The 223836-nt window shown below is 64.8% G+C and carries 217 protein-coding genes, 4 tRNA genes, 1 other RNA gene and 1 pseudogene (2 of these 223 running past the window's edge); 90 read left to right on the forward strand and 133 right to left on the reverse strand.

The features are described 5' to 3' along the window. Nucleotides 1-2648: the 3' portion of a LamG-like jellyroll fold domain-containing protein gene (locus tag NX862_RS00830; RefSeq protein ID WP_264491981.1), read on the forward strand. The gene continues 400 nt to the left of window position 1, outside the view; only the last 2648 of its 3048 coding nucleotides appear in the window; the start codon falls outside the window, past its left edge; its stop codon occupies nt 2646-2648. A gap of 14 nt (nt 2649-2662) precedes the next feature. Here the strand turns inward: NX862_RS00830 and NX862_RS00835 are convergent, their stop codons facing one another. The 7 genes from NX862_RS00835 to chvE all read right to left on the reverse strand — a co-directional run bounded on the left by NX862_RS00835 (nt 2663) and on the right by chvE (nt 11909). Further along, nucleotides 2663-4168 carry an aldehyde dehydrogenase (NADP(+)) gene (locus NX862_RS00835; RefSeq protein ID WP_264491982.1) on the reverse strand — a complete coding sequence of 502 codons (1506 nt, stop codon included), beginning with the start codon at nt 4166-4168 and terminating at the stop codon, nt 2663-2665. Nucleotides 4169-4258: 90 nt separating this feature from the next. Further along, a complete protein-coding gene (locus tag NX862_RS00840) occupies nt 4259-5173 on the reverse strand; it encodes a Gfo/Idh/MocA family protein (RefSeq protein WP_264491983.1) in 915 nt (304 codons plus the stop codon). A 102-nt stretch (nt 5174-5275) separates the two neighbouring features. After that, complete coding sequence (araD, locus tag NX862_RS00845; protein ID WP_264491984.1) at nt 5276-7018, reverse strand: L-arabinonate dehydratase; 1743 nt, start codon at nt 7016-7018, stop codon at nt 5276-5278. A 10-nt stretch (nt 7019-7028) separates the two neighbouring features. Continuing rightward, nucleotides 7029-7997 carry an AraD1 family protein gene (gene araD1, locus NX862_RS00850; protein WP_264491985.1) on the reverse strand — a complete coding sequence of 323 codons (969 nt, stop codon included), beginning with the start codon at nt 7995-7997 and terminating at the stop codon, nt 7029-7031. Nucleotides 7998-8002: 5 nt separating this feature from the next. Beyond that, the gene (mmsB, locus tag NX862_RS00855) at nt 8003-9187 is read right to left on the reverse strand and encodes a multiple monosaccharide ABC transporter permease (RefSeq protein WP_264491986.1); all 1185 of its coding nucleotides are present in this window, start codon (nt 9185-9187) and stop codon (nt 8003-8005) included. Next, complete coding sequence (gene mmsA / locus NX862_RS00860) at nt 9187-10713, reverse strand: multiple monosaccharide ABC transporter ATP-binding protein (protein ID WP_264491987.1); 1527 nt, start codon at nt 10711-10713, stop codon at nt 9187-9189. The genes mmsB and mmsA overlap by 1 nt, the downstream gene beginning before the upstream one ends. A gap of 176 nt (nt 10714-10889) precedes the next feature. Then, on the reverse strand, nt 10890-11909 hold the full coding sequence (gene chvE, locus NX862_RS00865) for a multiple monosaccharide ABC transporter substrate-binding protein (RefSeq protein ID WP_264492708.1): 1020 nt from the start codon (nt 11907-11909) through the stop codon (nt 10890-10892). Between the two features lie 224 nt (nt 11910-12133). Between chvE and NX862_RS00870 the strand changes: the two genes are divergently transcribed. Continuing rightward, the gene (locus tag NX862_RS00870) at nt 12134-13039 is read left to right on the forward strand and encodes a LysR substrate-binding domain-containing protein (protein WP_264491988.1); all 906 of its coding nucleotides are present in this window, start codon (nt 12134-12136) and stop codon (nt 13037-13039) included. 91 nt (nt 13040-13130) lie between these two features. Here NX862_RS00870 and NX862_RS00875 read toward each other — a convergent pair whose 3' ends face one another. From NX862_RS00875 to NX862_RS00895, 5 genes are all read right to left on the reverse strand, one after another. Then, a complete protein-coding gene (locus NX862_RS00875; RefSeq protein ID WP_264491989.1) occupies nt 13131-14204 on the reverse strand; it encodes an NAD(P)/FAD-dependent oxidoreductase in 1074 nt (357 codons plus the stop codon). 257 nt (nt 14205-14461) lie between these two features. After that, on the reverse strand, nt 14462-15538 hold the full coding sequence (locus tag NX862_RS00880; RefSeq protein WP_264491990.1) for a BMP family ABC transporter substrate-binding protein: 1077 nt from the start codon (nt 15536-15538) through the stop codon (nt 14462-14464). 10 nt (nt 15539-15548) lie between these two features. Then, entirely contained in the window at nt 15549-16466 is a 918-nt protein-coding gene (locus NX862_RS00885; protein WP_264491991.1) for an ABC transporter permease, read from the reverse strand. Between the two features lie 3 nt (nt 16467-16469). Beyond that, nucleotides 16470-17525 carry an ABC transporter permease gene (locus NX862_RS00890; RefSeq protein WP_264491992.1) on the reverse strand — a complete coding sequence of 352 codons (1056 nt, stop codon included), beginning with the start codon at nt 17523-17525 and terminating at the stop codon, nt 16470-16472. Next, complete coding sequence (locus tag NX862_RS00895; protein WP_264491993.1) at nt 17515-19029, reverse strand: ABC transporter ATP-binding protein; 1515 nt, start codon at nt 19027-19029, stop codon at nt 17515-17517. The genes NX862_RS00890 and NX862_RS00895 overlap by 11 nt, the downstream gene beginning before the upstream one ends. Nucleotides 19030-19365: 336 nt before the next feature. Here NX862_RS00895 and NX862_RS00900 point away from each other — a divergent pair, with 336 nt between their 5' ends. Continuing rightward, nucleotides 19366-19842, forward strand: a complete 477-nt coding sequence (locus NX862_RS00900; protein WP_264491994.1) for a nucleoside deaminase — start codon at nt 19366-19368, stop codon at nt 19840-19842. 184 nt (nt 19843-20026) lie between these two features. On the opposite strand, the gene NX862_RS00905 is transcribed toward NX862_RS00900, so the two are convergent. Beyond that, nucleotides 20027-20473: a MarR family winged helix-turn-helix transcriptional regulator gene (locus tag NX862_RS00905; RefSeq protein ID WP_264491995.1), complete on the reverse strand. Its 447-nt coding sequence runs from the start codon at nt 20471-20473 to the stop codon at nt 20027-20029. A gap of 101 nt (nt 20474-20574) precedes the next feature. Between NX862_RS00905 and NX862_RS00910 the strand changes: the two genes are divergently transcribed. After that, nucleotides 20575-21768: an MFS transporter gene (locus NX862_RS00910; protein ID WP_264491996.1), complete on the forward strand. Its 1194-nt coding sequence runs from the start codon at nt 20575-20577 to the stop codon at nt 21766-21768. Nucleotides 21769-21807: 39 nt separating this feature from the next. Here the strand turns inward: NX862_RS00910 and NX862_RS00915 are convergent, their stop codons facing one another. The 5 genes from NX862_RS00915 to metF form a co-directional block, all read right to left on the reverse strand. Next, a complete protein-coding gene (locus tag NX862_RS00915) occupies nt 21808-23097 on the reverse strand; it encodes an amidohydrolase family protein (protein ID WP_264491997.1) in 1290 nt (429 codons plus the stop codon). Nucleotides 23098-23243: 146 nt separating this feature from the next. Next, the gene (gene xdhC, locus NX862_RS00920) at nt 23244-24170 is read right to left on the reverse strand and encodes a xanthine dehydrogenase accessory protein XdhC (RefSeq protein ID WP_264491998.1); all 927 of its coding nucleotides are present in this window, start codon (nt 24168-24170) and stop codon (nt 23244-23246) included. Further along, nucleotides 24163-26511, reverse strand: coding sequence for a xanthine dehydrogenase molybdopterin binding subunit (gene xdhB / locus NX862_RS00925; RefSeq protein ID WP_264491999.1), 2349 nt, complete (start codon nt 26509-26511; stop codon nt 24163-24165). The genes xdhC and xdhB overlap by 8 nt, the downstream gene beginning before the upstream one ends. Beyond that, on the reverse strand, nt 26508-27902 hold the full coding sequence (gene xdhA, locus NX862_RS00930; RefSeq protein ID WP_264492000.1) for a xanthine dehydrogenase small subunit: 1395 nt from the start codon (nt 27900-27902) through the stop codon (nt 26508-26510). Before xdhA ends, xdhB begins: the two co-directional genes overlap by 4 nt. A gap of 344 nt (nt 27903-28246) precedes the next feature. Next, nucleotides 28247-29104 carry a methylenetetrahydrofolate reductase [NAD(P)H] gene (gene metF, locus NX862_RS00935; protein ID WP_264492001.1) on the reverse strand — a complete coding sequence of 286 codons (858 nt, stop codon included), beginning with the start codon at nt 29102-29104 and terminating at the stop codon, nt 28247-28249. Between the two features lie 87 nt (nt 29105-29191). Here metF and NX862_RS00940 point away from each other — a divergent pair, with 87 nt between their 5' ends. Further along, nucleotides 29192-30097 carry a LysR family transcriptional regulator gene (locus NX862_RS00940; protein WP_264492002.1) on the forward strand — a complete coding sequence of 302 codons (906 nt, stop codon included), beginning with the start codon at nt 29192-29194 and terminating at the stop codon, nt 30095-30097. Nucleotides 30098-30208: 111 nt separating this feature from the next. On the opposite strand, the gene NX862_RS00945 is transcribed toward NX862_RS00940, so the two are convergent. Genes NX862_RS00945 through kce form a run of 3 tightly spaced genes read right to left on the reverse strand, consistent with a single transcriptional unit; the run spans nt 30209 to nt 32573 of the window. Further along, the gene (locus NX862_RS00945) at nt 30209-31225 is read right to left on the reverse strand and encodes a histone deacetylase family protein (protein WP_264492003.1); all 1017 of its coding nucleotides are present in this window, start codon (nt 31223-31225) and stop codon (nt 30209-30211) included. Beyond that, a complete protein-coding gene (locus NX862_RS00950) occupies nt 31222-31662 on the reverse strand; it encodes a GNAT family N-acetyltransferase (RefSeq protein WP_264492004.1) in 441 nt (146 codons plus the stop codon). Before NX862_RS00950 ends, NX862_RS00945 begins: the two co-directional genes overlap by 4 nt. After that, entirely contained in the window at nt 31659-32573 is a 915-nt protein-coding gene (gene kce, locus NX862_RS00955) for a 3,5-dioxohexanoate:acetyl-CoA acetone transferase (RefSeq protein WP_264492005.1), read from the reverse strand. Before kce ends, NX862_RS00950 begins: the two co-directional genes overlap by 4 nt. Before the next feature lie 108 nt (nt 32574-32681). Here kce and NX862_RS00960 point away from each other — a divergent pair, with 108 nt between their 5' ends. After that, the gene (locus NX862_RS00960) at nt 32682-34679 is read left to right on the forward strand and encodes an oxidoreductase (RefSeq protein ID WP_264492006.1); all 1998 of its coding nucleotides are present in this window, start codon (nt 32682-32684) and stop codon (nt 34677-34679) included. Beyond that, on the forward strand, nt 34676-36175 hold the full coding sequence (locus NX862_RS00965) for a trimethylamine methyltransferase family protein (protein WP_264492007.1): 1500 nt from the start codon (nt 34676-34678) through the stop codon (nt 36173-36175). The genes NX862_RS00960 and NX862_RS00965 overlap by 4 nt, the downstream gene beginning before the upstream one ends. Before the next feature lie 76 nt (nt 36176-36251). On the opposite strand, the gene NX862_RS00970 is transcribed toward NX862_RS00965, so the two are convergent. Next, nucleotides 36252-36860, reverse strand: coding sequence for a TetR/AcrR family transcriptional regulator (locus NX862_RS00970; RefSeq protein ID WP_264492008.1), 609 nt, complete (start codon nt 36858-36860; stop codon nt 36252-36254). Nucleotides 36861-36948: 88 nt separating this feature from the next. Here NX862_RS00970 and NX862_RS00975 point away from each other — a divergent pair, with 88 nt between their 5' ends. Genes NX862_RS00975 through NX862_RS01000 form a run of 5 tightly spaced genes read left to right on the forward strand, consistent with a single transcriptional unit; the run spans nt 36949 to nt 41350 of the window. Continuing rightward, entirely contained in the window at nt 36949-37995 is a 1047-nt protein-coding gene (locus NX862_RS00975; protein WP_264492009.1) for an extracellular solute-binding protein, read from the forward strand. A 55-nt stretch (nt 37996-38050) separates the two neighbouring features. Beyond that, nucleotides 38051-38890, forward strand: coding sequence for an ABC transporter permease (locus NX862_RS00980; RefSeq protein WP_264492010.1), 840 nt, complete (start codon nt 38051-38053; stop codon nt 38888-38890). Continuing rightward, a complete protein-coding gene (locus tag NX862_RS00985; RefSeq protein ID WP_264492011.1) occupies nt 38887-39651 on the forward strand; it encodes an ABC transporter permease in 765 nt (254 codons plus the stop codon). The genes NX862_RS00980 and NX862_RS00985 overlap by 4 nt, the downstream gene beginning before the upstream one ends. Next, nucleotides 39648-40637: an ABC transporter ATP-binding protein gene (locus NX862_RS19410; RefSeq protein ID WP_413694523.1), complete on the forward strand. Its 990-nt coding sequence runs from the start codon at nt 39648-39650 to the stop codon at nt 40635-40637. The genes NX862_RS00985 and NX862_RS19410 overlap by 4 nt, the downstream gene beginning before the upstream one ends. Continuing rightward, nucleotides 40634-41350 carry an MBL fold metallo-hydrolase gene (locus NX862_RS01000; RefSeq protein ID WP_264492012.1) on the forward strand — a complete coding sequence of 239 codons (717 nt, stop codon included), beginning with the start codon at nt 40634-40636 and terminating at the stop codon, nt 41348-41350. The genes NX862_RS19410 and NX862_RS01000 overlap by 4 nt, the downstream gene beginning before the upstream one ends. 179 nt (nt 41351-41529) lie before the next feature. Here NX862_RS01000 and NX862_RS01005 read toward each other — a convergent pair whose 3' ends face one another. Both NX862_RS01005 and NX862_RS01010 read right to left on the reverse strand, forming a co-directional pair. Further along, nucleotides 41530-42192, reverse strand: coding sequence for a GntR family transcriptional regulator (locus NX862_RS01005; RefSeq protein WP_264492013.1), 663 nt, complete (start codon nt 42190-42192; stop codon nt 41530-41532). Beyond that, complete coding sequence (locus NX862_RS01010; RefSeq protein ID WP_264492014.1) at nt 42185-42892, reverse strand: M48 family metallopeptidase; 708 nt, start codon at nt 42890-42892, stop codon at nt 42185-42187. The genes NX862_RS01005 and NX862_RS01010 overlap by 8 nt, the downstream gene beginning before the upstream one ends. A 143-nt stretch (nt 42893-43035) precedes the next feature. On the opposite strand from NX862_RS01010, the gene NX862_RS01015 reads away from it, so the two are divergent. From NX862_RS01015 to NX862_RS01025, 3 genes are all read left to right on the forward strand, one after another. Then, nucleotides 43036-43371: a TIGR02300 family protein gene (locus tag NX862_RS01015; RefSeq protein ID WP_264492015.1), complete on the forward strand. Its 336-nt coding sequence runs from the start codon at nt 43036-43038 to the stop codon at nt 43369-43371. Nucleotides 43372-43594: 223 nt separating this feature from the next. Beyond that, nucleotides 43595-43670 (forward strand) — tRNA-Ala (locus tag NX862_RS01020). 107 nt (nt 43671-43777) lie between these two features. Then, on the forward strand, nt 43778-44875 hold the full coding sequence (locus NX862_RS01025; RefSeq protein WP_264492016.1) for a hypothetical protein: 1098 nt from the start codon (nt 43778-43780) through the stop codon (nt 44873-44875). On the opposite strand, the gene NX862_RS01030 is transcribed toward NX862_RS01025, so the two are convergent. Then, nucleotides 44872-45462 carry a hypothetical protein gene (locus tag NX862_RS01030; RefSeq protein ID WP_264492017.1) on the reverse strand — a complete coding sequence of 197 codons (591 nt, stop codon included), beginning with the start codon at nt 45460-45462 and terminating at the stop codon, nt 44872-44874. The genes NX862_RS01025 and NX862_RS01030 overlap by 4 nt on opposite strands. Beyond that, on the reverse strand, nt 45462-46835 hold the full coding sequence (locus NX862_RS01035; RefSeq protein ID WP_264492018.1) for a helix-turn-helix domain-containing protein: 1374 nt from the start codon (nt 46833-46835) through the stop codon (nt 45462-45464). The genes NX862_RS01030 and NX862_RS01035 overlap by 1 nt, the downstream gene beginning before the upstream one ends. 141 nt (nt 46836-46976) lie before the next feature. On the opposite strand from NX862_RS01035, the gene NX862_RS01040 reads away from it, so the two are divergent. Genes NX862_RS01040 through sucD form a run of 4 tightly spaced genes read left to right on the forward strand, consistent with a single transcriptional unit; the run spans nt 46977 to nt 51180 of the window. Beyond that, entirely contained in the window at nt 46977-48149 is a 1173-nt protein-coding gene (locus NX862_RS01040) for a pyridoxal-phosphate-dependent aminotransferase family protein (protein ID WP_264492019.1), read from the forward strand. 10 nt (nt 48150-48159) lie between these two features. Beyond that, a complete protein-coding gene (locus tag NX862_RS01045; RefSeq protein WP_264492020.1) occupies nt 48160-49098 on the forward strand; it encodes an HpcH/HpaI aldolase/citrate lyase family protein in 939 nt (312 codons plus the stop codon). A 2-nt stretch (nt 49099-49100) separates the two neighbouring features. Beyond that, nucleotides 49101-50273, forward strand: coding sequence for a malate--CoA ligase subunit beta (locus tag NX862_RS01050; RefSeq protein WP_264492021.1), 1173 nt, complete (start codon nt 49101-49103; stop codon nt 50271-50273). A gap of 10 nt (nt 50274-50283) precedes the next feature. After that, nucleotides 50284-51180 carry a succinate--CoA ligase subunit alpha gene (gene sucD, locus NX862_RS01055; protein ID WP_264492022.1) on the forward strand — a complete coding sequence of 299 codons (897 nt, stop codon included), beginning with the start codon at nt 50284-50286 and terminating at the stop codon, nt 51178-51180. Nucleotides 51181-51283: 103 nt separating this feature from the next. Here the strand turns inward: sucD and dtd are convergent, their stop codons facing one another. The 9 genes from dtd to NX862_RS01100 all read right to left on the reverse strand — a co-directional run bounded on the left by dtd (nt 51284) and on the right by NX862_RS01100 (nt 60457). Continuing rightward, on the reverse strand, nt 51284-51724 hold the full coding sequence (gene dtd / locus NX862_RS01060; RefSeq protein ID WP_264492023.1) for a D-aminoacyl-tRNA deacylase: 441 nt from the start codon (nt 51722-51724) through the stop codon (nt 51284-51286). Next, a complete protein-coding gene (locus tag NX862_RS01065) occupies nt 51721-52626 on the reverse strand; it encodes a carbohydrate kinase family protein (protein ID WP_264492024.1) in 906 nt (301 codons plus the stop codon). Before NX862_RS01065 ends, dtd begins: the two co-directional genes overlap by 4 nt. Nucleotides 52627-52683: 57 nt before the next feature. After that, entirely contained in the window at nt 52684-53646 is a 963-nt protein-coding gene (locus NX862_RS01070; protein WP_264492025.1) for a phosphoribosylaminoimidazolesuccinocarboxamide synthase, read from the reverse strand. A 281-nt stretch (nt 53647-53927) separates the two neighbouring features. Beyond that, nucleotides 53928-55076 (reverse strand): primosomal protein N' (replication factor Y) - superfamily II helicase, encoded by a 1149-nt coding sequence (locus tag NX862_RS01075; RefSeq protein ID WP_413694531.1) that lies wholly within the window; start codon nt 55074-55076, stop codon nt 53928-53930. Nucleotides 55077-55080: 4 nt separating this feature from the next. Then, nucleotides 55081-56157: an SPFH domain-containing protein gene (locus NX862_RS01080; RefSeq protein WP_264492027.1), complete on the reverse strand. Its 1077-nt coding sequence runs from the start codon at nt 56155-56157 to the stop codon at nt 55081-55083. A gap of 19 nt (nt 56158-56176) precedes the next feature. After that, nucleotides 56177-57091, reverse strand: a complete 915-nt coding sequence (locus tag NX862_RS01085; RefSeq protein WP_264492028.1) for a DUF2927 domain-containing protein — start codon at nt 57089-57091, stop codon at nt 56177-56179. Between the two features lie 11 nt (nt 57092-57102). Next, complete coding sequence (locus NX862_RS01090) at nt 57103-58278, reverse strand: toxic anion resistance protein (RefSeq protein WP_264492029.1); 1176 nt, start codon at nt 58276-58278, stop codon at nt 57103-57105. A gap of 41 nt (nt 58279-58319) precedes the next feature. Further along, nucleotides 58320-59192: a 5-bromo-4-chloroindolyl phosphate hydrolysis family protein gene (locus NX862_RS01095; protein ID WP_264492030.1), complete on the reverse strand. Its 873-nt coding sequence runs from the start codon at nt 59190-59192 to the stop codon at nt 58320-58322. Nucleotides 59193-59389: 197 nt separating this feature from the next. After that, a complete protein-coding gene (locus tag NX862_RS01100) occupies nt 59390-60457 on the reverse strand; it encodes a pseudouridine synthase (protein WP_264492031.1) in 1068 nt (355 codons plus the stop codon). Nucleotides 60458-60533: 76 nt separating this feature from the next. Here NX862_RS01100 and NX862_RS01105 point away from each other — a divergent pair, with 76 nt between their 5' ends. Then, entirely contained in the window at nt 60534-60995 is a 462-nt protein-coding gene (locus tag NX862_RS01105; RefSeq protein ID WP_264492032.1) for a nucleoside deaminase, read from the forward strand. On the opposite strand, the gene NX862_RS01110 is transcribed toward NX862_RS01105, so the two are convergent. After that, nucleotides 60996-61676 carry a metal-dependent hydrolase gene (locus NX862_RS01110; RefSeq protein WP_264492033.1) on the reverse strand — a complete coding sequence of 227 codons (681 nt, stop codon included), beginning with the start codon at nt 61674-61676 and terminating at the stop codon, nt 60996-60998. It abuts the gene before it with no gap. Between the two features lie 111 nt (nt 61677-61787). On the opposite strand from NX862_RS01110, the gene gatC reads away from it, so the two are divergent. From gatC to NX862_RS01145, 7 genes are all read left to right on the forward strand, one after another. Beyond that, nucleotides 61788-62075, forward strand: a complete 288-nt coding sequence (gatC, locus tag NX862_RS01115; RefSeq protein ID WP_168775475.1) for an Asp-tRNA(Asn)/Glu-tRNA(Gln) amidotransferase subunit GatC — start codon at nt 61788-61790, stop codon at nt 62073-62075. Next, complete coding sequence (gene gatA, locus NX862_RS01120; protein WP_264492034.1) at nt 62072-63550, forward strand: Asp-tRNA(Asn)/Glu-tRNA(Gln) amidotransferase subunit GatA; 1479 nt, start codon at nt 62072-62074, stop codon at nt 63548-63550. The genes gatC and gatA overlap by 4 nt, the downstream gene beginning before the upstream one ends. A 26-nt stretch (nt 63551-63576) precedes the next feature. Beyond that, a complete protein-coding gene (locus tag NX862_RS01125; protein WP_264492035.1) occupies nt 63577-64341 on the forward strand; it encodes a hypothetical protein in 765 nt (254 codons plus the stop codon). Between the two features lie 36 nt (nt 64342-64377). Next, nucleotides 64378-64986, forward strand: a complete 609-nt coding sequence (locus tag NX862_RS01130; protein WP_264492036.1) for an N-acetylmuramoyl-L-alanine amidase — start codon at nt 64378-64380, stop codon at nt 64984-64986. Nucleotides 64987-65086: 100 nt separating this feature from the next. Continuing rightward, nucleotides 65087-65507: RNase P RNA component class A (rnpB, locus tag NX862_RS01135), an RNA gene on the forward strand. Nucleotides 65508-65623: 116 nt separating this feature from the next. After that, the gene (gene rpmG, locus NX862_RS01140) at nt 65624-65791 is read left to right on the forward strand and encodes a 50S ribosomal protein L33 (protein WP_264492037.1); all 168 of its coding nucleotides are present in this window, start codon (nt 65624-65626) and stop codon (nt 65789-65791) included. 67 nt (nt 65792-65858) lie between these two features. Next, entirely contained in the window at nt 65859-66377 is a 519-nt protein-coding gene (locus tag NX862_RS01145) for a P-loop NTPase family protein (RefSeq protein WP_264492038.1), read from the forward strand. Between the two features lie 46 nt (nt 66378-66423). On the opposite strand, the gene NX862_RS01150 is transcribed toward NX862_RS01145, so the two are convergent. Beyond that, nucleotides 66424-67203 carry a Bax inhibitor-1/YccA family protein gene (locus tag NX862_RS01150; protein ID WP_264492039.1) on the reverse strand — a complete coding sequence of 260 codons (780 nt, stop codon included), beginning with the start codon at nt 67201-67203 and terminating at the stop codon, nt 66424-66426. Nucleotides 67204-67309: 106 nt separating this feature from the next. After that, nucleotides 67310-67525 (reverse strand): DUF1127 domain-containing protein, encoded by a 216-nt coding sequence (locus NX862_RS01155; RefSeq protein ID WP_264492040.1) that lies wholly within the window; start codon nt 67523-67525, stop codon nt 67310-67312. A 107-nt stretch (nt 67526-67632) separates the two neighbouring features. On the opposite strand from NX862_RS01155, the gene NX862_RS01160 reads away from it, so the two are divergent. The 5 genes from NX862_RS01160 (at nt 67633) to NX862_RS01180 (ending at nt 71782) form a co-directional block, all read left to right on the forward strand. Beyond that, entirely contained in the window at nt 67633-68517 is an 885-nt protein-coding gene (locus NX862_RS01160; RefSeq protein WP_264492041.1) for a LysR family transcriptional regulator, read from the forward strand. A gap of 285 nt (nt 68518-68802) precedes the next feature. Continuing rightward, entirely contained in the window at nt 68803-69156 is a 354-nt protein-coding gene (locus NX862_RS01165) for a helix-turn-helix domain-containing protein (protein WP_264492042.1), read from the forward strand. Nucleotides 69157-69191: 35 nt separating this feature from the next. Further along, the gene (locus tag NX862_RS01170; protein ID WP_264492710.1) at nt 69192-69992 is read left to right on the forward strand and encodes an inositol monophosphatase family protein; all 801 of its coding nucleotides are present in this window, start codon (nt 69192-69194) and stop codon (nt 69990-69992) included. Nucleotides 69993-70124: 132 nt separating this feature from the next. Beyond that, complete coding sequence (locus NX862_RS01175) at nt 70125-71453, forward strand: 8-oxoguanine deaminase (protein ID WP_264492043.1); 1329 nt, start codon at nt 70125-70127, stop codon at nt 71451-71453. An 11-nt stretch (nt 71454-71464) separates the two neighbouring features. Further along, nucleotides 71465-71782 (forward strand): ribonuclease E inhibitor RraB, encoded by a 318-nt coding sequence (locus tag NX862_RS01180; RefSeq protein WP_264492044.1) that lies wholly within the window; start codon nt 71465-71467, stop codon nt 71780-71782. A 24-nt stretch (nt 71783-71806) separates the two neighbouring features. Here NX862_RS01180 and NX862_RS01185 read toward each other — a convergent pair whose 3' ends face one another. From NX862_RS01185 to NX862_RS01220, 8 genes are all read right to left on the reverse strand, one after another. Beyond that, nucleotides 71807-72706: an FAD:protein FMN transferase gene (locus NX862_RS01185; protein WP_264492045.1), complete on the reverse strand. Its 900-nt coding sequence runs from the start codon at nt 72704-72706 to the stop codon at nt 71807-71809. A gap of 1 nt (nt 72707) precedes the next feature. Next, nucleotides 72708-73250, reverse strand: coding sequence for a nitrous oxide reductase accessory protein NosL (locus tag NX862_RS01190; protein ID WP_264492046.1), 543 nt, complete (start codon nt 73248-73250; stop codon nt 72708-72710). Then, on the reverse strand, nt 73247-74068 hold the full coding sequence (locus NX862_RS01195) for an ABC transporter permease (protein WP_264492047.1): 822 nt from the start codon (nt 74066-74068) through the stop codon (nt 73247-73249). The genes NX862_RS01190 and NX862_RS01195 overlap by 4 nt, the downstream gene beginning before the upstream one ends. Nucleotides 74069-74189: 121 nt before the next feature. Further along, complete coding sequence (locus NX862_RS01200) at nt 74190-75074, reverse strand: ABC transporter ATP-binding protein (RefSeq protein WP_264492048.1); 885 nt, start codon at nt 75072-75074, stop codon at nt 74190-74192. After that, complete coding sequence (locus NX862_RS01205; RefSeq protein ID WP_264492049.1) at nt 75046-76359, reverse strand: nitrous oxide reductase family maturation protein NosD; 1314 nt, start codon at nt 76357-76359, stop codon at nt 75046-75048. The genes NX862_RS01200 and NX862_RS01205 overlap by 29 nt, the downstream gene beginning before the upstream one ends. A gap of 2 nt (nt 76360-76361) precedes the next feature. Beyond that, nucleotides 76362-78296 (reverse strand): TAT-dependent nitrous-oxide reductase, encoded by a 1935-nt coding sequence (gene nosZ, locus NX862_RS01210; protein ID WP_264492050.1) that lies wholly within the window; start codon nt 78294-78296, stop codon nt 76362-76364. Beyond that, nucleotides 78289-80445, reverse strand: coding sequence for a NosR/NirI family protein (locus NX862_RS01215; protein WP_264492051.1), 2157 nt, complete (start codon nt 80443-80445; stop codon nt 78289-78291). Before NX862_RS01215 ends, nosZ begins: the two co-directional genes overlap by 8 nt. 8 nt (nt 80446-80453) lie before the next feature. Then, on the reverse strand, nt 80454-80792 hold the full coding sequence (locus NX862_RS01220) for a hypothetical protein (protein WP_264492052.1): 339 nt from the start codon (nt 80790-80792) through the stop codon (nt 80454-80456). Nucleotides 80793-80949: 157 nt separating this feature from the next. Here NX862_RS01220 and NX862_RS01225 point away from each other — a divergent pair, with 157 nt between their 5' ends. Further along, the gene (locus NX862_RS01225; RefSeq protein ID WP_264492053.1) at nt 80950-81417 is read left to right on the forward strand and encodes an RrF2 family transcriptional regulator; all 468 of its coding nucleotides are present in this window, start codon (nt 80950-80952) and stop codon (nt 81415-81417) included. On the opposite strand, the gene NX862_RS01230 is transcribed toward NX862_RS01225, so the two are convergent. Continuing rightward, nucleotides 81402-81824, reverse strand: coding sequence for a MerR family transcriptional regulator (locus NX862_RS01230; RefSeq protein ID WP_264492054.1), 423 nt, complete (start codon nt 81822-81824; stop codon nt 81402-81404). The two genes, NX862_RS01225 and NX862_RS01230, sit on opposite strands and share 16 nt — an antisense overlap. 69 nt (nt 81825-81893) lie before the next feature. Between NX862_RS01230 and NX862_RS01235 the strand changes: the two genes are divergently transcribed. Then, the gene (locus NX862_RS01235) at nt 81894-83966 is read left to right on the forward strand and encodes a heavy metal translocating P-type ATPase (RefSeq protein WP_264492055.1); all 2073 of its coding nucleotides are present in this window, start codon (nt 81894-81896) and stop codon (nt 83964-83966) included. A gap of 9 nt (nt 83967-83975) precedes the next feature. Here NX862_RS01235 and NX862_RS01240 read toward each other — a convergent pair whose 3' ends face one another. Together NX862_RS01240 and guaD are read right to left on the reverse strand one after the other, a co-directional pair. After that, nucleotides 83976-84134: a hypothetical protein gene (locus NX862_RS01240; RefSeq protein WP_264492056.1), complete on the reverse strand. Its 159-nt coding sequence runs from the start codon at nt 84132-84134 to the stop codon at nt 83976-83978. Nucleotides 84135-84204: 70 nt separating this feature from the next. Then, nucleotides 84205-85467, reverse strand: coding sequence for a guanine deaminase (gene guaD, locus NX862_RS01245; protein WP_264492057.1), 1263 nt, complete (start codon nt 85465-85467; stop codon nt 84205-84207). Nucleotides 85468-85649: 182 nt separating this feature from the next. On the opposite strand from guaD, the gene NX862_RS01250 reads away from it, so the two are divergent. Continuing rightward, complete coding sequence (locus tag NX862_RS01250; RefSeq protein WP_264492058.1) at nt 85650-86192, forward strand: 5-formyltetrahydrofolate cyclo-ligase; 543 nt, start codon at nt 85650-85652, stop codon at nt 86190-86192. Here NX862_RS01250 and NX862_RS01255 read toward each other — a convergent pair whose 3' ends face one another. The 15 genes from NX862_RS01255 to NX862_RS01325 all read right to left on the reverse strand — a co-directional run bounded on the left by NX862_RS01255 (nt 86193) and on the right by NX862_RS01325 (nt 99277). Continuing rightward, complete coding sequence (locus NX862_RS01255) at nt 86193-87509, reverse strand: DUF8689 domain-containing protein (RefSeq protein ID WP_264492059.1); 1317 nt, start codon at nt 87507-87509, stop codon at nt 86193-86195. Between the two features lie 24 nt (nt 87510-87533). Beyond that, the gene (locus tag NX862_RS01260) at nt 87534-88076 is read right to left on the reverse strand and encodes an A24 family peptidase (RefSeq protein WP_264492060.1); all 543 of its coding nucleotides are present in this window, start codon (nt 88074-88076) and stop codon (nt 87534-87536) included. Further along, on the reverse strand, nt 88076-88927 hold the full coding sequence (locus NX862_RS01265) for a tetratricopeptide repeat protein (RefSeq protein ID WP_264492061.1): 852 nt from the start codon (nt 88925-88927) through the stop codon (nt 88076-88078). Before NX862_RS01265 ends, NX862_RS01260 begins: the two co-directional genes overlap by 1 nt. Before the next feature lie 36 nt (nt 88928-88963). Further along, complete coding sequence (locus tag NX862_RS01270) at nt 88964-89485, reverse strand: tetratricopeptide repeat protein (RefSeq protein ID WP_413694532.1); 522 nt, start codon at nt 89483-89485, stop codon at nt 88964-88966. Nucleotides 89486-89531: 46 nt separating this feature from the next. Next, entirely contained in the window at nt 89532-90506 is a 975-nt protein-coding gene (locus NX862_RS01275; RefSeq protein ID WP_264492063.1) for a type II secretion system F family protein, read from the reverse strand. A 5-nt stretch (nt 90507-90511) separates the two neighbouring features. Beyond that, on the reverse strand, nt 90512-91480 hold the full coding sequence (locus NX862_RS01280; protein ID WP_264492064.1) for a type II secretion system F family protein: 969 nt from the start codon (nt 91478-91480) through the stop codon (nt 90512-90514). A gap of 9 nt (nt 91481-91489) precedes the next feature. Next, nucleotides 91490-92938, reverse strand: a complete 1449-nt coding sequence (locus NX862_RS01285; protein ID WP_264492065.1) for a TadA family conjugal transfer-associated ATPase — start codon at nt 92936-92938, stop codon at nt 91490-91492. A gap of 12 nt (nt 92939-92950) precedes the next feature. Next, nucleotides 92951-94210, reverse strand: a complete 1260-nt coding sequence (locus tag NX862_RS01290; protein WP_264492066.1) for a CpaE/TadZ family protein — start codon at nt 94208-94210, stop codon at nt 92951-92953. Between the two features lie 254 nt (nt 94211-94464). Beyond that, entirely contained in the window at nt 94465-95097 is a 633-nt protein-coding gene (locus NX862_RS01295; protein ID WP_264492067.1) for an OmpA family protein, read from the reverse strand. Nucleotides 95098-95104: 7 nt separating this feature from the next. Then, the gene (locus NX862_RS01300) at nt 95105-96511 is read right to left on the reverse strand and encodes a type II and III secretion system protein family protein (RefSeq protein WP_264492068.1); all 1407 of its coding nucleotides are present in this window, start codon (nt 96509-96511) and stop codon (nt 95105-95107) included. A 189-nt stretch (nt 96512-96700) separates the two neighbouring features. Further along, nucleotides 96701-97555: a Flp pilus assembly protein CpaB gene (gene cpaB, locus NX862_RS01305; protein WP_264492069.1), complete on the reverse strand. Its 855-nt coding sequence runs from the start codon at nt 97553-97555 to the stop codon at nt 96701-96703. 46 nt (nt 97556-97601) lie between these two features. Continuing rightward, a complete protein-coding gene (locus NX862_RS01310; protein ID WP_264492070.1) occupies nt 97602-97793 on the reverse strand; it encodes a hypothetical protein in 192 nt (63 codons plus the stop codon). Nucleotides 97794-98007: 214 nt separating this feature from the next. Beyond that, nucleotides 98008-98211 carry a pilus assembly protein gene (locus NX862_RS01315; RefSeq protein ID WP_264492071.1) on the reverse strand — a complete coding sequence of 68 codons (204 nt, stop codon included), beginning with the start codon at nt 98209-98211 and terminating at the stop codon, nt 98008-98010. A gap of 369 nt (nt 98212-98580) precedes the next feature. Next, on the reverse strand, nt 98581-98784 hold the full coding sequence (locus NX862_RS01320) for a pilus assembly protein (protein ID WP_264492071.1): 204 nt from the start codon (nt 98782-98784) through the stop codon (nt 98581-98583). Between the two features lie 289 nt (nt 98785-99073). Then, nucleotides 99074-99277, reverse strand: a complete 204-nt coding sequence (locus tag NX862_RS01325) for a pilus assembly protein (RefSeq protein ID WP_264492071.1) — start codon at nt 99275-99277, stop codon at nt 99074-99076. A gap of 285 nt (nt 99278-99562) precedes the next feature. Here NX862_RS01325 and NX862_RS01330 point away from each other — a divergent pair, with 285 nt between their 5' ends. Further along, the gene (locus NX862_RS01330; RefSeq protein WP_264492072.1) at nt 99563-100513 is read left to right on the forward strand and encodes a lytic transglycosylase domain-containing protein; all 951 of its coding nucleotides are present in this window, start codon (nt 99563-99565) and stop codon (nt 100511-100513) included. On the opposite strand, the gene NX862_RS01335 is transcribed toward NX862_RS01330, so the two are convergent. Together NX862_RS01335 and NX862_RS01340 are read right to left on the reverse strand one after the other, a co-directional pair. Then, nucleotides 100514-101140 (reverse strand): 3-oxoacid CoA-transferase subunit B, encoded by a 627-nt coding sequence (locus NX862_RS01335; protein WP_319800856.1) that lies wholly within the window; start codon nt 101138-101140, stop codon nt 100514-100516. Next, nucleotides 101137-101871 carry a CoA transferase subunit A gene (locus NX862_RS01340; protein WP_264492074.1) on the reverse strand — a complete coding sequence of 245 codons (735 nt, stop codon included), beginning with the start codon at nt 101869-101871 and terminating at the stop codon, nt 101137-101139. Before NX862_RS01340 ends, NX862_RS01335 begins: the two co-directional genes overlap by 4 nt. A 131-nt stretch (nt 101872-102002) precedes the next feature. On the opposite strand from NX862_RS01340, the gene NX862_RS01345 reads away from it, so the two are divergent. From NX862_RS01345 to NX862_RS01370, 5 genes are all read left to right on the forward strand, one after another. After that, nucleotides 102003-102079 (forward strand) — tRNA-Leu (locus tag NX862_RS01345). A gap of 108 nt (nt 102080-102187) precedes the next feature. Continuing rightward, a complete protein-coding gene (locus tag NX862_RS01350) occupies nt 102188-106036 on the forward strand; it encodes a beta strand repeat-containing protein (protein ID WP_264492075.1) in 3849 nt (1282 codons plus the stop codon). A gap of 93 nt (nt 106037-106129) precedes the next feature. Next, a complete protein-coding gene (locus tag NX862_RS01355) occupies nt 106130-108922 on the forward strand; it encodes a PAS domain-containing protein (RefSeq protein ID WP_319800857.1) in 2793 nt (930 codons plus the stop codon). Continuing rightward, nucleotides 108888-110333 (forward strand): chemotaxis protein CheW, encoded by a 1446-nt coding sequence (locus tag NX862_RS01365; RefSeq protein WP_264492076.1) that lies wholly within the window; start codon nt 108888-108890, stop codon nt 110331-110333. Before NX862_RS01355 ends, NX862_RS01365 begins: the two co-directional genes overlap by 35 nt. A 43-nt stretch (nt 110334-110376) precedes the next feature. Continuing rightward, nucleotides 110377-111960, forward strand: a complete 1584-nt coding sequence (locus NX862_RS01370) for an HAL/PAL/TAL family ammonia-lyase (protein WP_264492077.1) — start codon at nt 110377-110379, stop codon at nt 111958-111960. Between the two features lie 7 nt (nt 111961-111967). Here the strand turns inward: NX862_RS01370 and gvpA are convergent, their stop codons facing one another. The 20 genes from gvpA to NX862_RS01470 all read right to left on the reverse strand — a co-directional run bounded on the left by gvpA (nt 111968) and on the right by NX862_RS01470 (nt 125238). Beyond that, entirely contained in the window at nt 111968-112180 is a 213-nt protein-coding gene (gvpA, locus tag NX862_RS01375) for a gas vesicle structural protein GvpA (protein ID WP_264492078.1), read from the reverse strand. Nucleotides 112181-112358: 178 nt separating this feature from the next. Then, nucleotides 112359-113846 (reverse strand): DUF3375 domain-containing protein, encoded by a 1488-nt coding sequence (locus NX862_RS01380; protein WP_264492079.1) that lies wholly within the window; start codon nt 113844-113846, stop codon nt 112359-112361. A gap of 85 nt (nt 113847-113931) precedes the next feature. Then, nucleotides 113932-114213, reverse strand: a complete 282-nt coding sequence (locus tag NX862_RS01385; RefSeq protein ID WP_264492080.1) for a gas vesicle protein K — start codon at nt 114211-114213, stop codon at nt 113932-113934. A gap of 38 nt (nt 114214-114251) precedes the next feature. Beyond that, nucleotides 114252-114842 carry a hypothetical protein gene (locus tag NX862_RS01390; protein ID WP_264492081.1) on the reverse strand — a complete coding sequence of 197 codons (591 nt, stop codon included), beginning with the start codon at nt 114840-114842 and terminating at the stop codon, nt 114252-114254. Then, on the reverse strand, nt 114836-115045 hold the full coding sequence (locus NX862_RS01395) for a gas vesicle protein (protein WP_264492082.1): 210 nt from the start codon (nt 115043-115045) through the stop codon (nt 114836-114838). Before NX862_RS01395 ends, NX862_RS01390 begins: the two co-directional genes overlap by 7 nt. Continuing rightward, on the reverse strand, nt 115035-115715 hold the full coding sequence (locus NX862_RS01400) for a GvpL/GvpF family gas vesicle protein (RefSeq protein WP_264492083.1): 681 nt from the start codon (nt 115713-115715) through the stop codon (nt 115035-115037). The genes NX862_RS01395 and NX862_RS01400 overlap by 11 nt, the downstream gene beginning before the upstream one ends. Continuing rightward, complete coding sequence (locus NX862_RS01405; RefSeq protein ID WP_264492084.1) at nt 115715-116650, reverse strand: GvpL/GvpF family gas vesicle protein; 936 nt, start codon at nt 116648-116650, stop codon at nt 115715-115717. The genes NX862_RS01400 and NX862_RS01405 overlap by 1 nt, the downstream gene beginning before the upstream one ends. Before the next feature lies 1 nt (nt 116651). After that, nucleotides 116652-118682, reverse strand: a complete 2031-nt coding sequence (locus tag NX862_RS01410; protein WP_264492085.1) for an AAA family ATPase — start codon at nt 118680-118682, stop codon at nt 116652-116654. Next, on the reverse strand, nt 118679-118909 hold the full coding sequence (locus tag NX862_RS01415; RefSeq protein WP_264492086.1) for a gas vesicle protein GvpG: 231 nt from the start codon (nt 118907-118909) through the stop codon (nt 118679-118681). Before NX862_RS01415 ends, NX862_RS01410 begins: the two co-directional genes overlap by 4 nt. Then, nucleotides 118909-119679 (reverse strand): GvpL/GvpF family gas vesicle protein, encoded by a 771-nt coding sequence (locus NX862_RS01420; protein WP_264492087.1) that lies wholly within the window; start codon nt 119677-119679, stop codon nt 118909-118911. The genes NX862_RS01415 and NX862_RS01420 overlap by 1 nt, the downstream gene beginning before the upstream one ends. Continuing rightward, nucleotides 119676-120191, reverse strand: coding sequence for an Hsp20/alpha crystallin family protein (locus tag NX862_RS01425; RefSeq protein WP_264492088.1), 516 nt, complete (start codon nt 120189-120191; stop codon nt 119676-119678). The genes NX862_RS01420 and NX862_RS01425 overlap by 4 nt, the downstream gene beginning before the upstream one ends. After that, the gene (locus NX862_RS19480) at nt 120188-120511 is read right to left on the reverse strand and encodes a gas vesicle protein (protein WP_264492089.1); all 324 of its coding nucleotides are present in this window, start codon (nt 120509-120511) and stop codon (nt 120188-120190) included. Before NX862_RS19480 ends, NX862_RS01425 begins: the two co-directional genes overlap by 4 nt. Next, entirely contained in the window at nt 120508-120804 is a 297-nt protein-coding gene (gene gvpO / locus NX862_RS01435; RefSeq protein WP_264492090.1) for a gas vesicle protein GvpO, read from the reverse strand. The genes NX862_RS19480 and gvpO overlap by 4 nt, the downstream gene beginning before the upstream one ends. A 4-nt stretch (nt 120805-120808) precedes the next feature. Then, a complete protein-coding gene (locus NX862_RS01440) occupies nt 120809-121033 on the reverse strand; it encodes a hypothetical protein (RefSeq protein WP_264492091.1) in 225 nt (74 codons plus the stop codon). A 10-nt stretch (nt 121034-121043) separates the two neighbouring features. Further along, nucleotides 121044-121949: an AAA family ATPase gene (locus tag NX862_RS01445; RefSeq protein WP_264492092.1), complete on the reverse strand. Its 906-nt coding sequence runs from the start codon at nt 121947-121949 to the stop codon at nt 121044-121046. An 81-nt stretch (nt 121950-122030) separates the two neighbouring features. Then, nucleotides 122031-123284, reverse strand: a complete 1254-nt coding sequence (pcl, locus tag NX862_RS01450; RefSeq protein ID WP_264492093.1) for a 4-coumarate--CoA ligase — start codon at nt 123282-123284, stop codon at nt 122031-122033. 10 nt (nt 123285-123294) lie between these two features. Continuing rightward, the gene (locus NX862_RS01455) at nt 123295-123786 is read right to left on the reverse strand and encodes a hypothetical protein (RefSeq protein WP_264492094.1); all 492 of its coding nucleotides are present in this window, start codon (nt 123784-123786) and stop codon (nt 123295-123297) included. A gap of 11 nt (nt 123787-123797) precedes the next feature. After that, on the reverse strand, nt 123798-124388 hold the full coding sequence (locus tag NX862_RS01460) for a hypothetical protein (RefSeq protein ID WP_264492095.1): 591 nt from the start codon (nt 124386-124388) through the stop codon (nt 123798-123800). 21 nt (nt 124389-124409) lie between these two features. Further along, nucleotides 124410-124784 carry a photoactive yellow protein gene (pyp, locus tag NX862_RS01465; RefSeq protein WP_264492096.1) on the reverse strand — a complete coding sequence of 125 codons (375 nt, stop codon included), beginning with the start codon at nt 124782-124784 and terminating at the stop codon, nt 124410-124412. A 28-nt stretch (nt 124785-124812) separates the two neighbouring features. Further along, the gene (locus tag NX862_RS01470) at nt 124813-125238 is read right to left on the reverse strand and encodes a hypothetical protein (protein ID WP_264492097.1); all 426 of its coding nucleotides are present in this window, start codon (nt 125236-125238) and stop codon (nt 124813-124815) included. 297 nt (nt 125239-125535) lie between these two features. Between NX862_RS01470 and NX862_RS01475 the strand changes: the two genes are divergently transcribed. Both NX862_RS01475 and NX862_RS01480 read left to right on the forward strand, forming a co-directional pair. Then, a complete protein-coding gene (locus tag NX862_RS01475) occupies nt 125536-126015 on the forward strand; it encodes a hypothetical protein (protein WP_264492098.1) in 480 nt (159 codons plus the stop codon). Next, a complete protein-coding gene (locus tag NX862_RS01480; RefSeq protein ID WP_264492099.1) occupies nt 126012-126854 on the forward strand; it encodes a hypothetical protein in 843 nt (280 codons plus the stop codon). The genes NX862_RS01475 and NX862_RS01480 overlap by 4 nt, the downstream gene beginning before the upstream one ends. Here NX862_RS01480 and NX862_RS01485 read toward each other — a convergent pair. Then, nucleotides 126851-127546, reverse strand: coding sequence for a GntR family transcriptional regulator (locus NX862_RS01485; RefSeq protein ID WP_264492100.1), 696 nt, complete (start codon nt 127544-127546; stop codon nt 126851-126853). The genes NX862_RS01480 and NX862_RS01485 overlap by 4 nt on opposite strands. Nucleotides 127547-127617: 71 nt before the next feature. On the opposite strand from NX862_RS01485, the gene NX862_RS01490 reads away from it, so the two are divergent. From NX862_RS01490 to NX862_RS01500, 3 genes are read left to right on the forward strand one after another with little or no spacing between them, the layout of a single operon-like run. Continuing rightward, a complete protein-coding gene (locus NX862_RS01490; protein ID WP_264492101.1) occupies nt 127618-128520 on the forward strand; it encodes a dihydrodipicolinate synthase family protein in 903 nt (300 codons plus the stop codon). Then, nucleotides 128517-129749: an NAD(P)/FAD-dependent oxidoreductase gene (locus NX862_RS01495; protein WP_264492102.1), complete on the forward strand. Its 1233-nt coding sequence runs from the start codon at nt 128517-128519 to the stop codon at nt 129747-129749. Before NX862_RS01490 ends, NX862_RS01495 begins: the two co-directional genes overlap by 4 nt. A gap of 3 nt (nt 129750-129752) precedes the next feature. Further along, on the forward strand, nt 129753-130769 hold the full coding sequence (locus NX862_RS01500; protein ID WP_264492103.1) for a proline racemase family protein: 1017 nt from the start codon (nt 129753-129755) through the stop codon (nt 130767-130769). Between the two features lie 557 nt (nt 130770-131326). Here the strand turns inward: NX862_RS01500 and NX862_RS01505 are convergent. Next, complete coding sequence (locus NX862_RS01505; protein ID WP_264492104.1) at nt 131327-131509, reverse strand: DUF1127 domain-containing protein; 183 nt, start codon at nt 131507-131509, stop codon at nt 131327-131329. A gap of 304 nt (nt 131510-131813) precedes the next feature. Here NX862_RS01505 and NX862_RS01510 point away from each other — a divergent pair, with 304 nt between their 5' ends. From NX862_RS01510 to mraY, 8 genes are all read left to right on the forward strand, one after another. After that, on the forward strand, nt 131814-132875 hold the full coding sequence (locus NX862_RS01510; RefSeq protein WP_264492105.1) for an Mrp/NBP35 family ATP-binding protein: 1062 nt from the start codon (nt 131814-131816) through the stop codon (nt 132873-132875). A gap of 647 nt (nt 132876-133522) precedes the next feature. Continuing rightward, nucleotides 133523-134071 carry a division/cell wall cluster transcriptional repressor MraZ gene (locus NX862_RS01515; RefSeq protein ID WP_264492106.1) on the forward strand — a complete coding sequence of 183 codons (549 nt, stop codon included), beginning with the start codon at nt 133523-133525 and terminating at the stop codon, nt 134069-134071. Between the two features lie 9 nt (nt 134072-134080). Further along, nucleotides 134081-135067, forward strand: coding sequence for a 16S rRNA (cytosine(1402)-N(4))-methyltransferase RsmH (gene rsmH / locus NX862_RS01520; protein ID WP_264492107.1), 987 nt, complete (start codon nt 134081-134083; stop codon nt 135065-135067). 1 nt (nt 135068) lies between these two features. Next, nucleotides 135069-135425, forward strand: coding sequence for a cell division protein FtsL (gene ftsL, locus NX862_RS01525; protein WP_264492108.1), 357 nt, complete (start codon nt 135069-135071; stop codon nt 135423-135425). Continuing rightward, nucleotides 135422-137224 carry a peptidoglycan D,D-transpeptidase FtsI family protein gene (locus NX862_RS01530; RefSeq protein WP_264492109.1) on the forward strand — a complete coding sequence of 601 codons (1803 nt, stop codon included), beginning with the start codon at nt 135422-135424 and terminating at the stop codon, nt 137222-137224. Before ftsL ends, NX862_RS01530 begins: the two co-directional genes overlap by 4 nt. Further along, nucleotides 137221-138681, forward strand: coding sequence for a UDP-N-acetylmuramoyl-L-alanyl-D-glutamate--2,6-diaminopimelate ligase (locus NX862_RS01535; RefSeq protein WP_264492110.1), 1461 nt, complete (start codon nt 137221-137223; stop codon nt 138679-138681). The genes NX862_RS01530 and NX862_RS01535 overlap by 4 nt, the downstream gene beginning before the upstream one ends. Next, complete coding sequence (locus NX862_RS01540) at nt 138678-140114, forward strand: UDP-N-acetylmuramoyl-tripeptide--D-alanyl-D-alanine ligase (protein ID WP_264492111.1); 1437 nt, start codon at nt 138678-138680, stop codon at nt 140112-140114. The genes NX862_RS01535 and NX862_RS01540 overlap by 4 nt, the downstream gene beginning before the upstream one ends. After that, complete coding sequence (gene mraY, locus NX862_RS01545; protein WP_264492112.1) at nt 140115-141197, forward strand: phospho-N-acetylmuramoyl-pentapeptide-transferase; 1083 nt, start codon at nt 140115-140117, stop codon at nt 141195-141197. Nucleotides 141198-141338: 141 nt separating this feature from the next. On the opposite strand, the gene NX862_RS01550 is transcribed toward mraY, so the two are convergent. The 3 genes from NX862_RS01550 to NX862_RS01560 are packed head-to-tail and all read right to left on the reverse strand — an operon-like array spanning nt 141339 to nt 144186. Further along, nucleotides 141339-141767, reverse strand: a complete 429-nt coding sequence (locus tag NX862_RS01550; RefSeq protein WP_264492113.1) for a VOC family protein — start codon at nt 141765-141767, stop codon at nt 141339-141341. 54 nt (nt 141768-141821) lie between these two features. Next, complete coding sequence (locus NX862_RS01555; RefSeq protein ID WP_264492114.1) at nt 141822-143120, reverse strand: hypothetical protein; 1299 nt, start codon at nt 143118-143120, stop codon at nt 141822-141824. 1 nt (nt 143121) lies between these two features. Further along, a complete protein-coding gene (locus tag NX862_RS01560; RefSeq protein WP_264492115.1) occupies nt 143122-144186 on the reverse strand; it encodes a hypothetical protein in 1065 nt (354 codons plus the stop codon). Between the two features lie 238 nt (nt 144187-144424). Between NX862_RS01560 and thyX the strand changes: the two genes are divergently transcribed. The 3 genes from thyX to NX862_RS01575 all read left to right on the forward strand — a co-directional run bounded on the left by thyX (nt 144425) and on the right by NX862_RS01575 (nt 147226). Next, nucleotides 144425-145345, forward strand: coding sequence for an FAD-dependent thymidylate synthase (gene thyX, locus NX862_RS01565; protein WP_264492116.1), 921 nt, complete (start codon nt 144425-144427; stop codon nt 145343-145345). Between the two features lies 1 nt (nt 145346). Then, nucleotides 145347-146795 (forward strand): hypothetical protein, encoded by a 1449-nt coding sequence (locus tag NX862_RS01570; protein ID WP_264492117.1) that lies wholly within the window; start codon nt 145347-145349, stop codon nt 146793-146795. Between the two features lie 101 nt (nt 146796-146896). Continuing rightward, complete coding sequence (locus NX862_RS01575) at nt 146897-147226, forward strand: arsenate reductase family protein (RefSeq protein ID WP_264492118.1); 330 nt, start codon at nt 146897-146899, stop codon at nt 147224-147226. A 15-nt stretch (nt 147227-147241) separates the two neighbouring features. Here the strand turns inward: NX862_RS01575 and NX862_RS01580 are convergent, their stop codons facing one another. Further along, nucleotides 147242-147448, reverse strand: coding sequence for a cold-shock protein (locus tag NX862_RS01580; protein ID WP_264492119.1), 207 nt, complete (start codon nt 147446-147448; stop codon nt 147242-147244). Nucleotides 147449-147646: 198 nt separating this feature from the next. Further along, nucleotides 147647-149596, reverse strand: a complete 1950-nt coding sequence (gene thrS, locus NX862_RS01585) for a threonine--tRNA ligase (protein WP_264492120.1) — start codon at nt 149594-149596, stop codon at nt 147647-147649. A gap of 154 nt (nt 149597-149750) precedes the next feature. Here thrS and NX862_RS01590 point away from each other — a divergent pair, with 154 nt between their 5' ends. Together NX862_RS01590 and NX862_RS01595 are read left to right on the forward strand one after the other, a co-directional pair. Further along, nucleotides 149751-150422, forward strand: a complete 672-nt coding sequence (locus NX862_RS01590) for a DNA-3-methyladenine glycosylase I (protein WP_264492121.1) — start codon at nt 149751-149753, stop codon at nt 150420-150422. Continuing rightward, a complete protein-coding gene (locus tag NX862_RS01595) occupies nt 150419-151132 on the forward strand; it encodes an alpha/beta hydrolase (protein WP_264492122.1) in 714 nt (237 codons plus the stop codon). The genes NX862_RS01590 and NX862_RS01595 overlap by 4 nt, the downstream gene beginning before the upstream one ends. 85 nt (nt 151133-151217) lie before the next feature. On the opposite strand, the gene phaZ is transcribed toward NX862_RS01595, so the two are convergent. Then, the gene (gene phaZ / locus NX862_RS01600) at nt 151218-152480 is read right to left on the reverse strand and encodes a polyhydroxyalkanoate depolymerase (RefSeq protein ID WP_264492123.1); all 1263 of its coding nucleotides are present in this window, start codon (nt 152478-152480) and stop codon (nt 151218-151220) included. Nucleotides 152481-152557: 77 nt separating this feature from the next. Between phaZ and NX862_RS01605 the strand changes: the two genes are divergently transcribed. The 4 genes from NX862_RS01605 (at nt 152558) to NX862_RS01620 (ending at nt 156523) form a co-directional block, all read left to right on the forward strand. After that, on the forward strand, nt 152558-154348 hold the full coding sequence (locus NX862_RS01605; RefSeq protein ID WP_264492124.1) for a PHA/PHB synthase family protein: 1791 nt from the start codon (nt 152558-152560) through the stop codon (nt 154346-154348). A gap of 126 nt (nt 154349-154474) precedes the next feature. Further along, the gene (locus NX862_RS01610) at nt 154475-154927 is read left to right on the forward strand and encodes a Phasin (RefSeq protein ID WP_264492125.1); all 453 of its coding nucleotides are present in this window, start codon (nt 154475-154477) and stop codon (nt 154925-154927) included. A gap of 105 nt (nt 154928-155032) precedes the next feature. After that, nucleotides 155033-155563 (forward strand): polyhydroxyalkanoate synthesis repressor PhaR, encoded by a 531-nt coding sequence (phaR, locus tag NX862_RS01615; protein ID WP_264492126.1) that lies wholly within the window; start codon nt 155033-155035, stop codon nt 155561-155563. After that, nucleotides 155564-156523, forward strand: coding sequence for a LysR family transcriptional regulator (locus tag NX862_RS01620; RefSeq protein ID WP_264492127.1), 960 nt, complete (start codon nt 155564-155566; stop codon nt 156521-156523). Nucleotides 156524-156532: 9 nt separating this feature from the next. Here NX862_RS01620 and NX862_RS01625 read toward each other — a convergent pair whose 3' ends face one another. The 8 genes from NX862_RS01625 to NX862_RS01660 form a co-directional block, all read right to left on the reverse strand. Beyond that, nucleotides 156533-157720, reverse strand: coding sequence for a DegT/DnrJ/EryC1/StrS family aminotransferase (locus tag NX862_RS01625; protein ID WP_264492128.1), 1188 nt, complete (start codon nt 157718-157720; stop codon nt 156533-156535). Between the two features lie 126 nt (nt 157721-157846). Beyond that, nucleotides 157847-159130, reverse strand: coding sequence for an NAD(P)/FAD-dependent oxidoreductase (locus tag NX862_RS01630; protein ID WP_264492129.1), 1284 nt, complete (start codon nt 159128-159130; stop codon nt 157847-157849). Continuing rightward, nucleotides 159127-160482: a glutamine synthetase family protein gene (locus NX862_RS01635; RefSeq protein WP_264492130.1), complete on the reverse strand. Its 1356-nt coding sequence runs from the start codon at nt 160480-160482 to the stop codon at nt 159127-159129. The genes NX862_RS01630 and NX862_RS01635 overlap by 4 nt, the downstream gene beginning before the upstream one ends. 15 nt (nt 160483-160497) lie before the next feature. Beyond that, a complete protein-coding gene (locus NX862_RS01640) occupies nt 160498-161175 on the reverse strand; it encodes a type 1 glutamine amidotransferase (RefSeq protein ID WP_264492712.1) in 678 nt (225 codons plus the stop codon). A 66-nt stretch (nt 161176-161241) separates the two neighbouring features. Then, nucleotides 161242-162579, reverse strand: coding sequence for a glutamine synthetase family protein (locus tag NX862_RS01645; RefSeq protein ID WP_264492131.1), 1338 nt, complete (start codon nt 162577-162579; stop codon nt 161242-161244). A gap of 251 nt (nt 162580-162830) precedes the next feature. Then, on the reverse strand, nt 162831-163598 hold the full coding sequence (locus tag NX862_RS01650; protein ID WP_264492132.1) for a phosphate/phosphite/phosphonate ABC transporter substrate-binding protein: 768 nt from the start codon (nt 163596-163598) through the stop codon (nt 162831-162833). Next, nucleotides 163595-164023 (reverse strand): tellurite resistance TerB family protein, encoded by a 429-nt coding sequence (locus NX862_RS01655; RefSeq protein WP_264492133.1) that lies wholly within the window; start codon nt 164021-164023, stop codon nt 163595-163597. Before NX862_RS01655 ends, NX862_RS01650 begins: the two co-directional genes overlap by 4 nt. Before the next feature lie 26 nt (nt 164024-164049). Beyond that, nucleotides 164050-164838, reverse strand: coding sequence for a 23S rRNA (adenine(2030)-N(6))-methyltransferase RlmJ (locus NX862_RS01660; protein WP_264492134.1), 789 nt, complete (start codon nt 164836-164838; stop codon nt 164050-164052). 96 nt (nt 164839-164934) lie between these two features. On the opposite strand from NX862_RS01660, the gene NX862_RS01665 reads away from it, so the two are divergent. Beyond that, nucleotides 164935-165591 carry a TerC family protein gene (locus NX862_RS01665; RefSeq protein ID WP_264492135.1) on the forward strand — a complete coding sequence of 219 codons (657 nt, stop codon included), beginning with the start codon at nt 164935-164937 and terminating at the stop codon, nt 165589-165591. Nucleotides 165592-165822: 231 nt separating this feature from the next. Here the strand turns inward: NX862_RS01665 and NX862_RS01670 are convergent, their stop codons facing one another. From NX862_RS01670 to secG, 4 genes and pseudogenes are all read right to left on the reverse strand, one after another. Next, nucleotides 165823-166107 (reverse strand): hypothetical protein, encoded by a 285-nt coding sequence (locus NX862_RS01670; protein WP_264492136.1) that lies wholly within the window; start codon nt 166105-166107, stop codon nt 165823-165825. A gap of 96 nt (nt 166108-166203) precedes the next feature. Further along, nucleotides 166204-166272: pseudogene (locus NX862_RS19420) on the reverse strand (zinc-ribbon domain-containing protein); the annotation flags it as partial. A 165-nt stretch (nt 166273-166437) separates the two neighbouring features. After that, entirely contained in the window at nt 166438-168081 is a 1644-nt protein-coding gene (gene pyrG, locus NX862_RS01675; protein WP_264492137.1) for a CTP synthase, read from the reverse strand. A gap of 140 nt (nt 168082-168221) precedes the next feature. After that, entirely contained in the window at nt 168222-168578 is a 357-nt protein-coding gene (secG, locus tag NX862_RS01680) for a preprotein translocase subunit SecG (RefSeq protein ID WP_264492138.1), read from the reverse strand. Nucleotides 168579-168802: 224 nt separating this feature from the next. Between secG and NX862_RS01685 the strand changes: the two genes are divergently transcribed. Together NX862_RS01685 and NX862_RS01690 are read left to right on the forward strand one after the other, a co-directional pair. Next, nucleotides 168803-170095, forward strand: a complete 1293-nt coding sequence (locus NX862_RS01685) for an adenylosuccinate synthase (RefSeq protein WP_264492139.1) — start codon at nt 168803-168805, stop codon at nt 170093-170095. Further along, entirely contained in the window at nt 170092-170313 is a 222-nt protein-coding gene (locus NX862_RS01690; RefSeq protein WP_264492713.1) for a DUF2842 domain-containing protein, read from the forward strand. Before NX862_RS01685 ends, NX862_RS01690 begins: the two co-directional genes overlap by 4 nt. Nucleotides 170314-170431: 118 nt before the next feature. Here the strand turns inward: NX862_RS01690 and NX862_RS01695 are convergent, their stop codons facing one another. Continuing rightward, a complete protein-coding gene (locus NX862_RS01695; RefSeq protein WP_264492140.1) occupies nt 170432-172867 on the reverse strand; it encodes a hypothetical protein in 2436 nt (811 codons plus the stop codon). Between the two features lie 141 nt (nt 172868-173008). Between NX862_RS01695 and NX862_RS01700 the strand changes: the two genes are divergently transcribed. Beyond that, nucleotides 173009-173680, forward strand: coding sequence for a thiamine diphosphokinase (locus NX862_RS01700; protein ID WP_264492141.1), 672 nt, complete (start codon nt 173009-173011; stop codon nt 173678-173680). Here the strand turns inward: NX862_RS01700 and NX862_RS01705 are convergent. Both NX862_RS01705 and NX862_RS01710 read right to left on the reverse strand, forming a co-directional pair. Continuing rightward, nucleotides 173616-174539 (reverse strand): DMT family transporter, encoded by a 924-nt coding sequence (locus NX862_RS01705; RefSeq protein WP_264492142.1) that lies wholly within the window; start codon nt 174537-174539, stop codon nt 173616-173618. The genes NX862_RS01700 and NX862_RS01705 overlap by 65 nt on opposite strands. Before the next feature lie 151 nt (nt 174540-174690). Then, on the reverse strand, nt 174691-176070 hold the full coding sequence (locus NX862_RS01710) for an L-serine ammonia-lyase (RefSeq protein WP_264492143.1): 1380 nt from the start codon (nt 176068-176070) through the stop codon (nt 174691-174693). A gap of 196 nt (nt 176071-176266) precedes the next feature. Between NX862_RS01710 and NX862_RS01715 the strand changes: the two genes are divergently transcribed. Beyond that, complete coding sequence (locus NX862_RS01715) at nt 176267-176815, forward strand: EF-hand domain-containing protein (RefSeq protein WP_264492144.1); 549 nt, start codon at nt 176267-176269, stop codon at nt 176813-176815. Nucleotides 176816-176922: 107 nt separating this feature from the next. Here NX862_RS01715 and NX862_RS01720 read toward each other — a convergent pair whose 3' ends face one another. Further along, nucleotides 176923-178287 carry an Nramp family divalent metal transporter gene (locus NX862_RS01720; RefSeq protein ID WP_264492145.1) on the reverse strand — a complete coding sequence of 455 codons (1365 nt, stop codon included), beginning with the start codon at nt 178285-178287 and terminating at the stop codon, nt 176923-176925. 495 nt (nt 178288-178782) lie between these two features. On the opposite strand from NX862_RS01720, the gene rpiA reads away from it, so the two are divergent. The 5 genes from rpiA to NX862_RS01745 all read left to right on the forward strand — a co-directional run bounded on the left by rpiA (nt 178783) and on the right by NX862_RS01745 (nt 184822). Next, nucleotides 178783-179565 (forward strand): ribose-5-phosphate isomerase RpiA, encoded by a 783-nt coding sequence (rpiA, locus tag NX862_RS01725; protein WP_264492146.1) that lies wholly within the window; start codon nt 178783-178785, stop codon nt 179563-179565. Continuing rightward, nucleotides 179565-180914, forward strand: coding sequence for a glutathione-disulfide reductase (gor, locus tag NX862_RS01730; RefSeq protein ID WP_264492147.1), 1350 nt, complete (start codon nt 179565-179567; stop codon nt 180912-180914). Before rpiA ends, gor begins: the two co-directional genes overlap by 1 nt. 52 nt (nt 180915-180966) lie before the next feature. Next, nucleotides 180967-182082 (forward strand): FtsH protease activity modulator HflK, encoded by a 1116-nt coding sequence (gene hflK, locus NX862_RS01735; RefSeq protein ID WP_264492148.1) that lies wholly within the window; start codon nt 180967-180969, stop codon nt 182080-182082. Continuing rightward, nucleotides 182082-183059: a protease modulator HflC gene (gene hflC, locus NX862_RS01740; RefSeq protein WP_264492149.1), complete on the forward strand. Its 978-nt coding sequence runs from the start codon at nt 182082-182084 to the stop codon at nt 183057-183059. The genes hflK and hflC overlap by 1 nt, the downstream gene beginning before the upstream one ends. 248 nt (nt 183060-183307) lie before the next feature. After that, on the forward strand, nt 183308-184822 hold the full coding sequence (locus NX862_RS01745; protein ID WP_413694533.1) for a DegQ family serine endoprotease: 1515 nt from the start codon (nt 183308-183310) through the stop codon (nt 184820-184822). A 145-nt stretch (nt 184823-184967) separates the two neighbouring features. Here NX862_RS01745 and NX862_RS01750 read toward each other — a convergent pair whose 3' ends face one another. Together NX862_RS01750 and NX862_RS01755 are read right to left on the reverse strand one after the other, a co-directional pair. Further along, nucleotides 184968-185444 carry a peptidoglycan-binding domain-containing protein gene (locus NX862_RS01750; protein ID WP_264492150.1) on the reverse strand — a complete coding sequence of 159 codons (477 nt, stop codon included), beginning with the start codon at nt 185442-185444 and terminating at the stop codon, nt 184968-184970. 45 nt (nt 185445-185489) lie between these two features. Further along, entirely contained in the window at nt 185490-185879 is a 390-nt protein-coding gene (locus tag NX862_RS01755) for an OB-fold nucleic acid binding domain-containing protein (protein WP_264492151.1), read from the reverse strand. 97 nt (nt 185880-185976) lie between these two features. On the opposite strand from NX862_RS01755, the gene NX862_RS01760 reads away from it, so the two are divergent. The 4 genes from NX862_RS01760 (at nt 185977) to hisG (ending at nt 189804) form a co-directional block, all read left to right on the forward strand. After that, nucleotides 185977-186300, forward strand: a complete 324-nt coding sequence (locus NX862_RS01760) for a 2Fe-2S iron-sulfur cluster-binding protein (RefSeq protein WP_264492152.1) — start codon at nt 185977-185979, stop codon at nt 186298-186300. Nucleotides 186301-186393: 93 nt separating this feature from the next. Next, nucleotides 186394-188028, forward strand: a complete 1635-nt coding sequence (locus NX862_RS01765; RefSeq protein ID WP_264492153.1) for a histidine--tRNA ligase — start codon at nt 186394-186396, stop codon at nt 188026-188028. 25 nt (nt 188029-188053) lie between these two features. Continuing rightward, a complete protein-coding gene (locus NX862_RS01770; protein ID WP_264492154.1) occupies nt 188054-189133 on the forward strand; it encodes an ATP phosphoribosyltransferase regulatory subunit in 1080 nt (359 codons plus the stop codon). Then, entirely contained in the window at nt 189130-189804 is a 675-nt protein-coding gene (gene hisG / locus NX862_RS01775) for an ATP phosphoribosyltransferase (RefSeq protein ID WP_264492155.1), read from the forward strand. The genes NX862_RS01770 and hisG overlap by 4 nt, the downstream gene beginning before the upstream one ends. Before the next feature lie 66 nt (nt 189805-189870). On the opposite strand, the gene NX862_RS01780 is transcribed toward hisG, so the two are convergent. Together NX862_RS01780 and NX862_RS01785 are read right to left on the reverse strand one after the other, a co-directional pair. Beyond that, nucleotides 189871-190749, reverse strand: a complete 879-nt coding sequence (locus NX862_RS01780) for a DMT family transporter (RefSeq protein ID WP_264492156.1) — start codon at nt 190747-190749, stop codon at nt 189871-189873. Nucleotides 190750-191073: 324 nt separating this feature from the next. Continuing rightward, nucleotides 191074-191502 (reverse strand): DUF1489 family protein, encoded by a 429-nt coding sequence (locus NX862_RS01785; protein WP_264492715.1) that lies wholly within the window; start codon nt 191500-191502, stop codon nt 191074-191076. A 174-nt stretch (nt 191503-191676) separates the two neighbouring features. Here NX862_RS01785 and NX862_RS01790 point away from each other — a divergent pair, with 174 nt between their 5' ends. Beyond that, nucleotides 191677-193965, forward strand: coding sequence for an adenosylcobalamin-dependent ribonucleoside-diphosphate reductase (locus NX862_RS01790; RefSeq protein ID WP_264492157.1), 2289 nt, complete (start codon nt 191677-191679; stop codon nt 193963-193965). Nucleotides 193966-194036: 71 nt separating this feature from the next. Further along, nucleotides 194037-194837: a polysaccharide pyruvyl transferase family protein gene (locus tag NX862_RS01795; RefSeq protein ID WP_264492158.1), complete on the forward strand. Its 801-nt coding sequence runs from the start codon at nt 194037-194039 to the stop codon at nt 194835-194837. A gap of 304 nt (nt 194838-195141) precedes the next feature. Here NX862_RS01795 and NX862_RS01800 read toward each other — a convergent pair whose 3' ends face one another. Together NX862_RS01800 and NX862_RS01805 are read right to left on the reverse strand one after the other, a co-directional pair. Beyond that, nucleotides 195142-197175, reverse strand: coding sequence for a tetratricopeptide repeat protein (locus NX862_RS01800; protein ID WP_264492159.1), 2034 nt, complete (start codon nt 197173-197175; stop codon nt 195142-195144). Between the two features lie 8 nt (nt 197176-197183). After that, a complete protein-coding gene (locus tag NX862_RS01805; RefSeq protein WP_264492160.1) occupies nt 197184-198086 on the reverse strand; it encodes a hypothetical protein in 903 nt (300 codons plus the stop codon). 872 nt (nt 198087-198958) lie between these two features. Here NX862_RS01805 and NX862_RS01810 point away from each other — a divergent pair. Beyond that, nucleotides 198959-199165: an EAL domain-containing protein gene (locus NX862_RS01810; RefSeq protein WP_264492161.1), complete on the forward strand. Its 207-nt coding sequence runs from the start codon at nt 198959-198961 to the stop codon at nt 199163-199165. 431 nt (nt 199166-199596) lie between these two features. Here NX862_RS01810 and NX862_RS01815 read toward each other — a convergent pair whose 3' ends face one another. Both NX862_RS01815 and NX862_RS01820 read right to left on the reverse strand, forming a co-directional pair. Next, nucleotides 199597-200034, reverse strand: a complete 438-nt coding sequence (locus tag NX862_RS01815) for a hypothetical protein (protein ID WP_264492162.1) — start codon at nt 200032-200034, stop codon at nt 199597-199599. Between the two features lie 371 nt (nt 200035-200405). Next, nucleotides 200406-200480 (reverse strand) — tRNA-Thr (locus NX862_RS01820). Between the two features lie 123 nt (nt 200481-200603). Here NX862_RS01820 and NX862_RS01825 point away from each other — a divergent pair. The 6 genes from NX862_RS01825 (at nt 200604) to NX862_RS01850 (ending at nt 204477) form a co-directional block, all read left to right on the forward strand. Then, nucleotides 200604-200783, forward strand: a complete 180-nt coding sequence (locus NX862_RS01825) for a hypothetical protein (protein WP_264492163.1) — start codon at nt 200604-200606, stop codon at nt 200781-200783. A 7-nt stretch (nt 200784-200790) separates the two neighbouring features. Further along, the gene (gene murA, locus NX862_RS01830; protein ID WP_264492164.1) at nt 200791-202059 is read left to right on the forward strand and encodes a UDP-N-acetylglucosamine 1-carboxyvinyltransferase; all 1269 of its coding nucleotides are present in this window, start codon (nt 200791-200793) and stop codon (nt 202057-202059) included. Next, nucleotides 202056-202526 (forward strand): DUF2948 family protein, encoded by a 471-nt coding sequence (locus NX862_RS01835; RefSeq protein ID WP_264492165.1) that lies wholly within the window; start codon nt 202056-202058, stop codon nt 202524-202526. The genes murA and NX862_RS01835 overlap by 4 nt, the downstream gene beginning before the upstream one ends. A 96-nt stretch (nt 202527-202622) precedes the next feature. Beyond that, the gene (locus NX862_RS01840; protein WP_264492166.1) at nt 202623-203357 is read left to right on the forward strand and encodes an SDR family oxidoreductase; all 735 of its coding nucleotides are present in this window, start codon (nt 202623-202625) and stop codon (nt 203355-203357) included. A 9-nt stretch (nt 203358-203366) separates the two neighbouring features. Further along, nucleotides 203367-204209 (forward strand): fumarylacetoacetate hydrolase family protein, encoded by an 843-nt coding sequence (locus NX862_RS01845; protein WP_264492167.1) that lies wholly within the window; start codon nt 203367-203369, stop codon nt 204207-204209. Nucleotides 204210-204387: 178 nt separating this feature from the next. Next, nucleotides 204388-204477 (forward strand) — tRNA-Ser (locus tag NX862_RS01850). Between the two features lie 137 nt (nt 204478-204614). On the opposite strand, the gene NX862_RS01855 is transcribed toward NX862_RS01850, so the two are convergent. Continuing rightward, complete coding sequence (locus tag NX862_RS01855) at nt 204615-205196, reverse strand: VPLPA-CTERM sorting domain-containing protein (RefSeq protein ID WP_264492168.1); 582 nt, start codon at nt 205194-205196, stop codon at nt 204615-204617. 319 nt (nt 205197-205515) lie between these two features. Here NX862_RS01855 and NX862_RS01860 point away from each other — a divergent pair, with 319 nt between their 5' ends. Genes NX862_RS01860 through NX862_RS01870 form a run of 3 tightly spaced genes read left to right on the forward strand, consistent with a single transcriptional unit; the run spans nt 205516 to nt 209989 of the window. Then, the gene (locus NX862_RS01860; protein ID WP_264492169.1) at nt 205516-205989 is read left to right on the forward strand and encodes a hypothetical protein; all 474 of its coding nucleotides are present in this window, start codon (nt 205516-205518) and stop codon (nt 205987-205989) included. Continuing rightward, nucleotides 205986-209525, forward strand: a complete 3540-nt coding sequence (locus NX862_RS01865) for a hypothetical protein (RefSeq protein WP_264492170.1) — start codon at nt 205986-205988, stop codon at nt 209523-209525. Before NX862_RS01860 ends, NX862_RS01865 begins: the two co-directional genes overlap by 4 nt. A 5-nt stretch (nt 209526-209530) precedes the next feature. Next, nucleotides 209531-209989 (forward strand): hypothetical protein, encoded by a 459-nt coding sequence (locus tag NX862_RS01870; RefSeq protein ID WP_264492171.1) that lies wholly within the window; start codon nt 209531-209533, stop codon nt 209987-209989. Between the two features lie 18 nt (nt 209990-210007). Here the strand turns inward: NX862_RS01870 and NX862_RS01875 are convergent, their stop codons facing one another. After that, the gene (locus NX862_RS01875) at nt 210008-211102 is read right to left on the reverse strand and encodes an LLM class flavin-dependent oxidoreductase (RefSeq protein WP_264492172.1); all 1095 of its coding nucleotides are present in this window, start codon (nt 211100-211102) and stop codon (nt 210008-210010) included. A 107-nt stretch (nt 211103-211209) separates the two neighbouring features. On the opposite strand from NX862_RS01875, the gene NX862_RS01880 reads away from it, so the two are divergent. After that, nucleotides 211210-211764, forward strand: a complete 555-nt coding sequence (locus NX862_RS01880) for a winged helix DNA-binding protein (protein ID WP_264492173.1) — start codon at nt 211210-211212, stop codon at nt 211762-211764. 3 nt (nt 211765-211767) lie between these two features. Here NX862_RS01880 and NX862_RS01885 read toward each other — a convergent pair whose 3' ends face one another. The 13 genes from NX862_RS01885 to NX862_RS01945 form a co-directional block, all read right to left on the reverse strand. Further along, on the reverse strand, nt 211768-212022 hold the full coding sequence (locus NX862_RS01885; RefSeq protein ID WP_264492174.1) for a GlsB/YeaQ/YmgE family stress response membrane protein: 255 nt from the start codon (nt 212020-212022) through the stop codon (nt 211768-211770). Nucleotides 212023-212077: 55 nt separating this feature from the next. Beyond that, nucleotides 212078-212629, reverse strand: a complete 552-nt coding sequence (locus NX862_RS01890; protein ID WP_264492175.1) for a YciE/YciF ferroxidase family protein — start codon at nt 212627-212629, stop codon at nt 212078-212080. A gap of 1 nt (nt 212630) precedes the next feature. Next, entirely contained in the window at nt 212631-214595 is a 1965-nt protein-coding gene (locus NX862_RS01895) for a catalase (protein ID WP_264492176.1), read from the reverse strand. 1 nt (nt 214596) lies between these two features. After that, the gene (locus NX862_RS19425; RefSeq protein WP_413694524.1) at nt 214597-215325 is read right to left on the reverse strand and encodes a Crp/Fnr family transcriptional regulator; all 729 of its coding nucleotides are present in this window, start codon (nt 215323-215325) and stop codon (nt 214597-214599) included. Nucleotides 215326-215457: 132 nt separating this feature from the next. Beyond that, nucleotides 215458-216336, reverse strand: a complete 879-nt coding sequence (locus NX862_RS01905; RefSeq protein ID WP_264492178.1) for a branched-chain amino acid ABC transporter permease — start codon at nt 216334-216336, stop codon at nt 215458-215460. Next, on the reverse strand, nt 216333-217166 hold the full coding sequence (locus NX862_RS01910) for a branched-chain amino acid ABC transporter permease (RefSeq protein ID WP_264492179.1): 834 nt from the start codon (nt 217164-217166) through the stop codon (nt 216333-216335). The genes NX862_RS01905 and NX862_RS01910 overlap by 4 nt, the downstream gene beginning before the upstream one ends. Further along, nucleotides 217163-217765: an ATP-binding cassette domain-containing protein gene (locus tag NX862_RS01915; protein WP_264492180.1), complete on the reverse strand. Its 603-nt coding sequence runs from the start codon at nt 217763-217765 to the stop codon at nt 217163-217165. Before NX862_RS01915 ends, NX862_RS01910 begins: the two co-directional genes overlap by 4 nt. Then, on the reverse strand, nt 217758-218423 hold the full coding sequence (locus tag NX862_RS01920) for an ABC transporter ATP-binding protein (protein ID WP_264492181.1): 666 nt from the start codon (nt 218421-218423) through the stop codon (nt 217758-217760). Before NX862_RS01920 ends, NX862_RS01915 begins: the two co-directional genes overlap by 8 nt. Then, nucleotides 218420-219685, reverse strand: a complete 1266-nt coding sequence (locus NX862_RS01925) for an ABC transporter substrate-binding protein (RefSeq protein ID WP_264492182.1) — start codon at nt 219683-219685, stop codon at nt 218420-218422. The genes NX862_RS01920 and NX862_RS01925 overlap by 4 nt, the downstream gene beginning before the upstream one ends. Nucleotides 219686-219760: 75 nt before the next feature. After that, complete coding sequence (locus tag NX862_RS01930; protein WP_264492183.1) at nt 219761-220705, reverse strand: helix-turn-helix transcriptional regulator; 945 nt, start codon at nt 220703-220705, stop codon at nt 219761-219763. A gap of 87 nt (nt 220706-220792) precedes the next feature. Then, nucleotides 220793-221326 carry a hypothetical protein gene (locus tag NX862_RS01935; RefSeq protein WP_264492184.1) on the reverse strand — a complete coding sequence of 178 codons (534 nt, stop codon included), beginning with the start codon at nt 221324-221326 and terminating at the stop codon, nt 220793-220795. Between the two features lie 183 nt (nt 221327-221509). Further along, nucleotides 221510-222349: a DUF481 domain-containing protein gene (locus tag NX862_RS01940; RefSeq protein ID WP_264492185.1), complete on the reverse strand. Its 840-nt coding sequence runs from the start codon at nt 222347-222349 to the stop codon at nt 221510-221512. 241 nt (nt 222350-222590) lie between these two features. Then, a protein-coding gene (locus NX862_RS01945; RefSeq protein WP_264492186.1) for a glycoside hydrolase family 94 protein crosses the window boundary here: on the reverse strand, nt 222591-223836 show its end. The gene runs 6767 nt beyond the window's last position; 1246 of the gene's 8013 nt are visible here — the last part of the coding sequence; the start codon falls outside the window, past its right edge — the gene reads right to left on this strand; its stop codon occupies nt 222591-222593.

Genomic DNA, 223836 nt, shown 5'->3' on the forward strand with positions numbered 1-223836 from the left:
TCTCCTGGGAGCCCGACATGGCGCCGGGGACCTATTCCCTGAACCTGCTGTTGCATGAATTGGGCCATGGCATGGGCCTGGCCCATCCAGGCGAATATAACGGCGACAGCGCGGTTTACACCGATGCCGACCACTACAACGACAGTTCGCAATACACGAACATGTCCTATTGGTCCGAGACCTATACCGGGGCCGAGTTCAGCGACCTGGCGACCCTGGGCCTGCATGACATCCTGGCCATCCAGATGGAATATGGGGTGAACTGGTCCACGCGGTCGGGCGACACGACCTATGGTTACAACGCCACCGCCGGGGCCAGTTATGATCTGGCCGCCAAATCGGACCTGGGCTTTTCGATCTGGGATGGCGGCGGGCGCGACCGGCTGGACTTTTCGGGGTCCAGTTCGGGGACGGTCATGGACCTGCGGCAGGGGGCGTTTTCCTCGGGTGGGACGGGGGTCTGGAATGTCTCGGTCGCCTATGGCGCGGTGATCGAAGAGGCGCTGGGCGGCATGGGCGACGACAAGATCCGCGGCAATGACGCGGCCAACTGGCTGTCGGGCGGGGCGGGGGCGGATGCGATCTATGGCGGGGCCCTGGCCTCGGTGGCCTTTGTCGATCCGCGGGCCTTTGCGGGCGTGGCGCTGAACGTCGATCCGCTGACGCGGGGGCAATACCTGATCCGCAGCGGGGTCACGGCTTTTTCTGGCGCGGGCTTTACCTTCGAGACGATGATTGACCTGACGCGGGTTGCCGCCACGGCGGTCGAATTCGCATCTTATAACAGGTCGGGCAATGACAACCTCTTCACCTTCGAGGGCCTGCGCGAGGGCTTTCTTCAGGTGACGCTGGCGGGGCGTGCGGCCTATGTCACGGATTTTGCGACGGAAAAGCTGGCGGATGGGCAGGCACACCGCCTGTCGCTGACCTGGGACAAGGCCAGCGGCGCGCTAAGCCTGTATGTCGACGGCGCCCTGGTCCATGCCGGGACCTATGCGGCCGGGGCCACGATTGCCGCGGGCGGGACCCTGGTGATCGGGCAGGAACAGGATGCGGTCGGCGGCGGCTTTGATCCGACGCAGATCTTGCAGGGCGTGGTGGGCGATATCCGGCTTTACACCGATGTCCGCAGCGCGACCGAGATCAGCGCCACCGCCTTTGCCGCCACGGGCACCGATGCGCTGGCCCATCACTGGCAGGGCGTGACCGACCTTGCGGGGGGCGCGAACCTGACCCTGGTGGGCGGCACGCTGACCCGGGTGGATCGTTCGACTGCCATTCTGGCCGATGCCGATACGCTGATCGGGGGCCTGGGCAACGACAGTCTTTACGGCGGTGTCGGCAATGACGTGCTGGAGGGGCAGGGCGCCCCCGGCACCGGCTTTGCGCCGATCATGGGGGTTGCGCTGAACCCGGGGACCGAGACAGGGCAATATCTGGCGGCCTCGGGTTACAACGGCATTGGCGGCACCTCTCCGGTCTTTACGCTGGAGATGGCGGTCAAGGTGACGCGGCTGCCGGGGGCAGAGGTCGATTTCTTTTCCTATGCCAATGCGCAGACCTCCAATGCCCTGGCGCTGTCGGCCAAGAACGGCGGCCATGTCGAGCTGACCTATCGCGGCGGGGTTTATGACACCGGCATCGCATCGGGTCTGCTGACCGATGGCGCGGCGCATCGGATTTCGCTGGTCTGGGACGGGCGGGCGGCCTCGGCGGGCTTTGTGCTGTATATCGACGGGGTCGAGGCGGCGCGCGGCGTGCATCCATATCAGACCTATTCCCTGACCAAGGGCGGCACGCTGATCTTTGGCCAGGAACAGGACAGTGTCGGCGGAGGCTTTCAGGCCAGCCAGATCCTGCCCGGGGTGGTGGCCGATATCCGCGTCTTTGACGGGGCGCGCAGCGCGGCGCAGATTGCGGGCGGGCTGGCCGATCCGACCGGACTGGTCAGCCATTGGCAGGGCGCCACGATGACCGATGCCAAGGGCGGTGCGGCCCTGGTCGCGGTGGGCGGCCCGGTTGCGGCGGGGCTTGGCGATTGGGACAACGATATCCTGGACGGCGGCGCGGGGTCGGACAAGCTGTTCGGCGGCGCCGGGGCGGATGTGCTTTACGGCGGCAATGGCAATGACCAGATGACCGGCGGCGGCGGCGCGGACGAGTTGCGCGGCGGGGCGGGGACGGACCTTGCGCTGTATAACACCTCTTTGGCGGCGGTGACGGTCAACCTGACGACCGGCACGGGTCTGGGCGGCGAGGCGCAGGGCGACACGCTTTACCTGATCGAGAACCTTCAGGGCTCGCGTTACGCTGATGTGTTGATCGGCAATGCCGGGGCGAACCGATTGGCGGGTGGCAGCGGGGCTGACAAGCTGGACGGGTTGGGCGGCAATGACGCGCTGGTGGGCGGGCTTGGCGCGGACGAGTTCCGGTTTTCCATCGCGGGCTTTGGCCAGGATGTCGTGACGGATTTCGTCGATGGCCTGGACAAGCTGGCCTTTGCGCGCAGCGTGGCGGCCAGTTTCGCGGCCTTTGTGATCACGGGCAATGACACGGCCCAGGTGGTGCTGGCTTTGGCCGGGCAAAGCCTGACCCTGAACGGGGCCGCGCCCATTCACCTGGACGCGGCCGACTTTTTGTTCTTTTAGCGCAAGCCCGGCTCTTAGCGCAGGTCGGCGGGAAGCAGCGCCTGCGGCAGGTTCTGATAGGCCACCGGACGCAGCCAGCGGCGGATCGACATGGTCCCCACACTGGTCGCGCCAAAGTTCGTGCTGGCCGGATAGGGCCCGCCATGAACCTGGGCGTCGACCACTTCGACCCCGGTCGGGAAGCCATTGGCCAGGATGCGGCCCGCCTTGCGCTCCAGCACCGGCATCAGGGCTTGGGCTTGCGCCGTGTCGGCGTCATCCAGATGCAGGGTGCAGGTCAGCTGGCCTTGCAGGGACTGGGCGACCTGTTCCATCTGCGCAAAGTCGCGGACCGTGACGACCAGACCCAGAGGGCCAAAGACCTCTTCGGCCAAGGCGTGATTGCCAAGCCAGTCATCGCCCGAGACTTCGAACAGATAGGGCGTCGCATTCCTCAGGTCGCAGGTCGAGGTCAGGACGGCCTGAACCCCGGTCTGCGCGGCCACCCGGTCGCGGCCGTCGCGGTAGGCCTTGGCGATGCCATCGGTCAGCATGGTTTGGGCGGGCATGGGCTCCAGGGCCGCCTTGGCCTGGGCGATCAGGGCCTGGGCCTCGGGGGAGGCGATGACGACCGCGATGCCCGGGTTGGTGCAGAATTGGCCCGCGCCCATGGTCAGCGACCCGGCCCAGCCCTTTGCCAGCGCCTCGCCGCGGTTGGCGACGGCATGGGGCAAAAGGAACATCGGGTTCACGGACCCAAGTTCACCGAAGAAGGGGATCGGTTCGGGACGGCGGGCGCAGAGGTCGAACAAGGCGCGGCCCCCGCCGAGCGAGCCGGTAAAGCCCACGGCCTTGATCAGCGGATGCTGGACAAGCGATTCCCCGACGTCGCGCTTGCCGCCCTGCACCAGCGAGAAAACCCCCGGATGCAGGCCAAGCGCCTTGATGGCGGCGTCGATGGCCTGGGCCACGATTTCACCGGTGCCGGGATGGGCCGAGTGGCCCTTGACGACCACGGGGCAACCGGCCGCCAGCGCCGAGGCGGTGTCACCGCCCGCGGTCGAGAAGGCCAGCGGGAAGTTCGAGGCCCCAAAGACGGCGACCGGGCCGATGGGACGTTGCACCAGCATGATTTCGGGGCGCGGGGCGGGCTTGCGGTCGGGCAGGGCCGCATCATGGCGGCGGTCCAGATAGGCGCCCTCGCGGATATGGGTCGCGAACAGCCGCAGCTGGCCGGTGGTGCGGCCGCGCTCGCCCTCCAGCCGGGCGGTGGGCAGGCCGGTTTCACTGGTGCCGATGGCGGTGATCTCGGCGCCGCGGGCCTCGATTTCATCCGCGATACGCTCCAGGAAGGCGGCGCGTTGGTCGCGGGTCAGGGCGGAGAAGCTGGGGAAGGCCGCCTCGGCGCCAAGGACGGCGGCATCGACATGGGCGGGGGTGCCGATGGCGAAGGCCAAGGCCTCGCCGGTGGCGGGAGAGGACAGGAAAGTGGCGTCGCCTGCTACCCATTGGCCAGCGATCAGGTGTTTTCCGGTAAGCATGTGCGTTCCTTTGGGGGGGAGGTCTGGGCGGAAAGCCTGGGGGTTTCACACCCCCAGACCCCCGTGGAATATTTGAGCCAGTATGAAAGACTAGAAGTGGAAGTCTTCAACCGTGATGCGTTCGCCAAGCGTCAGGGCATCGGCGACATGGGTCATGGGGGAGAGGTCGACTTCCGATTGGTGGGCGGCGATGAGTTGGGCCATGCGCGCGTAAAGCGCCGGGTATTCGCCCATGATGGTGTTTTCGCCCGCAGCAGGCTGGCCGTCGAGTTCCAGCACATTGCCGCCCATGCGCAGGGCAAGGTGGCCCTGTTGGGTTTGCACCGTGATGTCCCAGGTTTGCGGGCCTGTCTGGCGCCAGTCGAAATCGGCGGTGACATTGCCACTGAAGGTGAGCTGGGCGCCGATGGGCGTCTGGCGGTTGGCGGGGAACTCCAGCCGCGCCTTCTTCAGGTGGACGGGGGCCGGCAGGATTTCCGTCAGGATCGACAGAGCGTTGATGCCGGGGTCAAAGACGCCCATGCCGGCGGGTTCAAAGACCCAATCCTGGCCGGGGTGCCATTTGCGGACATCCTCGCGCCAGGTGATATGGGCGCTTTGGACCGTCTTGTCCTTGAGCCAGGCCTTGGCGGGGGCCACGGCATGGGCCATCCGGCTGTGCCAGGTGGCGTAGAGCGTCAGGCCTTTTGCGCGGGCCAGAGCCTCCAGCGCGTGGACCTCGGACAGGGTCGCGCCCGGGGGTTTTTCCAGCATGACATGGCGGCCCGCCATCAGCGCGGCATGGGCATAGTCAAAGCGGGGCGCGGGGGGCATACACAGCGAGACCACGGTGACATCGGGGCGTTCGGCCAGAAAGGTGGCGAAATCGGTGAAGGCGGGGACGCCCTCGACGCTGCCTTTGCGGGAGACGGTGGCGGAAAGGGTGAAGTCGGGGGAGGCGTTCAGCGCGGGGACGTGCTGGTCCAACGCGATCTTGCCGATGCCGACCAAAGCGATGCGGGTCATGGGGGGCTCCTTGGGCGGTGGCGCCTTCAGGTGCCGATCCGCTTTTTAGGGGACGTGGCGCGCGCCCCGGGTCCGGCTTGGACCGGGGCGCAGCCGAGGGGCTTAGTGCGAGTCGCGGCCGACGGGGGCGCCACGGCCGCCCTTCAGGAAGTCGAGGTCGGCACCGGTGTCGGCGCCTTGGACATGGGTCTGGTGCAGCCACATATAGCCGCTGTCGGCCACGTCATGGCTGGGCTTCCAGGCCGCGAGGCGGGCGGCAAGCTCGGCCTCGGGGATGTCCAGGTGCAGGCGGCGGTTCGGCACGTCCAGCTCGATGAAGTCGCCGTTTTGCACCACGGCCAGCGGGCCACCGGCAGCGGCCTCGGGCGAGGTGTGCAGGCAGACCGTGCCGTAAGCCGTGCCCGACATGCGCGCGTCACTGATGCGGACCATGTCAGTGATGCCCTTGCGCAGGACCTTGGGGGGAAGGCCCATGTTGCCGACCTCTGCCATGCCCGGATAGCCCTTGGGGCCGCAGTTCTTCAGCACCATGATGCAGGTTTCGTCGATGTCCAAAGCCTCGTCGTTGATCTTGGCCTTGTAGTCGTCGATGTCTTCGAACACCACGGCGCGGCCGCGATGCACCATCAGATGCGGCGAGGCGGCGGAGGGTTTCAGGACGGCCCCCTTCGGCGCAAGGTTGCCTTTCAGCACGACCACGCCGCCGGATTGCGCAAGGGCGCGTTCCTTGGGCAAGATCACGTCGTCGTTGTGGTTGACCACGTCCTTGACCTGATCCCACATGGTTTCGCCCGACACGGTCAGGGCGTCCTTGTGCAGCAGGTCCGACTCTCCAAGCCGTTTGATCACCGCAGGCAGGCCACCGGCATAGAAGAACTCTTCCATCAGGTATTTGCCGGACGGCATCAGGTTGACGATCGTCGGCACGTCGCGGCCGCAGCGGTCCCAGTCCTCCAGCGTCAGGTCGATGCCGACGCGGCCGGCGATGGCAAGCAGGTGGATCACGGCGTTCGTGCTGCCCCCGATGGCGGCATTGGTGCGGATCGCGTTTTCAAAGGCCTGCTTGGTCAGGACGTTCGAGGGCTTCAGGTCGTCCTTGACCATCTGCACGATGCGCCGCCCGGTCAACTGCGCCATGACGCGGCGACGTGAGTCCACCGCCGGGATCGCGGCATTGCCCGACAAAGCCATGCCCAAAGCTTCGGCCATCGACGCCATGGTCGACGCCGTGCCCATGGTGTTGCACGACCCCGGAGAGCGGCTCATCGACGCCTCGGCATCGGCGAATTCGGCCTGGGTCATCTCACCGGCCTTCACGGCCTCGGAGAACTTCCAGAGGTGGGTGCCAGAGCCCACACGTTCGTTTTTATAATAGCCGTTCAGCATCGGCCCGCCGGTCACGATGATCGACGGCAGGTCGGTGGAGGCGGCGGCCATCAACAGCGACGGCGTGGTCTTGTCGCAGCCGACCAGCAGGACGCAGCCGTCCATCGGCTGACCGCGCATCTGTTCCTCGACGGCCATCGCGGCCAGGTTGCGGAACATCATCGCGGTGGGGCGGAAGGCCGACTCGGAAGCCGAGAACACCGGGACTTCGACCGGGAAGCCACCGGCCTCATAGATGCCGTTCTTCACGCGCTGGGCCAGGTCGTTCAGATGCGCGTTGCAGGGCGTCAGTTCCGACCAGGTGTTCAGGATGCCGATCACCGGGCGCCCGTCGAACAGGTCATGCGGGAAGCCCTGGTTCTTCATCCAGCCGCGGTGATAGATCTGATCGCGGCCCGATCCGCCGAACCACTCTTGCGAGCGCAGTTTGCGGGGCCAGGGGGCGGGGGTAAAGGTCATGGCGTCCTCCTCAGAGCGCGGAAACTTGGGTGGTGCCTTCAGCGCGGGGCGCAAAGGTCAGGCGGTTCTTCAAGGGCTGACCGAAATCGGGAACGGCGATTTCGAACGTGTCGCCCTCCTGGGTCTTCACCCCATCGGCAAAGCTCAGCGTGGCGGTGCCGAAGAAGTGGACATGCAGATCGCCCGGCTGGCGGAAGATGTCATATTTGAAGTGGTGGTGTTCCAGGTTGGCGAAAGTGTGGGACATGTTCGCCTCGCCGGACAGAAAGGGCTTTTCCCACAGGACCTTGCCGTCGCGGTGGATGCGAGAGGTGCCGCGGATATCGGCGGGCAGGTCGCCCACCAGGATCTCGGGGCCATAAGAGGCCACGCGGAGTTTCGAATGGGCCAGCCAGAGGTAGTTGACCCGTTCCGTCACATGGTCGGAGAATTCGTTGCCAAGGGCCCAGCCGATGCGGTGCACATGGCCATCGGGCCCGACGATATAGATGCCGGCGAGTTCCGGCTCTTCGCCGCCATCCTCGGCAAACCCAGGGGCCATGAGGTCGCTTCCGGGGGCGATGGCTGCGGTGCCATTGCCTTTGTAGAACCACTCCGGCTGGGCGCCAACGGCGCCTGGCGCGGGGCGCCCACCCTCAAGGCCCATCTGGAACATCTTCATGCTGTCGGTCAGGGTCTCGGCCCCTTCCAGCTTGGCATGCATGGCGTTGCGCGCCGAAGCCGAGCCCAAATGCGTCAGACCCGTGCCCGTCAGATGCAGATGGGCGGGGTCGGGGTGGGACACCGGCAAAGCGAACTCTGCCGATGTCAGATCGACGACCTCTCCCAGACCCCGCTTGGCCACTTCTGCGGCCAGCGAGTGACCTGCGGTCACAGCCGCCATGGCCAGGTCATAGACGCTTTCGGTGCCGGGAAGCACCCGGGCGACATCGCCTTCACGAACGACGACAGACCCATTGCGAAGTTGAGAGAGATACATCTGTTTTACCGTGCCTTGTTGACCACGTCGAAGATCACGGCTGCCAGCAGCACCAGACCCTTGATCATGAATTGATATTCGTTGCCGATCCCCAAGATCGACATGCCCATGTTCATCACGCCCATGATCAGCGCACCGACCACGACGCCGACGATCTTGCCCGACCCGCCCGTCATCGACGCGCCGCCGATGAAGACCGAGGCAATGGCGTCGAGTTCAAACCCGGTGCCCGCCTTGGGCGTGGCCGAGTTCAGGCGCGCCGTCACGACCATCCCGGCCAAAGCCGCCAGGACGCCCATGTTGACAAAGGTCAGGAACACCAGCCGATCGGTGCGGATGCCCGACAGCTTCGCGGCCTTCTCATTGCCCCCCAGCGCATAGATGCGCCGGCCCATCGTCGTATTCTCGGTGAAGAAGAAATACAGCAGCGTCAGGACGGTCAGCACGACCATGACATTGGGCAGGCCGCGGAAGTTGGCCAACTGCCAGCCGACAAAGGCGATGCCCGCCGCCACGATGGCGTTGCGGCCGACGAAAAAGGCCATGGGCTCGGGCTCGATGCCGAATTCGGCGTCCCTTGCGCGCGACCGCAGGCCGGACCACAGGATCGCGGCAATCGCAAGCACCACGACCAGCAAGGTCAGGCCATGGGGCTTGGCGGCCTCATAGAACAGCGGGCCGACCAGGTCGGGCACAAAGCCCGAGGACAGGGCCTGGAACTCATCCGGGAAGGGGCCGATGTTCTGGCCGCCCAGCATCCACATGGTCGCGCCACGGAAGACCATCATTCCCGCCAGCGTGACGATAAACGACGGGATGCGCCAATAGGCCACCCAGTATCCTTGCGCCGCGCCGATCAGCCCACCGACCACCAGGGTCAGGGGAATGACGACATAGAAGGGCAGCTTCAGCGTCACGGTCAGCCAGGCGGCCACCGCGCCCGTAAAGGCCGCAACCGAGCCCACCGACAGGTCGATATGCCCCGCCACGATGATCAAAAGCATCCCCAAAGCCAGGATGATCACATGGGCATTCTGCAGGAAGATGTTCGAGATATTCGGCGGGATCAGAAAGCTTTTGCCGTCATAGGCAATCGCCACCGTGAACAGCGCCACAATGGCGACCAGCGCCAGTAGCATCCCGTTTTCGCGCAGATGGGCACCCAGATGCCCGCTAGATTTGTCGGCCATCACGCGGCCCTCCCTTCCTTCAAGATCATGCCCATGATTTTCTCCTGGCTCGCATCGGCGCCCGAGACTTCGCCGACGATGCGGCCCTCGTTCATCACATAGATGCGGTCGCACATGCCCAAAAGCTCGGGCATCTCGGAGGAGATCATCAGGATCGAACGGCCCTGTTCGGCCAGGTCCTTCATGATCGTGTAGATTTCAAACTTGGCGCCAACGTCGATGCCCCGGGTGGGTTCATCCAGGATCAGCACCTCGGGGTCGGTGAACAGCCACTTGGACAGGACCACCTTTTGCTGGTTTCCGCCCGAGAGGTTGACAACCTTTTGCTGCACGCCGGGCGTGCGAATGGCCATCTGCTTGCGGTAGCCGTCGGCCACCTGCGTCTCGCGGTGCTTGTCCAGCCAGCCAGCCCTGGACACGCCCAGAAGGTTCGCCAAGGTGATGTTGCGCACGATGGGCTCTTCCAGCACCAGACCCAGGCCCTTGCGGTCCTCGGTCACATAGGCCAGGCCTGCGTCAATCGCCTTGGTCACGGTCGAGACATCGACCACCTTGCCATGCATCTTGACCGTGCCCTGATGGGCCTTGCCATAGGACTTGCCAAAGACCGACATGGCCAGTTCCGTGCGCCCAGTGCCCATCAGACCCGCGATGCCCACGATCTCGCCCTTGCGAACGTTCAGGGAGACATTCTTGATCATCTGCCGGCCCACCTGTTCGGGGTGCATGCAGGACCAGTTCTCGATCTCCAAGAGCATCTCGCCGGGCTTCGGCTTGCGCTCGGGATAGCGGTTGGCCATGTCGCGGCCCACCATGTCGCGGATGATGCGGTCTTCGGTGATCTCGTGCTTGTCCATCGTCGAGACCGAGGCCCCGTCACGGATCACGGTGATCCGGTCGGCGACTTTGGCGATCTCGTTCAGCTTGTGGCTGATGATGATCTGCGTGACGCCCTGCGCCTTGAGTTCCAGCATCAGGTCGAGCAGTTTTTCGCTGTCGTTTTCCTGAAGCGCCGCGGTTGGCTCGTCCAGGATCAGCAACCGCACATCCTTGGCCAGAGCCTTCGCGATTTCGATCAGCTGTTGCTTGCCGACGCCCAGCTTGCCCACGATGGCGCCGGGGGATTCCGTCAGGCCGACCTTTTTCAGCCAGCCTTCCGCCTCCTTGAAGGCCCGGGGCCAGTTCATCACGCCATTGGTCGCGATTTCGTTGCCCAGGAACATATTTTCGGCAATCGACAGAAGCGGCACAAGCGCCAGCTCCTGATGGATGATGATGATGCCCCGCGCTTCGCTGTCGCGGATGCCGGTCAGCGCCAGCGGCTGACCGTCGTAAATGATGTCGCCCTCGTAAGAGCCATGCGGATAGACGCCCGAAAGCACCTTCATCAGCGTGGATTTCCCCGCGCCGTTCTCTCCGCAGATCGCATGGATTTCGCCTGGTTCTACCGTCAGGTTGACGTTGTCCAGGGCCCGGACGCCGGGGAAGGTCTTGGATATCCCCCGCATCTCCAGAAGTGTCGGCATCTGCCTATTCCCCCATCTTGGCCGTTTTCGGCCGTTATCGAACAACAAGACCGCCGCCGGGAGCAGGGCGGCGGCCGAGGTCCGCGGGCGGCTTCTACTGCCGTGGCCCGTCAAGGCCAAGGGTCGAACCCGCGGGAAGGGGCCTCCGGGTCACGCCCGGAGGCCCTTTGGTCTGCTTACTGCAGTTGCTCTTCGGTGTAGTAGCCGGCGCCAACAAGGATTTCCTTGTAGTTGGTGCCATCCACGGCCACCGGCTTCAGCAGGTAGGACGGAACCACCTTGTTGCCGTTGTCATAGGTCTTGGTGTCGTTGATCTCGGGCGTGCCGCCGGTCAGGACGGCATCCACCAGGGCGACAGTGACCTTGGCCAGCTCGCGGGTGTCCTTGAACACGGTCGAGAACTGCTCGCCCGCGATGATCGACTTGACCGACGGGATTTCCGCGTCCTGGCCGGTGACGATCGGCATGACCATATCGCCCGAGCCATAGCCCACGCCCTTGACCGACGACAGGATGCCGATGGACAGGCCATCATAGGGCGACAGAGCGCCGTTCAGGGCCTTGTCGGCGTAGTTGGACGCCAGCAGGTTGTCCATGCGGGCTTGCGCCACCGAACCATCCCAACGCAGCGTGCCGCAGACTTCCATGGTCATCTGGCCCGACGGAACGGCGATGTCGCCGGCGTCGATCATCGGCTTCAGGACCGACATGGCGCCATCAAAGAAGAAGAACGCGTTGTTGTCATCCGGCGAGCCGCCAAACAGTTCCACATTCAGCGGCTTCACATCGGGGAAGCGGGCCTTCATGCCTTCGACCAAAGAGGTCGCCTGCAGCACGCCAACCTGGAAGTTGTCGAAGGTGGTGTAATAGTCGACGTCGGGTGACTGACGGATCAGGCGGTCATAGGCGATGACCTTGATGCCAGCGGCAGCGGCGTTTGCCAGGGCGTTCGACAGGGTGGTGCCGTCGATGGCGGCAATGATCAGGGCCTTGACGCCCGAGGTGATCATGTTCTCGATCTGGGACAGCTGGGTCGGGATATCGTCTTCGGCATATTGCAGGTCGGTGGCATAGCCTGCCGCCTGGAACTGCGCGACCATCGATTCCCCGTCCGAGATCCAGCGGGTCGACGACTTCGTCGGCATGGCAATGCCCACGGTGCCCTTGTCTTGCGCGAAGGCCGCGAAGGGGATCATCGTGGAAGCGGTCGAAGCGCCAGCCAGCGCCAAAAGGGCGCGACGAGAAAGTTGCATGTGTTGTCCTCCCATGCCGCAGGATGCGGCGACAAACAGCGGTGCGGATTTTGCCTCCTCCACCGCGGGGGGCAGGTTGCAGATTTCTGTTATATCGGTCAAATCATGTTTTGGGATGAAAACATGACAGGCTTGTGATGATTGGAAGCGGCCGCCCTGACGCCCTGTTGCGAAAGGGACTGAAACTCAGCCATTTGCGACTTCTGGCCGCCCTGGCCGAGACGGGGCAACTGACCCAGGCGGCGGGGATGATCGGCATCTCGCAGCCCGCGGCCTCACGGCTGGTTGCCGAAATCGAGGGCATCATCGCGGCCCCGGTGCATGAGCGGACGGGGCGGGGATTGGGGCTGACGGCCGAGGGGCGGGCGCTGGCGGCACGGGCGCAAAGGGTGCGGCTGGAGCTGGATGACGCCGCCCGCGACCTGACCGAAATCGCCATGGGCGGCGTGGGCCAGGTGCGCATCGGCGCGGTGACGGGGCCGGCGATGGACCGCGTTTTGCCCGCGCTGCAGTCCGAACGGCTGAACCATCCGAATGTCTCGGTCGAGGTCGTGGTGCAGCCCTCTGACCTCTTGTGCGAACAGCTGCTGGCCGGGCGTCTGGACTTTGCCGTGGGGCGCCTGCCCGAGGGTCTGCGCGCCGAGCCGCTGACCTTTCGCCCCATCGCGCCCGAGCCCATCGCCCTGATCGCGCGGCGCGGCCATCCGCTTTTTGCGCGTCCCCGCCTGCGTGCGATCGAGGCGCTGGCCTATGATTGGGTGATGCCCGGCGCCGACAGCCTTCTGACCCGAACGGTGCTGACCCGCCTGCAGACCCTGGGTCTGCCGCGCCCGATGCAGCGGTTGGCGACCTCGTCCTTCCTATTGACGCTTGCCATGATCCAACAATCTGATGCGATTGCGGCCATGGCCCAGGCCTCTGCCTTGCAGATTTCGAACGGTGAGGCCGCCGTGGTCGCTATCCTGCCCTTGGACCTAGGGATCGAGGTCGAACCCTTTGGCCTGATCACCCGCGAGCGGGTTTCCCTCACCCCCGCCTCCCAACGCCTGGCCGACATGATCCTGAAAGGGTGAGGTCCGGAGAGGGGGTGCGGGGGGCGGCAGCCCCCCGCTTCGGCCGGAAAGGCCCCCGCAGGCCGCGATCCGCAATCCTGCCCTGCGGCACCTACCGGAACCGATCCACCCGCAGCGCCGCCACCATATCCGCCGAAAGCGACGGCGCCCGCCCCAGGGCCAGATCCGCCACCAGCTCTGAGGCCGCCGGAGAGGTCTGGAACCCATAGCCGCCCTGACCCGCGCTCCAGATGAAATCGGGCTCCAACGGGTCCGGCCCCAGGCACAGCACCCGGTCCGGCGCAAAGGTCCGCAATCCCGCCCAGGACGAGATCAACCGCGTCACGGGCTCGGACACCATGGCCTCATAGCGCGCCAGACCCTCGGCCAAGACCATGTCATCGGCCCAGGCGTCATGCGGCTCCATCAACTCCTCCTCGGCCGGAGAGACGATCAGCGCCCCGGCATCGGGCTTGGCATACCAGCTTTCGCCACAGCCAAAGAGCATCGGCCAGCCGCTGACATCCAAGCCCCCCGGCGCCGGAATCCGCGCCATCGACCGGCGATAGGGCGTAAAGCCGATGGCCTGCAACCCCGCCATCACGGCCACCTGGTCGACCCAGGCCCCGGCCGCATTGACGATGCGGCGCGCCGTGATGACCTCGCCCCCCGCCGTGACCTCCCAACCGCCCGAGACCCGGGCAATGGCGCTGACCGGCGCCTTCAAGCGCAGCTCCGCCCCATGCCCCCGCGCGATCCGCAAAAACCCCTGCAACAACAGATCGGTGTCGATGTCCCAGGCGTGATCGGCAAAGGCCGCCAAAGCCACCTCTGGCCCCAGGATCGGCACCATCGCCCGCGCCGCCTGAACCGAAATCCGCTCCATGCCAAAGCCCGCGATTTCGGCCGCGAACTCCGCCTCTTGATCCGCCCGCGCCACAACCATCAACCCGCGCGGCGATAGAACCCCCTCGGCGCCGCGAAAATAGGCCTCCGATGCCAGCGACAAGGCCACGACCGGCGCCAGCCCATAGCGCGGCTCATACAAAGCCGCCGACCGCCCCGAGGCGTGATGCGCCAAGGCCGCCTCGGCCTCCACGACGATCACCCGCCCCTCGGATGCCAGCCGCGCCGCCGCCGACACCCCGGCAATTCCCCCGCCAATCACCAGGAAATCGCAGTCCATCCCCATCCCTCTTCGTCTTTCATATTGACCCAAATATTCCACGGGGGTCCGGGGGTGTGAAACCCCCGGCTTCTGCAACGGGTCCGGGGGTGTGAAACCCCAAGGCCTTCTGCAACGGGTCCGGGGGTGTGAAACCTCCGGGCTATCCGCCCGTGCCAAACTGACCAGATTTGATCAAACCTTCAACCCCGACCAAGTCCCGCCCAAAGCAAAGGGCCCGAGGCTTCCGCCCCGGGCCCCCGCCTGTTCCACAAACCTTACGAGGCGCTTTCGACGCCCTTCACGAACCAGTCGATGACGGCCAGATCGGCCAGGGCCATGACCTCGCCGGCCTTCACCCGCTCGACCCCGTCCTGATCGAAGATCGGCCCGGTGAAGATGTCGTAAGTCCCGTCCTTGTAGCCCGCCTGCACGCCATCGGCCAAGGCCGCGACATCGGCCGGGATCGCGGCGTTATAGGGAGAGATCACCACGGTCCCCTCCTTCATGCCATCCCAGGTGTCGGCCGAAGCCCAGGTGCCGTCGACGATGGCTTGGGCGCGCGCGACGTAATAGGGGCCCCAGATGTCTTCGATGGCGGTCAGATGGGCGGTCGGCGCAAAGGTCGACATGTCGGCGCCCTGGCCAAAGCCGAAAAGCCCCTTCTGCTCCAGGATCTGCAGCGCGGCCGGGCTGTCGGTATGGGTCGTCACCACGTCGCAGCCCAGGTTGACCAGGGTTTCGGTCGCAGCCGCCTCTTTCGGCGGGTCGAACCAGCTGTCGATCATCACCAGTTTGACCGTCGCCGCCGGGTTCTGCTTTTGCGCGGCCAGGGCGAAGGCGTTCACGCCCAAGACCACTTCCGGCACTTTGAAGGACCCCAGATAGCCCAGCGTGCCCGACTTCGACATCTTGCCCGCAATGGTGCCCAGAACCGCACGGCCCTCGTGGAACTTGGAGTTATAGGTGGAGACGTTGTCGGCGCGCTTGAAGCCCGTGCAGTGTTCGAACTTCACATCGGGGAACTCGGCGGCGACTTTGATCGTCTGGTCCATGTAGCCATAAGAGGTCGTGAAGACCAACTTGCAGCCGGCATTGCACAGGTCGCGGATCGCGGCCTCGGCGCTGGCGTCTTCGGCCACGTTTTCGGTGTAGATCGTTTCGACCTTGTCGCCCAGGGCCGCTTCGACGGCCTCGCGGCCCTTGTTATGGGCCCAGGTCCAGCCATAGTCGCCGACCGGTCCCAGGAAGATGAAGCCGATCTTGATCTTGTCTTGGGCGAAGGCGGGCAGGGCCATGCTGGCCAGGGGGGCGGCCGCGGCCCCTTTCAGCAGGTTACGGCGGGAAATCGTCATGGCAGCGCTCCTAGGTTGAGGGTGTGAAGGGTTTCCCAAGGCAGGCCGGGGCCGAGGCCCCCGCCGTGCCGCGGGACGAGATGATGGCCAGCGCCACCACCGTCATGGCGTAGGGCATGGCAGCCCAGAATTGCGACGGCAAGAACGAGAAGCCCGCCGCCTTGGCGTAAAGCTCCAAAGCCATCAGGATGCCAAAGAAATAGGCACCCGCCAGCAGCCGCCCGGTCCGCCAACCGGCGAATACCACCAGAGCGAGCGCGATCCAGCCGCGGCCGGCGGTCATCTTCTCGGCCCACATCGGGGTGATGACCAGGCTGAAATAGGCGCCCCCGATCCCCGCCATGGCGCCGCCAAAGGCGATGGCCATATACCGCACGCGGATGACCGAATAGCCGATGGAATGGGCCGACAGGTCGTTTTCGCCCACCGCCCGCAGGATCAGCCCGGCGCGGGTCCGCTTCAGGAACCAGCCGACGACAAAGACCATGATGATGGCGAAATAGACGATGGGGGAATAGCCGAAGAACAGCTTCCAGAACGGGTCACGGGCCAGGGCATCGGGGAAGATCGACCCGAAGGGCGCCACGATGCGCCCGGTGAAATTCACCCCGATCAGCGACGACACCCCGGTGCCAAAGATCGTCAGCGCCAGCCCGGTCGCCACCTGGTTCGAGTTCAGCTGCAAGACCAGCACGGCAAAGATCAGCGAGGCCAGCGCCCCGCCCACCGCCGCCCCCAGCACTCCCGCCCAGGGGTTGAAGGTGAAGACCGTGACGCCGAACCCGCTGATGGCGCCGACCAGCATCAGCCCCTCGACCCCGAGGTTCAGGACGCCGGATTTCTCGACGACCAATTCGCCAAGGCCCGCCAGCAGGATGGGCGTCGTCAGCCCCACGATGGTGATGATGGCCGCAATCGTGAAATCCATGTCTCAGGCCCTTTTCGCAATGCGGTAGCGGATCAGGATATCCGAGGCGAGGATCAGGAACAGCATCATCGCCTGAAAGATCCCTGCCGTGCTGTCGGGGATATGAACCGTGGTCTTGGCCAATTGCCCGCCGACCGAGGTCACGGCCAGCACGATCCCGGCCAGCAGGCAGCCAAAGGGGTTCAACCGACCCAGGAAAGCCACGATGATCGCGGTGAACCCGTATCCGCTGGCAAAGCCCAGATCGACCTTGTGCAGGGCGCCTGTCAGCTCCAGCGACCCCGCAAGCCCGGCCATGGCGCCGCCGATCAGCATCGTGGCCCAGATCGTCTGCTTGGCGTCAAAGCCGCCGTGCCGCGCCGCATGGGGCGACGACCCCACGACCCGCACCTGATAGCCAAAGGTCGACCGCGACATCAGCAGCCAAAAGGCAAAGGGCAGGATCAGCGCCACGACGATGCCAAGGTGGATGGTCGAGCCGTCGAGTGCGGGCAGCATCTGACCCTCGGGCAGGGGGGCGGTGGCGGGGAAGTTGCGCCCGTTCGGGTCCTTCCACGGCCCGCCGACCAGATAGCCCAGCACCTGCAACGACACATAGGTCAGCATCAGCGAGGACAGGACCTCGTTCACGCTGAACCGCGTGCGCAAAACCGCCGGGATCAGCGCCCAAAGCGCGCCGCCAAGGCAGCCTGCCGCGATCATGGCAAGGATGACGAAAAAGCCCCCGGCCTGACCGAAAGCGAGGCCCACGCCCGCCGCCGCCAGCGCGCCGATCACATATTGCCCCTCGGCTCCGATGTTCCAGACCTGCGCCCGGTTGCCCACCGAAAGCCCCAGCGCGATGATGACCAAAGGTGCCGCCTTGACCGCGACATCCTGCCATTTGTGGCTGGCCAGCAGGGGCGTCAGAAAGATATCCCGCACCGCCGCCCAGCCATCGACGCCCAAGGCGTCAAAGGCCAATATCCCCACCAGCATGGTGACGATGACAGAGGCCACCGGCGTGATCACCAGCATCGCCATCGAAGGCTCGCGGCGTTTTTCCAGTTTATACCGCATGGGCTGTCTCTCCGTGGATGCCGCCCATCAGAAGGCCGATTTCGTCGATCTTGGCATCCGCCACCGCCATGGGCGCCGAAAGCCTGCCGCCGTTGATCACGGCCAAAGTGTCACACAGCGCCAAAAGCTCGTCCAGGTCCTGGCTGATCACCACGATGGCAGACCCCTCGGCGGCAAGGTCCACCAAGGCCTGATGGATCGCGGCCGCAGCCCCCGCATCCACCCCCCAGGTCGGCTGGCTGACCACCAGAACCTGCGGTTTTTGCAGGATTTCCCGCCCCATGATGTATTTCTGCAGATTGCCCCCTGACAGGCTTTCGGCCATCGCCCCCGGCCCGGTGGCCTTGACGGAAAAGGCCTCGATGACCTCTCCGGCATAGGTCCGCGCCGCCTTCGCGTCCAGCAAACCGCGGTTCACCATGCCCAGCCGGTCGCGCGCCGTCAGGATCGCATTGTCGGCCAAGGTAAAGACCGGAACCGCCGCATGGCCGTTCCTCTCCTCGGGCACCGAGGACACGCCTTGCCCCCGCCGGTCCCGCGCCGTCATGTGACCCACTTGCGTGCCGTTCACCGTGACGGCGGCGCGCGCCGTGGGCTCTTCGCCCGACAAGGCCAGCAAAAGCGCGTTCTGCCCATTGCCCGCCACGCCTGCGACGCCAAAGATCTCACCGGCGCGGACGGAGAAAGAGATGTCGCGCAAAGCCGTCCCAAAGGGGCCATCGGCCGGCAGGCTCAGGCCCTGCACCACCAGTTTCGGCGCGCCAAGACTGCGGCCATCCCGCTTGATGTCCTTGAGGCTGCCACCGATCATCTTTTCGGCCATCGACCGGCTGGTTTCCACCTTGGGGTCACAGGTATCAACCAACTTGCCGCCGCGCAGGATGGTCGCCGTATCGCACAAGGCTTTGATCTCATGCAGCTTGTGGCTGATATACAGGATCGAACAGCCCTCGGCGGCCAGCTTGCGCAGCACGATGAACAGCTGTTCCACCTCTTGCGGGGTCAGAACGCTGGTCGGCTCGTCCATGATCAGCAGCTTGGGGTTCAACAGCAGCGCCCGGACAATCTCGATCCGTTGGCGTTCGCCCACCGACAGGGTGGACACCACGCGGGACGGGTCCAGCATCAGGCCATATTGCGTCATGACGGCGCGGATCTTGGCCTCCAGCGCGCGGGCGGGGATGGCGGCGTCCATGCCAAGCGCGATGTTTTCCAAGACGGTCAGCGCATCGAACAACGAGAAATGCTGAAAGACCATGCCGATGCCCAGCTTGCGGGCGGCCTTGGGGTTGGCGACCTGCAAGGGCGCGCCATTCCACAGGATCTGGCCCTCGTCGGGCTGCATGATGCCATAGATCATCTTGACGAGGGTCGATTTCCCCGCGCCATTCTCGCCCAAAAGCGCATGGATTTCGCCGGGCTGGACGGCAAAGCCCACGCGGTCATTGGCCAGCACGCCCGGAAAGCGCTTGGTGATGCCCTTCAACTCCAGCCGTGCCGTCATGCCGCCCCCCGGTTTGCGCCTGCAGGAGAAGCCGGAACGGCGGCTCTTACTATGCGGGTCGCATTTGAAGCAGCTTCATGAAACTGCCACAAACCGCCCGCGGCCCGGGCTGGCGCCCCTGGTTTTTGCTGCAATCCCATTCCCCGCTTTGGTCTTTGTCTGGTGTCAGCCCTCTGATGTGACTGATCTTTACGCAAAGGCTAGCCCTTGGCGGTCAGGGGGGCAAGCAAAACTGCCCAAAGCGGCGGCAGCTGCGGGGTGGGTGCCCAGGCTTTGGGCGTTTCCTCTTGCCCGGGGCCGGGGCGCGCGGCAGTTTGGCGGGAAAGGAGCGCCGCCATGACCGAACTTGATCACAGGGCGCTGTTGCGCCTGGCCATCGCCGAATCCGCCAAGGCGCGCGAGGCGGGCAATCACCCTTTCGCCTGCATCCTGGTGGGCCCCACGGGTGAGGTGCTGATGACCCAACACAACGCCTTCATGCCCGACCACGACATGACGGGTCATGCCGAACGGGTGCTGATGACCCGCGCATCGACCCAGTTGCCGCATGACCTGTTGAAGGACTGCACGATCTATACCTCGGCCGAGCCCTGCGCGATGTGCGCCGGGGCGATCTATTGGACCGGTCTGCGGCGGGTGGTTTACGGCCTGACCGAAAAGGCGCTGAAAGAGATCACCGGCAACCACCCCGAGAACCCGACGCTGGACCTGCCCTGCGAGGCGGTCTTTGCGGCGGGTCAGCGAAGGGTCGAAGTGATCGGCCCGATGCTGGAGGACGAGGCGGCGGCGGTCCACAAGGGGTTCTGGGGGTAGGCGCATAGGGGGCATTGCGCCCCTGTTGCCTGCGCGGCCTGTTGCCGGCCCTTCCCGTCACGTGCCGACTGTCCCCGACCAATCGGCGCCGGGTCTGGCCTGCGCCCCCCCGCCCCCGAGGTGGGGACCATGAAACGCCGGGGTGGGGGATAGAGAGGGAGGCGGAAAGGTTGGGGGTCGCGGCTCAGATCTTGGCCAATAGCGCCGAAATCGCGCGGGCCTGGCCTTCCAGTTCGATGGCCAGCTTGGCATGTTCGGACTTCCACAGCGGCGCGGCCTGGTCCACCACGCGCGCGCCCTCTTCGGTCAGGATGGGCCTGCGGATGCGGCCGTCGGTGGCATCGGGCGCAAGCGTCAAGAGGCCCCGCCGCTCCAGCGCCTTGACGGCTGCGGTCATCGTCGCCTGATCCATCGCAAGGAACTGCGCCAGTTCCGACAGCTTGGGCCGCCACTGCCCCGACAGAGCCACCATCATGGAAAATTGTCCATTGGTGATGCTCAAAGGTGCGAACAGCCGGTCAAAGCGCCGCGCCAGCACCCGCGCCGCCCTTTGTGTCGCCAGACACAGGCAGTTGTCGCGGATCTCGTGGATCGTTTCGATGGACAAGGGCTTGGGGCTTGCGTCCTGCATGACTCTTTGATATCAAACCTAACCATTCAGGGCAAGCGACTTGCCCCGGCGGCCCCTGTGGCAGGGTGACGCGGGGCCGGTGTAATTCTTTTGGGGGGATGATGGAACCGGCTTATCGTTGGGTTGTGGTGGCGGCGGGCGGTTTGATGGGCTGCGTCGCGATGGGGGCGCTTTTCGCGCTGCCCGTCGTGCTGAAATCCATGGATGCGGCGACGGGTTGGGGGGCGGCGGGGATCGGCTCTGCCATGACATTCGCGTTTCTGGCCATGGCTGTGACCTCGATGGTCTGGGGCAATCTGTCGGACCGCTTTGGCGCAAGGCCTGTGCTGCTGGTGGGCGCGGCGCTGTTTGCCGCAAGCCTTTGGGGCGCGGGGCAGGCGCAAAGCCTGGGACAGTTCCAGGTGATCTTTGGCCTTTGCGCCGGGGGCGCAGTGGCGGCCTTTTTCGCGCCGATGATGTCGACGGTCACGGGCTGGTTCACGACGCAGCGCGGTTTGGCCGTGTCGCTGGTCTCGGCCGGGATGGGGCTTGCGCCCGTGACCATGTCGCCCCTGGCGGCCAAACTGATCGAGACCCAGGACTGGCGCGGGGTCTTTGCCATCATGGCGGGGCTGGTGGCCCTGGTGACGCTGCCCCTGGCGCTGGTGCTGCGTCCTCCGCCTGCGCAGGGCCCCCAGGTTGCGCAGGACGCGCCCGATGAGGGGATGACGGTGAAACAGGCCGTGACCTCGACGCCCTTCCTGATCCTGGTGCTGACCAATTTCTTTTGCTGCGCCACCCATGCCGGGCCGATCTTTCACACCGTGTCCTATGCGCAGCTGTGCGGGCTGTCGGTCATGGCGGCGGTGTCGGTCTATTCGGTGGAGGGCATCGCGGGCATGTTCGGGCGGCTGGGCTTTGGCGTCATGGGCGACCGGTTCGGCGCCAAGCGCGTGCTGGCGACCGGGCTTTTCGCCCAGGCCATCGGCGCCGCGGCCTATGCCTTTGCGGGCAACCTGTGGCAGTTCTACGCGGTGGCCGCGCTGTTCGGCTTTATCTATGCCGGGATCATGCCGCTTTATGCCGTTCTGATCCGCGAGAATTTCCCGATGCGGATCATGGGCACGCTGATGGGCGGCACGGGGATGGCGGGCAGCCTTGGCATGGCCTCGGGGCCCTGGCTTGGGGGCTGGATCTATGACACGACGGGGGGATATGGCGCGATGTATGCGACCTGCTTTGTCTTTGGGATCGCGGCTTTCGCCATCATGCTGACCTTCCGGCCCTTTCCCAAGGCCCAGATGGTTCCGGCCTGATCGAGACCCGGGCTAGGCGACGCAAGCAGAGCGCCCGGCCTAATAATCGGGCGCAAAGCCTGTGGCGGGGTCGATCAGGGCCTCTCGCCCGGGGATCAACAGGGCGCCGATCCGGGGGGCTGTCTGGGCGATGATGCGGCCACGGCGGATGACGTGGAGCTTCACCGATTTCAACCGCAGCGCCTCGGCCGGGTCGCGGGCCTGCAGGACGACCAGATCGGCATGGGCGCCCTTGTGCAACCCATAGCCTTGCAGCCCCATGGTGCGGGCCGAATTGACCGTCAGCGCGTCAAAGATGGCCGCCTTGTCGTCAAGGCTGGCCATCTGCGCCACATGGATCGCCATATGGCCGACCTCCAGCATGTCGCCCGACCCCATGGAATACCAGGGGTCCATCACGCAATCATGCCCGAAAGAGACGTTCAGCCCGGCCGCCATCAGTTCCCGCACCCGCGTCATGCCGCGGCGTTTGGGATAGGTGTCGTGGCGGCCCTGCAGCATGATGTTGATCAGCGGATTGGGGATGACGTTCATCCGCGCCTCGGCCATCAGGGGGATCAGCTTGGACACGTAGTAATTGTCCATCGAGTGCATCGAGGTCAGGTGTGACCCCGCCACGCGGCCCTGAAGCCCGTGGCGGATCGTCTCGGCGGCCAGCGTTTCGACATGGCGCGACATTGGGTCGTCAGTCTCGTCGCAATGCATGTCGACGGGAAGGCCGCGGTCGGCGGCGATGCGGCACAGCGCCTGAACAGAGGCGCGGCCTTCCTCCATCGTGCGTTCGAAATGCGGGATGCCGCCGACGATATCCACCCCCATGTCCAGCGCGCGGGTCAGGGAGGCTGCGCCTTCGGGGGCGCGGTAATACCCATCCTGCGGGAAGGCCACGATCTGCAGGTCCAGGTGGTCGCGCACCAGATCGCGGACCTCCAGCATGGCCTCGACCGTCACCAGACGGGGATCAGAGGTGTCGACATGGGTGCGAATGGCCCCCATGCCCTGCGTCACGGCCAGGTCGATATAGCGCAGCGCGCGGGCGACCAGGGCTTCGCGGGAAAGGGTCGGGCGCAGCTCTCCCCACAAGGCGATGCCTTCCAGCAGCGTGCCCGAGCGGTTCATCCGCGGCAGGCCCAGCGACAGCGTCGCGTCCATATGGAAATGCGGATCACAGAAGGGCGGGGCGACGAGGCGGCCCGTGGCGTCGATGGTGTCGCGGGCCTCGGCCGTGATGCCCGGCGCGATGGCGGCGATGGTCTGGCCCAGGATCGCGATGTCGATGTCGCGGCGCCCATCGGGGAGGTTGGCATGGCGGATGATCAGGTCAAACATGATGGGACTTTCTGGGGCAGGGCGCGGGAGGGGGCTCCGGTCTTTTGCGTATGTGTCGGGGGGGGCACACCCTCCCCGGTCTTTTGCGGATGTGTCGGGAGGGTTTCACGCCCTCCCAGGTCTTTTGTGGATACCCCGGGAGGGTTTCACACCCTCCCGGACCCTCCCGTGGGATATTTATGAAAAGATGAATGGGGGCAGGAGAGGGCGCGCATCAGGTGATGGGCGACGCCGATGGCGATGGCCTGGGGGTGTTTTCCCAAGCTGGGGTCGCCGATCGGGCAGGTGATGGGGGAGGGGTCATGGCCGAGGGCCTGCAGGCGCGACCGGAAGCGGGCCCATTTCGTCTGGCTGCCGATCAGGCCGCAGGTGGTGAAGCCATGGGAGAGCAGGCGGTGGCAAAGCTCTAGGTCCAGTTGGTGCGAGAAGGTCAGGATCAGGTGATGGGCGTCTTTGGGCGCCAGGGAGACGGCTTGGGCAGGGTCGGGGACGGGGAGTTGGCGGACGCCCTCGGGGCCTTCGGGGAAGCGGTCCGGGGCGATGTCGATCCAGGTGATCTGCAGGTCGGGCAGGGGGGCCAGCGTGGTCGCGATGGCGCGGCCCACATGGCCTGCGCCCCACAACCAAAGGGCGGATTTCGGCGGGGTCACGGGGTCGATCAGCCAGCCTTGCAGGATCTGGGTCGCGGGCAGGGCGCCTTGGCCGCGGGCCAAGGCCAGCAGGCGCTTGACCGCCAGCGGCATGGGCAAGCCGTCGAGTGACACGGTATGCAGCGGGCCTTGGGGGACCTTTGTCAGGACCTCGGTCACAAGCGTCACCGCCCCGCCGCAGCATTGGCCAAGCGCGGGGCCAAGCGGGATGCGGGTGACATGCGGGGCGCCGCGGTGGGCGCGCGCGACCTGGATCGCCTGATGCTCCAGCGCGCCGCCGCCGATCGTCCCGTGGGTCGTGAAGGGCGTGACCAGCATCGAGGCCCCGGCCTCTCGCGGGCTTGAGCCGTCGTGCGCGGCGATCAGCACACGGGTGACGGGGCCTTGCGCCAGGGCCTGGGACAGGGCGGTCAGGTCAAGCACGGATGCGCTCCACCGCCATCAGGATGCGTTCGGCCGTGGCGGGGGCATCCAGCGCAGGATAGGCCGGGCCGCAGGCCTGCACCGCATCGGACAGGGCCATCAGCACCGAAATCCCAAGGTTGAAGGGCGGCTCTCCAACGGCTTTCGATTTGCCCACGGTGTCCTCGCGGTTGGGCTCGGACCACAGCGCCACGTTGAAGATGGGAGGGCGGTCGGATACGGCAGGGATCTTGTAGGTGCTGGGCGCATGGGTCGTCAGACGGCCCCGCTTGTCCCAGACCAGCTCTTCGGTGGTCAGCCAGCCCGCGCCCTGGACATAGGCGCCCTCGACTTGGCCGATGTCCAAAGCCGGGTTCAGGCTGCGGCCGGTGTCATGCAGGATATCGGCGCGCAGGATGCGGTTTTCGCCGGTCAGCGTGTCGATGACGACCTCGGTTACGGCGGCGCCATAGGCGAAATACAGGAACGGTCGCCCCTGACCCCGCACCCGGTCCCAGGTGATCTTGGGCGTGGCGTAGAACCCGGTGGACGACAGCGAGATGCGCGCCTGCCAGACCCAGCCCGCCACCTGCGCAAAAGCATGGCTTTCACCGGCCACCAGGACTTCGCCGCCGGAAAACCGCACCGACCCCGCCGGCACGCTGTATTTGCTGCCAAGGAAATCCGCCATCCGGTCGCGGATCGTCAGGGCCGCATTTTCGGCCGCCTTGCCGTTCAGATCCGACCCCGAAGAGGCCGCCGTGGCCGAGGTGTTGGGCACTTTGCCCGTATCGGCCGCGGTGATCTGGATATCGCGCGCGGCCAGGCCAAAGACCCCGGCCACGACCTGGGCCACCTTCTGGTTCAGCCCCTGTCCCATCTCGGTCCCGCCATGGCTCAGATGGACCGAGCCATCCTGATAGACATGCACCAAGGCCCCCGCTTGGTTCAAGAACGTCAGCGTAAAGGATATCCCGAACTTGACCGGCGTCACCGCAATCCCGCGTTTCAACACCGGACTGCCTGCGTTCCACTCTGCAATCGCCGCGCGCCGGGCGTGGTAATCGCTGTCCTGCAACAGCTGCGCCACCAGCCGCCCCGAGACGCTGTCTTCGACCTCCATCCCGTATTGCGTGGTCTGGACCTCGTCTTTCATACTGACGGAAATACCTCCACGGGGGTCCGGGGGTGTGAAACCCCTGGCGCGTTCCGCATAGAAATTCGCCTGCATGATTGCCACCGGACCCAAGCCCATCGCATGGGCCAGATGGTCGATGATCCGCTCCATCCCCACGATACCCTGAGGCCCGCCAAAGCCGCGATAGGCGGTGGCGGATTGGGTGTTGGTCTTCAGCCTATGCGACTCGATGCGGATCGCGGGGATGAAATAGGCGTTGTCGGCGTGCAACATCGCGCGGTCGGCGACGGCCAGCGACAGGTCCTGGCTCCAGCCGCAGCGGATCAGATGCACCACATCGACCGCCGTGATCTTGCCCGCCGCATCGCAGCCCGCGCGATACCGGATTTTCAGGTCATGCCTTTTGCCGGTGATCATCATGTCGTCGTCGCGGTCATAGCGCATTTTGGCCGGACGGCTCAGGCGCGCGGCCACGACCGCGCAGGCTACGGCCAGCGCGTTGCCTTGGGACTCCTTGCCGCCAAAGCCGCCGCCCATCCGCCGCATCTCGACCCGGACCGCCGCCATCGGCAGATGCAGGGCATGGGCCACCTTGTGCTGGATCTCGGTCGGGTGCTGGGTGCTTGCCATGACATGCACGCCGTCTTCGGTCGGGATCGCTGCGGCGACCTGGCCTTCCAGATAGAAATGCTCTTGGCCGCCCACCTCCATCTCGCCTTCGACCACGGTTGCGGCCTGGGCGAAACCGGTGTCCAGATCGCCCCGGGTCCAGATCACGGGCCCCTGTTCAAAGCGAGAGTTCGCCGCAAGCGCCTCTTCGACGGTCAAAAGGGCGGGCAGGTCGCGGTAGGTGACACGCGCCAGCCGCGCGGCCTTGCGGGCGGCCAGATGGCTTTCTGCCGCCACCAGAAACACCGCCTGACCAATGTGATGCACGACACCCCTTGCCAACAAAGGTTCGTCATGGGCCACCGGCGAGACATCGGGGACCGTGTCAAAATCCTCGGCGGTCAGGACCAGGACCACGCCCGGTGCTGCGCGCACGTCGGACAGGTCGATGGACAGGATCTCGCCATGGGCCACGGTCGACAGGCCAAAGGCCAGGTGAATCGCGCCCTCGGGCAGTTTGATATCGTCGACATAGGGCGCGCGGCCCGTCACATGCAGCGGCGCGCTGTCATGGGGCAGGCTTTGGCCCAAAGCGCCGGTCAGAGGGGGCGTCATGGCGTCACCTCCTGCACATCGGTGGGCACGCCCTGCGCCTCTAGCGCCAGGCGGGTCAGCAGGTTCTGCGCGACCCTCATGCGATAGGCGGCCGAGGCGCGCATATCCGACAGCGGCTGGAAATCCTGCGCAAAGGCGGGCAGGGCTGCGGCCACGCCTTCGGGGGTCAGGGCGCGCCCGATCAGCGCCTGTTCCACCGCCCTGGCGCGTTTGGGGATGCCCGCCATGCCGCCAAAGGCGATGCTGGCGCGGGTGATCAGGCCTTGGTCGGTCCGGATGTCAAAACAGCCCAGCACCGCCGAGATATCCTGGTCGAACCGCTTGGAGACCTTGTAGCAGCGCAGATCGGGCGCCGTGGCGGGAATGGTGACGCTTTCCACGAATTCTCCGGGCTGGCGGTCCTGCTTGCGGTAATCCAGAAAGAAATCCTCCAGCGGGATCGTGCGGCGCTGGGCGCCCTTGCGCAGCGTCAGGCCCGCGCCCATGGCGATCAGCGCGGGCGGGCCGTCCCCGATGGGCGAGCCATTGGCGATGTTGCCGCCGATGGTGGCGGCGTTCCTGACCTGCAGGCTGGCGTAGCGCCGCAGCATATGGGCGAAACCGGGGTGGCTGTGGGTCAGCGCCTTGCGCAGGGTTTCGATCGTGACGCCCGCGCCGATGATCAGGCGGTCGCCGTCGGCGGTGATGTGGTCCAGTTCGGTGATTGGGGCAAGGAAGGCCACGGGGGAAAGGTCGCGCAGCTGTTTCGTCACCCAAAGCCCGACATCGGTGGCGCCTGCGATCAGAGTGGCGGTGGGGTTCGCCTCATACCAGGTGGCGAAAGCGTCGAGGTCGGGGGGCTGCTCGCCCCCCGAACCCCCCGCGCCAAAGGGGAGCACGCTCCCCTTTGGAAACCCCGTGGATATTTGGGAAAAGATGAAATCAGGGGGAGGGGAAAGGGCGGCTGCCTCAGCCGCGCGGATGATCGGGGCGTAACCGGTGCAGCGGCAGAGGTTGCCGGCCAGGACCATGTCGTGGTCGCGCTCGCCCGTCAGATGGGCGGTGGCCAGCGACATGACGAAACCGGGGGTGCAAAAGCCGCATTGGCTGCCGTGATGGGCGACCATGGCGGATTGCACCGGGTGGGGTTGGCCTTGGTGAGACAGGCCCTCGACCGTGGTGATCGCCTTGCCCTGCAGCTGGCCCATGAAAAGGATGCAGGCGTTCAAGGCCTTTGGCCCCTGGACGTCCTGCACCATCACCGTGCAGGCGCCGCAATCGCCCTCGTTGCAGCCCTCTTTGGTGCCCTTGAGCCCCCGCGCGTCGCGCAGCCAGTCCAAAAGCGTGGTGGTGGGAGCAATATCCGTCAGACGGACCGGCGTTCCGTTCAGGAGAAACGCAAGTTCAGCCATGGTTCTGCCTCGCCGCGGTCTGATCCGGCCCTTTGCCCCCCGATGCGGCGGAAAGGGGCGGAGCTTCGGTATTGGGCGATGGATTGGGCCGCTTGTCCAGCCTTGGCTTTGGGCGGCTTGCGAAAGCTCTTGTCGGGAATGATGGAAAATCGGGCTTTGGATGAAAAAACCGGCCCGAGTTGCCCCGGCCCCGAACCATAAAAAAACCGGCCCAAGCAAGCTCGGGGCCCGATGATAAAAAACCGGCCCGAGCAAGCTCGGGCCGGAGGAGCGCCAGGCGCGTTTCCGCGCCCAACAGGGAGACAGGGTGGCTGAAGTCTGGAAAGACTGTCTTGGGGGACGGATCAGGCCACCTTTTCCAGCGCCAGTTCCGGGGCAAGGCCCAGGGCGCGCACCACTTCCCGCGTCAGATGCGGGCGGTTCAGGGTATAGAAATGCAGGGCGGGGACGCCTTCCGAAATCAGCCGGTCGCACAGCGTGGTGCATTGCGCCAGGGCAAAGAGGTCCTCGCGGTTGTCGCGGGCGGCGACGGTGAAACCCTCGTCCAGACGGCCCGGCACATGGGCGCCGCAGCGCTGGGCGAAGCGTTTCGCGCCCTCCCAGGACTGGATCGGCAGGATGCCGGGGATCAGCTCGGCGGTGATGCCCTCGCGGACGCAGGCATCGCGGAAGCGCAGGAAGGTCTCGGCCTCGAAGAAGAATTGCGTGATGGCAGAGGTGGCGCCGGCATCCAGCTTGGCCTTCAGCCAGTGGATATCGGCGCGGGCGTCCGCCGCGTCGGGGTGACGCTCGGGATAGGCGCCGACGCGGACCTTGAAACCCTTGGCCGCCAGCGCGCCCACCAGTTCGGCGGCATGGGCAAAGCCCTGGGGATGCGGAGTAAAGCGGGTGGCCCCTTTCGGCGCATCGCCGCGCAGAGCCACGATCTCTGTCACGCCCTCGGCCTTGTAGGCGTCGGCAATCTCCAGCGTCTCGGCCCGGGTCGCATCGACGCAGGTCAGATGCGCCGCCACGTTCAGCCCATAGTTCCGGCGAATGGTCGAGACCGCCTCGTGGGTCAGCTTGCGCGTCGTGCCGCCCGCGCCATAGGTGACGCTTACGAATTCCGGGGCCATGGGCGCCAAGGCCTGCACCGTTTCGAACAGCCGAAACGAGGCATCAAGCGTCTGGGGCGGAAAGAATTCGAACGAGATACGGGTCATGGCAGGCTCCTTTTCTTGCCTCTTTGTGCCGGATCGGCCATCATGAGTCCAATTCATAGTTTTCACAAAGATGATGAGGTTGGACTCATGTACCTGGAGCTGCGGCACTTCCGGACCCTAAGGGCGATCCACCAGGCGGGGGGCCTCGCGCGGGCCGCCGATATCCTGAACACGACGCAATCGGCCCTGTCGCATCAGGTCGCGGGGCTGGAGGCGCAGGTGGGGATGGAGCTTTTCGTGCGCCGGTCCAAGCCCATGCGGCTGTCGGCGGCGGGCATCCGGATGCTGCGCGCGGCCGAACGCATCCTGCCCGAGGTGGCCGCGCTGGAGGAAGAGTTCCGCGCGCTGCAGTCCGGCAAGACCGGCCGCCTGCATATCGCCATCCAGTGTCACGCTTGTTTCGACTGGCTTTTCCCGGTGCTGGAGATGTTCCGCCACGCCTGGCCCGAGGTCGATGTGGACATCCGCGCGGGCCTGGCCTTTGACAGCTTTCCGGCTTTGATGCGCGAAGAGGTCGACCTTGTGATCTCCAGCAATCCCGAGGGGGTCGATGGGCTGACCGCGCATCCGCTGTTCGATTATCACCCGACCTTTGTGGCCTCGTCAAAGAACCCCCTGGCGGAAAAGCCGATGATCGAGGCCGAGGATTTCCGGGATCAGGTGCTGATCACCTATCCCGTGGGCCGCGACAAGCTGGACATTTTTACCGAGCTTTTGACCGAGGCGCGGGTAGAGCCGCGCGCCCATCGCACGGTGGAGCTGACGGCGGTGATTCTGATGCTGGTGGGCAGCGACCGGGGGGTCGCCGTCCTGCCCGACTGGGTGATCCGCGATGTGAAGGCGCATGCCGATTACGTGACGCTCCCCCTGGGGCCGGGGGTGATCACGAAACGGCTGTGCGCCGTGACGCGGGACGAAGACGCGGTCAAACCCTTTATGGCGCATTTCCTGCGGCTGTGTCGGTCAGAACCGGTCAAGCTGCAGCGGGGGTAGGGGACCCGGGGTATACCCCGGGCTACGCTGGGGACAGAGAGCCCTGTTCCGGCGTCGGTGGCCCTGCCGTTGCCCTGCGCACAGCTCTGCCTTCGCTTGCGTCGCCCGGGGCTACACCCAAGCCCCAAGCACCGCCGCAAGGTTCTCGCCCAGTTCCGGGCACAGATAGCCGCCCTCTTGGACGATCAGCGTCGGCAGGCCAAGCGCGCGGATATCCCGGCCGATCTGCGCGAAACCCGGCGTCGTCACGGCAAGCCCGGCGAAGGGATCGCCCGCAAAGGCATCCAACCCCAGGGCCAGCACCAGGGTATCGGCCCCCCACAGCGTGATCCGCTCCAAGGCCTGCCCCAGCGCCCGGCGGAAAGGGTCATCCGCGCTGCCCCGCTCCAGCGCCAGGTTCAGGTTCGCGCCCGCGCCTGCGCCGGACCCAAGCTCTTCGGGATAGCCCCAGAAAAAGGGATAGAACCGCTCGGGATGGGCATGAACCGAGACGGTCAGCACATCGGGCCGGTCGTAAAAGATGCCCTGCGTGCCGTTGCCGTGGTGCAGGTCGATGTCCAAGATCGCGACCTTGCGGCCCGACAGCGTCAGGGCCTGCGCTGCAATCGCCGTGTTGTTCAGATAGCAGAACCCCCCCGCCAGTTCGGCGAAACAATGGTGCCCGGGCGGGCGGCAGAGCGCATAGGCCGCGCGGGCGCCGGTCATCAGGTGTTCGGCGCCTGCGATGGCGCATTGGGCGGAAAGGTAAGCCGCCTCATGGGTTTGCGGGCCGATGGGGCAAGAGGTGTCGGTCTGGTGAAACCCCGCCTGACCCACGGCAGACAGCGGATAGCCGTCGTCGCGGCTGGCGGGGTGGATGTTCGGAATGACCTCGGGGGAGGCGCCCTCGATCCGGGTCCAGCGGTCGTGGATCGTCTGCAGGAAGGTCAGATAGCGGGCGGGGTGGATCGCGGCAATCGGGTCCATCCCGTGATCGTGCGGCAGGTCGGGCGTGATGCCCAGACGTGTCAGACCCGACAAGAGCGCATCAATCCGCGCGGGCTTTTCCGGGCAGGGGCGGGGCGCGCCCGACGAGAGGAAGAACTGCGGATCATGGGCGCGTTGGCCAGGGTGGTGAAAGGCCTTCATAGCGTCTCCGGGTCGGTGTGGATCAGGGCCTCATAGCCCCGGGAGGCGAAGCCGGCCCCGGCATAGAACCGCCGCGCCATGGCGTTGTCATGGGCGACGGTGAGCGAGATGAACTGCGCGCCCCAGTCCTGATGGGTCAGGGTTGCCCGCAACAGCGCCCGCGCCAAGCCCTGGCCCCGCGCCTCGGGGGCGACGTAAAGGTCCTGGACATAGACCCCCGGCAGGCCGCGATGGGTCGAGAACTCGGGGAAATAGATGACCATGCCGCGGGGGTGGATCAGGGCCTGGATCAGGGGCCGGGGGCCGAAGGCGGCGTCCTGCAGGGCTGCGACGCTGGCCACGGTTGCGCCGCCGTCATGATCGGCCAGCGCCTGCAGCATCTGGCGCAGGGCGGGCAGGTCCGCGGGGGTGATGGGGCGAATTTCAGTCCCGGTCAAAACGCCACCCTGTCCACGCCCTTCAGCCCCAGCATCGCGCGGGCCTCGTCCGGGGTGGCTGGCGTGCGGCCCAGACGCTCGACGATCTCCCGGATGAGCGTCACCTGCTGGGCATTCGATGTCGCAAGCTGGCCCTTGGAGATATAGAGGTTGTCCTCCAGCCCCACGCGCACATGGCCCCCCATCGCGGCCGACATCGTGGCCATGGGGATCTGTTGGCGACCCGCCGCCAGGACGGAAAAGATATAGTCGTCTCCGAAAAGCCGGTCGGCCGTGCGTTTCAACAGGGTCAGCGTGTCGGGCTCTGGCGCCATGCCGCCCAGCACGCCAAAGACGAATTGTAGGAAATACGGCGGCTTGACCAGGCCGCGTTGGGTGAAATGGTGCAGCATGGTCAGGTGGCCGAGGTCATAGATCTCGAACTCGAACCTTGCGCCGCGGGTCCCCATCTCGGTCATGACATGGGCAATGTCGCGCGGCGTGTTCTTGAAGACCAGGTCGTCGGAGCCCCGCAGGAAGGGTTCCTCCCAGTCATGCAGGAAGCGCTTGATCCGGTCCGCCATGGGGTAAAGCGCGAAATTCATGCTGCCCATGTTCAGGCTGCACATCTCGGGCGCATAGGCGCTTGGGGCGGCCAGACGTTGATCCAGGCTCATGATCGCCGAGCCGCCGGTGGTCATGTTCACCACGGCATGGGGTTTCAGCGCGGGCAGGAAGGACCAATGCGCGGGGTCGGACGAGGGGCGGCCATCGGTGGGGTGGCGCGCATGCAGGTGCAGGATGGCCGCCCCGGCCTTGGCGGCGGCGATGGCCTGAGACGCGATGTCGTCGGGCGTCACCGGCAGATGGGGCGACTGGCTTGGCACATGGATCGAGCCCGTGACGGCGCAGGTGATCAAGATCTTGGACATGCGGTCAGCGTGGCATGACGCCCGCCGCTGGGGAAGAAGATTCTGCGCCAGCCATCCGGTTGTTGAACTTAGGTTCAGCTTGTGAGAGCCTGAGGGCGGAGGTGTGCCATGGACCCAAGCCACGCGATCCTGTTCGAGCCCGTCAAGATCGGCCCCGTCACCGCGCCGAACCGGTTTTACCAGACCCCCCATGCGACGGGCTTTGGCTGGCAACGCCCGCAATCGGGCGCGGCCTTGCGAAAGGTCAAGGCAGAGGGCGGTTGGGGCGTTGTTTGCACCGAATATTGTTCGATCCATCCAAGCTCGGATGATAGTCCTCATGCCTTTCTGACGCTGTGGGATGATGGTGACATCGCGCCTTTGGCCCTGACCGCGGCGGCGATCCATGACCATGGCGCGCTGGCCGGGATCGAGCTGTGGCACGGTGGCGCCCATGCCTCCAACCGGATGACGCGGCTGCCGACGCTGGCGCCTCGGGTGCAACCGGCGCTGTATCACCTGCCCAGCACGGCGCGGGCGATGGACCGCGCCGACATCCGCGCCTTCCGCCTCTGGCAGCGCGAGGCGGCTTTGCGGGCCAAAAGGGCGGGGTTCGACATCATCTATGTCTATGCCGGTCATGACTATTTGCCGTTTCAGTTTCTGTCGGCGCGGACCAACGACCGCGGCGATGCCTATGGCGGGTCTTTGGAAAACCGGGCGCGGCTGCTGCGCGAGATGCTGGAGGACACGAAGGAGGCCGTCGGCGACACCTGCGCCGTGGCGGTCCGGCTGGCGGTGGATGAGCTGCAGGGGCCGCAAGGCGTGACCTCTGAGGCCGAGGGCCGCGAGGTGGTCGAGCTGCTGGCCGAGATCCCCGACCTGTGGGACGTCAACATCGCGGGGGCCTTGGGCAATGACAGCAAGTCGGCGCGGTTTTCGGAGGAGGGGTTTCAGGAGGATTACATCCGCTTTGTCAAGGGCTTGACCTCCAAGCCCGTGGTCTCGGTCGGCCGGTTCACCTCGCCCGACCGCATGGTCAGCCAGATCCGGCGTGGCATCCAGGACTTTATCGGCGCGGCGCGGCCTTCGATTGCGGACCCCTTCTTGCCCGCAAAAATCCGCGAGGGGCGGGCGGACGAGATCCGCGAATGTATCGGCTGCAACATCTGTCGGGCGGCCAACAACGAGGCCGTGGGGCTGCGCTGCACGCAGAACCCGACGATGGGCGAGGAATGGCGGCGCGGTTGGCACCCCGAGCGCGTGCCGCCCGCCAAGCGCGAAAAGGTGCTGGTGGTGGGTGGCGGTCCGGCGGGGCTGGAAGCGGCGCTGACGCTGGCCCGGCGCGGGCTAGAGGTGCATCTGGCCGAAAAAGCCCGCCAGTTCGGTGGCCGCGTGAACCGGGAAAGCACCTTGCCGGGGCTGGCGACCTGGGGGCGGGTCAGGGATCACCGTTTGCATATGCTGGGCAAGACCGATGCGACGCTTTACCCCGAAAGCGAGATGACGGCGCAGGACATTCGCGACTTTGGCGCGGCCCATGTGGTGATTGCGACGGGCAGTGTCTGGCGGCGCGACGGGATGGGGGTTTGCGGGATGGGGGGCGCCTTCCCTGCGGCGCTGACGCCCGACGACATCTTTGCGGGCGCCGATCCCGGGGGCGATGTGGTGATCTATGACGACGAGCATTACTTTATGGCGGGCGCCCTGGCTGAACGGCTGGCGACCCAGGGGCGGCGCGTGACCTATGTGACGCCTCAGGCCCAGGTTTCGACCTGGACCGCCTATACCGACGAGCAGGGATTCATCCAGGCGCGGTTGATGGGGCTTGGCGTGCGGATCGTGACGGGGCAGGTGGCGCGGTCCTGGGATCAGGGTCTGCACAGCGTCTGCACCTATACCGGGCGCGAGGCTTTCACGCCCGCCGAAACGCTGATCCTTTGCACGGGGCGCCTGCCGGTGACGGGTCTTTACGATCAACTGCAGGGCCTGCCCGGGCTGGCGCTGGTGGGGGATGCGCTGCAGCCGTCCTCGATGGCCGATGCGATCCATTCGGCGCATCGTTTCGCGCGTGAGATCGACGGGCCGCAGCCCCTGCGCCGCGAGATGCCGGGGCTGGGGTCATGAGGAAACCGCGCCGCACCGCGAGTTTGCCGCAACGCCCCTGGGGGCAAATCCCGCGCCCCTATGAGCCGATCCGGGTTCTGTCCGATGACCATGTCCAGGCGATCCATCAGGCGGCGCTGACGGTTCTGCGTGACCTGGGGATGCGGGTGCTGCATCCAACGGCGCGGGAGGCGTTCCGGGCCGCGGGGGCGCGCATCGACGGCGACATGGTCTTTCTTGACCCCGATATGGTCGAGGCGACCCGCGCCACCGCGCCCGAGACCTTTACGCTCGCCGCCCGCAACCGGGCGCGCGACCTGCAGGTGGGCGGCGCGCATACGATCTTCACCTCGGTTGGCGGGCCGGCCTATGTCATGGACATCGACCGCGGGCGGCGGGATGGCACGCATCAGGACATGTGCGACTTTTTGCGGCTGTGCCAAAGCCTGAACGTCATACAACAGGAATCCGGCGGGCCTTTGGAGCCGATGGACCTGCCCCCCCGCACCCGCCATCTGGACCTTTACCACGCGCAGATCACGCTTCTGGACAAGTCCTGGGAGCTGAATGCGCTGGGCCGTGGGCGCACGATGGATGGGCTGGAGCTGGCCGCAAAGATGATGGGCTGGTCGCTGGACCGGCTGGTGGAAACTCCGGTGATGATGGGGGTGATCAACACCAACTCGCCGCGGCAGTTGGATATTCCCATGGCCGAGGGGCTGATGACGCTGGCCGAATATGGCCAATGCGCGGTGGTGACGCCCTTTACGCTGGCGGGCGCCATGGCGCCGGTGACGCTGGCGGGCGCCCTGACGCTGCAACATGCCGAGGCGCTGTTGGGGATCGTTCTGACGCAACTGGTGCGCAAGGGGGCGCCGGTGGTCTATGGCGGGTTTACGTCCAACGTGGATATGAAGTCGGGCGCGCCGGCCTTTGGGACGCCGGAATATGCCAAGGCGGCGCAGGCCTCGGGGCAGTTGGCGCGGCATCTGCGGCTGCCGTTTCGCAGTTCCAACGTGACGGCGGCCAATGCGCTGGACGCCCAGGCGGCCTACGAATCGCAGATGTCGATCTGGGGCGCGCTGATGGGGGGCGCGAACCTGTTGATGCATGGCGCGGGCTGGATGCATGGCGGGCTGACGGCCAGTTACGAAAAGCTGATCCTGGATGCCGAGATGCTGGGGATGATGCAGGCCTATTTCTCGCCCATCGCGGTCGACGAGGCCTCAATCGCGCTGGAGGCCATCGCAGAAGCCGGGGCGGGCGGGCATTTCTTTGGCACCGCGCACACGATGGCGCGGTTCGAAACCGCCTTTCATGCGCCGATGCTGTCGACTTGGGACAACTACCCGTCATGGCTGGCGAAAGGCGCAGAGGAGGCCCCGGCCCGCGCCAACCGCATCTGGAAGGACCTGCTGGCGGGGTATGAGCCGCCACCGCTGGACCCCGGCATCCGCGACGACGTCGAGGATTACATTGCGCGGCGGAAGGCCGAGGGCGGGGTGGAGGTCAATTAGGGGGGAAGCGCCGACCCCAAGCCCCGGGCAAGCGCCCGGGACGGGGCCGGCGCTGGGGGTCTGGCGGAGCCGTAGGCTATCCCAAGGCCACCGCAAGGGCTGTGTTGCGCGCCTGCATCTGCGTCAAAAGCGTCGCCATCTGCATCTCTTCGACCCGGACGAAATCGGTGAAGGCCTGGTTCAGCCCGCCAAAGATCACATCGGCCAGCGGCGCGGTCTGTAGCCCCGGGCGCATTTGGCCACGGGTCTGGCAGGCGGCCAACAGGTCCGACACCTGCGCCCTGAGCCGGTCATCCAACCCCGCATAGATCAACGAAAACCGGGTCCCCGGCGCGCCGATGGTCAGGGCAATCGCCTGACGCCACAGGTCCTTGGTCAACCAGGTCAGCGAGTGCGCGTAATAGCCGCCCACCAGCGCGTCCAGCGCCGCAGCCAGGCCCTGTGGCGGGCAGGCGACCACGGCGGCGCCCTGGTCCAGGACCTCTTCGACCTCCAGGCTGACCAGAGCCAATAGGACATCCCCCTTGGTCGCGAAATAATTATAGACCGTGCCCGCCGATACCTCGGCCCGCGCGGCGATATCCTCGATCCGGACCGCGTCAAAGCCGGCCTCGCGGAACAGGTCCAGCGCGGCGTCCAGGATGCGCGTCTCGCGTTCTGCCTTATGTTTCGCCCTGAGCCCCACCAAAATCACCGCCCGTGAAGTTTGAAGTTGACTTCAAAAATGAACCGGACTGAAGATGATTGCAACAAAAGACCAACAGGAGAGACACATGAAACGCATTGCCGCCCTGGCGCTTGTCTGTGCCACGCCCGCCGCCTTTCCCGTCGCAGCCGAGGAATTGAACGCCCTCGTCTGGTGCGACCACACCGACCCCGCGTTGCTGGAGCCCTTTGAGGCGGCCAATGATGTCACGGTGAACGTCAAGGAATACGAGGGCACGGCGGCGGGGATGGCGATCCTGGACCAAAGCGCGCCCGGCGACTGGGATGTCATGGTGGTCGATTCGGTCGACGTGGCGCGGGTGGCTGCGGCGGGCAAACTGGCGCCGATCCCGGCCGAGGCCCTGCCCACCGGCGATTTCTTCCCCGAACTGGTGATGGCCGCGCAAAATGTCATCGACGGCAAGACCTATGCCGTGACCGAAAAGTTTGGCTACAACACGATTTCCTATGACAAGACCAAGGTCGATCCCGCCGATATGGAGGATATGGCCGCCCTGACCTCGGGCAAATATGACGGCAAGATCGGGATTTATGACTACTATCTTCCGGTTCTGGGCCTGGTCGGGCTGGGGCAGGGGGTGGCGACCGCCGACCTGAACGTGGGGGCTTTGGAGGGGCTGAAGGCGCCGCTGATGGCTTTGCGCAAGGCTTCCAAGCAGGTCAGCGACGTGGTGTCCTCGCAGACGGCGCTTGCGACCGGAGAGGTCGATATCGTGGTCGGCGGCGGGGAGTGGCTGACCGCGGTTCTGGCGGCGGACAATCCCAACCTGGACTGGACGATCCCCAAGCAGGGCGGCCTGCGCTGGACCCAGTCGATTGGCGTGGTTGCGGGGACGACCAAGCCGGACCTGGCGTTGAAATTCGTGCAATACATCACCTCGGCCGAGGGGCAGGCGGCCTTGGCGCAGTCCTCGTGCTATTGGGGGATGCCCGCCAACATGAAGGCCGGTGCGCTGCTGTCGGACGAGGCCAAGGCCGTGCTGCGCTGGGACATGCAGCCGGACTACCTGGCCCGGGCGCAGCTGTATCCGGTGCCGGATGCGGCCACCGATACCGCGATGCAGGACCTTTGGACCGAGATGCTGAACCAGTGATGTCTTGGCGCGCCGCCCCCGGGACGGCGCGCCAAGACCCAAGCCCGGGTCCCCGATGAGCGATGAACGCCGCCTTGCCCTTGCCCTCGTGTCCCCCGCGCTGCTGTGGACGCTGGCCTTTTTCGCGGTGCCCTTCGCCGCGATGCTGCTTTTGTCCTTTGCCCATATGGAGGGGCGCACGGTCGTTCAGGGCCTGTCTTTGGCCAATTACGCCAAGGCCTTGGGCGAACCCAGCCATCTGAAGGCGCTGATCAACTCTGTCGAGATCACGGTGACGGTGACTGTGGTGTCGGTGGCTTTGGCCTGGCCCCTGGCCGCCACAATCGCCTGGAGCGTGCCCGCGCGCTGGCAAAGGGCCGCCTTGTTGATGGCGGTGCTGCCGTTCTGGACCTCGTATGTTGTGCGGTCCTATTCCTGGGCGCTGGTGCTGGGGAAAAACGGCGTGGTGAACCAGGCCTTTGGCGCGGTGGGGCTGGGGCCGTTCGAGCTGGCCTCGACGCGGTTTGCGACCGTGCTGGGCTTCACCCATTTCTTTGTCATGCTGCTGACGCTGACGATCTATGCCAACCTGATCCAGTTGTCGCCGAACTATGCCCGCGCGGCGCAGGACCTGGGGGCGGGGCGGCTTCGGACGTTGTGGCATGTCATCTTGCCGCTGACCTTGCCGGGGATTGTGACCGGGGCCTTCGTGACCTTTGTCCTGTGCATCGGTGACTATATCACGCCGCAAATCCTGGGCGGGAACACGGAACTGACCTTGCCGCAGCTGATCATGTTGCAGATGGGACGGGGCGGCAACTTCCCCATGGCCTCGGCGCTGTCGGTGATCCTGATGGCGGTGGTGACGCTGGCCTATGCGGCCTCTGCGCGCTGGCTGAGGCTGGACCGGCTATGAGGCGGCTGGGGTATCTTTACCTGGCGCTGGCCTATGGGTTCATCTTTTTGCCGGTGGTGGTGCTGGTGGTGTTCTCGTTGCAGGATGGCCGCTTGCCGGTGCCGCCGTTTCAGGGCTTCAGCCTGCGGTGGTATGGGAAAATCCTGAGTGACCGGGGGCTTATGACTGCGCTGGGAAATTCGGCGGCGGTGGCCGGGGTGTCCTCGGGCGTGGCGCTGGTCCTGGGGTTTCTGGCCGCCCATGGACTTGCGCGGGTGCGACTGCCGGGCAGCGTCCTGATGCGCGGCGTGCTGATCGCGCCGATGACCGTGTCTTATCTGATCATCGGCCTTGGGCTTTTGACGCTGTTCAACCAGATGGGGGTCAAGCCCTCGCTTTGGGCCACCGGGATCGGCCATGTCGTGATCAACCTGCCGCTGTGCTTTGCCATCTGCTTCGCCGCGATGGGGGATCACCAGAAGTCGGCCGAACGCGCCGCCCGCGACCTGGGGGCCAGCGAAATGCGGGTGCTGTGGCATGTCTCGGCCCCGATGTTGGCGCCCGCGCTGGGGGCGGCGTTCTTTCTGTCCGTCACCTTTTCCTGGGACGAGTTCATCATCGCCTTTTTGCTGACCCGGTTCGACGTGACCTTGCCTGTCGAGATCTGGTCCATGCTGCGGTCGGGCCTGTCGCCCGCCACCAATGCCATCGGCTCTTTGGTCTTTCTGGCCTCTGCCCTGGTCGTCATCGCCCTTGAAGCCCTGTTCCGGAGGTCGAAATGACCGCATCCGTCACCATCGACCGCGTCACGCAGACCTATGGCGGGGCTGTCGCGCTGCATGAAGTCTCATTGGACATCGCGGCCGGAGAGTTCGTTGTGCTGCTGGGGCCCTCGGGCTGCGGCAAGACGACTTTGCTGAACCTGATCGGCGGGTTTGCCCAGCCTGCCTCGGGGCGCATCCTGATCGGGGGGCGGGATATGGCGGGCGTGGCGCCGGCGGCGCGGCCCACGACGACGGTGTTTCAGGATTACGCCCTGTTTCCGCATATGACCCTGGCCGAGAATGTGGGCTTTGGCTTGCGGATGCGCGGCATGGGAAGGGCCCAGCGGCGTGAAAAGGCCGCGCAGATGCTGGCGCTGGTGGGTCTGCCGGGGCGTGAGGATCGCCGCCCGCATGAGCTGTCGGGCGGGCAAAGGCAGCGCGTGGCCTTGGCGCGGGCGCTGGCCGTGTCGCCCGATGTGCTCTTGTTGGACGAGCCCCTGGGCGCGCTGGACCTGAAGCTGCGGCGCCAGATGCAGGACGAGTTGAAGGCGATCCAGCGTCAGGTGGGCACGACCTTTGTCCATGTGACCCATGACCAGGAAGAGGCCATGGCGCTGGCCGACCGGATCGTCGTGATGTCAGAAGGGCGCGTCAGTGACCTTGGCCCCCCGCGTGAGGTCTATTTGCGGCCAAAGTCGCTGTTTTCGGCGGCTTTCATGGGAGAGATCAACCAGATCCCGGTGGTGGCGGGCCAAAGCGCGATTGGCGCCTATCCCGGGACCGGAACGCTGTTGATCCGTCCCGAAGCCATCGGCACCTCGGGCGCGCTGGCCTTGGGGCAGGCGACCATCATGGACGCGGCGTTTTTTGGCACCCATGTGCGGGTCCATGCGCGGATCGCGGACTTGACCCTGACGCTGCACCTGCCGCAGGATGCCGATCCACAGCCCGGCGCCGTGATGATGCTGTATGCCAGCGCCCATTCCTTTCTGGAGTCCAGATGAACCCGCAAGACTGGTGGCGCATCCGTAAGATGGGCGATGGCGTGACCCATATCGACGAGCCCCATATCCGCGAATTCTACCGCTGCAATGTCTGGCATGTGCGGGGGCGGGATACGGATATGCTGGTCGACAGCGGCATGGGCGTGGTGAGTTTGCGGCAATGGGTGCCCTTGGTGACGGAAAAGCCGCTGCAGGCGGTGGCGAGCCATACCCATTTCGACCACATCGGCTGTCACCACGAATTCCCCTGCAGGCTTTGTCACGAGGCCGAGGCGCATTTGCTGGCCGCACCGACGCGGGCGAACACCTTTGCCGATGTCTATGTGACGGATGAGATTTTCACCGAACTTCCGCCCGCGCCCTATCTGTCTGCGACCTATGCGGTAAAGGCGGCGCCTGCGACGCGGATTTTGGTCGACCGCGATGTGATCGACCTGGGCGACCGCCAGTTCGAGGTGATCCATACGCCCGGCCATTCTCCGGGCGGGATCGCGCTGTGGGAGGCGGCGACGGGCGTCCTGTTTTCCGGCGATATCGTCTATGACGGGCCTTTGATCGAAAGCGACGACCCGGCGGAGCAGGCGCAGTATGTGGAGTCGATGAAGCGGCTTTATGACCTGCCGGTGCGGGTCGTGCATGGCGGGCATTTCCCGAGTTATGACGGGGAGCGCCACCGCCAGATCATCCGCGACTGGTTGGCGGGAAAAGCCTGAGGGGGGCCAGCCTGAGGGGTGAGCGTCCGGCCGCCCTTAGGGCCAAGGGGCCCCGGGTCGGCCGTCCTCTGGCCAGGGGCTTTGGCCCCTGGCGGTCCAGGCGGAGAGGGTGGCGCGGGACCGAGGCAGTGCCTCGGCCAGGCTGGCCCCGATCAGTTGGCCCCGCTAACAGGCCCCGTTCAGCTAGCCAAATGCCGCAGGCCCTGCGTGACGTCGGTGCGCACCGCCAGCCGCAAACCGGGCTCGTCGCCGGCCTTCAGCGCGGCCAGGATCAACCGGTGGTGATGGGGCACATCCCGCCGGCGCAGCTTGTCATAGAGCGCCCGCATCGTGGGACCCAGTTGCAGCCAGACCGTCTCGCAGATGGCCAGCATGGCGGGCGTCTGGGCGCGAAGGTAAAGCGTGCGGTGGAACTCCAGGTTGGTGCGCACATAGGCCACCGCGTCATGGTTCAACACCGCCTCCTGGTTCTTGCCGTTGATCGCCGCCAGCCGGTCGATCAGGGCGAAATGGGCGCGGGGCAGGGCGCGCGAGGCCATCTCGGGCTCCAGCATGGCGCGGATCGCGGCCAGCTCCTCGATCCGTTCGGGGGATAGTTCCGGCGTCGACACCCGGCCAGAGCTGGAGATCGTCAGCGCGCCTTCGGCCGCAAGCCGCCGGACGGCCTCACGCGCGGGGGTCATCGACATCTCATGCGCCTCGGCCAGGCCGCGCAGGGTCAGCGAATGGCCGGGCGCCAGCTCGCCATGCATGATCTGCTGGCGCAGGATGCGATACAGCCGTTCATGCGCCGGGGCCGAAGGGTCGGCCAGGCGCAGGGTGGCGGGGCGCGGATCAGTCATGAATGGCCTCAAAGCGGATCGCATGCAGCGCCGCGCCGTGCTGGCGCAGCCAATCGCGCCGGGCTTGCCAGCCGGGATACAGGCCTTCGACCACGGCCCAGAAGGCGGGGGAATGGTTCATCTCGACCAGATGGGCACATTCATGGGCGGCGACATAGGCCAGGACCTCGGGCGGGGCCATGACCAGCCGCCAAGAATACATCAGCGCCCCGTCATGGGTGCAGGACCCCCAGCGCGACCGCGTGTCGCGCAGCGTCAGCCGCTTGGGGTGCCGCCCCAGAAGGCCCGCGTAGTGGTCCGAGGCCTGGGCCAGCCGGTCGCGGGCCTGGGCCTTGATCCAGGCGGCCAGCCTTGGCCCCAGTTGCGCGGCCTCGCCCGGAACGAAGAGCGTGTCCCCCTCCAGCCGGATGCGGCCCTTGCCCGGGGCCAGGGTCAGGGCGCGGCCCTCGAAGGGGATCACCGCACCGAACTGCAGCCCCTGCACCGGCACCTGGCGTGCCAGGGCGCGCTTCAGCCAATCCTGATGGGATTGCGCGAAAAGCAGCGCCTCGGAGACCCGCGCCCGCGCTGGCATCGACAGGGTCACCCGCCCGTCCAAGGCCGAGACCCGCAGCGAAAACCGCCGTGACCGAGCAGAGCGGCGCAGCGTGATTTCCACCGAAGGCAGGCCGGGCAGTGTGACGGCGGAAACGGGGGGCATGAGACCTCTTGCAACTGGGGCCAACAATAGCGACATTGCGCGGCAGGACAACCGGCTGGAAACCGTCCCAAAGCCTTTGACTCGGGTGCGAGTCTGTGGCATGGGGGCGCTCTCTGGCCCATAGCCATTTCGCAAGGATCACCATGCCCAAAGCTGAATGGGGCACGAAGCGCATCTGCCCGACGACCGGCAAGCGTTTCTATGACCTGAACCGCAGCCCGATCGTCAGCCCCTATACGGGCGAGATCGTGGATATCGAATCGGCCCGCCGCAAGATGGCGGCCTCGGTGATCGCCCGCGTGGCGCCCGAGAAGGACGATGAACTTCTGGTCGACGACCTGGAAGCGGATGATGATCTGCTGGCCCCCGGTGTGTCGGATGACGCCGACCTGGACGACGAGCTTCTGGAAGAAGATGCCGACGACAATGTCTCGCTGGATGACCTGACGGAAGTCGCGGGCGACGAAGAAGAAGTCTGAACACCGCCTCAGGGCGTTGATGGGGGTCGACCGCGGTCGGCCCCTTTTCTGTTTGCGGCCAAGGGCTTGGCAGGAGGTTTCGGGAAAAATCGCACCGCGTGCATTTTTCCCCTTGCGGGTCCCCGCGACCTTCCTTAGATAGCCCCTCACCGAAGGCGCCCAGCCTGCGGGACGGTCGAAAGCCTAGCGCGAAAGACTGGGGCGAAAGCCAACTCGGTTGAACGGGGTCATAGCTCAGATGGGAGAGCGCTTGAATGGCATTCAAGAGGTCGGGAGTTCGATCCTCCCTGGCTCCACCAACCGAAGGTCTGAAAACAGGGTCGCGCAAGCGGCCCTTTTTCATTTCGCGGCTTGCGAATCGAAGGCGCGCCGCCGACCCTGAGCCAAGGTTTTTCAGGGGGCTGCCATGGCCGATGTTTCCGTGACGATCGACGGCAAGGGCTATCGCGTTGATGTCAAATTTCCCAAGGTCGAGGGCCAGGGCGTCAACTTCCCTTCCATCACTGCGACGGCGCCGCTGATCTTCGGGTCTTCGGCCGATGCGGTTTGGATCAAGGCCCGGGCCAAGCCGCTGGAAACGCGGATCACCAAGGCGATGAGCATCGACATCGCGCAGATCGAGAATTACCGCGCCACGCTGCTGAAGCAGGACGTGATGGCCAAAACCGTCCGCGACCAGCTGCGGAAATCCAGGCTGGATCAAAAGGCCGCCGAGGCCCTTGCTGCAAAGCTGGTGGTCGAGGATTTCACCAAGCGTTGGGACAAGTTCTGCAAGGTCACGCTGCCCTCGGGGGTTCTGTTCCAGTTCAAGGAGCTGATCAAGACCGAGGCCACGGCGTTGAAGGCGCAGCTTGCCAAGGATGCCGAGGTCAAGAAGGGCGATTACAGCATGCGCCCGGCGGTGACGATCGGGGTCTCGGCCCTGGCCACGATCGGGGCGATCCTGGGCGCGGCCTCCTTGCCGGTGGCGGCGCTGGCGGCGATCACGGGCCTGATCGGTCAGGGCAAGATCTGGATCGGCCACCGCAAGGAAATCGCAGGCAAATTGGCCATCACGCGCGACGCCGAGGCGGGGATTCGCAGCGGCGTCGAGGCGGCCGCAAAGGGGCTGGAGCAGGCCACCAAGTCGCTGGAGACCCTGGCGACCAATCTGAAGCTGGCGGTGGCGGCGGGGGCTTTGACCGAGATGGAGGCGCTGGCCGGTCAGGGTGCGCGGCTGGGCGCCCTGGACGCGCCCGCAGCCGTCAAGGCCAAGGCCGCGCTGGAGGCCGCCGCCAAAACCCGTGCCGCGGTGGCGCAGGACCTGAAGGACCAGGCCAAGCGCCTGGTTGCGATGAAGACCGCGCTTGGCACGGCCCAAGACGCGGTGACGCAGGCGGCCAAACTGTCGGGCGAGGGGGCCAAGGTCTGGGATGGCACGCTGAAAAAGGTCGAAACCATGCTGGACAATGTCGATGACGCCCTGAAAGGGGTCGAGGGGCTGAAGTCGCTGGCCGGGGTCTAACCTGCCGTCCCATGCACGCCCGGTCTTAGCCCCGCCGCGAAAAGCGCCGTGAGGGCGGGCGGGGTCAGGATGGTGACGGGGCCCCTTAGCGGCGCGCGGGGCGTATAGCCGGCAAAGCTCCAGTCGTGGTGGCCTTGCCAGATCAGCACGGGACCCTGGGGGCCCAGGATCATCGTGCCGTCGGGCAGGGTCTTTGCCGGCGCCTGCCAGGTCAATTGCACGCGGCGGTGGATGCGTTGGGCGTGCAGGATGCGGTCGATTTCGGGCGCCCGGGCGGGGCCATGGACCTGAGCCCAAAGCGCCGCAAAGGCCAGGTGATCGGCGCGGCGACATTCGGCGCAGGGGCGGTGGCCCGCGGCATAGGCGGTGGCCTCATCCAGGAAAAACAGCTCGGTATAGCGGCCCGGCTGCATCAGGGGGCGGCGGCGGTCCTTGAACTCCAGACGGCAGCAGACCCAGTGCTGATGGGCAAAGGGACGGCGGATCGTGTCGCCCTCGTGCAGGATGCCGCGGTTGCCCATCAGGGTGCCGCGATCGGGCACAGCGTGGAACTGGCCCTGGGGCGAGACGCGATTGCCCCGCGCCATCACAGGTCGAACCTTGTGGCGCCGCGGCGGCTGACGTCGGGGGGCGCGGTCTGGATCATGGCGGGCTGGGCGCGCTGGTCGCAAGCGGGGCGCGGGCAGATGCGGCAGTTGATCCCGATGGGGGTGACGGGGGCGGATTGCGACAGGGCCTCGGCGTAACCCAGCGCGCCCGCGTGTTCGCTGGCGCAGCCCATGGCGACGGCCAGGCGGTTGTCTTGGGCATGGCGCGCCCAGGTCGGACGATCCACCGTGCGCGAAAAGGTAAAGAACCGGCTGCCGTCGGGCATTTCCACATATTGCGGCACGATGCGCCCCGGCGTGCGGAACGAGGTGTGGACATCCAGCCGCGGACAGGCGCCGCCATATTCAGCCAAGGGGAACTCGGTCGCGTTGAAGCGCTTGGTCACGTTTCCCCCCTTGTCGATGCGCAGGAAAAAGAACGGCACGCCCTGGGAACCCTCGCGCTGCAACGTGGTGGCGCGGTGGCAGGCCTGTTCGAAACTGACGCCAAAGCGGGTGGCCAGGTGGTCGAAGTCGTATTTCGTCGCCCGCGCCTCGGCCAGGAAGGCGGCATAGGGCATCAACACGGCGGCGGCGAAGTAATTCGCCAGCTCGATCCGCAGGCGGGCTTGGGCCTGCTGGTCGTCGACCTCGGCGGTCAGGCTGTCCAACAGGTCGCGGTGGCCCAGCAAAGCGCACATATGGGCCAGCTGGAAGGCGCGGTTGGGGTGGTCCAGAGCCTCGGAGAGCAGGATTTCGCGGCGGTCGGCGTCATAGTTGCGCAGGGTGCCGGGCATATCCTCGACCCGGGCCAGGCGGGTCGTCACGCCATGCACCTCGCGCAAGCGGGATTTCAGCGCGGTATAGACCTCGTCGCGGGGCGGGGCGGTCCAAAAGGCCTCCGCGGCGGTTTCCAGGCTGGGGAAGTGGTTGCGGTTGCGGCGAAAGATCAGGTGGACGGCGGCTTCGGGCTTGGGCAGGGCGTCGGTATCGGTCAGCGCCGAAAGCCGGTCCAGCGCCGCGCTTTGCGCCCGATGCAGGCGCAGAAAGGCCGCCACCAGATCGGGCGCATGGACCAGAGCCGCGCGCAGCTGCGGCAAATCCGGGCGGCGGTCTGTAAACATCGGGTCCTGCAGGGCGGCGCGCAAATCGGCCAGCTGCGCCGCGCTGTCGTCTTTCTCGATGCTGCGCCAATCGACGCCGTAAACCTCGAACAGGCGCAAAAGCACCCCGACCGAGACCGATCTTTCGTTGTTTTCCAACAGGTTGACATATGAGGTCGAGATACCCAGCGCCTTGGCCATGGCGCCCTGGGTCTCTTTGCGTTCTTGGCGAAGCCTGCGCAGTTGCGGGCCAAGGAAGGTCTTTTGCATACCGTCGCACACAATTTACATCTGTTATTTACACAATATAACGAAACAGGCATCCTGTAAATATTTGCATTTACAGCGCAACCTTTCGGCATTTGCCTCAAATTTAACCACGGCGCAGTCTGGCTCCAGAGGGAGATCACGATGCGCACAGGAACCAACCACCTTTTCATCCCGGGGCCGACCAATGTCCCCGAAACCGTCCGCCGCGCGATGAACGTGGCCCAAGAGGATCAGCGCGGGCCAGAGTTCGGCGGCTTTGTCATGGGGCTGATCCGCGACCTGAAGCCGGTTTTGGGCACCACGCAACGGGTCATGCTGATCCCGGGTTCGGGCTCGGCGGCCTGGGAATCGGCGATGGTCAACACGCTGCAGCCCGGGGATCGGGTGCTGATGGCGCGGCACGGGCAGTTTTCGACGCTGTGGGCCAAGATGGCCACGGATCTGGGGCTGGAGGTCGATGCGGTCGATGTCGCTTGGGGCGCGGGCGTGCCGGCCCGCGAGTTCGCCCGCCGTCTGGGGGCGGATCGGCAGGGCAAGATCAAGGCGGTTTTCGTCACGCAGAATGAGACCTCGACCGGGGTAACGTCCTCGGTGGCCGCGGTGCGGCAGGCGCTGGATGAGGCGATGCATGACGCGCTGTTGTTCGTCGATGGGGTGTCGTCGATCGGGTCGATCCCCTTTGAAATGGATGCCTGGGGCGTCGATCTGGCGGTGACGGGCAGCCAAAAGGGGCTGATGTGTCCGGCGGGGCTTGGCATCCTGGGGGTGTCGGACAAGGCGCGGGCATCCAAGGGCATGCGGCGCGGCTTTTTCGCCTTCGAGGATTTCGAACTGCAGGCCGCGCAGGGCTACTTCCCCCATACGCCGCCGACGCCCGTTCTGCATGGCCTGCGCGCCGCCTTGGACCGGCTGCAGGCCGAGACGCTTCCGGCCGTCTATGCCCGGCATGAGCGTCTGGCCCAAGGCGTGCGCGCCGCGGTGACGGCCTGGGGGCTGGAGACGGTCTGCGAAAGCCCCGCGCTGGCCAGCAATACCGTGACCGCGATCCGCACCCCCGTCGATGCGCGTGAGGTCATCCGGATCGGGTTCCAACGCTATAACGTCTCTTTCGGGTCGGGTCTTGGTCCCTTGGCGGGCAAGGCTTTCCGGATCGGACACCTGGGCGACCTGAACGAGGGCATGTGCCTGACGGCCCTGGCGCTGGCTGAAATCTGCCTGCGTGAGGCGGGGGTTACGGTGGCCCTGGGGTCAGGCGTCGCAGCCGCTCAGGCGGTTTATGAACATCAGGCGCCCATGGCGCTTGCGGCGGAATAAGGAGGACATCATGAGCCACAGACTTTTCCCCCTGCAAAAGCAGCGCCTGCAGCGGTCGGAACTGGCGGTTCCGGCCTCCAATCCCGCGATGATCGACAAGGCGGCCGAGGGCGCGGCGGATTACGTCTTTCTGGACCTGGAGGACGCCGTGGCGCCGCCGGAAAAGGAACAGGCGCGCAGGAATGCGATCCAGGCGCTGAACGACATCGACTGGGCGGCCATGGGCAAGACGGTTTCCGTGCGGATCAACGGCTTGGACACCCATTACATGTATCGCGACGTGGTCGATGTGATGGAACAGGCAGGCGACCGGGTCCATACGCTGCTGGTCCCCAAGGTCGGCGAGACGGGCGACCTTTACATGGTCGAGGCCATGGTGAACCAGATCGAGATGGCCCGCGGCTTCAAGACCCGCGTGGGGCTTGAGGCGCTGATCGAGACCGCTTTGGGCATGGCCAATGTCGAAAAGATCGCGCGCTTTGGCGGTCGGCTGGAGGCGATGCATTTCGGGGTGGCGGATTTTGCGGCCTCGATGCGGGCGCGGACGGTGAACATCGGCGGGCTGAACCCGGTCTATCCGGGCGATCAATGGCACGCGGCGATTGCCCGCATGGTCACGGCCTGCCGCGCCTTTGGCCTGCGCGCCATCGACGGGCCTTTCGGCGATTTCAGCGACCCCGAGGGGTATAAGGCCGGCGCGCGGCGGGCGGCGGCCTTGGGCTGCGAGGGGAAATGGGCGATCCATCCCAGCCAAGTCACCCTGGCCAACGAGGTGTTTTCGCCCACCGAGGCCGAAGTGACCAAGGCGCGCCGCATCATTCAGGAACTGCGCGCCGCCGAGGCGCAGGGCAAGGGCGCGGCCAGCCTTGATGGCAAGATGATCGACGCGGCAAGTGAACGGATGGCCGCCAATGTGCTGGTCGTCGCCGATGCAATCGCGGGGAGGTAGCGATGGATATCCACGAATATCAGGCAAAAGAGATCCTGTCGCGGTTCGGTGTTCCGGTGCCGCGGGGGGGCCTCGCCTATAGCCCCGAACAGGCGGCCTACCGCGCGCGGGAGCTGGGCGGCAGCGCCTGGGTCGTCAAGGCGCAGGTCCATGCCGGGGGCAGGGGCGCGGCTGGCGGGGTCAAGCTCTGCAAGTCGGTGGTCGAGGTTCAGGCCTTTGCCGCCAGCCTGTTCGGGCGGCAGTTGGTGACAAAGCAGACCGATGCCGCGGGCAAGGGCGTCTATCGCCTCTGGGTCGAGGGCGCCTGCGACATCGCCCGAGAGCTTTACCTTGGCTTCGTCCTAGACCGGAAATCGGAACGCATCATGATCGTGGCCTCTGCCCGGGGCGGGATCGAGATCGAGGACCTGGCCGAGGAAGACCCCGACAGTCTGCGCCGCATGACGATCGACCCGGCCACCGGCCTACTGGAGTATCAGGCGCGCGAACTCGCCTTTGCCTTGGGCCTGACGGGGGGGCAGGTGGCGCAGATGGTCACGATCCTGAAAGCCTGTTTCGCGGCCTATCAGGACCTGGATGCGACCATGGTCGAGATCAACCCGCTGGTGATCACTGGCGCGGGCGACCTTGTGGCCCTGGATGCCAAGATGTCCTTTGACACCAACGCGCTATACCGCCGCCCCGAGGTCGCCGAACTGCGCGACCGCAGCCAGGAGGACCCGCGCGAATCCACCGCTGGCGATCATGGTCTGGCCTATGTGGGCCTGACCGGCGACATCGGCTGCATCATCAACGGCGCGGGTCTGGCGATGGCCACGATGGACATGATCAAGCTGGCCGGGGGTGAGCCCGCCAACTTCCTGGACATCGGCGGCGGTGCCAGCCCCGAACGCGTGGTCCGCGCCTTTCGCACCGTGCTTTCCGACCCCGAGGTTCAAGTGATCCTGGTCAACATCTTTGCTGGCATCAACCGCTGTGACTGGGTGGCCGAAGGCGTGGTCCAGGCCTACCGCGAGGTGGGGATGACCATCCCGGTCGTCGTGCGGCTGGCGGGGACCAATGTGGCCGAGGGGCAGGCAATCCTGCGCGCCTCGGGCCTGCCGCTGATCACGGCGGATACTCTGGCCGAAGCCGCCGAGCGGGCGGTTGCGGCGCGCATGAAACAGGCGGCCTGAGGGGGCGGATATGGCGATCATCATCACGGAAAAGACCAGGATCATCGTGCAGGGCATGTCGGGCCGCATCGGCCAGTTCCATGCCGCCGACATGATCAAGAACGGCACGAATGTCGTGGGCGGCGTGACGCCGGGCAAGGGGGGCTCGACGCTTCTGGACCGGCCGATCTTCAACACGGTGCGCGAGGCGGTGGAGGCGACAGGCGCCGATGCCAGCCTCGTCTTCGTGCCCCCGCCCTTTGCCGCCGACGCGATCATGGAGGCGGCCGATGCCGGCATCCGCACGGCGGTTTGCGTGACCGATGGGCTCCCGTCTCAGGACATGATGCGGGTGAAACGCTTCCTGCGGCGATACCCCGAGGCCCGCAAGATGCGGCTGATCGGGCCGAATTGCGCGGGGGTGATCTCTCCGGGCGTGGGCTTCATGGGGATCATGCCGCCGCATATCTATATGAAGGGCCGCGTGGGGATCGTCGGGCGGTCGGGCACGCTGGGCTATGAGGCGGCGTCCCAGATGAAGGCGCTGGGGATCGGGGTTTCGACCTCGGTGGGCATCGGGGGGGACCCGGTGAACGGGTCTTCGTTCCGCGATATTCTGGAGCTGTTTCAGGCCGACCCCGAGACCGATGCCGTGATGATGATCGGCGAGATCGGCGGCCCGCAAGAGGCCGAGGCCGCGGCCTGGGTCGCGCGCCATATGACCAAGCCGGTGGTGGCCTATATCGCGGGGCTGTCGGCGCCCAAGGGGCGCAAGATGGGCCATGCCGGGGCGATCATTTCGGCTTTCGGCGAAAGCGCGCAAGAAAAGGTCGAGATCCTGGAGGCTGCAGGCATCACCGTGGCGCCGAACCCAAGTGCCATGGGCGAGACGATGGCAAAGGTCCTGCTGCGGCGGGCGGCGGCCTGAGGGGGCGGCGGGGTGAACCCCGCCCTACGCAGCCGGGGTAGGGCGGGATTGATCCCGCCGCACTGACCGACGCCGAGAGGTAGGGCGGGGTTCACCCCGCCGCTCACAGCGTCGCGGTGTCCATCCAGATCGTGACGGGGCCGTCGTTGTTCAAGGACACATCCATATCCGCGCCGAAAATGCCGTTTGCGACCGGGAGCGTTTCGGCCAGCTTGGCGGAGAAGTGGTCATAGAGCCGCTTGCCCTCCTCCGGGGCCGCCGCATAGGAAAACCCGGGCCGGTTGCCGCGCAGATCGGCTGCAAGCGTAAACTGGCTGACGACCAGGGCGCTGCCACCGATATCGGTGACGGACTTGTTCATCTTGCCCGCCTCGTCCTTGAATATCCGCAGCTTGACGATCTTGGCGGCCAGCTTGTCGGCCTCTGCCTCGGTGTCGCCCTGCATGGCGCAGATCAGGATCAGAAGGCCGGGGCCGATCGCGCCGACCTCGGCGCCATCGACCGTGACCGAAGCCCGGCTGACGCGCTGCAGCAGAGCCCTCACAGCTCGTGCGCCCAGGGCGGGTTGGCGCCGGGGCGCGAGACGGTGACGGCGGCGGCGCGGGTCCCCAGGGTCAAGGCCGCGTCCAGTTCGGCGTCGGTCAAGGCGGCAACCCGCGCCTTGGTCAGCGCGCCCGCCGCGTGCAGCGCACAAAGCGCGCCCGCGCCGACCGTATCGGCGACCGTCACTTTGGTCGCCGCGACAAAGCGGTTTTGCGTCGCGGTGATGGCCCGAGCGCCCTCGGCGCCCTCGGTGATAAAGACCAGCTTCGGCCCCTTGGCCAGAACAGCGCGGGCGAGGTCGGTCACATCGCCTTCGCCCATCAGCCAATGAAGGTCTTCATCCGACAGTTTGACGATATCGGCCGTGGCGATCATGCCCTCGATCCGGGCGCGGTATTGCGCCTCTTTGCCCGCGATGAAGCCGGGGCGGATATTGGGGTCGATCATGGTGACGCGGGTGGCGGCCTCACGCGATTGCAGCGCCGCATAGGTGCTGGCGGCCGGGTCGTTGACCAAAGAGATGCCGCCAAAGAACAGGGTCGAGACGCTGTCGGGCAGGACCGGCAGTTGATCTTGGGTCAGCATCAGACCCGCGGTGTTCTCGTCGTAAAAGGCGTAGGTCGCCTGACCGTTCACCAGTTTCACAAAGGCCACCGTCGTGGGCCGACCCGAGCGCGCGCAATAGCGCGTGTCGACCTTGGAGGCCTGCAGCGTGTCGGCCAGGATTTCCCCCAGCATGTCGGTGGAAATCCCGCTGAAAAACGCCGAGGGCGCGCCAAGCCGGCCCAAAGCGATGGCCGTGTTAAAGACGGCGCCACCGGCATAGGGCGCGAAGGCGGGTTCTCCTTGGGTGGACATGCGGGGCAACATGTCGATCAGGGCTTCGCCACAGCTGAGAATCATTCGGAACCTCCCGGGTTTTGGGCAGATTAGCCCTTCACGGCCTGTTAGCGCAAACAGTCAGGCGAAATAGGGATGCAAAGCGCTTCGGATGCGGTCCAGGGGCGTGGCGCCGGTCAGGTCGGGGGCAAAGGCCTCGCCGGTGATCGCCTCAAAAGCCTGGATATAGACTTCAGAGGTCTGAAGGATCATCTCGGCGGGGATTTCGGGGATCGCGTCCTTGTAGGGGTCGCAGCGCGCGGCGACCCAAGAGCGGATGACGTCCTTGTCGAAAGACGGCGGCCTTGTGCCCGCCTCGAAGGCCTGCGCATAGCCATCCGCCAGCCAATAGCGGCTGGAGTCCGGCGTGTGGATCTCATCGGCGATCAGGATATTGCCCGAAAGGTCGGTGCCGAATTCGTATTTCGTATCCACCAGGATCAGCCCGCGTTCCGCCGCCATCTTTTGTCCGCGCGCGAACAGGGCCAAGGCGGCCTCGGAAACGCGGTCCCACTGCGGCTTGGTCAACAGCCCCTGCGAGAGGATGTCACCCGCCGTCAAGGGCTCGTCATGGCCACCGTCAAAGGCCTTGGAGGTCGGCGTGATGATCGCCTGCGGCAGGGCCTGGTTGTCGCGCAGGCCATCGGGCAGGGTATGGCCATACATCTGGCGGACGCCTTGGCGATACTGGGTCAGCACCGAGGTCGAGGTGGTCCCCGCCAGATAGCCGCGCACCACGACTTCGACCGGCAGGATGGTCAGGCGCTTGCCGATGACCACGTTGGGGTCGGGATAAGAGATCACATGGTTCGGGATGATATCGCCGGTGCGTTCAAACCAGAACCGGGCGATCTGGGTCAGGACCTGGCCCTTGAAGGGGATGGCGGCCAGGATGCGGTCAAAGGCGCTGATCCGGTCGGAGGCCACAAGGATGCGCCGCCCATCGGGGTTCATGGCGTCTGCGGGCAGGTCGTAACAATCGCGGACCTTGCCGAAATAGGGGTGCGGCAGTTCAGGGATACGGGCGTGGTCGAGCGTGCGCATGTTTGCCTCCGGTGTATGGGGCCAAATGCAACGGGGCTGGGTCCATGTCAACGGAAAGCGGGCAAGGCCCTGCTTCCGTTGACATGGAGGAAGCGGGGGCTCATGCCACTTGTTTTTCGAACCAGTGGCGAAACACATGGCATACCCCCGCTTCAAGGGGAGCACGCTCCCCTTGAAAATCCCCGTGGATATTTATGAAAAGATGAAATGAAAGAGGCGCGGGCTTTTGGCGCCGCGCCCCCCTTTCATACTTGCCCAAATACTCTCTTGCGCGGGTGCCGTCAGCTGTTTTGGCTAAGGTAGTATCCCACCCCCGCCACCACGGCGACGCCCAGCACGGCGAAGGCGATCTTCCAGACGCTCCAGGGGCGTTCGCCCTGGACCTCTCCGGTTTGGCCGTTCACCAGAAACCGATAGCTTTTGCCGTTGTATTTGTAGGCCGCCATCCAGATCGGCAAAAGGATGTGCTTGAAGGTCTCGTCCCGCCAATCCACATCCATGCCGTCGATGCGCTGTTCGTCGCCGCCGATGTCGCGGCGGATGTCGCCTTCGATGATCCGCTCCATCTTGGCCTGCGCCGTCGAATGGCCATCCGCCAGGGCGACCGTATAGCCCTCGGCCTGAAATCCCGCCAGGTAATCGGGGCGGTAGGGCTCCAGCAACGACAGGTCCCAGGGTTCAAGATGGTCGGCCAGGTTCACCGGCAGGCTGGTCGCCGCAATCGCCAGCACATCGTCGAAATCGCGGGCAACATGGCCGCGGACATTGTGCCAGCGGATCTTGCGGACCTGCTCTTGGCGCTGTTCGTTGCGGCCGTTGACGTTGACCGTCACGGTCCGCGTCTCATAATAGGCATCGCCGCGCTGGCCGCGGTAATCGGTTTCCGTCTCGGCGTCGAAGGTCCAATAGGGGACATAGACGCCATTCATCGCCCGGCCCGCACGGGTGTATTGCAAAAGCCCGTTGGGGGCGAACCAGAGCGAGCCCAGCCAATCCAGCATCGCCTTGTGGGCAGTCTTTTCGTCCAGCTGGAAGGGCAGGACGGCTTGCGGTTTCAGTTTGCGTTCGGACCCGGTGTCCACGACGACCGGAGAGGCGCAGAACGGACATTCCTTCGAATGGCTGGCGCCGTCGAACTGCACCTGCGCGCCGCAGTTGGGGCATTTCGTCGCCCTGACCTCGGTGCTGGCCGTGGCGGGCAGGTCGTTGGACAGGCCTTGGGCCAGGGGCAGTTCCTCGAACCGCTTGGGGCCGCGGGCGGGCTTTGGCTTGGCCCAAGGCCCTGCGTTTTGGCCCGCATCAGCCGTGGCGTCTTCCTCTGCGATGGCCTGTTCAAAGCCGCAATGACCGCATTTCAGCTTGGTCACGCCGGGGGCAAAGCGCAGCTCTGCCCCGCATTGCCCGCAGGGATAGCGGTGTTCCTCCGAGATCATCTTACACTCCGGGCGGCGGCGGCGGGGGCACCTGACCGAAAAGCCGCGTCAATTCGGTGTCTCCTGCCGGCTTCCAGCCGTCCTGGCCCGCGGTCCAAACCTGGCTGGCGCGGCCGAAACCCGGTTGCTGGGTCAGCTGCTGTTCGCTGAACGGCCCCTGGGTCTGGCCATTCACCGCCAGGTGCCACTGCTTGCCCACAGGCGGCGGCGGAGGCGGCGCGGCGGCCGGTTGCGCCCCCCAAGGCCCCTGTTGCCCCATTTGAAAGCCCATCCCCGCCCCCATGGCTGCGCCCATCGTGGCGCCCATGGCAGAACCCGGTTGCGCCATCCCTTCGGCGGCGTTGAACTGCATGTATTTGTTCAGATCCCCCGCAATCCCCATCGAGGTGCGCTTGTCCAGCACCTTTTCGACCTCGTCGGGCAAGGAGATATTCTCGATGTAAAACTCGGGCAGGGTCAGGCCATAGGCGCCCACGGTCGGCGCAATCGCCTGGCCGACCAGCTTGGCAAGATCGACCGTATTGGCCGCCATATCCAGCACCGGGATGCCGGATTTCGCAAGCGCCTGGCTCATTTGCTGGACGATGATGTTGCGGATCTGGGTCGAGACCTCATCGGCGGTGAACTCGCCATCGGTGCCGACGATTTCCTTCAGGAACAGCGCCGCATCCGACACCCGCATCGAATAATTGCCAAAGGCGCGGATGCGCACGGGGCCGAATTCCGGGTCGCGGCACATGATCGGGTTCTGCGTGCCCCATTTCAGGTCGTTGAACCGGGTCGTGGACACAAAATACACCTCGGCCTTGAAGGGCGAGGAAAACCCGTGGTCCCAATGCTGCAGCGTCGTCATGATCGGCATGTTGTTGGTCTGCAGCTCATAGAGCCCGGGGCCAAAGACATCGGCGATCTGGCCCTCGTTGACAAAGACCGCGGCCTGGCCCTCACGGACCGTCAGCTTGGCGCCGTATTTGATTGCATTGTCACGGCGTTCGAACCGCCAGACCATCGTGTCGCGGGTGTCATCGGTCCAGGAGATGACGTCGATGAACTCGCCCTTCAGAAATCCGAATACCATGGGGCACCTCCGTTTGAGATTATGTTTGGCCGTCCAACAGACGGGTTGCAAGGCTTTCCACCACGGGCCGCGCCTGATCCTCGGTCATGCCGGGGCGCAGGTCGGGGGAATAGAGGATCGACAACATCGCCTCGTCCATCCGGGTCAGCAGGGCGAATTCCTGGTCGTCGTTGAAAATCGAGGGCCGGGCCAGGTTGCTGTCATTGGGCAGGCCAAGCGCCTGGGCCAATTCCTCGTGCAGGCAGGCTTGCATCAACAGCGGGGGATGTTCGGCGGGGATGACGGCAGTGGCGCGGGCATAGATCGGGCTGGAGCCATCCGATTGCGACAGGACCTGGCAAAAGGCGGTGTCGGGCATATGGGTCGCGGTCGCCAGCTGGCTGGCGGTCAGGCCGGGCAATTCGGCGGCAATGGTCGGCCCCAGGGCCGCGCGCTCATCGACGCTGCCAATGTGGATAAAGAAATTCGGCCGCCGGTCGTCCAGCGTGATCGCAAGCCCCGTCAGCCGCGACAGGCGAGACAGATACGACCCCACCGTCGCCCGATCCGCCGCCGCATCCTCGGCCGAGACCGAGGCGCCGATCTGCAGCGACACCCGGATCGGCCCCTGCCAGCGCTGCAGCGTGATCGCGCCGGTCTTGCCCGTCATCTCGCCGCCGCCATATTCCTCAAAGAACGCCACCGACAGGAAGGCGCGGGCCAGCATCGCATCGGTAAAGGGCGTGTCCGCGCCGCCGCCATCGGTGCGCAACAGGCCGTTGTCCAAAAGCCGGGCCTGAACCTCGGCGTAATGGGCGGCCAGCGCCTTGCTTTCGGGCGAGACCTCGACCACGGGCGCGGGGGCCACCGGCGCCACCACGGGCGGCGCCTGAGGGGGCGTGCAGGCCGTCAGGGCCGCCACCAAAAGGGCGGCCCGGACGGGGGCAAGGGGCATGGGCAGTCGCATCACCCGGTGATCGCCCCACCGGCCGTGGCCGTGGACTTGGCCGACGACAGCGTATCGCGCAGCTGCAGTTCCATCTTGCCCAGTTCCTCTTCGGCGGCGGCGCGCTTGGCCTTGCCTTCGTCGGCGATGCGCAAGCTGTCCTCGATCGTGGCGATCAGCGTGTCGTTGGCCGCCTTGACCGCTTCGATGTCAAAGATGCCGCGCTCCATCTCGGTGCGGACGATCTGGTTCGCCTCGCGCAGGTTGGTGGCGTTTTTCGTCAGCAGTTCGTTGGTCAGGTCGTTGGCATCCTTGATCGCCTCGGCGGCATCGCGCGACCGCTGGATCGTGACGGCCTGGGCCAGTTGGGTTTCCCACAGCGGCACGGTGTTCAAGAGGGTCGAGCTGATCTTGCCCACCAGCGACTTGTCGTTTTCCTGCACCAGACGGATCGAGGGCAGGGACTGCATCGTCACTTGCCGCGTCAGTTGCAGGTCCATCACCCGACGTTCCAGGTCGTCGCGGGCGGCGCGCAGGTCGCGCAGCTCCTGGGCCTTTTTCACTTGGTCATCGGCGGGGGCTGCGGTCACGGCGGCTTCGGCGGTGGGGATCACCGTCGCATCCAGTTCCGCGATCTTGGCCTTGCCGGCGGCGATATAAAGCCCCAGTTCGTCAAAGAAGGTCAGGGTCTTGGCGTAAAGGATGTCCAGCGCCTTGATGTCCTTCAACAGCGCGGTCTGATGGCCCATCAGGTTGCCGGTGATCTTGTCGATCTGGGTCTGGACCTCTTCGTAACGCTCCATGAACTGCACCAGGGGCGTGGCGGCGCCGGTCAGTTTCTCCCACCAGCTGCGTTCGCGGGCGGGGTCCAGCTCGCCACCCGAAAAGCCGCGGATGGTCGACACGATCTCGGTCAGGGCGGCGCCTGCGGGACCGACGTCCTTGTTTTTGACGCCGTTCAGCATCTCCTGGCTGATGACCTGCAATTCGGCCTGCGCGCCCGACCCGAAAGAGATGATCGACTGCGTGTTGGTCAGGTCAATCTCCGCCATGCGCTTTTCGATTTCGGCGGCTTGGGGCGCAGTTGCGGCCTCAAGTGCCACGACCTCGCCCAGAGGGGCGGGGAGGATGGCCTTGGTGACTTGCTCGACCTCGGCCAAGGCAGAGGCGGCGGCGGCTTGGATGGTTTCGGTCATGCTGAACCCCTGTAAGGCTTTGATTTGTCAGGCTTGAAATGTCAGGCTTGGTATTTCAGACGGTCGCGCAGGACCTGGATTTCGATATCCAGGCCGGTCTGATCGTTGGACAACAGTTTTTCCGTGCGTTGGGCGAAAGTGGTTTCCAGGTCGCTGAGCAGCGCTTCATAATCGGCACGGGCCTTGGGATTGGGACCCGCGGACAGAAGATCGGCCAGCTTGATCGTCGCATCCCGGGCGCCTTGCAGATAGACCGACAGATAGGTCCGGGCGGCTGTCAGGTCGCGGGGATCGTTTTCCACCTGGCGAAACAGCTTGCGGGCGGCCTGGGCAAAGCCCTCGACCCGGGTTTCAAGGGCGCTGTCGCGGGCGCGCAGGATGGCGTCCTTCATCTGGGTCAGGGTCGCTTCGGCCTCGGCCACGGCGCGGGCGACGCGGTCGGTCTGGTAAAGGTCGACGCCCTCTAGCCCCTTGTTCTTCAACGGGTCGATGCCGAAAGAGCCCAGATGCAGGGCCGCGCCGATCATGCCGATGGCAAACAGCGCCAGATCGTTGTGCTGCCACAACAGCGCGCCCGACATCAGCGCCGCCCCCGTCAGCGCCGCGCCAAAGATCTTGCGCGGGATGGCGGGGCGGCGAGCGACCTTGCGGGCGTTGTAATCGGCCTCGGCCTTGAGACCCTCCCGCGTCAGCCAAGCGGCCAGGATCATCAGGGCGGCGGCGGCCAGCCCCGTGAAAAGCGCACCATTGCCGCCGGTGAAGGCCCTGAACAGGAAAGGGAAAGCCAGGGCGAACAGCAGCCCCGATTTCAGCCCGGCCCCCGAGGGCGGGGGTGCGGCCTCGACCAGGGTTTCGCCTTGCTGCGCGCCTGTCGCGGCGCCGGGAGAGTATTTGCCGACGATCCTGCGGGCCATCAGAGGCCTCCTCCGAAGGCGGTGTAAAGGGTCAGGGCGATCAGGACGATGAAAGCAAGGCTTTGTAACGATTTCGACGACATGGGGCCTCCGCTGGCGGGGTCGGGGCAAATATAGGCAAGCGGTTAACGCTTGGCTATGGGCCTTGGGGGAAATCCGCCGGGGGAATGGGGGGGAAATCTTCCCCCCATCCGCGATCAGGGCTTTTTGGGGCGCGGGGTGGTGGGGCGCGGGGTGGAGGATTTGGCGCCGGTGGGCCTGGGGCCCTTGGCACCCGGAGCTTTTGCCGCCGCCGCTTTGTAGCCAGCGCCACGGGCCGCCGACTTTTCACGCGGGCTTTCCAGCCTTGTCATGCCCGCACGATCAGGGCCAGCACGATCAGGACGCGGTTTCAGCGTCAGCTTGCCGCCGGGTTTGGGCGCGGCCTTGGCGCGGTCTTCGGGCAGGTCGGATTGGTCGCCCGTCAGGCCCAACTGGTCGCGCATGACGCGGGTCTTGACCTCTGTCACCTGGCCGGGTTCCAGTTCCCCCAAGGAGAACGGCCCGTAAGAGGTGCGGATCAGGCGGTTCACCTGAAGGCCCACAGCCGACATGGCGCGGCGGATCTCGCGGTTCTTGCCCTCACGCAGGCCGACGGTCAGCCAGGCGTTCGCGCCCTGGATGCGGTCCAGCGACACGATCATCGGTTGGAACTTCTCGCCATCGACGACAATCCCGCGGCGCAAAGGCTCCAGGTCGGGGTCCATCGGATTGCCGTTCACCCGCACGCGGTATTTGCGCAGCCAACCGGTCGAGGGAAGCTCCAGCCGCCGCTTGATCTCGCCGTCGTTGGTCAGGAGGAGGAGGCCTTCGGAGTTCAGGTCGAGGCGGCCGACGGTCATCACCCGGGGCAGATCCTCGGGCAGGTGGTCAAAGACCGTGTCGCGGCCCTTTTCGTCGGATTCCGAGGTCACGAGGCCGTCGGGCTTGTAGTAAAGCCAAAGCCGCGGCGGTTCGGGGGCGCCGATCGGATGGCCCGACACCGTGATGCGATCCTTGGCCGTCACGTTCAGCGCCGGAGAGGTGATCTGCTTGCCGTTCACCGTGACTTCGCCGGCCTCGATCATGCGTTCCACCTCGCGGCGCGACGCCACGCCGGCGCGGGACAGGACCTTGGCGATGCGCTCGCCTTCGGGCGTCGTGGCGGGCGTCTTGGGGGCGTCAGCGGCCACTGGAGCGGGTTTAGGCGCCGTCTTGCGGGGTTTCGGCTTTTCTTCGGCGGCCATAATCGTCATCCTTGGCCTTGGTGGCCGGCCCCGGGGGCTGTCTGCCCCCGGACCCCCGAGAGATATTTGAGCCAGTATGAAAGAGCAACCTGCCTTCCTGTCTTATATGAATCTTGCGCTGGAAGAGGCGCGAGCGGCGGGCGCGCGCGGGGAAGTGCCGGTGGGGGCGGTGGTCGTGTTTCAGGGGGCAGTGGTGGCGCGGGCGGGGAACCGGACGCGGGAGCTGTCAGACCCCACAGCCCATGCCGAGGTTCTGGCGATCAGGGCGGCCTGTCAGGCGGCGGGCTCCGAGCGGCTGGTGGGCCATGATCTGTATGTGACGCTGGAGCCCTGTCCAATGTGCGCGGGCGCGATTGCGGCGGCGCGGGTGGGGCGGGTTTACTATGGGGCCGGCGATCCGAAGTCGGGCGGTGTGGCGCAGGGGCCGCGGGTGTTTTCTCATCCGCAATGCCATCATGCGCCCGAGGTTTATGACGGGATCAGCGCCCCGGAGGCCGAGGCGCTGTTGAAGGGGTTTTTCGGCGCGCTGCGAGGATGATCACAGTGTGATCGGCTCCATCACCTGGGGTTCGATCACATGGACGCCCGGCAGGGCTGCGATCAGCGCGGCTGCGGATTGTTCCAGAAGCGGGAAGGTCCGGTAGTGGCAGGGGATCACGGTCTGGAAGTTGAAATAGCGCTTGGCGGCATAGGCGGCGCGTTTCATGTCCATCGTGAAATGGCCGCCCGCCGAGAGGATGCCGATGGTGGGTTTGTGCAGGTCGCCCATCCAATCCATGTCGGCCATGATGTCGGTATCGCCCGAGACATAGATGACCTGGCCTTCGCCTGCGATCATGAAGCCGGATTCCGAGCCGACATTCACGCCGTCCAGCGACGAGGAATGGCAGGCGTTGACCATGGTGACTTTCGCGCCGCCCGCATCCACCGTGCCGCCCTTGTTGAAGCCGATGATCTGGACGCCATGCTTTTCGGCCAGGTGGCCCACGAGGTCATAGATGCCCGCCACGGGAATGTTCAGCTCTTTGGCAATCGCCGGGCCGTCGCCGGTGTGATCGCCGTGCCCGTGGGTCAGGAAGACATGGGTGGCGCCTTGGATGGCCTCGGCGCGGCGGCCCTCGGGGAAGACCGGATTGCCGGTGAACCAGGGGTCGATCAGCAGGATCGCGCCTTCGATTTCGATGCGAAAGCCGGAATGGCCAAGCCAAGTGATTTTCATGATGGGTCTCCTTTGGGCGCTAACCTAGAGCGGGCGCGCAAAAACCCAAGGGCTTCTTGCGAAACGGCCCTCCCTTGGCTAAACGGGGCCGAACATCACCGGAGACACCCCATGTCCATCGACATTGCGACCGCGGCCAAGGTGGCCAAGCTCGCCCGCATCCGCGTCGAGGAAGACCAGTTGCCCAAATTGGCCGAACAGCTTTCGGGCATCCTGGGCTTCATGGAGCAGTTGAACGAAGTGAATGTCGACGGGATCGAGCCCATGGTTTCGGTCACGCCGATGCGCCTGGTGCGCCGCAAGGATGCGGTGACGGATGGGAATATCCAGGCCCAAGTGTTGAAGAACGCGCCCGATGCGCGGGAAGGCTTTTTCGCTGTGCCGAAGGTGGTGGAATGACCAACGCGAACCAACTGACCATTGCCGCGGCGCGCGACGCCCTGCGCAAGCGCGAGATTTCGGCTGTTGACCTGACCATGGCTTGCCTGACGGCCATCGACGCGGGCGACAGGCTGAACGCCTTTGTCCACAAGACGCCAGAGATTGCCTTGGACCAGGCGCGGGCGGCGGATGAGCGTCTGAAGGGCGATGCGCCGGATCTGTGCGGGATCCCCCTGGGGATAAAGGACCTGTTCTGCACCAAGGGCGTGCCGTCGCAGGCCGCCAGCCGCATCCTGCAGGGCTTCAAGCCGGAATATGAATCGACGGTGACGTCGAAGCTGTTTGGCGCGGGGGCCGTGATGTTGGGGAAGCTCAACATGGACGAGTTCGCGATGGGGTCGTCGAACGAGACCTCGGTTTACGGGCCTGCGGTCAATCCGTGGAAGGTCGATGACCGGTTGTTGACGCCCGGGGGGTCCTCGGGTGGGTCTGCGGCGGCGGTGGCGGCGGATCTGTGCCTTGGCGCCACGGGGACCGATACCGGCGGGTCGATCCGCCAGCCTGCGGCTTTTACCGGGATCACCGGGATCAAGCCGACCTATGGGCGGGTGTCGCGCTGGGGCGTGGTGGCCTTTGCCTCGTCGCTGGATCAAGCCGGGCCGATGACCAAATCGGTGCGCGATGCGGCGATCTTTTTGGCCGCCATGTCGGGCCATGACTCCAAGGATTCGACCAGCGCCGATATCGCGGTGCCGGATTTCGAGGCGGCCTTGACCGGCGACATCCGCGGTAAAAAGATCGGCATCCCGCGCGAATACCGGATGGAGGGGATGCCCGCCGAGATCGACGCGCTTTGGGCGCAGGGCATCGCCATGCTGAAGGATGCCGGCGCCGAGATCGTCGATATCAGCTTGCCGCATACGAAATATGCGCTGCCGGCCTATTACGTGATTGCTCCGGCCGAGGCGTCCAGCAACCTCGCCCGCTATGACGGGGTGCGCTATGGGCACCGCGCCAGCCTGGCCGCGGGCGATGGCATCACCGATATGTATGAAAAGACCCGGGCCGAGGGCTTTGGCCCCGAGGTCCAGCGCCGGATCATGGTCGGGACCTATGTCCTGTCAGCCGGGTTCTATGACGCCTATTACAACCGCGCGCGCAAGGTCCGCGCCCTGATCAAGCGCGACTTCGAAGAGGTCTTTGCGGCAGGGGTCGATGCGATCCTGACGCCCGCCACGCCCTCCAGCGCCTTTGGTCTTGGAGAGATGGCTTCGGCGGACCCGGTCGAAATGTATCTGAACGACGTCTTCACCGTGACCGTGAACCTGGCGGGCCTGCCGGGGGTGACGGTGCCTGTCGGGCTGGACGCCAAGGGCTTGCCGCTGGGTCTGCAGCTGATCGGGCGGCCCTGGGACGAGGCGGGGTTGCTGAACCATGCCTATGTGCTGGAACAGGCGGCGGGCTTTGTGGCGAAGCCTGCAAAATGGTGGTAAGCGGCACAAACAGCAGGGGGCGGACCATGCGCAAGGCTTATTCTTTGGTGGCTCTGGCGGTTCTGGCGGCCTGTGGTCCGGTGGTGCCTGACAGCAATCCGCAGGGCGCGGGGTTCCAGGACTATAACTCTTATGTCCGCAACAGTGTGGCGGGCAATCAGGCTTCGGCTTATCCGGGCGCAGGGATCGCGACCCCGCCCGTGACCGGCTTTTCCACCGACAGCGCCGCGGCGGCGATTGCGGCGGCAGAGGGCGGGACGGTGGCGCCGTTGAACGGGACGGGCTTTGGGGCAGTGACGGCCCAGGCCGGCGCGGCGCTTCCTGGCATCGACCCGGCCTGTCAGGGCCGCGGTCAGACCATGGCCGGCATCCAGGAGACGACCTCGGAGATGAACTACGCCGCCGGTGGCGTGTCCGACGAGCAGGACTTCGGCGCCGTCTCCAGCCGCGAATCGATTGAAAGCGACAAGCAGCGCATCGCCTGCAACCGTCAGCAATATGTCGTGGTCCAGCCCGGCGCCATCCCGCAGCGTCCGAATGACGAGGGGCCGAATATCGCGGCCTATGCCCTGGCCACCAACAATGCGCCGGGGGTCAAGCTTTACAGCCGGCCGCCGTTTTACCTGACCAATCCGGAAAAGGCCTGCGCCAAGTTCACCTCTTCGGACAAGGCGCAGCAGGCGTTTCTGGCGGCGGGCGGGCCGCAGCGGGACAGCAAGGCGCTGGACCCGGACGGCGACGGCTTTGCCTGCGCCTGGGACCCGCGGCCCTTCCGCGCTGCCACGCAGTAAATGGTCTCGCCCAACCACGGCGAAAGGCGCGGGGGGATGACCCCGCGCCTTGTCGTTTTGCACTATACCGCCATGGCGAGTTTCGCCGAGGCGCGGGCGCGGCTGTGTGATCCCGCGCATGAGGTTTCGGCGCATTGGCTGGTCGATGTCGATGGCAGGGCCGAAGCCCTGGTGGCAGAGGGTCGCCGCGCCTGGCACGCCGGGGCAGGGGCCTGGGGCGGCTGCACGGATGTGAATTCCGCCTCGGTGGGGATCGAGATCCAGAATGACGGCAGCAGTCCTTTCCCGGCGCGGCAGATGGCAGGGGTGGAGCGTTTGCTGGCGGATGTGCTGGGGCGCTGGGGGATAGCTCCTGAGGGCGTGATCGGCCATTCCGACATGGCGCCTTTGCGCAAGCAGGACCCGGGGCGGCGATTCGATTGGCGGGCGCTTGCGTCTGCGGGCCTGTCGGTCTGGCCCGAGGACCGGGTGGCCAAGGCGCAGGGGTTCACCTCTTGGGCGGCGGAGTTCGGCTATCGGGGGCCCGAGGACGCCGTGCTGGCGGCCTTTCGGCTGCGATTCCGGCCCTGGGGGCGCGGGCCGGTCTCTGCGGTGGATGCGGGGCTGATGCAGGACCTGGCGACGCGCTTTCCGGCTGTTGTTTAATCGAGCGGCCTTGCCGCATTGTTTTCATCTCGCCTCTGGGCCTGCGGCCCAACCGGCTCGGGGTTGACGATGCGGTGAGGTTGCGGCATGAGGCCCTTGCGCGGAGAGCTGGATGACCGCGGGGGGCAACCCTCGAGGAAAGTCCGGACTCCAGGAAGTAAGGGTGCCGGGTAACGCCCGGCGGGGGCAACCCCAGGGAAAGCGCCACAGAGAAAAGTCTGCCGGGCCTAAGGGGGGCAACCCCTGGCGGCTGGTGATGGTGAAACGGTGGGGTAAGAGCCCACCACGGACCTGGCAACAGGGACGGTATGGCAAGCCCCACCCGGAGCAATGCCGAATAGGGGTCCTGTCGCGGAAAGGTCCGGACCGACAGCGAAAGCTGCCGGAGACCTCCGCGGGGGAGCTTCGACCCAGGGACCCGGGTTGGCAGCTTGACCGCCGTGGCGACACGGTTGGCAGAGGAATGGTCATCCAGGGGAGAGATCCCCGGACAGAATCCGGCTTACAGGCTCTCCGCGCAAATCATTAAGGGTAAAAACCGCGGCTTGGCCTGTTGACTCTGCCGGGGGGACGGGTAAAAGGCAGGCTGATCATTTTGACGGGGGCCACGGGCTTTCCCGCTGCAGGAGAAACGACTATGGCCAAACCGGCGACGATCAAGATCCGTCTGAACTCGACGGCTGGCACCGGGCACTTCTATGTGACCAAGAAGAACGCTCGGACCATGACCGAGAAGATGACGGTCAACAAGTATGACCCCGTCAAGCGCGAGCATGTCGAATACAAGGAAGGCAAGATCAAGTAAGATCTGCCCCTTTGGGACTGTGCAAGGCCGCTCCTTCTGGGGCGGCTTTTTGCTTTGGAGGCGGTGCATGCGCGTGATGATTGTCGGGCAGCCCGGATCGGGCAAGAGCTGGCTTGCGTCCGAGCTGGCGGGGCGGCTGGGCCTGCCGCTGTATCACATGGATCATATCCATTGGCAGCCCGGCTGGGTCGCGCGGCCCGAGGCCGAGAAGACGGCGCTGGCCCAAGAGATCGAGGCCCAGGAGGCCTGGGTCTTCGAGGGCAATTACAGTCCCACAGTGGCGCATCGGGTGGCGCGGGCGGACCTGGTCATCTGGCTGGACCTGCCGCTGGGGCTGCGGCTTTGGCGGGTCACATGGCGCAAGGTGACGGGCTGGGGGCTTGCCCGCCCCGACATGGCGCCGGGCTGCCCAGAGGGGCTGGGGCCCGAGGCCTGGGCCTTCTATCGCTATATCTGGGATACTAGGTCTACGGGGCGTGCGCGCCTTGCCCTGGTCGTGGGGCTTGCGGGCCCCAAGCTGCGGCACATGACCAACCGCAGGGCCGTGGCGCGGTTCCTGCGCGACCTGGGGGCAAGCGACAAATGAAAAGGCCGGGGTTTCCCCCGGCCTTTCGGTTGCGATGCTGGACCGCTTATTCGTTCTTTTGGCCCAGGAACTGAAGCAGGAAGGTGAAGAGGTTGATGAAGTCCAGATACAGGGTCAGAGCGCCCATGATCGCCGACTTCTCCAGCCATTCTTGGTCGCCGCCACGGGCGTGCTGGACATAGTTCACCTTGATCGCCTGGGTGTCATAGACGGTCAGGCCGGCAAACAGCAGCACCCCGATGAACGAGATGGCGAAGGCCAAGGCGCCCGAACCGAGGAAGATGTTCACGATCGAGGCGACCATCAGCCCGACCACGCCCATCATCAGGAAGGACCCGAAGCCCGACAGGTCACGCTTGGTCGTGTAACCATAGAGGCTGAGCGCCGCGAAGGATGCCGAGGTCGCAAGGAAGGTCGAGGCAATCGAGCCGCCGGTATAGATCAGGAAGATCGAGGACAGCGACACGCCCATCGCCGTGGCGAAGACGTAAAAGAACAGCTGCGCCGCTGCTGCCGACAGGCGGGGCACCGCGGCCGAAAAGCCGAAGACCATGACCAGCGGCAGGAACATCACGACCCATTTCAGGGGCGAGAGATACAGCGCCTCTCCCATGCCCGTCAGATAGGTGCTTGCGCCGATCTGCACCGCCTCGGCCGAGCCGGGAACATCGGTCACCGCAAGGCCCGAAATCGCCCAAGCCGCCGCAGCAGTCACCAGCATGCCCACGGACATCGTGCCGTAGACCTTGTTCATATGCGCCCGCAGGCCCGCGTCGATGGCAAGGCCGGCACTGGCGCCGTAAGTCCGCGTCTGAAAGTCAGCCATTTTTTCCTCTGTCTGTCACAAGGGCCGGGACTGCCGGCCACTTGAAACAACATATCGGAAGGCTTGGTGGCGATTTCAAGGATGACATCGGCCGCACACGCCGATTTCAGCGCTTTTGCCAGTGGTCGGGGGCGTCCCACAGCGGGCGCGTCGCCTCGCGTCGGGCCTCTTCGGCGGTCAGGCCGATGTCACGCAACATATGCGCGTCAAGTGCGGCCAGGCCCTTGCGGCTTTGGTGCAGAGCAAGGGCGCGGGCGATGATGTGCCAGAAGCGGCGGCGGGTGGCTAGGCGGCGGGCACGCAAGCGCAGCGCGAGTTCCATCACAAATCCTGATGCAAAGGGTGGTTCCATCTGTCTTGCAGATGATGCGCCTTTCTGCGACACAACGGAAATGAATGAATGTGCAAAGATGAATCAGGATTTGTGATATGCCGCGCAATCTGGACCTGACCGCGCTGCGGTCCTTCGTGACCATCGTGGACGCCGGCGGGGTGACGCGGGCGGCCGGGTTCCTGAACCTGACGCAATCGGCGGTCTCGATGCAGATGCGGCGGCTGGAGGACGGCTTGGGGGTGAAGCTTTTGGACCGGTCGTCGCGCAAGCTGGCGCCGACGGCGGCGGGCGAGCAGCTGTTGTCCTATGCGCGGCGGATGCTGGCGCTGAATGATCAGGTTTACGGCCTGTTGACCCATGCGCAGTTCGAGGGCGAATTGACGCTGGGCGTGCCCCATGACATCGTTTATCCGGCCATTCCTCAGGTTCTTCAACGCTTTGCGGTCGAGTTTCCCAAGGTCAAGGTGCGGCTTTTGTCCTCGTTCACCCGCATCCTGAAAGAGCAGTTCGGGCGTGGAGAGGCGGATATCATCCTGACCACCGAAGACGGCGTCGATCAGGGCGGCGAAAGCCTGACCGAGCTGCAGCTTGTCTGGGTGGGGGCGCCGGGGGGGCAGGCCTGGCGGCAAAGGCCACTGCCGCTGGCCTATGAACAGCGCTGCATCTTTCGCCAGGCCGTCCAGCAGCGGCTGGATGCGCAGGGCATTTCCTGGACCCTGGCCGTGGACAGCGACAACACCCGCACCGTCGAAGCCACGGTCAGCGCCGATCTGGCCGTCCACACCGTGCTGGAGGGCACCGAGCCCCGCCATGTCGAGCGCATCGCCCATGGCGGCGCCTTGCCCGAACTGGGGCGGCTGAAGATCAACCTGTATCAGGGTCACGTGCCCAGCCCGGCGGTCGATTGCTTGGCGCAGCTGATCCGGGCGGCCTATGCCCACCGCCGGGCTCTGCCGAAGGAAGAGTTGGCTTTCGCCTAGGGGTGGAATCATTGCATAATGCAAAGGTTGACCCAGGGGAAATTTGCAAAATGCATTGCAAAATGGAACTCTCCCCAAGGGAGAGTGGCGCGGCGTTCAAAACCCCCTGCGGCGATTTGGACAGTTCTGTGGGGCTTTCTTGTGCAGCCGTGCAATTCACCCTGTTCTAAAAGACAGGGGGTGGATGCGATAAACCGCTTGGTTGCACCCTTGTCGCCCATGGCGCGAGTTTGGCATGAAACTTGCTTATACATTTGTGGGGACGGTAGAGAGTCAGGAGCACCAATGAAGCACCCGGTTGACGCCCATGTGGGCAAACGTATTCGCCATCGGCGCTGGATGGTCGGTATCACGCAACAACAACTGGCCGAAAAGGTCGGGATCAAATTCCAGCAGGTCCAGAAGTATGAAACCGGGATGAACCGGGTTTCGGCCTCGCGTCTGTGGGACATCGCCGAGACTTTGGGCGTGTCGATCAGCTTTTTCTTCGAAGGGCTGGCTGGCGCCGAGGCCGCGCAGGCCAATGACATGATGAACGACAAAGAGGCCGCCGAACTGGTGCGGTCCTATTATGCGATCCCCGAGGCGCAGCGCCGCCGCCTGTTCGATCTGGCCCGGGTTCTGTCCGAGGCTGCTTGACCGATACCCTGACGCCCTCTATCGCCGGGGAAGCGATGGAGGGTGGCATGGACAAAGCCTTGGCGGATGACCTGATGAGCGTGGCCGATGCGCTGGCCGATGCGGCGCGCGAGGCCACGCTTTTGCATTTCCGCACCGATCTGACGGCGGACAACAAAGAGGCCGACCGGTTCGACCCGGTCACGGTGGCCGACCGCCTGTCCGAAACAAGGATGCGCGAGATCCTGGCCGCGCGCCGGCCGCATGACGGCATCCTGGGCGAGGAATTCGGGACGACCGAGGGGACTTCGGGCCTGACCTGGGTGCTGGACCCTATCGACGGGACGCGGTCCTATCTGTCCGGCACGCCGACCTGGGGCGTGCTGATCGCGGTCATGGATGCCACGGGGCCGATTTATGGCCTGATCGACCAACCTTACATCGGCGAACGGTTCATGGGCGGCCTGGGGCGCGCTGAACTGACCGGCCCTCTGGGGCGTCGGGTGCTGAAGACCCGCACCGCCCGGCCGCTTTCGGACGCAATCTTGTTCACCACATTCCCCGAGGTTGGCACCTTGGCTGAACGCGCCGCCTTTGACCGCGTGAAGGCGGGGGCCAAGCTGACCCGCTATGGCACCGATTGCTATGCCTATGGGCTGATTGCGGCGGGGCAGATCGACTTGGTGATCGAGGCGGGCTTGCAGGCCTATGACGTCCAGGGCCCGATTGCCGTGATCGAGGCCGCGGGCGGCGTCGTCACCAACTGGGAGGGCGGCAAGGCCCATATGGGGGGCCGTGTGCTGGCGGCGGCCAATCCCACGATCCATGCCGAGGCGCTGGCGCTGTTGAACGCCTGATTGCGCGAAACTGTTTTCGCGCCCCGGCCCTTTGCGGCGCGGGGGATTTCTGGTAGGGTTCCGCGGCGCGAGTCCTTGCCCCTTCTGTCGCGCCACGGACCCAAACACCGAAGGGGGTGAAAGGGTCCCCTCATGTCCAACGAAATCCTGATCCGCGGTGGCCTGGTCCTGACCATGGACCAAGGCGTTGAATTCACAGGCGATATCCTGATCCGGGGCGGCGTGATCGTGGCCCGCGGGCAGGGGCTGACAACGCGGGGCCGGGTGGTGCAGGCCTCGGGCTGTGTGGTGACGCCGGGGCTCGTGAACACCCACCACCACCTGTATCAGACCCTGACGCGGGCGGTTCCGGGCGGTCAGGATGCGCTTTTGTTCGGCTGGCTGAAGACGCTTTATCCGATCTGGGCGCGCTTCGGCCCCGATGAGATCTTTACCTCGACCCAAATTGGCCTGGCGGAACTGGCGCTGTCGGGCTGCACGCTGACCAGCGACCACCTGTATCTTTACCCCAACGGGGCGCGGCTGGATGATTCCATCGCGGCGGCAGCAGAGGTCGGCTTGCGCTTTCACCCGACCCGCGGCGCCATGAGCATCGGTGAAAGCCGCGGTGGCCTGCCGCCCGACAGCCTGGTCGAAGAGGAACCCGCGATCCTAGAGGACATGATCCGCCTGGTCGATGCCCATCATGATGCCTCTGATGGGGCGATGCTGCGCGTCGGTCTGGCGCCCTGTTCGCCCTTCAGCGTGACCCGCGACCTGATGCGTCAGACGGCGCTTCTGGCGCGCGACAAGGGGGTCATGCTGCACACCCATCTGGCCGAAAATGACGAGGACGTGGCCTATTCCCTGGCGCAGTTCGGCTGCCGTCCGGGCCAATATGCCGAAGACCTGGGCTGGACCGGAGAGGATGTCTGGCACGCCCATTGCGTGAAGCTTGATTATTCGGAAAGTGCAATGTTTGCCCGGTCAGGCACCGGAATTGCCCATTGTCCATGTTCGAATTGTCGCCTTGGGTCCGGCATCGCGCCGATCCGTCGGATGCGGGATCAGGGGGTGAAAGTCGGTCTTGGCGTTGATGGATCGGCCAGCAATGACCAGGGCAACCTGATGGCCGAAGCACGCCAGGCCATGCTGTTGCAACGCGTCAGCCTGGGCGCCGATGCCATGTCCGCGCGTGAGGCTTTGGAGATCGCGACGCTGGGGGGCGCGCGGGTTCTGGGCCGTCCCGACTGCGGCATGATCGCCCCGGGCAAGCGCGCCGACCTTGCGATCTGGGATGTCTCGGGCGTGGAAAGTGCGGGCTCTTGGGACCCGGCGGCGCTGGTGCTGGCGGGGCCGTCCCGGGTGCGCGACCTGTTCGTCGAGGGGCGGCAGGTCGTGGGGTCCGGCCATATGCTGACCATCGACCTGCCCCGCGTCGTCGAACGGCAAAACCTTCTGGCCCGCCGGCTGGCCTCGTGATAGCCAAAGCCATGCGCCATAATTTCGAAGCCCAACGCCGCGAGACCTTTGACACCTTCCGCGACATGCCGAAGGGGCAGAGGCTGCCCGACCGCGCCCCGGTCGATTTCCTGTTCCTGCCCGAAGAGGACGACGCCCGTTACGACGCGCTGTCCAAGGCCCTGCGCGCCAAGGGCTTTGACGTGACGCGCGACGATGACCTTTTGGTCGCCACGCAGACCGTCCAGATCAAACCCGAAGCGATCTGGGAGGCGGAACGCACAGCCACCGAAATCGCCCTGGGCTTTGACTTTTACCCCGACGGTTGGGACCTGGGCGTCGAGGAATGAGCGACGCAGAGTTAACCGCCCGGATCAGGCCAGATGCTCTAGCCTGACACCGGCAAAGGCACCCAGCGCCGTCGTGATCCCTGTGCGTGATGTCATCAGGCAAGCCGCCGTCGACAGCGCATCGGCCAATCCCGCAGACGGCGCCGTCACCGAAATCAGCGCCCAGGGCGAGGCCGCGGGCAAACCGGTCCGCGGCGACAGGATATGGCCCGTCCGCCCCGCCGCATCAAACGTCGTCCCCAACGCCGAAGAGCTTGCCAGCGCGCGGTCGGTCAAGGCGACCGTGCCGCCCGCCGCCAGCTGCACCGGCCAGGGCGCGCCATCGGCCTGGGGCCCAAGCGCGCGCAGCTCTCCGGTGTCGATCAGCACGTGACGCAGCCCGCGCGCCTGCAACAGCGCCGCGACCTTGTCGGCGACAAAGCCTTGCGCCACGCCGTTCAGGGTCAGCGCCATCCCGGGACGCAGCCACACCGCGGTTTCGTCGAAGGCCACCTTCTCCCAGCCGACAAGGTCCAGAGCCCGCGTGATATCAACGGCTTGCGGTGCATGACCCGCGGCATGGCTTTCGGCATAGGTGGCCCACAGCGGCTGGATCGTGGGATCAAACAGCCCCGAGGTCGCGCGGTAAACACTGTCGCAAAGCGCCAGACACTCCAGCAGTTCAAAGGGCGGCGCGTCCAGGCGACCGCTGCGGTTCAGCCGAACCAAGGCGCTGTCCTGGTAAAGCGAAAAGATCCGCTCCAGCCGGGCGATCTCGGCCACGGCCTCGGCGGTGATGGCGTCGGCCTTGGGGTGGTCGATCCGGATGCGCGCCCGGGCGCCCAGGGCCGTGCCCTGCCAGCCCTGGGCCAGAACCGGGCTGGCCGCAAGCGCTGCGGTGATCGTCAGAAAGCGGCGACGGGTCAAGGGATGCGGGGTCAGCATGTCATTGGCTTTCGGTTGCGGATTTCAGGCGGGCGGCGAAGTCTTCGGCATCGCCCGGGGCTGCGGGCTCGTCCGAGGCCAGGGCCTCGGTCGGGATATCGGCCAGGGCAAGGACCTGCCCGCCGTTCCGCGTGGCAAAGTCGCGGGCGGCTGCGGCATCGGCAAAGGGGATGAATTCGGGCTGATCCATGCCGCCCAACCGGTGCGAGCCCACGACATAGGCCGCCTTGTCCGCGGCAATCCAGTCCGCCTGGGTCGGGTCGTTCCAATCGGCGCCGCCCATGTCGGTGACATAGGTCGCGACGATGGCGCCGTCCTTTTCCGGCATCCGCAGATAGGCCACCGCATCGCGCACCTGGCTGAAAAACAGCGGCTTGCCGGGAAAGACATCCAGGTGGACCTGCGCCTTGGGCCCGCCATGGTCCAGGATGTTCATCTGGCAGAAAAAGCCCACCGTCTCGGCGTTCAGGGCGACGGGGTCGGGAAGCGGAGCCTCCTCTTGGCAGGCGGCAAGCAGGATCAGGGACAGCAAAATCCGTTTCATGGCAACACCTTGCGGAAAGAGATCAGGGCCAGGGCAAAGGCCAGCGCGGGCCAAAGCGCGACAGAGAGGGCCGACCACAGCACCGGCACGGCGCCCGCCGCAGCCGAGACCCCTGCCGCCGCCGCCGTCGCCTGCGAGGCCGACAGGTTGTAAAGCCGGAAGGCATCGGCGGGGTTGGCCAACAGCGTCAGGGGGAAGACCTGCAGGGTAAAGGCTCCGCCATTGTCGGCCACCACCGCGGCCAAAAGCCCCAGGTCATACAGGACGACGGCCACCAGCCAAAGCCCGATCGCCAGCCCCGCCGCACCCGAGGGCCTGCGCGCCCGGGCCGAAATCGCATAGCCCAGCCCCAGGAAGGTCGCGCCAAGGGCCACCGAACTGAGTGTCAGGCGGATCAGTGCGGGCAGGCCCTGCGCCGCCTGGCCGTCCAGCGCAAAGGCCAGCCCCCCCGCCGCGCCAAAGCCCGCCACCAGCGCCAGCGTCAGGATGCCCAGATGCGCCAGCGCCTTGCCCGCCAGAAGCTGCGCGCGCGAGACGGGATAGGTCAGGATCAGCGGCAGGGTGCCGCGCTCGACCTCGCCCGCCACGGCGTCAAACGACATGAGCAGCGCCATCAGCGGCACCAGATAGACCGACAGGCTGGTGAGGCTTGCCACCGTCACCGACAGCCGGTCGACGCCAAGGCTGCCCGTGGGGCCAGAGCCCGCCGCCGACAGGACCAGGGCGAACAGCATCATGAGGCCGACCGCGATGGCCAGCCAGCGGTTGCGGATGCCGATGCGGAACTCGGCCAGGGCAAGGGCGAGGATGGCGGTCATGGGACGCTCCTTTGGGGGCAGGATGGGCGATGCAACGCCGGGCGGGATGCGGTGAAAGGCCGCGGTCCCGAGGGCCTGACTTGGGGGGCGGTCTTTGGTCGGGCTGGGCGATGCGGGGCCCTCATTGGCCGTCCCTCTTGCTGAAATGGCTGTAGATATCCTCCAGCGAGGGGGGGATGACGTCGACATCGGCGACCTTGGGACCCAGGGCCGCGATCCGGGCCAGGTTGGTCAGCTTTTGGTTGGCGGGGCAGGACAGCACCAGCTTTTCGCCCACCCTCTCGGCCTGGGGCAGATGGGTCGCCAGGCACCCGCCCTGACCCGTGGCCGGGGTCACGACCAGGGCCACAGGCAAGCCCGCCTCGTGGCGCAGACCCTCCATCGAGCCCTGGGCCACCAGCCGCCCGCCCGACAGGATGACGATGCGGTCGGTGCGCGCCTCGACCTCGGTCAGGGCATGGGAGGACAGCAGAATGGACGCGCCCTCGGCCGAAAGCCCGTCCAAGAGCGCATAGAAATCCCGCCGCGAGACCGGGTCCAGGCCCGAGGTCGGCTCGTCCAGGATCAACAGCCTGGGGTGGCCGATCAGCGCCTGTGCAAGGCCGACGCGCTGGCGCATCCCCTTGGAATAGGTGCCGATCCGGCGCGAGGCCGCGTCATGCAGGCCGACGCGCGCCAACAGGTCGCGCGCCTGCCGCGGGGGTTCGCCGCGCACCGAAAGGAACAGGCGGATCTGTTCCTCTCCGGTCAGGGCGGGGTGAAAGGCCACGTTTTCCGGCAGATAGGCGACGCCCTGACGAGACGCCCCGGGGGCGGCGCCCAGCACGCTGACCGTGCCGCCGTCAAAGGGGATCAGCCCCAGGACGATCTTCATCAGCGTGGATTTCCCCGCGCCGTTATGGCCCAAAAGCGCCACCCTTTCGCCCGGGGCGACCGAAAATGTCACCCCGTCCAAGGCCTTGGCCCCGCCATAGGTCTTAGTCAGTTTCTGCAGTTTCAGCGTCACGGCTTTGGTCCTTTTGCCAGCGGTCGCCCACAAGGGCCGCCGCCTTGGCCCATTCCGGGGCCAGGGGGATTTCAAGAGGCGCCATCAGCGGATGGCTGTCGAGTATCCCGCCGGGGAGCGTGGCGGGGAAGCTTTCCTGGCTCCAGCGGATCAACTGGACGGCGGGCGAGCCGATCAAAAGCCCGGCCGCGGGCTGCGACCACAGGATATGGTCCATCATGTCATTCGGGCGAAAGGCCTGGTCGGCCAAGCCGTCGCCGTTCAGGTCAAAGGCCGCAAGGTCGGACCAGAAGTTGCCACGACCCTCAAGGCTCCATTCCAGATCGCGGGTGCCGACGTATTTCACCTGATTGCGGTTGGCCACAAAGGCATTGCTCGTCACGGCATTGCGCGCCGAACCCGCCGTGTAATGGATGCCAATGCCACAGCCCTGGAACCGGTTGCCCGCGATCAGGTTCTTGTTCGCGTCATAAAGAAAGGTGCATTTGGCCGCGCCCACCACCAGATTGCCGGTGATGTCGCTTTCGTTGGTCGAGTTCACCATGACCCCGTGATCCCGGTCGTTCACCGAGATATTGCCGCGCACCTTCACCCGGCGCGAATACATCAACGCAAAGCCCAGGTGATTGCCAATCGAGATATTATCCTCGATCACGCTGTCATTCGTATACATGTAGTGGATCGCAAAGCGCAGATCGCGAAATGTATTGCGGCGGAAGGTGTCCTTTTTCGACGCGTTGGAAAAGATCCCGTCGCGGCCATAGCGGACGTCGTTGTCCTCGATCACCACGCCCGGCGCGTTCCAGACATAGAACCCGTTGCCGCGTTCGATCATGTGCAGGTCCTGGCGCCCTGTGATCACATTGCGCCGCGCCACCGCATCCACCGCGCCGTGAAAGTCGACGCCGTGCAGGTTGTCGGTCAGGATGCAATCCTCGATCACCGTGCGCGCCACGCCCTTGGGCACTTTGATGCCCGCGTCGATCTCTTCGTCGCGCGTGCCAGAGGCCCGGACCGTCAGGCCGCGGATCGTCACGTCATCGGCCGTCACCAGCAGAACCGTGCCGACATGGCCGCCGTCGATCACCGCCCCCGCGCCTTGCAGGGTCAGCGGTTTGTCGATGACGGCGGGGCCATAGACCCCCGCCGTCAAGGTCAGCACATCACCGGGGGCCGCCGCCTGAATGGCGGCCCCCAGCGTCTCCGCTCCGGGCAGGACAGAAATTTCCTTTGCCTGCAACGGCGTGGCAAGCAAAAGCAGCAAAAGAACCCGGGGCGGAACCATGATCACACCTTCGGGTTCACGAACATCCGGCCGCGCATCTCCATATGCAGCGCGTGGCAGAACCACTGGCAGTAATACCAGTAGACCCCGGGATTGGCGGCCACAAAGGTGACAGAGGCGGTCGCCTGCGGCCCGATCTCCATCGCCACGCCATGCCCGCCCATCGTGAAGCCATGGGTCAGGTCGTCGATGTCATCCAGGTTGGTGACGATCACCGTCACCTCGTCGCCCTCGGTGACGTCGAATTGCTCCAAGGCAAAGGCCGGGGCCTGGCTGGAGATATAGACCCGCACCTTGGTCGGATCGGCCTTGTCGCGGATGACCATGTCCTGCCAGTCGTCCAGGTTCACGCCGTCGGCTTCGGCCTGCGCCCGGGTCTCGGCCCACATGATGTCTTTGCGATCCCAGACCGACTTGATGTTGCCCATCTTGGAGGCATGGACCGCGATGGCATCATGGGGTTCGGCAAAGTTCGGGCCGTCGTGGATGACCTTCATCTTGTCGCCGGAAATGTCGATCAGCTGATCGTTTTCCGGCTTCAGGGGACCGACGTTCAGGAACCGGTCCTTGCTGAATTTGCACAGGCAGACCAGCCACTTGCCGTCCGCCTCCAGCGTTTCCCCCATCGAGGTCTTCAGGTGGCCGGGCTGATATTGCACATCCACCTTGTCCAGGATCGGATCGACCTTTTCACCGGCATAAAGCCGCTTGGCGAGGTCGATGTTCCACTTCACCACCTGGCTGTCCAAAAACAGCGAGGTAAAGACATTGCCCTGGCCGTCAAAGGCATTGTGCAAGGGGCCAAGGCCCAGTTCGGGTTCCGCCACGATGACCGACCGCGGATCGGCGTCCGAGTTGAACAGCGTGTCCAGCTTGGTCACGTCAATCACCGACACGGTGGGCGAAAGCTTCCCGCCGATGCACAGGTGGACCTTGTCGGGCGCCATGTTGCAGCCGTGGGGGTTGTTGGCGATGGGGATGTAACGGGTGAACTGGCTTTTCGCCTCTTTCCGCCCGTCCAGCACCTTGGCGCCGTTCAGCTCCTGGAACTGACCGGCCGCGATGGCCGCCTCGATCTCGGCGATGTTGAAGACGACGACATGGTCCATGTCCGCCGCCGTCATCTCGGCGGTGTTCATCCCCATTTCCGAGTTATACGAGGTCGAAAACGCCCATTTCCCCTCGTAATCCGCGTCGGTGTTGTCCAGGTTGCCCGAGACGATCACTTGCCACGCCACGTCCCATTTGTCGGCATCGACCGCGGTGAAGATGTTCACATAGGTCGACACGTCCTTCAGGGTCTTGCCGTCGTTGACCAGCGGGCTTTCGTCCTCGCCGTTGCAGAAGACATAGTTGCTGCGCGGCCACTTTTGGGGGCGAAGCCCGTGGATCGCATGGGCGTTGGGGATTTCCAGGATGGCGTCGCATTTCATCACATCGCCACGGACGCGGGCCACACGGGTGTTGGCCTTGTCGTTCATATACAGGTAACGGCCGTCGTATTTGCCCTCGGTGAAGGACATGTGGACATGGTGCAGGTCGCCGTTGTCATGGACCTTTTTGCCATTCGCGGCCAAAAGCTTTTTGGTCCCTTCGGACATGCTGCGCTGATGGATGCGGATGGATTCGTTGGTGATCCCCCAGCCTGTGGCGGAACAGCGGTTGAAGACCGGAACCCGCATCAGTTCCCGCATGGACGGGATGCCCAGGATGCGCATTTCGCCGGACTGGCCACTGGACCAAAAGCCGTAATATTCGTCCAGCATCCCCGGGGCGACGTTGAAGCTGCCCTCTTCGGCCTGCGCGGCACTGGCGGTCAGCGCCGCAACACCGGCGCCGCCAAGCGCCAGGCGCGAGCCGAAGGCGCCGGCAAGCGCCGCTCCGGTCGCCGTGGCGCCCAGAAGGCCGCGGCGAGAGATTCCTTTGCTGTCAGACATGTTCTTGTCCTTTCACGTTGGGGTGGTTTTTCAGGGTCGCCGGGTCGCGCGATGCAGGGTTTTGAACGACGGCGGCGCGGCGTTTGTCTTGCCGGATGACGACCGGGCATTTCGTGTGGCTTTGGTAAAGCACCTGGCAATTCAGGCAGTTGACGCATTCGTTCGGGTTGATTTCTCCGGTCGGATGGATCGCCTGAACGGGGCAGTCATTGGCGCAGGTCTGACAGGGCGAACCGCACTCGTGATAGCGCTTCAGCCAGTCGAACATCCGCATCCGCGCAGGGATGGCGAGGGCGCCGCCCAGCGGGCAGAGGTATCGGCAGTAGAACCGTTCGACGAACAGCCCCGCCGCCAACAGCGCCAGCACATAGGCCACAAAGGGCCAGGCGCGGACGAATTTCAGGATGATGGCGGTCTTGAAGGGCTCGATCTCGGCCAGGTGTTCGGCCTGTTCGATGGACGCCAAAGACACGCCGAAAAGCCCAAGGAAGATCATGTATTTCAACGGCCACAGGCGTTCGTGCAGGCCCCAGGGCAGGGTCCATTGCGGGATATGCAACGCGCGGGCAATCCGGTTGGTCAGCTCTTGCAGCGCGCCAAAGGGGCAAAGCCAGCCGCAATAGGCGCCGCGGCCCCAGAAGATCAGGCTGGCCGCGACGGCGAACCACAGGATGAAGGTCAGCGGGTCCAGAAGGAAGGCTTGCCAGCTGAAGCCCTGGGTCAGCGCGCCAAACAGCGCCATGAGGTTGACGACCGACAGCTGGGCATTGGCGTAAAAGCCCAGGAAAACCAGCGTGACCGTCAGGTAAGACATGCGGAACCACAGGAAAGCCCGGGCGTGCCGCGTCGCATAACCTTGAAAGAAGAAGACCAGCGTCAGGACGGCCAGCATGGCGGCCAGGCCTGCGATCTCGACCGTTTTGCCGGCCCAGATCTTTTTCCACAGGTCGGCTTGGGCGGCATCCTCGGAGCCGGGCTCTGCGACAAGGGGGGCCTGAACCTGAAGGGGTTTCAGGTAATGGTCGGGCAGTTGATAGGCCAGGTCAAAGGTGATGAAGGCCTTTTCCGTCGCCCCCACAGCCCGTTGCACCAGAAGTTGCAGGCGGAAGGGTTTGGCGGGGTCAAAGGCGGGATCGGAGATGCGGAACAGGTCGGTCTCGGTGAAATCCGGCGCGCCGGGCGCCATCGCCACCAGCCGCTTGTGGTCGCGGTCATGGAAGCGGACGGTCACGTCATCCTGGACCAGCACGATCCGGTCAAAGATGCCGCCGCGCACATAGCCCGACCCTTTGAAGGAATAAAGCCCGCCCGCCGCAATCGCCACGGCGCTTTCGCCGGGCTTCAACCAGGTGGTCAGGTTCGTGGCCTCTGCCGCGCCCAAAACCGCCTTGGCAATCGCGGGCTGCGACACCAGCGCCAGTTCCATGTCGATAAAGGCGGTCTCGGGCGGCTCCGTCAGGGGGCGTTGGCCCGCGCGGGGGTCTGGCAGCGCCGCAAAAGCCGCGTTCACCTGACCCACATCCAGCGACAGCTTGCGGATCGTGCCGTCGCCCTCCAGCGCCTGCCACCCCGTCGGAGCCTCGGCCATGGGGTCAATCTCGGCCCGCGGACCGGCGGCGACCTGAACCGTCAGGCCGCCAAGCCCCAGCGCCCGCGCCACCTTGACCCCCGAGCGCAGGATGGAATCGTCGATCACCATGACCGTGACCGTCGCGCCCGAGATGATGTCCAGCTTGTGACCCGACCCGTTGTCATTGGCCTCGGCCACCATGTCCATGCCGATGTAACTGTCCGCCAGGGCCGTCACCTTGGCCTCGGGGATGCCGATGAGGACAATGGGTTCCGAGTGTTTGACCAGTTTGACACCGGTCACATGGGCGGTCAGGTCCAGCGCCATCATCACATGGATGGGCTTGCCCGAATAACCCGTCGTGCCGACGAAATCGCTGGTGACAAAGGCCCAGCCGACCTGCGTGTCGCCCTTCAACACCGGGGCGACGGCCAGGTCATCGCGGATCGGGCCGAAGCCATCGGCGCCCGCCACAAGGTCGGAGGCCGCCATCTTGGGCAGGAATTTCGCCAGGACGCTTTCGGCATGAACCGGAAGCGCAAGCAGCAGAAGGCAAAGGGAAAGGCGGATCAGGGTCATGATGGGTCTCAGGTCCCGAAGGGCGGCGCGCGGGCGCGGCGCTGGGGTTGGGGGGCGGGAAGGGCAAGGGCCGCGGGGTCGGAACGCAGCCGCAGGCCGCGTCCGGCGGGCAAGGCGGGCCCGGGCGGCGGGGTCAAAAGCGCGACCTGCGGTCCAAGCGCTTGGTCGCAATGGGCGCAGGGCTTGACCGGGGCGCCCTGCGCATCCAGCCAGATCACGCCGTCATGGCCGCAGGCCTGAACCGCCGTCACCGGCGCGCCCGGGCAGATCACGGGCCGCACACCGGCCAGGCCGAGCAAAAGGCTCAGGCACAGGCACAGGAAAAGGGGCAGGGGGCAACGGGTCATGGACCCTGCCTAGGGCCAAAGACAGGGGGGCTCCTTGATTTGGGTCAAATGTAATATCCTTTTTGTGCCGCGCTTCGGCCGCCTTGCCGAAATGCCGCAGGAGGCCGCCCTTGACCTGCGACATGAAAGCTTCATCTTGGCGCCAAGGAGACCCCGGATGCGCCTGACCAGTTTCACCGATTACGCCTTGCGCCTGCTGATCTATGCGGCGGGCCACACCGCGGACCGGGTCACAATCGAAGAGGCCGCAGCCTATTTCGCCATCTCGCATGGGCATCTGAAAAAGGTGGTGCTTGCCCTGTCGCGGGCCGGGTTCCTGGCCTCGATGAAGGGGCGCAAGGGGGGATTCGCGCTGGCCCGCCCGCCGCATGAGATCAACATCGCCGATGTCGTCCTGGCCACCGAGCCGGATTTCGGCCTGTTCGAGTGCTTTTTGACCGGCAACGCGTGCCGCATCTCGCGGCCCTGCCGGTTGCCCAACCTGGCCACCGAGGCGCTTGAGGCCTTCATCGCCACGCTGCGCAAATACACCCTGGCCGATGCTGTCGTCCGGCCCGAGTTCTTTGCCCAGCCCCCCGCCGCCGCCAGCCAGCCGCGCCGTGGTCCGCGTCAGATGGCGGTGTGATCGGCCGCGCATTGGGCGTGATCGCCAAGGACCTCGATCACCCGGCAATCGGCGATGCGCCCGCCCGCACATTGCGCCACCATGCGCTGCAGCTCTGATTTCAACGCCAAAAGCCGGGACAGGCGGCTGTCGACCTCGGCCAGCTGTGCCCTTGCGATGGCATCGGCCTCGGCGCAGGATTGGTCGGGGCGGTCCGACAGGCTGAGAAGGTCGCGGATCGCCTCAAGCCCGAAGCCCAGGTCGCGCGCGTGGCGGATGAAGGCCAGCCGCTCCAGCGCCTTTGTGCCGTAAAGCCGCTGGTTGCCCTGGCTGCGTTCGGCTTCGGGCAAAAGGCCGATCTGTTCGTAATAGCGGATCGTGGGGACCTTGACCCGCGTCCGCGCGCTAAGCTTGCCGATGGAGAGCATGAAACCCCCTTGTACCTCTAGTCCCTATAGGGATTACGACAGCGACTCAGTCAGATCAAGGAGCATGTGATGGCAGGCAAAGACAGGCGGGAATGGCGGGTGACGGGGATGGATTGCGCCGCCTGCGTGACCAAGGTGACGCGGGCGCTGGCGCCTTTGCCGGGGGTCAGCGGGGTCGATGTGGCGCTGATGGCCGAGCGGCTGACGCTGCAGCTGGCGCCCGGCACGACCCCGCCCGAGGTGATCGAGGCGCGGGTGAAGGCGCTGGGCTATGGCATCGCGGCCAAGGCGGCGCCGCAGGGGGAGGACCCCTGGTATCGGACGGGGAAGGGGCGCCTCGTGGTGGTCTCGGGCCTGGTTCTGGTGCTGGCCTGGGGCCTGGCCTGGCTGATGCCGCAGGTGGCGACCGGGGCCTTTGCGCTGGCCTGCCTGATCGGCCTTGCCCCCGTGGCGCGGCGCGCGGCGGTGGCGCTGTGGATGGGCCAGCCCTTCACCATCGAAAGCCTGATGACGCTGGCCGCGCTGGGGGCGCTGTGGATCGGGGCGGCGGAAGAGGCGGCCCTCGTCGTCTTTCTCTTTGCGGTGGGCGAGGTGCTGGAGGGGCTGGCCACGGCCAAGGCCCGCGACGGCATCCGCGCGCTGGTGGCTTTGGTCCCCAAGACGGCCTGGGTCGAGGCGGGGGGCTTGCACGAAGTTCCCGCCGCAGCCCTGCAGATTGGCCAGGTCATCCTGGTCCGTCCCGGCGACCGCATCCCCGCCGATGGCACCATCCTTGAGGGCGTCTCGGGCGTCGATGAAAGCCCGGTCACGGGCGAGAGCCTTCCGCGGTTGCGCGCCCCGGGCGATGCGGTCTTTGCCGGGTCCATCAACACCGAGGCCGCCTTGCGGATCACCGTGACGCGGGGGGCCGAGGACAACACCATCGCCCGCATCATCCGCCTTGTGTCCGAGGCCGAAGAGTCCCGCGCCCCGACCGAACGCTTCATCGACCGGTTCAGCCGGTGGTATATGCCTGCAATCGTTGGGCTTTCCGCCCTGGTCGTGATTTTGCCGCCCCTGGCCCTTGGCGCAGATTGGCAGGTCTGGACCTATCGCGGCCTGGCGCTTTTGCTGATCGGTTGCCCCTGCGCGCTGGTGATCTCGGTCCCGGCCTCGGTGGCTTCGGCCCTGTCCAGCGGGGCGCGGCGCGGTCTGTTGTTGAAGGGCGGCGCGGCGGTCGAGGCGGCGGCGGGCGTGCGCTCCATCGCCTTTGACAAGACCGGCACGCTGACCGAAGGCCATCCGCGCGTGACCGATGTCGTCGCGTTCGGCCCCTCCTCCGAGGCCGAGATCCTGACCCTGGCCGCCGCGGTCGAGGCGGGGTCGGGCCATCCGCTGGCCCGGGCGATCTTGCAGCGCGCCGCGGGGTTGGCCCTGCCGCAGGCGCAGGCCGCGCGGGCCTGGCCGGGGCGCGGGGTCACGGCCATGGTCGGCGGGGTCGAGGTCGCAGTGACCGCCCCGCAGCACGTCCCCGACCTTGGCGCCCATCAAGCCGTGGTGGCGGCGCTGGAGGCCGAGGGCAAGACGACCGTCGTCGTTCTGCGCGCCGGTGTGGCCTTGGGGCTGATCGCGATGCAAGACAGCCTGCGCCCGGATGCGCGCGCCGCGATGGATCGGCTGCGCGGGCTGGGGCTGGTGCCCATCATGCTGACGGGCGACAATCCGCGGACGGCTGCGGCCATGGCGGGCGCCCTGGGCATCGACTTTCGCGCCGGACTGCTGCCCGAGGATAAGTTGGCCCATATCCGCGGAATGGAGGCGGTGATGATGGTCGGCGACGGGATCAACGACGCGCCCGCGCTGAAACAGGCGCGGATCGGGGTGGCGATGGGTTCGGGTAGCGATGTCGCGCTAGAGACGGCAGAAGCGGCGATCCTGCGCGACCGGGTGGGCGATGTTGCGGGCCTGGTGGAGTTGGCGCGCGCGACGATGGCCAATATCCGGCAGAATGTCGCCCTGGCGCTGGGGTTGAAGGCGGTGTTCCTGGTGACTTCGATCCTGGGGCTGACCGGGCTTTGGCTGGCGATCCTGGCAGATACCGGGGCCACGGTCCTGGTGACGCTGAACGCGCTGCGCCTGTTGCGGTTCGACCCGAAGGACTAGGCCGCAGGGTCAGACACCGCGGGCGGTGAAATCGACCGGGATCACCTTGCCCTCGGGGGCAAGGGCGTCCATGACCCGGCGCAGCTGTTCGACCGTTCGGCCCCAGCCCCGCGCGGTGGCATCGGTTTCCACCCGGGTCAAAAGCTCTCGCAACGCGCTTGGTTCCATGATGCCCCCATCTGTTTCCCCATCGTAACCGGGCGTTGGTTAACAAAGGGTTAGGGCGCAGGCGGACCGGTCAGCGGCAGGTTCCGCCGATCCAGACCGCCCGGATGGCGCGGTCGTCGCCCAGCATGATCGTCGGAAAGACCTGCTCCCACAGGTCTTCCGCCCGGCGTGTCGCCTGTTCGATGGCCGGAGTGGACTTCAGGTTCACCACGACCAAGTCGGCCTCCAGCCCCGGGGCGATGTTGCCCACCTGACCCTCGGCCCGCAGCGCCCGTGCGCTTCCGCAAGTCGCCAGCCACCACAGCTGCGACGGATGCAGCGCCTGACCGCGCAGCTGCGCCACCTCATAGGCCGCGGCCATGGTCCGCAGCATCGAAAAGCTTGAGCCGCCGCCGGTATCGGTCGCAAGCCCCACCCGCAGCCGCGTCGCAAGCCCCATGTCGAAAAGCCCCGAGCCGATGAAGGTGTTGGACGTCGGGCAATGGACCAGCGCCGCCCCCGCCTCTTCCAGCCGGGCGCGTTCGCGGGGCGTCAGGTGGATCGCGTGGCCATAGACCGCGCCTTCACGCAGCAGGCCTTGCGCCTCGTAAGTGTCCAGATAATCGCGGCTTTGCGGGAAAAGCGCGCGGACCCAGGCGATCTCGTCGGTCTGTTCGGACAGGTGGGTTTGCATCAGGCACGCGGGGTTCTCGTGCCACAGCGCCCCCAGCGCCTGCAGCTGTTCCGGCGTCGAGGTTGGCGAAAACCGCGGTGTGATCACATAGGACAGCCGGTCGACCCCATGCCATTTCTGCAACAGCGCCTTGCTGTCGTCATAGGCGCTTTGGGCGGTGTCGCGCAGCCCCTCGGGCGCGTTGCGGTCCATGCAGGTCTTGCCGGTCCAGGCGCGCAGACCCCGCGTCCGGGCGGCATGGAAAAACGCATCCACCGACCCCGGATGGATCGTCGCATAGGAACACATTGACGTCGTGCCATGCGCCAGCGCCAGATCCATGTAGCGGCCCGCGACATCCCCAGCATAGGCCGGGTCGGCGAACCGCATTTCCTCGGGGAAGGTATAGGTGTTCAGCCAGTCGATCAGCCGCTTGCCCCAGCTTGCGATGATGGCGGTCTGCGGGTAGTGGACATGGGCGTCGATGAACCCGGCCGAGATCAGGTCGCCGCCATAATCGGTCACGCGGGCCGTTGGATGCGCGCGCGACATGGCGTCAAAGGCGCCCACCGCCAGAACGCGGCCCCGGTCGATCACGACGGCCTCGTCCAGACGCGGGCCCCCCCCCGCAAAGGGGTCGCCGTCAAAGGAAAGCACCTGTCCTTTCAACAAATCGGCCATGGCATCTCCTGTGTGTCGCTTTGCGCAGTTTAGGCGTCGGCGGTGGTGGGGTAAATTTCTGCAGCCCCCTTGTTTAAAAGAAACAGCTTTCTGTAAGCTGCAGGCAATGGCTGATCGGAATTTCTGCCGGAATTTCGATCATCAGAGGCCGCGCATTTGGGCGCGGACGGGGGACGGGCAGGATGGACGAGATAAAGGCAGCCGCGCGAAAGGACGCTTTCGCCCGGCGCAAAGAGGCCTATTCCCGGGGGCAGGGTCAGGCGGCCGAGCTGTTGGCCGATGTGCTGGCAGAGTTCGGGACCCTGACGCTGTCGGGTTACATGCCGATGCGGACCGAGATCGACCCTTTGCCCGCCATGGCGCGCCATCGCGGCCCGGTGGGGGTGCCGGTGATTCTGGCGCCCGCGACGCCGCTGCGGTTTCGGCTGTGGACGCCGGATGCCACGATGGTGACGGGCGATTTCGGCGCGCTGATCCCCGCGGATGGCCCCTGGATCGAGCCGCAGGTGATGATCGCTCCGCTGTTGTCCTTTGACGCGCGGGGCTACCGCCTGGGCTATGGCGGCGGGTTTTATGACCGCACCGTCCAGGCCCTGCGCGCCCGCCACAAGGTCACGGTGATCGGTTTCGCCTTTGCCGCGCAAGAGGTGGACGAGGTGCCGATTGACCAACACGACGAAAAGCTGGACGCGATTGTGACCGAAGCGGGCGTGCGCTGGTTCTGATTACTTGGCGATCTTTTCGTCGCGCACGAACATGTTGCCCCAGGCGCGGTCGATCAGGTCGGGGGTCATCTGATAGGGGATGCCCTCGAACTCGCAAATCGCGATCATCTGGTCGATGAGAAACACCGGCTGGTAGTTCGCGAAGTTGTTGTTGATCGTCGGATACTTGACCTTCAGCAGGTGCAAAAGCGCGGTTTCATCCAGCGGCATCTTTTTCTTGCGCGCGACCATGGCGAAGATCTTCAGGAAATTGTCCTGGCTGGGCCCGTCGATCTTGATCTTGAAGAAGATCCGCCGCAGCGCCGCGCCGTCGAAAATCTCGTTCGGGTGGAAGTTGGTCGAGAAAATCACAAGCGTGTCGAAGGGCACCGTGAACTTCTCGCCCGACTGCAGGGAAAGGATGTCGCGGCTTTCTTCCAGCGGCACGATCCAGCGGTTGACCAGCTTTTGCGGCGGCTCTGCCTGACGGCCCAAGTCGTCGACGATGAAAATCCCGCCCGAGGATTTCAGCTGCAAGGGCGCCTGATAGGTCCGCGCCACGGGGTTGTATTTCAGGTCCAGCATGTCCAGCGAAAGTTCCCCCCCGGTGATCACCGAAGGCCGGTCGCACATGACATAGCGGTTGTCGAAACGCGGGCCTGACCGGCGCAGGGAGTTCGGGTCATCTACCGCCTCGACTGCGGCGGAATGGACGATCGGGTCATAGACCGTGATGATCTGGCCGGAATATTCGATGGCGCGGGGGATATAGACCTTGTCGCCCAAAGCGGCCCGGATGCCGTTGGAAATACTGGATTTCCCGTTGCCGGGTGGGCCATACATCAGGATGGACCGCCCCGAACCGACGGCAGGCCCCAGGTTGCCGATCAGGTCGTCGGGCAGGATCAGATGGCCCATGCCCTTCATCAGATTGTCGCGCGTGATCTTCATGTTGCGCACGGACTGGCGCTTGACCTGGGTTGTATAGCTGTCCAGCGGCACCGGCATGGCGCCATAATATTCCGACTGCGACAGCGCGTCCAAAGCCCGCGCCTTGCCGCCATCGGTCAGTTGATAGCCCATCTCGCCGCCGGAATTGGCGTGCAGCGTGCCGGTCGCCTCCAACAGACGCTGCTGGCGCGCCATGTCCACAAGCTCTTGGATCAGGGGCACCGGCAGGCAGATCACACGCGACAGGGCCGAGACCAGGTCCAGGTTCATCCGGAACATGGTCTTGAGCAGCAGATCGCGCATCATCACCGTGGAAATCCCGACCTCGTCCAGCGTTTTGGGCTGCGAGGGAGGAATGACGCCCTGGGGCGGGACCTGCATGTTCATCGGGGGCTCCTGATATGGCCTGCCTTAATTACCCGCCAAAAGTGACGAAATAGGAGCGATCAGAAGGTAAAAGTTCAACATTCCCGCCAAAGCCAATCCCATCGGGAATTTGTGATGCGTCCACGAGGCCCAATCGGGCGTCGCGCGGCGCATGGCGGGGATGGCGCGCAGGATGCGGTGCAAGACAAAGGCCGCCAGCAGCGAGGCGGCCAAAAGCCCGGTCCAAAGCCGCAGGTCGGCATAAAGGAAGAAGGGCGCCATGGCCGCGCCGAACTTGCTGTCGCCGGCGCCCATCAGGTTCAGCATATTCGCGATGAACAGCACGACCAGGACCGCGATGCCCAGGGCGGTGCCCAGGCCCCAATCGGTCAGCGTCATGCCAGGCAGGCCCTGCGACAGGGACACGACCAGCCCCAGGCCGACAAGGACCCAGACCGCGACCAACGCCAGCACGGCCCGGTTCGGGATCTTCATCGCCCGCATGTCGTTCAAGGCGACCCAAAGGCCGATGAACAGGGTGAAGGGCAAAAAGACCAGGGACAGGGTGACGGATTGCATCAAAGCCATTAACGGCCCTCCAGCGCTGCGAGGCTGCGGGCGGCCTCTTCGAAATAGGTTGGGGCGGTGTCGACGGCCTCTTGCAAGAGCCGCTTGCCGGTCGTCGTATCGCCCTGTTTCACGGCGGCAAGCCCGGCGGTATACAGAAGCTTGGCCTTTTCGTCCTGGGTCATGGCGATCACCGGCAGCTCGTATTTGCGCTGCATGGCGCGCGACATCACCAGGTTGTTCTTGGCGGTGAACATCGAGCTGTCATAGGTCAGGGCCTGCAGGAACAGCTTTTCCGCCCCCGGGCCATCGCCCCGGGTCAGTTTCGAAAAGCCCCAGTTGTTCAGGATGCTTTGTGGTTTGTTGGTCAGACCCACGGCGACCGAATAAAAGCTGTCGGCCTTTTTCCAGTCCTTTTTGCTGTCGGCCACCATGGCCTCCAGCCTGTAGCGTTCATAGGTTTCGACCGTGGGGGGGATCGCGTTCAAGACCCCCTCGGCCTTGCCCCATTCGTTTGACCGGATCAGCACATCGGCCAGCGCAAGCCGGTCGTCGTCGGTCGCCTCGGGGGTAGAGAGGATATCCCCCAGCGTCCCCGTCGCCTCGGCATAAAGGCCCGCGCGCGATTGGCTGCGGGCCAGACCCCGCTTCAGGTCGATCTTGTCGGGGCTGACGGCAAGGGCGTTCTTGAAATAGTTCACCGCTTCCATCGGGTCGGCGACGGTCAGCATGATATCGGTCAGGTTGGATTGGTCGACGGCCTGAGCCTCGGCCACGGCGCGGTCGGCCTGCGCGCGGCTGACGCCTTTCTGACAGCCTGCCAGAAGACCCGTGCCCAGAAGGCACAGGATCACAAGGTTGGGGTGGCGCATTTTGCGTCCTTTTGCTGCTCGAATCCGAAAGCGCGCTTACAACTGGCTTAGCAAAACGAAGTCACCCTCGCCCCGCCGCACCAGGTTGAACTTGGGCGCGTCTTCGGCATCGGGTTCACCATAGACGGTTTTTTCGGACCGGGCGATAGCCAGCTTGAGATTCTCGCGGATGGAATCCGAATTGCCACTGTCCAACTCGAAGGCCTGCTGAAAGACCGCCTTGGCCTCGCCGAACTTGCCCTGTTCCATCAGGACCACGCCCAGGTTGTTGATGGCGGGAACAAAGGTCGGCTCCTCTTCGATGGCGCGGCGCAGGACCTGTTCGGCCTGGCCCAGCCGCCCCAGTTTCAGATCGGCCGAGCCCACGGCCGACAGGACATCGACCGTCATCCCGTCCTGACCCGCCGCCCGGTAATAGGCCTTCAGCGCCAGTTCGTATTCCCCCGCCTCCATCAGGCGATGCCCGACCTCCAGCCCATCCACCGAGGCCGCGCGGCCGTTGACAGCGGGGGGCGTCATGCCGCCAGAAGAAAGCTCCCCGCCACAGGCGGAGAGCATCAGGACCAGGCCAAGAAGGACTTTGCGCAAACCAACCCCCGCGGGGTTAATTCGACCCCATCGACAACATTTTCTGGATGCCCATCACCGAAGGTCCGATCAGGATGATCATCAGCGGCGGCACCGTGAACAGCATTGTGCCCAAGGTCAGCTTGGTGGGCAAGGTGTTGGCCTTTTCTTCGGCCCGCATCACGCGTTTATCGCGCATTTCGGACGAATAGACCCGCAGCGCCTCGGCGATCGAGGTGCCATAGGTCGCCGATTGCACCAGCGTCGTCACGAAAGACGACACATCGGGCACGTTCACCCGTTCGGCCATGTCCTTCAGCACGGTCACACGCTCTTTGCCGGCCTTGACCTCGTGGGAGACGATGTCCAGTTCGTCGGCCAGCGCCGGATAGCCCATGCGGGTTTCGCGGGCCATGCGGTTGATGGATTGGTCCAGCGACTGCCCGGCCTCGATGCAGACCAGCATCAGGTCCAGCGCATCCGGAAAGCCCTGGATGATCTGCTTTTGCCGCTCGCCGATGCGGCGCGTCACCCAGTATTGTGGCAGGTAATAGCCCGCAGCGCCCGGCCCCAGCGTGGCCATGATCTTGAACTGGGTCGTGACTTCGGCGGTTTGGCCGACGATGATCGTGTAAATCAGACCGATCAGCAAAAGCCCGATGCCAAGTGCGAACTGGGCGAAGTGGAACATCCGCACCGCGTTCTTGTTGGTATAGCCCGCCCGCACCATGCGCAGGCGTGCCGCGGTCATCGTCTCGACGTCCTGGGGCTCCAGGAAGGCCGAGAACTTCTGCAGCTTGTCCACCTTGTCGCCACGGCGCAGCGTCTGGCCCTTTTTCAGCTCGACCGCAGGCTGGCGCATGGCCTTGAGCTTTTCAAAGGGCTCGGGCTGGCGTTTCATCATCTGGGGAAGGACGGCCAGGATCAGGCCGATCCCCAGAAGTCCCACGACATACAGCGGTCCCAAAGGGCCCAGCTTGTCGGTCAGCATGGTCTGGAGTGCATCGAACATTTGGGTCAGACCTTGATGTTAACCATGACCTTCATGAAGATCACGTTGATGGTCAAAAGGACGGCGACGATCAGGCAGGCGGGGATGAAGGCCGCGGTTTCCTGGACGTCGTCGTAGTAATTCGGCTGGATGACGTTGATCATCACCAAGGCGCCCAGCGGGAAGGCCGACAGAAAGCCGCCCGACCATTTCGCCTCGGCCGTGATGGCCTTGACGCGGCGGAACAGTTTAAAGCGGGCGCGGATCACCTTGGCCAGACCCTCCAGGATCTCGGCCAGGTTGCCGCCCGATTGCTGCTGGATGGTCACGGCCACGGCCAGAAAGCGCAAATCCTGGTTGTCCAGACGTTCGGCAAAGGCCTTCAGGCTTTCGGCAATGTCGCGACCATAGGACGCTTCGTCGCCGATCACGCCGAATTCGGTGCCCAGTGGGTCTGCGACCTCTTTGGCGACGTTGGCGATGGCCGAGGAGAACGGATGGCCGACGCGCAGCGACCGCACCATCAGCTCGACGGCGTCAGGCAGCTGTTCATCCAGCAGGTCCATCCGCTTTTTGGCCTTGCCGTTGACCCAGAAGTAAACCCCGCCGACACCCATGCCGATGGCCATGCCGACGCGCACGACCGGAGAGGCCTCGGTGCCGATGGTCAGGCCAAGGAAGGCCACAAAGGACAGGCCGATCATGATCAGGACCAGCTGTTTCGGCGAAAAGGCGATGTTGGCGCGCTGCGCCTTTTGCGCCAGCAGCGAATACAGCGGGATGCCCCGCGAATTCATGTGCTGGGTCATCTCTTTGCGCAGCTGCTCCAGCACCTTTTCGCGGTCCTGGGTCTTTTCCAACAGCGCAAGACGGCGCGACAGGCGGTTGTTCAGCTGGATCGACTTGCCGAAGACCGTAAGATACAGCCCCTCGACCAGGAAGATCACGGCGACGAAGATCAGGATATAGATAAGTGGTGCGGCGCTGATCGTCATTGTGACACCTTAAACGATGGGTTCGTAAATCGAGGCCGGCAGGTCGAAACCCCATTGCCGGAATCGCTCGGAATAATGGCTGCGCACGCCGGTGGCGTTAAAGCGGCCGATGATCTTGCCATTGGGCTCGACGCCCAGGCGTTCATAACGGAAGACTTCCTGCATCGAGATGACCTCGCCTTCCATGCCGGTGATTTCGGTGATCGACACCATGCGGCGCGAGCCGTCCTGCAGGCGCGAGGCTTGGACGATCAGGTTGACGGCGGAGGCGATCTGCGAGCGCACGGCCTTCAGCGGCATTTCGATGCCGGCCATGGCGACCATGTTTTCCAGACGCGAGATCCCGTCGCGGGCAGAGTTCGCGTGGATCGTGGTCATCGACCCGTCGTGGCCGGTGTTCATCGCCTGCAGCATGTCGATGACCTCTTCGCCGCGGGTTTCGCCCACGATGATCCGGTCAGGCCGCATCCGCAGAGCGTTGCGCAGACAGTCGCGCTGCGTGACCGCGCCCTTGCCTTCGACGTTCGGCGGGCGGCTTTCCATCCGGCCGACATGGACCTGTTGCAGCTGAAGTTCCGCGGTATCCTCGATCGTCAGGACGCGTTCGTCATTGTCGATGAAGGACGACAAGGCGTTCAGCGTCGTGGTTTTCCCCGAGCCCGTCCCGCCTGACACGATGATGTTCAACCGGCAGGACACGGCGGCCTGAAGGTAAAGCGCCATCTCTTCGGTAAAGGCGCCAAAGTTGACAAGGTCGCCAACCCGCAGCTTTTCCTTTTTGAACTTCCGGATCGAGACGAGGCTTCCATCCACCGCGACCGGCGGCACCATGCAGTTGAAACGCGACCCATCGGCAAGGCGCGCGTCGCAATAGGGGTTCGATTCGTCGACCCGGCGCCCCACGGCGGAAACGATCTTGTCGATGATCCGCAACAGGTGGCGTTCATCTTTGAAGGTGATGTCGGTCAGTTCCAGCTTGCCCTTGCGTTCCACAAAGACGCGCTGCGGCCCGTTCACCAGGATATCGTTGACGGATTCGTCTTTCAGCAGCGGTTCCAGCGGACCCAGCCCCATGACCTCGTCATACAGCTCTTGGTTCAGCTGGGCGCGGTCGGCGGCATTCAAGGACACCGACATTTCCGTCAGCGCCTCGGAGGCGATGTCGGCGATTTCCGTCTTCAGGCTGGCTTCGGTGGCCGATTCCAAGGCCGCAAGGTTCAGGTTGTCCAACAGGCGCTTGTGAAGCTCGACCTTCAGCTCCATCAGCTTTTCCTTGCGCTTGCGCTCTTTGTCAGAGGCAATCACATCGGCGGCTGCGGCCTGGGGGGCGGGGGTGGCGTTGCGCTGTGGGGCTGCGGTGGGCTTGGGCTGCGAGGGCGCCACAGGCGCGGCAGAGCCGACCGGCGCCGTGGTCTGGCGCGGTGCTGCGGGCTCGTTCTTTTTAAAGCGTGAAAACATGACAGCCCTCGTTTACTTGCGCGCGGTTTCGACGGATTTGTTCAGTTCGAACAAGGACTTCGCCAGCTTGGCGATCTCTTTGCGCAAGGGGTTCTTGGCGGCGGTTTCCGACAGCGGAAGGCCGTGGTCATTGGCCTGGGTCACTTGGGTTCCGCCATCGGGAAGCTGCAGTTCGATGCCGATGTCCAGGCTTTCGGCCATGCGCTTGACGCGGCTTTTGCCGGACAGGTCGGTGAATTTCGGCGCCCGGTTCAGCACATAGCGCAGCTTTTCATGCGGCAGGCTTTCGGCCTTCAGCGCGCGCACCAGCCGCAGCACGTTTTGCGCGGAACGCAAGTCCAGCTCCAGCAGCGCGAAATAGACATGGGCGCGGTTCAGCACGGCTTCGGTCCAGGCCACGACGGTCTTGGGCATGTCGATGATGACGAAGTCGAAATTGGCTCGCGCCATATCCAGGATGCGGCCGATTTCCTCGGGGCCGATGATGTCCAGGGGCAGCATGTCGGAGGGCGCGGTCAGCACATGCAGCTTGTCGTTGAACGTGACCATGGCTTGCAACAGCCCGTCGCTGTCGGCGGCCAGGGGGTCGGACAGGAAGTCGAAGACCGCCTCTTTGCGCGGCAGGTCCAGATAGGTGGCCGAAGAGCCGAACTGGAAATCCAGGTCGATCAGGCAGACGCGGGGGGCGTCGCCGGGCATGGCGGCCAGCTCCCAGGCCAGGTTGGTGGCGAAGGTCGAGGCCCCCGAGCCGCCGCACATCCCATGGACCGGCAAGATCACCCCGTCGCGGTCGCCCTTGGCCTTGAAGCCCGGATGGGCGGCGTCGGGTTCGGCGTGATGCGCGGTCAGGACAGCCGCCGGCGCGGGCTTGCGGATGCGCTCGATCGTTTCGTGGAGCGCGCCTTCGGGCAGCGGATAGGGCAGGAAGTCATCTGCCCCCAGCCGCAGCAGTTGATGCAGCGCCATGGGGCCGATCTGGTTGGCGACGATCAGGACCTTGATCGTCTTGGCCTTGGCCTGGCGGATGATATCGGTGATGCGGGCAAGGTCGCCCTCGTCCTCGGCATCCACGGCGATGACGACAAATTCCAGCGTCTGGCTGTCAGGCTGGTCCAGAAAGACCGCCGCATCCTCAAACCCCAGATCGCCCCAGGATTCCCCGAGTTCGATCTCCATGTCGTCGATCAAAAGGTCAAAATTCTGCACATCCCGGCTGATCGTGCATGCCAGGATTGACGCCGGCTCCGGCTGAAGATTTGCAACACTCGACATACACCCATCCTCGATCTAACGCCCAAGTTGGAGATGCTGTTCTAACATCTCCTGGCCCGGTTCGACTCTTTACGGTCGACGCGCGTGCCCCCAAGGTTGAAGGTGCCGTCAGATGGTGGCGAGATTGGGGCCGAAATGCCGTTAATCTGGGGAATTTGGGCTTTTCGCCGGGGTTTGACGAAAGAACGTGAACAATCGCGCGGAACGAAAAAGGCCCCCGAAGGGGCCTGTTCGTCTTCCAAAGGGGTCGGTTCTTATTGTCCGGTGGGCGCGATCTGGGTCGATGTCGTGGTGGCCGGGTTGATGGCCCGCGTCCCGCTTTCGACATAGTCGCGGAAGATGATGGCGGCATATTTGCCGTTGATCTGGCCCGCATAGCCCTTGGCAAAGCCCGAAACCGCGGTCACGGCGCGGCGGTTGCGCTCTTCGCGGTTCTGGGTCGCCACGACGGGTTGCGTCTCGCCCAAGGACACCAGGGCCTCCAGCCGCGAGCGGGAAATGCCCTGCGACACCAGATAGTTGACGGCCGCCTTGGCGCGGCGCAGGCCCAGGCCCTTGTTATAGCTCTCCGATCCCACAAGGTCGGTATGGCCATAGACCGAGAACTTGACCTCGGGGAATTTGCGAATCCAGGTGGCCTGGGTGGCCAGGGTCTGTTGCGCCTGGGGCGTCAGAACATCCGAGTTGAAGGCAAAGGTCACGGCGGTCGGCACTTCGGCATTGAACCTTGTGCCCAAGAGTTCGGTCGCCTGGCCTTCGCCCATCATGGCCATGCCGTTGACCATGGTGGGGGTGCCGAAAGCGCCCTCGTCGACCTCGGAGCCGACCTCGCCGGTGCAGGCGGCCAGCGCCAGAAGGGAAACGATCAAGGCGGGTTTCATGAACATCATGGCGTCATTCCATCGAATAGCCATAGGCGCCGCTGAAATCCTGCCGGGCGACCTCGCCGGCGGGGGTGTTCGCGCTGCCGGCGGTCTTGCCGAACAGGAACAGTTCTTTTTCAGAGGGCAGGCGGATGCGGTCGGTGGGCAGGGCCAGGGTATCGCCGCGCACCGGAGTCACCAGATGCGGGGTGACGATGATCACCAGCTCGGATTGTTTGCGCTGATAGTCGGCGCTGCGGAACAGCGCGCCCAGGATCGGGACATCGCCCAGCCACGGCACCTGGTTGTTCAGGTCGGTGAAGTCGTCTTGCAGCAGGCCCGCGATGGCAAAGCTTTCGCCGTCGCGCATTTCGACCGTGGTCGAAGTCTCACGGCGTTTGAAGGCATTGACCGAGATCCCGTTGGTCGTCACCGAGGTCGCGGTGTCGATAGAGGAGACAGCGGCGTTGATCTGCAGGTTGATCGTATTGCCGTCCACCACCACGGGGGTGAAGTTCAGCTCGACCCCGAAGGGTTTGTATTCAATGGCAATCGAGCCCGAATCCGACGTCACCGGGATCGGATATTCGCCGCCCGCAAGGAACTTGGCCTCTTGGCCCGACAGGGCGGTCAGGTTCGGTTCGGCCAGGGTGCGCACGACGCCCTTGGATTCCAGCGCCTCCAGCAGGACACCGAATTCCAGCGAACCGGCGGTAAAGCCCAAGCCAAGCGCGCCCGCCGTGCCGTCCTTCAGGCTGACGATGCCATTGGTGATATTGTCGGCCGTCTGGCTGGCCAGAGTGCCCGTGGCCCCCAGAACGCCGGCCTGCGTGCCGCCACGCACCCCCAGCGACGAGGACAGGCTTTTGGACACCGAGCGCTGCATTTCGGCGAAACGGACCTTCAGCATGACTTGCTGCGTCCCGGCAACCATCAACAGGTTCGACACCTTGTCGGGCGCATAGCGGTTGGCCAGGTCCAGCGCGCGGTCCAGCTTGGCGGTCGAAGACACCGTGCCCGACAGGACGATCCCGTCATTGGCGGTGCGCACCTCGATCGGCTCGCCCGGCAAAATCTGCTGCAGGCGTTCCTTGAATTCTTCGATGTCCAGCGTGACATGGACTTCCACATTCGAGATCAGCTTGCCGTCTTGGGACAAGAGCGTCATCGTCGTGCGGCCCGGAAGCTTGCCCAGGACATAGATCGTCTTGTCCGACAGGGTCGAGATATCGGCGATCCCGGGATTGGCCACCGACAGTTCCGCAAAGGGCGTGTCACTTTCGACCACCACGGCGCGGTTGATCGGCACGTTCAAGGGCTCGTTCGTGTTGCCCTTCATGATGGACAGGGTTTGAGCCTGCGCCGGGGTCAAAACGACAACAGGGCCGGCCAAAGCCAAGCCCATCACAGCCGCCACCCAAAGGCCTCGCATCTTCATAGCCTGCCCTCTCAACATTGCCCGATCCGGGTCTTTACCGCCCGATTGACCTGTCCAAAATGCCTGAACCCGCATTTTTAAGCAAGAATCAAAAGCTTGGGACGTGTTCCTTATGTGGATAACCTGCAACACCCGCTGCAGGTTGCGCAAAAAGTTAACGGCCCCACGATAGGTGGGGCCGATTTGCGCCTAGTTGGTCGCGCAGGGGATCGGGGTCTCGACGACCTCGGTGCCTTTGCGGGTCTTTAGCGTGCAGACCTTTGGCGCCTCGGGGGCGGCGGCGGCCTGTTCGGGGGTGATGCCCAAGAGGCCGTTGCTGTCGACCTCGATCATCGAGGTGGCGCCGGTCGCATCGGTGCCAACGATGGCCAGGTTCAGTCGCCCGGTCGCTGCGGCCTGCGTCAGACGCGCCACCTGTTCACGAGAGGCCGCCAGCGTCACGGTGCGGGCCACGCCCTCGGAGGCGACGGAGTTGTCGGCCTGTTGATCGACGCCCACGACGCGGACGCCGCCTTCGATCAGCCGCGTCATCTCGCCCTGTTCGGTGGTCCCGCCCGCCGAACCGGTCCAGTAGACATCGACGCGGTCGCCAACATTGACAAAGCCCGCCACGCCCGAAGCCATGTCGACCTTGACCGCAAAGGCGCTTTCGCCCTTTTCCAGCGAGGCCGAAAGACCCGCAGGCCGGCCGGGCTCGGTCACGGTTTCCGTCAGGACGGGGGTGAATTTCTCCATCTGGCGGCTGATATAGCGCGGGGTCTTGCCGTCATCGGGGAACAGGTCCTCGATCTTGTCGAAGGCATGTTCGGGCAGGGCGCTTTGCTGGACAAAGATCATCTGGACGTCGTCCTTGGTCAGGACCTCGCCATATTTCTTGACCTTGTTGACGGCAAAGATCTGGACCAGCGGGCCGGTCTTGGCGCGCAGGTCACGTTCCTTGGCCAGTTCTGCCTGGGACTGGTTGAAATACTTCTGCGTCATATAGACCGCCGAGCCCGCCAAAGCGACCCCCACGACCAGGACGAGTGAAAAGACAGCGCGCATTCCGATACCCCATTAGCCGGAAAGGTCGGAGGATTTCCCCCCCGACCTATTGCGATTTGTAACCGATCTCTTGCGAGCTGATTTCGCCGCCCACCGTGGTGGAGGCGCTGTTCGCGCTGAAGGCGACCGGCATCAGGACGAGCATGCCGATCCCGATGAGAGCGGCGGTCAAGACCACCCAATCAACGGTGACGGCGCCGGTCTCGTCCTTGAGGAAGATAGTCCATGAAAGTTTCATGCTGACCCCTGTTGCCTGGCGGCGAACCGCGCAGGCGTGGTTAACCTCACCACCTTGACGCAGGTCTTGGGCTGAATTGCGGCACAAATCGGGCCGTCTTCAGCCAAACCACAGGCTTGCGCCATAGTCTTGCCCATGAGGTGAAGAAACCGTGAAGTTCCTTCGGTGGATCGGGCCGCCTCTTTCGACGCGGCCCGTCAGGCAATCCTGGAAATCAGGGAGCCGAGGTGTAGCCGATGTTCGAGGTGTCGCCCAGCTCGGTCGAGATGTTGGCGCCCATGTCTTCGATCCCGCCGCCGACCGAGGTCACGACGACCATGCCCAGGCCAACGATGGCGGCGGTCAGCACGACCCAGTCAACGGTCACGGCGCCAGCTTCGTCGGAGGAGAAGGCTTTGAAGAGTTGAACCAGTTTCATTTTGTATTCCTGTCAGTGTTGGTTTGGGTTTCGCCGTTCGGTCTGTCTGGCTTTGGCCTCTGTTCCGCTGCCGCCGTTCGGATAAGTCTGTTTTCCCCCCCCATCGGGGCGCCGGTTGGACCAGATCAGGGAAATGTCGGTGTCTTTTCATGTGCGAATTGTGGCGAAGTGGGGGGGCGGGCTGATCCTGATCCTGGTGCGCCTCTTGGCGCCCCGGGCGAGTCGATCGGCCGGCACTGCGCGCGGTCGGGATGGCGCGACGCCAGGCGTCCGAGGCCTGGCGCAAAGCCGGGGGGCAAAGCCGGGGGCGCAAATGCAAAGGGCCGCGTCTTGCGACGCGGCCCATCCATGCCCGAAGGCGTGGGAAAATCAGGGAGCCGAGGTGTAGCCGATGTTCGAGGTGTCGCCCAGCTCGGTCGAGATGTTGGCGCCCATGTCCTCGATCCCGCCGCCGACCGAAGTCACGACGACCATGCCGAGGCCGACGATGGCAGCGGTCAGCACGACCCAGTCAACGGTCACGGCGCCAGCTTCGTCGGAGGAGAAGGCTTTGAAGAGTTGAACCAGTTTCATGATGATTTCCTTCGATGTTGGTTGTCGGTTTCTACCGTTCGGCTTGTGGCTGCGGGCCTCTGTTCCCGTATCCCCGTCCGGATAGGTTCTTTTTGCCCCCCCATCGCGGCGCGGATTGGACCGGATCAGGGAAATCTCGGTGTCTTTTCGTGGCTGAAATAAGGCAGCGGCTGGGGCAAGACGGCCAGGACCCGGGACGCGAAAGCGCAAATACGGGGCCCAAAGACAAAGGCCGCAAATGCAAAGGGCCGCGTCTTGCGACGCGGCCCTTCAGGCAAAATCCCAAGGATCAGGGAGCCGAGGTGTAGCCGATGTTCGAGGTGTCGCCCAGCTCGGTCGAGATGTTGGCGCCCATGTCCTCGATCCCGCCGCCGACCGAGGTCACGACGACCATGCCCAGGCCAACGATGGCGGCGGTCAGCACGACCCAGTCAACGGTCACGGCGCCAGCTTCGTCGGAGGAGAAGGCTTTGAAGAGTTGAACCAGTTTCATTTTGTATTCCTGTCAGTGTTGGTTGCGATTTCGCCGTTCGGTCTGTCTGGCTTTGGCCTCTGTTCCGCCGCCGCCGTTCGGATGAGTTCGTTTTGCCCCCCCAAGGCGGCGCGGATTGGACGCAAAAGGGGAATTGTCGGAGTGTTTTCGTGGCCGAATTGTGGCCTTTCGGTCGAAGCGGCCGGGAAAACCGGGGGGAAATCGGCGCAAACCCCTGAAAACCTTGGCCTGGGCGGGGGAATCTGCCAAATTCGGGCAAAAGACAGAAACGAGCAGGTTCACTCCATGACGGCGAGACTTCGGGCCACAGGCCTGATCCTTTGCCTTTGCGCGCCGCAAGTCGCGCTGGCCGATCCGGTGTTTCCCGGGGCGGAGCCTGCCGATGCGCCCATGGCCGAAGCCCAAACCCCTCCTGCGCAAGGGAATTTCACCTTCAAGCGGCTGAAGGTCTCGGGGATCAAGCCGGGCAAGAGAATCACCGTGCAGATCGACCCGGTCGAGCAGGCCGCCCTTCTGGCCGCCGCCCCCAAGGTCGATCCGCGCCCCGATTACCAGGACCAGACACCCCCGCTGGCAGAGCCTTTGGCGCCGCAAGTGGCCACCACGGCGCATTATGACTGGTTCTGGACCACGGTCCCCACCGCGATCAGCGCCAATGACGACCGATTCTTCCTGGCAATGGCGGCGCTGTCGCAGGGGCCCGACGGCACCGCGGTCCGGGCGCCGCGCCTGCAGGCGATGCAGGGCCTGGCCGAGGCTTACGGCGCCGAGATCATGACGCGGACGGTGGGCACCGATGTCTCTCCGGCGCTGGTTCTGGCGGTGATGGCGGTGGAAAGCGCGGGAAAGGTGAATGCCGAAAGCCATGCCGGGGCCCAGGGGCTGATGCAGCTGATCCCGGCGACGGCGGCGCGATTCGGGGTGTCGGATGCGATGGATGCCGCGCAAAACATCAAGGGCGGCGTGGCCTATCTGGATTGGCTGATGGGAAATTTCGACCGCGACCCCCTGATGGTGATCGCGGCCTATAACGCGGGCGAGGGCGCGGTGAGCGCGAACCAGGGCGTGCCGCCCTATGCCGAGACGCGCGATTATGTGCCCAAGGTCCTGGCCGCCTGGCAAGTGGCCCAGGGGCTTTGCCTGTCGCCGCCGATGCTGATGAGCGACCCTTGCGTCTTCAAGGTGCTCTCGGCCGCCAAGGCGACCGAGGCCGTTGTTGCCGAAGAGATCCCCTGATCAGACCAGCGTGGCTTCGGTCGCGGCCCGCAAGGCCTCTTCGGTGACGCCCTCAGCCAGTTCCACGATCTTCAACCCGCCCGGCACGACATCCAGCACGCCCAGGTTCGTGATGATCCGGCTGACCACGGATTTCCCGGTCAGGGGCAGGGTGCAGGCCTTCAGCACCTTGGATTCGCCGTGCTTGGAGGTGTGGTCCATGACCACGACCACGCGGCCCACGCCCGCCACCAGGTCCATCGCGCCGCCCATGCCCTTGACCAGTTTGCCCGGGATCATCCAGTTGGCCAGGTCGCCGGTCTCCGAGACCTCCATCGCGCCGAGGATCGCCATGGCGATCTTGCCGCCGCGGATCATGGCAAAGCTCGTCGCGCTATCGAAATAGGCGGTCTGCGGCAGTTCGGTGATCGTCTGCTTGCCCGCGTTGATCAGGTCGGCGTCTTCCTCGCCCTCGAACGGAAAGGGGCCCATGCCCAGCATCCCGTTTTCCGATTGAAGCGTCACATTGACGCCCTGGGGGATGTAATTGGCCACCAGCGTCGGGATACCGATGCCAAGGTTCACATACATCCCGTCGCGCAGTTCAAGCGCGGCCCGGGCCGCCATCTGGTTGCGATCCCACATCACAGGGCCTCCTTCTTGGTCGCATCGGTGCCCATGTCCGCCTTCTTGCGCACAGTGCGCTGTTCGATGCGCTTTTCATGGGTGCCCATGATGACGCGGTGGACATAGATCCCCGGCAGGTGGATGCCATCTGGGTCAAGTGCGCCCAGGGGGACGATCTCTTCGACTTCGGCCACGCAGATCCGCCCGCAGGTCGCCGCCGGCACGTTGAAGTTGCGCGCGGTCTTGCGGAAGACAAGGTTGCCCGACGGGTCCGCCTTCCAGGCCTTGACGATGGACAGGTCGGCCACGATCCCGCGCTCCAGAATATAGTCCTGACCGTCGAAGGTTTTCACCTCTTTGCCCTCGGCGATGACCGTGCCGACGCCGGTCTTGGTGTAGAACCCCGGGATGCCCGCACCGCCCGCCCGCATCCGCTCGGCCAAGGTGCCTTGGGGGTTGAACTCCAGCTCCAGTTCGCCCGACAGATATTGCCGCATGAATTCGGCGTTTTCGCCCACATAGGACGAGATCATCTTGCGCACCTGATGCGTCGCCAAAAGCACGCCAAGGCCGAACCCGTCCACGCCCGCGTTGTTCGACGCCACGGTCAGCCCCGTCACCCCCGAATCGCGGATGGCTGCGATCAGCAGTTCGGGGATGCCGCACAGGCCGAAGCCGCCGCTGGCGATCATGATGCCATCGGCCAGCACGCCATCAAGCGCCGCCGCGGCATTGGGATAGACCTTGTTCATACGCACCTCCCGCAATGGTTTGGCGCAGCAAACAGCGCCACCCCGGCCCTGTCAATGCGGCACCGCGGCAAGGACCATGCCGCGCGGGCGAGATTGAACGCGGCTTGCGAGGCTGCTAAGGGCAAGGAGCGGGGCTCATACTCCAATTGGTAGAGAGAGAGGACTTAAAATCCTTACAGTCTGGGTTCGAGTCCCAGTGGGCCTACCATCCGCAAAACCCAAGGATGCGCGCAATTTGAATGAAACCGTGCCTTGGGGCGCAGCCGGGTCTTAACCTTCCTTTGCCAAGGTCGCCGCCAAGGAAAAGGGCGCGGCGATGGTGGAACGGATCGGCAATACAGGCGATGACCTGTTCGATGGCACGGCGGATAATGATGTCCTGGTGGGTTTGGGTGGCAATGATGTGCTGCGCGGCCTTGGCGGCAATGATCTTCTGGTCGATATCGAGGGTGAGGTTTCGATTCTGGATGGCGGGATCGGCGATGACACTTTGGTCACGGGCAATGCCGATTTCGCGGGCAGCCTGACGGGCGGGACGGGCAATGACGTCTTGCGTGTCGGCAATGGCGGGCTTTCGGGCCTGATCCTGTCGGGGATCGAGGTGCTGGAGGCCTCTGGCACGGTCACGGCCCGGGCCGAGCAATTCGACAGTTTCACCATGATCCGCAAGGCTTTCGGCGACCAGACCTCATTGGTGCGGCTGCAATTGGTGGCCTCGGCCGGGGGCATGAACCTGACCTCCAAGGTGACGGCGGGCGGCGGTTTGCGGGCGGTGGTGCTGGGCGGGTCCGGGGCGGGGGATGCCGTGACGCTGGGCGGCGGCCAGGACACGATCGAGGGTTTTGGCGGCAATGACAGTCTGACGGGCGGGGCGGGCAACGACTGGATCGACGGCGGCGAGGGCAATGACCTGCTGGAGGGCGGCAACGACCATGACACGCTGATCGGCGACATCGGGGATGACAGCCTGGGCGGCGGGTCGGGCAATGATGTGCTGCAGGACCTGGCGGGGGGGGCGACCTCGATGGCGGGCGGGTCGGGGGATGACCTGTTCCTGATCGGCGATGCGCGGTTCACCGGGATTCTGATCGGCGGCGCCGGGCTGGACCGTTTGGCGCCGGGCTTGGCCGATTTGTCCGGCCTTGCGATATCAGAGATCGAGGTGCTGGAGCTTGTGACCGGCGTCTGGGCGCGGGCGGCGCAGTTGGACGGGTTCGACACCATAACCGGGCCGGGCGCGGGACGGGTGGTGCTGATGCTGCTGCCCTCGGGCGGGGTGGTGGCGCTGGACCTGTCGGACGAGCTGACGACGCGGGGGGCGCAGGTGACGGGCACCGCCGAGGCGGAGGCTTTGACGCTGGGCGCGGGCGATGACTGGGTCGAGGCTGCGGGCGGGCGCGACACGCTGACCGGCGGGGCGGGGGCGGATTTGCTGATGGGGGGGCTGGGCGACGACCTGCTTTACGGCGGCTCCGAGGGGGACACGCTGATCGGCGGGGCGGGGTCGGACCAGCTTTTTGGCGGGACGGGAAATGACCTGTTGCAAGATGGCGAGATGCTGGCCGGGTCGATCTTTGGCGGCGAGGGCGACGACCGGATCGAGATTTTCGGCCCCGGAACCGGGGTCATCGACGGCGGCGCGGGGGTCGATGTGCTGGCCAACCTGTCCTACACCGGCGGGGTCGACATGGCGGGCCTGACCCTCACCGGCATCGAGGTGCTGGAGACCCGCGGCCAGCCGATCCGCATGTCGGCCGAGGGCTTCATGGGGTTCACCACGATCCGCAAGGGGCCGGTGCCGGGAGTGGTCTTTTTGTGGCTGGTGCCCTCGGGCGTGGCGCTGGACCTTGGGCCGCGCCTGACCGAGGCGGGCGCGGTCTGGGGCTCGGTCATCACGGGGTCGCTGGGGGCTGATACGGTGATCGGCGGCGCGGGCAATGACACGATTGCCGGGGGCAATGGGGACGACGTGATTTCGGGCGGGTTGGGGCGCAATGGGCTGACCGGGGGGAATGGGGTGAATACCCTGACCTATCAGGGCTTTGACCGCGCGGTTTCGGTGTCGGTCAATCTGGGGCGGACGGTGTTTGCCGGTGGGACGGACACGATTGCGGGCTTTCGCCGGGTGCTGGGGTCAGAGTTTGCCGACACGCTGGAGGGGGGGGCGGGCGACAATACGCTTGCGGGTGGGGCGGGCCATGACGTGATCCGCGGGCTGGCGGGCGACGATGTGATCGAGGGCGGGCTTGGGGATGACACGCTGTCGGGGGGTGTCGGGGCGGACCGCTTTGTCTTTGCGGCGGGGTCGGGCCACGACCGGATTCTGGGGTTCGAGGCGGGGGATGTGATCGACCTGTCGGGGCGGGGCCTCTATTTCGACCAACTGGCGCAAGAGCTGCAGGGCGCCGACCTGGTCGTGACGCTGCCCGACGGGTCGCGGATTGTGCTGGCGGGCCTTGGTGCGGTTGGGCCAGAGGCCTTTGATTTCGGCGCCCCGGTCTCGCAGGGCTTTACCGGGACGGCGGGGGATGACCTGGCGAGCGGGGCCGGGATGGCGGGCTTTGCCGGGCTTGCGGCGGCGGTGGCCGATGGCACGGGGGACCTGTTCGACGGGCAGGGCGGGCGCGATACGGTGATGGCGGGCGGGGGCGACGACACGATTCAGGGCGGCGCGGATGACGATCACCTGATGGGCGGCGCCGGGGCGGATATGATCGACGGCGGGCTGGGCAATGACCTGCTGGACGGCGGCACGGGGGCCGATACGCTGATCGGCGGGGCGGGGGATGACACGCTTTTGGCCGATGGGTCCGATCTGGTTGACGGGGGCGAAGGCACTGACCTTGTGGACTTTTCGGGCTCGGGCGCGGTGAGTTTCGTGGCCGCCAACGGCATCGAGGATATCACCGGAAGCGCCTTTGCCGACCTGATCACCGGCACTGACCTTGCCAACCGGCTTTCGGGCGGCGATGGGGATGACACGCTGAACGGGCTGGGCGGCAATGACCTGCTGACCGGTGGGGCGGGGGCGAACCTGCTGGACGGCGGCTTGGGCAATGACACGCTGGAGGGCGGCGCCTTTGACACGCTGTGGGGCGGGGCGGGCAATGACCGGCTGGGCGGTGGCCTCGTCGTTGATGGCGGCACGGGGACGGATGTGCTGGCGGCCTTTGGCGATCTGACCGGCATGACCCTGACCGGGCTGGAGGTGCTGGAGGGCACCGGCGCCCTGACCCTGACCGCGGCGCAGCTGATGGGCTTTGCCACCCTGCGCGGGGTGCTGGATTATACGCTGTCGGCGGGAGGGCTGGTGGATTTCACCGGCCGCGCCACTCTGGGTGTGCGGCTGACGGGCAGTGCGGGGGCGGATACGGTCGTCGCGGTCTCGACCTCGGACACCCTGGACGGCGGGGCGGGGGATGACAGCCTGTCGGGCGGCAGCGGTCATGACACGCTGATCGGCGGCGCGGGGGTGGATACGCTGGACGGCGGCACGGGCAACGACATGATCCTTGCCGAGGCGCAGGATCTGGTGATCGGCGGGTCGGGCACCGATACGCTGGTGACGGCCGACAGCTATACGCTGGGCGCCGATGTCGAGAACCTGACCCTGACCGGCACGGCGATCAGCGGGACGGGCAATGCGGCCTCGAACGTGATCACGGGCAATGACCAGGACAATATCCTGACCGGCCTTGCGGGCAATGACACCTATGTCGTGCAGAATCAGGGCGACCAGGTGATCGAGGTCTCGGGCGGCGGGTCGGACACGATCGAGGCCTGGGTGAGCTATGCGCTGCCTGCCGCGGTCGAGGTCTTGCGGCTGATGGGCAGCGATGCGCTGGAGGCCACGGGCAACAGCGCTTCGAACCGGCTGGAAGGGAATACGGGCGCCAACCGGCTTTGGGGCGGGGCGAGCAATGACACGATGCTGGGCGGTGCGGGGGCGGATGTCTTTGTCTTTGCAGCGGAAAAGGGTGCGGATCAGGTGCTGGATTTCGCCCCGGGCGACCAGTTTGACCTGTCGGGCGCCTCGGGCGGGGTGGCGCAGCTGGCCTGGGTCACGCAGGTCGGGGCTGATGTGCGGATCGACATGTCGGGGACCTCTTCGGTGGTGATCCTGGCGGCGGTCCTTGCCGATGTGCTGGCCGCGATCCAATGGTAAGCGGCACGCAAAAAGCCGCTTTTTGAGTTTGAGGCGAACTTTTTATTAACACGCGAGGATTAGAACCGGGGCAGGACCACTACAGGTGTGCACATGACCCCTTCTCCCGACGCGACCGCGCCCGTGCCTTCCGAAACTCTCCTTCCGCGCATCCTCGGGACATTGGCGACACGACTTTTGGCGCAAGATGGGCTGCTGCTGTTCGATGCAGCCAGTGGCGCCCTTGTGGCGGCCAATGAAAAGGCGCTGTTCGATCTGGGCCTTGACCTGGACAACCCCTTCCTGCCCTCCTTCGCCGAGATGACCGGCGATGGCGCGGCGACCTGGGGCCAGGTGATCCAGGGCGACGAATGTGCCTGGTCCGGCAAGCTGGTCGGCGCGATGGACCTGACGATCGTTGGCGATATCAAGGCCTTGTCCGTGGGGGAAGGTGACAGTCATGTGCTGGTGATCTTTTCCAAGCCCAAGGCCGCGGCGCCCTCGGGCCCTGGTGAGGTTCTGGGCGCCATCGACGCGCATCTGGGCATCATCACCTATGACATCGACGGCAATATCCTGTCCCTGAACGAACGCGCGCAATCCGCGATGGAGGATTACGGCGACGAATTGGTCGGGCGGAACCTCGATTCGATCTGGCCGCAGGATTTCTGCATGTCCGAGGCCTATGGCCAGTTCTGGGACAAGCTGCGTCAGGGCCGCACGGTCGAGGGGCGGCACCAACATGTCACGGCGGTGGAAAGCCGGGTCTGGTTCCAATCGACCTTCATCCCGATCCGCGACGCCGAGGGGCGGATGACCAAGGTCGTCCAGACCCTGATGGATGTCACGCAAGAGGCTTACAAATCCGCCTCCGCGATCGAGCGGGCGACGGCGATGTGGGATGTCATGCTGGTGGCCGAGCTGGACATCGAAGGCCATGTCAAAGAGATGAACCCCGCCATGGCGCAGGTCCTGGGCCAAGAGCCCGACGAATGTATCGGCAAGCACGAGACGCAATTCCTGGACAAGGAATATGCCCGCAGCCTGCCTTACAAGAAGATGTGGGAAGATCTGCTGGACGGCCGCGTTCAGTTCGAGATGGTCCATCAGCGCACCAAGCAGAACAAGACAATCTGGCTTCGGACCTCTTTCGTGCCGGTCAAGAATGCCGAAGGCAAGGTCGTCAAGATCCTGAAGGCGGGACGGAACGCCACCGAAGAACACGAGGCTTTCCTTGACGCGGCCTCGCTGGTCACTGCGCTGGACAAGCTGGCGGGCCGGATCGAGATGGATGAACATCTGCGCGTCACCCGCGTGAACAAGGTGTTCGAAACCGCCTTCAAGGCGCCGGCCGCCGATGTGGTCGGCCGCGAGTTCAAGGACTTCTGCACGCCCGACTTCGCGAATTCGGCGCTATATCGTGATTTCTTCGACAAGCTGCGCAGTGGCGACACGGTCGAGGATCGCTTCGAGCTGCGTCGGATCGACGGCGAGCCGATCTGGGTGCGCGGCGCCTATGTGCCGCTGTTCACCACCTCGGGCAGCCTGTGGAAGATCGTGTTTTCCTTCGTGAACCTGACGCCCATGGTCACGCGCGAAGCTGAAATCCGGTCCCGTGTCGAAGGGGCAGAGGCGGGTCAAATCCTGATCGAATACGACCTGGACGGCAAGATCCTGAAGGTCAACGGGCCTTTCGTGGCGGCAGGCGGGTTCAAGGCCGAGAATATCGTCGGGCTGAACCACGAAGACCTGTGCCCCGATCTGCGCGAGATCAAGCTTGAGGCCAAGGCGATCTTTGAAAAGGTTCGCAATGGGGTCTGGCACGAGGGCGTCTTCCGTCGCAAGTCTGCTGATGGGCAAACGATGTGGTTGATGGGCAGCTATCACCCGGTCCTCGATGCCAGGGGCAAGGTCTCGCGCGTGGTGCAATTCGCGCAAGACATCACGGCGATGCGGATCGCGTCGAACGACTTCGAACAAAAGCTGATGGCCATCCTGAAGAGTCAGGCTGTCATCGAATTCGACCCTGCGGGCTATGTGGTCGACGCCAACGAGGCCTTTTTGAAGACCTTCGGCTATTCGATGCGCGAGATTGCGGGCCAGCACCACTCTATGTTCTGTGCGCCGGAATACACCAGGTCGCCAGAGTATCGGGAATTCTGGATCAACCGCGCCAAGGGTGAGCCTTTCTCGGGGCGGATGCATCGGGTGGGACGCTTCGACCGCCAGATCGAATTGGCCGCGAGTTATAATCCGGTGGCCGATATCGACGGCAAAGTGGTGAAGGTCGTGAAGACCGCGGTCGATATCTCAGACCAGGTTGCGCTGGCCAATCTGACCGGACGCAACGCGGCGGAAATCATCGAAAAGGTCAATCATGGCCGTGAAATAAGCCTCGACATCCGGCGCGAATCCGAAAGCCTGACCGGGTTGGTCGAATTGACCCGGGCGAGGACTCAGGATGGGCAAAGGTTGCTCATGGGCTCGCTGGAGACGATCAAGGGGGCGGCCAATGCCGTGACGGCGGTGTCCGATATCGTCGGCGTCATCAGCGATATTGCGGTGCAGACCAACCTTTTGGCCTTCAATGCCGCGATCGAGGCGGCGCGGGCCAAGGAATATGGCATCGGTTTCTCGATCGTCGCCGATGAAGTGCGCAAATTGGCCGAACGCAATGTCGAGGCCGCGCGCGAGATCGGCAAGCATATCGGACTGGCCCATGAACGGATGACCTTGGGCACGGGGCAGACCCAATCCGTGGTCGAGCTTCTCGGCACCCAGGAGAAGGACTTTGACCGCAATCTGGGCGCGCTGAACAACCTGCGCGGCCAATCCGATGATCAGGCGAGCACTTACAAGGGCGTGAACGAACTTGTCCAAGCCATCCAATCCGCAATCGGCAGCTGACCAGGAGCTGGCCTATGGCATCGCACGGGTGGGGGCCTCTTTGGTGGGCTTTTCACTGGACCAGATGTCAGAGGTCTGCCGCCTGCAGGACCTGCATCCCCTTTTGATCAGCTCTTCCGCGCTGTTGGGCGGGCTGAATTTGCGGGGTCACATGATCCCCGTGCTGGATCTGCAGGGGCTCTGCGGGTTTCCCGCGCGCGCGCGTGGCCCCTTCGCGGTCATCGTGCGGCGGCAAGAGCGACTTGTGGCCTTTCCCGTTGACGAGGTCATCGGCATCGCCCGTGTCCTGCCCGACAAGGTCCAGGGTCTGGCGCATCCCGGCCTGGGGCGCAGTTGCGTTCACAGCGTCTTTTTGGACGGGACACGCTCGATCTCCATTGTGGATCTCGAGGAAATCTTTGCTTTGCCAGAGGTTTACTCTGTCGCCGCCCCGCAGATCGTGCAAGCCCGCGTCGAGGATGGCCAGCGCGAACCCGTGCTGATTTTCGACGTGGGTGGCGCGCGATTCTCTGTCAGGGCCGAGGATGTCTATGGCACGGTCCCGCGCCAAACGATCGAGGTCAATGCCATCACCTCGGGATTCTGCATGGGCTCGATTACCTATCACAAAAGGCGCGTGCCGGTGTTGAACTCGGCCGCGGTCTTTGGCCTTGGGGCGCTGAGTGAAAAGGCGCAGACCGAAGTTGTCGTCCTGCGCTGCGAGGGAGATCGACTTCTGGGGCTTGCGGTCGATTCGATCCAGGATGTGCGCGCCGTCGACCGCCGGCAGTATCTTGCGATCCCGCGCATGGTCGGGATCGGTGGGGACTTCTTTTCGGGCGTGCTGGTGCGCGAGGATGGGACGCAGATCTACACAATCGCCATCGACCGGTTTTTGGCCGATCCGCGCGTGGCCTCAATCACTGGCCTGTCCACGCCGGTTGTTGGCGTGGCGGCTGCAGCGGTCGCGCGGGGCGAGGTCGAACGCTACCTTGTCTACAAGGCGGGGCGCGTTTTTGCCACGCCACTTTCGCAGGTCAGCTGCATTTTGCAGCCACCCGGCCGGGTGGTGCCAATGACCCATCCGATGATGGGATTGGAGGGATTTTTCGCCCGAGATCAGGCCAGTGTTCCGCTGGTTGATCTGAACACCCGTCTTGGTGCCGAAACCACGCGCTCGGGCCTGGAACGTGTCCTGCTGATCGGTGAGGGGGAAGACATGCTGGGGTTCCGGGTCGAGCGCGTTTTCTCGATTGAAAATTCGGCTTGGGTTCTCAAAGGCTTGCCAAGCGAGGGGGAGGGGGCGGAACCCTTGGTGCAGCTGGGCCGGGGGGAAGACCGGCGGGCGCTGCCGGTTTTGAACCTGGAGTTGTTGAGATCAGAGTATTTTGTTCCGGTGCCAAGGCCCGGGGTGCAGTTAAGTCTGAATTAACCTTGATGCGGCTAAACTCTGCGAAACTTCGTCAGGGAAGATCATGTCGCATCACGCTGCCCCGCAGGCCAATGCCCTAATCCTCGATCACCGGCTGAGCTTGTCTGACGCGGGACGCATCGCGCGTGGCGAACTGGCCATCACCTTGTCGGACGAGGCTATGGCGCGATGCCAAAGGGCCCATGACCGGCTTGGCCGCATCATCGCAGAAGACCGCCATGTCTATGGAATCACGACGGGTTTTGGTCCACTGGCCAATCGGCTGGTGGGGGCGGAACATGGGGTGTTGTTGCAACAGAACCTGGTTCACCATCTGGCCTCTGGCGTGGGGCCACGCTTGGGCCATGTGCAAGCCCGCGCCATCGTTCTGGCGCGGTTGATGTCGATTTTGCAGGGCGTCTCAGGCGCCTCGGCCGAGGCGGTCAACCGGCTCGTGGCGGTGCTGAACAGCAGGCTCGCGCCTGCAATCCCGGCGAAAGGCACCGTCGGCGCCTCGGGCGACCTGACGCCATTGGCCCATATGGTCCTGTGTTTGCAGGGCAGGGGAGAGTTCATTGCCCCGGACGGCACCATCGTTTTGGCCGAAGAGGCTTTGCGCCAGATCGGGTATCCGCCGCTGGATCTGGCCCGGCGCGACGGTCTTGCGCTGGTGAACGGCACTTCGGCGATGACCGGGATTGCGGCGCTGAACGCCTTGGCCGCGCGACGTGCGATCGACTGGTCCGTGGCCTTGACCGCCGGCCTGGCCGAGGTGCTGGGCGCAAGGGTCGAGGCCTGGCATCCCGCCTTTGCCGAGGTGCGGCCCCACCCCGGCCAGGCCGAGGTTGCAGCGAGCTTGCGCGCGCGGGTTTCGGGCTCTGCGCGGGTGGTCCAGCGTCCGCTTGCCATGCGTCGGCTGACCGGGGTCGGCGGCATGACCGAAAGGGTCGCAGGCCAAGACGCCTATACCCTGCGCTGCGCGCCGCAAGTGATCGGCGCGGTGGCCGACACGGCCCAGTTCCACGACGAGGTGGTCGCGCGCGAGTTGCAATCAGCCACCGACAATCCGATTTTCCCGGGTGATGACGATGCAAACCTTGCCCTGCATGGTGGCAATTTCATGGGCCAGCACGTTGGCCTTGCCTCCGATGCGCTCAGTTCGGCCCTCGTGGTCTTGGCGGGATTATGTGAGCGGCAGATCGCCCGTCTTACCGATGAAACACTGAACCGCGGATTGCCGGCCTTTTTGCTGCGGGGGCCGGCGGGACTGAATTCGGGCTTCATGGGGGCCCAAGTGACGGCGACGGCCCTTTTGGCCGAAATGCGGGCAACGGGAGCTGCCTCGATACACTCGATCTCGACCAATGGCGCGAATCAGGATGTGGTGTCGATGGGCACGATTGCCGCGCGCTTGGTGGCCGACAAGTTGGAGATGCTCTTTCAGATCCAGGCGATCTTGGCCATGACCGTCACTCAGGCCATCGACCTGCGCGAAATCGAGGGGCCGGATGCTTTTTCCCCGGCAGCCGAGGCAATGCGGCGCGTCGTGCGCCGCATCAGCCCTGCATTGACCGCCGACCGTCCTTTGGGGCGGGAGATCGAGGCCGTGGCCGAAGCCTTGTCCCGGATCGACCCGCCCGAGGCGTAAGCGGATCTTAGGCCGCGGCCGGGTCCAGGGTCAGGCCGACAGCTTCGGCATATTTCAGCCAGGTTTCGACCGAGGCCACGACGGCGCGCAGCTCGATTGCGACCAGTTCGATCCCGACCAGCGAGATACGGATGAAGGCGTCGATCACCACACCCTTGTCGAGGATGCGATCCACGACTTCGGCGATGGAGGTAGAGGCGATGTTCTTTTCGATAGCCATGTTTGTCTCCGTGAAATGAGCGCTTCGGCCCGACATCTCGGGCACAGGATAGTTAAAGCGCAGAAGAAATAAGACTTTCCTACCTTGGCCCGGAGAGATGCGGTGTATCTTAGTGAATGAAATGCAAGGGCGCGGCTTTTCCCGAAAGCCGCGCCCTTTTCGCCCTTTTTTGCCTGCCTTAGCCCGCCAAAGCCTGGTGGCGCATCTGCGTCGCGATGATTTCCGCCAACAGAAAGCGCAGATCCTGGAAGAAATCCTGCTGGGCGGCGCGGAAAGCGTCAAATCCGGGCAGAGGGGCGGGGCTCGCCCGTTCTGCCAGGGTCAGAATCGCTCCTGTGAGCGAATCATGCTTGGCATTGGCTTGGGCTGCGACCACGGCATCCAGCTTGGCCCCAAATTCGGGGAGCGGATCGGGCATGGCCTCCCAGCGGTCGGCGACGCTTTCGATCCGGCGCAGAGTTGCGCCCAAAGCCGTGGCAAAATTGGCGAAACTCTTGCGCTGCTCGGTCACGTCCAGAACTGGGCCTGGCCGGCTTTCCAAGCTCGCCACGCGATCTGACAGGGTCGTCAGCGCTGCCTGAATCGGCGAAAGGTCCGGGGGCGCAAGGCGTTCACAGAGCTGCGCCAACGCTTGCTCGATCGGCGTGAGCGAGGGCATCTCGCGCGCGTCGAGAGCCGCCAAAAACGGCTCCAACGTATCCGAGGGGCGGTTTTGCAGTGCGGCAATCTCCTCCCGCAGGGAGCCTACGCCGTCGAGCTTGCCATCCAGCGCCTCGATCCGGCGCAAAGCGGTCGACAGGGCGGTCGCATAGCCTGCGAAACTCTTGCGCTGTTCGGTCAGGTCCAGCATCGGCGTGGGCCTGTCTTCCAGCGCCGCGACCCGTTCTGCCAACTGCACAACAGAGTTCTGCAGCGGCGCCAAAGTCGCGGTCAGACGGTCGAACAGCGGGTCGAGGTCCAGTTGCGGCTTGGGGCTGTGCAAGAGTGCCTCGATCCGCCCAAGACGGTCGAGAATATCCGCATCGGGCGCGGGCGGTGCCATCTCTGTCACCGCATGATCAAGGCGCGTCATGACGTGTTGCATCGCCTGAAGGAAGCGCGCGTTCATCTGCCGCATCGGAGCCAGGTCGGGCTGGGGCGCTGGGCGGTTGGCGATCTCATCCAAGCGCGCCTCCAACAGGGCCGGATCGGGCAGCCGCGCGGTGATTTGCTCCATGAAATCAGGTGCCTGGCGCACGGTATCAAGAAGGGTTTCGATCCTGTCCACGACCGAAGGCCCCGCTTCGCCCTCTGCAAAAAGATTCAAGACCTCTTCTGCAATCACACCCTGCAGACGTTCGGCAAGCCCGAACTCGACGGCCTCCAGCCGGTCCGAGAGCCGTTCCCGCTCTTGCAACTCGGCCGAAAGCCCGCCGAGATCGCGTTCCAACCGCGCAAGGCGATCTTCGACATCGGGTGCGGTCTCTTCAACCAGGCCTTCAAGCTCTGCGGGCAGGCCCGCGGGGCAATCCAGAATCAGGCTGCCGTCGGCCTGCATGTGCAAGCCGGTCAGCGCGCCGCGTTCGACCAGGCCTTGCAGGTCGATCCGGGTCAAAAGCGGTTGACTGGGGGCCCGCCAGCTGCGGGGCGCGGTGGCTTGGCCGTCGAAAGTGGCAGGCAAGGTCATGGGAATGGGTCCTTGGGCGAACAGGCGGGGAAAACCCGGATGATTAGAGATAAACTGAACGCACTTAATGAACCCTTAAAGAGCCCTAGACAGTGCGGCCCAGAGGCCCCAAATCCAGCGACAAATCTTCTGGCCGCAGGCCAAAACGGGCGGCGAGGTCGTGCAAGGCGGCTTCGGCACGCATCAGGGTCAGGCCAAGCTTCTCTTCCTGCTCGGCCGAAAGCTCGCCACGTTCCACCTGGCGAATCGCCTGCAGCTCCATCAGCTGGCGCAAAAACTCCATCAGCCCCAGGACCAGCCTTGCGAGGTCCTGTTCGACGGTTTCGGGGTTCAGCCGCAAACGCCCTTCGGGGGCGACCTGCGACATGAGGCGTTGGATGTCGGCTGGGGCAATGTCGAGCGGTGTCATCGGAAGGCCGCCGCGAAAGCGATGGGAGGCCAGGGGCCGATGAGGGTCAACCGCGCACCGGACAGATCCAGCGGGCCAGCGCGATGCGCCAAGGTTTCGGTCGAGGGTAGGGCGTCGCGTCGGACCAGAAGATGGATTACGGCGCCGCCAGGCCGCAGCTCGACCGGAGAGGCCTGCAGCTGCAGCGTCCGGGCAAGATCTATCAACCAGGTCGCAGCCATGGCGCTCCGGGTGGCCCTTTTGCGCCGTGATGTCAGCCAGTCGCGACCGCTTGATTGCAAGTCTGTCGGCTCATCCCATTGAAGATCAAGGCTGATTTGCGCCATGCCCCGGATCGCCTTCAGCTGGGAGGTCAAAGCGATGACGTCACCCTGCTCTGCCGCGTCAATCGCGGGGCACAGGCGCGCGGGCGACAGCGGCAAAAGATCAAGGCCCTGATCGAAACAAAGCTGTTGCAGGGTCAAAACATCATGGGGGGTCGCGGCCAGAGCCGATAGAAGGGCCAGTCCGGCCAGGGGTTTGGCGGCGATTCCGGTCGGGGGAACCTGACCCGCCTCACACCATCCCAAGGCGACTTCGCCTAGCATTTTCGGCTTCCCATGATCTTGCCAGGCTCGGCCAGAACGAGGTCGAGGCCGATGAACACCAGGTCGACTTCGGCCACGCTGATCCATAGCTCGCCCCGCAGGACGACGCCGTGGCCCAAAAGGCTGTCGACGACATCGACCAGGCGGGTCTGTGCTGTTCCAAGCGCCTCGCCGGCGGTCATCATGCGCATTTCAACCGACATTTACCGCCTCCGGAGTGAAGCCATAGGCCGGCCAGGGGCCGGTCAGGGTCAGATCCAGGCCGAGGGCGCGGGCGGTCTCGCGGTGGCGCGCGGTCAGATCGGGCAGGTCGGCGGCCTTGGGCCGGTCGATCAGCAGCGCGGCATCCAGCAGGCGGTCGGCGCGGGGCGCGGCGGCCTGGCTGGTCTGGCGCGCAAGCGGGGCGACCTCGGACAAAAGCTGGCGGGCCAGCGCCATGCGACGGTCCCCCAGGTCACGTCGCAGGTCCCGCGCGGCGCGCCCGCGGGCCAGAAAGGCCCTTCCACTGTCGGCGGGCTCTTCGGGCAAGACCGGATCGCCCGCGACCCGCAGGCGCAGCACATATTCTTGCGCATCGCCAAGCGCCCTCAGCGACTGCGAGAGCCGCTTACCCTCGGCCGAGAGATGGGTATGCAGAGACTCTGGACCGGAAAAAACCGTGCCAAACCGCAGCGGCAGAACCGGACCGATGCGGCACCAAGCGGCCAGTATGTCATTGTGACGCAAGGCGATTTCTGCCATGGCCTCGGGTGTGTCCGTGGTGTCGGGCGCGGGACTGGCCAGGGCCATGAAGCCGCCCATGGCAAAGATGTGATGGGCCGGCGCCTGTGGCGCTGGGCCCGGGGCTGCCACGCCATGCAGGAAAAGCGCCATCAGGCCACCTCGCGAACCAGGGGTGCCGCCAAAGCCTGCCCTTCGGACCTTGCGCGGCAGAGAGCGAAACCACGCTCCCCTTCCAACCGGGCGGCGGCCTCGATCACGCGGGCCTGGAAGTCGATTTCCTCTAGATCCGCGCCGCCCGAGGCGATGAGCAACCGGCGCCGGATCGCTGCGACCTCATGGGCCTGGTCCAGTGAGGCGAGGCCGAAGCGGTCCAGCGCCCAATCGATTTGCGGTGCCGTCACCTGTTCCAGGTCCAGAGTGCAAAAGGACATGACCGGCGCGGGGCCCGTCAGGCGCAGGGTCAGCCCCTCGGTCCAGATGGCGTCGATCCGTTGCAAGGCCTGCTCCAACTCGGCCTCGGCCGCGCGGGGAAGCAAAAGCGCGCCATTCCACAAAAGTCCGGGAGCCAGGGGCAAGGTCAGGATTTCAAGCGCTGGCGCAAGGTGATCGACGATGCGGGCGCCCAGGTTTTCGGCCAGGCGCGAGACGGCCAGCGTGATGTCCGCGGCCACCAGGGGGCGCGTGAAAAGCGGAGCGATTTCAGGGGCATCGCGAAAACGAGTGAGGACCTGATCTTCGGTCCAGGCGATCTGCAATTGGTATTGCACCAGCCCTGCAAAGCGCGCGATCTGGTCGAACAGGAAGGGCCGGTTGGCGTCCAGAAAGACCGCGGCGGTCTGGGGCGACAGATGGGCCAAGGGGCTTGCGGGCAGGAAAGCGCCCAGCGGCATACAGGCCTCTTGGGCGCGCAGACGCTCTGACAAGGCCAAAAGCTGCGCCTTTCGGCTTTGCGGCAGACGCATCAGCGGGCGCGGTTGTGCGCCAAGAACAGCGGTCAGCCCATCCTGGACGACCATGCGCAGTTGGGGCAGCGGCGGTTGCGGATGGGCGCCTTCCAGAATGCCGTAAAGGTCGTGTTCGGCCATGTCATACCCTTTCTAGGTGATCTTCCGCCAAAAGCGCGGCCCGGGCGTGAAAGGCGGCCAAGGCATCCTCGAAATCGGCGGGAAGGAGGATCGGCGCGGAATTTGTCGCCAAAGCGCGGCGCAGGGCCGCGCGGGCGGCGGCGGTTGCAAGGCTGGCCAGGGCCGCGCCCGAAGCCCCCTCGGCCGCGCGGGCGATGGCGGGGATGTCGACGTCCCGCAGCGGCAAGGCGCGGGTGTGAACGGCCAGAATCGCAGCGCGTGCTATGGCATCGGGGCAAGGAATTTCGATCACGATGTCAAAACGGCCGGGGCGGGTCAGGGCCGGATCAATGGCGCCGGGGCGGTTGGTCGCGGCAAGGACCGTCACGCCGGTATTGGCCGAAAGCCCGTCCATCTCGGTCAGAAGTTGGGCGACGATGCGATCCAAAGAGGCATCCTTGCCGGCACGTTTTGGCGCAAGAGTGTCGATTTCATCAAGAAAAACAAGGCAGGGCGCGGCGTGACGGGCCTTGGTAAAGACCTCTGCCACGGCACGCTCGGCCTCGCCCAGAAACTGACTAAGGATGCGGGCCGGGCGCAGCGGGATGAAGTTCATCCCGCTTTCATGGGCCAAAGCGCGGGCCAAAAGTGTCTTGCCAGAGCCCGGCGGGCCCGAAAGCAGGACCCCGGCGGCAGGGCGCAGGCGCAGGGTGGCAAAGGTCTCGCGATGGGTTTGCGGCCAGAGGATCGCTTCGGTCAGCGCGGCCTTGACGTCATCCAGCCCGCCGATATCGGCGAAAGTCACCGTCGGGCTTTCAACATGGGTGTCGCGCAGCGCGCTGGGGGCGGTTGCGCCCAGGCCTTGTCGCAAGTCGGCCTGGGTCACGAACAGGGCTTGGGCCGCCAAGTTTTGTTCCCCGCCGGCCTCGCGCGTTGCGCGGTTCAGGGCCGCCATCGAGGCCTCACGCGCCAGGGCAGCCAGATCGGCGCCGACATAGCCATGCGCCTCTTCGGCGATGGCGGAAAGATCGACATCGGAGGCCAGGGGGGACCTGGCCAGATGAACCGACAAAATCTCCTTGCGTTGCGACGGGTTAGGCGGAGAGAAGGTGATTTCGCGATCAAACCGACCGGGGCGCCGCAAGGCGGGGTCCAGGCCGTCGGGCAGGTTGGTCGCGGCCATGACGATGATCCGGCCCCGGTCCGAGAGCCCATCCATAAGGGTCAAAAGCTGCGCCACCAACCGGCGCTCGACCTGCTTTTCGCCCGAAAGCGTGTCCCGTCGCGGCGCAATTGCGTCGATTTCGTCAATGAAGACGATCGAGGGCGCCTCTTTTGCGGCAGCGGCAAAGATCGCCCGTAAGGCGGCTTCGCTTTCTCCATAGTGTTTCGAGACGACCTCTGGCCCACTGATCTGAAAGAACGCGGCCGAGGTCTTGGCCGCCACCGCCCGCGCCAGAAGCGTTTTGCCCGAACCCGGCGGACCGATGAACAAAAGCCCGCGCGGCGGGGCAATCCCGAGGCGTTCGAACAGGTCGGGCCGCAGAAGCGGCGTGGCGACAAGCTCGTGAACCCGGGCAATTTGCTCGCCCATGCCGCCGATCCCGTCATAAAGCGGCGCAGCCTGCGGTGGGGTCTGCCAGGACAGAGCGGTGGTTTCGGTGAAAAGCCCCGCCGAGGGATCAAGGGCGATGACCTCGGCGCCCTGAACATGATCGCCCAGGGTAAGGGGCTGATCATAAAGACTTTCGCGCAGGTCAGTGACCCTGTCGCAGCGCAAGAGGGCCGAGCGCAGGATGGGCAAGGCCGCAGGCTCCAAGTCGACCATGTCGCCCAACTCGGCTCCCAGATTGGTCAGCATATCTGCCGCAACTTCGACTGCGCCCAGGCCGCGCGGGGCAGGCAGGACCCGGGCATGGGTTGTGCGCGCTGCCGTCAGTGCTACGACATCGCCGGGCGAAAGACCCAAGCTCGCGAGGTGGTCCAGACCAAGGCGAACAATGCCACTTCGGACCGACCCTGATTTGGCTGCGGCGAGAGGCAGGCGGATCATCTTGCCTCCTTCAGGCGCATCAGGATCTCTTCCTCGGCGGCGTCGTATTCGTCATCGGTGATGCGGCCGGCGACGAGTTCAACTTCCAGCAATTTCAGACGCTTGCGCAGGGTGGATGGGTCGTTCAACTCTTGTTCGGCCGCCTCTGTCACCTTTTGTGTGACCCACATCGCCCCGTCGAAAGGCCCCTTGATCGGCAAAAGCAAAAGTTTCGATAAAAGGCCCATCAGGCGGCCTGCTCTTCGGATTCAAGCGCCAAGGAAAGGCGGACGAAATTATAGGGCGGCACCGGGCCCACGAGCGTGATCATCGGTTCGGCGCCAGGGGCAAAGGTCAGCGCGCGGGTCGCGACCTCGACCGCCTGCAGGAAACTGGCCTGATCGGCCTCTGGCAAAAGGACCTCGGCGCGCAGAACCTCGGTGTCCTCATCGGGGCGGCGCAGGACATGGCTGCGGATCAGCGGGAGAATCGCCTTGATCAGGGCGGCTTGGGCGTGACCGCGGCGGCGATCCAGGCGGTCGGCGAGTTTTCCGCCGAACTCGGCCATGGCGAAATGCGCCTCGCGCCCCATGCGCGACAAACGCTCTCTTTCGCGGGAAAGCTCGGTATCCTCCACCATCGTGGCGGCCAGCGCGGTGGCACGGTCAAAGCTGACGCGCAAACCCAGTTCCACGCAACCCGCGACACGGGCGAATTCCGAGGCGATGACCGGAGCCCGCGCCGTGATCAGGGGGCGCACCTCGTCAAGATCGCGGGCGATCAGGCCAAAGCGTGCAGGCAAGACAGTGCCAAAAGGCATCATCGCCTCTTGCACGCGGGTATGGATCAGCATCAGGCGCCGCCGCGGTTCGATCTCGGCCGAGGCATGGGCGGAATGCACAAGGCCCCATTCGCCGATCTGAGTGATTTCCAATTCGGATTCAAGGCCTTGCATGTCGTGCAACGCCAGTCGCAATCCAGCGATGTCGCCGTCAATCAAGCCGTAAAGATAGATCATGCCGCAGCTCCGCGCAGGGTCAGGATGCCGTTGACCAGGGTCAGGGAGATGGAATCGGCCGCGCAGGGGGCAGGAAGAGTGACCGTTCCGCGATAGAGCCTTGCGCCGGTGGTGGTGACGGTGAGGCTCCGCCCCTCGGTCGCAAGCACGACTTCTGAGGCCAGAACGCCCGGCATTTCAGCGGTCAGAAGCCAGCCCGCCCCGTCCTCGAACATCTCGAAGGTCAGGTCGCGGGCTTGCGGCGTGGTGGGTTTGGCGCGGTCAGGGTTGACCGGCTTGGGGCCAGCCTTGGTCGCCAGCCCGCCAACCCGGACGCGAACCCCGGTATGGGTGCGGATCGGCCCCGTTTGGCTTTGCGTTTCGTTCATCTTGTCAACCGCGGCCTCTCCGGCCTCGGTCAGGCGCTGCACCGCCTCGCCCAGAACCTCGCCCAGGTTGCCAAAGAGCACCCCAAGGTTCAGGTCGATCGCCTCGGTGGCCTTGCGGAACTTCTTTTTCGGATCGTCGCTCATCGCGTCCTCGGTTTCACGGGTTGGGGTTGGGCCGTGATCTGCCGCTCCAGCGCGGTGATGCGGGCCAAAAGCGCGTCGTTTTCCGCGCGCAGGCGGTCATGGTCGGCCGAAAGCCGCGGGTCGCTTTCCCACCAGTTGATCCCCATCTCCTTGGCCTTGTCGACCGTGGCGATCAGCAGGCGCAGACGAATGGTCAGCAGCTCGATGCCGACGAGAGAGATGGAAATATCCCCCGCGATCACGATGCCCTTGTCGAGAATCCGCTCAAGCACATCGGCCAACCCGTCCGAGCTGGCAGCACCTTGCAGCTGATAGCTCATGACTGGTCCCGGTCCTCGCGGCGATAGCGGCGGATGCGTTCGATGCGCAGGGGTTCGCCCTCGCCGTCCATTTCGATTTCGAACGTGGCCAGAAGGTCGTTGTCGCCCATCCGCGCCATGGATTCGATGACGTCGATCTTGACGGTCCAGCCGCCGTTGGCCTGCCTTTCGCAGCGGCCGATGGCATCGACCGCCAGGGTCGTCATCGTCCCCAGCGCGGCGCGGGCCTGAACGATGGCCTCGACCATGGTCATCCGGTGGCTTTCGACCGCCCTTGCGCTTTCCAGTTTCATGGCCTCACTCCTCGATCAATCGGGTCAGACGACCGCGTTTACCCTCGATCCGCTCCAGCTCTGCGCGGTAGGCGCGGAGCCGGTCTTCGGCCTGTTCGATGCCCAAACGCAGCCGTTCGGCATCGAATTCCAGCCGCACCAGGTCGATGGCGGCCTCTTTCGGCGTATGGGCCACCCGCGACGAGGTCAGCGGCGGACGGCGGAGCATCTGGGTCTTGGGCCGTTTCATCGCAGTCTCCTCAGGTCAGCTTGGTCAGCTGTTTGGCGATCTGCCCGGCCGTGAACTCCTGCCCGCGGCCATTCATCACATCGGCGGTGATCTGGGCCAAAAGCGCGTCCGACAAAGTGCCCGACCGCAGGCGCAGAGCAGCGACCCGGGCAATCAGGATGCCCGCACGCAGCGACGCATGGCCGGCCTTTTCGGTGTCGTGCAGCAGCGCCAGAAGACGAACGATGCGCTGGCTCATCTCGGCATCAAGTCCGGTGCGGGCAGCGATGATTCCAGCCCTTGTTTCAACGCCATAGCCATCCAGCGTGAAGGTCACCATCCGGTCCAACAGCGCATCCGGCGTGGCATTGACCCCGGAATAATCATGCGGATTCGATGTCAGGATGATGCGAAATTCGGGATGCGCATGAAGCGTCGTGCGTTGGTTGACCTGGTCGGTCGAGATCAGAACCCCTTCCTCCAGCACCGACAAAAGGATGCCATTGGCCTTGGCGCTGGAGCGGGTGAATTCGTCGTAAACCAAGGTGTGACCCTTCTCCATCGCCTCGGCGAGGATCGAATCTTCCCAGGCATAGCGCGTCTGCTGTTCAGAGCGGCGCACGCGGGAGATATAGCGGTCAACGACAGAGGAGGTGTTCTGGCCGACCTCTTTGCCGATCATGTCATCGACATCAAGCCAGTCATTGCCCACCATGACCGAGACCGGCCGGCCGAGTTTATGGGCGATGGCCAGGGCCAAAGAGGTCTTGCCCAGACCCGCAGGGCCCTGAAAATGAATGGGAACCCCGGCGCGGGCGTAAAACAGCCCCCGCTTGATCAGCCCGTCGATTTCCTCATTTTCGAAGAAATGTTCGCTGGGGCCAAGGCCGAGCCAGGGGTTGGGGGCCTCGACTTCCGTCAGCGGCGGTTTCGGCATCGCGTGTTTTGTCACTTCCTGATTCCATTCTGGCGCAGATCAGCCTTTAGGGAACACTCGGTGAACAAGGTTAAACCTTCGTTAGCCGGCGAGGGTTCCATCGTCTTTCCAGTCGGAAAGTTTTCCCATCGGATTGCGCGGCAGCCGGGGGCCGAACCGCAGCGCGGCCGGGCGGGCGGGCGCGGGCAGGCCAAGGCAAAGCGCCGCGATCCCGGCGGTCAGGTCGGCCTCGGTGGCGTCCGGGGCGGGCACGACAAAGGCCTTCAGCCGGTCCTGACCCAGCCGCACGGCCACTTCGGCCACGCCCGGCAAGGCGGCCAGCAGGCTTTGGACATGGGCGGGCGATACATTGACCCCGCCGATCTGGACCACATCGTCCTTGCGGCCCAAAAGGTGAAACTGGCGGTCAGACAGCCAATCCAACCGGTCCTGCAGCGGCAAGATGTCGCGGTGCCGAACCTCTTCACCCTCCCGGGTCAGATGCGGCAAAAGGGTGAAGGGCGCGCCGAACCCTGCGCGCGTGGCGATGCCACCGGTCTCGGTTGCGCCAAAGATTTCCGTCAGTTGTGCCAAGCCGCAGGTGGCCGCGCCGGTGAATGTCTCGGCCGTGGCGGGGGCGGCAGAGGTCAGGCCCCGCACGCCTTCGGGCAGGCGCAACCCGCTTTGCGCCACAAGGCCCCAGGTGAAGGGGGTGCCGACCACCAGATCCCCCGCGCGGGCCTGTCGGAACAGGGCGGTGGGCGGCAAAAGGTGCAGATCGACCACCGCGCGCCCGATCATCTCGGGCAGAAGAACGCTGAAAAGGCAGCCATAGATATGATGCGGCGGCACCATCGTCAGCACGCGGCCCGGCGGCAGATCCGACAGGGGCCCGTGCAGATGACCACGGATCTCTGCCACCAGGTCATTGATCGCATGGGGAATATGTTTGACTGGCCCCGAACTGCCGGAGGTGTCGAAGGTCAGCACCAGACTGTCCGACATCAGCCGGACATGTTCTGCGATCAGACCCACCCAGTCGCCAAAGCGCCGCTGGACCAGAAGATAATCCTCGACCCCGGTTGTCGACAGGCCGAAAAAGCGGTTCAGCCGCAAAACCAGGCTCAGCCGCGACAGGCTGTCAAAGCCCAGCCCCTCTTCGTCGATGGTCAGGTCGGCCAAGGCGGCGTCGGTCAGGCGCGGATCGGACAGGATCAACCCGGCCGCACGGGGCATCTGGCCCTTGGCAATCAGGTCGGATTGTTCGGCCCGGATCAGGCTGGCCAACAGGCGGCCAAGACTGGGAAGGGTCAGGAGGCCAGGGCTGGCCTCCTGAAGGCATGTGGCGGCCGTCATGGCCTGACCCTCAACGCTTTTCCAGGTCGTAGAAGAACTCGCCGATCAGCGTCTCATAATGTCGGCGGGCGGCCATGACGCGGGCGCGCAGCTCCATCGCGCAGGCGGCCAGTTCGGCGGCGCCCATGCTGGTGTCCGACGGGTCCAGGGTCAGTTTGACATCCTGCCCCGCATCGTAATGCGCCAACTTCTCCAGCGCCTGATCCAACGCATCAAATTCCCAGGCTTTGGCGTGGTCGTTCTCGTCCTTGGAGGCGAAGAACTGTTTGACCGCGGCGACAAAGCGCCCATCCGTCGTGCGGTAGAGGTTGATCTCATACCAATAGGGCACGCCGGGGGTAAAGCTCATCGCCATGGCCAGTTCGCTGCCCTCGAACGAGAGCGGACGGGCGCCGGGACGTTTGATGCGGAAGCTCGGCGCAGAGGCGGGGGCCGCCGCGTAATGCGGCCCCCCGGCCATCGCCGATGGATCCTGATGCAGGCTTTCCATCATATAGGACATCATGTCTTTCCTTATGCAGGCAGAATCGCCTTGTTCAGGCATCCTGCGGCCATGGAGGTGAAAGCAGCGCGCAAAGCGCTGCGTGCAGAGGCGTGGACAGCGCGGGTTTCGGCATCAGGGACAAGCGCCGTTTCAAGGCAGCTTTCTGGCGCAAAGTCGCGCAGCAGGCGGGCGAAGGCGTCGGGGTCCGTCAGGGTGGCCGCACGGTGGATCGGCCTTGCGGCAAACCCCTCGGGCGGATGAACCGACAGGCCGATATGGACAACCTCGCCTTCCGACAGGAACAAGGACAGGTTCAGTTCGGCCGTGCCGGGCAGGTCTGCGACCCGGGCATGGCTTTCGAAGAGTTTCAGGCCAAGGAACTTCAGAGGGCGCGCGCCATCCTGGCGCAAGACATGGGGTTGCCATTCAGGCAAGGGCAGGGGCGGTTCCATCGAGGCCTGCCCAGGCAGACCACGCCCATCCTTCCCATGGATCAAAGAAATGTGCGGCGCCGGATCGGGAGCTTCGACCGGCTGCAACCCGGAGCGGCGCTGCCGCATCAGGTCCCGCAATTCTTCCGAGATCGTCACGTCGACGTCGATGGCAAGCTCTGCGCCCATCTTCGGTCACCTTGTTGAGACTCAGACCCGCTTCACGAACATCCAGCAGTTCTGGCCGTCGGGTTGCGCCTTCAGGTGGATCTTCACACCGACATCCGCGCCCTTGTAGGCAAAGGTATAGTCGAACATCGTGTTGATCTGTCCGGTGCGGTGGAACTTCAGGAATTCACCGTGAAAGCGCTTGCCCTTGGCACAGGGGGCGACATCGTTGAAGAAGTCCTTGCCGATCACGTCCTCGGGGGCGCGGCTGGCGATCAGGCCTTCCGCCTTGTTGTATTTCACGATCTTGCCCGAACGATCGAGCATGACGGCGCCGAAGGGAAGGTATTCAGCGCGCTGCGGTTCACGGGCGAGGATATTGTCCAGATCCTGGCTGCCGAAGGGAATGATTTCCATCTTGATATCCTTGAAGCTTGCTGAGGTTTCAGTCGTTCATCTCGACGCCGGGCTCGTTCTTCAGGAACGAATCCGACCGCGTCATCGACATGTCGTGAACGCGCTTGATCGGCTGCTTGCCGAACTCTTCGGGCTTTTGCGCCCGACCCTCAGCGGCGGCCCATTTGTAATCCATCGTCCCCAGGGACACGATGCATTGCGGGATCAACTCGAACCGTTCCTTCAGGGCGAATTTCGCCGAATCGACGTCGATCTGCTCGGCAGCTTCGAATTCGAGAAGGGCGGAAAGCTCTTCGACCTGGCTTTCGGCTTCGAGTTTGGCGGTGTTGCTGATGACCTCCGCGGCGGCCTGAAGGACCCATTCGGGATGGCCTCCCCGGACAATCAGGTTCCGACTTGGATCGCGGAACTCATACTGCCCATCAGCTTGGATGAGACGTCCAATTTCGCTCATTAGAGTGTTGCTCCTTCCGTCGCGGCGGTGACTGGACCACCGATGTTTGCGGATGGCTTTATGTGGACGCCAAGCGGTAAAGAAAGGCTCAAGAGGCCCACTGTTCCACCCGATTTACTTTGATAAAATTGAAATCAAAGCCTTGATCCGGTAAGGTGTTGAATTTTTGCATGAATATTTTCGAACGGGTTCTGGCTTTGGTTTCCGCCATCGAACATGTCCGGCAAAGCTTTGGCATTAACCGATAAGTTACGCGTTTCTGGCATTCCCCGTCAGCGTGGATCAGGAGATTGCCGGATGCCCAGAATGAGTCTGCGCCAGGATCAGGTGGCGCCCGATGGGGCGGACATGACATGTGGCCCTTTGGAACAGGTGGCGTTGGACCGTTTGTCCGGTGCGAAACTGACCTTCACCGGGCGACGCATCGCCCTGCACCATCTGACCCTGCCCTGGGGGGCGGCCGCGTCAATCGCGCTCTGGGCGAAGCAGAAATCCGGTTTCGTCATTGCGTTTCAAGTGTTTGGCGATGAAGGGTTGCGCCCTCATGCCGCTGGCGTCGAAACCTTGGATGACGCGATCTGCTTCCTTGAGGATTTCTGCACCCGACTGCCTGACCCGGTTCTTCAGGGCGCCTCCTATGAAGAGACGCTCTTGACCCTTCAACGCACGATCACCTTTCGCACGACATTCCTGACCCTGGTGGGCGAGGCGCTCGCCGATTGGATCGACCTGCCCCAGAAGACGGGCCGGAAAACTCAGCAGAAGGCCACAGCATGATGCAGCCCACCGATTTTCGCAGCAGGGCCCGCACGGTGCGCGACGCCGCCCGCAAACAGCTTTTGAAGCTCCGGGAAGAGCGGTTGAACCACAAGAGCATCCGCCTTGCCTCGGCAGGACAGGGCAGCGCGCCGCCGCCTGTTGCCGTTGATGAGGTCGAAGAACTGGTCCCGGAAGGTTTGGCGCCTGAAAACTTGGTCGCAGAGGGTTTTGCCTCGGAAGTGCTGGCGCCAGAGGGTGTGGTGCCAGAGGTTGAGGTTCCCGAAGTGACGCTTCCCGTGACCGTCGCGCCCGACCCGGAGGAGGCCTTGGCGCCGCCGCCAGAGGTCAAGCCCAAGGCGGCCAAGCGCAAGGCTCCGGCCAAGCCTGCCCGCAAACCCCAGCGTGCCACCTTGCCCGAGGCGCCAGAGGATCACTCGATCCGCCGTGCCGCCCTGGCCGAGATGTTCGACGAGGCGCCACCTGCCGTCCCGGCAGAGTCCGTGCATGCCTCAGATCCAGCAGAGGAATTCCCCCTGGATGACATCCTTGCGGCCGGCCCGCCGGCCCCTGCCGCCGACCTGGTCGAGGCCGAAGCCGCGGTTGAACCCGTCGCGTCCGAGGCGTCAATCCCACCCAGCCCCGCAAAATCGGTGGATGACCTGCATCTTTTGCCCGGCGCTGGCCCGGGTCTGATCTGGATGTTGCGGCAATGTGGCATCACCTGCCTGGCCGACCTCGCCACTTGCGATGGCAACGACCTCAGCCGGAAGCTCGGTCTCGTGGGACAGATTCTGGACGTTTCGGTCTGGCGCAGCTTTGCCATGGGCCAAGTCGCCCCGATGTCGCAGGCCTCCTAGCGGGGCAGAGCCACATCGGTCAAATGGGCCTCTTTCAGGAAATCGACGAATCCGTCCCGGAATTGGCGCGTATGGGCGTGGGCAAGCCGATCGGCTCGATCCATGTCGCGGTCGCGGATCGCCTCCAGCATCTCTTGGTGTTCGTCGGTCAATAGGACCCCGTCGCCGCGCTCCAGGAAGTCGAAATGCAGATGCAGCATGCGGCGGCCCTGATCCAAGAGCCGCTGGTAAAATGCTGATAAATATGGGTTTCTCCCGGCCTTTGCGATGGCCATGTGAAAGAGCTTGTTGGCCTCCGACATGGCCAGATGGTCGCCGCCGCGCACCGCGGCCTCGAACTCCGATTGCCGGGCCGCGATGGCGGTCAGGTCCGCGTCCGACCGCAACCCCGCCGCAAGCCGCGTGTTCATCCGCTGGGCAATGTCCAGCGCCTCGACATATTTCGGAAAGCTCTGAATATCGATGGGCGCCACGATGGTCGAGCGATTGGCCAGCGTCACCACCAGCTCATCCCCCGCCAGCCGGATCAAGGCCTCGCGCACCGGAGAGCGCGACATGGCAAAGCGCTCTGCCAGCGTGGTTTCGTCCAACAGCGCGCCGGGTTCCAGGCGCAAGGACAAGATTTCGTCGCGCAAAGTGTCGTAGGCATATCGGACGCCCGTCCCCTTGGCCCGCTTTGGTTCGCTCTCCATCGGCCCTCCCTTGTCGACACGTTGTTTTTCATTTGACGCGCCGTGACGCAAGCGCCATTCTTGTCGACATCATGACGACAAAGGAAATGACGATGAAGCTGCAAGGCGTCCTGCCGGCCCTGGTCACCCCATTCGATGCAAAAGGTTCCATCGACTTCGCGGCATTCGGCCGCCATTTGACCGCCCTGCGCGCGGCCGGCGTTGCGGGCTGGGTGCCCTGCGGTTCGTCGGGCGAATACAATTTCCTGACCGATGCCGAGCGGGATCAGGTCTTGCGCTTCGTCCAGGATTTCGCCCGTCCAGGCGAGGTTCTGATCGCTGGCACCAATGCGCCCTCGACGGCGGGGGTGATCGAAAATACCTTGAAAGCCAAGGCCTTGGGCTATGATGCCGTCCTTCTGGCCGTGCCATTTTACACCAAACCCACCCAGGCCGAGATCGTCCGCCACTTCCAGGCCGTGATCCAGGCCACCGACATGAACATCGTGCTCTACTCCTATCCCGGCAAGGATGGCGTCGAGATCGGCTATGAGGCGCTGGACGCGCTTGCCGACGAACCGCGGATCATCGGGATCAAGGAAAGCTCGGGCGTTTTGCAGCGCGCCATCGGGATCGCGACGCGCTACGCGGGGCGCATCCAGCTGGTCTCGGGCTCGGACGACATCGCCTGGGATTTCATGCATTGGGGCGCCGACAGCTGGATTTGCGGTCCGGCCAATTGCATGGCCAAGCCGGTCTGCGAGATGGATGCCGCCTTCCGCCAAGGCGACCATGCCCGCGCAAAACAGATCATGACCGCGATCTGGCCCGCCATGAACGTGTTGGAATCGGGGAAATTCGTGCAAAAACTGAAGTTTGGCTGTGAGCTGCAGGGCAATCCCGTGGGTGAATGTCGGATGCCGCTGGGGCCGCTGACCGCGGAGGAAAAGGCGGAATTCGCCCAGGCCATGCAGGTCGTGGTGGACTGGAAATGACCACTTTGGTGATCGGCGCGGGCATCATCGGCACCGCGCTGGCGCATGAGCTGCAAAAGCGCGGGCGCCAGGTCACGCTGATTGACCGCGCCGGGCCGGGGCAGGGGGCCTCTTTCGGCAATATGGCCTCGATTGCCGTGACAGAGTTCATGCCGGCCTCGCGCCCGTCGGTTTGGCGGCAGATCCCGGGCTGGATGCTGGACCCGGAGGGGCCGATTCGGGTCCGTCCCGGCCATATGCCGCGGCTTGTGCCGTGGTTCTTGCGGTTTATCGCGGCTTCGCGCCCCTCTCGGCTGCGCGCGCTGGAGGCGCAGGGGGCGGCTCTGTGTGCCCGTTCGCTGGAGGATACCGAGGCGCTTTTGGCCGCCACGGGCCTGTCGGACCAGATCACCGCCGAGGGCTGTTTGTCGCTTTATGCCGACCAGGCCGAATTCAAGGCTGACCGTGAGCATATTGAAATCCTTGAACGTTTTGGCATCCCCCATCATGTTCTGGACGGGGCCGCCCTGCGCGCGCTAGAGCCGGAAGTGTCCGATCACATCGGCATGGCGGTGCTTTTCCCGAAAAATCGCTCGATCAAGGACCCTTACAGGCTGGTTCTGGCGCTGGCCGCGCGCTTTCAAGCCTTGGGCGGGCAGGTTCTGCAGGGCGAGGTTGCGGGCTTTGTCCGCGCGGATCGGATCACGGGCGTGACGCTGAAAGACGGTCGCACCTTGCCCGCCGACGAGGTCGTCATCGCGGCCGGCGCCCATTCCGCGGCGTTGGCGCGTGCCTTGGGCGAGCCGATCCCGCTGGAGACCGAGCGCGGCTATCACACGCAGATCATGGCGCCCGGGATTTCGCTGCGCCATTCGATCATCTGGCCGGCCCGCGCTTTCATGGTGACGCCGACGGCGGGGGGCATCCGAGTTGGCGGCACGGTCGAGATGGCGGGGCTGACGGCGCCGCCCGACTATCGCCGGGCCAAGGTCACGGTGCGGCGCGCGCTGACCGCCTTGCCGCGCTTGCAGGTTCGCCAAACCTCGGAATGGATGGGCCATCGGCCGGCGCTTCCCGATACGGTGCCGATTCTATCGGCCTCGGCCCGGACGCGGGGGCTGTTTTACGCCACCGGCCACGGCCATCTGGGTCTGACCCAGGCCGCCACGACCGCCCTTTTGATGGGCGACCTGATCACCGGGGTCCGGCCCGCGCTGGACCTTACCCCCTATCGCATCGACCGGTTTTGACCCATGCGTGACCTGGAACTTCTGCTTGTCCATGCCCAGGGCGAGATCGGCCATGTGATCACCGGCGGCGCGCCCGATATTCCGGGTGCGACCGTGCTGGAAAAGATGAACCATATCAATCAGGTGGACGACAGCCTGCGCCGCTTTGTCTGTTTCGAGCCCCGCGCCCATGTGGCGATGACGGTCAACCTTTTGTTGGCGCCAACGCGGCCCGATGCCGATGCGGGCTTTATCGTGCTGCAGGCCGACCGCGCCCATCCGATGAGCGGGTCGAACGCGATTTGCGTCGTGACCGCCCTGATCGAAACGGGGCGCGTGGCGATCACGGGGCCAGAGACCCTCGTGCGGCTGGATACGGCGGCGGGGCTGATTCTGGCCCGGGCGCGCTGCGAAAATGGCCGCTGCCTTTCGGTTAGCCTGGACAATGTGCCGGCCTTTGTGGTGGCTTTGGACCACCAGGTTGACACGCCCTTTGGCGCTTTGAGCGTCGATATCGCCTTTGGTGGGGTGTTTTACGCGCAAATCGACGTGGCGCAGACCGGTTTGGCGATCACGCCCGACCATGCCCGCCAGCTGGCCGAGGCCGGTATCGCCATCAAGGCGGCGCTGTCGGGCCTGCGGGTCCAGCATCCGACGATCCCCAGCCTGACCGAAATCGCCTATGTCATGTTCCGCGACTATCAGGCGGATGGGTCCGTCGTGACCTGCACGACGCTGCGGCCGGGGCGGGTTGACCGCTCGCCCTGCGGGACGGGGTCGTCGGCCAACCTTGCGGTTTTGCAGGCGCGGGGGCGGCTGACGCTGCATCGGCCGATGATCTCGCGTTCGATCATCGGTGGGGTCTTCACCGCCGAGGCGATTGGCGAGACGACGGTTGGCCCCTATCGCGCCGTTTTGCCCCGCATCACCGGCGCCGCGCGGGTTTATGGTCGGCAATACCTGACCCGGACCGAGGATGACCCTTTTGCGGCGGGTTTTGCCCTGTCCGACACCTGGGGCCCAGAGGTCGGCGACCTGTAACCGCTTGAAATGACAAAGGGCCTGCATCTTTGGATGCGGGCCCTTTTGTCATGCAAGGAAGGGAGGCGGCGCGCTCGAGGGAGGAGGAAGAGCGCGCCGCAGGTCAGAAGGCCCAAGGGAGGAGGAGAGGGCCATCGACATCGGTGGGGCATTTGCCCCGAAAAGGTGCGACGGAACCCGAGGGAGGAGGAAGGGTCCCGTCGCTTTTTGCGGCGCGCCTCGGGAGGAGGTGAGGCGGCTGCGGTTCCCGGCCCGAGGGAGGAGGAGTGGGCCGGTAGAGGGTGGGCGGCGCCCCCGGGAGGAGGATGGGCGCGCCGCCGATCCGATGGCCCGAGGGAGGAGGAGGGGCCAACGAAATCAAATCTGTGGGCGGCGCGCCCGGGAGGAGGATAGGCACGCCGCCAGATCGAAGGCCCGAGGGAGGAGGATTGGGCCGTCGAAGTCTGGACCCGAGGGTCCGTAGTGCTGCTGCGACATCAGGGAGGAGGAGGATGCCGCAGTTTTCAGTCTGGATTGGGAGGAGGATAATCCCGACTGGTTAAAATTTCGTTCCCGCCTTAGGCGGCGTAGGCGGCCTCACGGGCCACGGCGCCGATGTTCGACCGCGACAGGCCCAGGTCGGCCAGATCCCGATCCGACAGCGAGTTCAGTTCGAACACGGTCTGATTATAGACCTTGCGGCGTTCGATCAGGTCCATCGCCACTTTCACCAGGGCGTTGAAGCGATCAGAAAAGCTCACAGACACGGAGCGGGAAGAGTTCACATAAGCCATGGTCAGCCTCACATTCATTTCTTTGGCGGCGAACCCTTCCGATCTCGTTTCGGCTTGTCCGTCGCTGTTAGGGCAAACATGGGGCATTTGCTGCGGCTGCACAATCCGCCCCCTCTTCAATGCCGCCATGCAGCATACGCATGGCTAGGCTTAACAAAAAGTTCATATTAATCATGTTGATCGCTGAATTTTTTAGCATTTGGTCAAGCGGCGCTTGCCCTTTGCCTGCAAAGGTCCCACCCTGCCGCGATACTGTGCAGCGGAGAAAGAAATGACCCTCTCACGCGAAGATGTGATGACGGTGCTGGCGGCGGTCAAGACCCCTTCGGGCGGCTCGCTTGTGAGCGATGACGTGATTCGGGCCCTGGTGGTCGAGAGCGGAAATGTCCGCTTCGTGATCGAGGCGGCCAACCCCGATCAGGCGCGCGGCCTTGCCCCCGCCCAGGCGGCGGCCGAATCTGCCCTGCGCGCGGCGGGGGCGATCAGCGTTTCGGTCGTGATGACGGCCCATGAGGCGAAAGCCCCGCCCAAGCTGACCATCGGCGGCCATCCGGCGCCGCACCAGGGCGGGCCGCAAAAGGTGTCGGGCATCGACCGGATCATCGCGGTGGGCTCGGGCAAGGGGGGCGTGGGCAAGTCCACCGTCGCCTCGAACCTTGCCGTTGCCCTTGCGCGCGAGGGGCGGCGGGTCGGGCTGCTGGATGCCGATATATACGGTCCCTCCCAGCCGCGGATGATGGGCGTGTCCAAACGCCCCGCCTCGCCCGATGGCAAGCTGATCGAGCCGCTGCACGCCCATGGCGTCACGGTCATGTCGATCGGCCTGATGCTGAAAGAGGACGAGGCGGTGATCTGGCGCGGGCCCATGCTGATGGGGGCGCTGCAACAGCTGTTGACCCAGGTGCTGTGGGGCAAGCTGGATGTGCTGGTCATCGACCTGCCGCCGGGGACGGGGGATGTGCAGCTGTCTTTGGCGCAGCGCACCCAACTGACCGGCGCCATCGTGGTGTCGACCCCGCAGGATGTGGCGCTTTTGGATGCGAAAAAGGCGCTGGATATGTTCCAGAAGCTCAAGGTTCCGGTCCTGGGCCTGATCGAGAACATGTCCACCTATATCTGTCCGAACTGCGGCCATGAGGCGCATATCTTCGGTCATGGCGGCGTCGCGGTCGAGGCCGCGCGGCTGAACCTGCCCTATCTGGGCGAACTGCCCCTGAACCTGGATGTCCGTTTGGCCGGCGATGCAGGAGAGCCCATCGCCGCGACCGACAGCCCCTTGGCCGAACCTTATCGCCGCCTGGCCCGCCGCCTGATCGACGGCGGCATGGGCTGACCTGTCCCCAAGTGGAACGCGGGGGCGTGAGCCTCCCGCGTTCTCCCGGCGGGCGTCGGCCACCCGCTTTATCCAGTCGGACCGCGCCGGGAAATCGCCCCCCGCCCGGGAAATCCCGCTGCGACCCGGGACACGCTGGGTGATTCGCGCCCGCTTTCCGGGAAACCGCCCCCCCAATCCGCTCTCATGCCCGAAAAACCGCCTCCCTCCCCGGATCGTGGGAAATCGCGGGCTAACCATATTTAGGCGCGCCATGGGTTTGACCTACCACCTGTGCCATTCCTCGCCCCAGGCGCCCCCAAGCTTCCCCATCTCTCCCGGCTGGTGGGGTGATTTCCCGAAAAAATGCTTGAAGTGGGGCGCGATCCCGGCAATAAAGATCACACAGACCGAGCAGCACTGAAGCGGATTTCAAATCCGACGATAATAAGAACCCGAGGCAGGTTTCATCAGGCTCCCGGTCTACGACGACAACGAAGAACAAAATCGAATCCGGCGCGTGGCGCGAGCAGACATCACCCCCAAGATGGCGCTCCGCAGCTGGACGCCCAGCGATGGGACAGCGGCGGATCGAGCAGAGGCAGCAGCTCGGTCCGCCTTTTTATTTTCCGGCCCCATTTGGGTCAAAACAGGGAGGCTTGCCTCACGTGGCAGGCGAAACGTTCAGGGGCGAACACTACCTGAAGGTAGATGCCAAGGGCCGCACCATGCTGCCCTCGCCCTTTCGCGCCGTCTTCCAGTCCCAGGACAAGCCAACCCCCGCCCCGGAAAAATCCGCCACCCCGGAAAAACCCGCCGACGGCTACAAGATGCTGATCGTCTATGGCGGGTCGAACCGGCATTACGTCGAGGCCTTTACCCAGGCCGGCGCCGCCGAACTGGACCGCCGCTTTGACCAATTGCCCTATGGGTCAGAGGAGGCCGATCTTTTCTCGGCCATCTATCACGAACAATCCGTCACCGTGGACACCGACAAGGACGGCCGCTTTTCGCCGCCCGCCCAAGTGCGCGAAAAGCTTGGATTTTCCGGCGAGACCGAACTTTGTTTCGTCGGCGCCCGCGACACGATCCGCATCTGGCGCGCCGACACCTACCGCGAGATCCGCAAGGTCCAGATCGCGGCGATGGAGGCGAAACTTCTGGGCGAGGGCTCTGCGGCCGCCGACCCCCGTTCGCTTTTGAAAAATACCGTGTAAAGGAGCGCGATGGAACGCTCCCCCCACATCCCCGTCCTGCTTCGTCCGATCCTGACCCATTGCGCCCCGATCAGCGGCCTTTGGGTCGATGGCACTTTTGGGGCGGGGGGCTATGCGCGCGGCCTGCTTGATGCGGGCGCCCGCGTCATCGGCATCGACCGTGACCCCTTGGCGCATCAGATGGCCGAACCCTGGGCCAAAGACTACCCCGGCCTGCGGCTGGCCCTTGGCACCTTCTCGGACCTGGACGACATCGCAGGCGAAAAGGTCGATGGCGTAGTTTTGGACCTTGGCGTGTCCTCCATGCAGATCGACCAGGCCGAGCGCGGCTTTTCCTTTCAAAAGGACGGCCCCTTGGACATGCGGATGAGCCAGGACGGCCCCTCTGCCGCCGATCTGGTCAACGAGGCCTCCGAGGATCACATCGCCGACATCCTGTTTCATTTCGGTGAGGAACGCGCCGCCCGCCGCATGGCCCGCGCCATCGTCGAGACCCGCGCCAAGCAGCCCTTCACCACGACCCTGCAGCTGGCCGAGGTTATCGCCCGTTGCCTGCCGCGCCCCAAGCCCGGTCAAAGCCACCCCGCGACCCGCGCCTTTCAAGGCCTGCGCATCGCGGTCAATGCGGAATTCGACCAACTGGCCGAGGGTCTTGCCGCGGCCGAACGTGCGTTGAAACCCGGCGGGCTTCTGGCCGTCGTGACCTTTCACAGCCTGGAAGACCGCGTCGTCAAACGCTTTTTCCAACAGGCCTCGGGTGCGGAGGGCAATGCCAACCGTTACGCCCCCATGACCATCCAAACCGTGCCGCGCTTTACCTTGGTCAGCAAAAAGGCCATCGAGGCCGACGCCGAGGAACTGGCGCAGAACCCCCGCGCGCGCTCTGCCCGTCTGCGCATCGCGCGCCGCACCGAGGCGCCCGCCAAGGCCCCCCAGGCCGCAGATATCGACCTGCCCCAGACGCCCGAGAAATCCCACCGCAAGAAGTCCCGGTAACATGCGCCCGCTGTTGTATATCCTTCCGTTTTTCGCCGTCATGGGCCTGGCCTTCTGGGCCTACCACGAGAATTACGCGACCCAGGGCCAGCTGAAGGATATGGCGCGGCTGCAAAACGAAATCGGCCGGTTGCGCGACGAAATCGCCATGCAAAAGGCGGAATGGGCCTATCTGAACCGTCCCGCCCGCCTGCGCGACCTTGCGGCCATCAACTTTGACCGCCTGGGCCTGATGCCCATCGAGCCCGCGCAACTGGGCTTGGCCACGCAGGTCGCCATGCCCCCCGCGGGCCCTTTGGTCGTCACCGGCACCACGCTTCCCTTGTCCTCTGATCCTGACGCCGAACAGATCCCATGATCCGCACCCCGCTTCGCCCGCTTGCCCGCATCCTGGACGCCCGCGCCAAGGGCCAGAACCCCGACACGATCGAGCGCGAGAACATCGCCGCCCGCCACGAAGAGATGAAGGACCGCGCCCGCACCCAGGCCGAGCGCCGCTTGCGCGTGCTGGCCCTGTCGTTCTTTGTGCTGTTTTCGGTCATCGGCCTGCGCATGGGGACCCTGGCCGCGACCGAGCCTTCGGAACTGCGCTCCGCCTCTTCGGGGGCCGAAATCACCGCGCAGCGCGCCGATATCCTGGACCGCAACGGTCGGATACTGGCCACCAACATGATGACCCATTCGCTGTATGTGCAGACCGCCGACCTTGTGGACCCGGCGCGCACGGCCACCGAATTGGGCAAGATCTTCCCCGAACTGGACGCCGAGGCGCTGTTGCGCCGGTTCACCGATGGGCGCAGCTTTCTTTGGGTGCGCAAGGTCCTGTCGCCCGAACAGATGCAAAAGGTCCATGAGATCGGCGATCCGGGCCTGTATTTCGGCCCGCGCGAGATGCGGCTTTACCCCAATGGCACCCTGGCCGCGCATATCCTTGGCGGCAGTGCCTTCGGCAACGAGGGCGTGGACAGCGCCGAGGTCATCGGCACCGCGGGCATCGAAAAGGCCATGGACACCCGCCTGCGCGATCCGGCCCAGTCGAACACGCCGCTGAAGCTGTCGATCGACCTGACGCTTCAGGCCAATGTCGAAGAGGTCCTGTCCACGGGCATGAAGACCCTGAACGCCAAGGGCGCCGCCGCCATCCTGATGGATGTGAAAACCGGCGAGGTTCTGGCCATGGCCTCCTTGCCCGATTTTGACCCCAATGACCGCCCCGCGCCCGCCCTGACCGGCGATCCCTCGGACAGCCCGCTGTTCAACCGCTCGGTGCAGGGGGTCTATGAACTGGGGTCGACCTTCAAGGTCTTTGCCGTGGCACAGGCCATGGACCTTGGCCTGATCAATGCCGACACGCCCATCGACACGAAACAGCCCTTTGTCTACGACGGCTTTCGGATCAACGAATTCGACAACCACAATTACGGCGCGACCCTGCCGACCTGGGAGGTCATTGCGGTGTCGTCCAACATCGGGTCCGCCCATATCGGCCTGATGATTGGCGGCGAGCGTCAGCAGGCCTTCTTGCGCACCCTTGGCCTTTTGGACGCGCCCATGGTCGAACTGGCCGAGGCCCCCAGCGCCCGCGCCCTTGTGCCCAAGAACTGGTCGGGCATCGTCACCGTGACCGCCTCTTATGGCCACGGGATTTCGACCTCGCTGATGAACCTGGCGGCGGCCTATGCGACCATTGGCAATGGCGGGCTGAAGGTGACGCCGACGCTGATCCATGACCCGGCCCACAAGGCGGGCGCGCGGGTGATCTCGGAAGCCACCGCCTTGTCCGTGGTGCAGATGATGCGCCGTGTGGTGACGGATGGCACGGCGACATTCGCCGATGTGCCGGGCTACGGCGTGGCGGGCAAGACCGGCACCGCCGAAAAGCCCAAGCGCAACGGCAAGGGCTATGACAGCGACAAGGTCATCAACACCTTTGCCTCGGTCTTTCCGGCCAATGATCCGAAATATGTGCTGGTCGTGACGCTGGATGAACCGGTCGAGACGGCAGGGTCAAAGCCCCGCCGCACCGCCGGTTACACCGCCGTCCCCGTCGCCGGCGAGATCATCCGCCGCATCGCGCCGCTGGTGGGCTTGCGTCCGGATGGCGAAAGCCCCATGGCCTCACTTGTTGCCTACAAGGACCCTCTGGCTCAAGAATGATACCCGAACCGCGCCTTCTTTCTTCGCTTGGCCTCTCCACAAGGGGGGGTCCACGTCTTTTGAAAACCGATCCTGTCATCACCGGGATCACCGCTGACAGCCGGGCCGTGCGCCCCGGGTTCCTGTTCGCAGCCCTGGCGGGCGTCACCGCCCATGGCGCAAGCTATGCCGGGGCCGCGCTGGAGCGGGGGGCAGTGGCCGTGCTGACCGATGCGGCGGGCGCCCTGCTGGCCCCCGATGCGCCGCTGGTGTTAGCCCAGGAACCGCGTGAGGCGCTGGCCCGGGCGGCGGCGCTGTTTTACGGCGCCCAACCCGCCACGATGGTCGCCGTCACCGGCACCAACGGCAAGACCTCGACCGCGACCTTTTGCCGGCAAATCTGGAACCTTCTGGGCCATGAGGCGATCAACATCGGCACCACCGGGGTCGAAGGCTCCTGGTCGGCGCGGTCGTCCCACACCACGCCCGATCCTGTGACGCTGCATGCCATGCTGGCCGAGGCGGCTGCGGCGGGTGTGACCCATGCGGCGATGGAGGCCTCTTCGCATGGCCTTGACCAGCGGCGGCTGGACGGCGTGCGGCTGAAGGCCGGGGGCTGGACCAACTTCACGCAAGACCACCTGGATTATCACAAGACGTTTGAGGCCTATTTTGCGGCCAAGGCGGGGCTGTTCACCCGCGTTCTGCCGCCCGAGGCCGTGGCGGTGATCAACCTTGCTGACCCGGCGCTGGCGGGGTTCGACCCTCCGCAAACCCGGCTGACCGTGGGCAAGGGCGCGGCCGACCTGTGCATCCTGGGCCAGCGCTATGACGCCACGGGGCAGGATCTGCGGGTGTCGTGTCAGGGCGTGATCCATCAGGTTCGCCTGAACCTGATCGGCGGGTTCCAGGCCGAAAATGTGCTGATGGCGGCGGGTCTGGTCATTGCCGCCGGTGAAAAGCCCGGCGCGGTGTTCGACGTTCTGCCTGGCCTGAGCGGCGTGCGCGGCCGGATGCAGTTGGCCGCAACCCGCAAGAACGGCGCCGCGGTTTTCGTCGATTACGCCCATACGCCCGACGCGATACAGACCGCTTTGCGCGCGCTGCGGCCGCATGTGATGGGCCGCATCGTCGTGGTCTTTGGCGCCGGTGGCGACCGTGACACGACCAAGCGTCCCCTGATGGGCGAGGCCGCCGCAAAATGGGCCGATGTTGCAATAGTGACAGACGACAACCCCCGAAGCGAAGAACCCGCCCTTATCCGTGCAGCAATTCTGCAAGCCTGCCCCGAAGCGACAGAGGTCGGCGACCGCGCCGAAGCCATCTTGCGCGGCGTCGATGCGCTGGGGCCGGGGGATGCTTTGCTGATCGCCGGCAAGGGTCACGAGACGGGTCAGGTGATCAAGGGCGACATCTATCCCTTTGACGACGTCGAACAGGCCTCGATTGCGGTGGCCGCCCTGGATGGTGTGATATGACGCTTTGGACCCATGGCGATGCCGCCCGCGCGACAGGCGGGCAGGCCACAAAACCCTGGACCGCCAGCGGCGTTTCCATCGACACCCGCACGATCCAGCCCGGCGATCTTTTCATCGCGCTCAAGGACATCCGCGACGGTCACGACTTTGTGGCCACCGCCCTGTCCAAGGGCGCGGCCGCCGCCATGGTCAGCCATATCCCCACCGGCCTGCCGCCCGATGCGCCCTTGCTGGTCGTCCCCGATGTGCTGGCGGCCCTTACCGCGCTTGGCGCGGCGGGGCGCGAACGCTCCAGCGCGCGGGTCATCGGCGTCACGGGCTCGGTCGGCAAGACCTCGACCAAAGAGATGTTGCGCGCCATCCTGCAGGGCCAGGGCCGCACCCATGCCGCCGAGGCCTCGTATAACAACCACTGGGGCGTGCCCCTGACGCTGGCCCGCCTGCCGCAGGACGCCGATTTCGCGGTGATCGAAATCGGCATGAACCACCCCGGCGAAATCGCCCCGCTCTCTTGCCTTGCCCGCCCGCATGTTGCCCTGATCACCACCGTCGCCCCCGCGCATCTGGAGGCCTTCGGCAACCTGGAGGCCATCGCCGCCGAAAAAGCCGCGATCTGTCAGGGCCTGATGCCCGGCGGCACCGCGGTTCTGCCCGGCGATCTGCCCGTCACGCCGATCCTGCTGGAGGCCGCCGACGAGGCCCGCGCCGGGATCATCACCTTTGGCGACGAGAAAAGCGACTACCGCCTTTCGTCGATCCAGCTTTGCGGCCCGGCCACCATCCTCCGCGCCGAAACCCCATCCGGAGAGCGCCTGTATAAGGTCATGTCGCCCGGCCGTCACTTTGCGATGAACGGTCTGGGCGCGCTGGCGGTGGCCGATGCCCTGGGCCTGGACCCCGCCATCGCCGCCGCCGACCTGGGCCGCTGGCAGCCGCCCGCCGGGCGCGGTTTGCGCGAACATATCCTTCTGGACGCGCTGGAGCATCAGGGTTTCGACCTGATCGACGACGCGTTCAACGCCAACCCCGTCTCTTTGGCCGCAGCGCTGGATGTCCTGATCGAGGCGCAGCCCGAAGACGGCCCCGGCCGTTTCGCCAAGGGCCGCCGCATCGCGATCCTGGGCGACATGCTGGAGCTGGGGTCGACGGAAATCGACCTGCACCGCGCGATTGCCGATCACCCGGGCCTGTCGGCCGTGGCGCAAATCCACCTGGTCGGCCCCCGGATGCGCGCGCTTTACGACGCCCTGCCACGGGCGCAGCGCGGCGAATGGGTGCAAACCGCGCCGGAGCTGCTGCCGCGGCTGCGGTCGATGGTCGATGCCGGCGACGTTGTGCTGGTCAAAGGGTCCAAGGGGATCAAGGTTTCGCTTCTGGTTGACGCGTTCCGCAAAATGGGACAAAGAGCCCAACCGGTTTTCGGAGGGGAATGAATGTTGTATCTCATGACGGAATTCGCCGATGGCGGCGGGCTCTTCAACCTCTTCAAATATATCACCTTTCGGGCCGGTCTTGCCTTCATGACCGCGTTGCTCTTCGGGTTCATCTTTGGCCGGCCGCTGATCGACTTCCTGCGCCGCAAGCAGGGCAAGGGCCAGCCGATCCGCGATGACGGGCCGCAAAGCCACCTGTCCAAGGCCGGGACGCCGACGATGGGCGGCCTGTTGATCCTGTCGGCGCTGATGTTTTCGACGCTGATCTGGGCGCGGTTGGACAATCCCTATGTCTGGATCGTCATGCTTGTGACCCTGGGCTTTGGCCTGATCGGGTTCGCGGACGACTACGCCAAGGTGACGAAACAGAACACCAAGGGCGTTTCAGGCCGGGTGCGCATGGCTTTGGGGCTGTTGATCGCGGCGCTGGCCACCTTTGCCGCCGCCTATTTCCAACCGGCAGAGCTGACAAACCAACTGGCCCTGCCGGTGTTCAAGGATGCGCTGGTCAACCTTGGCATCTTTTTTGTGCCATTTGGGATGCTGGTCATCGTCGGCTCGGCCAATGCGGTGAACCTGACGGACGGGCTGGACGGGTTGGCCATCATGCCGGTGATGATCGCGGGCGCGACCTTGGGCGTGATCGCCTATGTCGTGGGCAACTTCCAGTTCGCCAACTACCTTGGCGTCCATTTCGTCCCCCGCACCGGCGAGATCCTGATTTTCGCCGCCGCCCTTTTTGGCGCGGGCCTGGGGTTCCTGTGGTATAACGCCCCCCCCGCGGCGGTCTTCATGGGCGACACGGGGTCGCTCGCCCTGGGCGGCGCTTTGGGTGCCATCGCCGTCTGTATCAAACACGAGATCGTCCTGGCCATCGTCGGCGGCCTTTTCGTGGTCGAGGCGCTGTCGGTCATCATCCAGGTGCTGTATTACAAGCGCACCAAGAAGCGCATCTTCCTGATGGCGCCGATCCACCACCATTTCGAAAAGCGCGGCTGGGCCGAGCCGCAGATCGTCATCCGATTTTGGATCATCTCGCTGATCCTGGCGATGGTTGGCCTTGCCACGCTAAAGGTCCGCTGAAGGCCTTTGGTCGGCGCGGTGCCGCAAGACCCCAAGCCGGTTGGCCGCAGGCCAGAGGCGAGAGAACAATCTTGCGCCGCAGGCGCTCCATATGAAAACGGCGGGATGAAAACGGCGGGGCCCAGGACCCCGCCGTTCCATTTACCAATGCCCGGTGTTGCCCATCGACACCCAAGGCTCTGCGGGCGCCAGGCTCTCGCCCGCCTGCAGGATCTCGATCGACACATTGTCGGGCGAGCGCACAAAAGCCATATGCCCATCGCGCGGCGGCCGGTTGATCACCACGCCCGCGGCCTGCAGCTTGGCGCAGGTCGCATAGATGTCGTCGACCTCATAGGCCAGGTGGCCAAAGTGGCGGCTGTCGCTGGGCAGGCCAGCATCGCCATCCCAGTTCCAGGTCAGTTCCACCGGCGCTTCGGGCTGGCCCGGAGCCGCCATGAAAACCAGAGAAAACCGCCCCTTGTCATTGTCATAGCGCCGGATTTCTTCCAGCCCCAGCAGCCGGTAAAAGGCCATCGAGGCCTCCAGGTCCAGCACGCGCACCATCGTATGCAGATATTTCAACGCCATGGCATCCTCCTGATTGCCCGGGGAACCTAGGGCGCGCAGCAGGCTTTGACCAGATCAGAACCGCGACCGCAGCGTCAGGCCCAGGCCCAGGCTTTCGGTGTCATAGACCAGCACATTGGAATTGCCCCGCGACCAGTCCAGCGACAGGACCGGCGCAAATCCGGCAAACGAGGTCGGAAATTCGGCCTCCAGACTCGCCCGCAGCCGCCCATCCCGCCGACCCGAGGCATAGCGCGCCCCCGTCACGCCGACCGAGGCGCCCAGGCCAAAGCCCGCGACCTTCTCTGCCGCCTGCCAATCCAGGCTTATCCCGGCCTCTTGGCGCTGCACGACGTCGGATTGTGCTTCGGCCGTCATCAGCGTGGTCGCAATCCGCCAGGTGTCCCCCTTGGGTCCCGCCATGGCCACCGCCGCCCCCAGCCGCCCTTGGGTCGAGGACGCCGCGTCCAGGTCAAAGCGCGCCTCGCGCTGCAGCCCGGCCGACAGCTCGACCCGCGCCGCGCCGACCTGCCGGACCATGGTGCCGCTGACCCCATAGGTCGCGCTCAGGTCCTGCCCGCCATACCAGTTGCGCCCCAGATCAAACCGCAGCGACCCCCAGGCCCCCTTGCGCATCACCCCCGCACCAAGGTGCAGAAAGTCCAGGTCATGCGCCTGACCGCCAAGCGCCTTGGCCGCCTCTGACAGGACCGCGCCCGACCTTTGCAGGCCAAAGGTCAGCGCGGTATCGGCGCCCGGCGCAGCCGCGATCCGGTATTCGCCTGAAATCCCAAGGCTGTAGCTCAGCCCCGACAGGGCGGTCAGCTTTGCGGGCAGGGGCAGGGTGATCCCCGCCACCGTCACACTGTCCACCCGCGCGCCACCGTTCACATTGTCCGAAGGCTGGGCCGAAAGATCGACCTGCAGCCGCAAGGGCGTCTCGCCGCGCACATAGCGCAGATCGGCCAGCGCCTGAGCCTGGGCGCCCGCCGAGGGTGCAGCCTCTGCCGCCTGCCGCAGCCAGTATTGCGCCCGCAACCGCTGACCCTGCAGCGACAGGGCTTGGGCCAGAGCGGTGGCCGCCAGAAAGCGCGGGGCGGGGGCTTCGGCGCGCTGCCATGCTGTGCGGGCGGCGGCCTCGCTCTCGGGCAGGCGGTCCAGCATCCGCAGCGCCTGGGCCCGCAGGATCAAGGCCTGAACGTCGCCCCCATCCCGCGCCAACAGCGCATCCGTGACCGAAAGCGCCTGCGCCGCATAGCCGCGCAGCATCGCCGCCTCGCCAAAGCGCAACAGCTCTTCGGCGGTCATCGTGACCGGCCTGGCCAGCGCAGGCCCCGCCAGCATCAGCGCCAGGCCCAGGACGCAAAGCCGCATCTTATTGACGCAAAAGGATAAAGCCGCCGGTCTCCCGCAGGGTCACATCATTGACGACCGAGGTCGTGACAATGACCCCCACCACCTCATCGGCATTGGCGCCCGACAGGACCGCGTAATAGGTGCCGGTCTCGAATCCCTCGCTGCCACCATCCGCCGTCGGGATGTTGGAGGCGATGCCGCCCTCGATCTCGCCGCGGGTGTCGATCACCCCCGGGCCCACGTCAAAGACCAAAACCGGAAGCAGGCCGCCCATCGCATTGGAGGACAGGTTGTTGTCCGCCTCGATCTGGTCGATCACGTCTTGCGTGATGTCATTGCCCGACAGGTCATAGACCCGCCGCCCCGTCACCCGCCCGCGCACCGCCCCCGCCTTGGAGACGCCGCTTTCATTGGCATTGAAATCGTCGAAGTCGATCGTCATCAGCATGTTGCCGACGACATAGGTCAGCTTTTCGCCATCCGCCGGCACGCCATCGGCGTCGCGCAGCGCGCTGTAGGTGCCGGTATAGCTGGCATCCCCCGCCGTGGGCAAAGTCACGCCCCCGGTCCGGGCATAGATGAAACCGCCAAAGCCATAGGGCACATAGGCCCCGGTCCGCACGATGGCGAATTGGCTGCGACCAGTGGCCGAAGCGCCATAAAGCGCCCGATAGGTCATCTGGTCGACCGCCACCCCGGTCATCGGATCATTGGTCGTGGCCGCCGCCGCAAAGGCGCGCACCGAGGTCGGCAAGGCTCCATCCGGCGCCGTGTCGCGCGCATAGACATTGTCGCCATCGAAAGCGAGGTTGTCGACGGTGAAGGTATTGTCGGGGTTGATCCCGATCTGGCCGTTCTGAAAGGCAAAGCCGTTGCCGTTCACATCGGTGTCGTTCGGCCCGACATTCTTGCCCTCAAACCGCGTGATCGAGGCCGAGGCCCGCGCCGGAGTCGTGCCGGGCAGGGTGCTGATCGAGCCCGGATCAGGCTCGGGCTCGGGCGTTACGGGATCGGGCGCAAAGGGATTGCCGTCGCAGGCCGCCAAAAGGGCCAGGGCCAAAAGGGAAAGACGGACCGACGACATGAAAGCCTCACTTTTGTTTTTTGGCATCTTGGCCGAAATGTCGGGAAAGGTCAAAAAGCCGCTGATAAGTTGTGAAAATCCGCCGGGGCTGATGCAAGGCCGCACCACAGCACCGCAGCGCTGCCGTCGAAGCTGACCCCCGCAGGCGTGACAGATGAATTTTCGATTCCCGCCCGCCCCGGATATGATACGAGGCGAAAACCCGTGTTGTCATTCCCCTGCGAAAGGTCTTGCCCCGATGTCCCTGACCCCCGAACAGCTTGCCGAGATCGAGGCCCAACGCGCCACGCCCCGCCCGACGCTGCGTGCCGTCTCCGAGGGGATGGAGGCGCGGCTTTACAAGGCCCATCCGCTGTTGGATCACGGGCTGGTTCGGGTCATCGACTATATGGGCGACGATGCCGCCATCGTGCAGGCCGCCCGGGTCAGCTATGGGGCGGGGACGAAACATGTCTCGAATGACGAGGGGCTGATCCGCTATCTGATGCGCCACTGGCACTCGACCCCGTTCGAGATGTGCGAAGTGAAGCTGCATGTGAAATTGCCGGTCTTTGTGGCGCGGCAATGGATCCGGCACCGGACGGCGAATGTGAACGAATATTCCGCGCGCTATTCGATCCTGGACCGGGAGTTCTATATTCCCGAGCCCTCGCAATTGGCCGCGCAATCGACGGTGAACAATCAGGGCCGCGGCGAGGTTCTATCCGGGGAGGAATCCGCCCGCGTGCTGGAGATGCTGAAACGCGACGCCGCGACATCCTATGACCATTACGAAGAGATGTTGTCGCAGGCCCAGCCTGATGGCACACCCCAACAGGGTCTGGCGCGGGAATTGGCGCGGATGAACCTGCCGATGAACATTTATACGCAATGGTATTGGAAGGTCGACCTGCACAACCTCTTCCATTTCCTGCGGCTGCGGGCGGATGCCCATGCCCAATACGAAATCCGCGTCTATGCCGAGGAAATCTGCCGCATCGTCGCCGATTGGGTGCCCTTGGCGTATAAGGCGTTTGAGGATTACCGCTTGGGCGGGGAGACTCTGAGCGGCCGGGCCGTGGCGGTGTTGAAGCGGCGATTGCAAGGCGAAGTTGTATCGCAGGAAGATTCTGGTATGTCTAAGGGTGAGTGGCGGGAATTCGTGGAGGTTTGGGGCTGAGATGAGTGTATTCGCGGCTGAGTTTCCGACGCGCCCTGACATTGACAAGGCCCATTTCATAGCACTGACCGTAGCATGGGTTCAGGGCATGAAGTCCACGACGCTCGACTTTCGAGGGAATGAGTTCGAGAACTATGGAGACGAAGCCGTTGTCTTGGGACGAAATGGCGAAAAGCTTACCGTCAAGGAAATTGACGTTGGGCAGAGCTACATCATCGGTGCACGTCACGATTTGCTGGATCAAGAGGGCCGCAACTGGCGAACCGAATGCGTGTTGACCAAGACCGGTCCAGACGCTTCCCTGCGCGTCCGCGTGCAATGCCTTTCTAGCAATCCTGATGCCCCAGTGCTCAATCCTAAAAGGCCATTCTTCATCAAGGCCTGTCTTCAAGATCGTTGGGGTGGAGTTGACGGACCCTTTACGGTTGGGGACGGAGCGATTCCGGCACCCGAAGATCATGCTTTTGGCGCAAGAGTTCTGACCGGTGATAGTGAGGCCTTTCTTCCTGTCGTTTACGTCTCTGCGTGTGACGATGGTTCATTTGTGGTAAATCCGGAAAAGCTGGCATACGACTTGGGCGGTTTGGCTCATGTCGTTGTCGAACCCTCGCGGGAGTATTCTTTCCAAATGCGAGAGTTGTGCGGTGAATCGAACCCCTATGGTGGAACGATTGGCGTAGTGTTGCCTAAGCTAGGCGTTGTGCGTCGTTTTTGGCTCGGTGGCTTCTACACTGATCCCAGATCCGTCGAGTTGGCGCTTCGCAGCTATGTGCAACGGTTGGTGTCTGCGCGTGCTGTTTCTCTTGGATACGAATGGCAAGAACTCCAGGCTCATTTTGCAAAGAGATTGCGCGTCGCTCGTGCGATCCAAGTCCCACAGGGGAAGAACTTTGAGAAGTCCTACATAGAGGCCTTGGAGCAAGAAGTCGCCGCGAAGGACGAGACCATTGCGAACCTCCAAGAGAGATTGGAGCAGTTGCCTTCGGACGCTGTTCTCGTTGGGATGGGCGATGGCATCATTCCAGACGGCCTTGCGGCGCAGTTGGGCGTCGAACTTTACCCAGGCGAGTTTTCCGATCGAGTACGCGCTGTCCTTTCCCTTGCATCTGCGACCGATGCTTTGGCAATCGACCCGCGGACCGCACAACTACTTGAGCGACTACTGAAGGCGTCGGGAGTGTCAGGGCGGCACAGCGCGATAATCCAAGCACTGAAGGCCGCCTCAAAGAAAGATGATCGTGCTGTTAGCGAGATCCTCGATGTCTTGAGGGGCCTCGGTTACGTCGTGACAAAGGATGGGAAGCACTTTAAGGCGACGCCGAAGGAAGAACTGTTCGGTCTGGCTCCGATAACGGTCGTCAATACACCGAGTGACTGGCGAAGCGTCAAGAACACGGTTTCCCAGATATCTGAGTTGATAGGGCTTACGACGATCAAGAGAGGCAAGTGAGGCTGGTTTCTTCCACCCTCCCCCCAGAGCCCCTTACTCCGTCGCCGCCCCCTTGCCTCCCCCGCCCCAATCCGGCACCACTCCCCCAAAGGAGCCCGCTCATGATCACCATCCTCGGCCTCTCGACCTGTGACACGACCAAGCTTGCATTGAAGACCCTGACCCAAAAAGACATCCCCGCCCGCCTCCGCGATATCCGCGCTGAGCCCCTCTCCGACCAGGAAATCGACCAGATCGTCACCGAATTCGGCGACAGGGCGGTGAACAAGCAATCCACCACCTACCGCGGTTTCTCGGCTTTCCTCAAGGAATCCGAGTCCGAGGTGCAAATCGCCCAAGCCCCCGCCGTGATGAAGCGCCCCGTCATCACCGACGGGACGGCTTGGACGCTGGGTTGGGACGCGGCGATCGAGGCCCGCTGGACGGCCTGAGGCCGCCCAATTGGATCACAAAAGCTTCAGGTTGCCGGCGGATTGCTTGCCATCGCGGCCTGACAAAAGCTCGTAATTGACTTTCTGATTGTCATTCAGGCCTTTAAGCCCGGCGCGTTCCACCGCCGAGATATGGACGAAGACATCCTTGCCGCCGTCGTCGGGCGCAATGAACCCGTAACCCTTGGTGCCGTTAAACCATTTCACGGTGCCGTTCGGCATGCCGCTCTCCTTCCTCTAGCCTCCCCTGGGCGGAATTGCCCGGGGCCGTGCGAGCAGACCCATGCCCGTCAGGGAGCCAAAGGGATTTCCGTCGTCACGAGACCGGATGATGCCAAAGCGCAAATGAAAATCAAGCAGGATTGACGGGAGGCGGGGCTTTTCCGCCCCCCTCCCGCCGGGAATTCCTGCGAAAACCGCTTAGTGCGCGGGCGGCAGCGCGTCGAAACCAAAGGTTTTGACCGCTTCGTCAAAACTCACGACCTCGACCCGCGTCTCGCCCAGGCGACGCACCGAGGCGGTGCGCTCTTCGACTTCGCGCGTCCCGATGGCCAGGATGACCGGCACTTTGCCCAAGGAATGTTCGCGCACCTTGTAGTTGATCTTTTCGTTGCGGATATCGGCCTCGGCCCGGACGCCGGCGCGCTTCAGCGCCTCGACCAGCTCCAGCACATAGGCATCGGCATCCGAAACGATGCTGGCCACAACCACCTGACGCGGGGCCAGCCAGAAGGGGAACTTGCCGGCGTAGTTCTCGATCAGGATGCCAATGAAGCGTTCAAACGACCCCAGAACCGCGCGGTGCAGCATCACCGGGTGATGTTTCGCGCCATCCTCGCCGACATATTCCGCCCCCAGCCGCACCGGAAGGTTGAAGTCGCACTGGAAGGTGCCGCATTGCCATTCGCGCCCGATGGCGTCGGTCAGCTTGAAATCCAGCTTGGGCCCGTAAAACGCGCCATCGCCGGGGTTGATCTGATAGGGCAGACCCAGGGAGTTGATGGCCTTTTCCAGCGCGGATTCCGCCTTGTCCCAGACCTCGTCACTGCCCACCCGCACGTCGGGGCGCGTGGAAAGCTTGATGTCGAACTTGGCAAACCCAAGGTCCTTGTAGACCGACGACAGCAGCGAGATGAAGCCGGCACATTCCTGTTCGATCTGGTCTTCGGTGCAAAAGATATGGGCGTCATCTTGGGTAAACCCGCGCACCCGCATCAGCCCATGCATCGAGCCACTGGACTCATAACGGTGACACGATCCGAATTCCGCCAGCCGCAAGGGCAGGTCGCGATAGGACTTGAGCCCCTGGTTGAAGACCTGCACATGGCAGGGGCAGTTCATCGGCTTCAGCGCGTTGATGCGCTTTTCCTTGGCGCCCTCTTCGTCGACTTCCACGATGAACATGTTCTCGCGGTAGGCCTCCCAGTGGCCGGACTTCTCCCAAAGAACCCGGTCAACCACTTGCGGCGTCTTGATTTCCTTGTAGCCCGCGCTGCGCAGACGGCCGCGCATATAGTCTTCCAGGCTGCGATAGACCTGCCAGCCGTTCGGATGCCAAAAGACCATGCCCGGCGCTTCGTCCTGCAGGTGGAACAGCTCCATTTCCCGGCCCAGCTTGCGGTGGTCGCGCTTGGCGGCCTCTTCCAGCATGGTTTGATGCGCCTTCAGGTCGTCGCGGTTCTTGAACGCCAGCCCATAGATGCGCTGCAACATCGGGCGGCTGGCATCGCCCAGCCAATAGGCGCCCGCCACATGGGTCAGCTTGAACGCATCGGCCGGAACCTGGCCCGTGCTGGCCAGATGCGGCCCGCGGCACAGGTCCTGCCAGGCGCCGTGCCAATACATCCGCAGATCCTCGCCCTCGGGGATGCGGTTGATCAGCTCCACCTTGAAGGGCTCGCCGCGCTCTTCATAATAGGCAATCGCCCGGGCACGGTCCCAAAGCTCGGTCCGGACCGGGTCGCGGGCGTTGATGATCTGCTTCATCCGCGCCTCGATCGCGCCCAGGTCTTCCGGCGTAAAGGGTTCGGCGCGGTCAAAGTCATAGAACCAGCCATAGTCGCGGACCGGGCCGATTGTGACCTTCACGTCGGGCCAGATTTCCTGCACGGCGCGCGCCATGATATGCGCAAGGTCGTGGCGGATCAGCTCCAGGGCGGGGCCGTCATCCTTCATCGTGTTGATGGCAATGCGGGCATCCTTGGTGATCGGCCAAGCCAGGTCCCAATGCGCGCCATCGACCTGCGCCGAAATCGCGGCCTTGGCCAAGGACGGCGCAATCGAGGCTGCGACCTCTGCCGCCGTCACGCCGGGCGCATAGCTGCGGATATTGCCATCGGGGAATGTCAGGGAAATCTGGTGAGCGCTCATCGGCGGTCTCCTCGTCGGTTTGGCGCCTACCAAGCGCCCGGTTGCGATTATGGTGTTGGGGGTTTGCCAATCCGGGCCGCGCCCGTCAAGCCCCTGCTTCAATCTGCTTGCTTTTCCAAGGCTCTGGCTGTCACCTAGCCGCAAAGGAGACCCAATGCGCAGTCTGGCAGAGATCCTCGCCATCGCCGCCGCCCGTCATGGCGGGGCAGAAGCGGTCCTGGCCGCCGTCCCTGCGGTCAAAAGCCCTGCCGAGCTGGAGCAGATCCCCGATGCCACCTGGCTTGCGCAATTCGCCCGCGGGATTTTCCAGGCGGGCATATCCTGGCAAGTTGTTGATAACAAATGGCCAGGCATCACGGCGGCCTTTCACGACTTTCACCCCGCAAGGGTCGCGATGATCGAAGGTGACGCGCTGGACGACCTGTTGATGAACCCCGATGTGATCCGCTCTGGCGCCAAGATCACCGCGATCCGTGACAATGCGGTCTGGATGGGGCAGGTGGCGGCCGAACAGGGCAGCTTTGCCGCCCGCATCGCCCATTGGCCGGTCAACGATCACGCCGGCCTTTTGACCTGGCTGGCCAAAGAGGGGTCGCGCCTGGGCGGCAACACCGGCGCCTATGCGCTGCGGGCTTTGGGGCGCGAGGGCTTCATGCTGTCGGCCGATGTCACCGAACGGCTGATCGTCGAGGGCGTGATCGACGCCCCCGCCACCTCGACCCGCGCGCTGAAATCCGTGCAAGAGGCCTTCAACCAATGGCAGGCCGAAAGCGGCCTGTCGCTCACCGCCATTTCCCGCATCCTCGCACAAAGCATCGACGCATGATCCACAACGGCCGCCGCATCGCGCATCACCAAACCGCAGGGCAGGGGCCCGGGGTCATCTTCTTGGGCGGCTATCGGTCCGACATGACCGGCACCAAGGCCATGGCGTTGCAGGCCTGGGCCAAGGCCCAAGGCCGCGCCTTCCTGCGGTTCGATTATTCCGGCCATGGCGCCTCGGAAGGCGATTTCGAGACCCTGGGCATCGGCGACTGGCTGTCCGACGCCAAGGCGGCGCTGGCCCTGACCACGGGGCCGCAAATTCTGGTGGGCTCGTCGATGGGCGGCTGGCTGTCGCTGCTTCTGGCCCGCAATTGCCCGGACCGCGTCAAGGCCCTGGTCCTGATCGCCCCGGCGCCCGACTTCACCCATGACAGCCTTTTGCCCTCGCTGACCCATGACGAGCGTCAGGCCCTGGGGACCACCGGCGTGATCCACCGCGCCTCGGCCTATGCTGACTTTCCCTATATCTACACGCGCGCGCTGATTTCGCAGGGCGGCGAAAACCTCGTTCTGCGCAGCCCCCTGACCCTGCCGCCGACCCGCATCCTGCAGGGCACCGCCGATGTCGACGTGCCGCCCGAAACGGCGCTGCGCCTGCTCAATCATGCGGAAGGCGACCTGCGCCTGACCCTCGTCAAAGGCGCCGACCACCGCTTTTCGACCCCCGACTGCCTGACCCTGATCGAGGATGCCGTGGCCGAGTTCAGCTGAACCGCGCTTGCGATTTCATCTTTTCAAAAATATCCCGGTGGGGCCCGGGGAGGCAGCGCCTCCCCGCCGTTCCGCGAAAGACCGCTCAGGTCGCCACGCGGATCGACTTCACCTTCGACTCGGAATGGGCGTCGATAAAGCCCAGCACCAGCGGCCGGATGTTCAACCTCCAGCTTTTGCCCGCGAAAATCCCGTAATGCCCGGCGTCGGGCTCCAGGTGGCTGGTCTTCTTTTCGTCCGGCAGGTTTTTCAGCATGTCCAGGGCTGCGACACATTGGCCGGGGGCAGAGATGTCGTCCTTCTCGCCTTCGACCGTCATCACCGCCACGCGAGAAATCGCCCCAAGGTCGACATGTTTGCCGCCGACAAAGAAGTCGTTCTGCGCAATCTCGCGGTTCTTGAAGATACGCTCGACGGTGGACAGGTAGAATTCCGCCGTCATGTCCATCACGGCCAGGTATTCGTCATAGAACCGGTTGTGCTGGTCGTGATCCGAGGCCTCGCCCCGCACGACGCGCATGATCTGATCCTGAAACGCTTTGGAATGACGCTCGCCGTTCATCGACATGAAGCCCGCAAGCTGCAACAGGCCCGGATAGACCAACCGCCCGGCGCCCTTGTATTTGAAACCGACGCGCTGGATTGCCAACTGTTCAAGCTGGCCCATGGTCACGCGGCGGCCAAAGTCGGTGACATCGGTTGCCGCCGCATCCGGGTCGATCGGCCCGCCGATCAGCGTCAGGCTGCGCGGCTGGGCGTCGGGGTCCTCACCGGCCAGATAGGCGGTGGCGGCCAGGGTCAGCGGTGCGGGCTGGCAAATCGCGATCACATGGGTATCCGGCCCCAGGTGGCGCATGAATTCGACCAGATACAGCGTGTAATCCTCGATGTCGAACTTGCCCGAGGACACCGGAATATCCCGCGCATTGTGCCAATCGGTGACGTAAACTTCGGCATCGGGCAAGAGGCTGGAGACGGTCGAGCGCAACAGCGTCGCATAATGGCCCGACATCGGCGCCACCAGCAGGATCTTGCGCGCCATGGGCGTGCGGCGGCGCACCGCGAAATGCACCAGGTTGCCGAAGGGCCTTTCGACCTCTGTCACGACATCGACCAGGTGGTCCTGCCCCTTGGGTCCGACGATGGACCGGATGCCCCAATCGGGCTTGGCGGTCATGCGGCCAAAGCTGCGTTCGGCCACCTCGCCCCAGGCGGCGATCATCGGGATCATCGGATTGGGCGACAGGGCCAGCGCGGGATAAGACGCCATGGCGCGGGCCGAGGCGCCGGCCCATTCCACCGTGTTACGGAAGCTTTCCATCCAGTCGTAAGTGGCCATATACTTCATGGGGCATCCTCTTGATCGGGGGCGCGGGGGGCGCTTTGCGATGCTGCAAAGCAGAATCATAGGGGCGAAAGATTAACATGACAACCGAGGAACAGACCGCCACCCCCAAAGTCTCGCGGTTGCAAGAGAACCTCGGCAGGATCGAAGCCCTGACCTCGCGGCTGATTGCTGCCACTTCGGCACGTAAACCGCATGATCTGGCGCTGGATGGCCCCTCTCAGGAAGTATTCCTGAAGGCGGCTGCCGCAATCATGGCCGGGATGATGCAAAATCCGGCAAAGTTGATGGAACAACAGGTCGGCTACTGGACGCGGTCCCTGAAACAATATGCCGCAGTGCAGCAAGCGGCTTTGACCGGCGAACCCCTGCCCGAGGCGCCGAAAGACCGGCGATTCTCGAACCCGCTGTGGGAAACCAACCCCGCCTTCGCCTATATCAAGTCGCAATACCTGCTGAACGCCGAGGCGATCCAGACCGCGCTGACCGATATGGAGGGCATCTCGGATGAGGACCGCAAGCGGGCAGAGTTCTTCACCCGTCAGATCGTCGACCTGTTCGCGCCGACCAACTTTCTGGGCCTGAACCCCGATGCGCTGGAAAAGGCGGTCGAAACCGAGGGCGCAAGCCTGGTGCAGGGCTTGGAAAACCTGGTTCGCGACCTGGAGGCCAACCACGGCGATCCCGGCGTGACCCTGGCCGACCCCGCAGCCTTTACCGTCGGCGTCAACATCGCCACGACCCCGGGCGAGGTCATCTTTCGCAACCGCATGTTCGAGCTGATCCAGTATACCCCCGTCACCGACAAGGTTCACAAGATCCCGCTGCTGATCTTTCCGCCCTGGATCAACAAGTTCTACGTCATGGACATGAAGCCCGCCAACAGCCTGATCCGCTGGATCGTCGAACAGGGCTTTACCGTCTTTGTGGTCTCCTGGGTCAACCCCGACAGCTCTTTTGCCGATGTCACGATGGATGACTATATCCGCGAGGGCTTCATGACCGCCATGGCCGAGGTGCGCCGGGCGACGGATGAGAAAAAGGTCAACTGCGTCGGCTATTGCATCGCGGGCACGACGCTGGGCCTGACCTTGGCGCATCTGCAAAAGGCCGGGGATGCGACGGTGAACGCCGCGACCTTCTTTACCACGCTGACCGATTTTTCCGATGCCGGCGAGGTCGGCGTGTTCCTGGCCAATGATTTCGTCGATGGGATCGAGCGGCAGTCGATGAAGGACGGCATCCTGTCGCGGGCCTATATGGCGCGGACGTTTTCGTTCCTGCGGTCGAACGACCTGATCTGGCAACCGGCCATCAAACACTACATGCTGGGCGAGGCGCCTCCGGCCTTTGACCTGCTGTATTGGAACGGCGACGGCACGAACCTGCCCGCCAAGATGGCCATCGAATATCTGCGCAACCTGTGCCAGGACGACGGCTTCGCGCAGGGCATCTACAAGGTCTTTGGTTCGCCGGTCAGCCTGGCGGATGTCAAGCTGCCGCTGTGCGCCATTGCCTGCGAGACCGACCACATCGCGCATTGGAAGGGCTCTTTCAACGGGGTGAAACAGATGGGGTCCAAGGACAAGACCTTTATCCTGTCGCAGTCGGGCCACATCGCGGGGATCATCAACCCGCCGTCCAAGGGCAAATACGGCCATTACACCAACGAGGCCCCGATGGGCGCGCCCGAAGCCTGGCTGGAGACGGCCAGCTTCAACCAGGGCTCTTGGTGGCCGCGCTGGCGCGATTGGCTGGCGGAACGGTCGGGGCCCAAGGTCAAGGCGCGCCAACCCGGGACCGGGGCTTTGCCGGTGTTGTGCCCGGCGCCCGGGACCTATGTGACGGCTGTCCCCAAGCCCATGGATTGATACCGAAGCATACAAGCTATGCGTGAATATCTTGCCGCGTCGCAGAAACTTCACTTGAAATGCTGCACTGCAGCATGTATGTTGCCTTCAGAGAATCCGCGCTGATCCGCAACAGGAGATTGACCCATGGCGACCAAGACCCCCGACTTCACCAAAGGCTTCCAAGACATGATGGCGGCCTTCCCGGTCGATGCCACCGCGTTCCAGAACGCGTTCAAGACCCAGGCCGCTTTCGGCGAAAAGCTGACCAAAGTGGCGCTTGAGGCGGCTGAAAAGTCGACCGAGATTTCGTCCAAATGGGCCAAGGACGCCATTGCCAAGCTGACCGTGGCCGCCAAGGCCAAGGCCGAGCCGACCGACTACACCAAAGCCGCCACCGACTTCGCCTCGGCCGCTGCCGAGATGGCCGCCGAGAACATGGCCGCCTTCGCCGAAGTCGCGAAAAAGGTCCAGGCCGAGACGGTCGAACTGCTGCTGGCCGCTGGCAAGGAAGCCTCGACCGAGGCGACCGCCGCTGTGAAAAAGGCGACCGATGACGTGACCACGGCCGCCAAGAAGGCCGCTGCAGCCGCGAAGTAACTCGCGCAGAACGTGTTTTAGGGGCGGGCCGCAAGCCCGCCCTTTCTTTTATTCTGCACCTCGCCTAAGCTTTCTCTGCATTGCAATAAAACGGGGGGTCCACCAATGGCTGAGGCCGCAAAACCGCTTCTGATCAAGCGTTATGCCAGTCGCAGGCTGTATAACACCGAGACCTCGGATTACGTCACGCTTGAGGATATCTCGGGCTTTATCCGGTCGGGCCGTGAAGTGCAGATCATCGACCTGAAATCCGGTGAGGACCTGACCCGGACCTACCTTTTGCAGATCGTCGCCGAACATGAGGCCAAGGGCGATACCGTCCTGCCGACCAATGTCCTGACCGATATGGTGCGCGCCTATGCGACCAATATGCAGACCGTGATGCCGCAGTTTCTGGCGGCCTCGTTCGACATGCTGCGCGACAGCCAGTCCAAGGCGCTGGAAAGCCTGGCCGTGATCCCGAACCCGATTGCCGCCGTTCCGGGCTTTGACGCGATGCGCAAGCAGCAAGAGGCGTTTCTCAAGACGATGATGGGCGCCTGGCCCGGCGTCGCGCCCGCCGAGGCGCCGACCGATGACATCGCCGATATCAAGCGCCAGCTGGACGAGCTGCAAAAGAAGCTCTCCAAACTGTAAATGTCCGAGACGCCCCGCCTGACCCTTTGGGGCATCGAAAGCTTTCTGGCCGTGGCGGAAGAGGGGGCGATCTCTGCCGCCGCGCGCCGGTTGGGCGTGTCGCCCTCGGCGGTCAGCCAGCAGCTTGCGGGGATAGAGGCGGCTTTGGGGGCGGTTCTGGTCGACCGCGCCAGTCGCCCGATGGGGCTGACGCCTGCGGGGGCGATGTTCCGCCGTCATGCGCAAGTGATCCTGAACGCCGAGGCCGAGGCGCGGGCCGATCTGGCCGTGGCCGATCTGTCGGTCTCGATGACGCTGCGGCTGGGGATGATCGAGGATTTCGACGCCGAGGTGACGCCCGCGCTGTTGACCACGCTTGCGCGTGAGCTGAAGGGCTGCCGGTTCCTGCTGGAGACCGGGGCCAGCCACCGCCTGTTGGACCAGCTGGAATCCCGCGCGCTGGATATGGTGGTGACGGCCGACCAAGAGGCCCATGAAGAGGGCTGGCGCGAGGTTCACCCCCTGATGGTCGAACCCTTTGTCGCAGTTTACCCCAAGGGCCTTTCGTCGCAAAAAAGGCGCGATGACCTGCCGTTGATCCAATATACTGTGCGTCATCTGATGGGCCGCCAGATTGCGGCGCATCTGGCGCGGCAGAACTTTCGTCCGGCGCATCGCTTTGAATTGGATAGCTATTCCGCCATTCTGGCCATGGTCGCGGGCGGTGAGGGTTGGACGATCCTGACCCCCTTGGCGCTGCACCACGCGGCCCGGTTCCGCGATGGGATCGAGGTCGCGCCCCTGCCGTTTGCGCCGCTGCAGCGGTCCTTGTCGCTGTCGGCGCGGTCGGGCGTGCTGCGCGAGATCCCGGCCCAGGTGGCGGGTCATCTGCGCGGTTTGGTGGCCACGAAAGTCATAGGGCCAGCCTTGAAGGACTGGCCCTGGATGAAGGAACTGCAGTTGAGCGGTGCGGTGCGCTGAAGCGCAGCCTTAGCCCTTAACCGCGAAGGCCGCGTCACAGAGGGCGCCGGCGATGTAATCCAGCTCGGCATCGGTCAGGCGGGTCGGAAGCCGCACATCGCAGGCCCGCATCAGCATGGCGCGGGTCTGGGGCAGGTCAGGCGCCGGCCCCAGGAACTCCCAATTCCAGAAGGCGCGGGCATTGTCTTCGGACAGGCCAAAGATCTGCACCGCGATGCCGCGCCGCTTGGATTCGGTCTGGAAGGCGCGGGCCTCGGCGTCGGTCCAGTCGCCGGCAAGGTTGAACTGGATCGAGTCCGGGGCGCGCTGTTCGGGGGGCAGGGCGGGAGGGACGGTCAGCCAGTCGGACCCGTTCAGCCGGTCGGCCACCCGGTCATGGCCCGCACGGCCCTTGGCCACGCGGCCTGCCACTTCGGGCAGCTGCGGGCGGATCACCGCAGCCGACAGGTTCTGCATCCGCATGTTATACAAGGGCAATTTGTTCTGCCACGCCATGAAGGAGTTCTGCAGACCGGGATGCTTCTTCCAGTTATGCTCATAGGCGCCCGACATTATGACGCAGCGCGCGGCCAGTTCGGGATCGTCGGTGATCAGAATTCCACCCTCGCCCGCATTGACCAGCTTGTAGCTTTGGAACGAAAAACAGCCGATCTTGCCGATGGTGCCGATCTTTTTCCCATGCCATTCGGTGCCCAGGCTGTGCGCCGCATCCTCCAGCACGGGGATGCCCGCCGCATCGCACAAGGCCATGATCGCATCCATGTCGGAGGTATGGCCGCGCATATGGCTGATCAAAACCGCATGAGCGCCCGGCAGCTTGGCCGCGAAATCCGCCATATCCACCCGATAGTTGTCGCCCACCTCGACCAGAACCGGCACGCAATCGGCATGAACCACGGCAGAGGGCACGGCGGCAAAGGTAAAGGCCGGGATCAGGACCGTCGCACCGCGCGGCAGGTCCAGCGCCTTCAGCGACAGGAACAGCGCGGCCGAACAGGACGACACCGCCAGCGCGTAACGCGACCCCATCAGCTCGGCGAATTCGCGCTCCAGCTGGGCAACGGGGGCGCCTTCGGCCGCGGTATAGCGGAACAGGTCGCCCGAGCTGAGCAGCCGTTCAACCTCGGCCATGGCCTCTGCCGGGATCGGCTCGGCGTCATAGACATTGGGGGCAAGGATCTGTCCATCGGGTGCCATGATCGCAGCTTTCCTGAAACTCTTCTTCAGGAAATCTTAAACCTGTGATGCATGACAGGCCAGTGACAATTTTCCCCAAATCCTTCGGGTTGCGGCAATCCGCGCAAGGTCTTGGCGGTTTTCAGCCTAGACCCCCAACCTGTCGCGCATCCCATACCACAGCATCGCCAGAACCAGCAGCGGATGACGCAGCGTCGCGCCGCCCGGAAAGGCCATCTGCGGGATGTCGGCCATCAGGTCGAACCGTTCCTCCTGGCCCGCCACGGCCTCGGCCATGATCTTGCCGGCCAGGGTCGCAAAGGCCACGCCATGCCCAGAGTAACCCGAGGCCGACAGAACCCCCGGGCGCGGCCGCGTGAAGCAGGGCATCCGGTTGGTGGTGATCGCCAAAGTGCCGCCCCAGGCATGGGTGATCTTGGCGTCCTTCAGCTGGGGATAGATTTCCAGCATCGGTTTGCGCACGGTTTTCAGGATATCGGGAAAGCGATAGCCATAGCTTTCGCCGCCGCCGAACAGCAGCCGGTTGTCCTCTGACAGGCGCCAGTAGTTCACCACGAAACGCGTGTCATAGACGGCGATGTTCTGGGTCAGAACCTGGCGGGCCATGTCGCCCAGGGGTTCGGTCGCCAGGATGAAGTTGTTGATCGGCATGACGCGGGCGGCAACCTTTGGCTCTAGCCCGCCCAGATATCCGTTACAGGCCAACAGGATATGACGCGCGCGCACCGAACCCTTCGCCGTCGTCACCAGACCCTCGGCCAGCCCCGTCACCTCGGAGGCCTCGAACAGCATGGCCCCGGCATTTTGCGCCATGCGGGCCAGAGAGAGCGCGAAGTTCAACGGATGGATATGGCCCGCGCTGCGGTCGATCACGCCCCCCTTGAAGGCCTGCGACCCGATCAGGCCGCGGATCGCCGTCTGGTCCAAGGTCTCGACCCGGTGGCCGTAATCGCGGTCCAGCTTTTCGGCATAGGCATTGGCCTCGCGCACCTCGCCGGCATGGTGGCAGGCGACCGCGATGCCGGGGGCATAGGCCAACCCCGCCTCGGCGCAAACCGCGCGGACCAGGTCCTTGGCCTCTTCGGCCAGATCCCACAGGGCGCGGGCCTTGACCTGACCATAGGCTTTCTCCAGCCAATCCTGGTCCTGCCTTTGGCCCGACCCCACCTGGCCGCCATTGCGCCCCGAGGCGCCAAAGCCCAGCCGCTGCGCCTCCAGCAGCACCACGCGGTAGCCGCGCCGGGCCAGATGCAAGGCGGCGGATAGGCCGGTATAGCCGCCCCCCACCACGCAAACATCGGCCGCCACGTCGCCATCCAGGGCGGGCAGGGCGGGGAACGCGGTCGCCGTGGCCGCGTAATACGAGGGCGGATAAGCGCCCTGCGTATCGTTCACATGCAAGAGGTTCATACGTTCAACAACAGATGCTGACGCTCCCACGGGCTGATGACCTGCAGGAACTCTTTGTATTCATTGCGTTTGACCGAATTATAGACCTTGTGGAACTCGGGCCCCACAACCTCGATCAGCGCCGCATCGGCCTCGAAAGCGTCCAGCGCGTCGCCCAAGGTCGTGGGGATCTGATCCTCGTCGACATAGGCCGAGCCCTGAAATTCCGCCCGCGCGCCCTTTTTCTCCATCAGGCCCAGATAGCCGCAAGCCAGGGTCGCCGCGATCCCAAGGTAAGGGTTGCAATCCATCCCCGGCAGGCGGTTTTCCACGCGACGCCCCGCCGGCGACGAGATCGGCACCCGCAAGCCCGTCGTCCGATTGTCGCGGCCCCATTCCAGGTTGATGGGGGCTGCAAAGTCCGGGACATAGCGGCGATAGCTGTTCACATAGGGCGCCAAAAGCGCGATCGCCCCGGTCAGGTGGTTTTGCATCCCCCCGATAAAGTCGTAAAACGCCGGCGTTTCGACGCCCTTGGACCCGGCAAAGATGTTCTTGCCCGATTTGCTGTCCACGATCGAGGTGTGGATATGCATCGCGCTGCCGGGTTCGCCCGCAATCGGCTTCGCCATGAACGTGGCAAAGCAATCATGCCGCAAAGCCGCCTCGCGGATCAGGCGCTTGAAGAAAAACACCTCGTCGGCCAGCTTGATCGGATCGCCATGGGCCAGGTTCAGCTCGATCTGGCCCGCGCCGCCCTCTTGCAAGATGCCGTCGATCTCCAGACCCTGCGCCTCGGCAAAGTCATAGATGTCGTCGATCACCTTGCCATATTCATCGACCGCCGACAGGCTGTAGGCCTGTTTCGCCGCAGCCCTGCGACCCGAGCGGCCCATGGGCGGTTCGACCGGCATGTTGGGGTCGATGTTGCGCGCGGTCAGGAAGAATTCCATCTCGGGGGCGACGACCGGCTTCCAGCCTTGGTCGTTATACAGTTTCACGATGCGTTTCAGCACGTTGCGCGGGCTGAAGGCGATCAGGTTGCCTTCCTGGTCCATCGCGTCATGGATGACTTGCAGCGTCACATCCGCCGTCCAGGGCGCGGCTGTGGCGGTGGACAGGTCAGGCACCATGACCATATCCGGCTCGGTGAAGGCGTCGAAGGGATTGTCCGCCCATTCGCCGGTGATGGTCTGCAAAAAGATCGAGTTCGGAAGGTAATAGTTGGTCTGCTTGGAGAATTTCTGCGCGGGCATGGCCTTGCCCCGCGCCACGCCGGCAATGTCACTGACGACACATTCCACCTCGTCGACGCGGCGGTTGCCAATGTAATCACGTGCCGCCTCGGGCAGCTGATCGGTCCACTTGGACATTTTAACCTCTCGGGATTAATCCCGTTCCTGTTTGAAAAAGGCCGCAATCTGGTCGGCCATGGTCTGCGTATCCAAAGGCAGCGCCAGACGATCTGAGGCCTTGGCCATCAGCGCATCGGGAACCAGCCCCTTGCCCCGGGTCTTCATCAGCCCATCGACGAATTCGGAGCGGAATTCGGGATGGGCCTGGACCGTCAGGGCGCGGTCATCATACAAAAGTGCTGCGTTCTGGCAGAAGTCATTGGCGCCGATCACCGTGGCAGAGGGCGGCGCGACTGTCACCTGGTCCTGGTGCCAGGCGTTCATCCGCATGGCGCGCCCGCCGAAATCGTAGTCGGTCGCGCCCACGGCCCAGCCTTTGGCGTATTTCTCGACCTTGCCGCCCATGGCCTGCGCCACGATCTGATGGCCGAAACAGATGCCCACCACCGGCACGCGGGCGGCAAATGCCGCGCGGATGAAATCCTCCAGCGGCGCGATCCAGGGGTGATCCTCATAGACGCCGTGACGCGAGCCGGTGATCAGCCAGCCGTCACATGCCTGCACCGAAGCCGGAAAGACCCCCTCCACCACCCGGAAGGTTTCAAAGGCAAAGCCGTTCCCGTCCAGAAGACGCGCGAACATGTCCGGATAATCCCCCTGGTCGCGCAGCGCGTCAGGGGCAAGGCCGGTTTGAAGGATGCCGATTTTCATGGGTCGCATGGCTCAGGTGTAGCCCGCGCCCCCCGGGTCAGGTCAAGGGGGGCGCGGATGTTTTGATCAAACGGTGTCGAGATAAAGCTCCAGCTTCTCGGTATCCGACAGCTCGTCCAGGTAATGCAGCTCTTGCCGCTTGGTCGAGATCAGGTTCTTGATCAGCTCGGGGTGGATGAAGCGCGGGACGATCTGCGATTGCTCCAACGCGTCGATGGCGGCCTCCCAGGTCGGCGCGATCTGCGGCAGGCCGGTCACGGCATAGGCATTGCCGACGATGGGGCTTGCGGGCTCCATCTCGTGTTCGATGCCGTCCAAAGCCGCGCCAAGGATACCGGCCAGCATCAGATAGGGGTTCACGTCGCCCCCCGCGACCCGGTGTTCGATCCGCCGCGCGGCCGGGTTGCCGGCCGGGATGCGGATGGCCGAGGTGCGGTTCTCATAGCCCCAGGACACCGCCGTGGGCGCATGTTTGCCCGGGATCAGCCGCTCATACGAGTTCTGATGCGGCGCGAAAAGCAGCGTCGAATCATGCATCGCATTCAGGCAACCCGCGACCGCTTGCTTCAACATCGCCGTGCCCTTGGGCCCGCCAGAGTCAAAGACATTGCGCCCGTCGTTGTCCACCAAGCTGAAGTGGGTGTGCAGGCCGGACCCCGAATATTCCGGGTAGGGTTTCGCCATGAAGCTGGCGGCAAAGCCGTGCCTGCGGGCCAGACCCTTGACCAGCATCTTGAACAGCCAAGCATCATCGGCGGCACGAAGCGCGTCGTCGCAATGCATCAGGTTGACTTCGAACTGACCCAGACCGGTTTCCGAGGTCGAGGTATCGGCCGGAATGTCCATCGCCTCACAGGCGTCGTAAAGGTCGGTAAAGAAGGTGTCGAAAGCGTCCAGCGCCCGGATCGACAGCGTCTCGGCGGCCTTGCGGCGCTTGCCCGAACGCGGCGAGGGCGGGACCTGCAGGGTTTTGCCCGAATCGTCGATCAGGAAGAATTCCAGCTCCATCGCGCAAACCGGCGTCAGGCCGCGGGCCTTGAAGCGGCTGACCACAGTGGCCAAAGCATGACGCGGGTCGCCCTCATAGGGCGTGCCGTTTTCTCGGAACATCCAGATCGGCAGCAGCGCGGTCGGCGCCTCCAGCCAGGGCATCGGCATGAAGCCGCGCTCCGTGGGGCGCAGCACGCCATCCTGGTCGCCCTGTTCGAAGACAAGCGGTGAATCGTCGATATCCTCGCCCCAGATATCCAGGTTCAGGACCGAGAAGGGGAAGCGCGTCCCGTCCTTCACGACCTTGTCTGCAAACCGCGCGGGAACCCGTTTGCCCCGCGCCTGCCCGTTGAGGTCCGCCGCCGCGACGCGGATCGTCCTCACATCCGGGTGTTTCCGTAACCAGTCCTTCATCATTTCACTATGCGGAAGGGGCACGACCGCAGATGCGTCGGATCATGCCCTTGATCCATCCCTTCTAGCCGATCCCGGCGAGTGCCTTCGCAGCACCCGCGTCAATTTGATCAAATTCAGAATGCGGGATTCGCGGTGATTTGGCAACAGGATTCGCGCAAGAAGGTGCCGCATTGGGGCGCTGCCCTCGCGTCCATCGGTTCTCGCACAGATGGACGCACCCCGGGATATTTGAGCCAGTATGAATGACGTCAGGGCGCGCCGAAGGCAGAGGGCGGGGGCGGAGTCGGGATGGCAAGATAGGCCTCGGGCGGGATGCGGGTCAGGCCGCGCAGGCAAAGGGCGGCGCGGTCGTCCGCGGAAAGGGCGGCCACGGCTGCCGTCAGGATCGGCCACAGGCGGTCGGCATCTGCGCCTTGGGCCGCGATCCAGGGCAGGCCGGGGGCAGGGGCGGTTTGCCCCACGACCTTCAGATCGGCGGCAAAGCCGTCATACCGCGCGATCATCGTCCAGGTGACAGCGTCGATCCCGGCGATCTCTGCCCGGCCCTCGGCCACCGCGCGGGCGGAAAGCACATGGCCACCGGACCGCAGGCGCGGTTTCAGCGTGATGCCCTGGGCCAGGGCATGGGCCATCGGACCCGCCCAGCCCGATTGCGACAGGTCCTCGTTGAAGGCGAGGCCTGCGCCGTCGAAATCGGTCAATTCCACGCGTGGATCGTCCCGGCGCGCCACATAGACCGAGCGGTAATAGCCAGGCTGACAGCCCTCGATCCCGTAATCCGGCGTGGCCAACAGCGTCACCTTGCCATGCAGCCGCGCGCGGTAGGGATAGCCGCAGGTCTGCGACAGGATCAGATCGGCGCTTTCCCAAGCCGGCCAATAGGCGCCCTCCCCCCGGGTCAGGTGATCGGGCGCGGCAAGCCCAATGGCGCGCATCCCGTCCCGGACAAGCCGCCACAGCCGGTCATTCGCGGGCTGAAGCTCGGCCCGGTCATACATCCCAAGCGAAGCGATCACAGCGCGGCCCTTTGCCGTGCCAGCGCCGAATCGACGTCATTCAGCCCCAGAAGATTGGCCACCAGCCGCAAGACGCGGTCTTCTTCGGCATCGCGCGCGCCATCGGCCAAGGCCACGCGCCACAGCGCCTCGACTAGGGACCGCCTGTCCTCCAGCGGCACGGCATCCTTCAGCGCGCGGGTAAAGCGCACCGTGTCGGGGGCCAACTGCTCGGCCGTCTCGGCCTCGGTGCGCAGCGCGCGGGCCGCCTCGGGTGCCAGCCCATAGCGCGCCGCCAGGATCACGTCGATCCGCCCGATCTCGGCCGGAGAGGCATGACCATCGGCGCGGGCCACCCGCACCATCAGGCTGGCCAGGGCCAGACGTTCATCAGGCGGCGGAAGCCGGGTGGGGGCGGGGCCGAAAAGGAGGTCCAGAAAGCTCATCGCCCCAGAATAGGCCGCCCGCGCCCCTAGCGAAAGAGGGCAGAGAGCCGCTTGGACTCTTCGTGAAGACCGTAAGGCGGGTTGATCACGAAAAGCCCCGAACCCACCATCCGATGCCCCGGCCGCGCGGGCGGAAAGCGGACCTCATGGGTCAGCGCATCGGCGTAAAGCCGCGCCAGGGCCCGGATCATCGGCGCATGGGGGATATCGGTCAGAATCGGATACCACAGCGCAATCGTGCCGACATTCCAGCGCCTTACCACCTGAGGGATGATCACCGGCAGGCGGTCGTAATCGGTTTTGACCTCGAAGGAGGGGTCGATCAGCATCAGCCCGCGCCGCGGCGTCGGCGGCGTCAAAGAGACGGCGGCGGCCAGGCCATCCTCTTTCAGGATGCGGAACGAGGCATGGTTGGCGGTCCGCAGGGGCTGGATCGCCGCTGTCAGGGCGTCATGCTCTTGCGGATGCAGTTCGCAGAGCCACAGCCCGTCCTGAGGCCGCATCAGCTGCCCCGCGATCAGGGGCGAGCCGGGATAAGCGTTGCGCCCAAAGGACTTGCGGGTCTGGGCCAGCGCGCGGCGATAGGGATGGGCCTCGGGCAAGCGCGCCTCCAGCCGGGCCACGCCCTGCGCGGCCTCGCCGGTCTTGGTCGCCTCGGGGCCGGACAGGTCATAAAGCCCGCGGCCCGCATGGGTCTCGATATAGGTGAAGGCTTTGTCTTTTTGGGTCAGGTAATCCAGCATCCAGGCCAAAAGCGCATGCTTTTGGACATCGGCGGCGTTGCCCGCGTGATAGGCGTGTTGATAGGACAGCATGGCCCCCGGATGCGGCGGAACGGGACGGATTGCAAGGGGCTTGGTTGAACTTGGGGCTTCGGGTGCATAGATAGGCGCAAAACCGAAGGGACAGACATGGAAATCTTCACATACACGGGGTTCATCGCCCTGTTGCAGGTGATCGGCATCGACCTGGTGCTGGCGGGGGACAATGCGATCGTCATTGGCCTGGCCGCAGCTGGCCTGCCGAAAGAGCAACGCGGCAAGGCGATCCTGGTGGGGATCATCGCGGCGACGATCATGCGGATCGGATTCGCGCTGATCACGACGACGCTGCTGCAGGTCGTGGGACTGTTGCTGGCCGGTGGCGTGCTGCTTTTGTGGGTCTGCTGGAAGATGTGGAGCGAACTGCGCCATTCCGCCGCCGAGGACAATCGCGCCGCAGAGGCGCTGAGCGGTGAGGACCTGAACGCCGATGGCACCGTCGCGGGCGGGGGCAAGACCAAGACCTTCGCCCAGGCCGCGATGCAGATCGTGATTGCCGACGTTTCAATGAGCCTGGACAATGTGCTGGCCGTGGCGGGGGCGGCCCATGGCCATCCGACGGTGCTGATCGTGGGTCTGGTGCTTTCGGTGGCCTTGATGGGCCTTGCCGCAAGCTATGTGGCGCGGCTGTTGAACAAGCACCGCTGGATTGCCTATGTGGGCCTGGCGATCATCGTTTATGTGGCGCTGAAGATGATGTGGGAAGGCTGGCACCAGGTGCAGCCGGTGGTCATGGGGATGCTGTAAGCGTCCCCGAGGCGGAAACGAAAGGCCCCCTGCACCGATGGGGGGGGCCTTTTGGTTTTGGGGGGGGTAATCCTGGTTGATCAGGGGCCGGGTGCTTGATCGAAGCAGCGTAGCCCGGGGTATACCCCGGGTTTCTTCGCCCGCCGTAGCAACCCCCGCGGTGTACCCCGGGCTACGCGGGGAGCGTTGAAGTGGCGGGGTAGGGTGCGTGGTTTCACGCACCGCTCGGCTTCAACTCGCCAGGGCGCTCATCTCATCTATGATCTTTTGCACCTTCTTTCCTGCTTCGTCGAATAGGTTCAGTGCCACCATCTGTCCGCCTTTAACATTCTGTTTTGCGCTCCCGGTCACCGTAAAACGGAACAGCGCATCTTCTTGGAGCAGCAAAGATCCGGAAACGCCGCTCCACGACCCCCAAGTCATTCCCGTCGTAAAAGAAACCAATCCATTCTTCTCGTCGACCGCATCGAGCTTCCACTTGAGCGAGACCACCGCTTTTGCAGCCAGCTTCACCACGAGGTCCCGATTTCCAGAGAACGTTCCGGATCTCGGATCAAAGGAAACAGCCGTAGGAGCCGCCCTAGCGATGCTGGACTTCATACTCTCGACCGGAGCGCCGCAGCCGATACAGCTTGCTGCCTTATCCGAGATTTCTCGACCACACTCTGAGCAAACAATCATTGCCACTATAGCACCTCACTTCTCACATGCATTTTCGTGCCCCAAAATGATCGGTTGATGAATGAAAAGAAACGAATGCTTCGTTGATATACCCAAAAGAAACCGCGCCAGGGCGCATCATCGGCGCTAAAGCAATAATGCGTGCAAAGCACGCACCTTATCACGTTACACCAACCGCTCCACTTCCTTCGCCGCGCGCACGAAGTCCGCGAACAGCGGATGCGGGGCGAAGGGTTTGCTTTTCAATTCCGGGTGGAATTGCACGCCGATGAACCAGGGGTGGTCTTTGACCTCGACGATCTCGGGCAGTTTGCCGTCGGGACTCATGCCGGAGAAGATCAACCCGCATTGCTCCAGCTGCGCGCGGTATTGGATATCGACCTCGTAGCGGTGGCGGTGGCGCTCTTCAATCGTCGTGCTGCCATAGACCTTGGCCACATGGCTGCCCTCTTTCAGCACGGCCGTATAGGCGCCCAGGCGCATCGTGCCGCCCTTGGCATCGCCCGCCTTGCGGCGCACGGTGTGGTTGCCCTGGACCCATTCCTTCAGGTGATAGACCACTGGCGTAAAGCGTTTCGCACCGGCCTCGTGGTCGAATTCCTCGGAGCCCGCATCTTTCAGGCCCGCCAGATTGCGCGAGGCCTCGATCACGGCCATCTGCATCCCCAGGCAGATGCCCAGATAGGGGATGCCCTTTTCGCGGGCGAATTGCGCGGCGCGGATCTTGCCTTCGGTGCCACGTTCGCCAAAACCGCCCGGAACCAGGATGGCATGGAAATTGCCCAAGTGGGCGGCGGGGTCTTCGGTTTCAAAGATCTCGGCATTGATCCATTCGGCGCGGACCTTGGTGCGGTTCGCGATGCCGCCATGGGTCAGAGCCTCGGCGATCGACTTATAGGCGTCTTCCAGTTGGGTGTATTTGCCGACGATGGCAATACGGACCTCACCTTCGGGATGGGTGATGCGGTCCATCACGTCTTCCCAGACCTGCAGATTGGGCTTCGGCGCGGGCGTAATTCCGAAAGCGTCCAGCACGGCCTGATCCAGACCCGCGCGGTGATAGGCCAAGGGAGCCTCATAGATCGTCTTCAGGTCATAGGCCGGGACGACATGTTCTTTGCGGACATTGCAAAACAGCGCGATCTTTTCCAATTCGCGATCCGGGATCGGGTGTTCGGACCGGCAAACCAGCACATCCGGCGCCAGGCCGATGCTTTGCAATTCCTTGACCGAATGTTGCGTCGGCTTGGTCTTCAATTCCCCGCTGGCCGCCAGATAGGGCAAGAGCGTCAGATGCATCAGGATCGACTGACCGCGCGGGCGTTCATGGATGAACTGGCGGATCGATTCAAAGAAGGGCAGGCCCTCGATATCGCCGACCGTGCCGCCGATTTCACAGAGCATGAAATCGACCTCTTCATCGCCAATGCGCAGGAAGTCTTTGATCTCATTCGTCACATGCGGAATGACCTGGATCGTCTTGCCCAAGTAATCGCCGCGCCGCTCTTTCTCCAGCACGTTGGAATAGATCCGCCCCGAAGAGATCGAATCCGTCTGCCGCGCATGGACGCCGGTGAACCGCTCATAATGGCCAAGGTCCAGGTCGGTTTCCGCGCCATCATCGGTCACAAAGACCTCGCCATGTTCGAAAGGCGACATCGTGCCGGGATCGACGTTCAGATAGGGGTCCAGTTTGCGCAGCCGCACCGTATAGCCCCGCGCCTGCAACAGCGCCCCAAGTGCCGCCGAGGCCAGACCCTTGCCCAGCGAGGAAACCACACCACCGGTGATAAAGATGTAACGCGCCATGGGGGCTCCCGTTGTCAGGCGATTCGGATCGGGCGGAATCGCAGCACCACGGGAGAAAGAGCGTAAGGCCTTTTCAGGTAATACGCAACCAGACCGCTAGATGCAGTTGAGCCGCCGGTAGCAGGGTCAAAAGCTAGTGGTCAGTTTTCCGCGGCGGGCGGGGTCGCGGGCGCATCGGCCGCCGGAAGGGCCTGCAGCGGCGCGGTGGCGGCGGGCGCCTCCGGCTCGGGCAGGGCGCCACCGATCTGGTCGATCACCGAAGAGGTCGCCGAGGTCGAAGCCGCAAGGATCGTCAGCGTGATCGAGGTCGCGATGAACAGCCCCGCAAGCACCCAAGTGACCTTGGCCAGCGCGGTCGCCGCCGTGCGGCCCGAGACGACACCGCCGCCGCCACCGCCGCCCATGCCCAGACCGCCGCCCTCCGACCGTTGCAAGAGCACGAGGCCGATCAGCAGAAGCGCGAGGATCAGGTGGATGGCAAGAACGACGTTTTCCATGGGGCAGCGGCCTTATGCTTTGACGCGCCTATCTAGGCGCAAGGGCGCGGGCACGCAAGAGGGAAGGGGCCGCCAGCCTCAGCCGCCTCGCCGTCTTTTCTTTCCAAATCTCCCCGCCGGAGGTTCCCCACTTGGTCCGCCCCCCTTCGTCTCATTTTCCGGTTCCCCCCGCCGCCCCCAGCCGCTATAGGATGCACGGTTTCACCAAATGCAGGACCAGACACATGGCCAACGTGGTTGTCGTGGGCGCCCAATGGGGCGACGAGGGCAAGGGAAAGATCGTCGACTGGCTCTCGGAGCGTGCCGATGTGATCGCGCGCTTTCAGGGCGGGCACAACGCGGGCCATACCCTCGTCATCGACGGCAAGGTCTATAAGCTCTCGCTCCTGCCCTCGGGCATCGTGCGCGGTGGCAAGCTGTCGGTCATCGGCAATGGCGTGGTGCTGGACCCCTGGCATCTGGTCATGGAGATCGACAAGCTGCGGGCCCAAGGCGTCGAGATCACGCCGGAAAACCTGATGGTGGCCGAAAACGCCTCGCTGATCCTGCCGATCCATGGCGAATTGGACCGCGGCCGTGAAAGCCAGAACTCGGTGGCCAAGATCGGCACCACGGGCCGCGGCATCGGCCCGGCCTATGAAGACAAAGTCGGCCGCCGTGCGATCCGCGTCGCTGACATCTTCGACGAAACCACCCTGGACGCCCGCATCGGCCGCCTGTTGCAGCACCACAATGCGTTGCGTTCGGGCCTTGGGCTGGAGCCGGTCGATCCCGTCGCGCTGAAGGCCGCGATTCTGGACATCGCGCCGGCGATCAAGCCCTATGCCGGCCCGGTCTGGAAAGTCCTGACCGAGGCGCGCAAGGCGGGCAAGCGCATCCTGTTCGAAGGGGCGCAGGGCGCGCTTTTGGATATCGACTTCGGGACCTATCCCTTTGTCACCTCGTCCAACACAATCGCAGGTCAGGCAGCGACCGGCACCGGCCTTGGGCCGACCGCGATCGACTTCGTCCTGGGCATCGTCAAGGCCTATACGACCCGCGTCGGCGAAGGCCCCTTCCCGGCGGAACTGTTCGATGCCGATGGCGAGCGTCTGGGCGAGCGCGGCCATGAGTTCGGCACCGTGACGGGGCGCAAGCGGCGCTGCGGCTGGTTCGATGCGGTCCTGGTGCGCCAGACCTGCGCGACCTCGGGCGTTTCGGGCATCGCTCTGACCAAGCTGGACGTTCTGGACGGGTTCAAGACGCTGAAGATCTGCGTCGGCTATGACCTGGACGGGGTGCGGATGGATTACCTGCCGACCGCCGCCGACCAACAGGCGCGTTGCAAGCCGATCTATGAGGAGCTGGAAGGCTGGACGGAAAACACCGCAGGCGCGCGGTCTTGGGCCGATCTGCCGGGCGCGGCGATCAAATATGTCCGCCGCATCGAAGAGCTGATCCAGTGCCCGGTGGCCCTGCTGTCGACCTCGCCCGAGCGCGACGACACGATCCTTGTCACCGATCCGTTCTCTGACTGACGATGCGCTATAAAACCCGCCGCCGCCTGTCGTTGTTGGTCCTGGTCCTTGGGGTCCCGGCCTATATCGTGGTGGCGGTGAGCCTGATTGCGCTTTTCGACCGACCGCCCTTTTGGGTGGAACTTCTGGTCTATATCGGCCTTGGCGTGCTGTGGATCATCCCGCTGAAGCCGCTGTTCCTGGGCGTCGGTCAGCCCGATCCGGATGACAAGACATAAGCAAAGCCCCGGAAATTCCGGGGCTTTGTCGTGAATAGGGTCTGATCATGAAAGGCCCTTGGCACGAAAAAGGGCGGAGAGGTTGCCCCCTCCGCCCTGCACTCGTCACGACACGACGTCAGCTTGCCCGGCGCTTGGCCTGGGCGAGCATTGGGGAAATCTCGGTCAGGGCATAGGTCCCCGCCTCGGTCCTGGTCAGGCGCCCTTCGCGCAACAGCCGACCAAACCCGCGCAACCCATCCTCGCGTGAGGGTTCAGACCCCAGGGCATTGATCTGGGCGAACAGTTCGGGCCGGGTAAAGCCGTCCTGGCCGCGGGTCAGCGTCAGGAAAGCCCCCGCCGCCTCGATCAGGTCTTGCAGGCTGGAGGCGCCAAGGCCATCGGCGAAGTCCTGAAAGCTTTGCTTGGGCGTCTCGTTGAAAACATTGGCCATTTCGGCGGCGGCCAATTCGTCCTCTTCGGGGGAAAAGGCCGGGCGCAGGGTCGCGGCATGGGTCACACGGCGCGGGCGCACAGGTTGGACGGCCACGGCAGCCGGCGCGGTGGCGGGCTGGTCGATGCGCAGCGTCGGCAGCAGAACCAAAGGCGCGGGCCTTTCGGTGGCCGGGCGCATCACCTGGTCCAGGTCCTTGCGATAGGGGTCCTGGCGCAGGTTGTCATCAGGCTTGGGCGCCCCCTTGGCGCGGCGTTCGGCCACGGTGGCCAGCACCGCCGCCTTCAGATGCGCGATGGCCGAGCGGCGCCGCTTGGTCTGCGGCTCTTCGAACTCGGAATTGGCCTTCTGGATCAAGCGGTCGACCGCGGCGTCGTCGGTCTGGGCCACGGGCAGGCGGCTGGGCGCGGGTTCGGTCAGGGCCGAGCGCAGGGCCGCGCTGCGGTCTTCGGCCGGCGCCGTGGCGGGGGCTGTGGTGAGGGCTTCGGTCGCTGCGGGTTCTTCGGCGGCAATCGGCGAGTCCACAGGGGCCGAGGGCTCCAGGCGGCGGATCTTGATGACCCGGGCGCGGGCGCGCTGGATCTTTTCCGCCACAAGCGGCGCCTGGGCGTCGCCCTCGCGGGGCGTCTCGGCAACCACTTCGGCAACCACTTCGGCGGGCGCCAAGGCTTCGACCTCGGGCTGTTCATCGGTTGCCGGCAAGGCGGCCAGGTCTTCGGCGCGGTAGTCCTCGGGCAGGTCGGCAGAGATATCCTCCGGCAGGACCAGGGTCAGGTCGGCAGGCAGCTCTTGCGGCTGGTCCTCGGGCAAATCGGCTTCTGCCGGAACAAGATAGGCGCCAAGGTCGGGAAGCGTCACTTCGGCCGTCTGGATGGGGGTCAGGGCCTCGACCGGCGGCTGTTCCAGGATGGCGGCGAGGTCGTCCGCCGCGGGCGCCTGGTCGGCATCAGCAAACTGACCCTCTGCCGCAAGGGCCTCCGGGGTGATCTCTGCGCTATCAAGGGCACCGGCGAGGGTCTCGCGCAGAGCGCTCAGGACATCGGCATCGGTGTCCTCGGCCATCGGCAGAAGACCCGTGGTTTCCGGTTCGACGGTTTCGGGTTCGGCCGATTCCTGCGCCACTGCAAGAACATCGTCCGCCGGGGACAAGGCTTCGGTGTGGGCAGGCGTGGCGACCTCTGCAAGGCGCGTGAACATGGCGAGGTCGGCCGCGCTTTCGGGCGCATCAACGAGAGCATCCTCGGGCTGGGCATCCTCGGGCTGGGCATCCTCCGGGAGGACTTCGGGCATATCGGCCGGAATGTCGTCCGCAATCACTTCGGCTTCGGGCGCCAGTTCGGTGAGCGGGGGCGCGATGCCTTCGGCAGCAATCTTGTCGGTGATCTGGCCAGTGGTATCGGCCGTGATGTCTGCGACCGGCTCGACAGGGGTCAGCGCGTGCACAGGCGCCACGGCTGGCGCGGCGGCCAGGGCCAGGGTGACAAGCGCTTCGGGTGCCGCTTCAGGTGCCGGGGCCTTGACCTGCGCACCCGTCACGTCCGCCGCATGCACCACGACCGGCGCAGCCTGAGCGGCGCGCAAGCGTTGCAGCCTTTGGGCCGCGCTGGCCATGGCCTGGGTCGCGGCGTCTTCGGCGAGAAGCCGCGGCGCGGCTTTCGGCGCGGCCTCTTGGGTCGCGGCAGGGGCGCTGCCCGAAGTCAGATGCGTCGTCCCCATCGTGGCCGAAGCCTGGATCGTGGCAGAAGCCTGGGGCTGCGCCACAGGCGCCGCCAAAACCGCCGCGGAGACCGGCTCGGAGACCGCCTCGGAAATTTTCACGGAGACATTCTCGGCGGCCGTGGTATCGGCCACCACCGCCTCGTTGCTGTCGCGAGCTCGCAACACGACGCCATTGTCCTGGATCTTGGCCTCGACCCGGCGCTGGATTTCGCGCTCTGCTATCTTGTGCAGCATGGCGGCATCGGGCTGCGGCGGCTCTGCCCCGAAGTAACGATCCTCCGCCGCCAGATCGCGAAAATACTCCGCAATCGCCTTCATCGTGTTGAAGGGGTCGTCGAAGCCTTCCAGCGTGCAGCTGAAAGTTCCGTAAGAAACCGTTAGAATTTTATGAGCAGCGTTCATTGTCGCCCGCCTTCTGCCAAACTCGACCCTATCACCCTGCGCTTTGGTCTGTTCGAATCCATGGACAAACCGGGGTGTTTTGAAGGATTGATTGTGGCCGCCGCACCGAACGATTGCCGCAATTGGAAGGACAATATCAGCATGACAAAGGTTATTGTCCAATCAACAGAAGGGGTCACACTGGCCGGAGGCAGTCGTTTTTCGGCCCGGCTGCTGGCCGAGGCGCGCAAGATGGCGCCACGATTGGTGGCGGCGGATGGGGGGGCGGACCGGCTTTTGGCGCATGGGGCCATGCCCGAGGCCGTCATGGGCGACCTTGATTCGATCAGCCCCGCCGCGCGGGACAGGCTGGCAGACAGGCTGCACCATATCCCCGAACAGGTCACGACTGATTTCGATAAGGCTTTACGCTCCATCGACGCGCCTTTCGTGGTCGCGGTGGGCTTTGCCGGGCAAAGGCTGGATCACGGGCTTGCGGTGCTGACCTCGCTTTTGGCCCATCCGGGCAAGCGGTGTCTGGTGATGAGCGCCACGGATGTCGTCTTTCTGTGCCCGCCGCGCCTAAGCCTGCGCCTGACCCCCGGGACCCGGTTTTCGCTTTACCCCCTGGGCGAGGTGCGCTGTCAGTCTCAGGGGCTTGTGTGGCCGACCGAGGGTCTGGATTTCGCGCCCTGGGGGATGATCGGGACGTCGAACCAGGTGGCCGACCCCGAGGTTCACTTGCAGGTCGATGCGCCGCGGATGCTGGTCATATTGCCTCGTCCGGCAGCAAGGGCGGCCGTGCTTGGGCTGACCGGTGTTCGTGGCGAATGACGTAAAGGCCAGAGCCCACGATAACGGCCATGCCGACCCAGGTCAGAACATTGGGGAAGTCGCCAAAGATCGCATAGCCCAGGAAGACCGCCATCGGCAGCTCCAGGTAATGCAAGGGCGCCAGGGTCGAGGCGGGGGCGTGGCGCATCGCCACCGTCATGCAGAAATGCGAAGTCGCGGCCCAAAAGCCCACGCCGAACAGCCAGGCGGTGTTGATCGCATCGGGCATGACGGGGTCAAGTTCCGTGACGCCCGACCCGTCAAAGGCCCACAGGATCGGCGCCGCAATGACGATGCCCGCGACCGAGGTGTAAAGCTGCATCGAGACGGGATCGACGCGGGTCGACATGGCCTGGGTCGCGAATTCGTAAAAGGAAAAGGCCAAAGCGCAGCCCAAGGGGAAAAGCGCCACCAGGCCATAAGCCGACAGCGAGGGCTGGATCACAAGAAGCGCTCCGCCGAAACCGACCAGCGAGGCCAGCATCTGCGTGCGTCCGATGGGCGTGCCAAAGATCAGCCGCGCCAGACCCATGATCATGAAGGGCATGACGAAGACGATGGCGATGGCGTCGGCAATGGGCATGTATTGGACCGAGGCCACGAAGCAATAGGTCGACAGGATCAAACAGATCGCGCGGGCGACCATGAAGGCCAGGTCGCGCTTGGTGCCGCCCCATGTCGGCCGCATGATGGCAAAGACCGGGATCATGCAGAGCCCCTGGAACAGGAAGCGCGCGGCGGTGATCTGACCGACCGGGATTTGCGCGGTGGCGAGTTTCGAGCAGGCGTCCAGAAGCGGCGCCATGACGCAGAAGGCCACCATCAAAAGCGCGCCGCGCAGGGGAGAGGGCTGGGGCATCATGGGCGACCTTTGGTCTTGGGGCTGAGGCCGGGGGGGCACCCCCCCCGCGCGCTTTGGGTTCTTGAACCGATGGCGCAGCCCGTTGGATATTTGTGAAAGGGTGAAATGGAAAGGGCTCTGTCTCCGCCTGCGTCGCCCGGGGCTCTGGTCAGCAGTTGGGGACGTTGACGGCAAGGCCCCCCAGCGAGGTTTCCTTGTATTTCTCGTGCATGTCATGGCCGGTCTGGCGCATCGTCTCGATGCAGGCGTCAAGGCTGACCAGGTGCTGGCCGTCGCCCCGCAGTGCGAGCGAGGCGGCCGAGACCGCCTTGATCGCGCCGAGGCCGTTGCGTTCGATGCAAGGCACCTGCACCAGGCCCTTGACCGGGTCGCAGGTCATGCCAAGGTGGTGTTCCAGCGCAATTTCGGCGGCGTTTTCAACCTGTTCCACCGTGCCGCCCAGGACGGCGGCCAGGCCTGCCGCGCTCATGGCGGCGGCCGATCCGACCTCGGCCTGGCAGCCACATTCCGCGCCAGAGATGCTGGCGTTGTGCTTGCACAGCCCCCCGATGGCGGCGGCGGTCAGCAGGAAATCGGCCACCTTGGATTGCGAGGCGCCCGGCACATGATCGAGGTAATAGCGGATCGTGGCCGGCAGCACGCCCGCCGCGCCATTGGTGGGCGCGGTCACAACCTGGCCCCCCGCAGCGTTTTCCTCGTTCACCGCCATGGCGTAAAGCGACATCCAGTCGTTGATCGTATGGGGCGCGGTCATGTTCAGCCCGCGTTCGGCCATCAGCGCGTCATGGATGCCCTTGGCGCGCCTGCGGACCTTCAGGCCGCCGGGCAAGATGCCGTCCACCGCCATGCCCCGAGAGATGCAATTGTTCATCACCTCCCACAGGCGCTCGATGCCGCGGTCGATCTCGGCCTTGGTGCGGAATTTCAGCTCGTTGGCCAGTTTCATCTGGGCGATGGTCAGGCCCGAGGCCGCCGCCATGTCCAGCATTTCGGCTGCGGTTTCAAACGGATAGGGGACGTCGGCGCGGGCCTTGGACTTGGTGCCGCCCGCCTCGGCGAGTTCACCGGCGGTCAGCACAAAGCCGCCGCCGATCGAGTAATAGGTTTCCTCCAGGATCACGTCGCCCTGGGCATCGGTGGCCTTCAGGATCATCCCGTTGGCATGGCCGGGCAGGGCGGGGCCGTAGTCGAAGGCAAGGTCCTTTTTCGGGTCGAAGCTCAGCTCGGGCAGGCCGGGCGGGGTGATCTTGTGGGTCGCCTGGATCGCCGCCAGCGTGGCTTCGGCCTTTGCGGCGTCATAGGTGGCGGGTTCGAACCCCGCGAGGCCAAGGATCGTGGCGCGGTCGGTGGCATGGCCCACACCCGTAAAGGCCAGGGACCCATGCAGAGAGCCGCGCAAGCCCTTGGGGTGGAAGGGCGATTTTCGCAAAAGGTCAAGAAAGCGGGCGGCGGCGACCATGGGCCCCATCGTGTGGGAAGACGAGGGGCCGACGCCCACTTTGAACATGTCGAAGACGGAAAGGAACATCGCGCGACCCCTGTGTTTGGCTGTCACGATAGGGGGGAAGCGGGCGGGCGCGGGGGGTAAAACCGACATAAGCAGGCTTAAAACGAAGGCTCTGCGCAAAGGGGGTGATTTTTCTGGAAATGTTCTGGTTTCGTTTACTGCGGATTAACCGGGAATCGCGAGACTGAGGCAACGCGATCCAGAATGGAGATACCCGATGCGCTTTCTTGCAATTGTTCTTGGCCTTTTGCCCATTTTTGGTCTTTTGCCGGGCGTGGCGATGGCCCAAGGGGCTCTGCCACCGCGGATGATCAAGGCGATCAAGGCCGATCCCGAGGCCTATTTGCAGGACGTGGCGGCGCTGATTGCCAGCGCCGGGCAGGGCGATGCGATCACGGCCGACCAGCTGGCGGTCTCGATTGCCGTGCAAAGGGCGCGGGCGCGGGTCGATGTGCTGGCCCCGCTGCTGGAAGCGGATTTGAACGGCGACGGCGCCGTCGCGCGCGAAGAGCTTTTGGGCACGGCCTCGGCGCTGAAATCCGAGGCGCGGGCGAAGTTGGACCGCGCCTTTGGGGCGGCGGATGGCGATGGCGATGGCCTGGTCACGGGGGCTGAGCTGGCCGCCAAGGGCGAGGATGCAGCGCTTTCGGTCATGGGCCCCGCCCGGTTGGCAAAGGTCAAGGTGCTGATGGGCTTTGACGCCGATGCCGATGGCAGCGTGACCCTGGACGAGGTGCGCAACGGCCTTCAGGCCTTGGTGTCGTGAGTTTCGGTCGGGGGAAGGCGTAACGGTGTCTCTGGCAGCCCCGCCCCCGGGGGCTGTCAGGCCAGGAAAGTTGTCAGCCCAGGAAAGTTGTCAGGCCAGGAACACTGTCAGGCCAGGAAATCGGACAAGAGTTTCAGGTTCAGGACGACGATGGCGGCGGCTATGACCCAGGCCAGAGCACCCAGCCAGAGGGGCGCCGCCATCTCTCCCATCTTCGACCTTTGCGTCGTGAAGGCCACAAGGGGCACCACGGCGAAAGACAATTGCAGGGACAGGACGACCTGGGTGAGGATCAAAAGCTCTCCCATGCCTTCTGTGCCGTAAAGGATCGTGACCCCTGCCGCCGGCAGGATGGCGAGGGCGCGGGTGATCAACCGACGGACCCAGGGGGCGAGACGGAGGCGCAAAAAGCCCTCCATCACCGCCTGGCCCGCCAAAGTTGCCGTGACGGTCGAGTTCAAGCCACAGGCCAGAAGGGCCACGGCAAACAGGACCGGCGCGATACCCGCGCCCAAAAGGGGCCCGATCAGGCGATGGGCATCGCCCAGATCCTGAACAGCGGTCTGACCATTGGCATGAAAGGCCGAGGCCGCAAGGATCAGGATCGAGGCATTGATCGTCAGCGCAAACATCAGCGCCACGGTCGAGTCGATGGTGGCAAAGCGCAGGGCCTCGCGCTTTTCGGGCAGGCTGTCGCCCCAGGCCCGGGTCTGCACGATGGCAGAGTGCAGGTAGAGGTTATGCGGCATGACCGTGGCGCCAAGGATACCCAGGGCGAGGTAAAGCATCTCGGGGTTGGTGACGATCTCGGTCGTGGGCATGAAGCCGCGCAGGACACCGCCCCAATCGGGATCGGCCAGCAGGATCTGTGACAGGAAAGACACGGCGATCACGCCGAGGAGGGCGATGACGAAGGCCTCAAGTTTCCGGAAGCCCCGTTTTTGCAGCCAAAGGATCAGGAAGACATCCAGCGACGTGATGATCACCCCCAGCTCCAGCGGGATGCCGAAGAGCAGGTTGAGGCCGATGGCCGTGCCAATCACCTCGGCGATGTCAGTGGCGATGATGGCGATTTCGGCCGCAAGCCAGAGGGGGATCGTGGTCCAGCGCGGCAGGCCGTCGCGGCAGGCCTGGGCCAGGTCGCGCCCCGAAGCGATGGCCAGGCGCGCCGAAAGCGATTGCAGGACGATGGCCATGACATTCGACAAAAGCGCCACGAACAGAAGGGCATAGCCGAATTTGGAGCCTCCGGCCAAAGAGGTCGCCCAGTTGCCCGGGTCCATATAACCCACCGCCACCATATAGCCCGGCCCGAGGAAGGCCAGGAACCTTTGCCAGCGCGTCACCCCCAGGGGGACAGAGCGGTGAACATCGGCCAAGGCGGCTTCTCCGCGCGGGCTGGACCACAAGAGCTGGCCGGTTTGGGGCAAGCTGTCCGGGCGCAGGCTGTCTGGGGGCGGAATGGGGGTCATGGGACCGATCTGGTTTTGCAATTGCGAATTATTCTCAATTTAGATTTGGGTGCATGGGACGGGAAGTCAAGCGGAAAGCGGAAAGGGCGGGGCAAAAGGCGCGGGCAAGAGCCCGCAAGAGCTTTTCTCGCCTCTGGCCTGCGGCCAACCGGCTCGGCCTGCGCGGCACCGCGCCGCCGGAGCCTTTGGCGCAGTGAGCTTGGTGACGTCGGTCGGGCTACCCCGGGCAGGGCGCGGCGGGAGCAACTGTTTGTCGCGGTGCTTTGCCCAGCCGCAGCCGGCAACCGCGCCCCTGCCGAACCCCTTCGCCGCAGGTCATCGACCAGCTCTCACACCCTTCGACCCTGTCGGCGGAACGCCCCAAGGTGAGGTCGGCAGGACCGGCCACAGGGCGTCTCCTCGGCGTCACGCCCCCGCAGTCGGCAAGCCCCCTTTCCCCATGGCCCCCCGCTTTCCATTTGCTATAAGCATCGCAGACCAGATGGAGGCCGGCCCGTGACCAAAGAACTCTCCCCCGCCGACAAGGCAAAATTCGTCGCCGCCAAACGGGCTTGCGACTATGTCCAGTCCGGGATGAAAGTCGGCCTCGGCACCGGATCGACCGCGGCCTGGATGGTGCGCTGCCTGGGCGAGCGCATCCGCGAAGAGGGCTTGCGGATCGTCGGCGTCCCGACCTCGACCCGCACCGCCGAACTCGCCCGGCAAGTCGGCGTGCCGATCACCTCTTTGGACGATGCGAAATGGCTGGACGTCACCATCGACGGGGCCGATGAATTCGACCCCAACCTGGCGCTGATCAAGGGCGGCGGGGCGGCCTTGCTGCAAGAAAAGATCGTCGCCACCGCAAGTGACCAGATGATCGTCATCACCGACGCCGCCAAAGAGGTCGCCACCCTCGGCGCCTTCCCCCTGCCGGTCGAGGTCATCCCCTTTGGCTGGCAGACCACCAAGGCGCTGATCGAGGAGCTGCTTGTCGGCCTGGACGTCATGAACCGCGAGGTCTCGCTCCGGATGAACGGGGACCGGCCGCTGATCACCGACGAAAGCAACTATATCGTCGACCTGCATCTGAAGCGCATCGGCAATCCGCGGCAACTGGCGCTGGTGCTGAACCAGATCCCCGGCGTCGTTGAAAACGGGCTTTTCATCGACATCTGCGATGTGGTCGTGATCGGCCATGCCGATGGCCGCGTCGTCTTGCGCGACATCAACAACGGCACCGAATCCGAGGATCGCATCCATTTCGCGCCCTCCGACAACATCTTCCGGGAGCTGTGATGTCCTTCGACTATGATCTTTTCGTCATCGGCGGCGGCTCGGGCGGGGTGCGTGCGGCGCGGATCGCGGCTTCCGAGGGGGGCGCGCGCGTCGCCCTGGCCGAGGAATCGCGCATGGGCGGGACCTGTGTCATCCGCGGCTGTGTGCCCAAAAAGATCCTTGTGAATGCCAGCGCCTTTCCGGCCCTGATGCAGGACGCCGCCGCCTATGGCTGGCAGGTTCAGACCGGGGCCTTCGACTGGGACCGCTTTCAGGCGCTTTTGACAGCCGAGCTTGACCGGCTGGAGGCCGCCTATCGCGGCACGCTGAAAAACGCGGGCGTCACGGTGCATGACCAGCGCGCGACGGTGATCGATCCGCACCGTGTCCGCCTGGCCGATGGCACCGAAGTCACCGCCCGCCATATCCTGATCGCCACCGGCGGGCGGCCCTTTGTCCCCGATATCCCAGGGGCGGAATACGCCGTCACCTCGAACGAGATGTTCCATCTGCCCGCCCTGCCGGGCAAGGTCGTCATCATGGGTGGCGGCTTTATCGCCTGCGAATTCGCCTGCATCCTTGCGGGCTTTGGCGTTCAGGTCACGCTGATGTGCCGCGCGGGCCAAATCCTGCGCGGCTTTGATGACGAGGCGCGGACCCATGTGGCCCAGGGCATGGTGGCGCGCGGCGTCACGATCCTGACCGGGACCGAGGTCGCAAGCCTTCAGCCAGGCCAGGCGACCACGACGGACGGCGCGGTCCATCCGGCCGACCTTGTGCTTTACGCGACCGGCCGCGTCCCCAATACAGCGGGCCTGGGGCTTGAGTCGCTGGGTGTCCAGATCGGCCCCAAGGGGCAGATTCTGGTGGACCAGTATTCGCAAACTGCCGTCCCCTCGATCTTTGCCGTGGGCGATGTGACCGACCGGATCAACCTGACCCCGGTTGCGATCCGCGAGGGCCATGCTTTCGCGGACACCGTTTTCGGGGCCAAACCCTGGACCGCTGATCATGACCTGGTCGCCAGCGCCGTCTTCACCCAGCCCGAACTTGGCACCGTGGGCCTGACCGAAGAGGCCGCCCGCGCCCTTGGCCCCTGTGAGGTCTATACCGCCAACTTCCGCCCGATGAAGACGCTGTTTGCCGGGCGTCAGGATCGCACGCTGATGAAACTGATCGTCGCCACCGCGACCCGCAAGGTGCTGGGCTGCCACATCGTCGGCCCCGAGGCGGGCGAGATGATCCAGCTGGCCGCGGTGGCCATCAAGATGGGCGCCACGAAGGAGGACTTCGACCGCACCGTCGCCGTCCACCCCACGGCCGCCGAAGAATTGGTCACGATGCGCAAACCCACGCGGGTTCACGCTTGAATTTTGCGTCCAAGCCCCCAAATTTCAGGGCAGACATAGAGAAGAGGTAAAGATGGCAAACGGAAACGGCCCCTGGGGCGGCGGAAACGGCCCCGAGGATGACCGCCCGAAGGGCAGACGCGACGACAACCGCGGGCCCCAAAGCCAGATCCCGGAAATCGACGAGGTCCTGCGCAAGGGGACCGAGAAGCTGCGCGTCATCATGGGTGGCGGCGGCAACGGCGGCAATGGCGGCCGCCCGGGCCAGGGGGGCCAGGGTCCTGCTGTGACCCGTCAGGGCCTGGCCCTTGGCGTCCTTGGCGCGCTGGCGCTTTGGGGCTGGATGTCGGCCTATACGGTCCGTCCCGAAGAACAGGCCGTCGAATTGTTCCTGGGCGAGTTCAGCGACATCAAGGGCAACGGCCTGCATTTCGCGGCCTGGCCTTTGTTCACGGCGGAAATCGTCAACACCAGCCAGCAGCGGACCACCGATGTCGGCACTGGCGCCCAAGGCGAGGCCGACAACGGGTTGATGCTGACCGGCGATCAGAACATCGTCGACGTCGAATTCCAGGTCGTCTGGAACGTCTCGAACCCGCGCGACTTTCTGTTCAACCTGCGTGATCCCGAGGGCACGATCCGCGCCGTGGCCGAAAGCGCCGTGCGCGACATCGTCGCCCGCAGCCAGCTGGCCCCGATCCTGAACCGCGACCGCGGCGAGGTGGAAACCGCGCTGTTCACCGAAGTGCAGGCCACCTTGGACGCCTATCAGTCCGGGATTTCCGTGGTCCGGATCAACCTGGTGAAGTCTGACGTCCCCGAGGATGTCCGCGACGCCTTCCGCGCCGTTCAGGCCGCGCAGCAGGAACGTGACCGCCTGCAAAAGACCGCCGAGGCCGAGGCCAACAAGGTCACGGCTGCGGCCCGTGGTCAGGCCTCGCAGGCCGAGCAGGACGCCCGCGCCTATGCGGCCCAGGTCGTGAACCAGGCACAGGGCGAGGTCAGCCGCTTTACCGCCGTCTACGCCGAATACATCAAGGCTCCTCAGGTCACGCGTCAGCGCATGTATCTGGAAACGATGGAAAAAGTTCTGGGTGGCGCCAACAAGGTCATCCTTGAGGGCGGCCAGGATGCGCTTCCCTTCATGCCACTTGACGGGCTCTTGCCCAAAGCGCAGGAGGCCAAGTGATGCGTCTTTCCATTATCCTTCCGATCCTGGCCATCCTGGGGGCCACGGCCCTGTCCTCGGTCTATGTGATCGACGCGCGCGAAAAGGGGCTGGTGCTGCAATTCGGCTCGGTCAAGCGGGTCGTCGACCAGCCGGGGCTGTATTTCAAGATCCCGCTGTTGCAGGACGTGACGCGCTATTCGAACCAGATCCAGGGTCTTGTGACCGATCCGCAGGAAATCACCTTTGCCGACAGCCGGCGTCTGGTGGTCGATGCTTTCGCCCGCTGGCGGATCACCGATCTGGAAAAGTTCCGCCGTGCCGTGGGCCTGGGGGGCTTGGATTCCGCCGGGGCCAACCTGTCGCGGATCGTGAATGGCGAAGTGCGTGACGTGCTGGGCAAGGCGCCTCTGACCGCCGTGCTCAGCCAGGACCGCTTGCCCCTGATGAACCAGATCCGCGACTCGGCGCGCGAAAAGGCGCTGTCTTTGGGGATCGAGGTCATCGACGTCCGTCTGACGCGCACCGACCTGCCGGATCAGAACCTGCAGGCGACCTATGAGCGGATGAAGGCCGAGCGTCAGCGCGAGGCCACCGACGAGATCGCGCGCGGCAACGAGGCCGCCCAGACGATCCGTGCCGGGGCCGACCGCCAGGCGGTGGAAATCACCTCCGAGGCCGACAAGCTGGCCGCGGTGGTGCGCGGTGCGGCCGATGCGCAGCGTTCGGCCATTTATGCCGAGGCCTATGGTCAGGACCCCGAGTTCTACGCCTTCGTGCGCTCGCTGCAGGCCTATGCGGCGGCTTTCCCGGCTGGCAACACGGCCTTTGTCCTGGCGCCCGAGGGGGATTTCTTCCGCTATTTCGGCGCGGGCGGGTCGGTGCTTCCGGGGTCCGACGCGGCGATCGGCGCGGGACCCGGGGCCACGGGCGTGGGCACGACGGTGAACGGCGGGGCCGCACCCCAGCCCGCCACCGGCACGGCCACGGCGCCCTGAACCGCGCAGTCCTTTCGGTGCCGAGATTGGGGCCTTCCCTCCTGGGGAGGCCCTTTCCTTTTCGTGCCTCTCTCGCCCGCGTGAAACAATTGCTCTCTTTCCGTCACAGGGCTTTGACCCTCCGCGATCCGGTTTGCATGGACAGAGGCCCCCGGCATGACAGATGATAGGCCATCCAAGGACGGGTGCCCGACCCAAGGCGCCGCAACCTGACCCAGAGGAGTTCGATCGTGCAGTCTCTCAATCTGATGCAATCACAAGACTTGGCCCAAAACCTGGCCCCCACCCGCGCGCCGGGGCGTGCCCTGTCGCGCATTGGCCGGACCTTCGGCGCGCTTGGCCTTGGCCTCGCGCTCAGCGTCAGCCCCGCGGTGCTGATGCCGCTGTCCAGCCCGGCGATGGCCCAGGCCGTGCCTCCGTCCTTTGCCGACCTGGTCGAGAAATTCTCGCCCGCCGTCGTCGACATCACCACCTCGTCCATTGTTGCGGCCGAGGCGGGCGACGGGATGCAAGTGCCACCCGGTTCGCCTTTCGAGAAGTTTTTCAAGGACTTCCAGGGTGATCAGCCGCCCCAGCAAGAGGAAATGCAGCGCTCCGAGGCCTTGGGGTCGGGCTATATCATCTCGGCCGATGGCTATGTCGTGACCAACAACCACGTGATCGAAGGGGCCGATGACATCACGGTCGAAACCTTTGGCGGCAAGAATTACAAGGCCAAGCTGATCGGGCGCGACCCCAAGACCGATGTCGCCGTGCTGAAGATCGACGCGACCGAGCCGCTGCCTTTCGTCTCGTTTGGCGACAGCGACCAGATGCGGGTGGGCGATTGGGTTGTGGCCATGGGCAACCCGCTGGGGCAGGGCTTTTCGGTCAGCGCGGGCATCGTTTCGGCCCGCGGACGCGAGCTTTCGGGGACCTATGACGACTTCTTGCAGACCGATGCCGCGATCAACAAGGGCAACTCGGGCGGGCCCTTGTTCAACGTGAACGGCGAGGTGATCGGGATGAACACCGCCATCCTGTCGCCCTCGGGCGGGTCGATCGGGATCGGCTTTTCCATGGCCTCGAATGTGGTCAGCAAGGTCGTCGACCAGCTGAAGGAATTCGGCGAGACGCGGCGCGGCTGGCTGGGCGTGCGCATCCAGGACGTCAGCCAGGACGTCGCCGATGCCATGGGTCTGGCCGAGGCCAAGGGCGCGCTTGTCACCGATGTGCCCGAGGGTCCGGGCAAGGATGCGGGCATCCTCTCGGGGGATGTGATCCTGACGTTCAACGGCAATGAGGTGAAGGATTCCAAGGGCTTGGTCCGCTCTGTCGCCGATGCGCCGATTGGCGAGACGGTGCCGGTCCTGGTCCTGCGCGAGGGCAAGGAAGTGACGCTGGACGTGAAACTTGGCCGCCGCGAAGAGGCCGAGGGCGAGGCGCAGCCCGCCGCCGACAAGTCGACCAAGCCCGCCGCTCCGCAGACCGGCGAGATGCTGGGCCTGACGCTGCAGGCCGTGACCGAAGACATGGTCCAGGACCTGGGCCTTCAGCCGGGCGATGGCGGGCTTGTCGTGACCAAGGTCGATGTCGCGGCCGAGGCCTATGAAAAGGGCCTGCGCGAGGGCGATGTGATCATGGAGGCCGGCCAGCAGAAAATCTCCAGCCTCAAGGACCTGGAGTCGCGCGTGGCCGATGCCAAGGAGGGCGGGCGCAAGTCGATCCTGCTTCTGGTCCGGACCCAGGGCGACCCGCGTTTTGTGGCCCTGTCGGTGGAGTGATCCATGGGGCCGGGGGTAGGCCCCCGGCCGTCAAACCCGGGCTATGCCGATGGCAGCAGGGCGCCCAACTTGCGCTGTCGCCTGCGTGACCCTGACCGGATGGAACGCTTCTGCAAAGCCGCCTAGCCCGGGGTATACCCCGGGTTTACCGCACCGGCGTCAGGACCAGCCCCAGCATCTGGGCGGCGCGCAGCGACAGGACCTTGGTGTCCAGCCCGTGATCCTCTTGAAACCGGCGGACCGAGGTCATCGTCTGGCCCTCCAGCACGCCATCCAGCGGGCCAAGGTAATAGCCCCGCGCCCGCAGCGCCCTTTGCAGCGTCAGGATCGTGTCCGGCGTCAACTGGTCGTAACAGGGCGTCCGCACCCAGATGGTTTCCGTGTCGCGCACCATCCGTTGCTGGCTTTCGCTGCGGAAACTGCCCGGCGCGACTTCGCGCGTGACCGTTTCGGTCTCGATCACCGCGGGCAGGGTGTCGCGGCCCCAGCAGATGCCAGGGACGCTCTCGGGCTCTGACTTGCGCGCCTCGGAGGCAAGGTCCAGCGCCTTGGGCGCCGAAACCGGGACCTGCACGCCGCAGCCCGCCAAAACCACCAGAAGTGCCGAAATCCTTGCCCGCATGTGCCCCCCGTTTTGCGCCATCATAGGGGGCGCGGCGGCAGGCGGCTAGGGCTGATCCCCCGCCCGCGCCATGTCCGGCACCAAAAGCCGGTCCAGAAGGGCCGAGCAATCCTCGATATGCTCGGCCACGACATGAACCACGCCCGCCTCGCGCTGCAACCGCCCCGTGACGCGCAACAGCCGCCCCGCGATCACCGCCCGGCGAAAGCGTTCGTAAATCTTGGCCCAGACGACGACATTCGCCGTCCCCGTCTCGTCCTCCAGCGTCAGAAAGATCACGCCCTTGGCTGTGCCGGGGCGCTGGCGCACCAGAACCAGCCCCGCCACGACGACGCGGGCACCGCCCGAGGGCTCATCCAGACGCCCGGCCGGGATGGCCCGCGGCGGACGCGGCCAGGTATTGGGCGCAGGCGTGGGGGTCATCCAATCCGACATGGGAACAAATATGGAACATGTTCAGGCATGAGTCCAGAGGGGGTGGAACTGCCGACCGTCCTGCGCTAAATCCGTTGCAACCAGTCAAGAGGGCAAGATGGCCAAGATCACCTATGTGGAATTCGGCGGCAAGGAACATGTGGTCGAGGTCGCCAATGGCCTGACCGTCATGGAGGGCGCGCGCGACAATGGCATCCCCGGCATCGAGGCCGATTGCGGCGGCGCCTGCGCCTGTTCGACCTGCCATGTCTATGTCGATGCCGCCTGGGTCGACAAGCTGCCGAAAAAGGACTCGATGGAGGCCGACATGCTGGATTTCGCCTGGAATCCCGATGCGGTGCGGTCGCGTCTGACCTGCCAGCTGAAGGTTTCGGCGGCGTTGGAGGGGCTGAAGGTCTTCATGCCGGAAAAGCAGATCTAAGCCGAAGGGCGCCGGCGGCCTTCCTGTGGGCTTTGGCTTGAAGCGCGGCGGCTGACGGGCTAACAGGGGCGCGACCTTTACCGGAGCAGACCCATGGCCGAAAAGATCCGCGCTGAAAAGACCTATAGGCCCCGCGCCGAGACCCCCAAGGGGTTCCGCGACTATTTCGGTGCCGAAGTGACCGAGCGCAAGGCGATGCTGGACCGCATCGCCGAGGTCTATCACCGCTATGGCTTTGACCCGCTGGAGACCTCGGCTGTGGAAACGGTCGAGGCATTGGGCAAGTTCCTCCCCGATGTCGACCGCCCGAATGAGGGGGTTTTCGCCTGGCAGGACGAGGATCAGGACTGGTTGGCCCTGCGCTATGACCTGACCGCGCCCTTGGCCCGGGTTGCGGCGCAATACCGCAACGACCTGCCCTCGCCTTATCGCCGCTATGCGATGGGCCCGGTGTGGCGCAACGAAAAGCCCGGCCCGGGGCGGTTCCGGCAGTTCTATCAATGCGACGCCGATACGGTGGGGTCTTCTTCGGTGGCGGCGGACGCCGAGATTTGCGCCATGCTGTCCGACGCGCTGGAGACCGTGGGGATTCCGCGCGGCGACTATGTGGTGAAGGTCAACAACCGCAAGGTGTTGAACGGGGTGATGGAGGTCGCGGGCCTCGCCGGCGACGACAAAGAGGCCGAGCGCGGCATCGTCCTGCGCGCCATCGACAAGATCGACCGCCTGGGCGATGCGGGGGTGCGTGCGCTGTTGGGCGAGGGCCGCAAGGACGAAAGCGGCGATTTCACCAAGGGCGCGGGGCTTTCGAACCTACAAATCGAAAAGATTATGGCCTTTGTCGGTGCTTACTCGATCGTGCTCGAAAAGCTTGCCCTCGAAGCGACTAATGCGCGGGACGAGGGCGATGAACAGCGCATGCAACTTCTCGATCACGCTCGGTATTCGGTTTCAATCATTCCGCCAGACACGCGCCCGAACCCGGACTATTCCTATGCCCGTCATGTTTGGAATAAGCGGATGTTGGATCATCTTTCCGACTTGGTTGGATCAACCGAGGTCGGCAGGCAAGGGGTTGAAGAACTCCGTCTGATGAATGACATCCTGTGCAGCCAAGGCTACACGGACGCGCGCTTTCTTATCGACCCCTCAGTCGTCCGGGGCCTCGGCTACTACACGGGCCCGGTCTATGAAGCCGAGCTGACCTTCGAAATCCTCGATGAAAAGGGCCGCAAGCGCCAGTTTGGCTCCGTCGCCGGGGGCGGGCGTTATGACGGCCTCGTCAAGCGCTTCACCGGGCAGGACGTGCCGGCCACCGGGGTCTCTATCGGCGTCGACCGCCTCTTGGCCGCGCTGCGCGCCAAGGGCCGCGTCACGGCCGACACCTCCGGCCCTGTGGTCGTCACCGTGATGGACCGCGACCGCATGGCCGATTACATGGCCATGGTCGCCGACCTCCGCAACGCCGGCATCCGCGCCGAAGTCTACCTCGGCAACCCCAAGAACTTCGGCAACCAGTTGAAATACGCCGACAAACGCCAAAGCCCGGTCGCCGTGATCCAAGGCGCCAACGAGGCCGCCACCGGAACCGTCATCCTGAAAGACCTGATCCTTGGCGCCAAGATCGCCGAGGGCGCCAGCCTTGAGGAATGGAAATCCCGCCCCGCCCAGGTCGAGATCCCCCGCGCGGACCTGGTGGCCGCAGTCCGGAAGATGCTGGACCAATGACCAAGTTGCTGCGCCCCGAGGCCCCATGCTGATCAAGGCCGCCATCCGCGCCGAGGCCCAGGCGGCCTTCGACGCCTTTCGCGCCACGGGTGCCGTCCCGGTCGAGGCCGACCTCTTGCTGCCCGCCGGAACCCTTTTGGACCTTTACGGCGAGGATATCCGCGCCACCGCCTATGTGACCCAGGACCCCGACCGCGGCGAGATGATGTTGCGCCCCGACTTCACCGTCCCCGTGGTCCAGGCCCATATGTCTCACGGCGCCGAGCCCGCGCGCTATTGCTATATGGGCGAGGTCTTCCGCCAAGACGCCGAGACCCCCGAAACGCTGCAGGTGGGCTATGAGGTCTTTGACCGCCAGTCCCCCGAAGAGGCCGACGCCGAGGTCTTCGCCCTTTTCCGTGATGCACTGAAAGGCCTGCCCGCCCAGCCTGTTACCGGCGATATCGGCATCCTGATGGCCGCCGTGAAAGGGCTGGAAACCACCCCGCGCCGCAAATCGGCCCTGTTGCGCCATATCTGGCGGCCGACGCGGTTTCGCGCGCTGTTGGACCGGTTCTCGGGGCGCGCGCCCATGTCCCCGGCCCGCGCCGCGCTGTTGCAGCACCTGTCGACCGGCGTGCCTGCCGATCTGATCGCGCAGGCGGGCCCCGTCGTCGGCCTGCGCGACGTGGCCGAAATCGCCGCCCGCGCCGAGGCGCTGCGCGAAGATGCCCAGACCCCGCCGATCCCGGCGATTGCCGCGGCCATGCTTTACGACCTGTTGCACCTGCAGGCCCCGGCCCGCGCGGCGCTGACCCATCTGCAGGCCATCGCGCCCCATCTGCCCTCGATCGCCCCGGCGGTGGACCGTTTCGGCCGCCGGCTGGATGCGCTGGACCGCCGCGGTGTCGACACGCAAACCCTGGCCTTCGAAGCCAGCCACGGCCGCGCCGCGATGGAATATTACGACGGCTTCGTCTTTTCCTTCCGCCACGGGGCGGAAACGCTGGCCACCGGCGGCCGATATGACGCCCTGACAACGGTGCTGGGCCGCGGCCAGTCGATCCCCGCCGTGGGCGGCATCCTGCGCCCGCATCTGATGGCAGAACTGAGGTCGGCACCATGATCCGCATCGGCGTGCCGTCCAAGGGGCGGCTGATGGAAAAGACCTTCGACTGGTTCGGCGCCCGCGGCCTGAAAATGTCGCGCACCGGCAACGAGCGGGAATATTCCGGCCAGGTCGAGGGCGTGGACAATGTCTCGCTTGTCCTGTTGTCCGCCGGAGAGATCCCCCGCGAGCTGGCCGCCGGCCGCATCGACCTGGGCGTGACGGGCACCGACTTGGTGCGCGACAAGCTGGCCCATTGGCAGACCAAAGTGACCGAAATCGCGCCGCTGGGCTTTGGCCATGCCGACCTGGTCATCGCCATCCCGGTCGCCTGGATCGACGTGGAAACGCTCGACGATCTGGACGCCGCCGCCAGCGCCTTTCGCCGGACCCATGGCCACCGGCTGCGGATCGCCACGAAATACCACCGCCTTGTCCGCGACTTTTTGGCCACCCATGGCGTGGCCGATTACCAGCTGACCGACAGCCAGGGCGCCACCGAAGGCACGGTGAAAAACCAGACCGCCGAGGCGATTGCCGATATCACCTCCAGCGGTGAGACGTTGCGCGCCAACCACCTGAAGATCTTGTCGGACGGCTTGATCCTGCAAAGCCAGGCGACGCTTTACCGCTCGGCGCTTGCGACCGACCCGGGCCTGGATGCCCTGATCCAGCGCATCGGCTTCTAACTCATTTCATCTTTTCATAAATATCCCACGGAGGGGTCCGGGGAGGTGTGAAACCTCCCCGGGGCGTCAAGGTGCGCGCCGGCTGGCCAGCCCGACGCCCACTGCCGCCAAACCCATCCCCGCCCAACCCAGGGGGGCCAGGGCCTCGCCCAAAAGCGGCCAGGCAAACAGGGCCGCCAGCGGCGGAACAAGGTAGAACAGCGCCGAGACCCGCGCCACCTCTCCGGCGCGGATCATCGCCAGCAAAAGCGAGATGGCCAAAAGCGAGTTGCCCAGCACCAGATAGGCCATGACGGCGAGGAATTCGCCGTCCCATGAAATCCGCGTGCTTTCTGTCGCAAGGGCAAGGGGCAGGGTCACGGCGGCGCCCACGGCATATTGGATCAGATTGGCGGTGATCGGATGCTGCGTGACGCCAAAACGCTTTTCGTAAAGCGCCGCGCCGGTCATGCCGCACAGCGCGATGGCGGTGCAGATCAGGCCGAAGGCGCCCTGGGTCTTCAGCTCGGCATGGGACAGGATGACGGTGCCCGCGCCCAAAAGCCCCAGCGCCAGCCCGACCCAGGTCCGGGGCGAAACCTTTTCCCCAGCGAAACGGGGGGCCAGAAGCGCCACGAGGATCGGTTGCAGGCAGACCACGATGGCCACGGTCCCCGAAGAGGTCCCGGATTTGAACGCCAGATAGCACAGGCCGAAATAGACGACCTGGATCAGAAAGCCGGTCACGGCGACATCCAGGCCCGCACGGAAGGTCCGGGGCATCGGCGGGCGCAGGATCAGGGCAAGCGGCGCAAGCAGCACCAGCACGGCCGTATAGCGCAGGGCGAGGATGGTCATCGGCTCGGCATGGGCGATGCCGATCTTGGCGATCGGGAATCCGGCCGACCACAGCAGCAGGAACAGGACGGGGGCGGCGGTTAGCCAGAGGGGGCGTGTGGGGCTCATGCGCCCTTGTGGCACGGGGCCCGCGGTCATGGCAGCCCATTTGCGACATGGCCTTGGCGGGGTCCCGGAATTTGCAACGGGGCAAAGCCCCGCGGCAAATTCCGGGAGGACGCGGGGGGAGGGCGCTGCCCTCCCCCCGACCCCCCACCCGCAAGGAAGGGCCTCCGGCCCTCCCTTGACCCACCCGGGTGGGTTTGTGTCGGTGAAAGACGGGCCCGCGCGCAGCGGACCGGGCCGAGCGCGCTGGTCTTGCCGTCGGCAGGGCAGGGGGCGGGACTTGCGCGGAGCGATCCAGTCGGCAGGTCCCGCGAAGGCGTCCCGCCCCTAGCGGAGGCCGAATTCCGCCATGGCTTCGGCCAGGCCAGGGGGCAGGGCCTCTTCCCGCGGGCGCGACCGGGTCAGGTCGCGGGGCGCCTCATCCGGTGCAAGATAGCGCCAGCCCTGAAACGGGCGGCGGGCGGCGGGCTCGGTGCGGTGGATCTTGGTGTCCAGAACCAGGGCGCAGCGCTGGATGCCATCGGCCCCGTCGCGGCGGTCCAGGTCCAGGATCTTTTGCCGCGCCAGGATCACGCCCTTGATGACCCAGTATAGCGACCCCTCCAGCACATCGGCCTCGCGTTTGGGCCACATGCGGGTGATGTGTTCGGCCGTCCCCGGCTTCCAGTGATGGGCCATCTGGGTCTGCCACTGGGCAAGGTCTTCGACGCTTTCGGCGCCGACGCAGAGTTTCAGGATATGAATCATGGGATGCAGCATAGGGCTGTCACGGGCGGCGGCAAGGGGCGGACCGCCAGGAGAATGGTCTTGATTTGCGCCGCAGGAGGGACCAGTGTTTTTATTCTTGCGGGGGCATGGACGAAGCGCGCGCCCTCCTCTATCTAGCCATTTCCCGAAGATGAACCACTAGACCTGCGACAGGAACCCGCGATGTCCCGTTTCCATGCCCCCATTGCCGAACAGATCTGGGATATGAAGTATCGCCTGAAAGAGGCCGATGGCACCGCCATTGACGGCTCTGTCGAGGACACCTGGCGCCGCATTGCGCGTGCGCTGGCCTCGGTGGAACAGGACCCGGTCCTGTGGGAGAACCGCTTTTACACCGCGCTGGAGGATTTCAAGTTCCTGCCCGCGGGCCGGATCACCGCAGGCGCTGGCACCGGACGCGCCGTGACGCTGTTCAACTGCTTTGTCATGGGCACGATCCCCGACACGATGGGCGGCATCTTCGACGCGCTGAAAGAGGCCGCCTTGACCATGCAGCAGGGCGGCGGCATCGGTTATGACTTCTCGACGATCCGGCCGCGGGGCGCCGAGGTCAAGGGCGTGGCGGCGGATGCCAGCGGCCCCTTGTCCTTCATGGATGTCTGGGACGCCATGTGCCGCACGATCATGTCTGCCGGGTCGCGTCGCGGCGCCATGATGGCCACGATGCGCTGTGATCACCCCGATATCGAGGCCTTTATCGAGGCCAAGAAAGACCCCGCCCGCTTGCGGATGTTCAACCTCTCGGTGCTTGTCACGGACCCGTTCATGGCCGCCGTCAAGGCCGATGGCCCCTGGGAGCTGGTCTTTGCCGGCCGCGTCTACAAGACCGTTCAGGCGCGCGACCTGTGGAACCGGATCATGCGCAACACCTATGATTTCGCGGAACCGGGTGTGATCTTCATCGACCGGATCAACACGGCCAACAACCTGTCCTATGCCGAGACCATCGCCGCCACCAACCCTTGTGGTGAACAGCCCCTGCCGCCCTATGGCGCCTGCCTTTTGGGCAGCGTGAACCTGGCGGCGCTTGTCACTGAACCCTTCACCGACGCGGCGCGGATCGACGAGGCGCGGTTGGCCGATCTGGTCGCCTTGGCCGTGCGGATGATGGACAACACCGTCGACGCCAGCCGCTTTCCCTTGCCGGCACAGGCGGCCGAGGCGCAAGCCAAAAGGCGGATCGGCCTTGGCGTCACGGGGCTTGCCGATGCGCTTTTGATGGTCGGCCTGCGCTATGGGTCGGATGAGGCCGTGGCCCAGACCTCGGCCTGGATGAAGGCCATTGCGCGGGCCTCTTACCTGGCCTCGGTCGGGCTGGCGAAGGAAAAGGGCGCTTTCCCGCTGTTCGAGGCAGAGGCCTTCCTCGCCTCGGGCAACATGATGGGCATGGACGCGGATGTCCGGGACCAGATCGCCAGCCATGGCATCCGCAACGCGCTTCTGACCTCGGTCGCGCCGACCGGCACGATCAGCCTGTTTGCGGGCAATGTGTCGTCGGGGATCGAGCCGGTCTTTGCCTATGCCTATACCCGCAAGGTCCTGCAAAAGGACGGAAGCCGCACCGAAGAAGAGGTCGTCGACCACGCCGTCCGCCTGTGGCGCGACCTGAAGGGCGATGCGCCCTTGCCCGACTATTTCGTCAACGCCCAGACCCTGGCGCCCCTGGACCATGTCAAGATGCAGGCGGCGGCCCAGCGTTGGGTGGACAGCTCGATTTCCAAGACGATCAACTGCCCCGAGGATATCTCGTTCGACGACTTTCAGGAGGTTTACCTTGCCGCCTGGGATCAGGGCTGCAAGGGCTGCACGACCTATCGGCCCAATGCGGTGACGGGCTCGGTGCTGACCGTGTCTTCGACCGAGGCCAAACCTGCAGCCCCTGTCGAGGGCGGTGAAGTGGTCTATCTGTCCGACCCGCTGGACCGCCCCGCCGCGCTGGAGGGCCAGACCTACAAGCTGAAATGGCCGGGCAGCGAACACGCGCTGTATATCACCGTCAACGACATCCTGATCGCGGGCCATCGCCGGCCTTTCGAGGTCTTCATCAACTCCAAGAACATGGAGCATTACGCCTGGACCGTCGCCCTGACGCGGATGATCTCGGCGGTGTTCCGGCGCGGCGGGGATATTTCCTTCGTCGTCGAAGAGCTGAAGGCGGTCTTTGATCCGCGCGGCGGGGCCTGGATGGAGGGGCGCTATATCCCCTCGATCCTGGCCGCCATCGGTGGGGTGATCGAACGCCACCTGATCGCCATCAACTTCATCGCCGGCGAGGGCCTGGGCCTGAAATCCGACCCCCAGGCCGAGATCGTGGCGCTGTCTTCAAATGGGGGGGCCTCCAATGGGGGGGGCGCTCCGAAAAGCGCTTGCCCCTCTTGCGGGTCCTATGCGCTGCAGATGAAAGAGGGCTGCATGACCTGCAACGACTGCGGCCATAGCAAATGCGGCTGAGCGCAACAGCGCGCTTGCCCTTTTCGCAGCGGGCGGATTAAGCAGGCAGGCAAGCGACCAAGGGAAAACGCATGACGCCGATCAAGCTGTTCTGGTGGAACGACCATCCCAACTTTGGCGATGCCATCAACACCGATATCGTGTCCCATGTCAGTGGGCGCCCGGTCCAATGGGCCTCGCCACAAGATTGCGAGCTTCTGGCGATTGGCAGCGTCATGGCCTTTGTGGCCGGGGTCGTCCACAAGAAGGAAGGGCCGCCCAAGACGATATGGGGCAGTGGCGTCATGGACCCAACGCCCGGCGTCACCGGCTATGCGCAAAACGACCATGTCAGGGTCGTGTCCTGCCGGGGGCCGCTTTCGGCGATCGTGACCGGCCATGGCGATCTGCCCATGGGAGACCCGGGACTTCTGGCCGACCGCGTCTATGGCAAGGTCGAAAAGGCGCATCGGATCGGTGTGGTGCCGCATCACTCGCAATATCGCGAAAGGGACTTCATCAACGCGCTGCGGTCGGACCCGCGTCTGACGTTGATCGACGTGCGAAATGCGGATGGTGGCGCGGTCGTGCGCAAGATCGCCGCCTGTGAGTATATCATCTCCAGCAGTCTGCATGGTCTGATTGTGGCCGATGCCTATGGGATTCCGAACTTCTGGTCGGATGGGCCCTGGGTCGGCAAGACGAACTTCAAATTCCTGGATTATGCGCTGTCGGTCGGACGTTCTCTTCTGCATCCCGAACCGCTGGAGCAGGCCATTGCCAAGATCAATGACCGCGCCTTCGAGCCCTTCTGGTATCTGCGCCACCTTGAACCGGTGAAAGACGCGATCGAAGCCGCTTTCCCCAAGGCCATGCGCGCGCCAGGGGCCTGACCTCGGGTGCTGTGCCACGGGGGAGCTTTTGGCCAAAGGCGATCCATATCCGCCGCGAGGGCAAGCGCCGCATTGGACTGAAGCGGAGCAAGGGGCGGGTTTCCGGCGCCGCCGTGTTTGGGGCAAGGCGGGTCGTCGGTGCCAGATCGGTCTTGTCCGGTATCTGGGCGCTGCGTTTGGGGCGTCCGCGCGTGACAAAGGCCGCCGCGGTCTCGGGATCACGCGGCGGCTGTGCATGGGCCGGGACGCCTGAAAGGCATCCCTTGCCAGCTTGAGGTCCCGCCATCTGGCCGACGCAAGGGCCTCAGGCCACGAAAAGGTCGACCGACGAAACCGCCTCGTTGGCATCATAGATGGCGAGCCGCAGGTGGTCGGCATGAGCCCCGATGGCTTCCAAAGGCTCTGTGCCGCCCTCGATCAAGTCGGCCACCGGCTTGAACCGCCCCCGCAGGATCGTGCTGACCTGCGCGTCGTCCTTGCGATGAGGATTGGCCAAGCGACCGGAGACCTCGCGGGCTGCGACCATGTCTCCCAGAATCGCACGGGCCAGCAGGATCAGAGAGGCCATACGCGGCATCTGTTCGGCCAAGGCCTTCAGTTTTTCGACATCCGCTTCTGCCAAAGCCTCTTCAAACGCCGCGGCGAAGGGGGGAAGGGCATGTTCCTCGGCACGCCAGAGGCTGTGACGTGCGGCAAGCAGCTGCGCATAGGCAAAGGTCGGATCTTCGGACAGGGTCCTTTTCAGTTCTGCCATGGCCGTCTGATCGACCGTCAGCCGCGGCCGCAGTTGACGAAGCCTGCCACTCCGCTCCAGCGCGATCAAGGTATCGTCCGGATCCGTCGAAACGATAGCCTTGAGCATGCTTTCCTTTGCGCCGGACACCAGGGAGAGGGGCCGGACTTGATCAAAGCGCATCTTTGCTTTCAGCAGCCCCGAATCGTCCGGGTGGGCCTTTAGTCCAGCAGTCAATACGTTCAGAGCCGCGCTTCTATTTCCCTTGCTGTCGTAAATGCGCGCGGCGATCGCATAGGTCAGCCCGTGACAAATCCCTTGGTCCATTGCGGTCGTAACAATTTCCAAGGCTTCGTCCGAACGATCCAGAGCAATCAAGACTTCAGCAAGCCCCGTGCGTTTCAGGGGATCATCGGGCAGCCGCTTGATGGCTTCCCAACCAATCGCCACCGAAGCTTCAAAGGCCCCCTGATTGAAGAGCGAGTCACGCCAAAGGCCCCAGCCATTCAAATTGCCAGGTTCATGCTGCAACGCCGCACGCGCAAGTTTCTCCGCGAAGCGCGCGCGCTCGTGCACTGAGTCCCCTGTTGATTTCAGCAAGCGAGATCCGATATTGCAAAAAGACCGAACCAGAAAATAACCATTTCCAGTCGCATCCTTGTAAGCCTCGTGACGGCTCACCATGTCGTTCAGCTTGGGCAACAATTTTGAATATGACTGATTCTTCTCCAAATCGGAAATGATACCTTCATGGACCCATTTCGGTGGTGGAAACAAGTTGGGCGCAACGCTCTGGGTCTGCTTGTCTTCGCGGAAATCGGCGTCGTTCTCCCACCAGCCAGGCGGAGTAACACCGCTCGATGCAAAGGGATCACTTGATAGAGTGTCGAAAATCAGTTGCCTGACGGTGTCCTTTTTCGTCGGATGCAGACGCTTGAGAGGATACCATTCTGCGAGGAATTCTGGCTTGGAGGGGTTGTGCGCCAGCGCCCAAGTTGCCAAACCGCCGATCCAGGGTTGCCCGCCCTGCTTGACGCTGGGGAGGCGGCGCAGGCCCAGCAAACCTATTTGCAGATATCCGGCGGGGAACTGCGAGCCGGCCTCTCGGCACAGTCGCGTCCAGAAGGGGGCAAGCGAATCACCATCCGCCTGAAGATCGGCGACGGTGATTTGCGTATTGGCCAACATGCGCAAATAACTCGCTCGCGCGTCGCGCGACGGCCCAAGGTCAAGCTGGCTGGCCCAAGCGAACCAGACGACATACTTTTTGCGCAGCTCGTGGGCAGCGGCCTTCAGATCAAGCAAGGCTACGATTTGGAAGGCTTCGCAAACTTGGCGAATGTAATCCTGCAATTTCGGCGGCATGTTGGGCAAAGCGCTCGCCCGTTTTGTGTCCAGCCACTCCAGCAGGCCAGCGCCAAGCGCCTCGCGCGCTGGATCATCGGCAGGCAAATGCCCGACCAGCATGGTTGCAGCATCCGGAGCATCAACGCGGTTGAAAGGGCGGACATCGGCATATCCGGCCAAGAAGTCGGAAACGCTGGCCAAGGGCGCAGCTTCAAGTTTGGCGAGCCAAGGGTGCCGCATTGCGTCTGTCAGTGCCATCGTTGGTGTCATACTCCGAACCCGCCATGAGCGTGTTCCAGCGCCTCGCGGTGACTGCGCCGCAAGGAGGTGATATCCGACAATGGTGCCCGTGTCACGATCTGACCGACTTTCCAGATATTCTCCGGTCGGTATGTCACACGGGCGTTAAGAAGTTCCAACTTGATGGCAGCGGCGTCGGTGCAGGGGGTCAAAGCCATGGCCTGACCATGTGGCACCGTCCGCGGGGCCGGGAAGTAGTGCTCCCACAGATCACTGTCCAGGACAGTTGGCTTGGTAATCGGCGTGCTGGTTTGCCAAGGCGGGCTGTTCGTCCATTCGCGACAAACATCCTTCACCGAAAATTTGCAAAGCGCGACGGGCAACGGGACATGCGCGCCATCGAAATGAGCAAGGCCAAGTTGGTCGCGCAATATTTCCGCCCAACCAGGGCTTTCGACGGCGTCCGCAACCGAAGACAACAAAGTCGAAAATGCGGGTCGGTGATCGCGCAAGCTGTTCCAGGTGTTGCAAAAGCTGTTGAGGCCGGGCGTGTGATTCCCGACACGCGCGTCGTTCAAATCTTTAAAGCTCCAGCCGTGCTCCTTGAGCGGGACCGAGAGTATTTCAAGACGAACGAGGAATTCAGCCGGATTCTCAGGTGTGAAGCCTGCCGGTTCAAGGGCGTCCATGAATGTATGTGGCTGCGTCAAATTGGTCTTTACATACTGTCTGACGTAATCCATCTGGCCTTGACGTAGATCTTCCCAAGTGGAGACGCCCTTTGACATCAGCTCCTTCTCGAAGAGCACTCGGCGCTTGTCTGAAACGGCCTCTTCCAACTGCAGGTTTTCCGCCATTGCCCGATGCGTCATATCCGGTGCATCCAAGCCGAGTCGCAAAGCGGCTTCCAAATTTGTATGTCTGAACATCATTTAGACCGGCAGCCCCTGAATTCCAAAGCCAATTCCCGAGATCCGTTTCACCCCGGGCGTCTGAGACGATTTCAATACGAGGGCCCCGAAAAAGTCAACGAGCTTTGTTGCTGCCAATGAGGGGCAGTCCTTTGGCGGCTTGTGGTTCCGGCCGCTCTCGAAGGGGCTCTTGCGGGGCACAAAGTGGTTTTCCACCGATCCCTACACTCCTGATGTGGGGAAAATCGCGGCTATGCGCAAACGCCGTCGCCGTCGGAAAAGCGGTTTTGTCATGCAAGAATGGCGTCTTTTCAATCCGCCCGAAGCACGGAGGCGCATGCCGGATGTGTCGATGACGCTGTCGCCGATCCGCGATCCGGCGGGGGATCGTGGGCATTTCGACCATCCTGCGCGACATCTCGCAGGCCAAGCAGACCTTCAGCGCGCTCAGCCAAAGCGAAGTGCGGTTGCGCTTTGCGTAGGGCGGCGCCTTGGCAAGGCGACTGCCAAGGCGCGTCCTGACCGGCTCTGCGCTCTTTTGGGCCCAGAAGGGCTGGACCCGTCGAAGCGGCAGGCCGGGGCGCTGACTGGAGTTGGTTGACCCCGCCGGCCACATCGCGGCCCGGGTGTCCGTGCGTGCGGTCACTCATTCCGCGACCGGCAAGCCCGATTTCCACATTCAGTATCCTATCCCACCACGCGGCCGCGGCCTGCGCTGGATCAAGACCTTCTGCCGTATAGAGCGCGCCGCCCGGGGCCGGGCGCAAAAGATCACAGGCATCAGCTTTGACGTCGCCAAAAGGTTCGGGGCCCCGGACCGCATCACGACGGGCTGACCGCCTTGCCCAATTGCGGTGTTCCTTGACCGGCGTCAAAAGGCCTTGGCGCGGGTGCCCCGACGCGCCCTGGAAAATGACCTGCGCAGGGCCTGGGCCGCGCAGGAATTCGAGCCGTTCTTTCAACCCCTCGTCGAGGTCGGCACGCGCCGCCTGACCTGTTTCGTGGCGCCGTTGCCTTGGCGCCTTCCCGAGCGCGGCTTGGTCCAACCCGACGACGTCATCCCGCTGACCGAGGAAGCGGGGCTGATCCTGCCCTAGGCGGTTGGGGTCTGGCCCTGGCCTGCACGGCTGCGGCCGGTTGGCCCGGGGCGCTGCGGGTGGCTGTCACTCTTTTGCCCCTGCAACTGGCCCATTCGGGGGTGGTGCAGGCGGTGGGGCGGCGCTGGCGCCCGACCGGTTGGAGGCCGAGATCGCCGAGACGGTTTTGACGAAAGAGACCCTGGCCAGGCTGGAGCGGCTGAAGGTTCCGGGCCTGTGCGTCGCGATGAATGATGTCGGCGCGGGCCAATCCTTGTTGCGCAACCTGTGGCGCGTTGCCTTTGCCAAGGCCCAGATCGACCGGGCCTTTCCCGCAGGCCTTGGCATCATCTTTCCAGCCGAGACCAAGGCCCAGCTCGCCACCCTGGCAAGCGAAGGCTGCAAAGCCTGTCCCTTCAGTTGCCCACTCCCGTGCCCCAATGTGCCGGGCATCATCGAACGCCTGTCCGGGCCAAAGCTTGCGGGAGAAGCGGATAGACCATCACGGGAAAATGGTGTTGCAAGCGGGCGGCAAGGTGGCGCCGGAGCCCCTCGTTTGGATACTCGAATCTCACAGTCACACTGTGATCTTGATTTACCGCCAGGACAAAGGCCTGCCAGTCGCCCCCTGTATGCGCCTCGATTGCCGCGTGCAGGTCCTTGACCAAAGTCATGACGGGAGCCCGCAACGCCCTGTCCAGAACCGCTGAAACGGACTTGCCATGCTGAACGTATTCAAACACCTGCGTGACGCTGCAGCTCCCATCCTCGCATTTCAGATACTCAAAACGACATGAGGCCGAGGCTGCATCGGCGGGGCAACTTCCGCTCACGATCCGATGGAGTTGATCTATTATGCTGCGCTGTTCCTCAACGGGATTCATGCTCATCGTTCTTGTCTTTCGTTCAAACCGCTAGGCTGTTTTGGGGATCTGCCATGATGCAACAAGACCAGGCATATTGCCAAATTTCCCTTCTCGCCCCCCCCTGGCCCGCTTGCGCGATGAGCCTGGCGCAACAAGGCGCCCATCTCAAGCTTGCCTTGCCGGCTTTTGCTGCGCTGAAGGTGGAAAGCGGGCGGCCTGTCGGGGGTGTCATGAAGGGTTAGCCTTTCCGCAAAGCCGGAAAAGAAAACCCCAGGGCTTTGCGGCGTCACGGAAACCCGAGAAAAAGAGACGCAGGGCGGCAAAGGGATTTAGGGGGAGCGGCGCTGACATAGTCCGGCCAACGCGTTGCTTTCTAGGGTATTTCTGATGAGAAATGGTGCTGCAAGAGAGGATTGAACTCTCGACCTCTCCCTTACCAAGGGAGTGCTCTACCACTGAGCTACTGCAGCGCCGGCGGACGATTTTGCGGTGTTTCATCGTCGGTGGCGGCTTATTAGACGGCATGTTGCCGGGGTGCAAGAGGGTTTTTTGCAAGAACTGGACCACCCCGCGCCCTTGGGGTAGAAGGCGGCATGACGGATGCGCCCCAGACCCCCGAAAGCTCCAAGCCTGCAAAGGCGGCAAGCGGAAAAGAAGCCCGGCTCAAGGCTGCGCTCAAGGCCAACATGGCCCGGCGCAAGGCCCAGACACGGGCGCGCAGGGGCGCTGACGAACCACAATCCGGGGCAATGACCCCCATAGAAAAAGAGTGAGGCAGGCATGGATTCGATTCTGGTGCGCGGCAATGGGCCGCTGAAGGGCCAAATCCCGATTGCGGGGGCCAAGAACGCCTGCCTGACACTGATGCCGGCGACCTTGCTGTCCGAAGAGCCGCTGACCCTGACCAATGCGCCACGGCTTTCCGATATCGCCACGATGACGCAGCTGTTGCAGTCGCTGGGGGCCGAGGTCGCAGGCCTGCAACAGGGCCAGGTCCTGGCCATGTCCAGCCACGGGATCACCAATCACACCGCCGATTATGACATCGTGCGCAAGATGCGGGCCTCGATCCTGGTGCTGGGGCCTTTGCTCGCCCGCGATGGCCATGCAGTGGTCTCGCTTCCGGGCGGTTGCGCGATTGGCGCGCGGCCTGTGGACCTGCACCAACGCGCGATGGAGGCCTTGGGGGCGGAAATCGAGCTGAAGGACGGCTATCTTCATGCCCGCGCGCCGGGCGGGCGGCTGCGGGGCGCGGTCATCGACTTTCCGTTGGTGTCGGTGGGCGCCACGGAAAACGCGCTGATGGCGGCGACGCTGGCGCGGGGCACCACGGTGATCAAGAACGCCGCGCGTGAGCCGGAAATCGTCGACCTTGCGCAATGCCTGCGGGCCATGGGCGCGCAGATCGACGGCGAAGGGACGTCCACGATCACGATCCAGGGCGTTGACCGGCTGCATGGCGCGACGCATCCCGTGGTGGCCGACCGGATCGAACTTGGCACCTATATGCTGGTCCCGGCCATCTGCGGCGGCGAGGTCGAGTGCATCGGCGGCCGGATGGAGCTGGTGGGCGCTTTCGCCGAAAAGCTGGATGCGGCGGGGGTTTCGGTGACGGAAACCGAACGCGGTCTGAAAGTCTCGCGGCGTGGCGACCGGGTGCGCGCGGTCGATGTCGTGACAGAGCCCTTCCCGGGCTTTCCGACCGATCTTCAGGCGCAGATGATGGCTTTGCTTTGCACCGCCGAGGGGACTTCGGTGCTGGAAGAGCGGATCTTTGAAAACCGCTTCATGCACGCCCCGGAACTGACCCGGATGGGGGCCAATATCGAGGTCCATGGCGGCACGGCCACGGTGCATGGCGTGGCCAAGCTGAAGGGGGCCCGGGTGATGGCCACCGACCTGCGGGCCTCGGTCAGTCTGATCCTGGCGGCACTGGCGGCCGAGGGGGAAACGGTGGTCAGCCGCGTCTATCACCTGGACCGCGGCTACGAAAAGGTCGAGGAAAAGCTGCGCGCCTGTGGCGCCCAGATCGAGCGGGTCCGCGCATGACCGATGCGCGCTTCGAGGATGGCGACGAGTCCCCCCTGCGTCTGATGGCGCAGGAGCCGGGGGATTTGCAGGTGCTGGCGGCGCTGGTGCAGGATGCGGTTCTGCCGGCCTCGGACATGACCTGGGCCCGCAAGCACCACCGCTTTGCGCTGTTGCTGAACCGGTTCCGCCACGAGGACCGCACCGCCGCCGAAGCCGCCAAGCGTCCCTATGAACGGGTGCGCTCGCTGCTGGTGTTCGACAATGTGCTGGCCGTCCGCGCCCAGGGCATTGCGCGCGACCCCGATGTGGTCGTGGCGCTGCTGGAGGTGTCGTTCACCCCGCTGGAAGAGGGCGCGGGCCTGATCCGGCTGGTCTTTGCCGGGGATGGCGCGGTCGAACTGTCGGTCGATGCGCTGGAGGTCAGCCTGACCGATGTGTCCCGCCCCTACCGCGCCAATTCCGGCAAGGCGCCTGTTCACGGCTGACCCGGGTTCCCGGCGAAAATTATTGCGTCCCGGCCCCGGCTTTTGCGGTTCCCAAAACTGACATGTCAGTTTAAGACCAAGTCACACAGGGAGGCGATGATGGGCAGGCTGACAGGCAAGACGGCTTTGGTGACGGCGGCGGGGCAGGGGATCGGCCGCGCCTCGGCCCTGATGATGGCCCGCGAGGGCGCCGAAGTCATCGCCACCGACATCAACGCCGAGGCCCTGCAGGGGCTTGATGGCATCACGACCCGTCTTTTGAACGTCCGCGACAAGGCCGCAGTCGAGGCCGCCGCCGCCGAGATCGGCGCGGTCGATGTCCTGTTCAACTGCGCGGGCTTTGTGGCCTCTGGCACGATCCTGGACTGTGACGAGGATCAATGGGCCTTTTCGGTCGATCTGAACATGACGGCCATGTATCGGATGTGCCGGGCCTTTTTGCCCGCGATGATCGCAGCGGGGGGCGGGTCGATCATCAACATGGCCTCGGTCGCGGGCTCTGTCCTGGCGGCGCCCAACCGCTTTGTCTACGGCGCCACCAAGGCCGGCGTCATTGGCCTCACGAAATCCATCGCCGCCGATTTCATAGGCCAAGGCATCCGCGCCAATGCGATCTGCCCGGGCACGGTGGAAAGCCCCTCGCTGGATCAACGCCTGCGCGACACCGGAGACTATGAGGCCGCCAAGCGCGCCTTCATCGCCCGCCAACCCATCGGCCGCATCGGCCGTCCCGAAGAAATCGCGGCGCTTGTCACCTATCTGGCCAGCGACGAATCCGCCTATACGACCGGTGTCGCCCATGTGATCGACGGCGGCTGGGCCAATATCTGAGGAGCCATCATGAAACTTCTGCGCCATGGTCCCCGCGGGGCCGAACGTCCCGGGATGCTGCATACCGACGGCACGATCCGCGACCTGACCGGCCTTGTGCCTGACATCGGCGGCGCCGTGATCGGCGACACCGGGCTGGACATGCTGCGGGGCATCGACCCCGCCAGCCTTCCGGTGGTCGATCCCGCCACCCGGCTGGGCGCTTGCGTCGCGGGCACTGGCAAGTTCATCTGCATCGGGTTGAACTATGCCGATCACGCCGCCGAAAGCGGCATGAATGTCCCGCCCGAGCCGGTGATCTTCATGAAGGCCACCTCGGCCATCTGTGGCCCCAACGACCCGATCATCATCCCCCGCGGCTCGGTCAAGACCGACTGGGAGGTCGAATTGGGCGTCGTCATCGGCAAACATGCGAAATACGTCTCCGAAGCGGATGCGATGGATTACGTCGCGGGCTATGCCGTGACCAATGACGTCAGCGAACGCGCCTTCCAGACCGAACGGTCGGGCCAATGGACCAAGGGCAAAAGCTGCGACAACTTTGGCCAGCTGGGGCCTTGGCTGGTGACGCGTGACGAGGTCGCCGACCCGCAAGACCTGAAGATGTGGCTGACGGTGGATGGCCAGACGATGCAGAACGGCTCGACCCGGACCATGGTCTATGGCGTGCGCTTTTTGGTGCATTACCTGAGCCAATTCATGAGCTTGCATCCCGGCGACGTGATTTCGACCGGCACCCCGCCCGGCGTCGGCCTGGGTCAGAAACCGCCGCGCTATCTGCGCGCGGGCGAGGTCGTGGAGCTGGGCATCGACGGCCTGGGGACGCAGCGCCAGGACGTGATCGCCGACTGACCCTGGGTGCAGGGCAGGGCCGGGCCGGGTCGCGCTGGGCAAGGCCGGGCCAAGCCCGCACAAAACAAGGCCTCCTTCGGGGGGCCTTTTCCTTTGGCGTGGTGCGGGTCTCAAGTCCCGGCAATCGCCGCAGCTTTTCCCCTTGCCCCCGCCGGGTTCACCTATTAAACGGCTCCTTGGAGCTGTGGCCGAGTGGTCGAAGGCACACCCCTGCTAAGGGTGCAGGCGGGGAACCGTCTCGAGGGTTCGAATCCCTTCGGCTCCGCCACTACCCCCCCCCCGACTGCTTGGAATGATCCGGCAAGGCAGCTGGCCTGTGGGATCGGTCCTTTCGCCTTGCCGCAGGAAAAAGAGTGACCCCTTGCGGGATCACCCATGGCTTTGCAGATGCAGGGTCGGCAGAGGTCAGCCGCGGCGGCGGCGCAACATCGCCAGGCCACCCAGGGCGCCCAAAAGCAGCGGGAGCGCAGCAGGCACCGGAACGGTCGGAACCGTGGTCGAGGCGAAGTTGTCGATAAAGACGAAGTCACCTGCGCTTGCAACCAAGGTGGCGTAGGAAATGCCAGCGGCGGCGATGCCGAAATAATCGCCGGCATTGCTGCCATAGACCGGGCCAATCACCAGGCTGTCCAAAGCGGTGCCCGATGCGTTGTAGGCCGTCAGCGTCCAGTTGAAGTCCGACGCCCCCCAAAGGAAGGCAAAGGCCGAAACCGTCGAGGCAAAGTCAAAGCGGAAGGTTGACGGCGCATAGTCAAATCCGTTGTAGACCGACTGCGGGCCGGGGTTGTTGTAAGTGTCAGCATAGTCACCGCCGACCGTGAAGGTGCCATCGACGCCAGTGATCGTCACATTGCCGAGGGTCAACGTGCTGTAGTCGCCGGCTGCGACACCGGAAAAGGTCTCGACCGTGGCCGAGGCCATGGCAGAGCCCGGGTTGCCCGTCCCGGTGAGGGTCGCCGCACCCGAGGGCAGGGAAAGAGCAAGCATTGCGCCAAGGGCGCCAAGGATCGTCCGTAAGATAAACTCCATTTTTCAAGGTAAACCACTTCGATCACGCATGAAGGTTAACAGCGCCTTGCGATCCCGCCAAACTTTTTTTTGGCAAGGGTCCATGCTGCCCATTGGGCTGGGGCTTTTGCGGTTGAACGCCGCTGTGATCTTGGTGCCCGTGATCTTGGAGTCTTGATCTTGGTGCCCGTGATCTTGGTGAACCAGGCATTGACGCAAGCCTGACTGCCGTGGTCTTCTTTGCGCCAAGGGTTGCAGGCCAAGGCTTCTGGGCCAAAGGGTGCAAGCCAAAGGTCGCATGGAGGTCGCAGTGCCGCAGGGGTTTGACGCCTTGACGCCCGTGCAACAGGCGTTCCTGACCAAGCATCTGGGGGTGAAGGCCAAATCCACCATGGTGGTCAAGGCCTTGCCGGTCTGGATGGCTGCGCGTGAGGTTGCGGATCAGGACATCGACGCGCTGCAAAAGGCCCTGCGCGGGCACAAGGCACCGATCTTTGCCAAGATCGCGGATGCCGGACTGCATGGGATCACCTCGGGTGAGCTGACGCGGATGCAGGCGGCCTTGATGGACCTGGACCGCGCGGCGCCTGCCGATCGTCCCAAGGCCGCGGCGCGCACAAGGGCCGCCATGACGCAGATGCGCGGCTTTCTGGACGGCAATCCGGGCCTTGCCCTGCTGGAGCGCAACCCGTTCGGCCTGACCATCGGCCTGCGCCAGACGCTTGGCCGCGCGCTGGCCCAGATCGAAACCGCATTGGCAGGTGAGGCATGACCAAGAAGGGCAAGGCCGCGCGGGTGATCTCGGACGAGGTGCGCTGGGGCATCGACCTGGCCGAATACATGTCCCTGTCCCATGACGACGGCGACTATTGGGGCGACGAAGAGGACGACGAAGAGGCGGGGCCCAGCCCCGAAGAGCTGCGCCGCGACGCGCTTTACGACGAATTGGACGACCTCTCCCCGCCCGAGGGCGCCGAAGAGTCAGAGATCCAGACCCTGACAACCCGGAAAGACGCCGTGGTTCAGGCGCTGGATGTCGAGGACATCGGCCCGGGCGATATCGCAAACGCCGAAGCGCTGATGCTTGTGGCCGAACAAGAGGTTCAGGCCATCGCCAAGGCGGTCGCGACCCGCAAGGAGGACCGCCGCCTGATTGCGGCCGATTTCGACCTGGTCAAGGCCGTCGAAGGCGAAATCAAGCCGCACAAGACCCGCATCGACGCCGCCCGGCTGAAGGCCACCGAGGCGCTGAGCGCGGCCATCACGGGCGCCAGCAACGACCTGGCCCGCAAGGCGGTCGACCTTTTGGCCCAGACGGTCAAGGCCTGCGCGACAGAGCTGTCGGACCTGGGCGGCAAGGATGGCGTCGACCAGCTGTGCAAGGCCTTTGCCATCGACGAAGACAGCCTGGCGCTGTTGGACGACGCCTTTGGCACCCGGGACGAGGTCATCAAGGCGGTCAAGGGCTTTGGGTCGGCCGAGGCTTTGGCCAAGGTGACGGCGGCTTACGGGGCGGGGCCTGCGGGCGCCAAGACCATGGCGGCGGTCATGGGGGCCATGGGCGGGCCTGCCGCGCTGGCCAAGGCCGCCAAGGACATCGGCGGTCCGGAAAAGCTGGCGGCGCTGACGGCCAAGGGCGGGCTGAAACCATCCGAGGTCAAGGCGCTGTGCGACGACCTGGGGCCGGGGTTCATCGGCGCGCTGATGGGGTCGGGCGACGATCCGGCGGCAGCCATCGCGCTGCGGACCGAGTTCGGCGGCGACATCGCCGCGCTGACCGACCTGGTCAAAGAGGCCGGTTTCGACACCAAGCCCAAGACCCTGGCCAAGCTTTTGACCGAAGGGTGCAAGGGCAAGCCCGGCGATTTCAAGGCCTTGTGCAAAGGTTTCGCCACGTCCGAGGACCGCGCGGCGCTGGGCGGGATCGTCGGCAAGGGCGGCTTGGGCGATGCGCCTGATGCGCTGGCCGATCTGTTCTCTGAGGGTTGCAAGGGCGATCCGGCGACGTTGAAAGCCTTTGCCAAGGGCTTTGACGATGACGGCAAGCGCGAGGGCCTGGGGCGGCTGATGGCGGCGGGCGGGCTTGGTGGCGGGGCCAAGGTCGACAAGGGGGGCCTGGGCGCGCTGTTCCAATCCGTCGCGGGCGACAAGCCGGACCTGCTCTCTGAGGCAGAGTTCGCCAAGACCCGGGCCGAGGCGCTGGCCAAGCTGGCTAAGGGTCTGGACGGCGCCGATTGCACGCGGCTGAAGACGGTGCTGGAGGACGGCGGTCTGGGCGCCGACCCCAAGGTCTTGGGGCATCTGCTGGGCGCGGGCTGCGACAAGGGCGATCCGGCCAAGGTCAAGGCGCTGCTGTCCGATATGGCGGGCGATACCACGGGTCTGGCGCGGCTGGGCGATCTGTTGACCGCGGGGGGCCTGGGGGCCAAGGACGACACCGGCACCAAGACCGATACCGATCCCAAGGCGCTGGCGGCATTGCTGGACCCCGGCTGCAAGGGCAAGGCCTCGGATCTGCTGGCGCTGGCCAAGGGGCTGGATGCCAATGACCGCAAGGGCGTCAAGGCGCTGTTGTCCAAGGGCCTGGGCAAGGCGCCCGCGGCCCTGGGTGAGGTTCTGAACACCGGTTGCAAGGGCGATCCGGCGACGTTCAAGTCTTTCGTTGCGGCCTTTGATGCCGATGACAAGCGCGAGGGTCTGGGCCGCATGCTGGAGGCAGGCGGCATGAAGGGCGGCGACAAGGTCGATGCCAAGACCCTGGGCGCGCTGTTCAACCATGTTGCGGGCGACAAGCCCACAGGCGTCAGTGACGCAGACTTCGCCAAGACCCGCGCCGCGTCTTTGGCCAACCTCTCCAAGGCGCTGGACGCGGGCGACTGCGCCAAGCTGAAGACCACGCTGGAGGATGGCGGGCTGGGCACCGACCCCGATGTCTTTGGCCACCTGATCGGCACCGGCTGCGGGGCAGGGGATGGGGCCAAGGTCAAGACCCTGGTCAAGGAGCTTGCGGGAGATGCCCCGGGGCTGAAGGGGCTGGATGACCTGCTGAAAAAGGGCGGCTTCGGCACCAAGGACGATGCCAAGGCCGCGACGGGCACCGATGCGAAATGCCTTGGCCATCTGCTGGCGCCCGGCTGCAATGGCGATCCGAAAGAGATGCTGAAACTCGCAAAGGCGCTGAACGCGGGCAACCGCACAGCCCTGAAGGGGGTCATGACCAAGGGTGATCTGGGCAAGCACCCTCAGGTCCTGGGCAAGATGTATCAGCACGGCTGCCTGACCGATCCCAATGGCACCCATACCAGCGCCAAGAACCCTCAGGTGCTAAAGGACATGATCGGCGAATTTGCCGATGTGGACGGGCCGCGCATCTTCAAGGACATGCTGACCAAGTCGGGCTTTACCGAAGCCGGCAAGGAGGACCGCTTTGCCAGCGTCCTGCGCCATGGCTTTACCCCCAAGCACTCGGCCCCCAAGGTGCAGAATGGCAAGACCCTGCGCAAGCTGGCCAATGCCTTCGACGGGAACTTCGGCGATCTGAAGACCACCTTCGAGGCGATCGAGGGCGCTCCGACCCATATGCTTGAGGCCGACAAGCCGAATGCGCCGAACCGGCCGGGCAAGGGCCTGGGCAACCTGATCCATTCCCCCAAGTTCGGCGGCAACCCCAATGGCGCCAAAAAGCTGCGGGCCGATCTTTTCGTGCCGCTCAAGACCCGCTCGACCGCTCCGGGCACCGGGACCGAGAGCGGCTGGGGCGGGACGCCCAAGATGACCAATGTCAAGGACTTCCTGATGACGGCGGCATCCTTCGAACACAAACCCATCACCCATGCGACCGTGACGGTTGGACCGCCGAACATGAGCATGAACATGAGCCACGCCGCCGGGCGCCACTCGCGCAAGCATGGCAAATTCGAGCTGAACACCTCGCCGCACATGGGCACGACGCTGTTTGATTGTGACACCGACGAGACCAAGATCAAGACCATGGTCAGCACGGGCCTGCAGCCGGGCAACGTGGCGCGCGCCAATGGCGGTGCGCCCGACCGGCATCCGTCCCAGCGGCCGCCCCTGAAACGCCGGACGCCGCCGCTGGACCAATATGACCTCGACGGCAATTTCCTGCGGCTGAACGGGACGGCGGGCACGGAAAGCAACCGGATCGGGGTCGGCCACACCGGCGGCGTGTTGAAAGTCGCGCAGTTCTACCCGATGGCCAGTGCCAAGCCCTTGCAATTGGTCAACACGAACGACTTCATTGCGCTGAACAATGCCCTGACCAACAACACGAAGGCCTTCCTATGACAAGCGTGACCGTCGAACTTGGCCTGATGCAACCCGACGGCACCCCCTATACTGAGGCGCAGATGGCCAAGGGGGGGATCGCGGATTTCGACTCGATGGATGGCTGGGTCCGTCTGCGCCATGGCGAGCAAAGCTTCGATGTGGGCGATCTGCTGCTTTATGCGGTGGGCACCCTGTGCGAAACCGTCGTGCCAGAGCTGACCGGCGACGGGGTGGCGGTCTATGTGGCCTTTGGGCATCAGGAAGAGCTGACCTTTACCCGTAAGGGCGATGTCATCACGATCAGCAGCGCCTGGCGCCCCGGGATCACCCTGCCCGCCGAGCCGCTGTTGCGTGCCCTGGTCGGGGCGGGGGAACGCTTTGTCGCCATGCTGCCCGCCCTGTGGGAGGGCGCGCTTCCCGAGGATATCGCGGACTATGCGGGCCAGGTCACGGCGGCGGCAGCCTCGTTGCCGCCCACCTGACCGGTTCCGCTGTCCCCCCTATCGGATGCCGGCGCGGGCCAGACGCGGAAGGACCTCGTCGCGGAAATAGGGGAATTCCTTGATGTAATCGACAAAGGACAGGGTGGTCCCCGCAAAGCCTGTCTCGTGCAGGCGGATCAGCCCCGCGGCCACCTGGTCCGGCGTCCCGATCAGGGGAAAGCCGCCGTGACCCAGGGCAAAGCCATAGCGGATCTGGGTCAAAAGATCATGCGGGAAGGACAGCGCATGGGCCAGTTGCAAGCGGATCAGGTTGTCGGTCGCCTCCCAGTCGGCATTGTCATCGACGATGTGGCGCACGTAATCCTGCGCCTCCTTCTCGGTCGGGCGGCATACCACATGGCTAAAGGTCAGGACGCCGACCTTGCGCTTTTTGGCCGCGGCTTGGGCTTTCAGCGCGGCGATTTCCTCTTTTGACCGCGCCAGGTCGATGGCGGGGGTGAACAGGAAATCGGCATTGTCGGTGGCAAACTCTCGGCCCTGGGGTGAGCCCGCGGCGTTGATCACCGGAACCGCGCCCCGCACCGGCGCAGGGTCGCCCTTCAACCCCTTGATGCCCTTGAAATAAGTCCCATCCCAGTCGAAATGTTTGTCCGAGGCCCAAATCTTGCGGATCAGGTTATACCATTCCTGCGCATAGCCATAGCGCGTTTCGTGGTCGTCGGGCAGGGTCAGGCCAAGCGCCTGATACTCCGGCTTGTTCCAGCCCGCGACGATGTTCAACCCGGCGCGGCCATGGCCGATCTGGTCGATCGTGGCGATCTGCTTGGCCACAACGACCGGATGGTTCGCGCTGGCATGGATCGTGGCAAAGATCGTCAGGTTCCGCGTCGAGGCCAAAAGCCCCGCCGCCCAGGTCATCGTCTCCAGCACGCCGCCATGAAAATCGGTCGGCCCGCCATAGCCGATCCAGCGCGCGATGGGCAACATGAAGTCGATCCCCGCCTCGTCCAGCATATGCGCCAAGGTCAGGTTGTTGTCCCAGGAATTCACCCAGCGGTCCGCCGCCTGCGTGGGGGTCATCCCCGAGGAACAATTGGTCGAAAACGTGCCCAAGCGAAAGCGGTCGCCCGACAGCATCGGTGCGTCAGTCATGATTGCAGTCCCCGTTGGATTTATTTTATGTTTGAAAGTCTATCGTAAAACCCCATTGCGTCAACTGGTTTGAACGGGGATGCTGGCCCCAATGCAGGAGACCCGCCATGGCGCAAAAACCGCAATCGCTTCAAGCCGGTGGCAAGGAAATGGCCATGGATTACCTGTGGCACCTGGCGCAAAGCGGGCCAGAGGTCGACATGACCGAACTGGAATTCGCGCTGATGCGGGCCTTCGAGGGATTCGGGCGCTGGCAGTCGGAATGTCTGGCCTCGGTCTGCGATTTGGCGGCGACGGGGCCGGAAAACGCGCTGTTGCACATCATCCGCATGAATGACCGGCCCAAGTCGATCAAGGACCTGGCCCGGCTGACCAACCGCGACGACGTGCCCAATATCCAATACTCCCTGCGCAAGCTGCTGGGCGCGGGGCTGATCCTGCGCAAGGGCTCGGGGCGGGGCGGTGTGACCTATGAGGTGACGCCCGAAGGCCTGCGGGTGACAGAGGATTACGGCGCCCTGCGACGGCGGCTGTTGCTGACCGCCATCGAGAACCTGCCGGGTTTTGCCGGGCGTCTGGCAGAGGCCACGCGGACGCTGAACCTGTTGTCCGGCATTTACGAAGAGGTGGCGCGCACGGCCGCCACCCACCGCAGGGCCTAAGGTCTAGCGTTTGGACTTGGTCATAAGCCCCCACAGGAACAGCACGATAAAGGCGCCGACGGTCGATCCGATCAGACCGGCCCCCGCGCCCTGATCGTAAAAGCCCACCGCGCGGCCCAGGTAATTGGCGACCACGGCGCCCACGATGCCCAGCACCGTGGTCAGGATAAAGCCAGAGGGCTCGCGGTCGCCGGGGAACAGCATCTTGGCCAGAAGGCCCGCGACAAAACCGATGAGGATGGTCCAGAGGATTGACATGGATGGTCTCCTGTAAGGGGGGAGTGCGGACCTGATCGCGCAGGTCCGCACAGGGTCACGCGGCTTTGGCTGCGGCGTTGACTTCGCTTTCGGCCAGGTCCGACAGGGATTTGTCGGCGGCCGCTTCCTGCGCCAGGATTTGACCCAAAAGCTTGGCCTGGGTCTTTAGTCCCAGCGCCTTGGCAAAAGCCACCATGGAGCCATAGCGCGTGATTTCATAGTGTTCGACGGCCTGAGCCGAAAAGATGATTGCCGCATCCCCGGCGGGAGAGCCTGCGAAATCCTCCAGAAGGCCCGCACATTCCTCCAAGATGCCGTCGATGGCCTCGCAGGTCTCGCCCTTGGCGCGCTTGCCGATGGATTCGAAGACCTGCTCCAGAAGGTCGATCTGCGCCGCGGTTTCCTCCTTGTGCAGCGTCAGGCCGGATTTCAGCGCGGGATTTTGCGCCGCGCGGATCATCTTGGGCAGCGATTTCAGGATCTTTTTCTCGGCGTAATACATATCGCGCAGCGCATGTTCGAAAAGATCCACAAGGCCCTTTTCGGGGCTGGGTTTTGCGGGGCGTGCGGGCTTGGCTTCGGCCTCTGGGTCGGATTTGGTCGGCATGTCAGGTCCTTTCGGGGTTGGTTTGGGTCAGGTTGCGCGGCCAATGCCTTTGGCTGACGCGGGCGGCCAGGCGCCCGGCCTCTGCGGGCAAGGACAGGATGAAATCGTCGGGCCGAACACCGGCGCGGGCCAAAAGCGCCGCGGCCTGCGGCCCATGGGCCAAGGCTTTCAGATGGGCAAAGGCATCGGCCACGAAATCGACCGCTGCCTTGTCTTGCGCCAAAAGCCGCGCGCCTTGCTCTGACACGACCAAAGCCACCGCGTCGAACAGGACCGAGGGGCTGCCGTCCAGCTGCAGATCGGGCACCAGCCTTTGCCCCGAGGCCAAGTCGACCCCGCCGATCCGCGGCGCGATGATCTTGACGGCGAGGCCCTCGACCTCGGCGGCCTCCAGCACGGCAGTCAGTTCGGCATCGGGCGCGCCGTCGCTGACCAGAACGCCGATGACGCGGCCCTTGACCGGCGGGACGCGGAACAGGATCGACAGCTGTGGCGAAAGCAGCGGCGGGGGCAGGGCTGCGGCCGTCGGGGCCGCCGCGCCCAGGCCCTCGGCCACGCGGCCGCCAAGGGTCTCGTCGATGCGGGCCAGACAATCCAGCATCCGCAGACGCACCGCGGCAAGTGTCACCTTGCCCAGTTCGAACACCAGGGCCGCGACGATATGATCTTGCTCGGTCAGGCTCTGCGAGCGCCAGAACATCAGCGCCTGTGACAGCGGATCGGCGAAGGGCCGCGGCCTTTGCTTCGACCCCGTGGCGCCCGGCTGGGTCGGAAAGACCGGCTCCGGCTCGGGCGCGAGGCTGTTCGGCTCATAGGTGACGCGGCCCTTGGGACGGCCCATCTGCATCATGCCATCGGCGTGGAAATTGCGCATCGGACAGCGCGGCGCGTTGATCGGCGTTTGCGCGAAATTCGCCGTCCCCAGCCGGGATTTCTGCGTGTCCAGATAGCTGAAAAGGCGACCTTGCAACAGGGGATCGTCGGAAAAATCCATGCCGGGCAGCAGGTTGGAGGGCAGGAAGGCCACTTGCTCGACCTCGGCGAAATGGTTGTCGGGATTGCGGTTCAAGGTCATCGTGCCGATGGTGATGGGCGCAACCAGCTCTTCGGGGATCAACTTGGTGGGGTCCAGAATGTCGAAGGGCAGCGCCGCAGCCTCGGCTTCGGTCAGAACCTGGATGGCAAGGTCCCAGGCCGGAAAGTCGCCTGTCTCGATCGCCTCCCACAGGTCGCGGCGGTGGAAATCGGGATCGGCGCCGGCAAGTTTCACCGCCTCGTCCCACAGATGCGACTGAAGCCCCAGATGCGGTTTCCACAGGAACTTGACGAAATGCGCCTCGCCTGCCGCATTGATCAGGCGGAAAGCGTGCACCCCAAAGCCCTCCATCATCCGCAGGCTGCGCGGCAAGGCGCGATCCGACATGACCCAAAGGATCATGTGCAGCGACTCCGGCATCAGCGAGATGAAGTCCCAAAACGTGTCATGCGCGGATGAGGCCTGGGGGAAGCCCCGGTCCGCCTCGGGTTTGACGGCATGGACGAGGTCGGGGAACTTCATCGCGTCCTGGATGAAAAACACCGGCATGTTGTTGCCCACAAGGTCCCAATTCCCCTGATCGGTGTAGAATTTCACGGCGAATCCGCGGACGTCGCGGGCGGTGTCCTTGGACCCCTGCGACCCTGCTACGGTGGAAAATCGCGCAAACACAGGGACTTGGGTGCCCGCCTTTTGGAACAACCCGGCCGAGGTCAGTTCGGGGATGGCGCGGACACATTCAAAGACCCCATGGGCGCCTGTGCCGCGGGCATGGACGATGCGTTCGGGGATGCGTTCATGGTCGAAATGAAAGAGCTTTTCGCGCAGGAGGAAATCCTCCATCAGCACCGGCCCCCGCGCCCCGGCCCTGAGGCTGGAATGGAGGGTCGGGATGGGGCGGCCGTGATCGGTGGTGAAGGGTGTGTCCAAATCAGAACTCCTTGGCATGCGGTGAGGGAAAAGGCAGGCAATGTGGCGGGTCAAGATAATGCGGGTCGAATTGGGCCAGATTGGCCAATTTGATCGGGTCAGTGATGTCAACGCGGCCAAATCGGAAAAGACAAAGCGACATTTCGCGCAGATCTTTCAGGACCCGGTTGATATGAACGCTGGACAATCCGCAAATCTCGGAGAGGTCGGATTGCGTCAGGGGCAGGCGAAAGGAGTGACCATTCGACTGGCCGATTTTAAGCAAGCGGATATTCATTTCGCACAGGAAATGGGCAAGCCGCGCCCGGGCGGACAGACGGCCCTGACGAAAGATCCATTGTCGGTGAATTGCCGCCTCCATCAGGCCGATCGACCACAGCTTGCGCGTCAGATCGGGATGGGCGCCCAAGGCCTCCCACAGGCCGTGGGAGTCGATCAGGGCAAGGCGGGTTGTCGAAATCGTTGCAATATCATGTTCATGCTGACGTGGGGGTGGGGCGCAGAGGTCGATGAAGTCGCCTGGAATCTGCAGCGCGACGACTTGTCTTTGCCCCAGGTGGTCGTCGATATGGCGGCTGACAAAGCCGTCCAGCAAAAGCGCCATATGCCCGGGATGCAAGGCGCGCTCTCGCAAATCGACGCGCGCCGGAACGTGGATTATATCCTTGACCAACCCCGAGATGATTGGACGATTCAGGCTTCCGACGCTTTGGGCGAGGATGGTTTCCATTTATATTTCTGGATTGATTCGTTGCGCGTATATCATGGTTAAATTGTAGCATGATGCCGGATTTAATCAGCGCAATTCGTGGTAACAAATGTTAAGTGTGGGCGGATTTCGCGGCCAAGACCGGCCGTGAAATCAGCGCAGGTTCAGATATCCGGCAAGGCCCTTGGGGGCATATAGCGTCACAAGGATGGCCAGCACGCCAAGGCCGGCAAAAGCGGCTCCGGGGGCAAAGGACAGGGTCTCGCGCAGGATGGCCCAAAGGGCGATGCCCAGGACCGGCCCCCAGGCGCGGCCAAGCCCGCCGATCAAGACGACGAAGACCACCGTCGCCAACCGCGTCATGTCGAAGGCGGCAGAGGGGGTGATGAACAGTGTGGTCAAAAAGCCCAAGGCCCCCGCCGCCCCCGCGACCGTGGCCGAAGCCGCAAAGACCGCGACCCGCAGCGGGCCAGCGGCAAGGCCCATGGCGCGGGCCGCGACCTCGTCGTCACGCAGCGCCCGCAGGTGCAGGGCGAAGCCGCCCAGACCGCGCGCGAGGGCGAAACTGACCAGCAGGGCCAGGCCCAGGGCCAGCCAGAAGGCCACCGGCCCCATCCATGCGCGGTTCAAGGCGCGCGCGGCGCGCAACGGCAGGCCGGAACTGCCTCCGAAAACATCCAGGCGCGCGATCGCAAGGCGCAGGGCCTCGGCCAGGGCCCAAAGCCCGACGGCAAAGCCGGGGCCGCGCAGGCGCAGGACCAGGGGCGACACCAAGACCCCCGCCAGGCCCGCGATCAGGCCCGCCAGCGGCAGCGCGGCCCAAGGGTGGATGCCGCCCGCCGACAGGACAAAAAGCGCATATCCGCCAATGGCATAAAAGGCGTGATGGCCCAGCGACAGCATCCCCGCAGGCCCCGCGACCATGTTCCAGGACTGCGCAAAGGCCAGCAGGATCAAAAGCTCTGTCCCCCGGGCCAGCAGGCCCCCGGACAGGATCAGCGGCGCCAGGGCCAAGAGGAAAAGGACCCTCATCGCGGGGCCCCCTCGGGACGCAGCAACAGGACCGCCACCAACAGAAGATGGCCGTAAAGCAGCCCCGCCCCCGGGTCGAGGCGAAAGCTGACCGCATGGATCAGACCCAGCGCCAGGGCCCCGGCAAAGTTGGCCCAAAGCCGCCCCATCCCGCCGATCACCGCGACCTGAAAGGCGATCAACAGCCGCTCGCCGCCGGCAAAGGGCGTGACCGCGCCCCGCAGCGCCAGCGCGATCCCCGCCACCGCGGCCAGCGCCACCGACAGCCCCATGACCCAGGACCGCACGCGACCCGCATCGGCACCAAAAAGCGCAACCGCACGGGCGTTTTCGGCCGTGGCACGGATGACGCGGCCGCGGTCGCTGTGGTGCAGCAGGCCCCAGGTGGCCGCGAAAAGCCCCACCGCCAGCCCCAACGTCGCCAGCGGCACCAGGCCCAACGACAGGCCGCCCAGCGACACGGCGGCGGTGGAAGCCTGGGTCTGCAAGCCCCGCGCACCCGGGCCAAAGGCTTGTTCCAGCAGGGTTTGCACCACGACCGACAGGCCAAAGCTGACCAGCATCGGCCGCATCGGATCGCCCATCACGCGGTCCAGAAGCCAGCGTTGCAGCGCCCAGCCCAGACCAAAGGCCAGCACCGGAACCAGCGCCAGCACGACCCACAACGGCAGGTGATCGGACAGGGCCAGGGCCGCGAAGGCGCCCGCTATCGCAAGATCTCCATGCGCCAGTTGCGCCACCCGCATGACGCCGAAACACAACGACAGCCCAAGGCCGAACAGCGCGTAAAGCCCGCCCAGAAGGAGGCCATTGGCCAGGGTCTCGGTCATGCGGCCTCCAGGTTCAGGCTTCGGTGGCGGCCGTTGGGCAGGGCGCCCGCCACGATCAGCGCCATGCCCTCAGAGGCCAGCACGTCCAGAACCTGATGGATCTGACCGGCAACCAGGGGCGACAGGCCGGTCGTCACCTCGTCCACCAGCAAAAGCGCGGGGTTGGCCAAAAGCGCGCGCCCCAGCGTCAGCATCTGTGCCTGACCACCCGAGATGCGCGCGGCAGGCCGGTGGCCCAGGGTGCGCAGGTCGGGGAACAGCGCCCAGACCCGCTTTGGCGTCCAGGGGCCGGGGCGGGCCAGGCGAGCGCCCAGGGCCAGGTTCTCGGCCACAGTCAGGGTGGCGAAAATCCCGCCCTCGGCGCAAAGCGCGATCCCGGCGCGGGCGCGGGCGGCGGCATCCAGCGTCAGCAGGTCGCGGGCCTGAAAGCGCATCGCTTCGGCCTTGGTGGGCGCCAGGCCCGCAATGCCGCGCAACAGCGTCGACTTGCCGACGCCGCGCGGGCCGGTCAGCGCCAGGCACTCCCCCGCGGTGAGGGTCAAGTTCAGGCCCGTCAGGGCTCCGGCGGTCAAGCCCTTGATGTGCAAGACTTCACCCAAGATAGATCTCCTGCACCAGGGGATCGGCTGCGACCAGGCCGGGCAGCCCCTCGACCCGTTTGCGCCCGTGGTCCAGCAGCATCAGCCGGTCACAGACCGCGCAAAGGTCGGATATCGCATGTTCGACCCAGATCACCGCCAGGTCCGGCCGCCGCAGCCCGGCAATCAGGGTGATCATCGCCTGACGCTCTGACCCCGACAGCCCGCCCAGAACCTCGTCCAAAAGCAGGACCTTGGGCCGCAGCGCCAGGGCCTTGGCCAGCTCCAGTCGCCTTGCATCGGCCAGGCCCAAATCGGCGCCCAGCCGGTGGCGCAGGTCATAAAGCCCCAGCGGACGCAGCAGCGCAGTCCCGCCCACCAGCGCCAGGTGGTCGCTGACCGTCAGGCTGGCAAAGGGGCGCGGCGCCTGAAAGGCCCGGGCGATCCCGGCGCGCACGCGGGCCACCAGCCCCAGGCCCGTCACGTCGCGCCCTTGTAACAGGATGCGCCCACCCTGCGCCCGCAGAGTCCCGGCCAACAGGTCAAAGAGCGTGCTTTTGCCCGCGCCATTCGGGCCGATCAGGCCCAACCACTCTCCGCCCTTGACCGCAAAGGACAGGTCATCGACCACAAGCCGACCGTCATGACGGCGCGACAGATGCGCGACCTGCAGCATCATGGAACCGGCAGGGCAAGGGTCTCGCCGTCCGGGGTCAGGCCGGGGGCGAAATGGGTTTCGGTGATGTGCAGGTCATAGGCAAAGCGCTTGGCCCTGCGCCATTGCCCGCCCGCCACGGCGGTTTGCGCGACATTCGGGATGGGCGAGCCCGCCCAATCCACCCGCCCGACGACCGTATCCAGCGTCATCCCGGCAATCGCCGCCCGCACCGCCGCCCGGTCCTTTGGCGCGCCCGAGGCCTTCAGGGCCGCGATCCCGGTTTCAAACAGGGCATGGGAATAGCCCAGCGTCTGCAGCCACTGCCGCCCCGTGTCTGCCTCATAGGCCCGCGCCAGCTCTGCCGCGCTTTGCCCGGTCAGCGACGACCGCCAGGGCATCTGCGGCGACCACCAGACCTCGGTTGTCATGCCCTCGCCGCGGGCGCCAAGCGCCTCGATGGCCGAGGGGAACAGGAAGGCCGCCGCAAAGCTTGCCACCTTGGGGTGATAGCCCGCTTGCCCCGCCTGAGCCCAAAAGCTGGCCCAATGGGTCGCAAAGCCAAAGCCGGTGACGATGTCGGCCCCGGCCTGCTGGAACTGGCTGACCTGGGCTGCAAAGTCGGTCGTGTCGATCTGGTATAGCCCGCCCGGCGTCCGCCGATAGCCCGCCCCGGCCATCAGGGCAGGCAGGCCAAGCGCAGGGTCCGAAAAGGCCCGCCCCGCCGCGTTGTCGAAGTAGAAATCCCCCACCTGGCGGTTTGTGGCCACCTGATCCCACATCCGGACAAAGGTCCCAAGCGCCGCGTCCACGCCCCAGAAAAAGGTGAAGGACCAGGGAAACCCAGCCTCTGGCGTCGCGCCGCGGCCGTAGACCCAGGCCTGCCAGGGGCCCATGGTGCTGATGGCCGGTATCCCTGCCATATCCGACATCTCGCCGGTGACGATCGAGGCATCCAGGTCCTGCACCAAAAGCAGATCGACATTCTCGCGCAGGATCAGATCTGCCCCCACCTCGGACGAGCGGTTGGGGTTGCTTTCGTTGTCGCGGGACAGGATCTCGACCTCATGGGTCACGCCCCCCACGGTCAACCCCGCCGCCAAAAGCCCGCGCACCTGGGTCAGCATCCAGGGGTCCGCGGTCCCGAATTCGGCCCGCGGGCCTGAAAGCGCGCTGATATAGCCGATGCGAACCCGCCGGCTTTCCGCCCGCACCAGCCCGGGGGCGGCCAGAAGCCCCCCTGTCGCAAGCGCTTTGGTCAACAGGGTGCGGCGGGTGAACGACATCTGTGGCTCTTTGTCATGGGGACCAGGGAGCCATTGATGACAAGAAAGCCAAGCCCATAAAATAGTAGGTTCCTACTAGGATGGGGCCGATAACCGCTGCGTCAATTCCATTTTGCCACGCACGCCGGTCTTGCGGTAAATGCTGGAAATCTGATTGCGCACGGTATGGGGCGACACATTCAACCGCAGCGCGATATCCGCCATCGTCAGGCCGGTCAGGTAAAGTTCGGCCACCCTGGTTTCCTGCGGGGCCAGCCGGTCCCACAGGCCCGGGCGCGATTGCCGGATCAGCACGAGGTCACTGCCATAGGGCGCCGAGGTCAGGGAAATCGCCGCCCCGCTCCAGCGCGCCTGACCCATGGCCAGGGCGGTCAGCACCGATTTCAGCCGGCGCGGCGACAGCGGCTCGGAGGCCAGGGCCGCGCGAAAGCCGCGCGTCGCCCGCACGATCTGCGCCGCGCCATCCACCAAAGCCGCCTCTCCGCCCAAGGGGGTCAGCCGCCGCATCTCGCCGCGCAGGGCCAGCGACAGGCTTTGTTCCAGATGCCGGATGATGATGCGGAAATCGGCGATTTCCTCGGCCGAGAAGTCCGGCCCGGCAAAGCGGTACAGCGACATGAAGAAGTTGTAGCTTGACCCCTCGCTAAGCCGGCAATGGGCGTTCATCGTGGATTTCAGGCCGAATTCCGCGGCAAAGTCGCGCCACTCGGGGCGGATCAAGGCCTGATGGCTGGAAATCGCCATCGAAAAGACCGGCAGGTTGCGGCCATGGCGGATGAAAGGGTCCACGGCCAGGACCGGACGCACGGCCTCTTCGAAGTGGCCGGGCAGGCCCTGGGTGACAGAGCGCACAAGGTTGATCTGCCCGCCCGAGAAGTTCGACCACCCCCACCAGGCCGCGTCAAAGGGCGTGATGTCACGCAGGGCATCGGCCATCTGGGCCTGGTGATCGGCTGCGGCCTTGTCCATCGCGCTGGTCGTCAGGCGCAAGACAAGGTCGCTCAGGTCTGCCGTCTGCATCGCGCCTCCATCTTGCGCCGCCGGTTTCGGGTCAACCGGCTGCGCAAGACGTCGAACGGTTCGGACGGCGCGGTCAAGGGCTTTCGCTTATCCCGCCAGGGCCTTGCGGCGGCGGCGCGCCACCACGCCGGCCAGCCCCATCATCGGCGCCAACAGCAGACCGGCCGCGGGCAGCGGCACGGCGACCGGATCGGTGCGGAACGACAAGGTGATGCCGACGTCATCCGAAATCCCGTCCTGGAAATAGATCGAAAAGACCGAGCCCATCAGGAAGGTCCCACCCGTCAGGAAGCCGATTCCGGCCGCGGCCGTGCCATCCGACGAGACCGGGTTGAAAAACCCGGTCGGCGGCAAGGTCAGGCCAAAGCGGATGTCGCGCAAATCGGCTTCGGTGTTGTTTCCGGTGCCCGACAACGAGAAGGCGTCGATCATCAGATCCTCGAGCGCGGTAAAGCGGAACTCCAGCGTGTCACCGGGCCGGATGACCTCGGCGCCGGTGAAGGTCTGGTTGGCGGTCAGGGCGTTCAGCCGCAGAATGGTGGCGGCCTGGGAACAGACCGGAAAGAAGATCGCCGTGGCGGTGGCCGTGGCGAGGAGAAAAGCTTTACCATGTGACAACATGTCAAGATCCTTGGTGAAGGGGGACGACCAGTGCAAAACTCTCTGGTCTTTGCCACTTTGGCCAAAGCCATGGCGATGCGTGCTAACCTGGGACAGGGTGGGGCGCCTTGGGTGGCCTTTGGGTCAAATGACTTTGGCCCGCATCGCTGCGGGCCAAATGATTTCGCGTCAGGGGACCTGCGGTCAGAAGCCGAAGACGACCGACACGCCCAGCTTGTTGTCCGACTGGATCGCCCGCGCATCGTTGTATTTGGTCAGATAGCTGATGCGGGTCGACATCATGTCGCTCATCTTGAAGTTGACGCCGAAGTCGTTGTTCAGCCGCAAGGCCGAGTCGGTCTTCAGCGCGTCCATGTCATCGGACAGAAAGATGTTCTCGTTGATCGCATAAAAGAACCGCGACGAGGCGATGACACCCATTTCCGTCGTGGAATCGCCGGTGCCATCCTCCAGATAGCTTTGCCCGACGCCGGCCTGGATGCGCCAGGTCATCTGTTCCGTATTCACCACCCGGTAGCCCGGACCAAAGCCCAGGAAGGCATCGGTTGCGGTCTCGGTCGCCAGGGTCGCCAGGCCATTGGTCTCGGCGCGGCCCAAAGCGAACAGATAGAGGCTGTCGTTCAGGTAGTAATTCGCGTCATAGACGAAAAAGACATCCTGCTTCGACTTGACCGAGGCCGTGTCAGCGTAATCGACCGCGAAGGCGATGGTCTGGACCATCTGGCCTTGGGCAAAGCGCATCCGGGCGCCCAAGGAGAAGTCCTGCGTCTCGTTGTTGCCGCTTTGCCCGGAATAGCCCAGCGAGGCGCTGCCCGACAGGCCGGGGCGGAACTCGGGATTGCCAAAGCGGCTGGCATCCTGACCGCGCGCGATGTCCTTTTCGGCCGCCGTTTGCAGGTCGTCGATGCGGTCGTTCAGCGGCGCGATGCCGGTCGTGTCCGGGGTGACATAGGGGGTTTGGGCGGCCGCAATGCCTGCAAACGCGGCGAAGGCGGCGGCAAGGGGAAGGGTCTTGACGGTCATGCTGTGATCCTTTGGGACGTCAGGGCGGGATTGCCTGTCCGACATGACAGAACGCGCAAGCGGGTTGCGGGTTGCATGGCGGCAGGGATTGGCGCGGCGCCCTGAAATTCAGCACGCTGCACCTGAACAGTTTGTGCTTTCCTTTCCGTAGCTTGGTGATCCTGCCCCCCGGCAGGGCCCCGGTTTTGGTGACATATCGGCCACGAAACCTGGGGTTGAGCGCGCCAGCCCTTGAAACCGGTCAAGGCGCCTGTACCCCCAGATGCAGGACCAATTCCCCGCTGAGATCGGCCAGCGCCACCCTGACCGCGCCATCATTGGCCAGGTCATGCCCGTTCAGCTGGGCAAAGGTCAGCGCCCCGCCGTGGTTCAGGATCGTGACCAGACAGGGCGCGGGTCCCAGGCTCAGGCGCAGCGTGACCTTGGGCCAATGCGCGGGCAGGCAGGGCTTCAGTCGCAGCATGGGCCCCTCACGCGTCAGGCCCAGGATGCCCTCGACCCCCGCGCGCAGCATCCAGGCGGCAGAGCCGGTATACCAGGTCCAGCCGCCCCGCCCCTGTTGGCCGGGCGCGTCATAAACGTCGGCGGCCACGACATAGGGTTCGACGCGATAGCGCGCGGCGGCCTGCGGCGTCAGGGCGTGATTGACCGGGTTCAGCAGGGCGAAAAGCGCCGCAGCGCGCTCGCCCTCGCCTTGGTGCGCTTCGGCCAGCACGGCCCAAAGGGCGGCATGGGTGTATTGCCCGCCATTCTCGCGCAGGCCGGGGGGATAGGCCTTGATATAGCCGGGATCCGCCGCGCCCTTGTCAAAGGGCGGGGTGAACAGCAACAGCCGGTCATCCTTGATCAGCCTTTCGCGCAGGGACTGCATGGCTTGGGCCGCGCGGTCGGGCCGGGCCGCGTCCGACAGGACGGCCCAGGTTTGCGCCAAGGAGTCGATGTGACATTCCTCGGACTCTGCCGCCCCCAGCGGGCTGCCGTCGTCATAGGTCCCGCGGCGATACCAGGCGCCGTCCCACGCGGTCGCCTCGATGGCCTTGGTCAGCCGGTCGGCCTGATCCAGCCAGTCGGCGGCTCGGTCGGGCACATGGGGCGCCATGGCGCGCAGGGTCTGGATCAACAGCCAACCCAGCCAAACCGAGGTGCCGCGGCCCCCCGCGCCCACCCGGTTCATCCCGTCGTTCCAATCCCCGGTGCCGATCAGCGGCAAGCCGTTTTCGCCGCGCAAGGCCAGCGCCATGTCCAACCCCCGTGCGGCATGGTCGCGCAAGGTGCCCTCTCCGGCGATTTCGGGCGTATAGAAGGCGTCGGCCTCATGCAGGGGCAAGGGGGGCCCGGTGACAAAGGGGACGACCTGATCCAGCACCAAAGCATCGCCCGACACCCGGATGTAATCGGCGAGACAATGGCCCAGCCAGACCCGGTCGTCGGAAATATGCGTCCGCACGCCCTGGCCGGAATGGGGCAGCCACCAATGCTGCACATCG

Origin of the sequence: Stagnihabitans lacustris (assembly GCF_025950525.1) — a bacterium.
Taxonomy (GTDB): domain Bacteria; phylum Pseudomonadota; class Alphaproteobacteria; order Rhodobacterales; family Rhodobacteraceae; genus Stagnihabitans.

Bases quoted from the DNA above. Each gene is read 5' to 3' on its own strand.
- NX862_RS01355 (WP_319800857.1), top strand. From the start codon at position 106,130: ATGACCCCTTCTCCCGACGCGACCGCGCCCGTGCCTTCCGAAACTCTC.
- NX862_RS01655 (WP_264492133.1), bottom strand. From the start codon at position 164,023: ATGAGCTTTCTGGACCTCCTTTTCGGCCCCGCCCCCACCCGGCTTCCG.
- NX862_RS00895 (WP_264491993.1), bottom strand. From the start codon at position 19,029: ATGACGGCACGGCTGGAGTTGAAGGGCATCACCAAGCGCTTTCCGGGC.
- NX862_RS01265 (WP_264492061.1), bottom strand. From the start codon at position 88,927: ATGCGCCACCCCAACCTTGTGATCCTGTGCCTTCTGGGCACGGGTCTT.
- hflK (WP_264492148.1), top strand. From the start codon at position 180,967: ATGGCAAACGGAAACGGCCCCTGGGGCGGCGGAAACGGCCCCGAGGAT.
- NX862_RS19410 (WP_413694523.1), top strand. From the start codon at position 39,648: ATGACCGCATCCGTCACCATCGACCGCGTCACGCAGACCTATGGCGGG.
- NX862_RS01620 (WP_264492127.1), top strand. From the start codon at position 155,564: ATGTCCGAGACGCCCCGCCTGACCCTTTGGGGCATCGAAAGCTTTCTG.
- NX862_RS00910 (WP_264491996.1), top strand. From the start codon at position 20,575: ATGGAACCGGCTTATCGTTGGGTTGTGGTGGCGGCGGGCGGTTTGATG.
- NX862_RS01580 (WP_264492119.1), bottom strand. From the start codon at position 147,448: ATGCCGAACGGCACCGTGAAATGGTTTAACGGCACCAAGGGTTACGGG.
- NX862_RS01270 (WP_413694532.1), bottom strand. From the start codon at position 89,485: ATGCTCTCCGCCTGTGGCGGGGAGCTTTCTTCTGGCGGCATGACGCCC.
- NX862_RS01255 (WP_264492059.1), bottom strand. From the start codon at position 87,509: ATGAACATGCAGGTCCCGCCCCAGGGCGTCATTCCTCCCTCGCAGCCC.
- NX862_RS01795 (WP_264492158.1), top strand. From the start codon at position 194,037: ATGACGCCGATCAAGCTGTTCTGGTGGAACGACCATCCCAACTTTGGC.
- NX862_RS01910 (WP_264492179.1), bottom strand. From the start codon at position 217,166: ATGACCGAGACCCTGGCCAATGGCCTCCTTCTGGGCGGGCTTTACGCG.
- NX862_RS01640 (WP_264492712.1), bottom strand. From the start codon at position 161,175: ATGAAAATCGGCATCCTTCAAACCGGCCTTGCCCCTGACGCGCTGCGC.
- NX862_RS00985 (WP_264492011.1), top strand. From the start codon at position 38,887: ATGAGGCGGCTGGGGTATCTTTACCTGGCGCTGGCCTATGGGTTCATC.
- NX862_RS01370 (WP_264492077.1), top strand. From the start codon at position 110,377: ATGTCGCATCACGCTGCCCCGCAGGCCAATGCCCTAATCCTCGATCAC.
- NX862_RS00940 (WP_264492002.1), top strand. From the start codon at position 29,192: ATGTACCTGGAGCTGCGGCACTTCCGGACCCTAAGGGCGATCCACCAG.
- NX862_RS01405 (WP_264492084.1), bottom strand. From the start codon at position 116,650: ATGGCCGAACACGACCTTTACGGCATTCTGGAAGGCGCCCATCCGCAA.
- NX862_RS01310 (WP_264492070.1), bottom strand. From the start codon at position 97,793: ATGAAACTTTCATGGACTATCTTCCTCAAGGACGAGACCGGCGCCGTC.
- rsmH (WP_264492107.1), top strand. From the start codon at position 134,081: ATGGAACGCTCCCCCCACATCCCCGTCCTGCTTCGTCCGATCCTGACC.
- NX862_RS01455 (WP_264492094.1), bottom strand. From the start codon at position 123,786: ATGTCCTATATGATGGAAAGCCTGCATCAGGATCCATCGGCGATGGCC.
- NX862_RS01160 (WP_264492041.1), top strand. From the start codon at position 67,633: ATGCCGCGCAATCTGGACCTGACCGCGCTGCGGTCCTTCGTGACCATC.
- NX862_RS01560 (WP_264492115.1), bottom strand. From the start codon at position 144,186: ATGTCGTCGGTCCGTCTTTCCCTTTTGGCCCTGGCCCTTTTGGCGGCC.
- thrS (WP_264492120.1), bottom strand. From the start codon at position 149,596: ATGAGCGCTCACCAGATTTCCCTGACATTCCCCGATGGCAATATCCGC.
- NX862_RS01790 (WP_264492157.1), top strand. From the start codon at position 191,677: ATGTCCCGTTTCCATGCCCCCATTGCCGAACAGATCTGGGATATGAAG.
- NX862_RS01540 (WP_264492111.1), top strand. From the start codon at position 138,678: ATGACGCTTTGGACCCATGGCGATGCCGCCCGCGCGACAGGCGGGCAG.
- NX862_RS01710 (WP_264492143.1), bottom strand. From the start codon at position 176,070: ATGTTCCTTTCCGTCTTCGACATGTTCAAAGTGGGCGTCGGCCCCTCG.
- pyp (WP_264492096.1), bottom strand. From the start codon at position 124,784: ATGGAAATCATTCCCTTCGGCAGCCAGGATCTGGACAATATCCTCGCC.
- NX862_RS01920 (WP_264492181.1), bottom strand. From the start codon at position 218,423: ATGATGCTGCAGGTCGCGCATCTGTCGCGCCGTCATGACGGTCGGCTT.
- NX862_RS01905 (WP_264492178.1), bottom strand. From the start codon at position 216,336: ATGAGGGTCCTTTTCCTCTTGGCCCTGGCGCCGCTGATCCTGTCCGGG.
- NX862_RS01390 (WP_264492081.1), bottom strand. From the start codon at position 114,842: ATGCTAGGCGAAGTCGCCTTGGGATGGTGTGAGGCGGGTCAGGTTCCC.
- NX862_RS01155 (WP_264492040.1), bottom strand. From the start codon at position 67,525: ATGGAACTCGCGCTGCGCTTGCGTGCCCGCCGCCTAGCCACCCGCCGC.
- gvpA (WP_264492078.1), bottom strand. From the start codon at position 112,180: ATGGCTATCGAAAAGAACATCGCCTCTACCTCCATCGCCGAAGTCGTG.
- NX862_RS01280 (WP_264492064.1), bottom strand. From the start codon at position 91,480: ATGACGATCAGCGCCGCACCACTTATCTATATCCTGATCTTCGTCGCC.
- NX862_RS01770 (WP_264492154.1), top strand. From the start codon at position 188,054: ATGCTGATCAAGGCCGCCATCCGCGCCGAGGCCCAGGCGGCCTTCGAC.
- NX862_RS01400 (WP_264492083.1), bottom strand. From the start codon at position 115,715: ATGGCGCTTTTCCTGCATGGCGTGGCAGCCCCGGGCCCAGCGCCACAG.
- metF (WP_264492001.1), bottom strand. From the start codon at position 29,104: ATGACCCGTATCTCGTTCGAATTCTTTCCGCCCCAGACGCTTGATGCC.
- NX862_RS01440 (WP_264492091.1), bottom strand. From the start codon at position 121,033: ATGAAACGGCCCAAGACCCAGATGCTCCGCCGTCCGCCGCTGACCTCG.
- NX862_RS01630 (WP_264492129.1), bottom strand. From the start codon at position 159,130: ATGAACCTCTTGCATGTGAACGATACGCAGGGCGCTTATCCGCCCTCG.
- NX862_RS01170 (WP_264492710.1), top strand. From the start codon at position 69,192: ATGGAGGGTGGCATGGACAAAGCCTTGGCGGATGACCTGATGAGCGTG.
- NX862_RS01755 (WP_264492151.1), bottom strand. From the start codon at position 185,879: ATGTCGGATTGGATGACCCCCACGCCTGCGCCCAATACCTGGCCGCGT.
- NX862_RS19480 (WP_264492089.1), bottom strand. From the start codon at position 120,511: ATGAGCTATCAGCTGCAAGGTGCTGCCAGCTCGGACGGGTTGGCCGAT.
- NX862_RS01940 (WP_264492185.1), bottom strand. From the start codon at position 222,349: ATGACCGTCAAGACCCTTCCCCTTGCCGCCGCCTTCGCCGCGTTTGCA.
- NX862_RS01835 (WP_264492165.1), top strand. From the start codon at position 202,056: ATGACCGATGCGCGCTTCGAGGATGGCGACGAGTCCCCCCTGCGTCTG.
- NX862_RS01475 (WP_264492098.1), top strand. From the start codon at position 125,536: ATGCCCAGAATGAGTCTGCGCCAGGATCAGGTGGCGCCCGATGGGGCG.
- NX862_RS01510 (WP_264492105.1), top strand. From the start codon at position 131,814: ATGACCCTCTCACGCGAAGATGTGATGACGGTGCTGGCGGCGGTCAAG.
- NX862_RS01500 (WP_264492103.1), top strand. From the start codon at position 129,753: ATGCGTGACCTGGAACTTCTGCTTGTCCATGCCCAGGGCGAGATCGGC.
- phaR (WP_264492126.1), top strand. From the start codon at position 155,033: ATGGCTGAGGCCGCAAAACCGCTTCTGATCAAGCGTTATGCCAGTCGC.
- NX862_RS01685 (WP_264492139.1), top strand. From the start codon at position 168,803: ATGGCCAACGTGGTTGTCGTGGGCGCCCAATGGGGCGACGAGGGCAAG.
- secG (WP_264492138.1), bottom strand. From the start codon at position 168,578: ATGGAAAACGTCGTTCTTGCCATCCACCTGATCCTCGCGCTTCTGCTG.
- NX862_RS01705 (WP_264492142.1), bottom strand. From the start codon at position 174,539: ATGCCCCAGCCCTCTCCCCTGCGCGGCGCGCTTTTGATGGTGGCCTTC.
- NX862_RS01290 (WP_264492066.1), bottom strand. From the start codon at position 94,210: ATGTCGAGTGTTGCAAATCTTCAGCCGGAGCCGGCGTCAATCCTGGCA.
- NX862_RS01205 (WP_264492049.1), bottom strand. From the start codon at position 76,359: ATGGTTCCGCCCCGGGTTCTTTTGCTGCTTTTGCTTGCCACGCCGTTG.
- NX862_RS01825 (WP_264492163.1), top strand. From the start codon at position 200,604: ATGACGGATGCGCCCCAGACCCCCGAAAGCTCCAAGCCTGCAAAGGCG.
- NX862_RS01230 (WP_264492054.1), bottom strand. From the start codon at position 81,824: ATGCTCTCCATCGGCAAGCTTAGCGCGCGGACGCGGGTCAAGGTCCCC.
- NX862_RS01760 (WP_264492152.1), top strand. From the start codon at position 185,977: ATGGCCAAGATCACCTATGTGGAATTCGGCGGCAAGGAACATGTGGTC.
- NX862_RS01530 (WP_264492109.1), top strand. From the start codon at position 135,422: ATGATCCGCACCCCGCTTCGCCCGCTTGCCCGCATCCTGGACGCCCGC.
- NX862_RS01865 (WP_264492170.1), top strand. From the start codon at position 205,986: ATGACCAAGAAGGGCAAGGCCGCGCGGGTGATCTCGGACGAGGTGCGC.
- NX862_RS01350 (WP_264492075.1), top strand. From the start codon at position 102,188: ATGGTGGAACGGATCGGCAATACAGGCGATGACCTGTTCGATGGCACG.
- NX862_RS01665 (WP_264492135.1), top strand. From the start codon at position 164,935: ATGGAAATCTTCACATACACGGGGTTCATCGCCCTGTTGCAGGTGATC.
- NX862_RS00890 (WP_264491992.1), bottom strand. From the start codon at position 17,525: ATGCGGTATAAACTGGAAAAACGCCGCGAGCCTTCGATGGCGATGCTG.
- NX862_RS01130 (WP_264492036.1), top strand. From the start codon at position 64,378: ATGACCCCGCGCCTTGTCGTTTTGCACTATACCGCCATGGCGAGTTTC.
- NX862_RS00840 (WP_264491983.1), bottom strand. From the start codon at position 5,173: ATGACCCGCATCGCTTTGGTCGGCATCGGCAAGATCGCGTTGGACCAG.
- NX862_RS00885 (WP_264491991.1), bottom strand. From the start codon at position 16,466: ATGGATTTCACGATTGCGGCCATCATCACCATCGTGGGGCTGACGACG.
- NX862_RS01715 (WP_264492144.1), top strand. From the start codon at position 176,267: ATGCGCTTTCTTGCAATTGTTCTTGGCCTTTTGCCCATTTTTGGTCTT.
- nosZ (WP_264492050.1), bottom strand. From the start codon at position 78,296: ATGTCTGACAGCAAAGGAATCTCTCGCCGCGGCCTTCTGGGCGCCACG.
- NX862_RS01325 (WP_264492071.1), bottom strand. From the start codon at position 99,277: ATGAAACTGGTTCAACTCTTCAAAGCCTTCTCCTCCGACGAAGCTGGC.
- NX862_RS01240 (WP_264492056.1), bottom strand. From the start codon at position 84,134: ATGGAACCAAGCGCGTTGCGAGAGCTTTTGACCCGGGTGGAAACCGAT.
- NX862_RS01805 (WP_264492160.1), bottom strand. From the start codon at position 198,086: ATGTTCAGACATACAAATTTGGAAGCCGCTTTGCGACTCGGCTTGGAT.
- mmsB (WP_264491986.1), bottom strand. From the start codon at position 9,187: ATGGCCGACAAATCTAGCGGGCATCTGGGTGCCCATCTGCGCGAAAAC.
- NX862_RS01780 (WP_264492156.1), bottom strand. From the start codon at position 190,749: ATGAGCCCCACACGCCCCCTCTGGCTAACCGCCGCCCCCGTCCTGTTC.
- NX862_RS01395 (WP_264492082.1), bottom strand. From the start codon at position 115,045: ATGTCGGTTGAAATGCGCATGATGACCGCCGGCGAGGCGCTTGGAACA.
- NX862_RS01930 (WP_264492183.1), bottom strand. From the start codon at position 220,705: ATGCAGACGGCAGACCTGAGCGACCTTGTCTTGCGCCTGACGACCAGC.
- NX862_RS01190 (WP_264492046.1), bottom strand. From the start codon at position 73,250: ATGAAACGGATTTTGCTGTCCCTGATCCTGCTTGCCGCCTGCCAAGAG.
- NX862_RS01300 (WP_264492068.1), bottom strand. From the start codon at position 96,511: ATGAAGATGCGAGGCCTTTGGGTGGCGGCTGTGATGGGCTTGGCTTTG.
- NX862_RS01105 (WP_264492032.1), top strand. From the start codon at position 60,534: ATGAAAGAGCAACCTGCCTTCCTGTCTTATATGAATCTTGCGCTGGAA.
- hisG (WP_264492155.1), top strand. From the start codon at position 189,130: ATGATCCGCATCGGCGTGCCGTCCAAGGGGCGGCTGATGGAAAAGACC.
- NX862_RS01025 (WP_264492016.1), top strand. From the start codon at position 43,778: ATGGCCGATGTTTCCGTGACGATCGACGGCAAGGGCTATCGCGTTGAT.
- NX862_RS01090 (WP_264492029.1), bottom strand. From the start codon at position 58,278: ATGACCGAAACCATCCAAGCCGCCGCCGCCTCTGCCTTGGCCGAGGTC.
- NX862_RS01610 (WP_264492125.1), top strand. From the start codon at position 154,475: ATGGCGACCAAGACCCCCGACTTCACCAAAGGCTTCCAAGACATGATG.
- NX862_RS01880 (WP_264492173.1), top strand. From the start codon at position 211,210: ATGGCGCAAAAACCGCAATCGCTTCAAGCCGGTGGCAAGGAAATGGCC.
- NX862_RS01700 (WP_264492141.1), top strand. From the start codon at position 173,009: ATGACAAAGGTTATTGTCCAATCAACAGAAGGGGTCACACTGGCCGGA.
- NX862_RS01875 (WP_264492172.1), bottom strand. From the start codon at position 211,102: ATGACTGACGCACCGATGCTGTCGGGCGACCGCTTTCGCTTGGGCACG.
- NX862_RS01250 (WP_264492058.1), top strand. From the start codon at position 85,650: ATGGACGAGATAAAGGCAGCCGCGCGAAAGGACGCTTTCGCCCGGCGC.
- NX862_RS01660 (WP_264492134.1), bottom strand. From the start codon at position 164,838: ATGCTGTCCTATCAACACGCCTATCACGCGGGCAACGCCGCCGATGTC.
- NX862_RS01315 (WP_264492071.1), bottom strand. From the start codon at position 98,211: ATGAAACTGGTTCAACTCTTCAAAGCCTTCTCCTCCGACGAAGCTGGC.
- NX862_RS01085 (WP_264492028.1), bottom strand. From the start codon at position 57,091: ATGCCCCTTGCCCCCGTCCGGGCCGCCCTTTTGGTGGCGGCCCTGACG.
- NX862_RS00880 (WP_264491990.1), bottom strand. From the start codon at position 15,538: ATGACGATTTCCCGCCGTAACCTGCTGAAAGGGGCCGCGGCCGCCCCC.
- NX862_RS00915 (WP_264491997.1), bottom strand. From the start codon at position 23,097: ATGTTTGACCTGATCATCCGCCATGCCAACCTCCCCGATGGGCGCCGC.
- NX862_RS01285 (WP_264492065.1), bottom strand. From the start codon at position 92,938: ATGTTTTCACGCTTTAAAAAGAACGAGCCCGCAGCACCGCGCCAGACC.
- NX862_RS01550 (WP_264492113.1), bottom strand. From the start codon at position 141,767: ATGGCGTTGAAATATCTGCATACGATGGTGCGCGTGCTGGACCTGGAG.
- NX862_RS01570 (WP_264492117.1), top strand. From the start codon at position 145,347: ATGAGTGTATTCGCGGCTGAGTTTCCGACGCGCCCTGACATTGACAAG.
- gor (WP_264492147.1), top strand. From the start codon at position 179,565: ATGTCCTTCGACTATGATCTTTTCGTCATCGGCGGCGGCTCGGGCGGG.
- NX862_RS01890 (WP_264492175.1), bottom strand. From the start codon at position 212,629: ATGCCGACCAAATCCGACCCAGAGGCCGAAGCCAAGCCCGCACGCCCC.
- NX862_RS00975 (WP_264492009.1), top strand. From the start codon at position 36,949: ATGAAACGCATTGCCGCCCTGGCGCTTGTCTGTGCCACGCCCGCCGCC.
- NX862_RS01180 (WP_264492044.1), top strand. From the start codon at position 71,465: ATGCGCCATAATTTCGAAGCCCAACGCCGCGAGACCTTTGACACCTTC.
- NX862_RS01040 (WP_264492019.1), top strand. From the start codon at position 46,977: ATGCGCACAGGAACCAACCACCTTTTCATCCCGGGGCCGACCAATGTC.
- thyX (WP_264492116.1), top strand. From the start codon at position 144,425: ATGTCCCTGACCCCCGAACAGCTTGCCGAGATCGAGGCCCAACGCGCC.
- NX862_RS01845 (WP_264492167.1), top strand. From the start codon at position 203,367: ATGAAACTTCTGCGCCATGGTCCCCGCGGGGCCGAACGTCCCGGGATG.
- NX862_RS01800 (WP_264492159.1), bottom strand. From the start codon at position 197,175: ATGGCACTGACAGACGCAATGCGGCACCCTTGGCTCGCCAAACTTGAA.
- NX862_RS00945 (WP_264492003.1), bottom strand. From the start codon at position 31,225: ATGAAGGCCTTTCACCACCCTGGCCAACGCGCCCATGATCCGCAGTTC.
- NX862_RS01225 (WP_264492053.1), top strand. From the start codon at position 80,950: ATGCGCCTGACCAGTTTCACCGATTACGCCTTGCGCCTGCTGATCTAT.
- NX862_RS01840 (WP_264492166.1), top strand. From the start codon at position 202,623: ATGATGGGCAGGCTGACAGGCAAGACGGCTTTGGTGACGGCGGCGGGG.
- NX862_RS01330 (WP_264492072.1), top strand. From the start codon at position 99,563: ATGACGGCGAGACTTCGGGCCACAGGCCTGATCCTTTGCCTTTGCGCG.
- NX862_RS01185 (WP_264492045.1), bottom strand. From the start codon at position 72,706: ATGCTGACCCCGCATCCCTTGACCCGTCGCCGCTTTCTGACGATCACC.
- kce (WP_264492005.1), bottom strand. From the start codon at position 32,573: ATGTCCAAGATCTTGATCACCTGCGCCGTCACGGGCTCGATCCATGTG.
- NX862_RS01275 (WP_264492063.1), bottom strand. From the start codon at position 90,506: ATGTTCGATGCACTCCAGACCATGCTGACCGACAAGCTGGGCCCTTTG.
- NX862_RS01855 (WP_264492168.1), bottom strand. From the start codon at position 205,196: ATGCTTGCTCTTTCCCTGCCCTCGGGTGCGGCGACCCTCACCGGGACG.
- NX862_RS01765 (WP_264492153.1), top strand. From the start codon at position 186,394: ATGGCCGAAAAGATCCGCGCTGAAAAGACCTATAGGCCCCGCGCCGAG.
- araD1 (WP_264491985.1), bottom strand. From the start codon at position 7,997: ATGTATCTCTCTCAACTTCGCAATGGGTCTGTCGTCGTTCGTGAAGGC.
- NX862_RS01495 (WP_264492102.1), top strand. From the start codon at position 128,517: ATGACCACTTTGGTGATCGGCGCGGGCATCATCGGCACCGCGCTGGCG.
- gatA (WP_264492034.1), top strand. From the start codon at position 62,072: ATGACCAACGCGAACCAACTGACCATTGCCGCGGCGCGCGACGCCCTG.
- NX862_RS01460 (WP_264492095.1), bottom strand. From the start codon at position 124,388: ATGGGCGCAGAGCTTGCCATCGACGTCGACGTGACGATCTCGGAAGAA.
- NX862_RS00835 (WP_264491982.1), bottom strand. From the start codon at position 4,168: ATGCTTACCGGAAAACACCTGATCGCTGGCCAATGGGTAGCAGGCGAC.
- chvE (WP_264492708.1), bottom strand. From the start codon at position 11,909: ATGATCCCCTTCGCGGCCTTCGCGCAAGACAAGGGCACCGTGGGCATT.
- guaD (WP_264492057.1), bottom strand. From the start codon at position 85,467: ATGGCCGATTTGTTGAAAGGACAGGTGCTTTCCTTTGACGGCGACCCC.
- NX862_RS19425 (WP_413694524.1), bottom strand. From the start codon at position 215,325: ATGGAAACCATCCTCGCCCAAAGCGTCGGAAGCCTGAATCGTCCAATC.
- araD (WP_264491984.1), bottom strand. From the start codon at position 7,018: ATGACCTTTACCCCCGCCCCCTGGCCCCGCAAACTGCGCTCGCAAGAG.
- NX862_RS00980 (WP_264492010.1), top strand. From the start codon at position 38,051: ATGAGCGATGAACGCCGCCTTGCCCTTGCCCTCGTGTCCCCCGCGCTG.
- ftsL (WP_264492108.1), top strand. From the start codon at position 135,069: ATGCGCCCGCTGTTGTATATCCTTCCGTTTTTCGCCGTCATGGGCCTG.
- NX862_RS01340 (WP_264492074.1), bottom strand. From the start codon at position 101,871: ATGAACAAGGTCTATCCCAATGCCGCGGCGGCGCTTGATGGCGTGCTG.
- NX862_RS01490 (WP_264492101.1), top strand. From the start codon at position 127,618: ATGACGACAAAGGAAATGACGATGAAGCTGCAAGGCGTCCTGCCGGCC.
- NX862_RS01885 (WP_264492174.1), bottom strand. From the start codon at position 212,022: ATGTCAATCCTCTGGACCATCCTCATCGGTTTTGTCGCGGGCCTTCTG.
- NX862_RS01410 (WP_264492085.1), bottom strand. From the start codon at position 118,682: ATGATCCGCCTGCCTCTCGCCGCAGCCAAATCAGGGTCGGTCCGAAGT.
- NX862_RS01015 (WP_264492015.1), top strand. From the start codon at position 43,036: ATGCCCAAAGCTGAATGGGGCACGAAGCGCATCTGCCCGACGACCGGC.
- NX862_RS01035 (WP_264492018.1), bottom strand. From the start codon at position 46,835: ATGCAAAAGACCTTCCTTGGCCCGCAACTGCGCAGGCTTCGCCAAGAA.
- NX862_RS01425 (WP_264492088.1), bottom strand. From the start codon at position 120,191: ATGAGCGACGATCCGAAAAAGAAGTTCCGCAAGGCCACCGAGGCGATC.
- gatC (WP_168775475.1), top strand. From the start codon at position 61,788: ATGTCCATCGACATTGCGACCGCGGCCAAGGTGGCCAAGCTCGCCCGC.
- NX862_RS01645 (WP_264492131.1), bottom strand. From the start codon at position 162,579: ATGAAGGACTGGTTACGGAAACACCCGGATGTGAGGACGATCCGCGTC.
- NX862_RS01215 (WP_264492051.1), bottom strand. From the start codon at position 80,445: ATGACCCTGATCCGCCTTTCCCTTTGCCTTCTGCTGCTTGCGCTTCCG.
- NX862_RS00965 (WP_264492007.1), top strand. From the start codon at position 34,676: ATGAGGAAACCGCGCCGCACCGCGAGTTTGCCGCAACGCCCCTGGGGG.
- hflC (WP_264492149.1), top strand. From the start codon at position 182,082: ATGCGTCTTTCCATTATCCTTCCGATCCTGGCCATCCTGGGGGCCACG.
- NX862_RS00875 (WP_264491989.1), bottom strand. From the start codon at position 14,204: ATGGACTGCGATTTCCTGGTGATTGGCGGGGGAATTGCCGGGGTGTCG.
- NX862_RS01750 (WP_264492150.1), bottom strand. From the start codon at position 185,444: ATGCGGGCAAGGATTTCGGCACTTCTGGTGGTTTTGGCGGGCTGCGGC.
- NX862_RS01415 (WP_264492086.1), bottom strand. From the start codon at position 118,909: ATGGGCCTTTTATCGAAACTTTTGCTTTTGCCGATCAAGGGGCCTTTC.
- NX862_RS01385 (WP_264492080.1), bottom strand. From the start codon at position 114,213: ATGTCGCAGGTCGCCCCCGAAGGGCGTTTGCGGCTGAACCCCGAAACC.
- mmsA (WP_264491987.1), bottom strand. From the start codon at position 10,713: ATGCCGACACTTCTGGAGATGCGGGGGATATCCAAGACCTTCCCCGGC.
- NX862_RS01480 (WP_264492099.1), top strand. From the start codon at position 126,012: ATGATGCAGCCCACCGATTTTCGCAGCAGGGCCCGCACGGTGCGCGAC.
- NX862_RS01605 (WP_264492124.1), top strand. From the start codon at position 152,558: ATGACAACCGAGGAACAGACCGCCACCCCCAAAGTCTCGCGGTTGCAA.
- NX862_RS01595 (WP_264492122.1), top strand. From the start codon at position 150,419: ATGATCCACAACGGCCGCCGCATCGCGCATCACCAAACCGCAGGGCAG.
- NX862_RS01815 (WP_264492162.1), bottom strand. From the start codon at position 200,034: ATGAGCATGAATCCCGTTGAGGAACAGCGCAGCATAATAGATCAACTC.
- NX862_RS01635 (WP_264492130.1), bottom strand. From the start codon at position 160,482: ATGTCCAAGTGGACCGATCAGCTGCCCGAGGCGGCACGTGATTACATT.
- NX862_RS01695 (WP_264492140.1), bottom strand. From the start codon at position 172,867: ATGAACGCTGCTCATAAAATTCTAACGGTTTCTTACGGAACTTTCAGC.
- NX862_RS01445 (WP_264492092.1), bottom strand. From the start codon at position 121,949: ATGCCGAAACCGCCGCTGACGGAAGTCGAGGCCCCCAACCCCTGGCTC.
- NX862_RS01860 (WP_264492169.1), top strand. From the start codon at position 205,516: ATGGAGGTCGCAGTGCCGCAGGGGTTTGACGCCTTGACGCCCGTGCAA.
- NX862_RS01720 (WP_264492145.1), bottom strand. From the start codon at position 178,287: ATGACCCCCATTCCGCCCCCAGACAGCCTGCGCCCGGACAGCTTGCCC.
- NX862_RS01485 (WP_264492100.1), bottom strand. From the start codon at position 127,546: ATGGAGAGCGAACCAAAGCGGGCCAAGGGGACGGGCGTCCGATATGCC.
- NX862_RS01625 (WP_264492128.1), bottom strand. From the start codon at position 157,720: ATGGCACCCGATGGACAGATCCTTGCCCCCAATGTCTATGACGCCGAG.
- NX862_RS01030 (WP_264492017.1), bottom strand. From the start codon at position 45,462: ATGGCGCGGGGCAATCGCGTCTCGCCCCAGGGCCAGTTCCACGCTGTG.
- NX862_RS00960 (WP_264492006.1), top strand. From the start codon at position 32,682: ATGGACCCAAGCCACGCGATCCTGTTCGAGCCCGTCAAGATCGGCCCC.
- NX862_RS01080 (WP_264492027.1), bottom strand. From the start codon at position 56,157: ATGGTATTCGGATTTCTGAAGGGCGAGTTCATCGACGTCATCTCCTGG.
- NX862_RS01045 (WP_264492020.1), top strand. From the start codon at position 48,160: ATGAGCCACAGACTTTTCCCCCTGCAAAAGCAGCGCCTGCAGCGGTCG.
- rpmG (WP_264492037.1), top strand. From the start codon at position 65,624: ATGGCCAAACCGGCGACGATCAAGATCCGTCTGAACTCGACGGCTGGC.
- NX862_RS01320 (WP_264492071.1), bottom strand. From the start codon at position 98,784: ATGAAACTGGTTCAACTCTTCAAAGCCTTCTCCTCCGACGAAGCTGGC.
- NX862_RS01195 (WP_264492047.1), bottom strand. From the start codon at position 74,068: ATGACCGCCATCCTCGCCCTTGCCCTGGCCGAGTTCCGCATCGGCATC.
- NX862_RS00900 (WP_264491994.1), top strand. From the start codon at position 19,366: ATGACCGAACTTGATCACAGGGCGCTGTTGCGCCTGGCCATCGCCGAA.
- NX862_RS01420 (WP_264492087.1), bottom strand. From the start codon at position 119,679: ATGATCTATCTTTACGGCTTGATTGACGGCGACATCGCTGGATTGCGA.
- NX862_RS00905 (WP_264491995.1), bottom strand. From the start codon at position 20,473: ATGCAGGACGCAAGCCCCAAGCCCTTGTCCATCGAAACGATCCACGAG.
- NX862_RS01050 (WP_264492021.1), top strand. From the start codon at position 49,101: ATGGATATCCACGAATATCAGGCAAAAGAGATCCTGTCGCGGTTCGGT.
- NX862_RS01175 (WP_264492043.1), top strand. From the start codon at position 70,125: ATGTCCAACGAAATCCTGATCCGCGGTGGCCTGGTCCTGACCATGGAC.
- NX862_RS01235 (WP_264492055.1), top strand. From the start codon at position 81,894: ATGGCAGGCAAAGACAGGCGGGAATGGCGGGTGACGGGGATGGATTGC.
- NX862_RS01935 (WP_264492184.1), bottom strand. From the start codon at position 221,326: ATGTTGTCACATGGTAAAGCTTTTCTCCTCGCCACGGCCACCGCCACG.
- NX862_RS01165 (WP_264492042.1), top strand. From the start codon at position 68,803: ATGAAGCACCCGGTTGACGCCCATGTGGGCAAACGTATTCGCCATCGG.
- NX862_RS01145 (WP_264492038.1), top strand. From the start codon at position 65,859: ATGCGCGTGATGATTGTCGGGCAGCCCGGATCGGGCAAGAGCTGGCTT.
- pyrG (WP_264492137.1), bottom strand. From the start codon at position 168,081: ATGGCGCGTTACATCTTTATCACCGGTGGTGTGGTTTCCTCGCTGGGC.
- gvpO (WP_264492090.1), bottom strand. From the start codon at position 120,804: ATGAAACTGGAAAGCGCAAGGGCGGTCGAAAGCCACCGGATGACCATG.
- NX862_RS01005 (WP_264492013.1), bottom strand. From the start codon at position 42,192: ATGACTGATCCGCGCCCCGCCACCCTGCGCCTGGCCGACCCTTCGGCC.
- NX862_RS01925 (WP_264492182.1), bottom strand. From the start codon at position 219,685: ATGTCGTTCACCCGCCGCACCCTGTTGACCAAAGCGCTTGCGACAGGG.
- mraY (WP_264492112.1), top strand. From the start codon at position 140,115: ATGTTGTATCTCATGACGGAATTCGCCGATGGCGGCGGGCTCTTCAAC.
- NX862_RS01380 (WP_264492079.1), bottom strand. From the start codon at position 113,846: ATGACCTTGCCTGCCACTTTCGACGGCCAAGCCACCGCGCCCCGCAGC.
- NX862_RS01220 (WP_264492052.1), bottom strand. From the start codon at position 80,792: ATGACCCGTTGCCCCCTGCCCCTTTTCCTGTGCCTGTGCCTGAGCCTT.
- NX862_RS01555 (WP_264492114.1), bottom strand. From the start codon at position 143,120: ATGCGGCTTTGCGTCCTGGGCCTGGCGCTGATGCTGGCGGGGCCTGCG.
- NX862_RS01100 (WP_264492031.1), bottom strand. From the start codon at position 60,457: ATGGCCGCCGAAGAAAAGCCGAAACCCCGCAAGACGGCGCCTAAACCC.
- xdhB (WP_264491999.1), bottom strand. From the start codon at position 26,511: ATGACGCCCCCTCTGACCGGCGCTTTGGGCCAAAGCCTGCCCCATGAC.
- NX862_RS01065 (WP_264492024.1), bottom strand. From the start codon at position 52,626: ATGATTCTCAGCTGTGGCGAAGCCCTGATCGACATGTTGCCCCGCATG.
- NX862_RS01260 (WP_264492060.1), bottom strand. From the start codon at position 88,076: ATGGCTTTGATGCAATCCGTCACCCTGTCCCTGGTCTTTTTGCCCTTC.
- NX862_RS01590 (WP_264492121.1), top strand. From the start codon at position 149,751: ATGCGCAGTCTGGCAGAGATCCTCGCCATCGCCGCCGCCCGTCATGGC.
- NX862_RS01125 (WP_264492035.1), top strand. From the start codon at position 63,577: ATGCGCAAGGCTTATTCTTTGGTGGCTCTGGCGGTTCTGGCGGCCTGT.
- NX862_RS01000 (WP_264492012.1), top strand. From the start codon at position 40,634: ATGAACCCGCAAGACTGGTGGCGCATCCGTAAGATGGGCGATGGCGTG.
- NX862_RS01535 (WP_264492110.1), top strand. From the start codon at position 137,221: ATGATACCCGAACCGCGCCTTCTTTCTTCGCTTGGCCTCTCCACAAGG.
- NX862_RS01110 (WP_264492033.1), bottom strand. From the start codon at position 61,676: ATGAAAATCACTTGGCTTGGCCATTCCGGCTTTCGCATCGAAATCGAA.
- NX862_RS01095 (WP_264492030.1), bottom strand. From the start codon at position 59,192: ATGGCCCGCAGGATCGTCGGCAAATACTCTCCCGGCGCCGCGACAGGC.
- NX862_RS01575 (WP_264492118.1), top strand. From the start codon at position 146,897: ATGATCACCATCCTCGGCCTCTCGACCTGTGACACGACCAAGCTTGCA.
- NX862_RS01010 (WP_264492014.1), bottom strand. From the start codon at position 42,892: ATGCCCCCCGTTTCCGCCGTCACACTGCCCGGCCTGCCTTCGGTGGAA.
- xdhA (WP_264492000.1), bottom strand. From the start codon at position 27,902: ATGGCTGAACTTGCGTTTCTCCTGAACGGAACGCCGGTCCGTCTGACG.
- NX862_RS01745 (WP_413694533.1), top strand. From the start codon at position 183,308: ATGCAATCACAAGACTTGGCCCAAAACCTGGCCCCCACCCGCGCGCCG.
- phaZ (WP_264492123.1), bottom strand. From the start codon at position 152,480: ATGAAGTATATGGCCACTTACGACTGGATGGAAAGCTTCCGTAACACG.
- sucD (WP_264492022.1), top strand. From the start codon at position 50,284: ATGGCGATCATCATCACGGAAAAGACCAGGATCATCGTGCAGGGCATG.
- NX862_RS01150 (WP_264492039.1), bottom strand. From the start codon at position 67,203: ATGGCTGACTTTCAGACGCGGACTTACGGCGCCAGTGCCGGCCTTGCC.
- murA (WP_264492164.1), top strand. From the start codon at position 200,791: ATGGATTCGATTCTGGTGCGCGGCAATGGGCCGCTGAAGGGCCAAATC.
- NX862_RS01070 (WP_264492025.1), bottom strand. From the start codon at position 53,646: ATGCGCACGCTCGACCACGCCCGTATCCCTGAACTGCCGCACCCCTAT.
- NX862_RS01470 (WP_264492097.1), bottom strand. From the start codon at position 125,238: ATGAGCGAAATTGGACGTCTCATCCAAGCTGATGGGCAGTATGAGTTC.
- cpaB (WP_264492069.1), bottom strand. From the start codon at position 97,555: ATGCGCGCTGTCTTTTCACTCGTCCTGGTCGTGGGGGTCGCTTTGGCG.
- pcl (WP_264492093.1), bottom strand. From the start codon at position 123,284: ATGACGGCCGCCACATGCCTTCAGGAGGCCAGCCCTGGCCTCCTGACC.
- NX862_RS01295 (WP_264492067.1), bottom strand. From the start codon at position 95,097: ATGTTCATGAAACCCGCCTTGATCGTTTCCCTTCTGGCGCTGGCCGCC.